The sequence below is a fragment of the Geodermatophilus sp. FMUSA9-8 genome, from assembly GCF_037034165.1.
In the GTDB taxonomy this organism is placed as follows: Bacteria; Actinomycetota; Actinomycetes; order Mycobacteriales; family Geodermatophilaceae; genus Geodermatophilus; species Geodermatophilus nigrescens.
The window spans coordinates 1-228948 of the sequence record NZ_JBAGKE010000007.1; the positions used below are offsets into that span (position 1 = coordinate 1).

General features: G+C 74.5%; 219 protein-coding genes and 1 riboswitch (1 of these 220 only partly in view). Of the genes, 113 read left to right on the forward strand and 106 right to left on the reverse strand.

Features of this window, described 5'->3' with window-relative positions; all coding sequences use genetic code 11:
• The 5 genes from eutC to WA616_RS15085 all read right to left on the reverse strand — a co-directional run.
• A partial coding sequence (eutC, locus tag WA616_RS15065; RefSeq protein WP_336031041.1) for an ethanolamine ammonia-lyase subunit EutC occupies positions 1 to 736 on the reverse strand: 736 nt, incomplete at its 3' end.
• Entirely contained in the window at positions 733 to 2145 is a 1413-nt protein-coding gene (locus tag WA616_RS15070) for an ethanolamine ammonia-lyase subunit EutB (protein WP_336031044.1), read from the reverse strand. The genes eutC and WA616_RS15070, both read right to left, overlap by 4 nt.
• Positions 2142 to 3611: an ethanolamine permease gene (eat, locus tag WA616_RS15075; protein WP_336031046.1), complete on the reverse strand. Its 1470-nt coding sequence runs from the start codon at positions 3609 to 3611 to the stop codon at positions 2142 to 2144. Before eat ends, WA616_RS15070 begins: the two co-directional genes overlap by 4 nt.
• A 112-nt stretch (positions 3612 to 3723) precedes the next feature.
• Entirely contained in the window at positions 3724 to 4605 is an 882-nt protein-coding gene (locus WA616_RS15080) for an SDR family NAD(P)-dependent oxidoreductase (protein ID WP_336031048.1), read from the reverse strand.
• A 36-nt stretch (positions 4606 to 4641) separates the two neighbouring features.
• Complete coding sequence (locus WA616_RS15085; RefSeq protein WP_336031050.1) at positions 4642 to 5043, reverse strand: hypothetical protein; 402 nt, start codon at positions 5041 to 5043, stop codon at positions 4642 to 4644.
• Positions 5044 to 5144: 101 nt separating this feature from the next.
• Between WA616_RS15085 and WA616_RS15090 the strand changes: the two genes are divergently transcribed.
• The 6 genes from WA616_RS15090 to WA616_RS15115 all read left to right on the forward strand — a co-directional run bounded on the left by WA616_RS15090 (position 5145) and on the right by WA616_RS15115 (position 8584).
• Positions 5145 to 5765 carry a hypothetical protein gene (locus WA616_RS15090; protein ID WP_336031051.1) on the forward strand — a complete coding sequence of 207 codons (621 nt, stop codon included), beginning with the start codon at positions 5145 to 5147 and terminating at the stop codon, positions 5763 to 5765.
• Between the two features lie 76 nt (positions 5766 to 5841).
• Positions 5842 to 6111: a DUF2277 domain-containing protein gene (locus WA616_RS15095; RefSeq protein ID WP_073420409.1), complete on the forward strand. Its 270-nt coding sequence runs from the start codon at positions 5842 to 5844 to the stop codon at positions 6109 to 6111.
• 129 nt (positions 6112 to 6240) lie between these two features.
• Complete coding sequence (locus WA616_RS15100; protein ID WP_073420410.1) at positions 6241 to 6771, forward strand: hypothetical protein; 531 nt, start codon at positions 6241 to 6243, stop codon at positions 6769 to 6771.
• 33 nt (positions 6772 to 6804) lie between these two features.
• Positions 6805 to 7122, forward strand: coding sequence for a hypothetical protein (locus WA616_RS15105; protein WP_336031053.1), 318 nt, complete (start codon positions 6805 to 6807; stop codon positions 7120 to 7122).
• A 36-nt stretch (positions 7123 to 7158) separates the two neighbouring features.
• Positions 7159 to 7305: a hypothetical protein gene (locus WA616_RS15110; RefSeq protein WP_336031055.1), complete on the forward strand. Its 147-nt coding sequence runs from the start codon at positions 7159 to 7161 to the stop codon at positions 7303 to 7305.
• Between the two features lie 79 nt (positions 7306 to 7384).
• On the forward strand, positions 7385 to 8584 hold the full coding sequence (locus tag WA616_RS15115) for an FUSC family protein (RefSeq protein WP_336031056.1): 1200 nt from the start codon (positions 7385 to 7387) through the stop codon (positions 8582 to 8584).
• Between the two features lie 17 nt (positions 8585 to 8601).
• Here WA616_RS15115 and map read toward each other — a convergent pair whose 3' ends face one another.
• Together map and WA616_RS15125 are read right to left on the reverse strand one after the other, a co-directional pair.
• The gene (gene map, locus WA616_RS15120; protein WP_336031058.1) at positions 8602 to 9384 is read right to left on the reverse strand and encodes a type I methionyl aminopeptidase; all 783 of its coding nucleotides are present in this window, start codon (positions 9382 to 9384) and stop codon (positions 8602 to 8604) included.
• 28 nt (positions 9385 to 9412) lie between these two features.
• Entirely contained in the window at positions 9413 to 9646 is a 234-nt protein-coding gene (locus tag WA616_RS15125; RefSeq protein ID WP_336031059.1) for a hypothetical protein, read from the reverse strand.
• 127 nt (positions 9647 to 9773) lie between these two features.
• Here WA616_RS15125 and WA616_RS15130 point away from each other — a divergent pair, with 127 nt between their 5' ends.
• Together WA616_RS15130 and WA616_RS15135 are read left to right on the forward strand one after the other, a co-directional pair.
• Entirely contained in the window at positions 9774 to 10334 is a 561-nt protein-coding gene (locus WA616_RS15130; protein ID WP_336031061.1) for a DUF6328 family protein, read from the forward strand.
• Between the two features lie 152 nt (positions 10335 to 10486).
• Positions 10487 to 11914 (forward strand): glycosyltransferase family 39 protein, encoded by a 1428-nt coding sequence (locus tag WA616_RS15135; RefSeq protein WP_336031063.1) that lies wholly within the window; start codon positions 10487 to 10489, stop codon positions 11912 to 11914.
• A 1-nt stretch (position 11915) separates the two neighbouring features.
• Here WA616_RS15135 and WA616_RS15140 read toward each other — a convergent pair whose 3' ends face one another.
• From WA616_RS15140 to WA616_RS15165, 6 genes are all read right to left on the reverse strand, one after another.
• Positions 11916 to 12596 (reverse strand): glycosyltransferase, encoded by a 681-nt coding sequence (locus WA616_RS15140; protein ID WP_336031064.1) that lies wholly within the window; start codon positions 12594 to 12596, stop codon positions 11916 to 11918.
• A complete protein-coding gene (locus WA616_RS15145; protein WP_336031066.1) occupies positions 12593 to 13456 on the reverse strand; it encodes an NAD-dependent epimerase/dehydratase family protein in 864 nt (287 codons plus the stop codon). Before WA616_RS15145 ends, WA616_RS15140 begins: the two co-directional genes overlap by 4 nt.
• Positions 13453 to 14253 (reverse strand): aldolase/citrate lyase family protein, encoded by an 801-nt coding sequence (locus WA616_RS15150; protein ID WP_336031067.1) that lies wholly within the window; start codon positions 14251 to 14253, stop codon positions 13453 to 13455. The genes WA616_RS15145 and WA616_RS15150 overlap by 4 nt, the downstream gene beginning before the upstream one ends.
• Positions 14254 to 14273: 20 nt before the next feature.
• Positions 14274 to 15377 (reverse strand): ABC transporter ATP-binding protein, encoded by a 1104-nt coding sequence (locus tag WA616_RS15155; RefSeq protein ID WP_336031069.1) that lies wholly within the window; start codon positions 15375 to 15377, stop codon positions 14274 to 14276.
• Complete coding sequence (locus WA616_RS15160) at positions 15374 to 16891, reverse strand: ABC transporter permease (RefSeq protein WP_336031073.1); 1518 nt, start codon at positions 16889 to 16891, stop codon at positions 15374 to 15376. The genes WA616_RS15155 and WA616_RS15160 overlap by 4 nt, the downstream gene beginning before the upstream one ends.
• 65 nt (positions 16892 to 16956) lie before the next feature.
• Positions 16957 to 17979, reverse strand: coding sequence for an iron ABC transporter substrate-binding protein (locus WA616_RS15165; RefSeq protein WP_336031075.1), 1023 nt, complete (start codon positions 17977 to 17979; stop codon positions 16957 to 16959).
• Positions 17980 to 18135: 156 nt separating this feature from the next.
• Between WA616_RS15165 and WA616_RS15170 the strand changes: the two genes are divergently transcribed.
• Together WA616_RS15170 and WA616_RS15175 are read left to right on the forward strand one after the other, a co-directional pair.
• On the forward strand, positions 18136 to 19176 hold the full coding sequence (locus WA616_RS15170; RefSeq protein WP_336031077.1) for an ATP-binding cassette domain-containing protein: 1041 nt from the start codon (positions 18136 to 18138) through the stop codon (positions 19174 to 19176).
• A 9-nt stretch (positions 19177 to 19185) separates the two neighbouring features.
• Positions 19186 to 19623 carry a GNAT family N-acetyltransferase gene (locus WA616_RS15175; protein WP_336031078.1) on the forward strand — a complete coding sequence of 146 codons (438 nt, stop codon included), beginning with the start codon at positions 19186 to 19188 and terminating at the stop codon, positions 19621 to 19623.
• Positions 19624 to 19627: 4 nt separating this feature from the next.
• Here WA616_RS15175 and WA616_RS15180 read toward each other — a convergent pair whose 3' ends face one another.
• Positions 19628 to 20164: a DM13 domain-containing protein gene (locus WA616_RS15180; RefSeq protein ID WP_336031081.1), complete on the reverse strand. Its 537-nt coding sequence runs from the start codon at positions 20162 to 20164 to the stop codon at positions 19628 to 19630.
• A 71-nt stretch (positions 20165 to 20235) separates the two neighbouring features.
• Here WA616_RS15180 and WA616_RS15185 point away from each other — a divergent pair, with 71 nt between their 5' ends.
• Complete coding sequence (locus WA616_RS15185; RefSeq protein WP_336031082.1) at positions 20236 to 20619, forward strand: PaaI family thioesterase; 384 nt, start codon at positions 20236 to 20238, stop codon at positions 20617 to 20619.
• Between the two features lie 66 nt (positions 20620 to 20685).
• Here the strand turns inward: WA616_RS15185 and WA616_RS15190 are convergent, their stop codons facing one another.
• The gene (locus WA616_RS15190; RefSeq protein WP_336031084.1) at positions 20686 to 21231 is read right to left on the reverse strand and encodes an LppU/SCO3897 family protein; all 546 of its coding nucleotides are present in this window, start codon (positions 21229 to 21231) and stop codon (positions 20686 to 20688) included.
• Positions 21232 to 21343: 112 nt separating this feature from the next.
• Positions 21344 to 21583: a hypothetical protein gene (locus WA616_RS15195; RefSeq protein WP_336031086.1), complete on the reverse strand. Its 240-nt coding sequence runs from the start codon at positions 21581 to 21583 to the stop codon at positions 21344 to 21346.
• Positions 21584 to 21733: 150 nt separating this feature from the next.
• Between WA616_RS15195 and WA616_RS15200 the strand changes: the two genes are divergently transcribed.
• Positions 21734 to 22015 (forward strand): DUF427 domain-containing protein, encoded by a 282-nt coding sequence (locus WA616_RS15200; protein ID WP_073420816.1) that lies wholly within the window; start codon positions 21734 to 21736, stop codon positions 22013 to 22015.
• Positions 22016 to 22079: 64 nt separating this feature from the next.
• Here WA616_RS15200 and WA616_RS15205 read toward each other — a convergent pair whose 3' ends face one another.
• The 3 genes from WA616_RS15205 to WA616_RS15215 all read right to left on the reverse strand — a co-directional run bounded on the left by WA616_RS15205 (position 22080) and on the right by WA616_RS15215 (position 24421).
• Positions 22080 to 22502: a hypothetical protein gene (locus WA616_RS15205; protein WP_336031089.1), complete on the reverse strand. Its 423-nt coding sequence runs from the start codon at positions 22500 to 22502 to the stop codon at positions 22080 to 22082.
• 115 nt (positions 22503 to 22617) lie between these two features.
• Positions 22618 to 23589 carry a ferritin-like domain-containing protein gene (locus WA616_RS15210; protein WP_336031091.1) on the reverse strand — a complete coding sequence of 324 codons (972 nt, stop codon included), beginning with the start codon at positions 23587 to 23589 and terminating at the stop codon, positions 22618 to 22620.
• Between the two features lie 100 nt (positions 23590 to 23689).
• Positions 23690 to 24421: a TetR/AcrR family transcriptional regulator gene (locus WA616_RS15215; protein ID WP_336031094.1), complete on the reverse strand. Its 732-nt coding sequence runs from the start codon at positions 24419 to 24421 to the stop codon at positions 23690 to 23692.
• 102 nt (positions 24422 to 24523) lie between these two features.
• Here WA616_RS15215 and WA616_RS15220 point away from each other — a divergent pair, with 102 nt between their 5' ends.
• A complete protein-coding gene (locus WA616_RS15220; protein ID WP_336031095.1) occupies positions 24524 to 26710 on the forward strand; it encodes an MMPL family transporter in 2187 nt (728 codons plus the stop codon).
• Between the two features lie 61 nt (positions 26711 to 26771).
• Here the strand turns inward: WA616_RS15220 and WA616_RS15225 are convergent, their stop codons facing one another.
• The 8 genes from WA616_RS15225 to WA616_RS15260 all read right to left on the reverse strand — a co-directional run bounded on the left by WA616_RS15225 (position 26772) and on the right by WA616_RS15260 (position 34827).
• A complete protein-coding gene (locus WA616_RS15225; protein ID WP_175562856.1) occupies positions 26772 to 26915 on the reverse strand; it encodes a hypothetical protein in 144 nt (47 codons plus the stop codon).
• A 552-nt stretch (positions 26916 to 27467) separates the two neighbouring features.
• A complete protein-coding gene (locus WA616_RS15230; protein WP_336031098.1) occupies positions 27468 to 27998 on the reverse strand; it encodes a DUF4234 domain-containing protein in 531 nt (176 codons plus the stop codon).
• A gap of 214 nt (positions 27999 to 28212) precedes the next feature.
• A complete protein-coding gene (locus WA616_RS15235; protein WP_073420420.1) occupies positions 28213 to 28668 on the reverse strand; it encodes an NUDIX domain-containing protein in 456 nt (151 codons plus the stop codon).
• Positions 28669 to 28916: 248 nt separating this feature from the next.
• Entirely contained in the window at positions 28917 to 29453 is a 537-nt protein-coding gene (locus WA616_RS15240) for a hypothetical protein (protein WP_336031099.1), read from the reverse strand.
• A 107-nt stretch (positions 29454 to 29560) separates the two neighbouring features.
• Complete coding sequence (locus WA616_RS15245; protein ID WP_336031100.1) at positions 29561 to 30202, reverse strand: isochorismatase family protein; 642 nt, start codon at positions 30200 to 30202, stop codon at positions 29561 to 29563.
• The gene (locus tag WA616_RS15250) at positions 30199 to 32076 is read right to left on the reverse strand and encodes a hydantoinase B/oxoprolinase family protein (protein WP_336031103.1); all 1878 of its coding nucleotides are present in this window, start codon (positions 32074 to 32076) and stop codon (positions 30199 to 30201) included. The genes WA616_RS15245 and WA616_RS15250 overlap by 4 nt, the downstream gene beginning before the upstream one ends.
• A 1-nt stretch (position 32077) precedes the next feature.
• On the reverse strand, positions 32078 to 34138 hold the full coding sequence (locus WA616_RS15255; protein ID WP_336031106.1) for a hydantoinase/oxoprolinase family protein: 2061 nt from the start codon (positions 34136 to 34138) through the stop codon (positions 32078 to 32080).
• Positions 34135 to 34827, reverse strand: a complete 693-nt coding sequence (locus WA616_RS15260) for a GntR family transcriptional regulator (protein WP_073420424.1) — start codon at positions 34825 to 34827, stop codon at positions 34135 to 34137. Before WA616_RS15260 ends, WA616_RS15255 begins: the two co-directional genes overlap by 4 nt.
• A 190-nt stretch (positions 34828 to 35017) precedes the next feature.
• On the opposite strand from WA616_RS15260, the gene WA616_RS15265 reads away from it, so the two are divergent.
• From WA616_RS15265 to ilvA, 3 genes are all read left to right on the forward strand, one after another.
• On the forward strand, positions 35018 to 35905 hold the full coding sequence (locus tag WA616_RS15265; RefSeq protein WP_336031109.1) for an isocitrate lyase/PEP mutase family protein: 888 nt from the start codon (positions 35018 to 35020) through the stop codon (positions 35903 to 35905).
• Between the two features lie 210 nt (positions 35906 to 36115).
• Positions 36116 to 42172 (forward strand): DUF4011 domain-containing protein, encoded by a 6057-nt coding sequence (locus tag WA616_RS15270; protein ID WP_336031110.1) that lies wholly within the window; start codon positions 36116 to 36118, stop codon positions 42170 to 42172.
• Positions 42173 to 42336: 164 nt separating this feature from the next.
• Positions 42337 to 43620, forward strand: a complete 1284-nt coding sequence (gene ilvA, locus WA616_RS15275) for a threonine ammonia-lyase IlvA (protein ID WP_336031113.1) — start codon at positions 42337 to 42339, stop codon at positions 43618 to 43620.
• A gap of 3 nt (positions 43621 to 43623) precedes the next feature.
• On the opposite strand, the gene WA616_RS15280 is transcribed toward ilvA, so the two are convergent.
• Complete coding sequence (locus tag WA616_RS15280; RefSeq protein ID WP_336031115.1) at positions 43624 to 45855, reverse strand: SpoIIE family protein phosphatase; 2232 nt, start codon at positions 45853 to 45855, stop codon at positions 43624 to 43626.
• A gap of 11 nt (positions 45856 to 45866) precedes the next feature.
• Complete coding sequence (locus WA616_RS15285; RefSeq protein WP_336031116.1) at positions 45867 to 46217, reverse strand: STAS domain-containing protein; 351 nt, start codon at positions 46215 to 46217, stop codon at positions 45867 to 45869.
• A gap of 69 nt (positions 46218 to 46286) precedes the next feature.
• Here WA616_RS15285 and WA616_RS15290 point away from each other — a divergent pair, with 69 nt between their 5' ends.
• Positions 46287 to 46727: an ATP-binding protein gene (locus WA616_RS15290; protein ID WP_073420429.1), complete on the forward strand. Its 441-nt coding sequence runs from the start codon at positions 46287 to 46289 to the stop codon at positions 46725 to 46727.
• Between the two features lie 3 nt (positions 46728 to 46730).
• Here the strand turns inward: WA616_RS15290 and WA616_RS15295 are convergent, their stop codons facing one another.
• Positions 46731 to 47093, reverse strand: coding sequence for a winged helix-turn-helix transcriptional regulator (locus WA616_RS15295; protein WP_336031118.1), 363 nt, complete (start codon positions 47091 to 47093; stop codon positions 46731 to 46733).
• A 79-nt stretch (positions 47094 to 47172) separates the two neighbouring features.
• On the opposite strand from WA616_RS15295, the gene WA616_RS15300 reads away from it, so the two are divergent.
• On the forward strand, positions 47173 to 48174 hold the full coding sequence (locus tag WA616_RS15300) for a zinc-binding alcohol dehydrogenase family protein (protein ID WP_336031120.1): 1002 nt from the start codon (positions 47173 to 47175) through the stop codon (positions 48172 to 48174).
• Between the two features lie 75 nt (positions 48175 to 48249).
• Here the strand turns inward: WA616_RS15300 and WA616_RS15305 are convergent, their stop codons facing one another.
• Together WA616_RS15305 and WA616_RS15310 are read right to left on the reverse strand one after the other, a co-directional pair.
• A complete protein-coding gene (locus tag WA616_RS15305; RefSeq protein WP_336031122.1) occupies positions 48250 to 48846 on the reverse strand; it encodes an HD domain-containing protein in 597 nt (198 codons plus the stop codon).
• A 91-nt stretch (positions 48847 to 48937) separates the two neighbouring features.
• Entirely contained in the window at positions 48938 to 49903 is a 966-nt protein-coding gene (locus WA616_RS15310; RefSeq protein ID WP_336031123.1) for a TIGR03557 family F420-dependent LLM class oxidoreductase, read from the reverse strand.
• Between the two features lie 161 nt (positions 49904 to 50064).
• On the opposite strand from WA616_RS15310, the gene WA616_RS15315 reads away from it, so the two are divergent.
• The 5 genes from WA616_RS15315 to WA616_RS15335 all read left to right on the forward strand — a co-directional run bounded on the left by WA616_RS15315 (position 50065) and on the right by WA616_RS15335 (position 55209).
• The gene (locus WA616_RS15315) at positions 50065 to 50868 is read left to right on the forward strand and encodes an LAGLIDADG family homing endonuclease (protein ID WP_336031127.1); all 804 of its coding nucleotides are present in this window, start codon (positions 50065 to 50067) and stop codon (positions 50866 to 50868) included.
• Positions 50869 to 50934: 66 nt separating this feature from the next.
• Complete coding sequence (locus WA616_RS15320; protein WP_336031129.1) at positions 50935 to 51795, forward strand: LysR family transcriptional regulator; 861 nt, start codon at positions 50935 to 50937, stop codon at positions 51793 to 51795.
• An 83-nt stretch (positions 51796 to 51878) separates the two neighbouring features.
• Positions 51879 to 53315, forward strand: a complete 1437-nt coding sequence (locus WA616_RS15325) for an amidohydrolase family protein (protein WP_336031131.1) — start codon at positions 51879 to 51881, stop codon at positions 53313 to 53315.
• Between the two features lie 60 nt (positions 53316 to 53375).
• Entirely contained in the window at positions 53376 to 54299 is a 924-nt protein-coding gene (locus WA616_RS15330; protein ID WP_336031132.1) for a fumarylacetoacetate hydrolase family protein, read from the forward strand.
• A 10-nt stretch (positions 54300 to 54309) separates the two neighbouring features.
• On the forward strand, positions 54310 to 55209 hold the full coding sequence (locus WA616_RS15335; RefSeq protein WP_336031133.1) for an SMP-30/gluconolactonase/LRE family protein: 900 nt from the start codon (positions 54310 to 54312) through the stop codon (positions 55207 to 55209).
• Between the two features lie 45 nt (positions 55210 to 55254).
• On the opposite strand, the gene WA616_RS15340 is transcribed toward WA616_RS15335, so the two are convergent.
• Both WA616_RS15340 and WA616_RS15345 read right to left on the reverse strand, forming a co-directional pair.
• Positions 55255 to 55731: a hypothetical protein gene (locus tag WA616_RS15340; RefSeq protein ID WP_336031134.1), complete on the reverse strand. Its 477-nt coding sequence runs from the start codon at positions 55729 to 55731 to the stop codon at positions 55255 to 55257.
• A 224-nt stretch (positions 55732 to 55955) separates the two neighbouring features.
• Positions 55956 to 56108, reverse strand: coding sequence for a hypothetical protein (locus WA616_RS15345; RefSeq protein ID WP_175562858.1), 153 nt, complete (start codon positions 56106 to 56108; stop codon positions 55956 to 55958).
• A 358-nt stretch (positions 56109 to 56466) separates the two neighbouring features.
• Positions 56467 to 56618: riboswitch (cyclic di-AMP (ydaO/yuaA leader) on the forward strand.
• A gap of 12 nt (positions 56619 to 56630) precedes the next feature.
• Between WA616_RS15345 and WA616_RS15350 the strand changes: the two genes are divergently transcribed.
• The gene (locus tag WA616_RS15350; protein WP_073420439.1) at positions 56631 to 57146 is read left to right on the forward strand and encodes a C40 family peptidase; all 516 of its coding nucleotides are present in this window, start codon (positions 56631 to 56633) and stop codon (positions 57144 to 57146) included.
• Positions 57147 to 57295: 149 nt separating this feature from the next.
• Here the strand turns inward: WA616_RS15350 and WA616_RS15355 are convergent, their stop codons facing one another.
• On the reverse strand, positions 57296 to 57637 hold the full coding sequence (locus tag WA616_RS15355) for a hypothetical protein (protein WP_336031137.1): 342 nt from the start codon (positions 57635 to 57637) through the stop codon (positions 57296 to 57298).
• A 162-nt stretch (positions 57638 to 57799) separates the two neighbouring features.
• Here WA616_RS15355 and WA616_RS15360 point away from each other — a divergent pair, with 162 nt between their 5' ends.
• Positions 57800 to 58291: a hypothetical protein gene (locus WA616_RS15360; protein WP_336031138.1), complete on the forward strand. Its 492-nt coding sequence runs from the start codon at positions 57800 to 57802 to the stop codon at positions 58289 to 58291.
• Between the two features lie 91 nt (positions 58292 to 58382).
• Here the strand turns inward: WA616_RS15360 and WA616_RS15365 are convergent, their stop codons facing one another.
• The 4 genes from WA616_RS15365 to WA616_RS15380 form a co-directional block, all read right to left on the reverse strand.
• Positions 58383 to 59069 (reverse strand): hypothetical protein, encoded by a 687-nt coding sequence (locus tag WA616_RS15365; protein WP_336031139.1) that lies wholly within the window; start codon positions 59067 to 59069, stop codon positions 58383 to 58385.
• 16 nt (positions 59070 to 59085) lie between these two features.
• On the reverse strand, positions 59086 to 59508 hold the full coding sequence (locus WA616_RS15370; RefSeq protein WP_336031140.1) for a hypothetical protein: 423 nt from the start codon (positions 59506 to 59508) through the stop codon (positions 59086 to 59088).
• Positions 59501 to 62776 (reverse strand): TM0106 family RecB-like putative nuclease, encoded by a 3276-nt coding sequence (locus WA616_RS15375; protein WP_336031142.1) that lies wholly within the window; start codon positions 62774 to 62776, stop codon positions 59501 to 59503. The genes WA616_RS15370 and WA616_RS15375 overlap by 8 nt, the downstream gene beginning before the upstream one ends.
• A 100-nt stretch (positions 62777 to 62876) precedes the next feature.
• On the reverse strand, positions 62877 to 63458 hold the full coding sequence (locus tag WA616_RS15380) for an NrtR DNA-binding winged helix domain-containing protein (protein WP_336031144.1): 582 nt from the start codon (positions 63456 to 63458) through the stop codon (positions 62877 to 62879).
• A gap of 134 nt (positions 63459 to 63592) precedes the next feature.
• Here WA616_RS15380 and WA616_RS15385 point away from each other — a divergent pair, with 134 nt between their 5' ends.
• From WA616_RS15385 to WA616_RS15395, 3 genes are read left to right on the forward strand one after another with little or no spacing between them, the layout of a single operon-like run.
• Positions 63593 to 64447, forward strand: a complete 855-nt coding sequence (locus WA616_RS15385) for an ARPP-1 family domain-containing protein (RefSeq protein ID WP_336031147.1) — start codon at positions 63593 to 63595, stop codon at positions 64445 to 64447.
• Entirely contained in the window at positions 64448 to 65854 is a 1407-nt protein-coding gene (locus tag WA616_RS15390) for an ADP-ribosylglycohydrolase family protein (RefSeq protein WP_336031148.1), read from the forward strand.
• A complete protein-coding gene (locus WA616_RS15395; RefSeq protein ID WP_336031150.1) occupies positions 65851 to 67143 on the forward strand; it encodes a hypothetical protein in 1293 nt (430 codons plus the stop codon). The genes WA616_RS15390 and WA616_RS15395 overlap by 4 nt, the downstream gene beginning before the upstream one ends.
• Positions 67144 to 67152: 9 nt before the next feature.
• Here WA616_RS15395 and WA616_RS15400 read toward each other — a convergent pair whose 3' ends face one another.
• The gene (locus WA616_RS15400) at positions 67153 to 68805 is read right to left on the reverse strand and encodes an SIR2 family protein (RefSeq protein ID WP_336031153.1); all 1653 of its coding nucleotides are present in this window, start codon (positions 68803 to 68805) and stop codon (positions 67153 to 67155) included.
• Positions 68806 to 68908: 103 nt separating this feature from the next.
• On the opposite strand from WA616_RS15400, the gene WA616_RS15405 reads away from it, so the two are divergent.
• The 4 genes from WA616_RS15405 to WA616_RS15420 all read left to right on the forward strand — a co-directional run bounded on the left by WA616_RS15405 (position 68909) and on the right by WA616_RS15420 (position 71651).
• Complete coding sequence (locus WA616_RS15405; RefSeq protein ID WP_336031155.1) at positions 68909 to 69823, forward strand: HNH endonuclease; 915 nt, start codon at positions 68909 to 68911, stop codon at positions 69821 to 69823.
• A gap of 217 nt (positions 69824 to 70040) precedes the next feature.
• Positions 70041 to 70721: a helix-turn-helix domain-containing protein gene (locus WA616_RS15410; protein WP_336031158.1), complete on the forward strand. Its 681-nt coding sequence runs from the start codon at positions 70041 to 70043 to the stop codon at positions 70719 to 70721.
• A complete protein-coding gene (locus WA616_RS15415; protein WP_336031160.1) occupies positions 70718 to 71458 on the forward strand; it encodes a nucleotidyl transferase AbiEii/AbiGii toxin family protein in 741 nt (246 codons plus the stop codon). Before WA616_RS15410 ends, WA616_RS15415 begins: the two co-directional genes overlap by 4 nt.
• A 7-nt stretch (positions 71459 to 71465) precedes the next feature.
• Positions 71466 to 71651 carry a DUF1330 domain-containing protein gene (locus tag WA616_RS15420; RefSeq protein ID WP_336031162.1) on the forward strand — a complete coding sequence of 62 codons (186 nt, stop codon included), beginning with the start codon at positions 71466 to 71468 and terminating at the stop codon, positions 71649 to 71651.
• A 149-nt stretch (positions 71652 to 71800) separates the two neighbouring features.
• Here the strand turns inward: WA616_RS15420 and WA616_RS15425 are convergent, their stop codons facing one another.
• Together WA616_RS15425 and WA616_RS15430 are read right to left on the reverse strand one after the other, a co-directional pair.
• The gene (locus tag WA616_RS15425) at positions 71801 to 73192 is read right to left on the reverse strand and encodes a DUF4407 domain-containing protein (RefSeq protein WP_336031163.1); all 1392 of its coding nucleotides are present in this window, start codon (positions 73190 to 73192) and stop codon (positions 71801 to 71803) included.
• Between the two features lie 91 nt (positions 73193 to 73283).
• On the reverse strand, positions 73284 to 74096 hold the full coding sequence (locus tag WA616_RS15430) for a hypothetical protein (RefSeq protein WP_336031164.1): 813 nt from the start codon (positions 74094 to 74096) through the stop codon (positions 73284 to 73286).
• Between the two features lie 130 nt (positions 74097 to 74226).
• Here WA616_RS15430 and WA616_RS15435 point away from each other — a divergent pair, with 130 nt between their 5' ends.
• Positions 74227 to 75069 carry a trypsin-like serine protease gene (locus WA616_RS15435; protein WP_336031166.1) on the forward strand — a complete coding sequence of 281 codons (843 nt, stop codon included), beginning with the start codon at positions 74227 to 74229 and terminating at the stop codon, positions 75067 to 75069.
• A gap of 67 nt (positions 75070 to 75136) precedes the next feature.
• On the opposite strand, the gene WA616_RS15440 is transcribed toward WA616_RS15435, so the two are convergent.
• The gene (locus WA616_RS15440) at positions 75137 to 75364 is read right to left on the reverse strand and encodes a hypothetical protein (protein ID WP_336031167.1); all 228 of its coding nucleotides are present in this window, start codon (positions 75362 to 75364) and stop codon (positions 75137 to 75139) included.
• Between the two features lie 125 nt (positions 75365 to 75489).
• Between WA616_RS15440 and WA616_RS15445 the strand changes: the two genes are divergently transcribed.
• Positions 75490 to 76662 (forward strand): hypothetical protein, encoded by a 1173-nt coding sequence (locus WA616_RS15445; RefSeq protein ID WP_336031168.1) that lies wholly within the window; start codon positions 75490 to 75492, stop codon positions 76660 to 76662.
• Between the two features lie 6 nt (positions 76663 to 76668).
• Here WA616_RS15445 and WA616_RS15450 read toward each other — a convergent pair whose 3' ends face one another.
• A complete protein-coding gene (locus tag WA616_RS15450) occupies positions 76669 to 77394 on the reverse strand; it encodes an endonuclease/exonuclease/phosphatase family protein (RefSeq protein WP_336031169.1) in 726 nt (241 codons plus the stop codon).
• Between the two features lie 162 nt (positions 77395 to 77556).
• Here WA616_RS15450 and WA616_RS15455 point away from each other — a divergent pair, with 162 nt between their 5' ends.
• The 4 genes from WA616_RS15455 to bla are packed head-to-tail and all read left to right on the forward strand — an operon-like array spanning position 77557 to position 81420.
• Positions 77557 to 78768, forward strand: a complete 1212-nt coding sequence (locus WA616_RS15455) for a hypothetical protein (RefSeq protein ID WP_336031170.1) — start codon at positions 77557 to 77559, stop codon at positions 78766 to 78768.
• 14 nt (positions 78769 to 78782) lie between these two features.
• Entirely contained in the window at positions 78783 to 79955 is a 1173-nt protein-coding gene (locus WA616_RS15460) for a hypothetical protein (RefSeq protein ID WP_336031171.1), read from the forward strand.
• A 27-nt stretch (positions 79956 to 79982) separates the two neighbouring features.
• Entirely contained in the window at positions 79983 to 80498 is a 516-nt protein-coding gene (locus tag WA616_RS15465) for an HAD domain-containing protein (RefSeq protein ID WP_336031172.1), read from the forward strand.
• Positions 80499 to 80508: 10 nt separating this feature from the next.
• Entirely contained in the window at positions 80509 to 81420 is a 912-nt protein-coding gene (gene bla / locus WA616_RS15470; RefSeq protein WP_336031174.1) for a class A beta-lactamase, read from the forward strand.
• On the opposite strand, the gene WA616_RS15475 is transcribed toward bla, so the two are convergent.
• The 3 genes from WA616_RS15475 to WA616_RS15485 all read right to left on the reverse strand — a co-directional run bounded on the left by WA616_RS15475 (position 81417) and on the right by WA616_RS15485 (position 84196).
• Entirely contained in the window at positions 81417 to 82748 is a 1332-nt protein-coding gene (locus tag WA616_RS15475) for a DUF4407 domain-containing protein (RefSeq protein ID WP_336031176.1), read from the reverse strand. The genes bla and WA616_RS15475 overlap by 4 nt on opposite strands.
• The gene (locus WA616_RS15480; RefSeq protein WP_336031177.1) at positions 82745 to 83620 is read right to left on the reverse strand and encodes a hypothetical protein; all 876 of its coding nucleotides are present in this window, start codon (positions 83618 to 83620) and stop codon (positions 82745 to 82747) included. Before WA616_RS15480 ends, WA616_RS15475 begins: the two co-directional genes overlap by 4 nt.
• A 150-nt stretch (positions 83621 to 83770) precedes the next feature.
• On the reverse strand, positions 83771 to 84196 hold the full coding sequence (locus tag WA616_RS15485; protein ID WP_336031179.1) for an HNH endonuclease: 426 nt from the start codon (positions 84194 to 84196) through the stop codon (positions 83771 to 83773).
• A 179-nt stretch (positions 84197 to 84375) separates the two neighbouring features.
• Here WA616_RS15485 and WA616_RS15490 point away from each other — a divergent pair, with 179 nt between their 5' ends.
• On the forward strand, positions 84376 to 85281 hold the full coding sequence (locus WA616_RS15490) for a phosphorothioated DNA-binding restriction endonuclease (protein WP_336031181.1): 906 nt from the start codon (positions 84376 to 84378) through the stop codon (positions 85279 to 85281).
• An 81-nt stretch (positions 85282 to 85362) separates the two neighbouring features.
• Here WA616_RS15490 and WA616_RS15495 read toward each other — a convergent pair whose 3' ends face one another.
• Positions 85363 to 86670, reverse strand: coding sequence for a hypothetical protein (locus WA616_RS15495; RefSeq protein ID WP_336031182.1), 1308 nt, complete (start codon positions 86668 to 86670; stop codon positions 85363 to 85365).
• Positions 86671 to 87048: 378 nt separating this feature from the next.
• On the opposite strand from WA616_RS15495, the gene WA616_RS15500 reads away from it, so the two are divergent.
• Positions 87049 to 87672 (forward strand): VUT family protein, encoded by a 624-nt coding sequence (locus WA616_RS15500; protein WP_336031184.1) that lies wholly within the window; start codon positions 87049 to 87051, stop codon positions 87670 to 87672.
• Here WA616_RS15500 and queD read toward each other — a convergent pair.
• From queD to queC, 3 genes are read right to left on the reverse strand one after another with little or no spacing between them, the layout of a single operon-like run.
• On the reverse strand, positions 87648 to 88016 hold the full coding sequence (gene queD / locus WA616_RS15505) for a 6-carboxytetrahydropterin synthase QueD (RefSeq protein WP_336031185.1): 369 nt from the start codon (positions 88014 to 88016) through the stop codon (positions 87648 to 87650). The two genes, WA616_RS15500 and queD, sit on opposite strands and share 25 nt — an antisense overlap.
• Positions 88013 to 88645, reverse strand: a complete 633-nt coding sequence (queE, locus tag WA616_RS15510; protein ID WP_336031187.1) for a 7-carboxy-7-deazaguanine synthase — start codon at positions 88643 to 88645, stop codon at positions 88013 to 88015. Before queE ends, queD begins: the two co-directional genes overlap by 4 nt.
• Positions 88642 to 89334, reverse strand: coding sequence for a 7-cyano-7-deazaguanine synthase QueC (gene queC, locus WA616_RS15515; RefSeq protein ID WP_336031189.1), 693 nt, complete (start codon positions 89332 to 89334; stop codon positions 88642 to 88644). Before queC ends, queE begins: the two co-directional genes overlap by 4 nt.
• A 114-nt stretch (positions 89335 to 89448) precedes the next feature.
• On the opposite strand from queC, the gene WA616_RS15520 reads away from it, so the two are divergent.
• The 13 genes from WA616_RS15520 to WA616_RS15580 all read left to right on the forward strand — a co-directional run bounded on the left by WA616_RS15520 (position 89449) and on the right by WA616_RS15580 (position 113357).
• The gene (locus WA616_RS15520; RefSeq protein ID WP_336031190.1) at positions 89449 to 90366 is read left to right on the forward strand and encodes a hypothetical protein; all 918 of its coding nucleotides are present in this window, start codon (positions 89449 to 89451) and stop codon (positions 90364 to 90366) included.
• Positions 90363 to 91502, forward strand: coding sequence for a DGQHR domain-containing protein DpdB (gene dbpB / locus WA616_RS15525; RefSeq protein ID WP_336031193.1), 1140 nt, complete (start codon positions 90363 to 90365; stop codon positions 91500 to 91502). Before WA616_RS15520 ends, dbpB (WA616_RS15525) begins: the two co-directional genes overlap by 4 nt.
• Positions 91499 to 92731 carry a tRNA-guanine transglycosylase DpdA gene (gene dpdA / locus WA616_RS15530; RefSeq protein ID WP_336031195.1) on the forward strand — a complete coding sequence of 411 codons (1233 nt, stop codon included), beginning with the start codon at positions 91499 to 91501 and terminating at the stop codon, positions 92729 to 92731. Before dbpB (WA616_RS15525) ends, dpdA begins: the two co-directional genes overlap by 4 nt.
• Positions 92731 to 93816 (forward strand): DGQHR domain-containing protein DpdB, encoded by a 1086-nt coding sequence (dbpB, locus tag WA616_RS15535; RefSeq protein ID WP_336031197.1) that lies wholly within the window; start codon positions 92731 to 92733, stop codon positions 93814 to 93816. The genes dpdA and dbpB (WA616_RS15535) overlap by 1 nt, the downstream gene beginning before the upstream one ends.
• Positions 93817 to 93970: 154 nt before the next feature.
• The gene (gene dpdE / locus WA616_RS15540) at positions 93971 to 97216 is read left to right on the forward strand and encodes a protein DpdE (RefSeq protein ID WP_336031199.1); all 3246 of its coding nucleotides are present in this window, start codon (positions 93971 to 93973) and stop codon (positions 97214 to 97216) included.
• Positions 97213 to 99807, forward strand: coding sequence for a protein DpdF (gene dpdF / locus WA616_RS15545; RefSeq protein WP_336031200.1), 2595 nt, complete (start codon positions 97213 to 97215; stop codon positions 99805 to 99807). Before dpdE ends, dpdF begins: the two co-directional genes overlap by 4 nt.
• A complete protein-coding gene (gene dpdG / locus WA616_RS15550; RefSeq protein WP_336031203.1) occupies positions 99807 to 100721 on the forward strand; it encodes a protein DpdG in 915 nt (304 codons plus the stop codon). Before dpdF ends, dpdG begins: the two co-directional genes overlap by 1 nt.
• Positions 100714 to 103740, forward strand: coding sequence for a protein DpdH (dpdH, locus tag WA616_RS15555; protein WP_336031205.1), 3027 nt, complete (start codon positions 100714 to 100716; stop codon positions 103738 to 103740). The genes dpdG and dpdH overlap by 8 nt, the downstream gene beginning before the upstream one ends.
• Positions 103737 to 104405 (forward strand): hypothetical protein, encoded by a 669-nt coding sequence (locus tag WA616_RS15560; protein WP_336031207.1) that lies wholly within the window; start codon positions 103737 to 103739, stop codon positions 104403 to 104405. Before dpdH ends, WA616_RS15560 begins: the two co-directional genes overlap by 4 nt.
• Complete coding sequence (gene dpdJ / locus WA616_RS15565; RefSeq protein WP_336031209.1) at positions 104402 to 108868, forward strand: protein DpdJ; 4467 nt, start codon at positions 104402 to 104404, stop codon at positions 108866 to 108868. The genes WA616_RS15560 and dpdJ overlap by 4 nt, the downstream gene beginning before the upstream one ends.
• Positions 108869 to 108882: 14 nt before the next feature.
• Entirely contained in the window at positions 108883 to 109380 is a 498-nt protein-coding gene (gene dpdK, locus WA616_RS15570; RefSeq protein WP_336031480.1) for a phospholipase D-like domain-containing protein DpdK, read from the forward strand.
• The gene (locus WA616_RS15575; RefSeq protein ID WP_336031211.1) at positions 109377 to 111329 is read left to right on the forward strand and encodes a hypothetical protein; all 1953 of its coding nucleotides are present in this window, start codon (positions 109377 to 109379) and stop codon (positions 111327 to 111329) included. The genes dpdK and WA616_RS15575 overlap by 4 nt, the downstream gene beginning before the upstream one ends.
• Positions 111330 to 111380: 51 nt before the next feature.
• A complete protein-coding gene (locus WA616_RS15580; RefSeq protein WP_336031212.1) occupies positions 111381 to 113357 on the forward strand; it encodes an ATP-binding protein in 1977 nt (658 codons plus the stop codon).
• A 356-nt stretch (positions 113358 to 113713) separates the two neighbouring features.
• Here the strand turns inward: WA616_RS15580 and WA616_RS15585 are convergent, their stop codons facing one another.
• Positions 113714 to 114970, reverse strand: coding sequence for a GGDEF domain-containing protein (locus tag WA616_RS15585; RefSeq protein ID WP_336031215.1), 1257 nt, complete (start codon positions 114968 to 114970; stop codon positions 113714 to 113716).
• A gap of 129 nt (positions 114971 to 115099) precedes the next feature.
• Between WA616_RS15585 and WA616_RS15590 the strand changes: the two genes are divergently transcribed.
• From WA616_RS15590 to WA616_RS15610, 5 genes are all read left to right on the forward strand, one after another.
• Positions 115100 to 116644 carry a long-chain-fatty-acid--CoA ligase gene (locus WA616_RS15590; protein ID WP_336031216.1) on the forward strand — a complete coding sequence of 515 codons (1545 nt, stop codon included), beginning with the start codon at positions 115100 to 115102 and terminating at the stop codon, positions 116642 to 116644.
• An 86-nt stretch (positions 116645 to 116730) separates the two neighbouring features.
• Positions 116731 to 117192 carry an ester cyclase gene (locus WA616_RS15595; RefSeq protein ID WP_336031217.1) on the forward strand — a complete coding sequence of 154 codons (462 nt, stop codon included), beginning with the start codon at positions 116731 to 116733 and terminating at the stop codon, positions 117190 to 117192.
• Positions 117193 to 117279: 87 nt separating this feature from the next.
• The gene (locus tag WA616_RS15600; RefSeq protein WP_336031219.1) at positions 117280 to 118374 is read left to right on the forward strand and encodes a hypothetical protein; all 1095 of its coding nucleotides are present in this window, start codon (positions 117280 to 117282) and stop codon (positions 118372 to 118374) included.
• 72 nt (positions 118375 to 118446) lie between these two features.
• Positions 118447 to 118902 carry a hypothetical protein gene (locus WA616_RS15605; RefSeq protein WP_336031220.1) on the forward strand — a complete coding sequence of 152 codons (456 nt, stop codon included), beginning with the start codon at positions 118447 to 118449 and terminating at the stop codon, positions 118900 to 118902.
• On the forward strand, positions 118899 to 119435 hold the full coding sequence (locus tag WA616_RS15610) for an Rv0361 family membrane protein (protein WP_336031222.1): 537 nt from the start codon (positions 118899 to 118901) through the stop codon (positions 119433 to 119435). Before WA616_RS15605 ends, WA616_RS15610 begins: the two co-directional genes overlap by 4 nt.
• On the opposite strand, the gene WA616_RS15615 is transcribed toward WA616_RS15610, so the two are convergent.
• Positions 119436 to 120182 (reverse strand): enoyl-CoA hydratase/isomerase family protein, encoded by a 747-nt coding sequence (locus WA616_RS15615; RefSeq protein WP_336031224.1) that lies wholly within the window; start codon positions 120180 to 120182, stop codon positions 119436 to 119438.
• Positions 120183 to 120306: 124 nt separating this feature from the next.
• Between WA616_RS15615 and WA616_RS15620 the strand changes: the two genes are divergently transcribed.
• The 5 genes from WA616_RS15620 to WA616_RS15640 all read left to right on the forward strand — a co-directional run bounded on the left by WA616_RS15620 (position 120307) and on the right by WA616_RS15640 (position 125234).
• Positions 120307 to 121347, forward strand: a complete 1041-nt coding sequence (locus tag WA616_RS15620) for a hypothetical protein (RefSeq protein ID WP_336031226.1) — start codon at positions 120307 to 120309, stop codon at positions 121345 to 121347.
• A 63-nt stretch (positions 121348 to 121410) separates the two neighbouring features.
• The gene (locus WA616_RS15625) at positions 121411 to 122589 is read left to right on the forward strand and encodes an LLM class flavin-dependent oxidoreductase (protein ID WP_336031228.1); all 1179 of its coding nucleotides are present in this window, start codon (positions 121411 to 121413) and stop codon (positions 122587 to 122589) included.
• 126 nt (positions 122590 to 122715) lie between these two features.
• Entirely contained in the window at positions 122716 to 123267 is a 552-nt protein-coding gene (locus tag WA616_RS15630) for a hypothetical protein (protein WP_336031229.1), read from the forward strand.
• A gap of 362 nt (positions 123268 to 123629) precedes the next feature.
• Complete coding sequence (locus WA616_RS15635; RefSeq protein WP_336031230.1) at positions 123630 to 124166, forward strand: hypothetical protein; 537 nt, start codon at positions 123630 to 123632, stop codon at positions 124164 to 124166.
• A gap of 51 nt (positions 124167 to 124217) precedes the next feature.
• Positions 124218 to 125234, forward strand: coding sequence for a hypothetical protein (locus WA616_RS15640; protein ID WP_336031231.1), 1017 nt, complete (start codon positions 124218 to 124220; stop codon positions 125232 to 125234).
• Here WA616_RS15640 and WA616_RS15645 read toward each other — a convergent pair.
• Entirely contained in the window at positions 125231 to 125800 is a 570-nt protein-coding gene (locus WA616_RS15645) for a TIGR03086 family metal-binding protein (protein ID WP_336031232.1), read from the reverse strand. The genes WA616_RS15640 and WA616_RS15645 overlap by 4 nt on opposite strands.
• Before the next feature lie 66 nt (positions 125801 to 125866).
• Here WA616_RS15645 and WA616_RS15650 point away from each other — a divergent pair, with 66 nt between their 5' ends.
• The 6 genes from WA616_RS15650 to WA616_RS15675 all read left to right on the forward strand — a co-directional run bounded on the left by WA616_RS15650 (position 125867) and on the right by WA616_RS15675 (position 130867).
• Entirely contained in the window at positions 125867 to 126646 is a 780-nt protein-coding gene (locus WA616_RS15650; RefSeq protein WP_336031233.1) for a DUF6308 family protein, read from the forward strand.
• A 30-nt stretch (positions 126647 to 126676) separates the two neighbouring features.
• Complete coding sequence (locus tag WA616_RS15655) at positions 126677 to 127303, forward strand: DUF6308 family protein (RefSeq protein WP_336031235.1); 627 nt, start codon at positions 126677 to 126679, stop codon at positions 127301 to 127303.
• Between the two features lie 59 nt (positions 127304 to 127362).
• Entirely contained in the window at positions 127363 to 127545 is a 183-nt protein-coding gene (locus tag WA616_RS15660) for a hypothetical protein (RefSeq protein WP_336031237.1), read from the forward strand.
• 124 nt (positions 127546 to 127669) lie between these two features.
• Positions 127670 to 128074, forward strand: a complete 405-nt coding sequence (locus tag WA616_RS15665) for a hypothetical protein (RefSeq protein WP_336031239.1) — start codon at positions 127670 to 127672, stop codon at positions 128072 to 128074.
• Between the two features lie 79 nt (positions 128075 to 128153).
• Positions 128154 to 128786: a class F sortase gene (locus WA616_RS15670; RefSeq protein WP_336031241.1), complete on the forward strand. Its 633-nt coding sequence runs from the start codon at positions 128154 to 128156 to the stop codon at positions 128784 to 128786.
• A gap of 137 nt (positions 128787 to 128923) precedes the next feature.
• Positions 128924 to 130867 carry a glycoside hydrolase family 15 protein gene (locus tag WA616_RS15675; protein WP_336031243.1) on the forward strand — a complete coding sequence of 648 codons (1944 nt, stop codon included), beginning with the start codon at positions 128924 to 128926 and terminating at the stop codon, positions 130865 to 130867.
• Between the two features lie 7 nt (positions 130868 to 130874).
• Here the strand turns inward: WA616_RS15675 and WA616_RS15680 are convergent, their stop codons facing one another.
• Positions 130875 to 131324: a hypothetical protein gene (locus WA616_RS15680; protein WP_336031245.1), complete on the reverse strand. Its 450-nt coding sequence runs from the start codon at positions 131322 to 131324 to the stop codon at positions 130875 to 130877.
• A 104-nt stretch (positions 131325 to 131428) separates the two neighbouring features.
• On the opposite strand from WA616_RS15680, the gene WA616_RS15685 reads away from it, so the two are divergent.
• Together WA616_RS15685 and WA616_RS15690 are read left to right on the forward strand one after the other, a co-directional pair.
• Positions 131429 to 131851 (forward strand): DUF1810 domain-containing protein, encoded by a 423-nt coding sequence (locus tag WA616_RS15685; RefSeq protein ID WP_336031246.1) that lies wholly within the window; start codon positions 131429 to 131431, stop codon positions 131849 to 131851.
• A gap of 157 nt (positions 131852 to 132008) precedes the next feature.
• A complete protein-coding gene (locus tag WA616_RS15690) occupies positions 132009 to 133067 on the forward strand; it encodes a glutathione S-transferase family protein (RefSeq protein ID WP_336031249.1) in 1059 nt (352 codons plus the stop codon).
• A gap of 19 nt (positions 133068 to 133086) precedes the next feature.
• Here the strand turns inward: WA616_RS15690 and WA616_RS15695 are convergent, their stop codons facing one another.
• The 6 genes from WA616_RS15695 to WA616_RS15720 all read right to left on the reverse strand — a co-directional run bounded on the left by WA616_RS15695 (position 133087) and on the right by WA616_RS15720 (position 137719).
• Complete coding sequence (locus tag WA616_RS15695; RefSeq protein ID WP_139252947.1) at positions 133087 to 133338, reverse strand: hypothetical protein; 252 nt, start codon at positions 133336 to 133338, stop codon at positions 133087 to 133089.
• A 57-nt stretch (positions 133339 to 133395) separates the two neighbouring features.
• Positions 133396 to 133647, reverse strand: a complete 252-nt coding sequence (locus WA616_RS15700) for a hypothetical protein (protein WP_336031251.1) — start codon at positions 133645 to 133647, stop codon at positions 133396 to 133398.
• Positions 133648 to 133698: 51 nt separating this feature from the next.
• Entirely contained in the window at positions 133699 to 133866 is a 168-nt protein-coding gene (locus WA616_RS15705) for a hypothetical protein (protein ID WP_336031254.1), read from the reverse strand.
• Positions 133867 to 134178: 312 nt separating this feature from the next.
• The gene (locus WA616_RS15710) at positions 134179 to 136128 is read right to left on the reverse strand and encodes a hypothetical protein (protein WP_336031255.1); all 1950 of its coding nucleotides are present in this window, start codon (positions 136126 to 136128) and stop codon (positions 134179 to 134181) included.
• A 114-nt stretch (positions 136129 to 136242) separates the two neighbouring features.
• A complete protein-coding gene (locus WA616_RS15715) occupies positions 136243 to 136977 on the reverse strand; it encodes an alanyl-tRNA editing protein (RefSeq protein WP_336031256.1) in 735 nt (244 codons plus the stop codon).
• Between the two features lie 22 nt (positions 136978 to 136999).
• Positions 137000 to 137719 carry a type 1 glutamine amidotransferase gene (locus tag WA616_RS15720; RefSeq protein ID WP_336031257.1) on the reverse strand — a complete coding sequence of 240 codons (720 nt, stop codon included), beginning with the start codon at positions 137717 to 137719 and terminating at the stop codon, positions 137000 to 137002.
• A gap of 2 nt (positions 137720 to 137721) precedes the next feature.
• On the opposite strand from WA616_RS15720, the gene WA616_RS15725 reads away from it, so the two are divergent.
• A complete protein-coding gene (locus tag WA616_RS15725; RefSeq protein WP_336031258.1) occupies positions 137722 to 138726 on the forward strand; it encodes a DNA-3-methyladenine glycosylase family protein in 1005 nt (334 codons plus the stop codon).
• 71 nt (positions 138727 to 138797) lie between these two features.
• Positions 138798 to 139418, forward strand: a complete 621-nt coding sequence (locus WA616_RS15730) for an antibiotic biosynthesis monooxygenase (protein ID WP_336031260.1) — start codon at positions 138798 to 138800, stop codon at positions 139416 to 139418.
• Positions 139419 to 139446: 28 nt separating this feature from the next.
• Here WA616_RS15730 and WA616_RS15735 read toward each other — a convergent pair whose 3' ends face one another.
• The 6 genes from WA616_RS15735 to WA616_RS15760 form a co-directional block, all read right to left on the reverse strand.
• Positions 139447 to 140520 (reverse strand): acyl-CoA dehydrogenase family protein, encoded by a 1074-nt coding sequence (locus WA616_RS15735; RefSeq protein ID WP_336031261.1) that lies wholly within the window; start codon positions 140518 to 140520, stop codon positions 139447 to 139449.
• Positions 140517 to 141686: an acyl-CoA dehydrogenase family protein gene (locus tag WA616_RS15740; protein WP_336031262.1), complete on the reverse strand. Its 1170-nt coding sequence runs from the start codon at positions 141684 to 141686 to the stop codon at positions 140517 to 140519. The genes WA616_RS15735 and WA616_RS15740 overlap by 4 nt, the downstream gene beginning before the upstream one ends.
• A 146-nt stretch (positions 141687 to 141832) precedes the next feature.
• Complete coding sequence (locus tag WA616_RS15745) at positions 141833 to 142126, reverse strand: hypothetical protein (protein WP_336031263.1); 294 nt, start codon at positions 142124 to 142126, stop codon at positions 141833 to 141835.
• A gap of 93 nt (positions 142127 to 142219) precedes the next feature.
• Positions 142220 to 144511 (reverse strand): SpoIIE family protein phosphatase, encoded by a 2292-nt coding sequence (locus tag WA616_RS15750; protein ID WP_336031265.1) that lies wholly within the window; start codon positions 144509 to 144511, stop codon positions 142220 to 142222.
• Positions 144512 to 144521: 10 nt separating this feature from the next.
• A complete protein-coding gene (locus tag WA616_RS15755; protein ID WP_336031267.1) occupies positions 144522 to 145262 on the reverse strand; it encodes an alpha/beta fold hydrolase in 741 nt (246 codons plus the stop codon).
• A 211-nt stretch (positions 145263 to 145473) separates the two neighbouring features.
• Positions 145474 to 145605: a hypothetical protein gene (locus tag WA616_RS15760; RefSeq protein WP_281248085.1), complete on the reverse strand. Its 132-nt coding sequence runs from the start codon at positions 145603 to 145605 to the stop codon at positions 145474 to 145476.
• A gap of 248 nt (positions 145606 to 145853) precedes the next feature.
• Between WA616_RS15760 and WA616_RS15765 the strand changes: the two genes are divergently transcribed.
• From WA616_RS15765 to WA616_RS15775, 3 genes are all read left to right on the forward strand, one after another.
• Positions 145854 to 146519, forward strand: coding sequence for a hypothetical protein (locus tag WA616_RS15765; RefSeq protein ID WP_336031268.1), 666 nt, complete (start codon positions 145854 to 145856; stop codon positions 146517 to 146519).
• A gap of 41 nt (positions 146520 to 146560) precedes the next feature.
• Entirely contained in the window at positions 146561 to 147283 is a 723-nt protein-coding gene (locus tag WA616_RS15770; protein ID WP_336031269.1) for an alpha/beta fold hydrolase, read from the forward strand.
• Between the two features lie 98 nt (positions 147284 to 147381).
• Positions 147382 to 149709: a HelD family protein gene (locus WA616_RS15775; protein WP_336031270.1), complete on the forward strand. Its 2328-nt coding sequence runs from the start codon at positions 147382 to 147384 to the stop codon at positions 149707 to 149709.
• Positions 149710 to 149901: 192 nt separating this feature from the next.
• On the opposite strand, the gene WA616_RS15780 is transcribed toward WA616_RS15775, so the two are convergent.
• The 3 genes from WA616_RS15780 to WA616_RS15790 form a co-directional block, all read right to left on the reverse strand.
• Complete coding sequence (locus WA616_RS15780) at positions 149902 to 151134, reverse strand: cytochrome P450 (RefSeq protein WP_336031273.1); 1233 nt, start codon at positions 151132 to 151134, stop codon at positions 149902 to 149904.
• A gap of 64 nt (positions 151135 to 151198) precedes the next feature.
• Positions 151199 to 152824 (reverse strand): SIR2 family NAD-dependent protein deacylase, encoded by a 1626-nt coding sequence (locus WA616_RS15785; RefSeq protein ID WP_336031275.1) that lies wholly within the window; start codon positions 152822 to 152824, stop codon positions 151199 to 151201.
• Between the two features lie 55 nt (positions 152825 to 152879).
• Positions 152880 to 153548, reverse strand: coding sequence for a hypothetical protein (locus WA616_RS15790; protein WP_336031276.1), 669 nt, complete (start codon positions 153546 to 153548; stop codon positions 152880 to 152882).
• A 118-nt stretch (positions 153549 to 153666) separates the two neighbouring features.
• On the opposite strand from WA616_RS15790, the gene WA616_RS15795 reads away from it, so the two are divergent.
• From WA616_RS15795 to WA616_RS15805, 3 genes are all read left to right on the forward strand, one after another.
• Positions 153667 to 154509, forward strand: coding sequence for a DUF1206 domain-containing protein (locus tag WA616_RS15795; RefSeq protein ID WP_336031277.1), 843 nt, complete (start codon positions 153667 to 153669; stop codon positions 154507 to 154509).
• A gap of 82 nt (positions 154510 to 154591) precedes the next feature.
• Positions 154592 to 155431, forward strand: coding sequence for a DUF1206 domain-containing protein (locus tag WA616_RS15800; protein ID WP_336031278.1), 840 nt, complete (start codon positions 154592 to 154594; stop codon positions 155429 to 155431).
• Complete coding sequence (locus WA616_RS15805; protein WP_336031280.1) at positions 155428 to 156288, forward strand: DUF1206 domain-containing protein; 861 nt, start codon at positions 155428 to 155430, stop codon at positions 156286 to 156288. Before WA616_RS15800 ends, WA616_RS15805 begins: the two co-directional genes overlap by 4 nt.
• Here WA616_RS15805 and WA616_RS15810 read toward each other — a convergent pair.
• The 3 genes from WA616_RS15810 to WA616_RS15820 form a co-directional block, all read right to left on the reverse strand.
• Positions 156285 to 157046 carry an SDR family oxidoreductase gene (locus tag WA616_RS15810; RefSeq protein WP_336031283.1) on the reverse strand — a complete coding sequence of 254 codons (762 nt, stop codon included), beginning with the start codon at positions 157044 to 157046 and terminating at the stop codon, positions 156285 to 156287. The genes WA616_RS15805 and WA616_RS15810 overlap by 4 nt on opposite strands.
• 93 nt (positions 157047 to 157139) lie before the next feature.
• On the reverse strand, positions 157140 to 158351 hold the full coding sequence (locus tag WA616_RS15815) for an acetyl-CoA C-acetyltransferase (RefSeq protein ID WP_336031285.1): 1212 nt from the start codon (positions 158349 to 158351) through the stop codon (positions 157140 to 157142).
• Positions 158352 to 158433: 82 nt separating this feature from the next.
• A complete protein-coding gene (locus WA616_RS15820; RefSeq protein ID WP_336031286.1) occupies positions 158434 to 158802 on the reverse strand; it encodes an STAS domain-containing protein in 369 nt (122 codons plus the stop codon).
• Positions 158803 to 159039: 237 nt separating this feature from the next.
• Here WA616_RS15820 and WA616_RS15825 point away from each other — a divergent pair, with 237 nt between their 5' ends.
• Entirely contained in the window at positions 159040 to 159348 is a 309-nt protein-coding gene (locus WA616_RS15825; protein WP_336031287.1) for a hypothetical protein, read from the forward strand.
• Between the two features lie 249 nt (positions 159349 to 159597).
• Positions 159598 to 159966, forward strand: coding sequence for a hypothetical protein (locus WA616_RS15830; protein WP_336031289.1), 369 nt, complete (start codon positions 159598 to 159600; stop codon positions 159964 to 159966).
• A gap of 84 nt (positions 159967 to 160050) precedes the next feature.
• Here the strand turns inward: WA616_RS15830 and WA616_RS15835 are convergent, their stop codons facing one another.
• Entirely contained in the window at positions 160051 to 163104 is a 3054-nt protein-coding gene (locus WA616_RS15835; protein WP_336031291.1) for a sacsin N-terminal ATP-binding-like domain-containing protein, read from the reverse strand.
• Positions 163105 to 163167: 63 nt separating this feature from the next.
• Here WA616_RS15835 and WA616_RS15840 point away from each other — a divergent pair, with 63 nt between their 5' ends.
• Together WA616_RS15840 and WA616_RS15845 are read left to right on the forward strand one after the other, a co-directional pair.
• Positions 163168 to 164706, forward strand: a complete 1539-nt coding sequence (locus WA616_RS15840; RefSeq protein ID WP_336031293.1) for an aldehyde dehydrogenase family protein — start codon at positions 163168 to 163170, stop codon at positions 164704 to 164706.
• Positions 164703 to 166322 (forward strand): GMC family oxidoreductase, encoded by a 1620-nt coding sequence (locus WA616_RS15845; RefSeq protein ID WP_336031295.1) that lies wholly within the window; start codon positions 164703 to 164705, stop codon positions 166320 to 166322. Before WA616_RS15840 ends, WA616_RS15845 begins: the two co-directional genes overlap by 4 nt.
• A gap of 92 nt (positions 166323 to 166414) precedes the next feature.
• On the opposite strand, the gene WA616_RS15850 is transcribed toward WA616_RS15845, so the two are convergent.
• Entirely contained in the window at positions 166415 to 167731 is a 1317-nt protein-coding gene (locus tag WA616_RS15850) for an MFS transporter (protein ID WP_336031297.1), read from the reverse strand.
• A 73-nt stretch (positions 167732 to 167804) separates the two neighbouring features.
• On the opposite strand from WA616_RS15850, the gene WA616_RS15855 reads away from it, so the two are divergent.
• The 3 genes from WA616_RS15855 to WA616_RS15865 all read left to right on the forward strand — a co-directional run bounded on the left by WA616_RS15855 (position 167805) and on the right by WA616_RS15865 (position 171258).
• The gene (locus WA616_RS15855) at positions 167805 to 168815 is read left to right on the forward strand and encodes a GlxA family transcriptional regulator (protein WP_336031299.1); all 1011 of its coding nucleotides are present in this window, start codon (positions 167805 to 167807) and stop codon (positions 168813 to 168815) included.
• 264 nt (positions 168816 to 169079) lie between these two features.
• Entirely contained in the window at positions 169080 to 170660 is a 1581-nt protein-coding gene (locus WA616_RS15860) for a DEAD/DEAH box helicase (RefSeq protein ID WP_336031301.1), read from the forward strand.
• A gap of 73 nt (positions 170661 to 170733) precedes the next feature.
• Complete coding sequence (locus tag WA616_RS15865; protein WP_073420525.1) at positions 170734 to 171258, forward strand: hypothetical protein; 525 nt, start codon at positions 170734 to 170736, stop codon at positions 171256 to 171258.
• On the opposite strand, the gene WA616_RS15870 is transcribed toward WA616_RS15865, so the two are convergent.
• The gene (locus WA616_RS15870) at positions 171259 to 171792 is read right to left on the reverse strand and encodes a helix-turn-helix domain-containing protein (RefSeq protein WP_336031304.1); all 534 of its coding nucleotides are present in this window, start codon (positions 171790 to 171792) and stop codon (positions 171259 to 171261) included.
• Between the two features lie 53 nt (positions 171793 to 171845).
• Between WA616_RS15870 and WA616_RS15875 the strand changes: the two genes are divergently transcribed.
• Both WA616_RS15875 and WA616_RS15880 read left to right on the forward strand, forming a co-directional pair.
• The gene (locus tag WA616_RS15875; RefSeq protein WP_336031305.1) at positions 171846 to 172193 is read left to right on the forward strand and encodes a hypothetical protein; all 348 of its coding nucleotides are present in this window, start codon (positions 171846 to 171848) and stop codon (positions 172191 to 172193) included.
• Positions 172190 to 173125: an alpha/beta hydrolase family protein gene (locus tag WA616_RS15880; protein ID WP_336031306.1), complete on the forward strand. Its 936-nt coding sequence runs from the start codon at positions 172190 to 172192 to the stop codon at positions 173123 to 173125. The genes WA616_RS15875 and WA616_RS15880 overlap by 4 nt, the downstream gene beginning before the upstream one ends.
• Positions 173126 to 173212: 87 nt before the next feature.
• Here the strand turns inward: WA616_RS15880 and WA616_RS15885 are convergent, their stop codons facing one another.
• The 7 genes from WA616_RS15885 to WA616_RS15915 form a co-directional block, all read right to left on the reverse strand.
• Positions 173213 to 174220 (reverse strand): sugar phosphate isomerase/epimerase family protein, encoded by a 1008-nt coding sequence (locus tag WA616_RS15885; protein ID WP_336031308.1) that lies wholly within the window; start codon positions 174218 to 174220, stop codon positions 173213 to 173215.
• A gap of 19 nt (positions 174221 to 174239) precedes the next feature.
• The gene (locus tag WA616_RS15890; RefSeq protein ID WP_336031310.1) at positions 174240 to 175421 is read right to left on the reverse strand and encodes a Gfo/Idh/MocA family protein; all 1182 of its coding nucleotides are present in this window, start codon (positions 175419 to 175421) and stop codon (positions 174240 to 174242) included.
• Positions 175422 to 175482: 61 nt separating this feature from the next.
• Positions 175483 to 176544 (reverse strand): substrate-binding domain-containing protein, encoded by a 1062-nt coding sequence (locus WA616_RS15895; protein ID WP_073420531.1) that lies wholly within the window; start codon positions 176542 to 176544, stop codon positions 175483 to 175485.
• A 104-nt stretch (positions 176545 to 176648) separates the two neighbouring features.
• Entirely contained in the window at positions 176649 to 177827 is a 1179-nt protein-coding gene (locus WA616_RS15900; protein WP_336031312.1) for an ABC transporter permease, read from the reverse strand.
• Positions 177824 to 179431, reverse strand: coding sequence for a sugar ABC transporter ATP-binding protein (locus WA616_RS15905; RefSeq protein ID WP_336031314.1), 1608 nt, complete (start codon positions 179429 to 179431; stop codon positions 177824 to 177826). Before WA616_RS15905 ends, WA616_RS15900 begins: the two co-directional genes overlap by 4 nt.
• Before the next feature lie 217 nt (positions 179432 to 179648).
• On the reverse strand, positions 179649 to 180827 hold the full coding sequence (locus tag WA616_RS15910) for an ROK family protein (RefSeq protein WP_336031315.1): 1179 nt from the start codon (positions 180825 to 180827) through the stop codon (positions 179649 to 179651).
• 4 nt (positions 180828 to 180831) lie between these two features.
• Positions 180832 to 181542: an alpha/beta fold hydrolase gene (locus tag WA616_RS15915; RefSeq protein ID WP_336031316.1), complete on the reverse strand. Its 711-nt coding sequence runs from the start codon at positions 181540 to 181542 to the stop codon at positions 180832 to 180834.
• A 148-nt stretch (positions 181543 to 181690) separates the two neighbouring features.
• Between WA616_RS15915 and WA616_RS15920 the strand changes: the two genes are divergently transcribed.
• Positions 181691 to 183142, forward strand: a complete 1452-nt coding sequence (locus tag WA616_RS15920; protein WP_336031317.1) for an NAD(P)/FAD-dependent oxidoreductase — start codon at positions 181691 to 181693, stop codon at positions 183140 to 183142.
• 93 nt (positions 183143 to 183235) lie between these two features.
• On the opposite strand, the gene WA616_RS15925 is transcribed toward WA616_RS15920, so the two are convergent.
• On the reverse strand, positions 183236 to 183418 hold the full coding sequence (locus tag WA616_RS15925) for a hypothetical protein (RefSeq protein ID WP_336031319.1): 183 nt from the start codon (positions 183416 to 183418) through the stop codon (positions 183236 to 183238).
• Between the two features lie 477 nt (positions 183419 to 183895).
• Positions 183896 to 185029, reverse strand: coding sequence for a carboxylate-amine ligase (locus WA616_RS15930; RefSeq protein ID WP_073420540.1), 1134 nt, complete (start codon positions 185027 to 185029; stop codon positions 183896 to 183898).
• A gap of 164 nt (positions 185030 to 185193) precedes the next feature.
• On the opposite strand from WA616_RS15930, the gene WA616_RS15935 reads away from it, so the two are divergent.
• The 3 genes from WA616_RS15935 to WA616_RS15945 all read left to right on the forward strand — a co-directional run bounded on the left by WA616_RS15935 (position 185194) and on the right by WA616_RS15945 (position 188680).
• Positions 185194 to 186135, forward strand: coding sequence for a S1C family serine protease (locus WA616_RS15935; RefSeq protein WP_336031321.1), 942 nt, complete (start codon positions 185194 to 185196; stop codon positions 186133 to 186135).
• 75 nt (positions 186136 to 186210) lie between these two features.
• Positions 186211 to 187152 carry a GGDEF domain-containing protein gene (locus WA616_RS15940; RefSeq protein WP_336031323.1) on the forward strand — a complete coding sequence of 314 codons (942 nt, stop codon included), beginning with the start codon at positions 186211 to 186213 and terminating at the stop codon, positions 187150 to 187152.
• A gap of 121 nt (positions 187153 to 187273) precedes the next feature.
• Positions 187274 to 188680, forward strand: a complete 1407-nt coding sequence (locus WA616_RS15945) for an NAD(P)/FAD-dependent oxidoreductase (protein ID WP_336031324.1) — start codon at positions 187274 to 187276, stop codon at positions 188678 to 188680.
• Position 188681: 1 nt separating this feature from the next.
• Here WA616_RS15945 and WA616_RS15950 read toward each other — a convergent pair whose 3' ends face one another.
• The gene (locus tag WA616_RS15950) at positions 188682 to 189503 is read right to left on the reverse strand and encodes an SDR family oxidoreductase (protein ID WP_336031325.1); all 822 of its coding nucleotides are present in this window, start codon (positions 189501 to 189503) and stop codon (positions 188682 to 188684) included.
• A 231-nt stretch (positions 189504 to 189734) separates the two neighbouring features.
• On the opposite strand from WA616_RS15950, the gene WA616_RS15955 reads away from it, so the two are divergent.
• Positions 189735 to 192032, forward strand: coding sequence for a DUF6777 domain-containing protein (locus WA616_RS15955; protein WP_336031326.1), 2298 nt, complete (start codon positions 189735 to 189737; stop codon positions 192030 to 192032).
• Between the two features lie 8 nt (positions 192033 to 192040).
• Here the strand turns inward: WA616_RS15955 and WA616_RS15960 are convergent, their stop codons facing one another.
• Entirely contained in the window at positions 192041 to 193000 is a 960-nt protein-coding gene (locus WA616_RS15960; protein ID WP_336031327.1) for a helix-turn-helix transcriptional regulator, read from the reverse strand.
• Between the two features lie 88 nt (positions 193001 to 193088).
• Here WA616_RS15960 and WA616_RS15965 point away from each other — a divergent pair, with 88 nt between their 5' ends.
• Positions 193089 to 193613, forward strand: coding sequence for a DinB family protein (locus WA616_RS15965; RefSeq protein WP_336031329.1), 525 nt, complete (start codon positions 193089 to 193091; stop codon positions 193611 to 193613).
• Here WA616_RS15965 and WA616_RS15970 read toward each other — a convergent pair.
• Complete coding sequence (locus WA616_RS15970; protein WP_336031330.1) at positions 193610 to 194554, reverse strand: hypothetical protein; 945 nt, start codon at positions 194552 to 194554, stop codon at positions 193610 to 193612. The genes WA616_RS15965 and WA616_RS15970 overlap by 4 nt on opposite strands.
• Positions 194555 to 194687: 133 nt before the next feature.
• On the opposite strand from WA616_RS15970, the gene WA616_RS15975 reads away from it, so the two are divergent.
• The 3 genes from WA616_RS15975 (at position 194688) to WA616_RS15985 (ending at position 197064) form a co-directional block, all read left to right on the forward strand.
• Entirely contained in the window at positions 194688 to 194945 is a 258-nt protein-coding gene (locus WA616_RS15975; RefSeq protein WP_073420548.1) for a UBP-type zinc finger domain-containing protein, read from the forward strand.
• A complete protein-coding gene (locus WA616_RS15980; RefSeq protein ID WP_336031334.1) occupies positions 194945 to 196516 on the forward strand; it encodes a Na+/H+ antiporter in 1572 nt (523 codons plus the stop codon). Before WA616_RS15975 ends, WA616_RS15980 begins: the two co-directional genes overlap by 1 nt.
• Before the next feature lie 113 nt (positions 196517 to 196629).
• A complete protein-coding gene (locus WA616_RS15985) occupies positions 196630 to 197064 on the forward strand; it encodes an arsenate-mycothiol transferase ArsC (protein WP_073420831.1) in 435 nt (144 codons plus the stop codon).
• Positions 197065 to 197098: 34 nt separating this feature from the next.
• On the opposite strand, the gene WA616_RS15990 is transcribed toward WA616_RS15985, so the two are convergent.
• Positions 197099 to 197488 (reverse strand): hypothetical protein, encoded by a 390-nt coding sequence (locus tag WA616_RS15990; protein ID WP_336031337.1) that lies wholly within the window; start codon positions 197486 to 197488, stop codon positions 197099 to 197101.
• Positions 197489 to 197548: 60 nt separating this feature from the next.
• Between WA616_RS15990 and WA616_RS15995 the strand changes: the two genes are divergently transcribed.
• The gene (locus WA616_RS15995) at positions 197549 to 197704 is read left to right on the forward strand and encodes a hypothetical protein (protein WP_336031339.1); all 156 of its coding nucleotides are present in this window, start codon (positions 197549 to 197551) and stop codon (positions 197702 to 197704) included.
• A gap of 24 nt (positions 197705 to 197728) precedes the next feature.
• Here the strand turns inward: WA616_RS15995 and WA616_RS16000 are convergent, their stop codons facing one another.
• Both WA616_RS16000 and WA616_RS16005 read right to left on the reverse strand, forming a co-directional pair.
• Complete coding sequence (locus tag WA616_RS16000; protein WP_336031341.1) at positions 197729 to 198976, reverse strand: MFS transporter; 1248 nt, start codon at positions 198974 to 198976, stop codon at positions 197729 to 197731.
• Between the two features lie 85 nt (positions 198977 to 199061).
• Positions 199062 to 200021 carry a LysR family transcriptional regulator gene (locus WA616_RS16005; RefSeq protein WP_336031343.1) on the reverse strand — a complete coding sequence of 320 codons (960 nt, stop codon included), beginning with the start codon at positions 200019 to 200021 and terminating at the stop codon, positions 199062 to 199064.
• Positions 200022 to 200106: 85 nt separating this feature from the next.
• Here WA616_RS16005 and WA616_RS16010 point away from each other — a divergent pair, with 85 nt between their 5' ends.
• The 7 genes from WA616_RS16010 (at position 200107) to WA616_RS16040 (ending at position 206643) form a co-directional block, all read left to right on the forward strand.
• A complete protein-coding gene (locus WA616_RS16010) occupies positions 200107 to 201135 on the forward strand; it encodes a cyclase family protein (protein ID WP_336031345.1) in 1029 nt (342 codons plus the stop codon).
• A 10-nt stretch (positions 201136 to 201145) separates the two neighbouring features.
• A complete protein-coding gene (locus tag WA616_RS16015; protein WP_336031346.1) occupies positions 201146 to 202276 on the forward strand; it encodes an FAD-dependent oxidoreductase in 1131 nt (376 codons plus the stop codon).
• A gap of 86 nt (positions 202277 to 202362) precedes the next feature.
• Positions 202363 to 203301, forward strand: a complete 939-nt coding sequence (locus WA616_RS16020; RefSeq protein WP_336031348.1) for a VOC family protein — start codon at positions 202363 to 202365, stop codon at positions 203299 to 203301.
• Positions 203301 to 204275 carry a fumarylacetoacetate hydrolase family protein gene (locus tag WA616_RS16025; protein WP_336031351.1) on the forward strand — a complete coding sequence of 325 codons (975 nt, stop codon included), beginning with the start codon at positions 203301 to 203303 and terminating at the stop codon, positions 204273 to 204275. Before WA616_RS16020 ends, WA616_RS16025 begins: the two co-directional genes overlap by 1 nt.
• 7 nt (positions 204276 to 204282) lie before the next feature.
• The gene (locus WA616_RS16030; protein ID WP_336031352.1) at positions 204283 to 205047 is read left to right on the forward strand and encodes an SDR family NAD(P)-dependent oxidoreductase; all 765 of its coding nucleotides are present in this window, start codon (positions 204283 to 204285) and stop codon (positions 205045 to 205047) included.
• A 13-nt stretch (positions 205048 to 205060) separates the two neighbouring features.
• Positions 205061 to 206245 carry an alpha/beta hydrolase family protein gene (locus tag WA616_RS16035; RefSeq protein ID WP_336031353.1) on the forward strand — a complete coding sequence of 395 codons (1185 nt, stop codon included), beginning with the start codon at positions 205061 to 205063 and terminating at the stop codon, positions 206243 to 206245.
• A 2-nt stretch (positions 206246 to 206247) separates the two neighbouring features.
• Positions 206248 to 206643 carry a VOC family protein gene (locus tag WA616_RS16040; protein ID WP_336031481.1) on the forward strand — a complete coding sequence of 132 codons (396 nt, stop codon included), beginning with the start codon at positions 206248 to 206250 and terminating at the stop codon, positions 206641 to 206643.
• A gap of 27 nt (positions 206644 to 206670) precedes the next feature.
• Here the strand turns inward: WA616_RS16040 and WA616_RS16045 are convergent, their stop codons facing one another.
• Positions 206671 to 207555, reverse strand: a complete 885-nt coding sequence (locus tag WA616_RS16045; protein WP_336031354.1) for a dioxygenase family protein — start codon at positions 207553 to 207555, stop codon at positions 206671 to 206673.
• A gap of 3 nt (positions 207556 to 207558) precedes the next feature.
• On the reverse strand, positions 207559 to 208251 hold the full coding sequence (locus tag WA616_RS16050) for a GTP cyclohydrolase II (protein ID WP_336031357.1): 693 nt from the start codon (positions 208249 to 208251) through the stop codon (positions 207559 to 207561).
• A gap of 88 nt (positions 208252 to 208339) precedes the next feature.
• Between WA616_RS16050 and WA616_RS16055 the strand changes: the two genes are divergently transcribed.
• The 3 genes from WA616_RS16055 (at position 208340) to WA616_RS16065 (ending at position 209938) form a co-directional block, all read left to right on the forward strand.
• Positions 208340 to 208849: a MarR family winged helix-turn-helix transcriptional regulator gene (locus tag WA616_RS16055; protein WP_336031359.1), complete on the forward strand. Its 510-nt coding sequence runs from the start codon at positions 208340 to 208342 to the stop codon at positions 208847 to 208849.
• 4 nt (positions 208850 to 208853) lie between these two features.
• Positions 208854 to 209540, forward strand: coding sequence for an alpha/beta hydrolase (locus WA616_RS16060; RefSeq protein ID WP_336031361.1), 687 nt, complete (start codon positions 208854 to 208856; stop codon positions 209538 to 209540).
• A gap of 62 nt (positions 209541 to 209602) precedes the next feature.
• Positions 209603 to 209938 carry a VOC family protein gene (locus tag WA616_RS16065; protein WP_336031362.1) on the forward strand — a complete coding sequence of 112 codons (336 nt, stop codon included), beginning with the start codon at positions 209603 to 209605 and terminating at the stop codon, positions 209936 to 209938.
• A 26-nt stretch (positions 209939 to 209964) separates the two neighbouring features.
• On the opposite strand, the gene WA616_RS16070 is transcribed toward WA616_RS16065, so the two are convergent.
• From WA616_RS16070 to WA616_RS16080, 3 genes are read right to left on the reverse strand one after another with little or no spacing between them, the layout of a single operon-like run.
• Positions 209965 to 210525: a putative glycolipid-binding domain-containing protein gene (locus WA616_RS16070; protein WP_336031363.1), complete on the reverse strand. Its 561-nt coding sequence runs from the start codon at positions 210523 to 210525 to the stop codon at positions 209965 to 209967.
• The gene (locus tag WA616_RS16075) at positions 210522 to 211211 is read right to left on the reverse strand and encodes a response regulator transcription factor (RefSeq protein ID WP_336031365.1); all 690 of its coding nucleotides are present in this window, start codon (positions 211209 to 211211) and stop codon (positions 210522 to 210524) included. The genes WA616_RS16070 and WA616_RS16075 overlap by 4 nt, the downstream gene beginning before the upstream one ends.
• Entirely contained in the window at positions 211208 to 212434 is a 1227-nt protein-coding gene (locus WA616_RS16080) for a sensor histidine kinase (protein ID WP_336031367.1), read from the reverse strand. The genes WA616_RS16075 and WA616_RS16080 overlap by 4 nt, the downstream gene beginning before the upstream one ends.
• A 118-nt stretch (positions 212435 to 212552) precedes the next feature.
• On the opposite strand from WA616_RS16080, the gene WA616_RS16085 reads away from it, so the two are divergent.
• The 3 genes from WA616_RS16085 to WA616_RS16095 all read left to right on the forward strand — a co-directional run bounded on the left by WA616_RS16085 (position 212553) and on the right by WA616_RS16095 (position 214076).
• Positions 212553 to 213284, forward strand: coding sequence for a GAP family protein (locus WA616_RS16085; RefSeq protein WP_336031368.1), 732 nt, complete (start codon positions 212553 to 212555; stop codon positions 213282 to 213284).
• Positions 213285 to 213390: 106 nt separating this feature from the next.
• Positions 213391 to 213648, forward strand: coding sequence for a hypothetical protein (locus WA616_RS16090; RefSeq protein WP_073420565.1), 258 nt, complete (start codon positions 213391 to 213393; stop codon positions 213646 to 213648).
• Entirely contained in the window at positions 213645 to 214076 is a 432-nt protein-coding gene (locus WA616_RS16095) for a hypothetical protein (RefSeq protein ID WP_336031371.1), read from the forward strand. Before WA616_RS16090 ends, WA616_RS16095 begins: the two co-directional genes overlap by 4 nt.
• A gap of 51 nt (positions 214077 to 214127) precedes the next feature.
• Here the strand turns inward: WA616_RS16095 and mgrA are convergent, their stop codons facing one another.
• Positions 214128 to 215159, reverse strand: coding sequence for an L-glyceraldehyde 3-phosphate reductase (gene mgrA, locus WA616_RS16100; protein WP_336031374.1), 1032 nt, complete (start codon positions 215157 to 215159; stop codon positions 214128 to 214130).
• Entirely contained in the window at positions 215156 to 217345 is a 2190-nt protein-coding gene (locus WA616_RS16105) for a DUF222 domain-containing protein (protein ID WP_336031375.1), read from the reverse strand. Before WA616_RS16105 ends, mgrA begins: the two co-directional genes overlap by 4 nt.
• Positions 217346 to 217510: 165 nt before the next feature.
• On the opposite strand from WA616_RS16105, the gene WA616_RS16110 reads away from it, so the two are divergent.
• Together WA616_RS16110 and WA616_RS16115 are read left to right on the forward strand one after the other, a co-directional pair.
• Positions 217511 to 218257: an SDR family oxidoreductase gene (locus WA616_RS16110; protein ID WP_336031376.1), complete on the forward strand. Its 747-nt coding sequence runs from the start codon at positions 217511 to 217513 to the stop codon at positions 218255 to 218257.
• Positions 218254 to 220362: a phosphotransferase gene (locus WA616_RS16115; RefSeq protein ID WP_336031378.1), complete on the forward strand. Its 2109-nt coding sequence runs from the start codon at positions 218254 to 218256 to the stop codon at positions 220360 to 220362. Before WA616_RS16110 ends, WA616_RS16115 begins: the two co-directional genes overlap by 4 nt.
• Here WA616_RS16115 and WA616_RS16120 read toward each other — a convergent pair.
• From WA616_RS16120 to WA616_RS16155, 8 genes are all read right to left on the reverse strand, one after another.
• A complete protein-coding gene (locus WA616_RS16120; RefSeq protein ID WP_336031381.1) occupies positions 220359 to 221219 on the reverse strand; it encodes an alpha/beta hydrolase fold domain-containing protein in 861 nt (286 codons plus the stop codon). The genes WA616_RS16115 and WA616_RS16120 overlap by 4 nt on opposite strands.
• A gap of 4 nt (positions 221220 to 221223) precedes the next feature.
• A complete protein-coding gene (locus WA616_RS16125) occupies positions 221224 to 222204 on the reverse strand; it encodes an NAD-dependent epimerase/dehydratase family protein (RefSeq protein ID WP_336031382.1) in 981 nt (326 codons plus the stop codon).
• A 34-nt stretch (positions 222205 to 222238) separates the two neighbouring features.
• On the reverse strand, positions 222239 to 222919 hold the full coding sequence (locus WA616_RS16130; protein ID WP_336031383.1) for a SemiSWEET transporter: 681 nt from the start codon (positions 222917 to 222919) through the stop codon (positions 222239 to 222241).
• 243 nt (positions 222920 to 223162) lie between these two features.
• Entirely contained in the window at positions 223163 to 223765 is a 603-nt protein-coding gene (locus WA616_RS16135; RefSeq protein ID WP_336031385.1) for a ClpP family protease, read from the reverse strand.
• Positions 223766 to 223941: 176 nt separating this feature from the next.
• Positions 223942 to 226824, reverse strand: coding sequence for a vitamin B12-dependent ribonucleotide reductase (locus WA616_RS16140; protein WP_336031386.1), 2883 nt, complete (start codon positions 226822 to 226824; stop codon positions 223942 to 223944).
• 133 nt (positions 226825 to 226957) lie between these two features.
• On the reverse strand, positions 226958 to 227497 hold the full coding sequence (gene nrdR / locus WA616_RS16145; protein ID WP_336031389.1) for a transcriptional regulator NrdR: 540 nt from the start codon (positions 227495 to 227497) through the stop codon (positions 226958 to 226960).
• A 416-nt stretch (positions 227498 to 227913) separates the two neighbouring features.
• Complete coding sequence (locus WA616_RS16150; protein ID WP_336031391.1) at positions 227914 to 228588, reverse strand: hypothetical protein; 675 nt, start codon at positions 228586 to 228588, stop codon at positions 227914 to 227916.
• A gap of 186 nt (positions 228589 to 228774) precedes the next feature.
• Positions 228775 to 228948, reverse strand: the final stretch of a protein-coding gene (locus WA616_RS16155) for a LysM peptidoglycan-binding domain-containing protein (RefSeq protein ID WP_336031393.1). Its footprint extends 468 nt past the window's final position; the window shows 174 of its 642 coding nt (coding positions 469–642); its start codon lies off the right edge, out of view; the stop codon is at positions 228775 to 228777.

The window sequence follows — 228948 nt, forward strand, 5'->3', positions numbered from 1 at the left end:
CCGCGCCGGACGGGAGCGCCGGGCCCTCGTCCTTGAGCGCGACGCCCGACGCTCCCAGCTCGCGGGCGGCCGACAGCAGCGCGGCCACCGTGTCGGCGGCCTGCGCGTAGGACAGCCCGTGCGGCGGCCGCACGTTGGACACGCAGTTGCGCTCGGAGTCCGCGCGTCCCGGCCGCGGGTCCCAGGTCAGGTAGACGCCGAGGGAGTCCGCCGACGACAGCCCCGGCCGCTCGCCGACCAGCACGAGCACCGCGCGGACGCCGAGCGCCTCCCCCACCGCGTCGCCGAGCGCCACCCGCGCCTGGGTGGCCACCACCGGCGGCGCCAGCGACCAGCCGCCGAGCCGCTCGCGCAGCGCCGCCACCAGGCCGGGGCCGTGCTCCTGCACCGCGCGCGGGCTGAGCCCGTCCGCGAGCACGAGCGCGAGGTCGGCGCCGGTGCGCGGCAGCGCCGTCCCCTCCGCGGGCACGCGGCCGAGGTCGGGGCGCTGCAGGTAGGTGGCCCGGTCGGGCGCGGCCGACGCCACGGTCAGCACCTCGCCGCCGAGCGCGGCTCGCAGCGCGCCGACATCGAGCGGTGAGTGCACGGCGTCGCGGGCGGCGGCGTGGGCGGCGCGGAACTCCAGCTCCCGGGAGGTGGGCAGCGCGTCGCCGGCCCGCCCGAGCGCGACCCGCGCCCGGGTGGCCGACCGCAGCACCGCCCACGGGTCGTCCCCGACCCGCTCGGGCGCGGTCACGACGACGCCGCCGCGAGCAGCGCCCGGGCCGCCGGCGCGTCGGGGGCCAGCTCGCGCACCCGGCCGCCATCGTCGAGCAGGTCCATGCGCGCCAGCCACGCCTCGAACTCCGGCGCCGGCCGCAGCCCCAGCACCGAGCGGGCGGTGAGCACGTCGGAGAAGGCCAGCGACTGGTAGTGCAGCATCACGTCGTCGGCGCCGGGCACGGCGATGAGGAACGAGCAGCCGGCCGCGCCGAGCAGCAGCATCAGCGAGTCGGTGTCGTCCTCGTCGACCTCGGCGTGGTTCGTGTAGCAGACGTCGACGCCCATGGGCAGGCCGAGCAGCTTGCCGCAGAAGTGGTCCTCCAGTCCCGCGCGCAGCACCTGCTTGCCGTCGTAGAGGTACTCGGGGCCGATGAACCCGACGACGGTGTTGACCAGCAGCGGCTCGAAGTGCCGGGCGACGGCATAGGCGCGCGCCTCCAGCGTCTGCTGGTCGACCGGCCGCCCGCCGATGCCGAGGTGCGCCCCGGCCGACAGCGCCGACCCCTGCCCGGTCTCGAAGTAGGTGACGTTGTCGCCGACCGTCCCCCGCCCGAGCTCCAGCGCCCCGGCGCGCGCCTCGGCGAGCAGGTCGAGGGTGACGCCGAACCCGCGGTTGGCGCCCTGCGTACCGGCCACCGACTGGAACACGAGGTCCACCGGCGCCCCCTGCTCGAGCGCCCGCAGCGTGGTGGTCACGTGCGCCAGCACGCACGACTGCGTCGGGATCTCGTAGCGGGTGATCACCGCGTCGACCAGCTCGAGCAGCGCCACCGTGCGGGCCGGCGAGTCGGTGGCCGGGTTGATCCCGATGACGGCGTCGCCCGACCCGTGCAGCAGCCCGTCGAGGATCGAGGCCGTGACGCCGACCGGGTCGTCGGTGGGGTGGTTGGGCTGCAGCCGCGACGCCAGCCGCCCGGGCAGGCCGATGGTGCTGCGCAGCGCCGTCACCACCCGGGTCCGGCGGCCGACGGCGACCAGGTCGGCGTTGCGCATCAGCTTCGACGTCGCGGCCACCATCTCCGGCGTCAGCCCGGGCGCCAGCGCGGAGATCGCCGCCTCGTCGCCGGCCGCCGTCCAGGCCAGCAGCCGGTCGCGGAACTCGCCCACCGTCAGCGAGGCCACCGGCGCGAAGGCGGCGGCGTCGTAGGTGTCCAGGATGAGCCGGGTGACGTCGTCCTCGTCGTAGCCGACCACCTGCTCGTCGAGGAAAGTGGCCAGCGGCAGGTCGGCGAGCAGCGTCTGGGCGGCCACCCGCTCGGCGGCCGACCCCGCCGCGCAGCCGGCGAGCACGTCACCGGAGCGCGGCGGGGTGGCCTTGGCCATCAGCTCGACCAGGGTCGGGAACTCGTAGGTGTGCCCGCCCAGCGTCGCGGTGCGTCTCACCGGACGTCGTCCTCGGCCTCGGCGAGCAGCTCGAACTCCTCCTCCGGCGCGGAGGCCACCAGGTGGTGGCGGCTGTAGAGGGCGAACCAGGCGAGGAAGACGACGTAGGCGGCGAGCGTCCACAGCGCCGCCTCCCGGTCGACGAGGAAGGTGGCGACGACGGCCGCGGCCGCGAGCACCAGTGCGACGCCGGTGGTGAGCGTGCCGCCCGGGGTGCGGTAGGGCCGCGGCAGGGACGGCTCGCGGCGGCGCAGCACGATGTGGCTGACCATCATGAGCACGTAGGAGACCGTGGCCCCGAAGACGGCCATGTTGAGCAGCATCGCGCCCTGGCCGGTCAGCGAGAGGGCGAAGCCGATCGCGCCGGGCACGAGCAGCGCGAGCACCGGGGCCTTGCGGGCGTTGGTCACCGACAGCGCCCGCGGCAGGTAGCCGGCGCGCGACAGCGCGAAGGTCTGCCGCGAGTAGGCGTAGATGATCGAGAAGAAGCTCGCGACCAGGCCGAACAGGCCGGCGTAGTTGACCACCCGCGTGAGGCCGTCGGAGACGCCGGCGCCGGCGAGCGCGTCGACCGGCGGGTTCCCCGACCCCGCGATCGCCGCCGAGCCGGCCGCGCCGGGGGTGAAGACGAGCATGAGGACGGCGAGGAGGACGAGCACGCCCATCGCCGCGACGATGCCGCGCGGCATCGAGCGGGCGGGGTCGCGGGCCTCCTCGGCGGCCAGCGGCACGCTCTCCACGGCGAGGAAGAACCAGATGGCGAAGGGGAAAGCCGCCCAGATGCCGAGCAGGCCGTAGGGCAGGAACGACGACGCCCCGGCCGCATCGGTGGGCGTGATGTCGAGGAGGTTCCCGACGTCGAACTGCGGCACGGCGCCGACGAGGAACACCACCAGGCCCGCGAGCGCGACGACGGTGACGGCGAACATCGCCTTGAGCGCCTCGCCGACGCCCATGAGGTGGATGCCGATGAACAGCGCGTACACGGCGAGGTAGACCCACCAGCCGTCGGTGATGCCGAACAGGCCGAGCGACTCGACGTAGGCGCCGATGAAGGTGGCGATGGCCGCGGGCGCGATGGCGTACTCGATGAGCACGGCGACGCCGGTGGCGTAGCCGCCCCACGGGCCCAGGGCGCGGCGCGCGAAGGTGTAGCCGCCGCCGGCGGTCGGCAGCGCGGAGCCGAGCTCGGCCAGGCCGAACACCATCGCGGTGTACATGACCGCCATGAGGACGGTGGCGATGAGCAGGCCGCCGAACCCGCCCTCGGCCAGGCCGAAGTTCCAGCCGGCGTAGTCACCGGAGATGACGGCCGAGACGCCGAGGCCGGCGAGCAGCAGCCAGCCCGCCGTGCCGGTGCGCAGCCTCCGCTTGTCGAGGTAGCCGGCGTCGACGCGCTCGGCCTCCACCCCGGCGTGGTGCCCGGCCCGCGAGGGCGTGGGACGGGCGGTGGGTTCGGCGGTCATGGGCGCTCCCGCGGTCGGCCCCGCCGGGCGGCGGAGGGCGCCAGCCTCGACCCGCGGGAACGCCCGGGTCAACGGCCTGCGCCGGCGGCAACAGACCGTTCACGCCGCCGACTCAGGGGATGCCGTGCCAGCGCCCCTTCTCGGCGTTCCCGGCGGGCTTCGACTCGAGGACGTTGCCCGGCGTGGGCTGGGTCCGCTGGTCGTCGGCGAGGGCGAAGACCCGCAGCAGCGGGCCGACGAGGGCGTCGTAGACGGCCGGGAACAGCCGGAACCCGAGGATGACGACGGGGTTGGCGAAGCCGGACTGGATCAGCCGGCGCGGCCGGTCGAGCCGGGCGACGATCGAGCGGGCCACCCGCTCCGGCGAGTAGATCGGGATCGGCGGGCGGCCCTTGAGGCCGATGTAGCTGCCGGCCTGCGAGTAGATGGGGGTGTTGACACCGCCGGGCGCCACCGCGGAGACGTGGATGCCCGGGACGTCGCGGGTCTCCTGCTGCAGCACCCGGATCATCCCGAGCTGACCCCACTTGGCGGTGATGTAGCTGCCCATGAGCGGGGTGGCCACCGACGCGAGCAGCGAGCTCACGATGACCAGGTGGCCCTCGCCCTGGCGGCGGAACTGCGGCAGCACCACCCGGGCCAGGTTCGCCGTGCCGTGCAGCGCGGTGTCCACGACCCGCTCGAAGACCTCCTTGGGCACCTCCTCGACCTTCCCGTAGGCGACCACCTGCGCGGAGTGGACGACGACGTCGAGGCTGCCGAACCGGCGCACGGCTCCGTCGACGGCGGTGCGCAGCGCGTCCTCGTCGAGCACGTCGGCCGGGCAGACGACGACGTCGGCGGCGCCGGCCGCGCGCACCTCGGCGGCGGTCTCCTCCAGCGCCTCGCGGCCGCGGGCCAGCAGCACCAGCGACGCGCCCCGCTGGGCGAACAGGCGGGCGGTGGCGCGGCCGATGCCGCTGGAGGCACCGGTGATGAGCACGGACTGGGACATGCGGGGGCGCTCCTCGGCTCGGGGGTCCCGGGCGGCCTACCCGGCTCCGTTGCCCGCCATGCGATCGAGCACCGCGAGCAGCCGGCCCGGGCCGGTGACCTCCGTCCCCTCCGGCACCCGGGCGCGCAGCCCCCGGTCGGCGGTCACCGCGAGCACCCGGCGGCCGGCGACGGCCAGCGCGGCGGCCTCCGCGGCGAGGGCGTCGTCGCCGCTGCCGGGCGCCCGCACCAGCCGGACGCCGTCGGGTGCCGGCACCCCGCGCGCGGCCCCCTCGACGACGACCACCACCTCCTCGACCCCGACCTCCCCGATCTCGAACGGGAGCCCGGCGCGGGCCAGCCGGGTCAGGAGCCGTTCCGTCGCGCCGGCCCGGTCCCGCCACCAGCCGTCGGGACGGGCGCCGACGACGTTGGCCGCGTCGACGAGCAGGACGGTCACGTGCCCCCGATCGGGTGAGCCGGTTCGCGGTGGTCGTCCGCGGGGTATCCGCAGGTCAGGAGCACGACGAGTCGAGTATGGGCACGGGACGGGGAGGTCCGATGGCGAGCACCGACGGTACCGGGCACGGGGCGGGCACGACGGCGACCGGCGAGGGGTCGCACGTCACCCGCGGAGCGGCGCGCGACGCCGTCGCCGCCCAGCGCGACCGCTTCGGCGGGATCAAGTGGGGGGCGGCGTTCTTCGGCTGGCTGTCGGCCAACGGCCTGGCGGTGCTGCTGGTCGCGCTGGTGTCGGCGGCCGGCGTGGGCCTCGGCCTCGCACAGGGTCTCGACAGCGTCGACGAGGCCACCGAGCAGGCCGCGGGCATCGGCCTCGGCGGCGCGGTCGCCGTCGTCGTGGTGCTGTTCCTCGCCTACCTCGCCGGGGGCTACGTGGCCGGGCGGATGGCCCGCTTCGACGGGCCCCGCCAGGGCCTGGCGGTGTGGCTGGTCGGGCTGCTCGTCGTGCTGCTGCTCGCCGTCGCGGGCGCCGTGCTCGGGGCGCAGTACAACGTGCTGCAGCAGCTCGACCTGCCGCGCATCCCCGTCGACGAGGGCACGGCGACCACCGCCGGCCTGGTCACGCTGGCCGCGATCCTGGTGGCCACGCTGGTGGGCGCGCTGCTCGGCGGCGCGCTCGGTACCCGCTACCACCGCCGGGTGGACCGCGCCGGCTTCTGAGGGGCCGGGTCCCGTCCCGTCTCCCGCGCGCGGGAGACGGGACGGAGCATCGTCCGGCGGCCATACGCTGCCGGGCATGTGCCGCAACATCCGCCCGCTGTCGAACTTCGAGCCTCCGGCCACCGAGGACGAGGTGCACGCCGCGGCCCTGCAGTACGTGCGCAAGATCAGCGGTTCGGCGAAGCCGTCGCGGGCCAACGCCGACGCCTTCGACCGTGCCGTCGCCGAGGTGGCCGCCGCCTCGGCGCGGCTGCTCGACGCCCTCGTGACCTCCGCGCCGCCGAAGGACCGCGAGGTCGAGGCGGCCCGGGCGCGGGCCCGCGCCGCGCTCCGGTACGGGGGCTGACCTGCGCGTTCCGGTCGCGCGCCACCGGAACGCACACGTCGGACACTCCCGGGGGCATGGCAGGGGTCGGAACGGGTAGGTCCGGGACTCGCGTCACGAACCCCACCCCCGAGCCCCTGGAGTCCTGCCATGGCCCGCAACACCCTGTCCCGCGCGCTGCACGACCTCGGCCTGTCGGCCTGGTTCGGCGGCACGCTCGCCAACGCCGTCGCGCTCAACGCCGCCGCGGGCGAGGCCGGCAAGGACACCGGCCGGGTCGCCAACGAGGGCTGGAACCGGTGGACGCCGGTCAACGCCGTCGCCATCGGGGCGCACCTGGTCGGCAGTGTCGGCCAGCTGATCGGCAACCGCGGCCGCGTCGCCCAGCAGCAGGGCGTGGCGAGCATGTCCGCCGCGAAGACGCTGCTGACCGCCGCCGCGCTCGGCGCCACCGCCTACAGCCGCTCGCTCGGCATGGTCGTCAACAGCCAGGACAACCCGTCGTCGAAGTCGGGCACCAAGCCGACCAAGCGCACCAAGGCCGAGGTCGCCGCCGCGCAGGAGCAGCTCGACACGCTGCAGTGGGTCATCCCCGCCCTGACCGGCGCCCTGGTCTGGGTGAGCTCCTACGCCGGTGAGCAGCAGCGCGCCAGCGAGGTCATCTCCGGCGTCCGCCGCTGACCTCCCGCTCCTCCGCACCACCCGGAAGGCACCGTGACCCAGGCCCGCAGCGTCACCTTCTCCGGCAACCGCGCCGTCGACCCACACGGCGAGCACGGCCCCGAGGGGCCCGGCGCCACCCGGTGCCCCGACTGCACCGACGGGCTCGGCGCCCCGGCGCCGGTCCCGCCGGACTCGTGGCGCGGGCGGATCCGGGCCAACCCGGGGCTGCACCTCGCGTGGCGGGTCGGCGTCTTCGTCGTCGGGCTGCTGTTCGTGCTGCTCGGCCTGGCGCTCACCGTGCTGCCCGGGCCGCTGACCATCCCGCCGGTGCTCGTCGGCCTGTGGGTGTGGTCGACGGAGTTCGACTGAGCGCGGCGGTTCTTCGCCGCGTTCCGCCGCAAGGCGGTGGCCGCCTGGCGGCACGCGAGGCAGCACCCGGTCAGCTCCGCGGCGATCACCGTCGGCGGGCTCGCGGCCGCGGGGGCGGTGTTCTGGGCGGTCGGGCACTTCGACCTGGTCGACCGGGCGACGAGCGCCCTCGGCCTCGGCTGACCCCGGCGCCCTCCACCGGCCGCCGTCCGCACCCGCGGACGGCGGCCGGTGTGCGTCCGTCCCCTCCCGGACCCCGCCCGTGAGCACTCCTCCGCCCCGACCGGCACCGCAGCGGCCGACCCGGCTGGTGCGGCGCGGCCGCACGCCCGGGCTGCGCACCGCGAAGACCGTGCTGGCCGCGGTCGTCGCCTTCCAGGTGGCCACCTGGCTGGACACCACCAGCTCCCCGATCCTCGCGCCGCTGACCGCGCTGCTGGTCGTCCAGCTCACCCTCTACGAGACGCTGGCCACCGGCTGGGAGCGGGTCGCCAGCGTGACCTCCGGGGTGCTCATCGCGGTGCTGTTCGCCTCCGTGGTCGGCCTGACCTGGTGGAGCCTCGGCCTCGTCGTCGGGCTGTCGCTCGTCGTCGGCCGGCTGCTGCGCCTCGGGCCGCACCTCGCCGAGGTGCCGATCAGCGCGATGCTCGTGCTGGCCGTGGGCGGCGCCGAGACCGCGGCGCTCGGCCGCATCACCGAGACGCTCATCGGCGCGGGCGTCGGGGTGCTGGTCAACCTGCTCGTCGCTCCCCCGCTGTACGTGCAGCCCGCCGGGGAGGCGATCGCCGAGCTCGCCGGGCGCATGGCCGCCCTGTCCGAGGACCTCGCGGCCGCACTCGCCGGGCCGTGGTCGCGCCGCCTCGCCGACGACCTGCTCGACCGCGCCCGCGGGGTGGGGACCGAGGTCGCCCGGGCCGACCGGCACCTCGCCCGCACCGAGGAGAGCGCCCGCCTCAACCCGCGCGGCCGGTCCGCCCGCGAGGCACGCCCGCGGCTGCGCAACACGCTCACCGCCCTCGAGCGCGTGCACGTCACGCTGCGCACGCTCACCCGGGTGCTGCTGGACCGCACCTACTTCGTGCCCGAGGACGAGGCCGACCGCGCCTGGACGCCGGCGGCCCGGGCGGCGCTGGCCGACGTCCTGCGCACCGTCGCGCGGACGCTGCGCGAGGCCGGCGCGGTGGCCGACGGCAGCGCGGTGCCCACCGGCGTCGACGCCGGGCGGCTGTCGGCGATGCTCGACCTGCGCGCCCGGCTCGCCGACGCCCTGCTGGTCGACCCCGCGCACGACGCGGCCGCGTGGGCGCAGCACGGCACGCTGCTCGACGCCGTGGACCTGCTGCGGGTGGAACTGGCCGCCGCGCTGCAGCCACCGTCGGCGACCTGGGCGCCCCCGCCGCTGGCGCAGGCGCAGGTGCGGGCGGTGCGGCGGGCGCTCACCCGCCGGCGTCGCCGGGACTGAACGCGGGGACCGGCCGCTCAGGCGACGGTCAGGACCACCGGTCCGTCGTCGGTGACCGCCACCGTGTGCTCGACGTGCGCCGCCCGGGCGCCGTCGGCGGTGACCACCGCCCAGCCGTCCTTCTTGTGCCGGTAGCGCTCGCCGCCGGCCAGCAGCATCGGCTCGATCGCCAGCGTGCTGCCGGCGTGCAGCCGCACCCGGTCCAGCCCGGTCGCCGGCCGGTTGGGCACGAACGGCGGCTCGTGCATCGCCCGGCCGATGCCGTGCCCGCCGTGGTCGGGCAGGTGCGCGAAGCCGTAGCGCCGGGCGACGGCGTCGATCGCGGTCGCGACGTCGAGCAGGGTGGCGCCGGGGACGGCGGCGGCGATCCCCGCGGCGAGCGCCTCCTCGGTGGCGGTGACCAGGCGGGCGTCGTCGGGGCGCTCGGCGTCCCCCACCTGCACGGTGATCGCCGCGTCGCCGTTCCAGCCGTCGACGATCGCGCCGCAGTCGATGCTGAGCAGGTCGCCGTCCTTGAGCCGCTGCCCGCTGGGCCGGCCGTGCACGACGACCTCGTTGGGCGACAGGCAGGTGACGCCGTTGTAGGCCGTGGGCGCCCAGGCCGGCTTGTAGCCGAGGAACGACGACGTCGCGCCGGCCTCGTACATCGTCGTCTTGGCGAGGTCGTCGAGCTCGCGCAGCTTCATGCCCGGCCGCGCCGCCGCCCGGACGGCCGCGAGCGACAGCGCCACCGCGCGTCCGGCGGCGCGCATCGCGTCGAGTTCGGCGGTCGTCCGGGGAGGCAGCACGTGCAGGTCCACGCCCCCGACGGTACGAGACCGCCCGGCCTCAGCCGGCGGGGTCGCGGCGGACGTCGGCCGGGTCCGGCGTCCGGAAGGCGGTGTCCGGCCCGTCGGCCACCGGGGAGGCCTCCGCCGCCTCCTCGGGGTGGTCGGGCTCCTCGCCACCCACCCCGAAGCCCTCCGCGGGCGGCGGCGCACCGGCTCCCGGGTCGGCGGCGGGGATCCCGCCGTCCTGGCCGTCGCCCAGCTCCGGCGTCATCGGTTCCCACATCGAGGTCATGCCGCTCCCCTACCCCGCCGGCACCCCGGTAGGTGGACGGCAGGTGACACACGGGTTGCGGGTGGGCATACGGACCGGATCGGGGCGGGTCACCGGACCCGCTCACGGACGGCAGGAGGAGCCGACGATGGCCACCACGGGATCGGGACAGCGGGCACGGCGCGGCACGCGGCCGGTCCCCGCGCAGCGCGACGGTCGCGACGACCGTCGGGGGGACGACGGGCGGGACGAGAGCCGGGCCGAGCGGATCGACCGGGAGCTGATGGAGTTGCTCAACGAGCTGCGGGTGGCGCTGCCGGGCGTGCAGTTCCTCTTCGCGTTCCTGCTCGTCGTGCCGTTCCAGCAGGCGACCGAGCGGGCCACGGACTTCCAGCGCGACGTCTACTTCGTGACGCTGGTGGCCGTCGTCGTGGCCACCGCGCTGCTCATCGCGCCGGCCGCGCAGCACCGGGCACTGTTCCGCCAGCACGACAAGGAGGACCTGCTGCGCCGCAGCAACCGGTTCGCCTTCCTCGGCCTGTGCGTGCTCGCGATCGCGATCGTCGCGGCGGTGGTGCTGGTGGTCGACTTCCTCTTCGCCCTCCCCCAGGCGCTGGTCACCGGCGGCCTGGTGGCCGTGCTGCTGGGATGGCTGTGGATCGGCAGCCCGATCGTGCAGCGGGCCCGCGGGGGCGCCGACGACGAGTGAGGCCCACGCCTCACCGCTGGACCCCGGTGGCCCGCTCCCGACCCCGGGACGGGCCACCGGGGTCCACCCGTCCCGCGATGCCGGTCGGCCGAGCGCCGCGCGGACGGCGTCCGCGACGTCGGGGTCCTCGTGCTCGCCTACGCTGCAGCCCCGTGGCGGCGACGGCGGAACGGGAGGCCCCGGCCACGAGGCCCGGGCCGCCGCGCTGGTCGCCGGTCGAGCTGCTCCCGCCGGCCGTGCTGGCCCTGCTGTGCGCGGTCCTGCTGGCGCCGGGCCACGGGCTCTGGTTCGATGAGGCGTTCACCTCCGAGGTCGCCCGCCGCCCGCTCGCGGAGATCCTGCGCGCCGTCGCGACCGGCGAGGGCGTCACCAGCTACCTCGCCGACGTCCCGCCCTCCTACAACGCGCCGTACTACCTGGTCGTGCACGCCTGGATGGCCCTGCCCGGGGTCGGCGGCGACACCTCCCTGCGGGTCCTGTCGGTGCTGGCCACCGCGGGCGGTCTCGCGCTGGTGACCCGGGCGGTCACCCGGCTGGCCGGCCGGGCCGCCGGCGTGCTCGCGGGCGTGGTCCCCGCCACCGCCCCGCTCCTGCTCGAGCAGGCCGTGGAGGCGCGCAGCTACGGCCTGGTGGTGCTCGCGACCGGTGCGGCGCTCCTGGGCCTCGTCCGCTGGCTACAGGACGGCCGCGGCCTCCTGCTGTTCGGCCTCGCCGGCGCGGGCACGGGCCTGGCGCACTGGTACGCCGTCACCGTGCTGGCCGCGTTCGTCGTCGCGGCGCTGCTGCTGCGCGGCCGCGGCGCCGTCCGGGTCGCGGTCGTCGGCGGCCTCGCGGCCCTCCCGGCCGCCGGCCTGGTCGGCGTCAACCTGCTCAACGGCACCGGCGCCCGCAACGCCGAGCACCTGCGCGACACCGGCGGCACGCTGGCCGACCTCGCCGTCGAGGCCTGGGCTGGGGGCCGCACGCCGCTGCTGTACCTGACGGTCGGTCTCGCCGTCGTCGGCGCCGTGCGTGGCGCCGGGGCGCGGGTGGTCGGCGCCTGCTGGGTGCTGGTGCCCCTGCTGCTCCTGCTCGCGGCCGAGCTGGTCCGCCCCGTCTACCACCCCCGGTACCTGCTGGCCGGGCTCGTCGGGCTCGGTGTGCTCGCCGCGGTGGGGGTGACCGCACTGCCCCGGGGCGCGCGGTCGGCGACGGCCGCCGCCCTGGTGGGCCTCTCGCTCGTGGCGAGCGCCCCGCTGGCGGTGCGGGAGCCGCGGGAGCGCTCCGACGACGTCGTCGCCCTGCTGCTGCGGGAGCAGCGTCCCGGCGAGCCGGTCGTCGCCGCCGACCAGCGGTCGGCCATGGGGCTCGACCACTTCGTCCGCACGCTGGGCCCGCGCCTGCGCGCCGACGTCGTCCTGCCGCCCGACGACGCTCCCGCGGACGCCGACCGCGTCTGGCTGGTCCGCCGCCTGGTCGACGGCGAGCCGGTCCCCACCGACGACGACGCGGTGCTCACCGAGGCCGGCCTCTCGCTCACCGCCGAGTACGCCTTCCCGGCGTCGAAGACCGACCTGGTCCTCCAGCTCTGGACGCGGTGAGTCAGCGCGCGCGGACCGCCCACGCCAGCGACCGCGCCGACTGCCGCAGCCGCGCCCGGGCCGTCCACGCCGAGGAGCCCGCCGGCCGGCGGTCCCGCGTCACCGGCACGCTCGCCGACCGGACGCCGGCGCGGCCGACGGCGAGCACGACGCTGGGGGCGCCGCCGTCCAGCACGAGACCGACGACGGCCGACCGCACTGCCGGGCCCATCGCTAGGAAGGCCCCCGCGTCGGGCGGCAGGCCGGTGAGGCGGGCGGCCACCCGCCGGTGCAGCTCCCCGGTCAGCCGGCGCACCGGCGACTCGTAGCGGCCCCGCCGGCCGGCGAAGACCGCGCCGACGTCGCCCTGGGCGAGCCGGTCCAGCAGCAGCGGCACCGCCTCGGGTGGGTCCTGCAGGTCGGCGTCGAGGCACACCCACGCGTCGGCGTCCTCGGCCGCCAGCCCCGTCGCGAGCGCGCGGTGCTGGCCGACATTGACCTCCAGCGCGGTGACGGCCACCCGCGGTTCGCCCGCCGCGACCTCCCGCGCGACCGCCAGGCTGGCGTCGGGCGAGGCGTCGACCACCAGCCGCAGGCGCCAGTCGCGCCCGTCGAGCGCCGCGGCGAGCCGGGCGGCGAGCGGGCGCAGCGTGGCCTCGTTGCCGTACACGGGGGCGACGACGGCGACCCGGCGTCCGCTCACCGCGGCTCGGCCGCCCAGGTGCGGGCCAGCCCCTCCGCCAGGTCCACCGTCGGCGACCAGCCGAGGCGCTCGCGCGCGGCGCGGGGGTCGCACACCCAGTCGGCGGTGTCCCAGTCCCGGCCGGGGTGGGCGCCGGGGGCGGTCGCGATCGGCCGGCCGGTGACCCGGGACGCGGCCGCGACCAGCTCCTCCACGCCGGTCTGCACGCCCGTGCCGACGTTGAGCACCGTCCCCGGCGGGAGGTCGTCGGCGAGCGCCGCCCGCACGCACGCGTCGACCACGTCGCCCACCCACACCCAGTCCCGCCGGCTGACGGAGGCGGGCAGCGGCACCGTCGCCCCGGTGCGGGCGGCGGCGAGGACGACCGGCACCAGCCGGGTGGGGTGGTCCCCCGGCCCGTAGACCTGGAAGGCGCGCAGGACCGCCGCGCGCACGCCGCGCTCGCCCGCCGCGGCCTGCAGCAGCAGCGAGCCCGCCGCCTTGGTGGCGCCGAAGAACCCGCGGGGCCGCAGCGGGGCGTCCTCGTCCAGCGGCCGCGGCCCGGCCGCGTACTCCGTCGACGAGCCGAGCCGGACGACCGCACGGCAGCGCTCCGGCAGGGCGTCGACCAGCCAGGGGCTGGTGTTGACCGCCACCGTCGCCGCGCGCTCGGCCGGGGTCGCCTTGGCGCGGCCGGCGGCCAGGGAGAAGACGACGTCGGGGTCGGCCGCGCGCACCGCCGCGGTCCCGGCCACCGGGTCGGCGAGGTCGACGTCGGCGCGGGTCAGCCCGGTGACGTGCCAGCCGTCCGCCCGCAGCCGTGCCACCAGGTGACGGCCGACGAAGCCGCCGGCGCCGGTGACCAGCGCCCGGCCGCTCACGCCGGCACGCCGACGTGCACCACCTCGGGCGCGGCGGCCTCGACGGCGGCGACGAACCGCGCCCGCCGCTCGGCCGTGGTCCCGGGGTCGGCCGCGGACAGCTCCGCCAGCGCCGCGAGCAGCCGCGGGACCTCGACGAAGGGATCCCGCCCGGCCATGTCCGCGGTGAACGAGCGCCGCAGGAAGGTGAAGTCCGTGCGCAGCCGGACGAGCTCGGCGGCCAGCAGCGTCCCGGGCACGGGGAAGCCGCCGCCGGGCAGGGTCAGCCCGCCGACGCCGAACGGCACCGTCACGGCGGCGCGGACCTCCTCGACGGTGCCGTCGACCAGCGGCCGGAACAGCTCGCGCGACCGGCGGTCGATGCGGAGGTCGTTGAGGCCGACGTAGACCCGGGACAGCGGGCGGGAGGCCAGCTCGCCGGCCCGGGCGACGGCGTCCTGCGTCTCGACCAGGATGCCGAGCCCGCACCGGCCGGCGACCAGGTCCAGGACGCGGTCGACCTCCTCGGGGGTCCGCACCATCGGCAGCAGCACCTCGTCGGCGCCCGCCGCGACCGCGTCGGCCACCTCGCGCGCGGTCCACGGGCCGGCGGCGTTCACGCGGCACAGCAGCCGGCCGTCGGTGGCCGCGCGCATCCGGGCCAGGTCCTCGACCGTGTCGGCGTTGATCTGGGTGCCCTCGCCGGCCTGCCGCCGGTGCTTCCCGCGGCGCTCCCAGTCGACGACGATGCCGGCGGCGCCCGCCGAGACGACGTCCCGGCCCCAGGCGCCGTCCACGGTGAAGAGGAACAGGTCCACGACGGTGAGCTTAGGCACACCTAACCCGCGGTCGGCGTCCAGGTGCCTCCCAGGTCCGCCGGGGCGGACGGCACGGACGCCACGGCCGCTCCCGGAGAGCCGGCGGGGAAGGGCACGGCCAGCCCCTCCACGCTCACGGTGACCTCCGTACCGGTCCGCGGGAGATCCCCGCCGCCGGTCCGGGCTCCCACCCGCAGTCCCGAGGGCAGCTCCAGCTCCACCCGCGCGTCGTGGCCGTAGAAGTCCACGCCGCGGACCCGGGCGCGGGCGCCCGGGCCTCCCGACAGCCGCAGCTGCTCGGGACGCAGCAGGACCCGGACCGGGCCGTCGCCGCACGGCCGCGCCAGCGGGAGCTCCCCCAGCTCGGTCGCGACCCGCCCGGCGGCGGCCTCGCCGTCGAGGACCACGGCCTCCCCGACGAAGGCGGCCACGTCGAGGTCGGTGGGCTCGCGGTACAGCGTCCGCGGATCCGCCAGCTGGGCGAGCCTCCCGCCGCGCACCACGGCCACCCGGTCGGCGGTCGACAGCGCCTCCCCCTGGTCGTGGGTGACCAGGACGGCGGTGGCCCCCGTCGCCCGCAGCGCGTCCGCGACGGCCCGGCGGGTGTCCTCGCGCAGCGCGGCGTCCAGGGAGGAGAACGGTTCGTCGAGCAGCACCAGGGAGGGCTCGGGCGCCAGCGCGCGGGCCAGCGCGACCCGCTGCTGCTGGCCGCCGGAGAGCTGGTGCGGCGCCCGGTCGGCCAGCGCGGCGTCGAGGCCGACGAGCGCCAGCAGCCCGGCGATCCGCGTGCGGTCGCGCCGCAGCCGGCGGGGCAGTCCGAAAGCGACGTTGCCGGCCACGCTCAGGTGGGGGAACAGCCCGCCCTCCTGCGGCACGAAGCCGATGCCGCGCGAGCGCGCGGGGACCCCGCGGCCGCGACCGGCGACCAGCCGTCCGCCCAGCTCGACGGTGCCGGCGTCGGGGTCGTCGAACCCGGCGACGATGCGCAGCAGCGTCGTCTTGCCGCAGCCCGAGGGGCCGAGCAGGGCGGTCGTCGTCCCGGACGGGACGTGCAGGTCGATCCCGGTGAGCACCGGGGTGCCGCCGTGGGACTTCACCAGACCGCGGACGGTCAGCGCGCTCATGTGGTCAGACCTCTTTGGACGTCTCGGGACAGCAGGAGCGTGGCCGGTGCCGACAGCAGGACCATGACCACGGCGTAGGGCGCGGCGGCGCCGAACTCCAGGGCGCTGCTCGCCGACCAGAACGCGGTGGCGAGGGTCTCGGTGCCCGTGGGCGCCAGCAGCAGCGTGGCGGTGAGCTCGGTGACCACCGCGAGGAACACCAGCGCCGCTCCTGCGCCGATCCCGGGAGCCATCAGCGGGAGGGTCACCCGCCACAGCCGGGCGGGGGCGGACACGCCGAGGGAGGCGGCGACGTCGTCGTGCACCGGCGGGGACTGCTCGACCGCGGCGCGCACCGTCACGATCGCGCGGGGCAGGAACAGGATCGCGTACGCCGCCAGCAGGACCGGCACGGTCTGGTAGAGCGAGGGCAGCAGGCGGATGCCGAGCGCGACCAGCGCCAGGGCGACGACGATCGCCGGCACCGCGCTGCCGAGGTAGGTGGTGCGCTCCAGCAGCGTGGCCAGCGGCCCGCGGCGGCGCACCGCCAGCCACCCGGTGGGCAGGGCCAGCACGGTGGTCACCGCCGCGGCCGCGGCCGCCAGCGCGAGCGTCGTCCCGGTGGTGCCGGCCAGAGCCGCCCAGTCGGCCCGGGCCGAGGTGCCTCTGACGAACCACGACACCAGGGCACCGAGAGGCACCAGCAGGGACAGCGCCACGACCGCGCCCAGGAGCAGCAGGGCAGGGCCGGTGAGCGGGCCGAGGCGGGCCGGGCGCACCCGCCGGGCGGTGCCCGACCCGGTGCGGGCGTAGGCCCGGGTGCCACGCAGCCGGACCTCGGCCAGCAGCAGGACCAGGCACAGCAGCACGAGGACGCCGGCGAGCATCGAGGCGGCGGGGCCGTTGAACGTGGCCCGGTACTGGTCGTAGACCGCCGTGGTGAAGGTCGGGTAGCGCAGCATCGCCAGGGCGCCGAACTCGGCCAGCACGTGCAGGGCGACCAGCAGGGTCCCGCCCAGGACGGCCACCCGCAGCTGGGGCAGCTGCACCCGGCGGAACACCGCCAACGTCGACAGGCCCAGGCCGCGGGCGGTCTCCTCCAGCGCCGGGTCCAGCCCGCGGAAGGCGGCGACCACGGGCAGGTACACGAACGGCGCGTACGACAGCGACACGACCAGCAGCGCACCGCCGTAGGTGTCCAGCCCCGGCAGCAGCGAGATCCACGCCGAGCTGGTGACGAAGGCCGGCAGGGCCAGGGGCGCGACCAGCAGCACGTGCCACACCCGGCGGCCGGGCAGGGCGGCGCGCTCGACCAGCCAGGCCGTGCCGACGCCGAGGACCGCGGTGACCGCGACGGTGCCGCCGACCAGCCGCAGGGTGTTGCCGAGCAGCTCGGCCACCCGCGGCCGGAACACCAGCTCCGCCACGCCGCTCCAGCCGACCTCGACGGCGGCCGTGGCGATGTGCACCAGCGGCAGCAGCGCGAGCCCGGCGACGGCCGTGGCGAGCAGCACCGTCACCGGCGACCGGCGCATAGAGGCCCTCCGCCGGGCCCGGAGCGCCGGCGCGGGCGGGGTGGCGGGGCGGCTCGGGGCGGGGCTCAGAGCAGCCCCACCTCCTGCATGAGCTCGGTGACCCGTTCCTGGTCGAGGGAGCCGGGGTCGACGGCCGGGGCCCCCAGGGTCTCCAGCGGGGGCAGGACCTCGGCGGAGGCGACGCCGGTACCGACGGCGTACTCCAGCGCGGTGCTCTCGGCCAGCCGCTGCTGCGCCTCGGGCCCGGTCAGGTAGGCCACCAGGCGCTGGGCGGCGTCCTGCTGGTCGGAGGAGGCGAGCACGCCCGCGCCGGAGACGCTGAGGAAGGCGCCCGGGTCGCCGTTGCCGAACAGGTGCAACCGGGCGTCGTCGCCCTTGAGGCCGCCCTCGGCCTGGTCGCGGTACCAGTAGTAGTGGTACATGACGCCGGCGTCGATCTCGCCCTCGTCGGCGGCGACCATGACCGCGGTGTTGCTCTGGTAGACGCCGGCGTTGCGCTCCAGGCCCTCCAGCCACGCGCGGGTCGCCTCCTCGCCCTGCGTGGCGAGGACGGCCGCGACGATGGCCTGGAAGTCCGCGCCGCCGGCGGCGATGCCGATGCGGCCCTCCCACGCCGGGTCGGCCAGCTCCATGATCGAGCCGGGCAGCTGCTCCTCCGTCAGCGCGGAGGGGTCGTAGACGAGGACGGTCGACCGGGCCGCGAAGCCGGTCCACGTGCCCGACGACGGCCGGAACTGCTCGCCGACCTGGTCGAGGGTGGCCCGGTCGAGCTCCTGCAGCAGTCCCTCGCGGTCGAGGACGGCGATCGACGGGCTGTTCTCGGTGAGGAAGACGTCGGCCGGGGAGGCCTCGCCCTCCTGCACGATCTGGTTGGCCAGCTCCGCGTCGTTGCCGTCGCGGAACTCCACCTCGATGCCGGTCTCCTCGGTGAAGCCCTCGAGCATCGTGCGCACCAGGCTCTCGTGCTGGGCGCTGTAGACCGTGAGCGTGTCGGCGTCCGACGCCCCGGCGCTGCCGCAGGCGGACAGCGCCCCGGCGAGGCAGACGGCGGACAGAGCGGCGGGAACAGCCCGCAGGGGCCTGGTCACGGGTCCTCCAGCGGACGTCGACGGGTGCCGGCAGACAGGGTAGGCACACCTAAGCGCGGATGGGGGCGGGGCTCCGCCGATGAGTCCGCGCCCCGGGCGCCGTCTGCCCCGTCAGACCCGCGCGCACCGTGCGGGCACCCGGCACGGGAGCAGGGGGTGGGGCAGGTGACGGCGCACCTCGGCGACACCGTGCCGGCCGGAGAGCGGGCGGACGGGAACGGCGACGTCCCGGCGGTCGAGGCCGTGGGCCTGGTCAAGCGGTCCGGGTCGACGACGGCGGTCGCGGGGGTGGACCTGCTCGTCCCGCAGGGCGGCGTCCACGGCCTCCTCGGGATCGACGGCGCGGGCAAGACCACCACCCTCCGCATGCTGGCCGCGGTGGTCCCGCCCGACGGCGGGCGGGCACGGGTGCTCGGGCACGACGTCGTGCGCGAGCCCGGCGCGGTGCGCGCCCGGGTCGGCCTCACCGGCCGGTTCGCCTCGCTGGACGAGGAGCTCACCGGCGCGGAGAACCTGCTGCTGCTCGCCCGCCTGCTCGGCTACTCGCGGGCCGCGGCCCGCCAGCGCACCGACCAGCTGCTGAGCGCCTTCGGTCTCACCGGGGCCGCCGGCACGCAGGTCGGGCGGTACTCCGGCGGCATGCGGCGGCGGGCCGACATCGCCGCGAGCATCGTCGTCCGGCCCGACGTCGTCCTCCTCGACGAGCCCACCACCGGGCTCGACCCGTGCAGCCGCGACCAGGTGTGGGACGTCGTCCGGGCGCTGGTCCGGGGCGGGACGACGGTGCTGCTGGCCACCCGCCACCTCGACGAGGCCGACCAGCTCGCCGACCGCGTCTCCGTCCTCGACGCCGGCCGGGTCGTCGCCGAGGGCAGCCCGACGCAGCTCCGGGCGTCGGTGGGCACGAGGACGCTGCACGTGCGGGTGTCCGAGCCGGGGCGCCGCGCCGAGGCCCGCGCGCTGCTCGAGCGCGTGCTCGGCGTGCCGGTCGGCGCCGACGCCGACCTGACGGCGCTCACCGCCCGGGTGCCCGGGGCCGCGCCGGCCACGCGGGCGCTGGCCGCGCTGGAGGACGCCGGCATCGAGCTCGCCCGGTTCGCGCTCGGCAGCCCCGGCCTCGGCGAGGTCCTGCTCGCGCTGACCGGCCGGCCGGGCGAGGACGAGCCGCCTCCGGGACCGCGGCGGGCGGTGCGCTAGAACGGTCGGATGCCGCCCGTCCTGCGCACCGCGCGCTTCGCCGAGCTCACCCCACTCGAGGTCTACGCGCTGTGCCGGCTGCGGGTCGACGTGTTCGTCGTCGAGCAGGAGTGCCCCTATCCCGAGCTCGACGGCCGCGACCTCGAGCCGGGGACGCTGCACCTGTGGTTCGAGGAGGACGGCGAGGTCCTCGCCACCATCCGGCTGCTCGACGACGGCGGCGCACGGGCGATCGGCCGGGTGGCCACCGCCGCCGCGGCCCGGGGCCGGGGCCTGGCCGCGCGGCTGGTCGAGGAGGGCATCGCGCGCAGCGGGGGGCTGCCGGTGACGCTCGGCGCGCAGGCGCACCTGCAGGGCTGGTACGAGCGGTTCGGGTTCCGGCTGTCGGGCCCGGGCTACGTCGAGGACGGCATCCCGCACGTGCCGATGCGCCGCGAGCCGGCCTGAGCGCTCAGGCCGCCGTGGCCGGTGCCAGGTCGGCGGCGCCAAACGCGGCGTCGAAGCGGTCGCACCAGATCACCACGCTGGTGTAGCCGGTGGCGTCGACGCCGGCGGGCACGGCGTAGTTCTGGTCGCCGACGTTGCCCTTGAGCGCGCCGAGGTCGACGGCCTCGTCGTCGAAGGCCGCCTCCTCGCCGCCCGCGGGGTTCCGCGAGAGGTAGACGAACAGGGCGGGGCCGTTGGAGGTCTCGAAGCCCTCGAGCCGCACGACCACCTGCCCGTCGGGGAGCTGCACCAGCCGGGCGGTGCCGACCGTCTCGTGCTCGCGGGAGACGAACGTGCCGGTGGCCAGGTCGACCGGGCCGGCCGGCGCGGCCGGGGCCCCGGCCGACGGGGACGGCGCCCCCGCCGCGACGGTGGGCAGCGCCTCGTCCACGCGGCTGTCGTAGAGCAGCTTCTGCGGCTGGAACCACACCAGGGTGACCACCGCGAGCACGACGGCGACCACCGCCCCGAGCAGGACCCACGTCCGCAGCCGCACCGTCACGGCGGCGGACCCTAGACCGGACCGCGCGGTCCGTGGGGTGTCCCGGACGCGGCCCCGGGTACCGGCCGGGCATGGCGGACGACGGGGACGTGGGCGGTTTCGCGGGCGGGCTCGGCGCCCGGGTGCGGGAGGGCGACGACGGTGCGGCCGTCCTCGACTTCGAGGTCCGCGACGAGCACCTCAACCCGGCGGGGACGCTGCACGGCGGGGTGCTCGCGACGCTGGTGGACACCGCGATGGGCCAGGCCGTGCGCACCACCACCGGCGAGGGCGAGGTGCCGGCCACCAGCCAGCTCACCGTCACCTACCTGCGCCCGGGGAAGCCGGGGCCGCTCGAGGTGCGCGGCCGCGTGCGCACCCGCGGCGAGCACCTGACGATCTGCGAGGCCGACGTCGAGCAGGAGGGCCGGGCGCTGGCCCACGCGGTCGCGACCTTCGCGGTCCTGCAGCGCTGAGCGGCCCCCGGACGCACGAGCGCCCCGCCGGACGTACCGGCGGGGCGCTCGCGGGGTCGTGACGGGTCAGACGTCCTCGGCGCAGTAGACGGTGCCCTCGCCACCGGTCTCGCCGCTCCACAGCGCCTGGGTGGCCGACGGCCACTCGCCGCACGGCTGGTAGCTGGTCTCGTAGAACTCGCTCTCGGTGACCTTCTCCTCGACGACGCCGACGACGCGCGCCTGCGCGGACTCGTCGTCGCAGTCCACCGTCTCGAAGCTGCTGGCGCCTTCCTGCGCGATGCAGTCCCCGACCTCCGGGTCGCCCACGCCGAAGAACCGGAACGCGGCGATGCCGCCGGCGACGGCGACCGCCGCCACGACGCCGCCGACCTTCCGGGCCTTGCCCGACTTGGGCGCCGGCTGACCCGGGCCGCCGCCGAACGGGGTGGCGCCGAACTGGCCCGGCGCGCCCTGCGGCGGGAAGGGCTGGCCCTGCGGCGGGAACGGCTGACCCTGCGGGGGGTACGGCTGGCCCGGCTGCGGCTGACCCTGCGGCGGGAAGGGCTGACCCGGCTGCTGCGGGCCGCCCTGCGGCGGGAAGGGCTGGCCGGGCTGTCCCGGGTTGGTCATCACGTGCTCCTCGGTGTGCCTGACGGTCACCGGGCGGCGCCGTCCGCGGGGCACCATCACACGCGACGTCGTCGCAGGTCAGGAGGACGCGCCCGGACCTCCCCCCGTGGGGTCAGGCGGGCACGAGTGCCGGGAGTGCCTCGTCGACGACGAGCGCGAGGCCCTGGTTGTCGTCGTCGTAGACCTCGTCGTCGTCGCCGGTGCCGCACTGGCTGACCAGCAGGATGATCGCGAAGACCATCACGATCAGGCCGAGGAACGTGCCGAGGAACAGCGCCCGGCCGCGCTTCGGGCGGGGGTTCATCCCGCGGCGCGGGTCCTCGGGGTCGGGTGCGGCGGCGGGGTGGGACATGACTGCTCCTCGCGGTCGGGGACGGCGGTCGGGGCACGGGGCCCGCTCTCCCCAGACATGCCCAGCCGCCCTGCCGGTACGCCTGTCGCGGGCACCCGGATCGCGCACGACGGGGTGACGCCGCAGGCCGTGGCGGAGGACGATCACCCCATGACCACTGCGACCTGGAACGGCACCGTCATCGCCGAGTCCGACGACATCGTCACCGTGGAGGGCAACGCCTACTTCCCGCGCGAGTCCGTGCGCGAGGACGTGCTGCGCCCCTCCTCGACCCACACCACCTGCCCGTGGAAGGGCGAGGCCTCCTACCTCTCCCTCGAGGTCGACGGGCAGACCAACCCCGACGCCGCCTGGTACTACCCCGAGCCGAAGGACGCGGCGAAGGAGATCACCGGCCGGGTGGCCTTCTGGCGCGGCGTCGAGGTGCGCTGACCGCCCCGGACACCGCGCGGGCCCGGCTGCGCGTGCGGCCGGGCCCGCGCGGAGGGGTCCTCCGTCAGGCGGGGCGGGCGCCGGCCAGCTCGCGCGCGGCCGCGGCGGCCGAGGCGTCGAGGACGGCGGAACGCTCCTGGCGCTCGATGGCGCGGTGGTAGGCGGCCCAGGCCTCGGCGGGGGTCACGTCAAGGGCGGCGGCGATCTGCTCCCAGCTCGCCCCGCCGCGCAGGGCCGCGCGGAAGCCGGTCAGCTGGCTGTCGTGGGCCTTGCGGGCGATGACCTCGCCGAGGGCGAGCAGCTCGAGGGACTCGGGCACGTCGAGCTGCGTCTCGTCGGAGAGCAGCGAGCTCCAGTCGTCGTCATCGCGGTCGGCGACGGTGTTCAGGGACGTGGTCCCGGAGTCCCGCCGGCTCAGGAAGTCCAGGCGGGTGGCGGCGGTCTGGAGCGAGAACTCGTCCTCCAGGGCCTCGGGAGTGATCTGCATGCCTCCCACCTTCCCCGAGGTACCGGACGGCGGCGAGCCGCTGCGAGCGGGATCTCACGGACGCGCGGAGGGCCCGCACCCGGGGTGGGTGCGGGCCCTCCGGAGAGTGGCGGCGTCAGCTGTCGACGCCGACGGCCTCCTTGGCGACCTCGGCGAGGGCGACCTGCGCGGCGCTGACCACGCTGGACCGGTTCTTGTGGGTCTCCTCGTAGCGGATCAGCACGCGGATGGCGTGCGGGTCGCGCAGGGCCTTGGCGGCCTTGGCGGCGTCCGAGGTCGACAGCGAGTCGAAGCCCTTCACCGGCAGCTCGTCGGCGGTGACGTCGCCGAGCTCCTCGCGGGCGGCCTTGGCGGCGTCGGCGGCCTCGCGGTTGCCCTCGCGGCGGGCGATCCGCTCGGCGCGGCGCAGGGTGGCGGCCCGGCCGACGCTCAGGGTCTCGCGGACGGCGTCGGTGAGGGTCGAGGCCTTGCCGGCCACCTCGCCGAGCCGGTCGCCCGCGGCCTCGCGGCGCTGCTGGGCGGTGTCGAGGGCCTCGTTCACCCGGTTGGCGACGAAGCGGTACGGCGCGTTGGCGGCGCGGGCCGCGACGCCGGCAACCTGCTGGAACGGGGTGGCCTGCAGCGCGGCGGGGCCGCCCAGCGCCTCCTCGGCGAGCACGACGGTCAGCCACTCGATGGTGGCCTCGTGGGCCGCAATCAGGCCCTCGGCGAGGCGCTCGACCTTCGCCAGCCCGGCCGCCTGGCCGAGCACCTTGAGGTAGGTGGCGCGGTCGTGCAGCTGGTGCTCGAGCGAGAGGTCCTGCAGCAGGGCCTCCTCGAGCGGCTCGGCCTGCTCGAAGGTGGCCTTGAGGACGGCGGAGAGCCGGCCGACGACGGGGGTGACGACGTCCGGGACGCCACCGAGCTCGCGCAGCTCGGCGGTGATGAGCCGGGTCCGCTCGGCGGCGTTGTCGGCGTTCTGGGTGAGCTCGCGGCGCACGGCGTCGGTGCGGGCTTGCGAGACGCGGGTGCGGGCGACCTGCTCCTCGGTCTGGGTGAGCAGGACCAGCGCGCGGAGCTGGTTGACGATCTTGGCGTGGTCGGTCACGACGGAGGACTCCAACGGTCGGGTACGGCCTGACCTCCCAGCTATGCCCCGCCCCGGCCCCTGCTAACTAGAGCAAGCGGATTGCTAGCGGTGAGGTCGGTCACTCCTCCGGGTGAACGAGGTCCGCCTCGATGCCCAGCCGCACGGCGACGTCGTGCATCTCGGCCTCGAAGAGCGAGGCGGCGTCGTCGAGGGCGAACCGCAGGTGGCCGAAGACTTCCATGCAGACCAGCCCGTACAGGCGCACCCAGGAGGACAGGAACACCGCCATGACGCCGAGCGGGAGCTCGACCGGGAGCGTGGCACACCAGGCGCGCAGCTGATCCCGGTAGCGCTCGTCGAGGTCGCCGTCGGCGAGGACGGGGAAGGGCTGCTGCAGGTAGACGGCGGCCATGAGCGCGGCGAAGACGCCGCCGAAACGCCGGCCGGCGGCGGCCGCGGGGCCGTCGTCGGCCTTCTCGGGGACGACGCCGTCGGCCGCGTTGCCGAAGAGCAGGCCGAACTCGGCCGGGTGGTCGATCGCCCAGCAGCGGAAGGTGCGCGCGGCGGTCATCAGCTGCACCCCGGGCCGCGGCGGGGCGACGGCGTCGCGGGCCTCCTCCAGCCGGTCGCACAGCTCGTCGTAGAGGTCGGCGACCACCTGCTCGACGAGCTCCTCGCGGCTGGCGAAGTAGCGGTAGAGCGCGGGCGGGGTCAGGCCGACCTCCCGGGCGATCGCCCGCAGCGCCAGGCCCTCGACGCCGTGCTCGACCAGGACGCGACGGGCCGCGCCGCGGATGTCGCGCAGCGTGTCGGCGCGCGCCCGCTCCCGCCTGTTCACCGGTCCGGTCATCGCCGTCCACCTCCTGCCGTTGACATCAGTGAACGGTGTATGCAGAGTTACCACCGTTCGCTAACAGTGTTCACCAATCTATCAGGACGAGGAGGGGTCGCCGTGTTCGAGGCCCTCGGACGAGTGGTGTACCGACGACGCCGGCTGGTGCTCGCGCTCAGCGCGCTGGCCGTCGTCGTCGCGGCCGTGTGGGGCACCGGCGTGTTCGGCCGGCTCACCGGCGGCGGCTTCGACGACCCGGGCAGCGAGAGCTCCCGTGCCGCCGCGCTCGCCGACAGCGAGCTGGGCCGCGACGCCGCCGACGTCGTCGTCCTGTACCGCAGCGACGACCTGACCGTCGACGACCCGGCCTACGCCGAGGCGGTCACCGGCTCGCTGGCCGCCCTGCCCGCGGGCCTGGTCGAGCGGACGACGACGTGGTTCGACGGCGGCGCCCCTCCCCTGGTCAGCGACGACCGCCGGTCCACCTACGCCGTGCTGACGCTGGCCGGCGACGCCGACGCGCGCACCGAGGCGATGGAGGCGATCGAGGACGACCTCGCGGCGCCGGGGCTCGAGGTGTCGGTCGGCGGGACCGCCACGGTCGAGCGCGACATCAACGACCGGGTCAGCGCGGACATCGCCCGCGCCGAGATGATCTCGCTGCCGGTGCTCGCGGTGCTGCTCGTCGTCGTGTTCGGCAGCCTGGCCGCGGCGAGCCTGCCGCTGGCGATCGGCGTCACCGCGATCCTCGGGGCGTTCACCGCGCTGCGGGTGGTCAGCCTGTTCACCGAGGTCTCGGTGTTCGCCGTCAACATCGTGACGATCCTCGGGCTGGGGCTGGCCATCGACTACGGCCTGTTCGTGGTCAGCCGGTTCCGCGAGGAGGTGCGCCGGCAGGCGAGCGTGGAGGAGGCCCTCGCCCGCACGATGGCCACGGCCGGGCGGACGGTGGCGGTCTCCGGCGTCACGGTCGCGCTGTCGCTGGCCGGCCTCGTCGTCTTCCCGCAGGTGTTCCTCCGCTCGATGGGCTTCGGCGGGGTGGCCGCGGTGCTCGTCGCGATGCTCGCCGCGCTCACCCTGCTGCCGGCGCTGCTGGCGGTGCTCGGCCCGCGGGTCGACGCGCTGGCGCTGCCGTGGCACCGGCGCGCGGTGGCCACCGTCCCGGGCCGCGGCTGGTGGGAGCGGGTCGCCCGCGGGGTGATGAGGCGCCCGGTGCTCGTGACCGTCGCCGTCGTCGGGCTGCTCGTGGTGCTGGCGCTGCCGTTCCTGCGGGTGCAGTTCGGCGCGATCGACGTCCGCGTGCTGCCGGCCGGCACCGAGAGCCGGGTGGTGGCCGAGACGATCGACGAGGACTTCCCGACCTCGCCGTCGGGCCCGGTGACCGCCGTCGTCAGCCTGGCCGACCCGGTCGACTCCCCCGCCGGCGCCGCCGCGCTCGAGTCCTACGTGGCCGACGTCGCCGCGCTGCCGCAGGTGGAGGGCGCCACGGTGACCGGCGCCGAGGGGACGACGGCGCGGGTGTCGGTGGCCTACGCCGGCGACCCGGTCGACGCCGACGCCCGCGCGCTGGTGGGCGACGTCCGCGGCGTGCCGGCGCCGCCGGGCGGCGAGGTGCTCGTCGGCGGGGAGAGCGCGGTCATGACCGACCTGCTCGACAGCCTCGGCTCGCTGCTGCCGTGGATGGCGCTGCTCGTCGTCGGCACGACGTTCGTGCTGCTGTTCCTCGCGTTCGGCTCGGTGGTGCTGCCGGTCAAGGCGGTGCTGATGAACGTGCTGTCGCTGGGCGCCTCGTTCGGCGCGCTGGTGTGGATCTTCCAGGACGGCCACCTGTCGGGGCCCCTGGGCTTCACGCCGACCGGGTTCATCGAGGCGACGCAGCCGATCCTGGTGCTGGCGATCGTGTTCGGGCTGTCGATGGACTACGAGGTGTTCCTCATGTCCCGCATCCGCGAGCAGTACGACCTCACCGGCGACAACACCGCCGCGGTGGCCACCGGGCTGCAGCGCACCGGCGGGATCATCACCAGCGCCGCGCTGCTGCTGCTCGTGGTGATCGGCGCCTTCTCCACGTCGGGTATCACCTTCATCAAGATGATCGGCGTGGCGATGGCGATCGCCATCGTGGTGGACGCGACCGTCGTCCGGACGCTCCTGGTGCCGGCGACGATGCGGCTGCTCGGCCGGGCCAACTGGTGGGCCCCGGGGCCGCTGGGCCGCCTCTACGCGCGGTACGGCATCACGGAGTCCGACGGCGAGGAGCCCCCGGCGCCCGCGGCGCGGCCGCTGGAGCCGGCCGGCATGGCCTGACCTGCCGGGCTCTCCTCGATCGCACCGGCTCCGCGGGACTCCCCGCGGAGCCGGTGCCGCGTCAGCGGGCGGGGACGGCCGGGGGCACCGGCGGGCGGCGGCGGGTCTCCAGCCGGAGCACCGGCTGGGTCAGCTGCGCCAGCGTGGCGCAGCGCTGGCACACCGGGCCGGGGTGCGTCTCGGCGGCGCAGGTCTCACAGAGCACGCGGGGTCTCCTCGCTCGGGGTCCGTCGGACCGGGGAGCCAGGACCCTGCCACCCAGCGCCGACGTACCCGCGCCGCGTGTGACGGGTGGGACGACTCGTCAGCGATCCGTCACCTGGGCGACGTCGCCCGTCGGCCCGGCGCCCCAGCGCGGGCGCCGGCGGACGACGGCGGTGGCGACCGGACGGGACGCGGGGGCGCAGGCGCAGGCCTGGCCGGAACAGCGGTGCGCGGTGCTCACGGGACCTCCCGGTGACGGTGGCCGCCGAGGGTGACAGCTCCCGCGCCCCGGCGACAGCGCCGCCGCCGCGGTGGGACGAAGCGTCACCCGACCGACCCACGCCGTTCCCCCGGCCGGTACCGGGAACACCGTGCGGCCACCCCCGCGCCGCCCCGCGACCTGCGGCTGCCTCGGCGCCCGGGAGATGACCGCAGGTCGACATCCGGCGCGCCCGGCGAGGAGATCCGCCGGGCCCATCGCAGGAGCCCCACGACGCACACCGGCCGCGCCGTCGCGGGGTGCGACGGCGCGGCCGGTGGGTCGGCGGGTGGCTCAGCGGGCGCCGAGGGACCGCCAGTAGGCGTTGAGCGCGCCGTTGGTCTTGACGAACCAGACGATCGGGCCGACGAGGATCACGAAGCCGGGGAACGCCCAGAGCCCCGTGGCACCGCTGACCGGCTTGGCGCGGCCCATGCGCTCGTAGAGGTTGCCGACCTCGCTGCTCGTGATGAACGGCGAGGCGACGCCGAAGAGGATGGAGATGAGCAGCGCGACACCGCCACCGAGGCCGTTGCCGGTGTGCCGCTTCATCTCGTCGTGCACCGAGTAGGTCCACACGAGGCTGTAGATCCCGAACGTGACGATCATCAGCAGGATCGCGACGCCGGTGCCGCGCACCTTGCCGATCGGGCCGGACGGCGGGAAGTACGCGCCGGCCGGGGCGGGCGGCATCGGCTGGCCGGCGTAGCCCGGGAAGGGCGCCGGCGCGTAGGGGGCCGGGGCGTACGGGGCCTGCGCGTAGGCGGGCGTGGAGCCGTAGGCGGGCTGCTGCGCGGCCGCACCCGGGTACTGAGAGGTGGTCATGGAGGTCCCCCGCTGTCCGGTCGCCGCCGGCGTCTCCGGCGGCGTCGTCGGAAGCTAGGCACCGCCGTACCGGAACCGGCGGAACGGAACGGCCGACACGGCCCCAGGAGCCCGCCCCGTCCCACGGACCCCCTGCGCCTCCTGTCGACCTGCTGCGGTCTCAGCGGCCGGGAGGCAGCAACAGGTCGTCGACCGGCGTCGTCGACCGGCGTGGTCAGGCGAGCAGCGCCGCCAGGCGGTCGAGGTAGGGCACCTGCCCCTTCACCAGCTTGACCCGCGCCTCGTCGAGACCGAACCAGGCGGCCCGGTCGACCTCCGGGAAGTGCTGGACGCGCCCCGACCGCGGCGGCCACTCGAGCTCGAACGTGCCGCTGACGATCGCGCCGGCGTCGAGGTCACCCTCCCCCGCCCACACGGTGAGCAGCTTCGACCCGGCCCGCAGCTCACCGAGCGGGATCAGCGCCGCCGCGGGCACCGGGCTGCCGAGCTCCTCCTCGAACTCGCGCCGGGCCGCGGCGAGCGGCTCCTCGTCGTCGCCGTGCTCGCCCTTCGGGATCGACCAGGCGCCGTCGTCCTTCCGCGCCCAGAACGGCCCGCCCATGTGGCCGAGCAGCACCTGCGGCGCCGGGGCGAGCCGGTACAGCAGGATCCCCGCGCTCCGCCTCGGCACCGGCCCACCCTCGCACGGGAGGCGCCCCGGCTCAGTCGAGCGGGCGGCGACCGCCCGTCGGCACCGGCGCCGCCCGGCGCCCGCAGCCGTGGCAGAACCGTCCCGGCAGCCGCCTCGTCCCGCAGTGCTCGCACGCCATCATCGGCCTCCTCCGTCAGCGGGTGGAGACCGCAGGCTGCCCGGCCTCGGGCCTGCCCGGGGCGCCGGCACCGGTGGTGGGACGAGTCGTCACACGACCGTCATCCCGGTCAGCGGCAGCCGTCGGGCCCGGGGCGGTGGCCGTCACCGGGGCCGTTCCCGCGGCCGTGGCCGTTGCCCGGGCCGTCGCCGCGCCCCGGGCCGTCGTCGCACGGGGCGGGGACGACGGGCGCGATGGGCGGCGGCGGGGTCGCGGGCACCTCGAGCTCCGGCGTCGGGGTGGGCGCGGGCTCCTCCGCGACCGGGGCGGGCGCCGGGTCCGGCGTCGGGGTGGGCTCCGGGGACGGCGACGGAGAGGCCGTCGCCGTCCGCCCGGCCGGCGGCGCGCTCGCCGGCGCGGGCCCCGACAGCGGCGGCGCCCCGGGCGCGCCGCCGCCGCGCACCGCCGGGGCGACCAGCACGGCCAGCCCGGCGACGAGCAGCACCAGGACAGCCGCGCCGACGCCGAGCCACCGCCGGCGCACCCCCGCCGGCGCCGCGCGGTGCCGCGACCGGGTGGGCAGCACGTCGGTGTCGTGCTCCCCCGCGGGATCGACGGCGGGGTCGGCAGCCGGGTCGGGCGCGAGGTCGAGGCGGGCGGTGTCCATCCGGGCGAACCTACGGAGCGGGCGGGCCGGATCCGTTCCGCGACCCGCGGGCGGGCCGCCGGCCCGTCACACCCGCCCCAGGAGGGGCGGCTCCTCCCGGGAGGGGGTCACCCGGGAGGAGCCGCGGTCTCCGCGCGCCGCAGGTGGTCGAGCGCCTCGGCGAGGCCGGTCACGTCGGCGTACTTGGCGTCGAGGTCGGCCAGGTTGTTCTCGTGCAGCGCCGCGCTCCGGTCGGCGCACGCCTCGCGGACCACCTGCGGTCGGAAGCCGGAGTTGAGCGCGTCCATCGCCGTGGCCCGCACGCAACCCGACGTCGAGACGCCGGCGACGACCACCGTGTCCACCCCGGCAGCGTGCAGGGTGGAGGCGAGCGAGGTGCCGGAGAACGCCGACGCGTACTGCTTGACCACCACCGGCTCCCCCGGCGACGGCGTCAGCGCGAGCCGGCCCCAGTCGCCGGGCGCGTCCTCCGCGAAGGCGGCCAGCGCCGGCACCTTGCGCACGAACAGCCCGCCGTCGGCGAGCCCCGCCGAGTACCGGACCGCCGTCCACACGACGGGATGCCCGCCGGCGCGGGCGGCCTCCACCAGCGCCCGCGCAGCCTCCACCGCGGGCGCGGGGTCGGGCAGCGCGAACGGCCCGCCGGGCTCGGTGTAGGCGCGGCAGAGGTCGATGACCAGCACGGCCGGGCGGGTCCCCCAGCCCACCCGGCCGGAGAACGCCGAGCCGTGCGGCCCGGCACCGGTCACGTCGCCGACCAGACCGGACGGCGTGGCGCGGGCAGCCCGGTCTCCTCCTCGCAGCGCGCCAGCAGCTCCTCCACCGGCGGGCCCATGTCGAACACCGGCAGGTCGGCGGGCCGGTCGGCACGCAGCTGGTCGCGCAGCGTCTCGGTCGCCTCGGCGTCGACCTCCCCGCCGTCGCAGACGACGACGCCGTAGCGCCGGGCGCCCTCCTGCGTGACCAGCCCGCGGCGCACCTCCCTGGCCACCAGCTCGGGGTCGCGCTCGAGCGGGTCGCCCCACCCGCCGCCGCCCCAGGTGACGAAGTGCAGGACGTCGCCGGGGTGCACGGGCACCCCGTGGCACTTGCTGGGCAGCACCTCGCGGGTGCCGTCGGCCCGGTCGATCCACTTGCGGCCGCGGGCGCCGGGCTCGCCGCCGTTGACGCCCCACGGGTAGGTGAGCCAGCGATCGTCGTGGATGGCGATCTCGCCGGGCTCCTCGAACACGTAGGCGACGTCGACGCCGTTGCCGCCGCGGTGCAGCCCGGCCCCGCCGGTGTCGGCGACGGTCTCCCACCGCTCGATCCGCAGCGGGTAGTAGGACTCGAGGTACTCGCAGGGGATGTTGACGAAGCTCGGCCACAGCGAGTGCCCGTCGGGGCCGTCGCCGAGCGGCCGGCCGGGGATGCCGCCGAAGCCGATCGAGTAGAGCTGGAACCACTCCCCCTTCCGCTCCCCGCCGGAGTAGTGGCCGGAGTACATGAAGTGCGGCGAGGAGGAGAAGCCGGCGGCGTTGAGCAGCGCCGGGTTGGTCTGCCCGAGCAGCCCGCCGAAGAGGTCGAACACCCGCCCGATGCCGTGGTTGCGGCCGTTGAGCGCGGCCGGGTGCGCGGGCTTCCAGTACGAGCCGTCCGGGATCGTGACGTCGACCAGCGGGTAGAAGCCGTCGTTCCACAGGATCTGCGGGTCGGCGACGGTGATCATGTAGATCCCGAAGAACATCCGGGTCAGGTTCTCGTTGATGTAGTAGTTGATCGGCCCGGCCGCCTGCGGCGAGGAGCCGGTGAAGTCCAGGTGCACCTTCTCGCCGGTACGGGTGAGCGAGAGCTTCAGCTCGTAGGGGCCGTTGCCGACGCCGTCGTCGCAGATGTAGTCGGTGAACGAGAGCGTCCGGCCCTCCTCGAACACCATCTGCAGCAGCACCTTCATGGCGTCGTGGTTGCGCTGCAGCAGCGCGTCGAGCGCCGACAGGTAGGTGCCCGTGCCGAACCGGGTGCACATCTCGACCACCCGCCGGCCCGCGGTGCGGCAGGCGGCGACCAGGCCGTTGAGGTCGGCGCGGTTCCAGTCGGGCATGCGGACCTGGTTGAGCACGATCCGCAGCGCGTCCTCGTTGAGCACGCCCTTCCGGTAGAGCTTGAAGGGCGGGATGACGACGCCCTCCTCGTAGATGGTGCGGGCGTCGGTGGGCATCGACGACGGCGTCTTGCCGCCGACGTCGGACATGTGCCCGAACATCGACGCCCAGCCGACCACCCGGCCCTCGTGGAACACCGGCACGACGACGAGCCAGTCGTTGGCGTGGCTGATCGCCGCGCCGCAGGCGTACGGGTCGCTGGTGAGGAGGACGTCGCCCTCCTCGACGGTGTCGTCGAAGCCCTCGAGGAAGTCGGGGATGGACAGGCCGAACTGGCCCACGACCATCTTCCCGGTGGGGTCGGCGATGAGCGGGAACTCGTCGTGCTGCTCGCGGATGCCCGGCGACAGCGCGGTGCGGAACAGCACCTCGTCCATCTCGTACCGGGCGTTGCGCAGCCCGTTCTCGATGAGGTCGAGGGTGACCGGGTCGACGTCGACCCGCTCGACGGTGCCGGTGGCCGTCTCGACGATCCGTGCCATGTCAGCCCTCCACGGGGGTGATCAGCAGCGAGCCGGACGCGTGGACGGTAGCCACGTGCCCGGGCAGGACGAGGGTGGTGCTGTCCATCTCGGTGACGATCGCGGGACCGGCAACGACGTCGCCGCCGCGCAGCCGCGCCCGGTCGTAGACCGACGCCGACACCCGCTCGCCGCCGACGTGCACCGGGGACTCGCTCACCAGCGCCCCCTTCGGGTCGCCGTCGCCGGGCCCGAGCCGCACGGGCGCGACGTCGGGCCGCGGGCCGGTGACGGTGGCGCGGGCGTTGACCAGCTCGTGGTCGACGGTGAGCAGGAAGGAGAACAGCCGGTCGTGCTCGGCGTCGAAGGCCCGCCCGAGCTCGGCCAGGGGGCTGCCGCCGTCGAGCCACGCGGGGTCGACCTCGACGGGGATCTCGAAGCCCTGCCCGTGGTACCGGACGTCGACCTGGTAGCCGACCGTCTGCTGCTCCCGGGGCGTGCCGTGGGCGGCCAGCCGCTGCCCGGCGTCGTCGGCGAGCTCGCGCAGCACCTGCACCAGCTCGCCGTCGCCGAGCTGCCCGAAGCGCCGCAGCACGGTGCGGGCGGACTCGTCGCGGCGGCTGGTGGTGGCGTCGCCGAGGGCGCACAGCACCCCGGGCGACGGCGGCACGATGACCGGCCACGCGCCGGTGAGCACGCCGAGCGCGTTGGCGTGCAGCGGCCCGGCGCCGCCGAAGGCGACCAGCGCGAAGTCGCGGGGGTCGAAGCCCTGCTGCACCGAGACCAGCCGCAGCCCGCCGAGCATGTTCTCGTTGACGATGTCGACGATCCCGGCCGCCGCGGCCTCCGGGGAGTCCAGGCCCATCGCCTCGGCCACCTTGCTCACGGCGTCGCGCGCGGCCTGCACGTCGAGGGTGATCTCCCCGCCGGCGAGGTCCGAGGGCAGGTAGCCCAGGACGACGTTGGCGTCGGTGACCGTCGGCTCGACGCCGCCCTTGCCGTAGGCCGCGGGTCCGGGGTCGGCGCCGGCGGACTGCGGGCCGACGCGCAGCGCGCGGGTCAGCTCGGGCACGTGCGCGATCGAGCCGCCGCCCGCGCCGACGGTGCGCACGTCGACGCTGGAGGCCCGCACGGTGAGGTCGCCGACCTTCGTCTCGCGGCCGATCCGCGGGGCGAGGTCGCGCACCAGCGCCACGTCGGTGGAGGTGCCGCCCATGTCGAAGGTGATCAGGTCGCGGTGGCCGCACTGCTCGGCCACCCACACCGCGCCGGTCACCCCGCCGGCGGGGCCCGACAGCAGCATGCTCACCGGCGCCTCCACCGCGGCGTCGGCCGACTGCAGACCGCCGTCGCTGCGCAGGATCGACAGCTCCCCGGCCACCCCGCCCTCGCGCAGCCCCTCGGACAGGTGCCGCACGTACTTCTCCACCTGCGGCTGCACGTAGCCGTTGGCGACGGTGGTCAGCGTGCGCTCGTACTCGCGCAGCTCAGGCAGCACGTCCGAGCTCAGCGACACCGGGACGCCGGGCAGCACCTCGGCGGCGATCTTCCGGATGCGCCGCTCGTGGGAGGCGTCGGCGAAGGAGTTGACCAGGCTGACGGCGAGGGCCTGCACGCCGCGGCCGGCGAGGCGCTCCAGCTGCGCCCGGACGCCGGCCTCGTCGAGCGGGCGGACCTCGGACCCGTCGCTGGCGACCCGGCCCTCGACCTCGACGGTGTCCTCGAGGTCGGCCAGCGGCTCGGGCTTGGGCCAGATGATCCAGCCGGCCAGCCCGCCGGGCACGAACGAGCGGGCGATCTGGAGGACCTGCCGGAAGCCCCGCGTGGTGACCAGCCCGACGCGGGCGCCCTTGCCCTCGAGGATCGCGTTGGTGGCCACCGTGGTGCCGTGCAGCACCTGCGCCACCTCGCGCATCGAGATGCCGGCGTCGGCGCACACCTTGCCGATGCCGGTGAGCACGCCGACCGCCTGGTCGGCCGGGGTGGAGGCGGTCTTGGCGCGCCAGGTCGCGCCGCTGTCCTCGTCGACGAGCAGGACGTCGGTGAAGGTGCCCCCGACGTCGACTCCGAGCCGGTAGCTCATGCGGTCTCCTCAGTGCGGGTCGCGGGATCGGTGGCCTGCAGCCGGGCCGCCCGGACCATCACGGCCCGGGCGTTGGCGATGTGCGAGGTCATGACGGCGCGGGCCCACTCCGGGTCGCCGGCGCGCAGGGCGGCGACGATCTCGGCGTGGTGCGCCAGGCTGCGGCGCAGCGACTCCTCGTCGTAGGTGAGGAAGTTGCGCCGCACGATCGGCGGGTGGATGGCGGCGGCCAGTGCGGCCGCCAGCGTGGGGTGCGCGGCGAGGGCGACCAGCCGGTCGTGGAACGCGCGGTTGAGCGGGACGAGCGCGTCGAGGTCCTGGTCCGGGCCGGGGGTGCCGACGGCGAGCATCCGGCGGGCGAGGTCGTCGAGGGCGTCGACGTCGGCCGGGCGGGCGTTCGGGACGGCGTGCGCCGTGAGCTGCGGCTCCAGGACCGAGCGCAGGTCGAACACGCCCTCGAGCTCGGCGACCGTCCACGTGGCCACCCGGGCACCGCGGTTGGGCACGAGTTCGACCAGCCCCTCGGACGCCAGCCGCGACAGCGCCTCGCGCACCGGCGTGCGGCTCACCCCGAGCCGCTCGGCCAGCTCCACCTCGCCGAGGCGCGCGCCGGGGGCCAGGTCGCCGCCCATGATCAGGTCGCGGAGGGTCGCCAGTGCGCGCTCGGCCGACGTCAGAGGGCGTGTCAACGGTCACACCTCCTCGGGGATTGCATGCAAGGTAGGGGTGGCGGCGGGTGCGCACAAGAGCCCCGGCGGAACTCTCCGGACCGTTGCCATGCACGTCGGGGACGGTGCAGACTCGCGACGACGCACGGCCACCGCGACGGTCGCTGTATGCAACCGCGCGGGAACCGGGACGACACACGAGGAGGCCACCGTGGCGGATCTGCTGAGCGGTGCGCGGGCCCCGCGGGCGCGGCTGCGCGAGCTGCTCGCCGGCCCCGGCCCGCTGATGGCGCCGGGCGCCTACGACGCGCTGACCGCCCGGCTGATCGAGCAGGCCGGCTTCGACGCGGTGTACATGACCGGCTTCGGCACGACGGCGGGGCTGCTCGGCCGGCCCGACGTCGGGCTGCTGTCGGGCGCGGAGATGGTCGACAACGCGCGCCGCATCGCCGCCGCCGTCGACGTGCCGGTCATCGCCGACGCCGACACCGGCTACGGCAACGCGATCAACGTCGTCCGCACGGTGCAGCTCTACGAGCAGGCCGGGGTCGCGGGCATCCAGCTCGAGGACCAGGTGATGCCCAAGAAGTGCGGGCACATGAGCGGCAAGGCGCTCATCGGCACCGGGGAGATGGTGGGCAAGATCCGCGCCGCCGCGGCCGCCCGGCGCGACCCCGACCTCGTGCTCATCGCCCGCACCGACGCCGTCGCCGTCACCGGGGTCGACGACGCGCTCGCCCGCGCCCGTGCCTACGCCGAGGCCGGCGCCGACCTGCTGTTCGTCGAGGCGCCGACCACCGAGGCCGACGTCGAGCGCGTCGCCGGGGAGCTCGCCGGGGTGGCGCCGCTGGTCTTCAACTGGGCCGAGGGCGGACGCACGCCGCCGCTGTCGCTGGAGCGCATGGCCGAGCTCGGGTTCGCGCTGGTCATCTACCCGATCGGCACCCTGCTGGCGGCCACCGCCGGCGTCCGGTCGCTGCTCGCCTCGCTGCGGGAGCAGGGCGTCCCGCCCCTGGACGGGCTGCCCACCTTCGGCGAGTTCACCGACCTCGTCGGCCTGCCCGAGGTGCAGGACCTCGAGCAGCGCTTCGCCGAGTAAGGACCCCGCTGCCCCCCACCGCTCGCGAGCTCGCGGCGGGCCCCTGCAGCGGCGCCGTTTCTGATCGGAGCCGTACCGGCCGCCCTCGACGCGTGGGTATCGGCACCCGGGGGCGACCGGAGGGCAACGTCTCTCCCCGTCCGTCACACCCGTCCCAGACGCTCGCGGGGATGTCCGGACCGGTCCGTCCGGACCGGTAGACAGGACACCGTGAGCACCACGGACACCCGGCCGCATCCGCACGACGGTGCTCCCCGGGCGGCCGTGGCGATCGCGGCCACCAGCACCCCGGTGCTGTCCTACGCGCTCGCCGTCAACCGCGTCCCGGTCGTGTCCCGGCTCGCGGTCACCACCCGCGGCGCCGCGGTCGAGGGCGCCGTCGTGCGCCTGGGCGTGCGCGACGCGGAGGGCCCGATCGGCAGCGTCGTCGAGGTCCCCGTCGACCTCGACGGCGACGCCACCACGGTGCTCAGCGACGTCGGCCTGGTCATGGACGCGGCCGCGATGCTGCACATCGAGGAGCAGCGGCCCGGCGTCATCGAGATCGACGTCGTCGCCGGGGGCGCCGACGTCGGCGGCACCGCCGTCCCCGTGCACGTGCTCGCCGCGAGCCAGTGGCTGGCCTCCCCCGTGCCGCTGGCGCTGGAGATGCTCGCCGCGCACGTGCAGCCCAACCACCCCGCGGTGCCGGCGCTGCTCGACGAGGCCGCGGCGCTGCTGCACGAGCGCACCGACGACCCGTCCGTGCAGGGCTACGCGGCCGGGCCCGACCGGGTCGACGAGATCGTCGCCGCGGTCGCCGCCGCGATGCGCGCCCGCGGCATCCGGCACAGCGAGGCCCCCGCCGACTGGGCGCACATCGCCCAGCGGGTGCGCACCCCCGCCGACGTGCTCGACGGCCGCGTCGGCACCCCGCTGGACACCACCGTCACCCTCGCCGCCGCGCTGGAGGCGGCCGGCGTCCGCACGCTGCTGTGGATCGCCGACGGGCACGCGTTCCTCGGCTACTGGCGCGAGGAGCGCAGCGCCGAGAGCGCCGCCACCACCGACGTCGCCCCGCTCGCCGACCTGGTCGCCCTCGGGCTGGTCCGGCTGGTGGAGACGACGCTGCTCACCAGCCGCGGCACCGAGGACCCCGACGCCGACCGGCTGCACCGCGCCGCCGCCGACGCGTGGCTGACCGGCGCGGCCGACCGGCTGCTGGGCGTCACCGACGTCCACCGCGCCCGCCGCGATGGGATCCTGCCGCTGCCCGCCCGGCTGCGGGGCCCCGACGGCGCGCTGCAGGTGGTCGAGTACCGCGCCGACGAGCACGACCCGACCGTCCGCCCCGCCGGCCGGCACGCCGCCCCGGTGCCCGGCAGCCGCCCCGGCGTGCCGCCGCGGGTGCAGCAGTGGAAGAACAGCCTGCTCGACCTGAGCCTGCGCAACCGGCTGGTCAACTACACCGAGGGCGCCGGGCTGCCGCTGGTCGTCCCCGGCCTCTACCTCGCCACGCTGGCCGAGCTGCTCGCCGGCGACGGCGCGGTCACCCTCGTGCCCAGCGACCGGCTGCGCCCCGCCGACAACGTGCGCGGCCTGCGCTCGGCGCGCGAGCTGCCGGTCGGCGTGCTCGGCGAGGTGCTGCACGAGCGCCGCGAGGTCTACGCCGACCTCAGCGACGGCGCCTACCTCCCGCGGCTGCGCGGGCTGGCGCACCGGGCCCGGACGGTGCGCGAGGAGACCGGCGCCAACAACCTCTACGTCGCGATCGGCAGCCTGTCCTGGGAGCTCGACGGCCGCCCGCTGCGCTCGCCGCTGGTGCTGCTGCCGGTGGTCCTCTCCCCCGCCGGGCGCACCGGCGCCTACCGGCTCACCGCCGACGACGCCGCCGGCGCCAGCCCGAACTGGTGCCTGCTGGAGAAGCTGCGCCGCGAGCACGGCCTGGAGATCCCCGGGCTGGCCGGGGCCGACGGCGACCTCGACGTCGACAGCGCGCTGGCCACCGTGCGCCAGGCGCTGCTCGACGCCGGCCTGCCCTTCCGCGTCGAGGCGACCGCCGACCTCGCCGTCCTGCAGTTCGCCCGCTACCGGCTCTGGCGCGATCTGGACGAGTCGTGGGCCGAGCTCGCGGCGAGCCCGCTGGTCGGCCACCTGGTGCACGCGCCGGCCGAGCCCTTCGCCGACCCGGTGCCGGCCAGGGCCGCCGACGTCGACCTCGACGAGCTCGCCGCCCGCTGCCCGGTGCCGGCCGACGCCTCGCAGGTGAAGGCGGTCGCCGAGGGCGTCGCCGGGCGCACGTTCGTGCTCGAGGGCCCGCCCGGCACCGGCAAGTCGCAGACGATCACCAACCTGCTCGCCCGCGCCGTCGCCGACGGCCGCCGGGTGCTGTTCGTCGCCGAGAAGCGGGCGGCGCTCGACGTCGTCGCCCGCCGCCTCGACGCCGTGGGTCTCGGCCCGCTGGTGCTGGACCTGCACGACGAGCGGGCCCGCGCCACCGCCGTGCGCGCCCGGCTCCGCGACGCGCTGGAGGCCGTCGTCGTCGCCGACGAGCAGGCCCTGGCCGCCGACGGCGAGGACCTGCGCGCCGCCCGCCGCACGCTGGCCCGCTACGCCGACCGGCTGCACGCGGTCAACGCGGCCGGCATGTCCTACTACTCGGCGCGCACCGCGCGGCTCGCCGTCGGCGGGGACGTGCCGGCGCTGCCGGTGCCGCAGTCGTTCGCCGCGGCCGCCCCGGAGGACACGCTCACCGCGGTCCGCCGGGCGCTGGCGCTGTTGCCCGACGTCGCCGACCTGGTGCGGCCCTCGCCGCGGCACCCGTGGGCGTTCGTCGACACCGCGCGGGTCGACCTCCCGGCCGCGCACCGCGCCGCGATCGCCGTCGACGACGCGATGCGCGCGCTGCCCGCGGAGGAGCACCTGGCGCGGGCGCTGCGCGAGGTGCGCAGCCCCGGCGACCTCGACGACCTCGCCCACCTGCTGTCCGGGCCCGCCGTCGGCCTCGACGTGCTCGACGAGGTGCCCACCGAGCGCTGGACCGCCGCGACCACCGCGGTGCTGGCCGAGGTGGCCGCCTTCGCCGGCACGGTGCACCCGGGCCTGGAGCTGGCCACGCCCGAGGCGCTCGCGCTGCCGCTGGGCGAGCTGTTCGTCGCCGCGCAGACCGCGCAGGCGGGGCGGATGTGGGCGCGCCAGGAGGGGCTGCGCGAGGTGCGCGCCCAGCTCGCGCCGGTGCTGCGCCCGGGTGTCGCCGTGCGGCTGCGCGACGTGCCCGAGCTGACCGCGGCGCTGTGGCGGGTGCAGAGCGCCGCCGCGGGGATCGCCGCGCGCGCCGCCGTCATCCCCGGCCTGTCGGTGCCGGCCGGCTGGAACCCGCTGCTGGAGCCCGACCTGCTCGAGGGCCAGGTGGCCTGGCTGCGCCGCGCCGGCGCGGTCGCCGACAGCGCGCGGGAGTTCGCCGTCGCGCTGCGCCGCTACGTCGTCTCCGGCCCCGGCCCGTCGGCCGCGGCGGCCGCCGCCGTCGCCCGGCTGCGCGACGGGCTGGAGGAGCTGCTGCGCGTCTGCCGCAGCACCCCCCGCCGGCTCGCCGACTGGTGCGGCGACGACGGCGTGCTGCTGCGCTGGGCGATGACCCGCCCCGAGCGCGGCGTCGAGCACTCCGGGCTGATGTCGCTGCGCCGGTGGGCGGAGTTCCTCGACACCCTGGAGCCGCTGCGCGCCGCCGGCCTGCTCGACGCCCGTGCCGCGCTGGTCAGCGGCCGGCTGCCCGCCGAGGACGCGCCGCGCGCCTTCGAGCACGGCCTGGCCGCCGCCTCCACCGCCGAGCGCCGCGCCGCCACCGGCCTCGACGCCTTCGACGAGGCCGCGCACGGCCGCGCGATCGACCGCTTCACCGCGGCCTCGCGGGCCGTGCGCCGGCACCTCACCGCCGCGCTGCCCGCCGCCGTGCTGGCCATGCGCCGGCTGGACGCCCCCGCGACCGGCAGCGGGTCCGAGGGCACCGACCGGCTCGGCGAGCTGCAGCGCGAGCTCACCCGCCGCCGCGGACTCGGCGTACGCGCGCTGCTCACGCAGTACGGCGACCTCGTCACCGCGCTGCTGCCGTGCGTGCTGGTCAGCCCCGACTCGGTGGCCCGCTTCTTCCCCGCCCGCGCCGGCCAGTTCGACCTGGTCGTGTTCGACGAGGCCTCGCAGATCCGGGTGGCCGACGCCGTCGGCGCGCTCGGCCGCGCCCGGTCCGCGGTGGTCGTCGGCGACAGCCGGCAGATGCCGCCGACGTCCTTCGGCGAGCCCGCGGCCGGCGGCGGCGACGACCTGCCCGACCTGCTCGGCGTCGCCGTGGAGGACGAGGAGTCGATCCTGTCGGAGTGCGTGCAGGCCGGCGTGCCGCGGCACTGGCTGTCCTGGCACTACCGCAGCCGCGACGAGTCGCTGATCGCCTTCAGCAACGCCCACTACTACGACAACCGGCTGTCCTCCTTCCCCGCGCCGGCGCACGGCCCGGCGACCCCCGACGTCGACGGCCACGGCATCTCGCTGGTCCGGGTGCAGGGCACCTTCCACCGCTCGGGCGCCGGGCGGCTGCTGCGCACCAACCCGATGGAGGCCAAGGCCGTCGTCGCGGAGATCCGCCGCCGCTTCGACGCCTCGCCCGGCGCGGTGCCCTCGATCGGCGTGGTCACCTTCAACGCCCAGCAGCGGTCCTACATCGAGTCGCTGCTGCGCGACGCCGGCGACGAGCGGCTGACCGAGGCGCTCGACCGCACCGACGGCGAGGGCCTGTTCGTCAAGAACCTGGAGAACGTGCAGGGCGACGAGCGCGACGTCGTGCTGTTCTCCACCGGCTTCAGCCCCGACGACCGCGGCGTGCTGCCGCTGAACTTCGGTCCGCTCAACCGCGTGGGCGGCGAGCGCCGGCTCAACGTGGCGGTCACCCGCGCGCGCCGGCAGGTGGTCGTCTTCTCCTCCTTCGACCCGTCGGCGCTGCGGGCCGAGCAGACGTCGTCGCTCGGCATCAAGCACCTGCGCGCCTACCTCGACCTCGCGGCGCTCGGCACCGAGGCGCTGCCCCGCGAGGCCCGCCGGCCCGGAACGCCCGACCGGCACCGCGAGGAGATCGCCGGTGCGCTGCGGGCGCGCGGGCTCGTCGTGCGCACCGACGTCGGGCTGTCGGACTTCCGCGTCGACCTGTCGCTGGCCCGCGCCGCGGCGCCGGACGCCCCGGTCGTGGCCGTGCTGCTCGACGGCCCGGCGTGGGCGCGGCGGCGCACCGTCGGCGACCGCGACGGCCTGCCCGTCGACGTGCTGTCCGGCCTGCTCGGCTGGCCCGCCGTCGAGCGGGTCTGGCTGCCGTCGTGGCTGCGCGACCGCGACGCGGTGCTCGACCGCCTGGTCGCAGCGGTGGACGCCGCGCCCGCGCCGGCGCTCGCGCCGGCCACCGCCTCCCCCGCGCCGGTGCTGACCGTGGTCGAGGCCGTGCCCGAGGTCGAGTCGCCCGCCGCGCCGGAGCCCGTCGCGCCCGAGCCCGTCACCACCGAGCCCGCCCCCGAGCCGGGCCCCCGCGGGCTGCCGTCGCTGCGCTCGGTGGTGTCGGCCGCCGTCGCCGCGCTGCCGCTCTCCCGCGCCGACGCCGACCCGGTGGCCGACGAGCCCGAGGCCGTCCCGCCGGTCGCGCTGAGCGTCGTCCCGCCCGTCGCCGAGGAGCAGCCCGAGGAGGCTGACGAGGCCGCGGGGGCCGGGCCCACCGAGCAGCGCTTCCGCGCCTGGGCCCCGAAGCCGGCCGGCGACCGCAAGGTCCTCGACGCCCTCGCCGACCCGCGCAACGCCCGGCTGGTCACCCGGGTGCTCGCCGCCGGGCTCAGGGCCGAGGGGCCGGTGCACCGCGACCGCCTCGCGCGGATCGCCGCCGGCGCGTTCGGCCTGTCCCGGGTCACCGACGCCCGCCGCGACGCGCTGCTCGCCCTGCTGCCGCCGCACACGCTGGACGGCGACGTCGTCTGGCCGGCGTCGCTGGACCCGGCCGGCTGGACCGTCTACCGCCGGCAGACCACCAGCACTCCCCGCCCGCTGGAGCAGGTGCCGGCGCAGGAGGTGCTCAACGCGATGGTGGCGCTGTGCCGCGCCGCCGGCGGGCTGCCCCGCGAGGACCTGTTCCTGCGCACTGCGGAGGTGTTCGGCTACCGCCGCCGCACGCCGTCGCTGACCCCGCTGCTGGCCGCGGTACTCGACCGCGGCACCGCTGATGGCCGCCTCGCGGTCACCGGCGACGGCCGGGTCACCGCCTAGTACTCCTCCTGAGCGCGGTCGTGCTCTGCCCACACCCGTGTGCAGAGCACGAAAGCGCTCAGGAGACATGTGTCCCGGAGCTGAGTCGTGCTCTGCACGCACTCGTGTGCAGAGCACGACTCCGCCCGGGAGGACACCCACCCCGCCAGGGAGGATGGACCCCCGTGAGCACCGCCGTCGTCCCCGAGCTCGACCGCTTCCCCGCCGACGTGCGCGACGCCGTCAGCCGGCTCGCCGGGGTCGCCGAGCGCACCCCGCTGCAGCGCAACGAGCGCCTGTCCGCGCTCACCGGCGCCGACGTCTGGCTCAAGCGCGAGGACCTGCAGGTCGGCCGCTCGTACAAGGTGCGCGGCGCCTACAACACGATCAGCCGCCTGGACGACGCCGCCCGCACCGCCGGGGTGGTGTGCGCCAGCGCCGGCAACCACGGCCAGGGCGTGGCGCACGCCTGTCGGGCGCTCGGCGTCCGCGGGGCGGTGTTCGTGCCCGGCACCACCCCGCGGCAGAAGCGCGCCCGCATCCGCGCGCTCGGCGGCGACATGGTCGAGCTGGTCGTCGCCGGCGACACCTACGACGACGCCGCCGCGGCCGCGAAGGCCCGTGCCGCCGCCACCGGCGCCACGCTCGTCCCGGCCTTCGACGCGTGGCCGGTCGTCGTGGGCCAGGCGACGGTCGCCGTCGAGGTGCTCGATCAGCTCGGGCGCGCGCCCGACGTCGTCGTCCTCCCCCTCGGCGGCGGCGGGCTGCTCGCCGGCTGCGGCACCTGGCTGCGGCAGGCGAGCCCCGCGACCCGGCTGGTCGGGGTGGAGCCCGCCGGCGCCGCCGGGATGGCCGCGGCGCTGGCGGCCGGGCACCCGGTCGAGCTGCCGGCCATCGACACGTTCGTCGACGGCGCCGCCGTGCGCCGGGCCGGCGACGTCACCTTCCCGCTGGTCCGCGACTCCGGCGCCGAGCTCGTGGCCGTGCCCGAGGGCCAGGTCTGCACCGAGATGCTCGAGCTCTACCAGGTCGAGGGGATCATCGCCGAGCCCGCGGGCGCCCTGGCCACGGCGGCGCTGACCGGCGGCACCGTGCGGGTCGAGCCCGGGCAGACCGTCGTCTGCCTGCTGTCGGGCGGCAACAACGACGTCAGCCGGTACGCCGAGGTGGTCGAGCGGTCCCTGGTGCACCAGGGCCTCAAGCACTACTTCCTCGTCGAGTTCCCGCAGGAGCCGGGCGCGCTGCGCCGTTTCCTCGACGACGTCCTCGGCCCCGACGACGACATCGTGCTGTTCGAGTACGTCAAGCGGGACAACCGCGAGACCGGCGCGGCGCTCACCGGCATCGAGCTCGGCAGCGCCGACAGCCTGCCCGGCCTGCTCGCGCGCACCGCGGCGAGCCCGCTGCGGATCCAGCACCTGGACCCGGACTCGCCGGCCTACCGCTACCTCGTCCGCGGCGGCGCCTGACCCTCAGACGCGGGCCAGCCCGACCACGGTGACGTCGTCGGTGCCGGGCGGGTCGAGCGTGGCCACCACGGCGTCGACCACGTCCTGCGGCGTCCCGGCGCCGGCGGCCACCGCCTCCCGCACCGCCTCGATGCCCTCGGGCAGCGGCCGGCCGCGCCGCTCGACCAGGCCGTCGCTGTAGAGCAGCAACCGGTCGCCGGCGTCCAGGCGCAGCGCGGTCTGGCCGTAGTCGGCGTCGTCGAGCAGGCCGAGGGCGGGACCGCGGCCGTCGGTGACCAGCCGCGCCCCGCCGTCGCCGGCGTGCACGGCCGGCAGGTGCCCGGCGTTGGCCAGCGCCAGCTCGCCGGTGGCGGGGTCGAGCTGGGCGATGACGGCGGTGGCCATCTCGCCCGGCAGCAGCGCGCCGACCAGCCGGTTGAGCTCGGTGAGCGCCGCGGCCGGTCCCTCGTCGCGCAGCAGCGACGCCCGCAGGGCGTGCCGCAGCTGCGCGGTCACCGCCGCCGCGGACAGCCCGTGCCCGGCGACGTCGCCGAGGACGATCGCGAGCCGGCCGCTGGGCAGCGGCACGAGGTCGTACCAGTCGCCGCCGACGACGTCGGCCTCGCTGGGCCGGTACCGCGCGCCGAGCGCGACGCCGGGCACCTTCGGCAGCTCCTCGAGCAGCAGGGTGCGCTGCAGCGCCGCGGAGAGCCGGTCGTCCTCCCCGGCGCGGGCGAGCACCGCCTCGCCGAGGTGGGTGGCCAGCGCGCGGGCGGCGGCGACCTCGTGCTGGTGCCACGGACGGGAGGTGCCGCGGACGGTCTCGGTCCAGCGGGCGAACGAGCGGCGCGGGGACAGCCGGCCCGCGGTCACCTTGGAGGTGCGCGGGTCGCCGCCCCAGCTGACCTCGCGCGGTGTCTCCGGCCGGAACCAGGCGAGGAAGTCGCCGCGCGCACCACCGACCTCGACGGCGAGCACGCCGCTGGCGTCGGCGGCGAGGTCGGCGGCGCCGGGCACGTCGCGGCCGAGGGCGTCGGTGACCCCGCCGGCGCCCAGCACCGCGGGCACGACCGCGGCGACCCGCTCGGCCGGCGGCGTCCGCCCGAGCAGGTGCAGCCGCCCGTCCAGGCGCACCGCGGCGCCGGCGGCGGGCAGCAGGTCGAGCACGGTGACCTCGCCGTCGACGAGCGCGGCGACCGGGGTGCGCGGGCTGCGGCCGATCGCGCCGACCAGGTCGGCCTCGCGCCGGGTGACGCCCACCGCGGCGTCGCGGTCGCCGGCCGCCACGGTGGTGTGCAGCAGCAGCGAGGCGGTGCGGCCGAGGAACTCCGCGGCGGTGCGGTCGGCGTAGGAGGGCCGGTGGGGGCCGCTGTAGGAGTGGCAGGCGATGAGCCCCCAGAGCCTCCCGCGGTCGATGAGGGACACCGACATCGAGGCGGTGACGCCCATGTTGGCCAGGTACTCCAGGTGCACCGGGGAGACGCTGCGCAGCATCGCGCCGGAGAGGTCCAGCGGCCGGCCGGTGCCCGGGACCAGCGGCGGCTCGAGCGGGACGGGGGTGTACGTGGCGTCGGGGATCAGCCGCATCCAGTTGGTCGCGTACAGGGCGCGGGCCTGGGCGGGGATGTCGCTGGCCGGGTAGTGCAGGCCGAGGAAGGGCTCGAGGTCGGAGCGCCGGTCCTCGGCGACCACCTCGCCGTTCCACTCGGCGTCGAAGCGGTAGACCATCACCCGGTCGAAGCCGGTGAGCGCGCGCACCTCGCGGGCGAGGACGCCGGTGAGGCCCTCGAGCGACGTCGGTGCCGACAGCCGCTGCAGCACGGTGGGCAGCCGGCGGTGCCAGGCCGCGCCGGCCTGCCCGGCCCCGGCGACCGGCTCCCACTCGGTGACCAGCAGGTCGCCGCTGCGGGACAGCACCAGGTCGAGCTCGGCGCCGCCGGGGGCCACCCGCAGCGGGTCGGCCTCCGACAGGTCCGCGGCCAGCGCCGCGCGCAGCCGGTCGAGTTCGGCGGGAGCCAGCAGGTCGGCGAGCGTGCGCCCGGCGGGGTCGGTGCCGAGCACCTGCGCGGCGTTGGCCGAGGCGACGACGACCTCCAAGCCCGGCTCGGTGACCGCGAGCAGCGCGCCGTGCGGCTGGACCGCCCCCGGGACCGCGATCGGCTCCTCGGCGCAGCGGGCCAGCGCCTCGTCGTCGACCCGCCGCCGGACGGGGTCGGGAGCCGGCGACGGCGGGATGTCGGCGGGGGTGCTGGTCATCGCGACCGACCCTACGACCCGACCTCCCCGTCGGTGAGGCCCGCGACCTCGACCACCGGGACGAGGCGGTGCAGCTCCAGCAGGTCGATGACCAGGCGCACCGGCTTGTTCTCCCGCGGGCAGACCACCTGCAGCGCGACGCCGGCCGCGGCGGACTGCTTCGCGGCGCGTGCCAGTTCGCGCGCGCCCGCGGAGTCCATGAACACGGTGTCGGTGAGGTCGATGACCAGCGACCGCGGCCGCGCGGCCAGCTCGGCGGCGACGCCCTCGGCCAGCCGGGGCACCGTCGCGATGTCGAGTTCTCCGCGTACCCTCAGCCCGGGCCGGCCGTTGACCGATGCTCGGTCGACGGCGAACTGCACGATCGGGCTCCTCCTCCACGGGTGACGGACCGGAGGAGCGTAACCCGCTGTTGCAGAGAGGGGCCCGGCGTGGACATCTCGTTCACCGTGACGTTGCCCGTCGACGTCGACAGCGTGCCGTTCATCCGCGGCCTGTGCCGCCAGGCGCTGGAACACCTGAAGGTCGAGCGGCCGGTCGTCGAGGAGACGACGCTGGCGCTCACCGAGGCGTGCGCGAACGTCGTCCGGCACGCCGGTGACCACGCCGGGTACGAGGTGTCGGTCGCGATCGACGACACCGTCTGCCGGATCACCGTGATCGACGACGGCTCCGGCTTCGACCGGGACGAGGCCGCCGCCCGGTCCTCGCTGACCGCGGCCGGCCTCGACGGCGACGGCGGCGCGGGCCTGCGGTTGATGCAGGCGCTGGTCGACTCGCTGGACTTCCGCCGCGACCCCGACGGCCGGCACCGGGTGAGCCTGGAGAAGCGGCTGTCCCGCCCGGCGCTGCGGCTGCTCGACAGGGGCTGAGCCTCAGTCGCGCGCCGGGAACCGGTCGATGTTCTGCTCGACCCAGGTGCGCAGCGCGGCCAGAGGCACGGTGGCGTCGCGGCCGAGGTCGGTGAGCGCGTACTCCACGTGCAGGGGGACGGCCGGGTAGACCGTCCGGTCGACCAGCCCGGCCTCCTCCAGCCGGCGCAGCACCGCGGTGAGCACCTTCGGGCTGATGCCCTGCAGCCGCTGGCGCACGGCGCCGAACCGGCGCGGTCCCTCCTCGAGGGCGCCGAGCGCCAGCGCGCTCCACTTGTCGGCCAGCAGGTCGAGCACCGACCGGCAGGGGCAGTTGGCCGCGTACACGTCCCGGGGCCCGCAGGCGGGCAGGTGCGCCGTCGTCACGTCACCATCCTGCCGTGGTTCCCCGGAGTAACCAAGCTCCCTTGCGGGAAACCAGTACCTCGCGCATAGCGTCGCCGGCATGTCCCTCCCGTCCCGCATGCCCGCCGTCGCCTACTCCTCCCCCGGCTCCCCCGACGTGCTCACCGACGTCGAGCTCGACGTCCCCTCACCCGGTGCGCACGACCTGCTCGTGGAGGTGCGGGCGGTCTCGGTGAACCCGGTCGACGTGAAGCTGCGCGGCGGCGCCGACCCGGGGGGGCAGCCGCGGGTGCTGGGCTTCGACGCGGCCGGCACGGTGGTCGCGGTCGGCGAGGCGGTGACCGCGTTCGCCGTCGGGGACGCCGTCTACCACGCGGGTTCGATCGCCCGGCCCGGCTCCAACGGCGCGTACCACCTGGTCGACGAGCGGATCGCCGGGCACGCGCCCGCGTCGCTGGACTGGGCGGAGGCGGCCGCGCTGCCGCTGACGACGATCACCGCCTGGGAGACGCTGTTCGAGCGCTGGGCGCTCACCCGCGAGAGCACCGGCACGCTGCTGGTCATGGGCGCGGCCGGCGGCGTCGGGTCGATGCTCGTGCAGCTCGCCCGGCAGCTCACCGGGCTGACCGTGGTCGCGGCGGTGTCGCGGCCGGAGGCGGCCGAGTGGGTGCGCGGGCTCGGCGCGCACGAGGTGGTCGACCGCCGCGACCTGGTGGCCGAGGTGGCGCGGGTCGCGCCGGGCGGGGTGCGGTACGTGTTCAGCCCGTACTCGGCCGGGATGGTCGAGACGTTCGCGCGGGTGATGACGGTCGGCGGCTCGGTGGTGGCCATCGACGAGCCCGAGGGCCTCGACACCCTGCCGCTCAAGGAGCGCAGCCAGGGCTGGCACTGGGAGTTCATGTTCAGCCGGCCGCTGCACGACCCGGAGAGCACCGCCCAGCGCGAGCTGCTCGACGAGGTGGCCCGGCTGGTCGACGCCGGGGTGCTGCGCACCACGCTCACCGCGCGGCTGTCGCCGGTCGACGCGGCGACGCTCGCGGAGGCGCACCGGCGGGTCGAGTCGTCGTCGACGATCGGGAAGGTCGTCGTCGCCCGCCCCTGACTCCCCGGGGAGGTCGTGCTCTGCCCCGTCCCCGTGAGCAGAGCACGACCCGGCCCGGACCACCGCGGCTGCGGACTACCGGTCCAGCGGGTTGGCGCGGGCGCGGTCGGCGAAGCCGGCGGCGGTGAACCGGCCGGCGAGGGAGTCGGGCTTGCGGCGGGCCTGGTCGGTGAAGCAGGCGACGAACTCGTGGATCAGCCCGAGCCGCGGGTACTCGGCGAGGACGGCGGCCCGCAGGTCGGCGGGCCACGCCTCCGGGTCGCGCCCGGAGATGTCGAGGCCGGTGGCGAGCTCCAGCAGGTGCCCCTCGGGGTCGGCCGCGACGTCGACCTCCGGCGCCATGTGCGCGACGACGATCTCGGCCACCCGACGGCGGCGCGGCACCGGCCAGCCCGCGCCCGCCGCGAACACCCAGCCGACGGCGCCGCCCGCGTCCTCGAACGGCAGCGTCGCGCTGTCGAAGACCGGGGACAGGCCGAGGTCGTGGACCATCGCCGCGACGAACAGCAGCTCGTCGTCGAACGCGATGCCGTGGCGGCCGGCGTGGTCGGCGGCCCACAGGTAGCTGCGCAGGCAGTGGTTCACCAGGGCGGGCGAGGAGAACTCGGCGACCACCTCCCGCGCGAGGCGGCAGGCGGGGGTGTCGGGCAGCGCGGGCAGGGAGGAGGTCACGGCCGGCGAGTCTGCCCCCGGGCCGTGTCCTCCTCCCCCACTGCCGCGCGCGGTGGCAGGACCGCTGCGGAGATCGGCAGGGACGACGGCGTCAGGAGGCCGTCAGGCCCCGCACCCGCTCGATGAGCCCGCCGGCGCAGGCGTCGATGAACCCGTCGGGATCGGGGCCGACGTTCTGCAGGACGAGGTGGTCGAAGCCGGCGTCGACGTAGGGCTGCGCCTGCTGCACGTGCAGGTCGAGGTCGGGGCCGACGGAGAACTGCCCGCGGATGTCGTCCTCCTTCACCGTCTGGCTGGCGGCGTCGAAGTTGACCGGGTTGGGCAGCTCGCTCATGACCTTCCAGCCGGTGAGCGCCCAGCGGCTCTTCTCCAGGGCCTCCTGGATCGCCGCGTCCTCGGTCTCGGCCCAGGCCATCGGCACCTCGGCGTAGTGCGGGCCGGAGCCCCCGGCCTCGCGGAAGGCGCCGACGAGGTCCTCGCGCGGCTCGGTGGCGAACAGCCCGTCGCCGAACTCGGCGGCCAGCCGCGAGGCGTGCGGCCCGCCGCTGGCGACGGCGATGACCGGCAGCTGCTCGGGGAGGTCGAAGACGCGGGCGTCCTCGAGCTGGAGGTACTTGCCCTCGAACGTCCGGTAGCCGCCCTGCCAGAGCAGCTTGATGATCTGCAGCGCCTCGCGGAGCATCTCGTGACGCACGTGCACGGCCGGCCAGCCGGCGCCGACGACGTGCTCGTTGAGCCGCTCCCCGGCGCCGATGCCGAGGGTGAACCGGCCGCCGGAGAGGATCTGCACGGTCGCCGCGGCCTGCGCGATGACGGCGGGGTGGTACCGGATGATCGGGCAGGTGACGCCGGTGACCAGGCCGATCCGCTCGGTCTTCGCGGCCATCGCGCCGAGCATCGACCAGGTGAACCCGCTGTGCCCCTGGGTGTCGAGCCAGGGGTGGAAGTGGTCGCTCATCTCGACGAAGTCGAAGCCCGCCTCCTCAGCGCGGACCGTCTGGCGGACGATCTCCTCCGGCGGGAAGGCCTCGGTGGCGAGCTTCAGTCCGACCTGCATGACGGGGGTCCTCACTGCTGGATGTCCGGCGGGCGCAGTCGGGCTGCCCGGGGCATGCGGAACGGAAACGGCACGCCGGGGTCCGCATCGCCGGGTGTGGTGCGCGAGCCGCCGGTGCACGGGCGATCGGTTCCGTCGGCGGCTCCCGGTATGCCTGCCTGGTGCCGCACCTCGACCTCACGGACCCTGCGCACGCCTACTTCTTCGGCTTCGCCCAGACCGACGGCAGCCTCTACGCCGGTACCGGACAGAAGGGGCGCCTCATGATCGAGCTCGCGGTGCAGGACGAAGCCGTGCTCCACGAGTTCGCCGGCCTGTTCCCGGTGCACTCGCGGGTGTCCCGTCGCGTGCGGACCACGAACTTCGGCCCGCACCGGTCGGCCGTGTGGACGCTGTGCGACCTGTCCGTCCGTCGTGAGCTCGTCGGCCTCGGCCTGCCGGCGGGACCCAAGTCGGCACTGGTCGCACCGCCCACCGTCCCGTTCAGCACCCGGGACTACCTGCGCGGACTCGTCGACGGTGACGGGAGCGTGGGCTTCACGCGGACGGGGCGACCGTTCCTCAGCTTCGTCACCGCGAGTCAGCCGCTCGCCGACTTCTTCTGCGCCCAGGTCCGCGCGGTGACGGGCCTCGAGCGGACCGTCCGGCGGAACACCCGGGACGGCGTCTACAACCCGATGGTGGCCAGCGACGGAGCCGCCGCCCTGGCCTCCTGGCTCTATCCCCCGGGGTGCCTCGCCCTGGAACGGAAACGCGCGGCGGCCGCGCTCGTAGCCGCATGGACGAGACCGCCCGGCATGCGGGCTCGCCCGGTGGCCGGCGCGCGACGTTGGACCCCGGACGAGGACGTCGAGGTCATGGTCGGGACCGTCCGGGAAGCCGCCGGTCGTCTCGGCCGCACGGAGAAGGCCGTGGCCCTGCGCCGGTTCCGGCTGCGCCGGGCAGTGAGCGCCGCGGGCGACTGAGGTCCCGCGTGCAGGACAGTGGGCCGGGCGGACGGCGACGGAGCCGGCCGGCGCCGGAGGTGGGCCGTGGACGTCGAGTCGCTGCGCTACCTGCTCACGCTCGCCGAGGAGCTGCACTTCGGCCGGTCGGCGCGGCGGCACTACCTCGACCCGGGCCACTTCTCGCGCCGCATCCAGCGCCTGGAGCGCGACGTCGGTGCGCGGCTGGTCGAGCGCACCAGCCGGCGGGTGGCGCTCACCCCGGCCGGCGAGCGGGTCGTCGCGCACGCCCGGACGGTGCTCGCCGCGCTCGACCGGCTGCCCGAGGCCGCCGCGCCGAGGGAGCCCGACGACGGCGCGCTGCGGGTGGGCGTCCTCGGCTTCGGCGCCGCCGACCGCTGGCCGGCGCTGCGCGACGTGGTCACCGCGGCCGCGCCGGGCGTGCACCTGCTGTTCGAGGACCTCGACATGGACGACCAGTACGACGCCGTCCGCCGCGGCGACCTCGACGTCGGCCTGGTGCAGCACCTCGGCGCCGTCGACGGGCTGGAGTTCCGCACCGTGCTGCGGACGCCGTCGGTCGTCGTCGTGCCGGCCTCCTCGCCTCTGGCCGACGCCCCGCTGCTCACCCGCGACGACGTCGCCGACGAGCCGTGGCTGCGGATGTCCTCGGCGCACCCGCGCTTCCGGGACTGGGTGGGCCCGGCCGGCATGGACGGGCGGGGCAGCGCGGTGCGGCACCCGGCGTCGATCCCCGCGGCCGTGGCGACCACCGGGCGGATCGGGATGCACGGCGCGGCCGCCGCGGCGTTCTTCCCGCGCCCCGACGTCCGGTTCGTGCCGTTCGACGCGCCGCCGGTCGAGGTCGCCGTCGTCACCCGGGTGGCCGACCGGCGGCCGGCGGTGGAGTCGTTCCGGCGGGCTGCCGACGCCGTGGCGGCCGGCTGACCGTTGCCGATCCGGCACATGATCGGGCGCCCCGCCGGGTGTGGAGTGATCGGGCCCACTCCCCGACGCCGCGGAGGCACCCCATGGCCCAGTCCCGCACCCTCGTCACCGGTGGCCACGTCGTCTCGATGGACCCCGCCATCGGCGACCTGCCCACCGGGGACGTGCTCATCGAGGACGGCGCGATCGTCGCCGTCGCCCCCTCCCTGCAGGTCGACGACGCCGAGGTGGTCGACGCCACCGGCGGCGTCGTGCTGCCCGGGCTGATCGACACCCACCGGCACACCTGGCAGTCGGTGGTGCGCGGGATCTGCGCCGACTGGACGCTCGGCGACTACTACTTCGGCATCCGGCTGGCCATCTCGCCGGCGATTACGCCCGAGGACGTGCGGGTCGGCCAGCTGCTCGGCGGCGCCGACGCGCTCAACGCCGGGGTGACGACGCTGCTCGACTTCTCGCACACCAACAACACCCCCGCGCACTCCGACGCGGCGATCGCCGGGATCGTCGAGTCCGGCGTGCGGGCGGCGCACTGCCACGGGTTCTTCGAGAGCCGGCCGGCCGACCCGCAGTTCGGCACCCACGACGACCGCGTGCGCGACCTGCGCCGGCTCGCCGGGCAGCACTTCCCCGACCCGCGCGGGCTGGTCACCATCGGCGTCTCGCTGAGCGAGGTGTTCGGCCAGCCGTGGCAGCACACGCTCGACGAGCTCGCCGTCGCCCGGGAGCTCGGCGCGCTGGTCGTCAGCCACACCGGCTGCGTGTGGGGCAGCTGCGTGACCGGCGGCATCCGCGAGCTCGACGAGGCCGGCCAGCTCGGGCCCGACATCGTGCACGTGCACTGCAACACCCTCGACGACGACGAGTGGGCGGCGCTGGCCCGCACCGGCGGCAAGGTGTCGATCTCGGTGGAGACCGAGCTGAACATGGGCATGGGCCGGCCGGTGTTCGAGCGGTGCCGGCGGCACGGGATCGCCCCGACCCTGTCGGCCGACGTCATCAGCCTGAACTCCGGCGACCTGTGGCACGAGATGCGCTTCGGCCTCGGCTTCGACCGCTGGGACGCCACGCAGGCGGTCAACCTGGCCGGCCGGATGCCGGAGACCGTGACGACGACGGCCCGCGAGGCGCTCACCTGGACGACGGTCAACGCCGCGGACGCGATGGGCATGGGCGACCGGATCGGTTCGCTGACGCCGGGCAAGCGCGGCGACGTCGTCGTGGTGGGCGGCGACTCGTTCGAGATGCACCCGCGGCCGGACGTCGTCGGGTCGCTGGTCTTCCAGACCACGGTCGCCGACGTGCGCACCGTCCTGGTGGACGGGCGGGTGGTGAAGCGCGACGGCGCACTGGTGGACCACGACCTCGCCGCGCTGGGCCGGCAGGCGGACGCGGTCTGCGACGGCCTGCTGCAGCGGCTGTCCGACGCCGGCGTCGTGCTGCCCGGCACGCCGGAGAACGGGTGGGACGTCATGGAGCCGCTGTTCCAGGCCAACCGCCCGCAGCCGGCGGTCCGGTGAGCACCACGATGGGAGCCGCCGGGCGCCGGCAGGCGGCGCGCGCGTGAGGGAGGAGAGCTGATGCGCTGGGTCACCTACGTCTCGCCGGCCGACGGCGCCGAACGGGCCGGGCTGCTGCGCGACGGGCGGGTGCACGGGTTCGACGCCGCCCTGGTCGACCTGCTGCCCGACCTCGCCGCGGCCGCCGGCCGCGAGCCGGCCGAGGTGCTGCCGGAGGACGGGCTGGTGCTGCGCGCGCCGGTGCCGCGGCCGCCGTCGGTGCGCGACTTCCTGTCCTTCGAGCAGCACGCGCGCAACGCCGCGGCCGCGTTCGGGCGGGAGGTGTCCCCGGTCTGGTTCGAGCAGCCGGTCTTCTACTTCACCAACCCGGCGGCGGTCCGCGGTCCGGGCGAGCCGGTGCCGGTCTCCCCCGGCTCGGCGGCGTTCGACTACGAGGTCGAGGTGGCCGCGGTCGTGGGCCGGCGCGGGTCGGACCTGACGCCGGAGGAGGCCGAGGCGGCGATCGCCGGCTACACCGTGTTCGTCGACTGGAGCGCCCGCGACGTGCAGGGCGTCGAGTCGAAGATCGGCCTCGGCCCGGCGAAGGGCAAGGACGGCGCGACGACGATCGGCCCCGTCCTCGTCACGCCCGACGAGCTGGAGCCGCACCGGTCCGGGCACGGCTACGCGCTGCGGATGAGCGCCTCGGTCGACGGCGTCGAGCAGGGCGGTGGCAGCTGGGCCGACGTCCGCTGGTCGTTCGGGCAGATGCTCGCCTACGCCTCACGGGGCACGGAGCTGCGGCCGGGCGACGTCGTCGGCAGCGGGACCGTGGGCACCGGCTGCCTGCTGGAGCTGCGGTCGCTGCACGGCGAGGAGCGGCACCCGTGGCTGCGGCCGGGCGTGGAGGTGGCGGTGACGATCGAGCGGATCGGCACGGTGACGGCGCCGATCGTCGCCGGCCCGGATCCCGTTCCGCTGGGGCCGCCGGCGTCGGGCTCCTAGGGTCCGCGTCATGGCAGAGCGCGAGGTGCGGACGGTGCTGACCGGCGGCGGGTTCTTCGAGGGGCCGCGCTGGCACGAGGGCACGTGGTGGGTGTCGGACTTCTACCGGCACACGGTGAGCACGGTGACCGCCGACGGGCAGGAGACCGTGCGGTTCGAGGTGCCCGGGCAGCCGTCGGGGCAGGGCTGGCTGCCCGACGGGTCGCTGGTGGTCGTGTCGATGAAGACGCACGAGGTGCTGCGCTGGGACGGGTCGGCGCTGTCGACCTACGCCGACCTGACCGAGCACTGCGGCGGGCACCTCAACGACCTAGTCGTCGGCCCGGGCGGGCACGTGTTCGTCGGCGACTTCGGCTTCGACCTGATGGGCGGCGGCGAGGCGGCGACGGCGTCGCTCAAGCGGATCGACCCCGACGGCACGGTGTCCGTGGCGGCCGAGGGGCTGCAGTTCCCGAACGGCTCGGTCATCACCCCGGACGGCGGCACGCTCGTCGTCGGCGAGACGCTGGGCAACCGGTACACGGCGTTCGACCTCGGCGCCGACGGGTCGCTGACCAACCGGCGGGTGTGGGCGTCGCTGGGGCCGGAGGTCACCGGGCGCACCGTGGACGAGGTGCTGGGGCAGCTCGCCGTCGCCCCGGACGGCTGTTCCCTGGACGCCGAGGGGTGCATCTGGGCGGCCGACGCCGTCGGCGGGCGGGTCGTGCGGGTGGCCGAGGGCGGCGAGATCGTCGACGCCGTCGCGGCGCCCGAGGGACTGGGCGTCTACGCCTGCATGCTCGGCGGCGAGGACGGCCGGACGCTGCTCATGTGCGCGGCGCCGGACTTCTACGAGCACAACCGCGCGCCGGTGCGCGAGGCGGTGCTGCTCGCGACCGAGGTCGACGTCCCGCACGCCGGCCGGCCCTGACCGCACCGCGGCCCCGTCCCACCGGGACGGGGCCGCGGCCGGACGTCAGGGGCAGAGCTCGTCGAGCTTGACCGCGCCGAGGTCGATGGCGCCCTCGACGTCCCCGGTGACCCGCTGGCCGGGTGCGATGTTCTGGGTGCAGACCCGCCAGTTGGCGTCGAGGACCTGGTTGCGGCTGCCCAGCAGGTCGTGGGACAGGCTGAGGAAGACGCCGTTGGTCTGGATCAGGTCCTGGGCGTCCTGCAGCGTCATGCCGACCACGGCGGGCATGAGGAAGTCCACGACCACGGGAGCCGGCGTCACCTCCGGCGTGGGGGCAGGGGCCACCGCGGGCTCGGGGGCGGGCGTCGTCGGGGCAGGCGTGGTCGGGGCCGCCGCGGACGACGTCGCCGGAGCCGACGGGGTGGAGGTGGGCGCGGGGAGGCCGGTCTCGCCGTCGTCCCCGCAGCCGGCGAGGAGGAGGCCCGTGGCGAGCAGGACGGGAAGCGCGCCGAGTCGGCGGCGGGCGGAGGACTGGTTCATGGGACACCCCGTGGTGGTCGTGCGGACGCGCGCCGGCAGCGCCTCCCGGGGAGGTCGGCGCCGGCGTCGCGGAGAGACGCCGGCGAGCGTCACACGGGGTCGGGTCGCCGTCCGGGACGCCGGGGACCGAGCCGTCTCGGAACCGCAACGGACCGTCGCACCGGCCCCGGACGCACCGCGGCCCCCGTCCCGGGGTGGGACGGGGGCCGCGGGCGGATCAGCGGTCAGTAGGCGCGGCCGCCGGTGCCGCCCTTCTTCTGCTTGGCCTGGAAGTCGCGGACGAACTGCTTGATCTTCGCCTGGTTCTGCGGCTTCTTGAGCTCCTGCACGACCTTCGCGGCCACGCCGGAGGCGATGAGGTTCCTCATCATTCCCATGGGGTGCTCCTCTCTCTCGATCCCCCGTTCCGTGCCCCGTCAACGCGTCCGGCAACCGCCACGTCCCCACGCTCGGAGACCGCCCGTCCGTGGGCGGCTCCTGACACCGCGTGCGGACGCACCGCGCCGTCCTTTCTCGTGGGGCACGGCGTGTCCCCGCGCGTCCGCGGTCGCGCGCCGCGGGCTCCGGAGAGGCATCTGTCGTGGTGACGGTGGCGTGTCGGATGGGCGGCCGCCGTCAAGTCCGCGGTTCCGGACCGGGCGTGGCGCGTCCCTCGGGCGGTTGTGACGGTCCGCGGCCCTCCCTACCGTTCCCGCTGGTCCTGGCCGGGTCCCCGTCACGAACCCGTGTGACACCCGCCGGACCACGCCGAACCGGACGCCGGCAGCCAGCCGCCCTCCGGACCGGGGACCCATCGAGTCCCAGGGGTGAAGCGCGACCTCTCGCGCCGGGCGACTCCCCCGCCCGAACCCGTCAGCTAACCCGGTAGGCGACCGTGGAGAACAGGAGAACCGTCGTCCATGACGACTGCACGCACGCCCCTCGCCCGTCGCTCGTTCCGCGGCATCGCCGTCGCGGCCATCGCCGGAGCCGGCATCGCGCTCTCGCCCCTCCCGGCCTCGGCTGCCGCAGGCGGCGGCGGTGGTGGCGGGGTCGTGGCGGCGGCCCCGGTGGCCGCTCCGAACGGCGTCGCCCAGGCGGCCGTCGACACCGCGCTCGCGCAGCGCGGCGACATGTACCAGTACGGCGCGACCGGTCCCGACCGGTTCGACTGCTCCGGCCTGACCAGCTTCGCCTACCGCGCGGCCGGCGTGGAGATCCCCCGCACCTCGCGGGCCCAGTCGACGTTCGGCACCCCGGTGGCGAAGTCCGACCTCAAGCCCGGTGACCTGGTGTTCTTCTACAGCCCGGTCTCGCACGTGGGCATGTACATCGGCAACGGCCAGATGGTGCACGCCTCCACCGCCGGCAAGCCGGTCGCGGTCGTCAACCTCGACTCGATGACCGGTTACCAGGGCGCCCGCCGGGTCGCCTGACGGACGGACGGCGCCTCGGTCACCGCCGACCGGGGCGCCGTCGTCGGTCCCCGCGCCTGTCGTGTCGCCGTGCCGCCCGCTCAGCCCTTCGCCGGCTCGTTCTGGTTCAGCCACCTGCACGAGCTGTCGACGGCAATGCTCGTCCGCGCTCAGTAGGAGGACGGGCTTCCGGTCCTGCGCACAGGCGAGGTGTCCGGCGCCGTCGAGATGCCGCTCGAGCTGCTGCCTGAGGACGCCGAGGTCCGGCTCGACCAGCAGAACGGCGCCGCGTAGGTGGTGGTCGCGGCCTGGCTGGGCCTGCTCGCAAGCGTCGAGGTCGCGCACAGCATGACGAAGGTGTCGGTGGTCGATACGGACGCTGCGGCCACCGATAAGCTGCGGGACAGGCTGGTCGCCGCCGCCCAGGCCGTCACCGAGCCGCCCCCGGGGTCGGTGCGCGTGCGCTTCTGCTCCTTCCGGGACGGGATCGGTGAGCCGTCGTCGCGGCGCATCGCCGCGCCCACTTGGGCGGAGACCTCACCCCACTACGCGGCCGCCACCGCCGGCGGGCTCGCCGACCTCATGGGGATGTCCGGCCTGACCGGGCGCCTCGTGCTGTGGCACGGGGCTCCGGGGACGGGCAAGACGACGGCGGTTCGGACGCTGAGCCGCGAGTGGGCGCCGTGGTGCCGCACGCACTATGTGATGGCCCCGAGCGGCTGTTCGCCGAGCGGCAGTACCTACTCGATGTCGCCGGCGCGGACGAACACCCCGATGACCACACCGACGAGGGCAAGTGGCGGCTGGTCGTGGCCGAGGACTGCGACGACTACCTCCGCGCCGAGGCCCGGGAGCGCGCCGGCGCCTCAGTCGGGCGGCTGCTGAACCTGTGCGATGGCATCCTCGGGCACGGGCTGCCGGTGGTCGTGCCGCTGACGACCAACGAGGACGTCGGCCGAGTGCGCCCCGCGATCACCCGGCCGGGGCGCTGCCTGAGCCAGGTCGAGTTCCTGCCGCTCGCGCCGGCCGAGGCCCGCCGGTGGCTGGGCGACGACGCGGCCGCCGCTCCGGAGCGGCCGATCACGCTGGCCGAGCTGTACGTGATGCGGGAGCAGCGCAGCGCGGGTCCGGGCGCCTCGGCGTCCTCACCGGGCGGCTACCTCTGACTATGCGCATCAGGCAGTGCCACGACGAAGGTCCCTCGCGCGACACGATTGCTTGAGTCCGAGGAGCAACAGGGGCGTGGACACGAAGCGCTCAAGCGATGCCCTTCTCACGCAGACGTTCCTGTACGTGCGGAGGCAGCGAGGTGTAGACGACCACTTCGTCCACCGAGTAGAAGCCACCCCGCAGAGATCGCGCGGCAACGATCGCATCCGCCGTAGCTGCATCGACCTCTAGTCCGGCCGCGATGACGTCGGAAGGAGCGGTGTTCACGTCGATGAGTCCGCCGTCGTCGTATCCCCGGTGGAGGTCCGGACGCCCGATCCCCAACTCGCGTGCCAGAGCGGGGTCGCGCGCGAGCAGCGAGCGTGCCTCTTCCCTCCGACGTCGCCTCTCGAGCGCCTGCGCCATGACCGCGTCAGCACCGCGCATTGCTAGCTCGTGTCCATAGACGCGTCTGCGCAACTGTTGAAGACGGACGCACGCGACCACGAGCAGGACCACGACGACGATGGCGAGCATGTTGTTCAGCCACTCGGGACCGTCCCCTGGACTCTTGCCAGGCTGATCGTCGGACAGCAGGTTCGTGGCCACGACGAAGGCCACAGCCCAGCCGCTGAACGCCAGCGCCCAGAGGCGCGCGGACCGGTCACCGAGGCGATTGGCCGCGTGCCAGAAGGGGATGGCGGCGAAGATCCCGACTGACAGGAACGTGACGGCGAGATACCAGCTGCCGGGGCCAAACCAGCGTCGGGCGCCTTCATGTCGCTGTGATGTCATCGGTCCCCGGTCATTCTCAAGAGTGGACGCCGAGGTGGCGCTCGGCGCAGGACGTGCACAGGCCGGTGTTGTCGTGCACGTGCTCGCGGGCTTTGACCTCGCGGCACACAGGGCACCAGCGGAAGGTCCGCCGACGACGGCGGGCGACCTCCTCGGCCGCCTCCGCCAGCACCGCTCGCTCGTAGACGACCTCGTCGGAGCCGAACCCGCGCTCGGCCGCGAACTCCCACACGAGCTCGTTGCCCGACCACCGCGGCTCCGGGCGGGCCAGCGTGAAGCCGAACCCGTCCCAGCCGACGGCCACCTGCACCGGGCGCCCGCTCACGAACCAGCGCTCGTGCGGCGGCCCGGCGACCTCCGTCCAGCCGTCGCCCAGCGCCCGCACCAGCACGTCCGCGCCGACGCCCAGGAGGCCCGCGAGCTGCGCGGTGTCAGACACCGGCCAGCTCGGCCAGCCGGCACATCGCGTTGACCTGCCGCAGCTGCTCCGGCGTCCGCACCTGCGCGTCGAGCAGCAGCGGGCTCATCACCACGACCGCCAGCGCCTTCGCCCGCGACACCGCCACGTTGAGCCGGTTGAGGTCGTACAGGAACGACACCCCGCGCGGCGCCTCGTCGGCCGAGGTCGACGTCGTCGAGTAGACGACGACCGGCGCCTCCTGCCCCTGGAACCGGTCGACCGTGCCCACGCGTGCGCCGTCGGGCAGCAGCGAGCGGATCAACGCCACCTGGTTGTTGTACGGCGCGACGACGAGCACGTCGTCCGGCCCGATCGGCCGCTCGGCGCCCTCGGCGTCGACCCAGCCGACGCCCTGCAGCGACCGCCAGACGGCGGCCACCTCGGCGGCCTCCTCCGCGGACGACGCGGCCGCCGGCACCGTGTGCGCCACCGACCGCACCGCCAGCCCGCTGCCCGACACCAGCCCGCCCGGCCGCACGGTGATCCGCTCGCGCAGCGCCGCCGACTCCAGCCGGCCCTCGTACGCCAGGTCCGACACGAACCGCGTCAGCGCCGGGTGCATCCGGTAGGTCGTGTCGAGGAAGATCCCGCGGCCCTCGGGCACGGTCGGGTGCCCCTCGAGCAGGTGCTCCAGCGCCGACAGCCCCGAGTCGCCGGGGTGCACGCCCTGCGAGGGCTGGGCGAGCTGCTGCGGGTCGCCCAGCAGCACCAGCGACTTGCCGGCTCGCGCCACCGCGACCGCGTTCGCCAACGAGAACTGCCCCGCCTCGTCGACGACGAGCACGTCGACGGCCTCGGTGAGGTCGGGCTGCGTCCAGAACCACGCCGTCCCGCCGACCAGCCGCACGTCGCCGTCGACGAGCCGCCGGGCGACGTCCTTGCCGTCCTTCGACCACTCGACGCCGGGCGCGCCGCACGCCTGGTGCTCGTCGCACTTCTGCAGCGCGGGCCGGTCGACGGCCGACAGCACGTTGCCGATGACGGCGTGCGAGGTGGCCGTGACGCCGACCTTCTTGCCGGCGTCGAGCAGCGCGCGGATGAGCATCGACGCCGCCCGCGTCTTGCCACTACCGGGCGGGCCCTGGACGGCGAGCACCTCGCCGTCGAGCCGGAGGCCGATCCGGACGACGGCGTCGCCGGCCTGCTCGTCGGGACGACGGCGGCAGTCGGCCGGCACCCGCCGCTCGAGCAGCGCCTGCCCCAGGCACGGCGTGCCGGCGAGGACGTCGTCGGCGGTGGCGGTGATGGCGGCGCGCATGCCCTTGTCGTCGAGCGGGCCGCTCGGCCCGAGTGCGCGCGGCGTGGCCGGGGCCTTCGCCGTCTTGACGACGACGCGGCCCTCGGCGGAGTCGAGCGCGACGACGGTGCCGATGCCCGCCCGCTGGTCGACGTCGACCGCCGTGGACCCGACCGACAGCTTCGTGTCCTGCGGCGGGAAGCGGTACTCGTAGAGCTTCGACCGCTTCTCCTGGCCGACCTCCACCGGAGCCCCCAGCCGGCCGAGCGCGGTGCCGTCCTCGACGAGCGCGTCGTCGTCCATCTCCTTGCGGGCGAAGAACTCCCACCAGCCGGGGCGGGCCTCGCGGCGGTGCCACTGCACGAGGTCGCCGAGCAGGTCGTGCCCGGCGTCCTTGAGCCGGTCGACCAGCGCCAGCTCGGCCAGCTCGGCGTCGGTGCGCTCGACCGGGCCGGTGGCCTCCGACAGCAGCGGGCGGTCCTGGCCGCCGAACTCCCGCTCGAGCTCCTCGCGCTGGGTCTCCAGCCAGTCGTGCAGCTCGCGGGTGGAGTCGACGTCGTCCTTGTTGTAGAGCTCGATGTCGACGAGGCGCTGCGGGTCACGGTCGGCGAGCCACTTCTCGTAGGCGATGACGCTGCCCATGGCGTCGGCGACGTCGCCGGTGTGCTCGCGGCCGTAGAACGCCTCGACCTTCTTGATCGAGTACGAGCCCTTGCTGATCCGCATCGACTGCTTGACGACGGGATAGAGGTCGACGAAGCGCTCGTTGCGCAGCAGCTCGTCGAGCTCGGCCTCGCGGACGCCGTAGCGGCCGGTCAGCCGCTTGAGCGCGCTGACCTCGTAGGCGGCGTAGTGGTAGACGTGCATGCCGCGGTCGGCGCGCCAGGCGTCGAGGATGAGGTCGATCAGGTCGGCGACCATCTGCTTCTCGGCGGCCGGGTCGTGCGCCCAGAGCGCGGTGAAGCTGCCGTCGCGCCGCCCGATGCCGGCGAGGTACTCGAGGCCGGCGCCGTCGGCGGAGTGCGGGTCGCCCTCGAAGTCGAGGTAGAGGTCGCCGTCGCTGGGCTCGGGCAGCCGGAGCAGGCCGAGGCCCTTCGTGGGTGGCAGCAGGGTGCGGGTGGGGACGCCGGTCCGCCGCTCGCGCAGCTGCTCGCGGGCCTGCTCCTGCACGCGGGCGCGGGTGGCGGCGCCGATGCGGGCGGCCTTGAGCGTCTCGGGGTCGGCGCCGGCGAGCTGCTCGAGGGTGGTGATGCCGGCGGCGCGGAGGGCGGCGCGGGTGTCGGCGCGCATGCCGGCGACGAGGCTGAGGTCGTCGGCGTCGGCGAGCTCGGCGGTGCAGCGCGGCTTCCACGAGCACTGGCTGCAGTACGGCACGGGGACGGGCGCGGTGGGCGGCGGGTCGGCGAGGAAGCCGGCGAGCTTGGCGCGGGCGCGGCGGGCGTAGGCGGCGACGTCGACCAGGCGCCACGGGTTGGCGGCGCCGTCGCCGGTGACCACCCAGACGTGCTCGGGCGCCTTGCCCTGCAGGACGGCGAGGCGCTCGGCGTAGGTGGCCATCTGCAGCAGCGCCGGGACCTTGACGCGGCGGGCGAGCTTGGCGTCGGCGACCTCGTAGGACCAGGCGCCCAGGTTCGACGGGGTCTCCACCCGGAGGAGGAAGTCGGCGGCGCCGCCCCAGACGCCGTCGAAGAACGCGGCCTGGGCGATGACGTCGACGCCCTGCCGCATCGCCTGCACGGTGAGCGCCTCGGCCTCGCGGCGGCCGGCGGCGTCGAACCGGGTGGGGATGCGGACGACGCTGCGCCCCTCGGCCTCCAGCGCCGCGAGGTACTTCTCCTCGTGCTCGGTGCCGAGGTCGGCGATGAGCAGCGCGTGGTCGTCGGGGCCGCCGGCGAGGGGCTTCAACCGGCCGTCGGCGACGGCGAGGTCGAGCGTCGTCACGTGCGCGCAGGCCTGGTGGCGGGTGAGGTCGGTGGGGCTCAGGACCAGGGAGCCGTCGGTGCGGTACATCGAGACGGGACGTTCTCACGCGGTTCCCATGATCGGCTGGTCCCCCGCCGACAGACGGGCCTTTGTACCGCCGCTAGCCCCCAGGAACGGCCCACTCGAGTCATGCGTGCCGGAAGAGCTCCGCCGGCTTGCCGACCTCCCCCGACGTCTTCTGCTGGGTGCTCAGGAGGTGGTCCCTGACCCGGCGCCGGAAGACGTCGCGTTGGAGAGGCCCGCCGACAACTGCCTCGTGCAGGACCCGCAACTGTCTGAGTGTGAAGGGCTCTGTCAGCAGTCGTTCGGGGTCCGGGCGCTCGGCGTACTCCTGACGCACGGTCGCCACCGCCCTCCGCACGATGTCGTCGTGGTCGAACGGCAGACCGACGGCCTCCGCCACCGGGCGGAGGCGGACATCGGCCGGATGACTCTCCACGACGGGGAGGACGACGTGAGCCGCCAAGAGGACGACGTGCGCGACGGACAGGACCCACCCGCGGTCGTCCCGGCCGGACGCGTCGAAGACGTGCAACTGCCGGGGCGACTGGCCGGTCAGGTGTGCCTTCTGGTCAAGTGACCGCAAGACGGCGTCGGCGAGCGTCTCCCCCTCGTGCAGGAAGGTCCCGGGCAGGGACCACTTCCCCACGTCATCGGTGCGACGGACGAGCAGGACATGGAGACCGTCGGGGACGACGGGCGTCAGCACCGCCGTATCCACCGCCACCGAGGGCCGCGGATACGAGGTGAGCGGCCGGGGCGAGGGGCCCGTTGACACTTTGAGCAACTCCCGTCTAAATTCCTATTTGCGCGACACAGCGCAATCTACGGGAGGTGGGCGCCATGGCCAAACTGGGGCTTCGACTGCACGTGGGGCAAGGCACCGCCCATGGGCCGCTGACGGTGTTCCCGGTCTGGACCGATGCACCCACCGCCGCGCCGCGCTACCTCACCAGCACCGGTGCCCCCGTCGACGTCGCGGAGCGTTCGGGCTCGCCGGCCGTTGACCAACTGGTGGTCACCAACCGCGCCGACCGACCCGTCCTCCTGCTCGCCGGCGAACTACTCGAGGGTGGGTGGCAGACGCGGGCCCTCACCACGACGACGCTCCTCGCCCCCGATCGGCCGACGGTCGCTCGCGTCGTCTGTGTCGAGCAGGGGCGGTGGCACGGGGGCCAGACGCACGCACGCCGCGGTCGACGGGCGCCGGCCACTGTCCTGCGCGTCCTGGGTCGCGAGGACGCCCAGCAGGGGGTCTGGGAACAGGTCCGCGGCTACGAGCAGGTGGCCGGGCCGTCGGCGACGGACTCACTGGCCGAGCGGCTCAACAGCATCCAGCTCGCGACACAGCGCCTGACGCAGGGACTCCGGCCGCTGGCGGGGCAGCGCGGGGTGCTGGTGGGCGTCGCGGGACGCCCCACCTGGCTCGAGATCTTCGACACCAGGCGCTCGTTGGTCGCCCACTGGCCTGGGCTGATGCAGGCGGCCACGATGGACGCCCTCGGCCGTCCCGCGGTCCGGACCCCCGGTGCGCTTGCCCGTTCGTTCGCCGAACGAGTCGAGCGCACCCCGATGGTCCTGTCCGGGTCGAGTGGCCTCGGTGTCCGACTGCGCGGCAGCGATCCGCGCGTCCGGTCCGATGCTCTGCACTGGGACGACCGCACCATCCACCTCACCGCCATCGCCTCGGAGGTCTGAGTGACAGCCGGACTGCACCGGTCCCACCGCGTCGCGGGCGCGCTCGTCGGCTCCGCCGTCGGCGACGCGCTGGGCGCGCCGTTCGAGTTCGGCCCGGCGGGCGCGTTCTCGGTCCGCTTCCCCTCCCCCGCGCGCGGTGCGACGACGGAGATGTGCGGCGGCGGGTCGCTGGGGTGGGCGCCGGGCGAGTTCACCGACGACACGCAGATGGCGCTGCTGGTGGCGCGGTCGCTGGTCGAGCGGGGCGGGCTGGACGTGGCCGACCTGTTCGGCCGGTTCGCCGCCTGGGCCGCGGCCGGACCGCCGGACATCGGCGTGCAGACGCGGGCGGTGTTCGAGTCGGGCCTGCCGTGGGACCGCGCGGCGGCCGAGCACTTCGCGCGGACCGGCCGGGCCGCGGGCAACGGCTCCCTGATGCGGACGACGCCGGCGGCGATCCGGTTCTCGCGCGACGGGACCGAGGCGACCGTCGACGCCGCCCGCCGAATCTCCGCGCTGACCCACGGCGACCCGGCGGCCGGCGAGGGCTGCGCCGTCTTCCACGAGTTGATGCGGGTGGCGCTCGATGGCGGCGACCCGCTCGCTGCCGTCCCCGATGCCCTGCCGCTCGTCGCCGAGGAGCACCGCGACCGGTGGGCGACGGTGCTGGCTCCCGACTGGGAGCCGTCGATGGCGACCGAGTCGAACGGGGCGGTGTGGCCGACGCTCGGGCAGGCGCTGTGGGCGCTGCGCACCGGCCGCGACTTCGCCGAGGTGCTGCGGCTGGTCATCGACCTGGGTGGCGACACCGACACCGTCGCGTGCGTGGCCGGCGGGCTGGCCGGGGCGGTGTACGGGATGGGCGGCATCCCGATGCGGTGGTCCTCGCCGGTGCACGGGACGGTGCCCGGGCACGGCGACCGGGTGTGGCGGCTGGCCGACCTGCAGCAGCTGGCCTCCGCGCTCGACGGAAAGCCGGTGCCGTCGTACGACCCCGGCGTCATCCCCCGGATCGGCCCGGTGGAGGTGCTGCCGGGGATCTGGGCGGGCAACCTCGACGGCGCGCGGTACTCCGACGAGGACTTCGCCGTCATCTCGCTGTGCCGGCTGGGCGAGCCGTTCCCGCACACGAACCACCGGATGTCCTACATCGCCGACAACGACCACAACGTCGACCTCGACGTGATGCTCGCCGACGTCCTCGACGACCTGACCGCGCTGCACGCCGAGGGGCACCGGGTGCTCGTGCACTGCCACGGCGGGGCGTCGCGGACCGGACTGGTGCTGCGCGCCTGGCTGGTCCGCGAGCAGGGGATGTCGGTGGAGGAGGCGACGACGCACGTCGCCGAGCGCTGGCCGCACCTCGGCCTGTGGAATGCGTCCTTCACGACCGCGTTGGAGCGGCTCGCCGCGGGGGCGTGCCGGTGAGCGCGCTGCTGGACGATCTGGCGGACCTGGGTCCCGTCCCGGCGATCCACGATCTGGCGACCGCCCTTACCTCCCGCGTCGAGGTGATCAGCAAGTGGACCGGGCCCTACGTCAGCCTCCGCCCAGCGAACGGCGGAGCCGTCGCCTGCTACCTCCACAAGACCTGGGTATCCATTGCCCTCCCCGCGGAGGATGCGAAGGCGGTCCTGGTCGCGGTGCCCGGAGCCACGCTCGACGAGAAGAGCCCCAGGACCGCCTATCTCCACGCGAGTGCCACGGTCCTGGCCGAGCACGCGGAGCTCGTCCGGCTCATCGCCGAGCAATCACTCGCCTGGCGAGCTGGCGGGCACCTGACCCACGTCTGGTCAACTCACCTTGATCAGCTGCCCGTCCGGCCCGTAGAGCCGGACGCGGCACGGGCCGCCCCGAGGCGCGTCACTTCCGAACCAGTGCCCAGCGAAGCCGCAGCCGTCGCGTTGAGGGTCGCTCGATGCATCCAGCTGCCACTCGCGCAGCGGGATCCGGCGCACCCCTGCTCGAAGGTCGTCGGGGTGCAGGCGGCCGCGGGCCCTGCTCGTCACCTGCCCGAGCCGTGGGCTGGGGACATCGAGCGGGCGCGGATCCTCTTCCTCTCCAGCAATCCAAGCCTCAGTGAGTCGGGGGACCACCAGTCAGGCACTCACGTCGAGCGCTATCCGCTGGCTGAGTGGAAGGACGACGACATCGTCGACTTCTTCCTGCACCGTTTCGGGACGGCACCGAACTCGCCCGCCACGCCCGACGGACACTTCCGCAATGTCCTCGGTGAGCTGAGTCCCAAGAAGGTCGCCTTCTGGGTCAACGTCCGTAAGCGAGCGCAGGAACTGCTCGGCCCAGGGGCAACGCCGGAGCGGGACTACTGCATGACCGAGGTGGTGCACTGCAAGAGCAAGAAGGAGATCGGCGTCGACAGGGCCGTCAACTTCTGCGCTCGCATGCATCTCGATCGAGTGGTCGGGCTGAGTCAGGCGCCGCTCGTGGTCGTCCTCGGCGCCAAGGCACGAAAGCGGGTGATGAGCCTGTGGGGCCTCCCCGCCGCCTTCGGCACCGCCGCGTCCCTCGCCGACGACCCGCGCCAGTCCCTTGCCGTCCGGACCCTGGGAGGCAGTCCCCGCCTGGTGGCGTTCCTCCCTCATCCGGTCGGCATGGCGAAGAACAAGACGTTCGCCAAGGCGTATCTCGCTCACGGCCTCGACCTCGGCGCTGTCGCCAGAGGTGGCGTCGCTCCTGAGGAACTTCTGGATACCTGATCCGGACTGCTATCGCTCTTCCTCTCGCGCGCCGGCGCCCCGAGCACCCCAGCGCTCCAATTGGTCGAGCACTGCTCGCCACTCGGCATGTCGGGTCGACCTCGGCAGAAAAGCCCGGATGCTGTCGGCGGCGGAGGCCAAGCTCTCCGCGGTCCTGCGCTCGGCCTCCGTGTCCTCCTCCGGCACGAACAAGTCGCGGTAGCGCGAGTCCAGCAGGTGCTGCACCGCATCACGTGCCGCGAGGGTCGCCACCCGGTCGAGGAGGATCTCCAACTGGCGGCCTGCTTGCGCCAGTCTCTCTGCCGCTTGCTCCTTCGTCTCGCCGGTCGGAGCGGCTTTCCCGAGGGAGAGAATGCGGAACTCTGGCTCCCAGAGGGTCTTTGCGAGGGGCCGTTCCTCAAGGGTGACCAGCGTGCCCATCTCATGCGGCCGGCCGTGGTCCTCGTTGAGCGACGCAACCTCGTGAACCAAGCGGATGACGTTGTCGTCGGTCATCGAAGCCCCGACCACGAGCAGGTGCCGGGTCAGGAGGGTGGCCTGCAGGACGCTAGCGAGGGGCCGCCGCGTCGCGTCGTACCGGACGAAAGAGCGACGGTCGAGCACGATGCTCTTGGACCGGCCGGCATCACCGTGGAGCTTGAGCAACCAGCCGCGCCCCTCCCGTATGTCCTCCGCCGGGTACCGGTCCGGCAAGACGACGGGGACGTCACGGCCCGAGACAGCGATGACCGCCTTCTCGTAGAGATCTTCGAAGTTCGTGGTGATGACCTGATCGACGTCCAGGGAGGCCAGGAGGACATGCGATAGGCCATATCTCTGAGGTCTGCCGAGGACCGCTGCTACGTGGTCGCCAAGGGTCTTCTCGCCCGCCCCGTCCACGGCTCCGCTGCTGGCCTCGGCTTTGGCCTGCTTGCGGAGCACCTCCGCCGCGTCGAGCGGTCCGAAGCGCGAGAGCGCGGCCGCGCCGCCCGGGACATTGAGTGCCTCCGCCAGGCGGTCGAGGAGCTCACCCCATGACGGCAGCCCGGCCGCCACACCAGTCCCCGCCCCCATGAACACCGCCAATTGGCCCTGCCGTGCCCGTTCGGCCAACACCCCGGCGGCGTGTTCGAGGGCATCCTCCAGGCGGCCCGACGCCTGTGCCGCGCGATGGGCCTGCAGGGCTGAGTAGTCCGACCGGTTGCTCGCCACGAGGACGATGTCGAGCTCGTCTGGCGCGGCCTGCAGTTCCTCGAGCAGGGCCGCGATGACTGCACCCCGCCGCTGTCCGAACCCACCCCGACCGACACCGACTACCGGGATGGCCACCCGCCGCTGTATCGCTGATGGTCTGCGCCCCGAGCCGGCGATGGCGATCAACACCTGCCGGATCCCGTCGCGCAGCCAGGCGACGTCGCTCCCACTCGAGGCGCCGACATGGAGCAGCCACCGGGCCGGCCCATCGCCCGGAGGACCGGCGGGGTCCAACTGCAGGTACCGGTGACGGTCGTCGAGCCGCCGGTCGCGTGCCCAATCCGGAACGTCGTCCCGGTTACGCCACCCCAGCGGCGCGCGGAAATGGGCCTTCACGCCGCCGACACCACGGTGGTCCGTCGGGACCACCACGTCGTCGCAGTGCAGTGCATTCAGCGTGCCGGGGACGACGAAGACGTGGGCTGCCACATCGGCATCCTGGCGTCCCCGAGTGGAACGGCAAGGCGAGATCACGGAGTCCGCAGCGGACCGCCACTCTGCGCCGGCAACCGGAACGAGGCAGTCTGCTCGCGTGACTGGCGCCATCCCCGAGGAGCACGTCCGGGCGGCGGCCCTCCAGTGGCTGAGCGAGGTCACCTTCGACGGCACGGTCCCGGTGACCCGGGACCAGCTCTCCAACGACTTCTCCGTCGCCGGTCAGCGGTTCCCGCTCGTCGACGCCGGCCGTGGCATCCGGCGGCCCGCGGGATGGTCGACGGCCCTTAGCATCTTGACCGCAGTGCCCAAGGGCTCACGCGGCCCCGTCTACGACGACGCTGAGGGGCCGGACGGCTACCACCGCTACAAACTGCGCCGGGACGCCCGCGGAGCGGCTGAGAACCAGGGCCTCCGGGTAGCGATGTCCCGGCAGACCCCGCTCGTCTGGTTCAAGGGGCTGGCGCCGAGCGTCTACCAGGCGATCTTCCCGGTGTACCTGATGGCCGAGGAGGACGAACTGTCGCAGTTCGTCGTGGCGCTCACCGAAGAGCAGCGGCGACTGTGGCCCACCGAGAGCCGCTTCGAGGAGAACCTCCGCCGCTATCTGCTGACGACCACCCGCCGGCGCCTGCACCAGCCGGTCTTCGCCTTCCAGGTCATGCAGGCCTACGACACCCGGTGCGCGGTCTGCTCACTCGGCCATCGCGAACTGCTCGACGCCGCACACATCATCCCGGACGCCGACGAAGGCGGTGCCGCCGTCGTCACCAATGGCCTGGCCCTTTGCAAGATCCACCACGCCGCCTATGACCGGAACATCCTCGGCATCCGGCCGGACTACACCGTCGAGATCCACCACCGTCTGCTGGAGGAGATCGACGGGCCGATGCTCCGGTACGGCCTGCAGGAGCACCACGACCGCGCCCTCATGACGATCCCGAGGGCCCGCGCCGAACGCCCGGACCCCGATCGCCTGCGTCAGAGGTACGCGACCTTCCGCGGAGCCTGAGACCCGAGACGCTCATTGGCCTCCGGATGTCCATGAACGGTGTTATCGGGGCACACGTGGCCGAGCGCTGGCCCCACCTCGGCCTGTGGAACCCGTCGCTCACCGCGGCGCTGGAGCGCCTGGCCGCCCACTGACCTGCGTGTCCCGGTTCCATCTCGCTCTGGGTGCTGCAGAATTAATGCGTTAGCGCACCAATTCTGCAACCGAGGAGTCGCCCGTGCTGACCGTCGACGAGGCAGCGGCCCGGTTGGGCGTCAGCGCCCAGGAGGTGCGCCGACTGGTCCGCACCGGGACCCTGCCGGCGGAGCGGATCGGCCGGACGCTGGTCCTCCCGGACGACGCGGTGGACGAGCGCGCCCGGATGCCCGTCGGCCCGGGCCGCCTTCTCGCAGCACCGACCGCCTGGGCGACCCTCTGGGAGCTGTCCGGCGAACGCGCGGAGTGGCTGAACCGGTCGGCCCGGTCGCGGGTCGCGGCGCGGCTCCGGTCCTCGGACGCCGAGCAGGTCGTCGCATCCGTGCGTGAGCGCGCCGACCGTCCGGAACTGCGGGCACTGCCCGCGTACCGAGACCGGGTGTCCGCGGCGGAGGGTTTCGTCGCCTCGGGGCTCTCCGCGGCCGACGCGGTGGGAGCGGACATCGTCGCCGCCGGCGCTGCGGTCGAGGGCTACTGCACCGAGGACACCCTCGAGCAACTCCGCCGGGACCTCGGCCTGTCGGACCGGGGGGAGCCGAACGTCGTCGTCCGCGTCCCGAGGTTCGCCGACCTGCCCCTGGCCGGCCGGCAGCACATGCCGGTGGCGGTGGTCGCCGTCGACCTGGCCGAGTCCTCCGACGTCCGCACTAGGCGGGCGGGGCTGGACCTGCTCACCGCGGCGCTGGTCGCCTTCCGGGGATGACCGCTCCCGCGACGGTCGTCCTCCCGCCGCTGAGCGGCGCCCTCGACCGGCTGTGGGACCTCGTGCTCGACATCGCCGCGCAGCTCGATCCGGCGGGCTGGGTGCTCGTGGGCGGGCAGATGGTCATGCTGCACGGGATCGCCGCCGGCCGGACGCCCACCCGGGCCAGTCAGGACGTCGACGTCCTCGCCGACCTCCTCAGCGACCGGGCCGGCCTGAGCCGCTGCGTGCAGGCGGTACGGCAGCTCGACCTGCGTCCGGAGCCGGACAGCACGGGCAAGGTGTACCGCTTCCGCCGCCCGGCGGACGGCGCCGTCGTCGACGTCCTGGCTCCCGACCACTCCCCGCCGCGCTGGTCGCTGCGGACCGCGGTCGGCGGGGACACCATCCAGATCGACGGCGGCCACCAGGCGCTCCGGCGGGCGACACCGCTCGCCGTCGTCAAGGGGAGCCGGTCGGCCACCGTGCCGGTGCCGGACCTCCTCGGCGCGCTGGTGCTCAAGGCGGCCGCCTGGCAGAGCACCACCCGGGACCGCGCCCGGCACAGCGGCGACGCCGCCTTCCTCGCCAGCCTGATCACCGATCCGCTCGCTGAGCGGGCCCGCTTCGCCGGCAGCGACCGGAAGCGGCTGCAGCGACTCGACCGCGTGCTGGGCGATCCGGACGCCGCCGAGTGGCGGGCGCTGGGCGACACGGCCGACGACGGCTACGCCGTGTGGCGGCTGCTCCTGGGCTGAGCCCCGGATGCCCGCTGCTTCGGTCGCCGAGCAGGGACAGGACCGGGACGCCGTGCTGCTGGTCCGCTATCCCTCGCGCGAGGCCTTCAGCCGCATGGTCGCCGACCCCGAGTACCAGCAGTTCACGCACTTCCGCACCGCGGCGCTGACCGAGGCGGTGCTGCAGCCGACCACGGAGTGGCAGCGCGACTGATCGTCACCGGGCGCGGCTACCGCGGCGCCGACGGGACGCGATGTCCCCTTAGAGACAGTCGTGCTCTGCCCCGTCACCGTGGGCAGAGCACGAGCGTCCGGGAGAACACCACCCGAGAGGAGCGTCCAGGTGCGCGACCGACGAGCCGGTCAGACGCCGGAGGTCACCCGGGCGCCCGGGCGACGGGTCGGGCGGATCGTGCGGGCGGCCGAGCGGGCCAGCCGGATCGGGCCGGTGTCCCAGATGCGGCCGGCGTCGTCCACGGGAGGCGCCGGCTGCGGCACCGGACGCGCGGCCTCCTCGGCGTCGATCTGCTCCTGGGCGAGCGCGGCGAGCCGGCGCACGCGGATCGCGGCCTTCTGCCGGTCCAGCCGCTCCTGCTCGGCCATGACCAGCAGCTCCTCCTTGGCCTCGGCCACCGAGCGCCGCGACTGCTGCTGCAGCTCCTCGATGTCGATGTCGCCGCTATCGCGCAGCGCCGCGAGCCGGTCGTAGGCCGTCGGCGGGCCGAAGTTGAGCAGCACCTTCATGAGCACCGGCAGGATCTCCACGCACATGAACAGCAGCGAGAGCATGAACTTGGCCGCGGCCAGGGTGGCGTTGCGCTCGCTCAGCCGGTCGAGCGCCTCCAGGCGCAGGAGGATGCCGCCCGAGCCCTCGTTCGTGCTGTCGAAGGCGGCCTGCAGCCGGTCGAGCTCGGCGGTCAGCCGGGCCAGCTCGGCGGAGTCGGTGGCCAGTGCGGCAGCGGCGAGGTCGGCGCTGCGCGACTCGGCACCGGCGGCACCGCGAGTCGCGTCGTCGAGCTCGGCACGGGCGGAGGCGACGACGCCGGCCTGCGCGTCGGCAGCAGCCCGGGCCTGCAGGTAGGCCTCGCCGGTACCGGCGTCGCCGGTGCCGCAGGTGCCGTCGAGCTCGCACTGGGCGCGGGCCTCGAGGTCGCGCTGGGTGGCCAGGGCGGCGTCGTAGGCGGCCTGCGTGGCGGTGAGGTCGGCCTGGACGGCGACCAGCGCGGGGTCGGCCGACCCGCCGGTGGCGACGACGTCCTGCTCCAGCGCCACCTTCTCCCGCAGCTCGTCCAGGCCGGCGAAGCGCGCGTCGGCCTCGAGCGACTCTCGGTAGGCGTCGGCGGCCTCAGCCTGCATGACGGTGATCTCGGCGTCGATCTCCTTGTGGAACACCTGCAGCGTCAGCGGGGTGGCGACGACGACGCCGAGGATCAGCGCCAGCCCGACGCGCGGGACGGCGAGGGCGAGGTTGCGCTTGAGCGAGGCGTCGTGCGCCATGCCGACGAGCAGCATCCGGTCGAGGTTGACCACGACGGCGCCCCAGCCGAGGCCGAGCAGCAGCGCGAACGGCCACCAGACGCCGAGGGCCATGTGCAGGGCGAACGACGCCGACGCGACGGCGAGGCCACCGGTGCTGAGCAGGACGCCGCCGAGCGCGGCGAACCGCGGCCGCGCACCCGGCGCCGACTCGAGCAGGTCGGGCCGCGCGCCGCCGAGGACCGCCAGGCGGTCCTGGAGCCGTCGTCGTCCAGCCATGTGGTCAGCACTCCCCGAGCGCCGGGGGTCGTGGTTCGTCCGCCGCTCCCCCGAGTGATCGGCAGTCCCGATCGTGGTCGGGACCCGGTCGTCACACGCGTCCCACGCCGTCCCCGAGCGCGTGGAGCAGCCCGGTGGTGACGCCGGCGCCGCGGGCGACCACGACGCCGTCGCGCACGAGTTCGCCGACGGGCTCGCCGGGGGCGGGGTCGCCGGCGAAGCGGAGGCGCAGGTGGTGCTCGACGACGTCGGCCGCCGTCGTCATGAGGGTCGGCGGGCCGGGGACGGAGTAGTCGTTGCCCTCCCAGACGTGCCAGACGCCGCCGACCCGGGTGAGGCAGGCGCCCATCCGGTGCTCGTCCAGGTGCACCTGGCAGCGGTCCTCGTCGACGGCGAGGTCCCTGACGTCGCGCAGCCGGTCGAGGAGGGCGCGCGTCCCGTCGTCGACGGGAGGCACCCACATCGCCCGGCCGGCCTGCGGCGGCGTGGCCCACAGCTCCGCCGGCGTCAGGGCGGCGAAGCCGGAGAAGGCGCGGGCGCCGTGCAGGTTGCTGAAGGTGGCCCGCAGGCGGCCGTCCTGGCGCACCTCGACGCGGCCGTTGGCGCGCTGCACGCAGTCGAAGCGCCAGGCGTCGGGATGCCGGTGCACCGAGGAGCTGAAGCGGTCGGCGATCAGGAGCTCGACCTCGGCGAGGTCCCGCGCCTCCATCTCGAACCACTGGTGCCCACGGTCGAAGCGGTCGACCTGGTGGATCCCGTCGTCGCGGCGGAAGACAACGGTGCGGGCCTCGATGTCGCCGAGGTGGATCTCGCGTCCCTGCTCGACCACGACCGTCGCTCCGTGCTCGACGAGGTGGCGGTACCGGTCGACGAGGGCGGTGAGCTGCGGGTCCGGCGTCTGCACTCGTCTCACGCTACGGAACGATCCGTATCCGCTCTGGCGTGTCGTTAGCAAGTCTGCCTAACCTCCGGCGGCCGGCACGAGGCCGGCACGTGACCGAGGGGGAAACCGGATGCGGAAAACCGTCACCACGGTGGCACTGGCATCGGCGCTGGTGCTGGCCGGAGGGACCGCCGCGCAGGCGATCACGGGCAACTTCACCGACGACACCGAGCACGACTACGTCGGTCTCGCCGTCTTCTTCGACGCCGACGGCAACGCCACCCACCGCTGCTCCGGCAGCCTGCTCACCGACACCGTCTTCCTGACGGCCGGGCACTGCGTGACCCTGGACGACCAGGGCACCGTGGCCACGAGCGCGCGCGTGTACTTCGAGCAGGACGTCCAGGCGCTGGGCACCGCCTACCCGTACGACGACGAGTACGGCGTGACGTCGTCGGAGATCTACTCGTACGGCTACACCGGGCTCGGCAACATCCCCGAGACCAAGGACGCCGGGCTGATGATCCTCGACGAGCCGGTGACCACCCTGTACCCGGAGATCACCGAGTACGCCTCGCTGGCCACCGCCGGCTCGCTCGACAGCTACAAGCGCTCGCACCCGGGGAACTCGGCGACCACGACGATCTCCGGCTACGGCGTGCAGGAGAGCAACGGCAGCCAGACGAAGCAGGTCGCCTACCGGGAGCGGCTCACCGCGGAGAGCTTCATCATCGGACTCAACGGCACGAACGCCGGCGGCTACAACGTGAAGCTGTCGACCAACCCGGGCGGCGGCCGCGGCGGCACGTGCTTCGGCGACTCCGGCGGCCCGGTCCTCGTGGGCGACACCGTGACCGCGGTCAACTCGTTCGTGATGAACGGCGCCTGTGCGGGCACCGGTTTCGCCTACCGGACCGACACCCAGGACGTCATCGACTTCATCCTGGAGAAGGCCGGCGACGAGGCCGACGAGATCGAGTTCGTCACCCTCTGACGCAGTCCTGACGGGGCCGTCCCGCCGCAGCGTCGCGGTGGGACGGCCTCCGTCGTTCGCGGATCGGTCAGCAGTAGGTCTCGAAGAAGTCCGCCACGAACGGCGCAATGGGGGCGTTGCCGCTGACGAACTGGCCGAAGGCTGCGCCGCCTCCAGCCGCGGTGGCGACCGCCTGACCGTTCGCGGCGCACCCTCCACCGGTACCGGCCGGTGTGTCCGGCGCGGCGCTCGCCGTGGCGGGGGCTGCCAGGACCAGTCCGAGGGCCAGCAGCCCCGCCGTCGTCCACCTGCGCATGTCGTCCCCCAGACGCGTCGACCCCCGGTGCCAGGGACGCTAGGGCCGACGGCGCCGCGCGGACAGGGACGCAGGTCCTCGTCGGCTGCAAGTGGGGGTCAAGGGGCGGCGCGCAGGGTCGCGGCATGCGCTCGCTCCTGCCCGGCGCCGTCGCCGTCCTCCTCATCGCCGGCTGCACGAGCAGCGTCACCGGCACCCCGACCCCGGTCCCGCAGCCGGTCACGGCGTCCTCGCCGGAGGCACCCGGGTCCGTGCCGATCGACCCGAGCGCCGACGGCGAGCTGCGCGTGTCCGACGTCGCCGCCACACCCGACGGCGGTCTCACCGCGCTGCTCATCGCCGACTCGGGCAGCGACGCCCGCAGCGCGTTCGTGCGCCTCGTCCCCGGCGACGGCGGCCTGACCGTCGTCGCGGTCGCCGAGGCGACCACCTTCGCGCACCCGAGCGAGCTCGTCGTCGCGCCCGACGGCACGGTCGTCGCCCTCGCGTCGGTACCGCCCGAGGCCGGCGACGTCGCCCTCGACGGCTTCGACGGGCCCGACCTCGCGCTCGCCGTCCTCGCGCCGGGCAGCACCCAGGCGGAGCTGCGGCAGGTGGCGGCGGTCGAGGGGCTGGGCAGCCCGGACTCCGGCAACGGCGTCCTCTCCCCTGACGGCGCGACGCTGGTCGCGAGCCTGCGCTGGACCGTCGACGGCGAGACGGTCACCCGGCTCGCCACCGTCGACGTCGCCACGGGTGAGGTGACGTCGACCGCGCCGCTGGGCGTGGAGTCGGCGACCGCCTTCGACCTGGCGCTGCGCCCGGGCGGCGGGGTCGCGGCGCTGGTGACCGTCCTCGACGGCGTCGACCGCACGCTGCTCGCCGAGTTCGACGCGGCGCTGCAGCCGGTGCGGCCGCCGGTGGAGCTGGCCGCGGGGGGCTCCGGCTACGCGCTGGCCGTGCGGCCCGACGGCACCGTCGTGGTGTCGGTGTCGCCGCCCGCGGGCGAGGCGGAGACGGCGCGGCTGGTCGTGGTGCGCGGCGATCTCGTGCAGACGGCGGCGGAGCTGCCCGCGGTGGCGATCGACCTGGCCGTCACGGCGGACGGCGCCGTGCACGTCAGCTGGACCGGCGCCGACGGCGCCCCCACGCTGGCGACGGTCGACCTGGTGAGCGGTGAGGTCGTCGGCGAGGTGGCGCTGTGCGCGAGCGGGGTCGCCGGCCCGGTCGGTCTCTCGGCCGACGGGCAGGCGGTCCTCGTGACCGCGGCCTGTTACGAGGACGGCGTCCCGTCCGACCTCGCGCTGCTGGTCAGCTGACGGCGGTCAGGTCAGGACGACGTCGGCCGTGTAGGCGGCGTGGTCGCTGAGGTCCTTGCCGTTGGTCCGGAGCGGGAGGTGGGTCTTGGCGGGGTCACCGGTGAAATGCCGGCTGACGGCGATGTGGTCGATCGACCGCATCAGGCCCTTGAGGTGGTCGGCGTCCGCTGTCAACGCGGTCAGGCCGAGGGAGTCGAGGGCCGCCAGCAGGGCCTCCATCCCCGTCACCGTGCCGCCGTGGATGGGGCGCCGCAGCGGCTGGTTGAAGTCCCCACCCCACACGAGCGGCTCGTCGTCCCGGCGCTCGGCGCGGATGCGCTCGACGTGGTGGTCCAGCACGAAGGCGAACTGCTGGATCTGCCCCTCCGGCAGCCCGTGCCAGTACTCGCCGGCGCCCTTCCACGGGAGGACAGAGCAGGCGATGAGCACCTGCCGGCCGTCGACCTCCACCCTGGCGAGCGCGAGCCCCTCCTCCCCCGGGTGGTCACCGGCCGCGGGCACCGGCGTGAGCGGCAGGCGGGTCTCGATGCCGGCCCAGCGCTTGGGCGCCTCCGGGTCGAAGCTCCGCGGCGGCGAGACGGCGATGCTGCCGCCGCGCGGGTGCCAGTCGCGGTGCACCTCGGTGAGCAGCCAGAGGTCGGCCTTCTGGTCGTCGAGCCAGGCCGAGATGGCCCGCCCCGTCTCGGAGGTCGAGGTCGGGCAGAGCCGCAGGTTCCACGTTCCGATGCGCACGGTGCTCCTCAGGTCGGCGGTGTCCCGACACCCTGACGTGCCCGGGTACCGGAACGGGTCCGGCGCGCGGTGCGCATCCCCCGTGTTGGCGAGACGCAAGGTCTCCGCAAGATCGCCGACCGAGAGTGCGGGCAGTCCTCCCCGATCCCCAGGAGTCCCCGCATGCGCTCGTCCCGGCTCGGCGCCGTCGCCCTGCTGTTCGTGACCGGCTGCTCGTCCACCGTCGCCGGCGCCGCCACCCCGGGCTCCGCGACGCCTGCCACCGGCCCGCTCACCGAGGTCCTCGGGACCACCGAGCTCGACGACGCCGTCGACGGTGACCTCCGCCTCTCCGACGTCGCCGCCACCCCGGACGGCGGCTTCGTGGTCCTCATGACTGGCGACCTCGGCGGTGACCACCGCAGCGCCGTCGTGGCACTGGTCCCCGGCGACGGCGGCCTCACCGTCGGCACCGTGACCGAGGGCGCCCCGTTCGCCGACCTCGGCGAGGTGCACGTGGCACCCGACGGCACCGTCGTCGCGCTGGCACCCGTGCTGCCCGAGCCCGGTGACCCCGGCAGCGGCGACGGCGGCCGCGAGCAGGACCTGGCGCTGGCCGTCCTCGCGCCGGACGAGGACGAGCCGGAGCTCGTGCGTATCGCCGCAGACGCCGAGCTCGGCACCCCCGACCTCGGCACCGGCGTCCTCTCCCCCGACGGCGCGACCCTCGTCGCCAGCCTCCGCTGGACCGTCGACGGCGGCACGGTCAACCGGCTCGCGGCCGTCGACGTCGCCACCGGCGAGATCACCGCGAGCGCACCGCTGGGGGTGGAGACGCCGGGCCAGGCGGTCGCCACCGAGCTGGCGCTCCGTCCTGACGGCGGCCTGGCCGCGCTCGTGCGCACCGACCGCGACGCCGAGGGCGACGCCGACGGCGCCGTCCTCGCGCAGTACGACGCCGACCTGCGGCCGCTCGGCACGCCCGTCGAGTTGGTGGACGAGGAGGAGAGCACCGGCTACGCGCTCGCGGCGCTGGCCGACGGCAGCGTGCTGGCCTCCGTCCTCGCCGGCGACCTCGACACCGGGGAGGGCCGGCTGGTCACCGTCCGGGACGGCGCGGTGTCCGCGACGGCCGGCTTGCCCGGCATCGGCACCGACCTCGCCGTCGCACCCGGCGGCACCCACGCCCACCTGGTGCACGGACGGTCCGGGGAGGGCGTCGGTCTGGCCGCCGTGCAGCTCGACACGGGTGAGGTCGTCGCGGACGTCGAGCTCTGCCCGGCCGGGATCCCCGCCCCGCTCGCCCTCGCCGCGGACGGGCGCACGGTCGCCGCCACGGTCGCCTGCGAGCAGGACGAGAGCCTCTACCGCGATCTCGCCGTCCTCCTCGGCTGACCGGAGGAGCTCCCGTGCACACGTCCCGGTTCATCACCGCCGCGCTGCTGCTCCTCGCCGGCTGCTCGTCTCCCGTCACCGGTACCGCGGCCCCGGCGGGCGGCGAGCCGTTCACCGAGGTCCTCGGCCGGATCGACCTCGCCGACGTCGACGACCAACTCGACCTCTACGACGTCGCCGCCACCCCCGACGGCGGCTTCGTCGCCCTGCTCACCGGCAACCTCGGGACGGCGAACCGGCAGGGCAGCGCCCTGGTCGAGCTGGTCCCGGGCGACGACGGGCTCACGGTCGGCCGGGTGACCGAGGGCGCGCCCTACGCCGGGGACGGCGCCGGTGGCGAGCTGCACGTGGCCGGCGACGGCACCGTCGTCGCGCTCGGGCCGGTGCTGTCCGGCGACGGCAGCGACGACGAGGCCTGGGACCTCGCGCTCACCGTCCTCGCGCCGGGCGCCGAGACGGTCGACGTCGTCCGGATCGCCGCCGACCCCGACCTGGGCACCCCCGACCGCGGCACGGGCGTCCTGTCCGCCGACGGCGAGACGCTCTACGCCGGCCTCGAGTGGGAGGGCGACGGCGAGAGCACGCACCGGCTCGCCGCGGTCGACGTCGCCACCGGCGAGGTCCTCGCGAGTGCGGACCTCCAGCTGGACAGGTCGGTACCGCCGGACGCCGACGAGCTGGCGCTGCGGCCCGGCGGAGGAGTGGCCGCGCTCGTGCACGGCGCCGCCGACGGCGTCGTGCTGGCCGAGTACGACGCCGACCTGCGGCTGGTCCGCGAGCCGGTCGAGGTGGTGCCCGGCGAGACCGCCACGGGGTACGGGCTGCAGGTCCTCGCCGACGGCACCGCGGTGGTGTCGGTCGGGGTCACCGGCGACCGGGCCGACGCGCTCCTGGTGACGCTTCAGGACGGCGAGGTGCGGGCCGCCCACACGGTCCCCGGCGTGGCGACCGAGCTCGTCGTCGACCGCGCCGAGCGGGTCGCCTACCTGGGCCACTCGCGAGCGGAGGGCGGAGCCGCCGTCGCCACCGTCGATCTTGGCACCGGTGAGGTGCTCGCCGACGTCGTCCTGTGCGAGGGGCTCGGCGCCGCGGCTGACGTCGCCCTCGCTGCCGACGGGAGCACATTGGCCGCCACCGCCGAGTGCCCAGGCGAGGGCTCGTCGCGGCTCACCTGGCTGCTGGGCTGAGGACGCCCCCGGCGGGTAGGCATGGGCATGGCCGATGACCGTCCGATCCTGCTGCTCGACGTCGACGGCGTGCTCAACGCGCCCCGCCGCGAGCTGCCCGCGGGATGGCAGCAGGGGTCGTTCAACGGGTACCGGCTGGCGTGGGACCCGACCATCACCGCGCGGCTGCGGGAGCTGCACGAGTCGGGCCGGGTGGAGATCCAGTGGCTGACCACCTGGGCCGGCGACGCCGACCGGCTGCTCGCCGAGCCCATGGGCCTACCGCGGGGGCTCCGGGTGCACGCCCGCGCCGGCGCCGCGCCGACCGGGTTCCTCGGCGTCTTCGGCGGCGGCTCGGGCTGGTGGAAGCTCACCGCCGCGCAGGAGGTGGCCGCGGCCGAGCCCGACCGGCGGATCGTGTGGATCGACGACGACCTCGCCGAGCAGGCCGACGACACCGGCGACTGGCTGGCCGCGAACCCGCACGTGCTCGTGGTCGCGCCGGACCTGTCCGTCGGGCTCACCCACGAGCAGCTCGACCGGGTCGAGGAGTGGCTCGGGTAGAACGGCGGGCGTGCGCCGCGCCCCGCTGACCGGTCTCGTGTGCGTGGTCGTCGCCCTGGCGGCGTGCGGCTCCCCGTCGACGGCGGCTCCTCCCCCGGCAACCACCACCTCCACCGCCACGAGCGCACCGGCCCCGGACATGTCCGCGGAGTTCGCCGCCCTCGAGGCACGCTTCGACGCCCGGCTCGGCGTCTTCGCCGTCGACACCGGCTCCGGCGCCACGCTCGAGCACCGGGCCGACGAGCGGTTCGCCTACGCCAGCACGATCAAGGCGCTGGCGGCCGGGGCGCTGCTGGCGCGGACGTCGCCGTCGGACCTGCAGCGGCCGGTGCCCGTCACCCCCGCGGACCTGACGACGGCGTACTCGCCGGTGACCGAGACCCGGGTCGGCGGGAGCATGACGCTCGCGGAGCTGTGCGACGCCGCCGTGCGCTACAGCGACAACACCGCGCTCAACCTGCTGCTGCGCGAGCTCGGCGGCCCGGCCGGTCTCGACGCGGCGCTGGAGGCCATCGGCGACGACGTCACCGAGGTGGCGCACACCGAGCCGGAGCTCAACAGCGCCGTCCCCGGCGATCCCCGCGACACGACGACGCCCCGCGCGCTGGCCGGGTCGCTGCGCGCCTACGCGGTGGACGGGCCGGGCGTCGCCGAGGAGGACCGCGCGCAGCTCCTCGACTGGCTGCGGCGCAACACCACCGGCGACGCGCTCATCCGCGCCGGCATGCCCGCCGGCTGGGACGTCGGCGACAAGACCGGCACCGGCGCGTACGGCACCCGCAACGACGTCGCCGTGCTCACCCCGCTCGGGCGGGCGCCGATCGTGGTGGCCGTCATGTCGAGCCGGGACGAGCCGGACGCCGACCACGACGACGTGCTGATAGCGGAGGCGGCCCGCGTCGTCGTCGCGGCGCTCGGCTAGTGCTTGGTGAGGACGGTGCCGTTGACGTGCGGTGAGCGGGCCAGCTGCTCGTCGCGCCAGCGGTCGACGCCGTCGCGGGTGACGTCGAGCTGGGCCTCGAGCACCATCCCGGTCGCCCGTGACTCGGCCTCCAGCGTGCGCGCCGCCCGCGCCTCGGCGGCCGCGAGCGCCGAGCGCGCCAGCACCTCGGCCTCCTCGTACTCGGTCTGCATGCGCAGCCGCACGCGCTCCTCGACCTTCTCGTCGCCGAGGGCGAGCAGGCGCTCGTAGAGGGAGGGCGGGGCGAGCGCGAGCATCGTCTTGAACAGGATCGGCAGGCACTCGATCGCCGTCATGAACCAGAACAGCAGTCGGTGCGCCGTCGCCAGGGTCGGGTTGCCCTCCTCCAGGCGGGACATCGCGGTGAGCCGGGCGAGGATGCCGTCGCTGTCGTCGACCGCGGCCTCGTGCGCGGCGGCCTCGGCGGCGAGCCGCCGCTGCAGCGAGGTGACGTCGGCGCGCAGGCCGGCGAGCTCGTTCTGCTGGTCGACGGTCTTCTGCGCCTCCTCGCTCTGCAGCTGCTCGAAGGTCTGCGCCTTGAGCGCGTCGAGCTCCGCAGCGAGGGCGTCGCGTTCGGCGCGGAGCCGGTCGCGGTCGGCGCGGCGGGCGTCGGTGGCCGGGCCGAAGCCCTGGTCGCCGGTGCCGCCGGTGCCGTCGATCTCGGCGTTGTAGGCAGCCTCCGCCGCCTCGTAGCGCGCGGTCACCTCGTCGAGCCGGCGCTGCATGTCGACGACGGCGGGCGCCTCGTTCACGTCGTCCTGCGTGACGCCGTCGGCGAGGTCGGCCTCCAGCTCGGCGATCCGCGCCTGCTTGTCCCGCAGGTCCACGGTCCGGCTGTCGGCCTGCATGCGCTGGTTGAACTCGTCCTCCGCCTCCGCCGCCATGACCTCCACCTCGGTGGCGATCTCGGCGCTGAAGACGGCGAGCGTCAGCGGGGTGGAGACGACGGCGCCGATGAGGACGGCGAGCACCACGCGCGGCAGCGCCATGGCCAGCGTGCTCCACCAGCGCTTCAGGCGCGGCGAGGAGACGACCAGCCACCGGTCGAGGTTGAGGATGACCAGCCCCCACACCAGGCCGCCGGCGACCGCGACCGGCACCCACAGGTCCAGCGCGATGTGCAGGGCGTAGCTCGCCGAGACGACGGCGAGGCCGGCGGTGGAGAGCAGGACCGCGCCCATCGCGACCTGCTTGCCGCGCTCCTTGGGCGCCTCGCGCAGGACCTCGCGGTTGGCGCCGGCGACGGTGAGGAGGTGCTCGCTCAGGGCGGCTCGGCTGAGGGACTTCACCGGGGGTCCTTCCGGGTGGCGCGGCGCAGGCTGTCGACCAGCGAGCCGGGGACGCCGACGAGCCGCGGCGTCACCTCGATCCGCGGGTGCAGCGCGTCCTGGGTGGCCCAGAAGGCGTCGAGCCGCTGGGTGACGGGCGAGGTGGCGCCGACGGTGGCGGCGACGTCGGCGTGCAGGGACACCGGCGGGGGTGCGGCGACGGTGGGCAGGTCGAGCTGCGGAACGGCCACCGCGACGACGACGGGCGTGGCCGCGGGCGTCGTCGAGAAGCGGTTGCGGCCGGTGACCTCGATGCGGCGGCTGGCGTGCACGTGGACGAGCGCCTCGCCGCAGGGCGGGTGGCCGCCGCGGCCGTCGACGACGACGTCGCGGGCGTGCTCGAAGCACCAGGTGACGAGAACGGCCGAGCCCGGCCGGACGATCGTGTGGCTCACCGAGAGGGCGCGCAGGACGGGCACCTGGGTGTCGGAGGCGCCGGCGTCGGCGGCGATGCCGTGCCGGCAGGCGAGCAGCTGCGGTTCCTGCTCGGTCGCCGTCCGGCCGGAGGTGGCCTCCTCGCGCCAGTCGCGGATCCAGCGGTCGGTCCACGGCAGCGACGAGTCGCGCCGCTGCGGCGGGCGCGGGCCGCGGGCGGGTCCGCGGCCGCCGCCGGTGTCCCGCCACGCCTTGGCGCGCAGCCAGGCGAGGAGCAGGAGGAGGAAGAAGGACCAGAGGAAGGCCTCGGCGAGGTCCTTGAGGAAGCCGGCGACGCGGTCGGCCTCGAGCGAGCCGCTCCACTCGGTGTTGTTGCTCAGCGCGACGAAGCCGGCCAGGAGCAGGACCGCCGCCCACCCGACGACGAGCGGATCGCGGCGCAGCGGCTCCCGGAACACGTCTCCCCCACCTGCGGGACGTCCCCGCTGTCAGCACACCCTCGGACCACCGGAACTCGATCGGATCGGAGTCCTCGGAAGTCGTACCGGGCGGGGCCGACGGAAGGCAGGGTGCGCTCACCCGTCCGGGTCAGGCGGCGTCCCCAGCGCTCACGCAGGCGTGGGCGAGGTCACCTCGGCCGGGCGCTGCGGCCGGCGCACGACCGCCGTCGGGGCGCCGGGCGGGAAGTAGGCCGCCCGCCGGTGGGCCAGCCGGCGCAGCTGCCAGTCCCACGGCACGCGCGCCGACTTCCGCTTGTTGTGACGCCGGCAGAGCGCCTGTGCGTTCTCGACGGCGGTGGCGCCGCCGCGGCTGTGCGGGTGCACGTGGTCGGCCTGCAGGTCCTCGGTCGCCCGGCAGCGGCCGCCAACGACGGGGTGATGCTCGCACCGGTGGCCGGACCGGTTGACGACCACACGCCGGTGGTCCGGGAGAACCGCTGGACGGGGTCGCGCGGGTGCCGGCCGTGGACGACGGCGCGCGCCACCCCGACCACCTTCACCAGCGCGAGGACGGCGAGGAGCGTGACGAGCCACGGCCGGCCGAGGACCTCATGCAGGACGCCGCTGACCACACCGCCGAAGACGTCGGACGATTCGAGGGCGGGGGCGGTCGCGGTCACGCGAGGAGGGTCGGCCGTCTCGTGCATCGGTTGGAGGCGGGCTCCCGGCGTCTCGCTCCGGAGGGTGGCGCCGCCGTCGGAGACACTGGGGTCGTGACGGTTCCGGATCCTCAGGCGGCCGCGGTCCTCGAGCAGTTGGCGTCGTTGCGCCAGCACCAGCAGGACGGGCGCCGCTCACCGCACAAGCCGCTGCTGGTGCTCCTCGCGCTGAGCCGGCTGGCGGCCAGCGGATCGAGCGAGCTGCCCTGGGACGTCGCCGAGCAGGAGCTCGCGGACCTGCTCGAGGAGTTCGGCCCACCGTCGCGGACGGGGCGCGCGCAGAGCGCCGCCTACCCGTTCACTCGGCTGCGGTCCGACGGCGTCTGGACGCTCGACCAGGACGTGCCCATGGACAAGGTGAGTCCCCTGCGGTCGGGCGTGACCGGGCGGTTCGCGGAGTCACTCGAGGCTGCGCTGCGGTCCCGTCCGGCGCTGGTGGGCGACGTCGCCCGCGGGCTGGTGGAGGCACACTTCCCGGCCACCGTGGCGCCCGACGTGCTCGTCGCCGTCGGACTGGACCCGGAGCTCCTGCACGGCGGCGCGGGCGATCCCGTCGCCAAGCGGAAGCGCAGCAGCACCTGGCCGGCGCAGGTGCTCGAGGCGTGGGACCGGCAGTGCGCGTTCTGCGGCTTCGACGGTCAGGTCGGCGGCGTCCCCGTGGCACTCGAGGCGGCGCACATCCGCTGGTTCACCGTCGACGGGCCCGACGAGCTCGACAACGGTCTGGCGCTCTGCTCGCTGCACCACAAGCTGTTCGACCGGGGCGTCCTCGGCCTCGACGACGAGCTGACCGTCGTGGTGTCGCAGCGCTTCTCCGCCCGCACGCCCCCCGGCCAGGCGGTCTACGACCTGCACGGACGCCGGCTGCGCCCGCGGCCGGGCACGCCGACGCCGGCCGAGCGTCACGTCATCTGGCACCGCGAACAGGTCTTCCATGCAGCGCCATTGGCGTCCTGCTGACTTCTGGACGTCAGCCGATCCGCAGTCGGGGTCTGCAGTCGACCTCCGTCTGTCGCCGCCCTACATCGCGCCGACGGTTCGTCATGCCGCCACAGCGGGGAACACGACGAGTGATCCGTCCCTCTTGCGCTCGATCTCGATCGCCACGTCCGCACGGTGCGCCCCGCGGTCGAGGTCGTCACCCAAGGCGCGCAGACGGTAGGCAACCTTCAGCAGGTCGTCCACGGCTCCTTGCGTCCACACAAGGCTTTGGAACCCGCTGGACGGTTTCAGTTCGAGAGTCGAGAGCCGTAGGAGGACCGAGGAGATATCAGACTCGAGCTCGTCGACACGTCGCTCGTCGTCCTGCAAGCTCCGCATGAAGGTCGTGAACGGGTGGTTGGCACCGTCCCGTTGGGCATGCTCGACCGCCTGGAGGACGAGCACTCGACGCTTCAGCGCGATCGCCAGCCTTGCGATCTCCAGGTGCACGCGGAACGCACCGCCGTCCTCGTTGATGCCAGGAAACGCCTGGGTGAGGGCTCCGATCTCGACCGGTCCCTCCGGCAAGGCAGCGAGCGCGGCCTGCCACTTCACGAGACGACTGCGGGTCCGTTCGATGGACGTGCTGATTGCGTACACCGCTGAATCGAGGCCCAGGGACGCACCGACGCGACCTTGGTCGAGAAGAACTGAGGTGGCCTTGTCGATGGCGTCGCGACAACCGCTGAGCTCATCGCGCTCGTTGTTCAGTTTGTCCTCGTGCAGTCGCTCCAACAGATCGGTGATCCGCTCGATCGCCGCCTGACGTTGATGGTCGGCATAGGCGCTGACGCTGACTGCGACGGCCATGAGCACGAGCGGCGCAGCCACGGTCAGCGCCCCCGCTCCTGCAACTGCGACGCCGGCGGTCGCAGCCGATCCGGTCGCCGCTCCCGCTGCGGCGGTGCTCGCAACGGGCACGAAGGTGGCGTTGGCGGCGATCCCGGTGGAGTTCATGAGCGCACTGTGCACTCCCCCGGCGACCTCCTTGGAGGGCATGGACCGGATGAGCCCCTTGCCCACCTCAGCGGCCACCTTGGCCGGTACCACCATCCTGTAGAGGATCTCGCCGCCAGTCGCGAGATGCTCCGATGGCGCGGCCTTGGCGGTGTTCGACACGAGTTGCGACAAGTGCTGCGCGAGGGGACTGGCTGACTGAAGCGGAATACCACCACTCCGGGCGCGAATAACTGAGAGGGGGTGAGCCTCCAAGGTGGCGATCGGGGTGTTCGCCAGGGTCGCCAAGACCGTTCTCAGCTCGCCAAGTCGCGCGGGAGTCATGCCCTCGTGCCCAAACAAGTCCGGAACACTGACGTCTTCCGTGGCCAGGGTCCAGACCGGCACGGCAGAACGGCTGTCGTCAGACACGTCTGATTCCTCCCCGAAGTGACGCCCTGGCACCAGGCGACGTCATGGACACCGGGAAGCAGGCTAGGTGTGCGGTAGGACGGCGAACGGCATTCCTACCGAGGTGATGAGCGCGGCGGCCTCGTCTGTCACCGCCGCCACACAACTCCCTGCCGTCTCGGGACGTGCACGGACGGCATCAGGCGCGAAGGTGTCCCGCCCTGGGTCAGGGGAGAGACTCCGACATCTGTAGCTCACGCGTACACGGGCCTGAAACCCGCGACGAGGCACCGCCGACCCTCAGGCCGGAGGGCAGCCCCGTGTCACCTGGGCTCCATGTCGCACGGATAACGCGACGCCTTGCACTCGTCTGTCGGAGTCGGATGAGAGCCTCGAGGCATGAGCGCCGCCTCACCGTGGAACCGCCGACTCCTCAGTGGGGTCCTGGCACTGGCATTGTTGAGCACCGTCGTCGGCGCCAACTGGCTCGTGTCCACCTTCGGCGTCATCCCCGCAGGGTTCGGCCTGATGGTGCCCGCCGGCACCTATGCAGCCGGCCTGGCTCTGGGGCTCCGCGACGGGCTGGACCGCCTCGGCGGGTTCAGGTGGGTCCTGCCCACCATCGCCTTGGGCGTCGTCCTGTCTGCGTTGCTCGCCGGCCCTGGTATCGCAGTTGCGTCTGCCGCAGCCTTCGCGCTCGGGGAGTTGACCGACCTGTTGGTCTGGCGTCGTCTGCGACGGTCTGGCTGGCGTCGGGCGCTCGTCGCCTCGAACGCGGTCGGAGCAGTCGTCGACACGTGTGTCTTCCTGCCCCTGGCCGGCATCCCGCTGACCTCGACCAACGTCGGGGGCCAAGTCCTGGTCAAGGCCGTCTATGTGACGGCCAGCATCCTGGTCCTCGTGGAGATCGCCCGGCGCGTCGCCCTCGAGGTTGCCGGACGTCCCCAGGCGACGGGCGGTGGACGACGGAGCGAGCAGCTCGCTCCCAGCGGCTCGGTTCACACCGAGGGCGCTCCCCGGTAGACCACGCCGGAGTTCGCCGTCTCGCTCACACCGACGCTGTAGAGGTCGGGCAGGACATCGATCAGACGCGCCCAGAGCCACTGAGCAAGCAGCTCACTCGTCGGGTTGTCCAACCCGGGGACGTCGTTGAGCACCTTGTGGTCGAGCTCCGCCTCGAGGGGACGGAAGGCTTCCTTGATGTCGCCGAAGTCGCAGACCCACCCCGCGACGGGATCCACCTCGCCACGCAACCGGATCTCGACGGTGTAGGTGTGCCCGTGCATGTTGCCGCATTTGTGACCGGCCGGGACCTTGGGCAGATAGTGCGCGGCATCGAAGGAGAAGGTGCGCCACAACTCGGTCATCGGATCCTCAGGTACTTGTGGGTCTGGAGGCTCAGGGACCACTGCGGATTGCTCATGCAGTACGCGACGGCTCGGGCCGTGTTGTCCTCGACGCGCTGGTCGTCGAGCGGTTGCAGTCGGAACGAGCGGAAGTCGAGTGACTCGAAGCTCTCGGGAAGCGCCCCGGGCTGGGGGAAGACCAACTTCAACTCGTCGCCGCTCGTGATGACCAGGTCAGCGCCTGCCTTGGGGCTGACACAGAGCCAGTCGAGCCCCCGAGGAGGACGCTGCGTGCCGTTGGTCTCCACTGCGATCTCGAAACCGCGGTCGTGGAGCGCATCGACGGCAGGTTCGTCGAGTTGGAGGAGCGGTTCGCCTCCGGTGCACACGACGAAGGGCCGCCCACCGCCGGGCCACCGTCGGGCGACTGCCTCCGCCAGTGCGTCCGCGCCGACGTACTTGCCCCCACCTTCGCCATCGACACCGACGAAGTCCGTATCACAGAACTGACACACGGCCCGGTGCCTGTCCCGCTCCAGACCGGTCCACAAGTTGCAGCGGGAGAAGCGGCAGAAGACGGCGGGACGCCCTGCATGCGCGCCTTCTCCCTGGAGCGTGTAGAAGATCTCCTTGATGAAGTACGTCTTCATCGGGGCCAGTAGGGCGTGGGGTCCACCAGGCCCGCTTCCTCGAAACCACGCAGGCGCAGGGTGCAGGAGTCGCACTCACCGCAGGACCCGCGCTCGTCAGCCCGGTAGCAACTGACCGTCATGGAGTAGTCGACTCCGAGGCGGGTGCCTTCCGTGACGATGTCCGCCTTGGTCATCGCCATGAGCGGCGCATGCACGGAGATGCGCTGACGCCCCTCGACTGCAGCCGCGGTGGCCAGGTTGGCCAGGCGCTCGAAGGCCTCGATGAACTCGGGCCGGCAGTCCGGGTAGCCGCTGTAGTCGAGGGCGTTGACACCGATGAAGATGTCCTCGGCGCCCAGCACCTCGGCGTACCCCAGGGCGCAGGCCAGGAAGACCGTGTTGCGGGCGGGGACGTAGGTCGAGGGGATGCCCTCACCGATGTCCTCGTGCGTCCGGCCGACGGGGACCTCGAGCGCGTCATCGGTCAAGGAGCTCCCACCGATGTCGCCAAGTCCCACGTGGAGGACCTGGTGCTGCCTCACTCCCATCGCTGCCCCGACGGTACGTGCGGATCGCAGCTCCACCTCGTGCTTCTGCCCGTAGTCGAAGCTCAACGCGAAGGGCTCAAAGCCCCTGTCCCGGGCGATCGCCAGAACCGTCGTCGAGTCGAGTCCCCCGCTGAGCAGGACCACTGCCGGCTTACTCATGCCCACCTCCTTGTTGACGAGGACCGTAGGGGCAAGCATGCAGGACGGTGCAGTTGACACGCCAGGCGCTCCCCGGATGCGGTCGGCAACTGCAGGTGCGCGTAGATTGTCCGCGTGCAGCAATTGAGCGAAGCGCGGGTCAAGGGGCGTCTCGCACTGATCGTGTCCTGCACCGCTACGAAGCGAGTCCCTGCGACTCGCTGCGCCATGGTCCGGCACCTGGACCACGGCCCCGACAGAGTCCGCCAGTGGGTCGACCGACTCGACAGCCTGCCGGAGAGCCAGCGCCTCCCCCTCCGTCGCCTGTACGGCGGCCCCATGTGGCAGTCAGCCCTCGACCTGGAAACGCGGGCTCGGGATCTCGGTTACGCGGTCGATCTATGGGTCGCGTCCGCAGGCCTGGGGCTCGCCCCTGCGGACAGCAGCGCCCCGGCTTACGGAGCCAGCTTCTCAGGGGGGCCGGATCAGGTTGCGCCGGATCGCCACGGCCGCCGCTCCTGGTGGCTCGCGTTGCGAAAGGGGATGTTTCTGGGTCGCACCGCAACCGACCTGGCCTGCGTGCGCGAGACGGCCGACCAGGTCCTGCTCGCCCTGTCGCCGGCTTACCTCGAGCCACTCGGCGACGAACTGCAGCGGTTCGCCGACGACCCGGGGGTGGCGGTCATGTCGAGTCATCGGCCGACGAGGCAGTCCCCTGTCTCCAGTTTCGGGCTGCGGCAGCGCCTCGGCGGAACGCAGGTGACTCTCAACGCCCGCGCCGCTGCTCAGTACCTGGAACTCGTAGGTGGAAGTCCCGTCGGGAGTTCGACCGCACACCAGCGCTGGGAGGAATGGGCGGCCGACAACCGACTGCCGGAGGCGGCACCTCGTCCCCCGTTGACCGACGACGAGGTGCGCACCTTCATCCGCGAGTGCCTGAAGGTCCGCCCGATGGCTCGGACCCCCTTGTTGGTCGAACTACGCCGGTCGGGGTCGGCGTGCGAGCAGGCTCGCTTCGCACGGCTGTATCGAGAAGTGCAGGAGGCACAGTGACGGCCCCCGAGAACGTCCTCCAGCGACGAGCGCTCTCCGTGCTCCAACCGTCGGGGACGCCCGTCTTCCTCTTCACCGTTACGGCCGCGGAACTCCTCGAGGTCGCAGACATCAGTCGCATCTCACGCGACGAAGAAGGCCAACTCATCGGCTACCAGCGCCCCGAGGTCCGCCGACACGTCAACCAGATCGTCGAGTACCTCGACGGGGACTCCGTGCTCTTCCCCCATGCAGTCATCGTCGCGCTGCCGTCGACGGTCAAGTTCCGCCAGAGCCGGGGCCCCGGGACACATGACGGCCTGGCCGCGGCGGGGACACTCGAGATACCGCTGCCCAAGCCCGGCGAGCCCCGGCCCGGCTGGCTCGTGGACGGCCAGCAGCGCGCGCTTGCGCTGGCACGGACCAAGCGACAGGACCTCCCCGTTCCGGTCACCGCTTTCATCGCCGACGACATCGAGGTCCAGCGGGACCAATTCCTCCGCGTGAACAATGTGCAACCGCTCCCCCGCGGACTCGTGACTGAACTGCTGCCCGAGGTCTGGACCTCCCTCTCGCCCAAGATGAGCGCGAAGCGCATACCCAGCGCCCTGGTCGATCTGCTGAACAGGCAGCCGGCCTCTCCGTTCCACGGGCTGATCAAGCGGGCCTCAACGCCGGAAACCGAGAAGACCCAGGCCGTCGTCACCGACACCGTCCTGGTCAGCGCGATCGAGGAGAGTCTGAACTCCTCCGCTGGAGCCCTGTACCCGTACCGCAACATGGCAACGGCCGAGACCGACATCGACGGGATCTACCGCCTGCTCCTGTGCTATTGGCGTGCGGTCCGCGCGACCTTCCCTGACGCCTGGGGCCTTCCTCCGACACAGTCCCGGCTCATGCACGGCACCGGGCTGCGGGCCATGGCCCGACTGATGGACCGGGTCATGCTGACCATCGACCCCACCCACAAGGACGCCGAGGAGGCCGTCCGCCGGGAGCTCGACAAGATTGCTCAGCACTGTCGGTGGACGACGGGAGAGTGGGACGACCTCAGCGTCGCCTGGGACGCCCTCCAGAACATCCAGAGAGACATCCGCATGCTGAGCAACTACCTCGTCCGCCTGTACATCCAGGAGTCGCAGAAGGCGCGATCGTGAGGTTCTTCTTCCCGGACAGCCAGGACCAGGTCAGTCCGTCTTTCGATTTCCGCACCGAGGAGTACTCGCCGTTCCGGGTCCGGCAACGGGACGACCGCTACGCGCACGAGGTGCTCGATCCTCCGCCGTACGACGGCATCCTCGTCAGCAAGGCGATCGTCGATGGGAGCACACGGGGCGCCGGCAAGTACTCCGAAGCCCAACGATCACGGCTCTACCGCTACGGCGTCCGCGACTTCTTCCGCCTGCCTGTGGACGCCCACACGCTCGGGGACTGCGGCGCCTTCAACTACGTGAACGAGCCAGAACCCCCGTACTCGGTCACCGAGGTCGCAGACTTCTATGAGTCGATCGGCTTCGCAGCAGGCGTCTCGGTGGATCATGTGGTCCTGGCATACGACAGGCGACTCGACCTCGAGCACGGACACGAAGAGTGGCAAGAGAGACGCCGGATCTCGTTGCGCTACGCGCAGACCTTCCTCGATGAGTGTATTCGCCGCGGAGAACCCTTCGTCCCTGTCGGAGCGGCCCAGGGATGGGATCCGACGAGTTACACCGACAGTGTCCGCCAACTGCAGGACATGGGCTACAAGCGCATCGCGTTGGGCGGCATGGTCCCTTTAAAGACGGCCGACATCCTGGCCTCGCTGGCGGCCATCGACGAGGTGAGGAATGTCGACGTCGAACTCCATCTGCTGGGGATCACCCGACTAGAGTCGATGTCCGACTTCGCCCAGTACGGGGTCACAAGCTTCGACAGCACGGCGCCCTTTCGGCAGGCCTTCATGGACGACAAGAACAACTATCACGTGAGCAACGGTGAGCACTACGTCGCCATTCGTGTGCCGCAGGTCGACGCCAATCCGACAGTCAAGCGACGCGTCCTCGCCGGCGAGTTGGACCAGCGCACCCTCGTGAGCGCGGAGCGCCAGTGCCTCAGAGCGCTACGCGCTGTCGGCGAGGACGTCAAGCACACCGACGAGACCCTCGCAGCACTGACCGAGTACGAGAACCTGCTGGGCGTGAAGCGCAGCTATCTCGAGCAGTACGAGCGCACGCTCCGCAACCGCCCGTGGGAAAAGTGCTCCTGCAGCCTCTGCCGCAAGCACGGCATCCAGATCGCCATCTTCCGCGGAACCGAGCGCAACAAGAGTCGTGGTTTCCACAACCTGTCCGTCCTGTGCTCGCAGGTCCGTCAATTGCCACAGAAGACGAAGGAGGCCGCGTGATGGCCGATCGTTACGACCTCCGACTCCCTTGCATCAGACTGATGCAGGGAGAACGCGCCCTGTACTCGTTCGCCGTCGACGGCAAGCGACTCGGGGATTTCGCCGCGGTCGCGCGCGTCGGACGCGATGACGCGGGCCTGCAGGGTTACCAGCGTCCCGAGGTCCTCAAGCACATCCGGGGTATCCAGAGGTACCTGGAGAAGCCCGGCGCCCTGCTGCCGAACGCGATCGTCGTCGCGTTTGACGACAGCGTGCGATTCGAGGCGATCGACGCAGACTCCTCCGATGTCACCTACGCGGCGATGGGGATCCTCGTCATCCCAGTGGACGAATCGCAGGACGACGGGCACAAGCCCGGCTGGATCGTCGATGGCCAGCAGCGGACCGCTGCGATCCGTGAATCTGAATTGGACGAGTTCCCCGTGTGCGTCGTCTCCTTCGTCGCCAATGAGGAAGAACAGCGCGCGCAGTTCATCCTGGTCAACAACACCCGCCCACTGCCCAAGGGGCTCATCCACGAACTCCTGCCGGCCACACAGGACGAGTTGCCTCTGCCCTTGATGCGCCGCCGGCTCGCCGCCGAGGTCGTTTACCGACTCAACGTGGACCCGGACTCCCCGTTCCACGAGATGATCGCCACGCCAACGCAACCCAAGGGGATCATCAAGGACAACGCCGTCCTCCGAATGGTGGAGAACAGTGTGTACAACGGCGCTCTCTACGCCTATCGCTACGCGGACACCGGCGAGGGCGATGTCGGATCGATGGTCAGTCACCTCAAGACCTTCTGGAGCACCGTAGAGGCCACGTTTCCCGACGCATGGAAACTGCCGCCGCGATACTCGAGGCTCACTCATGGGGCCGGCATCGCTGCGCTCGGCTACGTCATGGACCGCCTCACCGAGGGAGTCCCTCTCGCTGACGTGGGTCAAGCCAGTAGCAAGGTCAGCAAGTTGGTCGGAGCGGCTTGGACGAGCGGTGAGTGGACATTCCCGACTGGGCCGCGCCGTTGGAATCAAATCCAGAACACGCCCAACGACATCCGTCTCCTGACTGATTTCCTGGTGAGTCGGCTTTCCGCGTGATGTCCCATGACACGGCCGACCATGGGGACAGGGTCGACCATGTTCACGACCGGGACAGATGGGGCGCACGTGACTCTGAGGAGCGAAGTCCTCACAGGATGCCGCTCGATGGCGGTGGGACAGGTTAGGTTCCTGGACGTAGCACTCTCGGAACGTGGAGGCGACGATGCCTGCGGGACCACGCGTCGATGTCGGCATGCTCGTCGTCCATCCAGCCATCCCCGGAGTCGCCCGCGTGTCGGCGACTCGGGACCCTGAGGTCCAACTGGAGTTGTTCGACTCCGCGGCTCGCCCAGTGGCCGCTCAGCAGTGGGTCGATCGGGCAGACGTCCGCCGCTGTCAGGTCGGCGTCCAGACGCGGGTCTTCTGGCGGGACCCGACCTCCGGGCGATGGGTTGCCGGCCGCATCGTCGGCGGCGGCCCGGATGAGTACTTCGTCCGGCGCCCGAACGCAGAGCTGGACCTCCGGATCCCGGAGAGCGAAATCCGCGTCAGGTGGATTCGCCCGCTCGAGGACCCACTCGCGGTTCTCCTCTCTGGGGGCCAGGAGTCGCCCTACTTCCGGGACAGCCGACTGCCGGCCCTCCAGGAGTTGACCGCGCAGCGTGCCGCGTGCGCGTCCGTCCCGGCCCTGCCGTCGTCACGGGTCCAGATCCACGGCCACCAGATCGGCGTAGCCCTGAAGGTGCTGTCCGACCCGGTGCAGCGATACCTCCTGGCAGACGAGGTCGGACTCGGCAAGACGATCGAGGCCGGCTTCGTCATCCGTCAACGGTTCCTCGAAGACCCGAGGGCGAAGGTGGTCGTCGTTGCGCCGGAGCCACTGCGCCGTCAATGGCTGGAGGAACTGCTCGAGCGGTTCTTCGTAGACGACTTCCCCGAAGCCGAGTTAGTGGTCAGCTCACATGACTCGCCCGAGAAGTGGTCGCAGTACCACCACTTCGACCTGGCGGTGGTCGACGAAGCGCACCTGTTGGCCGGCACGGGAGAGCCAACGGCCAGTCCGTATGTCGAGTTGCGCCGACTGTGTCACGCGGTACCCCGACTGCTCCTGCTGTCCGCGACGCCGGTCCTGCAGAAAGAGACGACCCACCTCGGACTCCTCCACCTGCTCGATCCGCAGGTCTACTCCTGGGAGCAGTTCGACTCGTTCCGCCAACGCCTGTCCGTCCGCCGCGAACTCGCGACGGCGGTCTACTCGCTCGATCCCCTCTTCAGCTATCTGCTGCCCGACGCGATCGACCAGGTGCGGCAACTGCTGCCCGAGGATCCGCGGTTCGACACTCTCGCCGAGGACGTGGTCGCGCGACTCGACGAGAACGGGGACCTCCGGCCGGACTCGACCTCCGAGGACCTGGCGGCTGCTGTTGGAGCCCTCCGCGGCCACGTGTCAGAGACGTATCGGCTGCACCGGAGGGTGCTTCGCAACCGTCGAGTGTCGGTCCTGAACGCCCGACTGGACGATGCAGGAGTCATGGCCCCGTTCGAGGTGACGGGGCGTCGCAGTCCTCAACCCGTCCTCCTCCGCTCCCGTGAGGATCAACGTGGCCGGGAGGTCCTGGAGGACTGGCGGGTCAGAGCGCGGGACCACCTGCTCGACACGGCAGGCGACCTCGCGCCGTACGCAGAGGCCCTCAGTGTGCTCGCGTCGAGGGTGGGAGGCCCTCTCGACGACCTCCGGGACGTGATCGCGTTCCGGGTGCGCCACGACCAGGCCGCCGGCACACGCGCGGATCTCAGTGCTCAGGAGAAGCGGTGTCTGCAGGAGGCACCGCCGCTGCCCTTCGAAGCCGACATCCTGCAGGACCTGGACACCAGGCGGCCCTCGGACGGCTTGCCGGAGTTGGTCGAGCGGCTGCGACCCGCTCTGACCACACGTCGGGCGGTCGTCTTCGCCGGCCGGGGGCAACTCGCGTCCGCCCTGCGGTCGATCCTGGTGGAGCAGGGGCTGCCCCGGGTGAGGGAGCACACCCGACAGGCTGGCGCCGTTGCTGCGGAACAGGCGGTCAGGGAGTGGCGTGAGCAGGGTGGCTTGCTGATCTGCGACGCGAGCGCTGAGGACGGCCGCAACCTGCAACTCGCGGACCTCGTCCTCCACCTCCGGCTACCGGCCAACCCGAACGAGCTCGAACAACGGATAGGTCGGGTGGACCGTTACGGATCCACCCGCCCCGCTCAGCAGGTCGTCTTCGGCGATGCGCCCGACACCGGCCTGACCGCTGCCTGGCGCGAGGTGCTCCTCAACGGCCACCAGGTCTTCACCCGGTCCATCTCGGCGCTCCAGGACGCTGTGGACCGTGAGCTTCAGGGTCTGTGGCTGGCCGCCCTGGAAGACGGAGCCACCGGACTCGCAGCCATGACTCCTGCCGTCGCGAGATCGCTCGAGGACGAGACGAAGGTCCTCGCACAGTTGGACGTCCTGGAGACGAGCTACGAATCCGCCGGTCCCGCCCGCGACATCGCACACACGCTGGCGGAGTGGGAACTCAATCGAGCAGACGATTCCCCGCTCCTGCGCCTTCTCGAAGGAGACGAGGGCTTCCGCTTCCAGCTACGTCGCCGCCAGCGTGGGGACGTCACCATCTCGAGCGGGTCCCGTTCACCGCTCCTCGGTCCCCAACTACTGGCCGAACTGCAGACCGTGCCGGAGAAGAGTCGAACCGGCTGGACGGACCGCTGGGACGCCCTGCGGAACGGGGGGCGCCTGTTCAGGATCGGCAACCCCCTGGTCGATGCTGTGGGCCGGATCCTGCAACTGGACGACCGGGGTCGTGCCTCCGCGCACTGGCGCGTGGATCCGTCGTGGAGGCTGGAGCCGCTCCCCTATTTCGCGTTCGACTACCTGGTGGAGGGCGATCTGGCGCCGGCGATCGAAGTGGCTCGACGCGAGCGCGCCGGAGACCTGCTCGCGCTCCGGCGGCGAGCCGACCGCTTCTTCGAGCCTCTCCACCGGCGTGTCTGGATCCCCAGCAACGCGGCCGTCGCCGTGGACGATCAAAGGCTGCTCGCCTGGCTCGACGCCCCGTACCGAAACAACGCCAGCGACGTGAACCTGAACGCACAACGCATCGCCAGCCTCCATCGGCTCTTCGGCGGGGTCGACGGGTTCGAGGAGGCTGCTCATGACGCCGAGTCGAATGCCCGCATAGAACTCGAGCGCGTGACCGATCTCCCCGCTCGCAGGGGCTTCGCCCAAGCTGCGGTGAGGGAGGAACTGGCAGTCCTGTCCGCCCAGGCAGAGGCCCGCCGAGCCGCGGCGGCCATCCTGGCGGACGACCACAGTGCAGCGCTCGATCGAGCCCTCACCCGAGCGCTGCTGCAGGGCATCGACGCCCCCAAGGTGAGCTTGACGGCCGTGACCTGCCTGGTGCGGAGCGGACAGCGGTGGCCGGGAGCATGACGCGCAGCGACGTCCAACTGCTTCAGCAGGCCATCGACCGGTTTCCTGAGGTGACCGACCGGGCCCTCGTGAGCTCCGATGCGGCCAGGCGTGTCCTCGATGCCATGTCGGACATCGATGGGCCCCACGCCGGACGGGCGGACCTCGCCGCGCTGCTGCGGCAGGTCCTCCTCGAGGACGAGGCGCGTTTCGGGGGCCGGCCGTCCCTCACCGTCCCGGGATGCGCCCCGTGGCCGGACGAGGACACGTGGACGAGCGTCGGATGCTCCGTGAGCGTCGCGCAGACCCGCTTCACCGTCCGCGCAGAAGCCTGGCTCCCCGAGTTGGGCCCCCACGACCGACCGGACCTCGCCGCGGAACAGGTGCGCGAGGTCTATCGAGGCCAGCAGTCGCCGTACGCGCGGAAGTTGGACGCGGTCGACGCGGATCCCTTCTGGCGGCACGCACTCGGTTACGAGCACTACTTCAGCGTGGCTCAGCGCCAAGCTTCCCGGGCGGTCGCACTGAGTCCCGCCGGCTCGACGGTCGTGGTCACCCTTCCCACTGGGCGCGGCAAGACGGCTGTTGTGTGGGCCCCCGCCCTCCTGCGGGACAGCGGAGTGACGGTGGTCGTCGTTCCAACGGTCGTGCTGGCCCTCGACATGGAGCGCCGGACGCGGGAGATCGCAGTCAGCACACAGCGGGTCCTCAGTCCGGTGGACCGTTACGCGTACATCGGGAGCTCCTCCGACGACATCAAGCAGGCCCTGCGCCAGGCGGTCCGCTCCGGCCAGCAGCGCATCCTGTACACCTCGCCCGAGGCCCTCGTCACCGGGCTCAGTGAGTCCTTGCTCGAATGCGCCCGCTCCGGCCTGCTCCGACAGTTCGTTGTCGACGAGGCTCACCTGATCGACCAGTGGGGACAGGACTTCCGGCCCGAGTTCCTGACGATGGCCGGACTGCGAGACCAGGCCGTCGAGGTCTCACCTCCGGACAGGCGGCCGGTCACGGTCCTCATGAGCGCGACCATCACCAATCGACACCTCGAACTCTTCCGCCAGACCTTCCACTCCCCCACGGGCACCTACCTGGTCTGGGGGTCGTCGCTGAGGTCGGAGCCGGCCTACTTCTCCCACCGGTACACGTCGGTGGAGGAACGCACAGCGGCCGCCGTCGAGGCCGCCCTGCGTCTCCCTCGCCCGTTGGTCGTGTATGCGGCCAAGGTGAAAGACGCCAAGGACTTCGCGCAGACGTTGCGGGACGCCGGCCTGCGGCGGGTGGCCGCGATTACGGGGGATTCCTCGGAAGAGGACCGCCGGACCGTCGTCCAACGATGGAGAGGAAGCAGCACGGAGGGGTCGACCGTCCCGACCGAGATCGACGTCGTGGTGGGGACGTCCGCATTCGGGCTGGGTGTGGATGTCAGCAACGTGCGCAGCGTCTTGCACGTGTGTGTTCCCGAGACGATCGACCGCTTCTATCAGGAAGTCGGTCGCGCCGGCCGCGACGGACTGCCGACCGTCTCGGTCCTTCTCACCGCACCCTCGGATGACGACGTGGCACGCAGTCTGAACAGCGTCGTCCACATCGGGGTCGACAAGGGTTGGAGTCGCTGGAACGCCCTGCGCGCCCGTGCGCAGCGGCAACCAGACGGCCTCTACCGCGTCGACATCACGGCTCTGCCGCACCACCTGACGGAGGGCTACGGCCGCAGCGCCCAGTGGAACGTCCGCACGCTTACCCTGATGGCGCAGGCGGGGTTGATCAAGCTTCTGACCCCCCGAGAACCCGCCCGTCTGCCGGACGAGGACCTCGAGCCGTGGCAGGCCAGACGACGAGCCTTCCATGACGAGGTGAGGAACTTCGTCGACATCGAGCTCATCGACGGCTCCGCACTGGACGAAGAGGGCTGGGCGCGCCGTGTCACCCAGGTCCGTGACGTCGTCGCGAACGCCCAACGTTCAGCACTGGAAGCCATGTACCAGGTCGTCCTGACCAGAGATTGCGTCGGAAAGGTCCTGGCGCAGCACTATCGCGCGCACGACGGCGGTGCGACTCTGCGCACGCTCGCCTTCTGCCGAGGCTGCCCTGCCTGCCGCGTGGCGGACTCCGCCGACCCAGGTGATCGCCGGGTTCCGCGGCCACTGGAACCGATGCCACCCGTGCCGGACTACATCGACACCAGGCACGATCCGAGCGATCCCCTGTCGGTTCTGCGACCGGGTCAACCTCTCCTGTTTCTCTGGGTCGAGGACGACCGCGAGTACGCGGACCTGGCCCCCGAACTGCTGGCGAGGCTCGCGTCACGCGGGATGCCCGTCGCCTTCGGGGCACCCACCCACGCCCTGACCGAAGCACAGCGCCGTTCACCGCACTCCGTCCTCATCGCCGACGACGGAGATCTGCTCGAGGCGTACCGGCATCCGGTGGTGGCCTTCGTCCCGTCGGCAGTCGCTCAGGTACCCGATGCGGTACTCGCACGCCTCAAGGCCCGCATGCCCACCTACGTGGTGGGATCCGCCTCGCTGACCACACCCGGGCGGGACCAGTGGATGTGGCGGGACGGAGCCGACGCGTCCATGAGCATCCGCACGGCATTGGAGACCTTGTAGTGGCACTGCTGAACCCCAGCCCCGCCCTTCCCCTGCCCGTGACCATGTGGACATTGGCCCGCATGTTCGTTGCAGGGAAGAACCTTCCGACGGAAGAATTGCTCGCCAAGGCGTGCCCGCCGGCATTACGGAAGCCCAGCACCGGTCGGCAACTCCCCGATGCGTCTTCTCCCGCCTCGAATCAGAGTGTTGCTGCGCTGCGCGCATTGCAGGATCTCGGGATGGCCCGAGCGGAAGACGACCGTCTCATCTGGAGCGGCCCGATCCCGTCCCAGTATTCCGACTTCTGCCAGCAACTGCGGAACGCGGTCTTCTCGGCCGAGAACCTGAAGAGCGTCGAGGTGCGAACGGACACCGGAGGGTCCAAGGACCTGCTCAGAGCGCTGGCCTGGTTCCTCACCAAGGACCCGACCGGCCACTCCTGGTCCTGGCAGGAGGTCTTCCAGGACCCCAGCGCAGGAACCGACGACGACACGCGCGTGTTCGTCAACTCCACCAGGTGGAACGGCTTCATCTACTGGGTCGAGGCCCTGGGACTAGGAGAAGTCGAGGCGGTATTCGGAGAGAACTCCGCTGCCCTGACGCCCAATCCCACGCGAGCGATCCGAGAGACGATCTTCGATATGTACGGGAAGGAGCACGAGATCCCAGTGGCCCGCCTACTGGATGACCTGCGCGAACGGTTACCAGTGCTGGCAGGTGGCGTCGTCTCAAATGCGCTCGACTGGCCCGCCCCGGTCGAGTTCTTGGACCCCGCCACCTCCTATGCACTGGAAGCCGGGCAATTCAGAGGATGGCTACGCCTGCACTCCCGTGCCGATGCCAAGGACACCGTGCTGTTGGCAGACCTGGAGCGGACCGGCAAGCACCGAGCAGTGAGCCACGTGGTGGTGGAGGCCCTCGAGGATGTCTGATTTCAACGGCTATGTCTGCTGGGACAAGAGCACCGTCACAGCGACCATCGCCACTGAGGCGGTCAGCCCCAGCAAGAGCGTCTTCCTGGCCACCCACGCGCCCTTGGACATCCACCGGACTTCAGTGGCGGGTGGACGTCCGGGCGTCACCAAGGTCGTCAGCGAACGGGATGTCCTGAACGACTTCCTGACCCGGCCGACGAACAACGGTGTGCTCATCATGCCGGTGCTCGGTGAATCCGGAGCCGGGAAGTCCCACCTGGTCCGGTGGATCGCTGTACAACTCGAGTCCACCTCGAAGCGAGAGGTCATCTACCTCCCGAAGGACAACACCAGCCTCTCCGGCGTGATCGAACTGCTCCTTGCGGACAATCACGGTTCGCCGTTCGACGAGATCCGAGCCGACATGGCTCGCATCGGCCGCGAGGTCTCCCAAGAGGCACTGGAACGCGGATTGCTCGATCAGCTCGCCGAGGCACTGCTCGAGGCCAACCCGGAAACGCCTCAGGAGCGCGCTTTGCTCGGCAAGCAGGGGTTGTATGCGCTCCTGCACGATCCCTTCTTCCGGGAGAAGTTGCTCCGGCCGGGGTCTCTGATCCCGAGACGGGCGGCTCATGCGATCAACGGCCGTGAGACCCAGGACGGGGACGTCCCACTGCAGTTCACGGTCGACGACCTGCCTCTCGACCTGGCAGACATCGACGAGGCAGCTCTGGTCACCCGCCGGTTGTACGGGCGCCTCGCTTCCGACGGCCAACTGCAGGTCGTGGCCGCGAGTCTGCTGCAGCGACACCTCGACGTCGCTGTCATGCAGGCCACGAGCCTGGGTGTCGGGCGTGTCTACGAAGCCTTTCTCGCGATCCGCCGGGCACTGGCCGGCAATAAGGAGATCATCCTCCTGGTCGAGGACTTCGCCCTCGTCCAGGGGGTGCAGCGCGACCTGCTCGACGCCATCACCGAGACCGGAGAACGAGAGGGGGTGCAGGTCCTCGCTCCTGTCCGCACTCTGATGGCAGTGACGACCGGGTACTTCGGCGACCTGCCGGCCACGGTTCGGACCCGCGTGGACTCCTGCAGTCCCTACCGCTACGAGTTGCGCGTGATCCTGGGCGACGGTGGCACCAGGGACACGGGTACCGAGGATCGCGTCGTCGACATGATCGGCCGGTACCTCAACGCCGCCCGCATCGGACGGACACGGCTCGAGACCCTCGGTGTCGAGGACGAGGCAAACACCCCGAACGCGTGCATGGCCTGCCCGGTGCAGGAAACGTGCCACGCGGGTTTTGGTTCCTCCTCAGCCGGCCACGGCCTCTACCCGTACAACAAGCCGGCACTGCTGCGCGCGGTGCGAGCCACCGCGCTGCCGGAACAGCCGAACCTCTTCAACCCTCGTGGGGCGCTCGCCCGCGTGGTCCGCGCCGTTCTCCAGGACCACGAGGACGACGTAAGGGCTGGCCGCTTCCCGAACGCGCAGTTCGAGACCAAGTTCCCCCCCTCCCGCGCGGAGACCGTTCTACCGGCTTCTGTGCGGGCACAGATCACCACGCTGGATCCGGGGTCCGGCGCCCGCCGTCAAGTGCTTCTCCAGTACTGGGGAGATGCCCCGTCTCACGTCACCAACGTGGCCCCCGAGATTCATGTGGCCTTTCAGATCCCAGAACTGTCCGACGACGTCATCGAGGCACCACCGACTGCTCGTCCGCCGACGGTCGCTCCCATTCGGGGCACACACGAGTCGCCAAGAAACCAACTCAGCCCTTCCGTCCAGCGCAAGTTGGCTCAGATCGAGCACTGGCTGTCTCGAGATGAGAACTTCCCGACAGATCTCGCGAACGACATCCGACAGACGGTCCGGCAAGCCGTTCTCTCACGAGCGTCTTGGACCGATCCTGTCATGAAGGAGCCGTCCACAGCGATCCTCGACAAGGCGTGGCCGCGCAGCGCTCGAACGGTGTCCATCGAGGGAGCTGCCGAGGCGATCGCCAGGAACGTGCAGCCGCCGATCCGGTTCGGCAGGACGCCGGAAAATGCCGTCTTCTTCGCCGATCTGGTCAAGCTCAGGGCCGGGGTCGTCGAGGGCACACTGCAAACGCGGCTGCGACTGGACCGCCTGGCGGAACTGCACGCACCGACCGCCCGCCGAGCCGTGGTATCGGTGCTGCAGAGCGGCGACGCAGATCTCGTCTCGGCGCTTCGGGTCTCGATAGGGGGGGCATCGCTCGCCGGCGTCGTCGTGCCTGGAGCCAGCGACCAGTCCTTGCTCGATGCAGCACTGGTGGACCTGACCGGCTTCGTGCGCACTGACGACGCGACGCGATCCCCCCTGTGGAAGCGGGCCTTGGAGCGTCATCTGTCGGCGCGCAATGCTCTGGTGCGTGCCCTGCGGGAGGCCACCGGCGTGTCGCAGGGTGTCTCGGGGGACGTGCACGCGGTGGACGCCCGTCGACTCCTTCCTCTGGTTCGGAAGGCGTCGACGGAGTGGCGGGTATCCACCGACGACGAGATGCCAGAGTGGGTGAGGCCGGCATACACGCCTCTGTTGACGGTCGCGGACGCCGTCGCGGAGGAGCTGGGGAGACTGGCCGAGCTCGTGGCGGCGATCCGACTCCGACTGCCCGTTGGCACCAGCCTCTCCCAGACCTCCAAGGCGGTGCTTGCAGCCATCGACGCCGGGGAAGGCCACGGGTTCGTGCGGCACTCGAACCTGCCCCTTCTCCGCGCTCGAAACCAGGCTGCGGAGGGTCTGACCACTCGGGCGCTCGAAGTTCTCGAGTCCGACCTCGCATCACTGGCCTCCTCGTCGTTCGAGACGCGCCTGAGAGTGGCTGCTGTGGATCGCGGTGATTCCTTGCCGCGACTCCTGGCCTATCTGCAAGAGAATGAGGTCTGGCTGGACGCCGGCTTGGCGATGCCGACCGGCGACGAGTCGTCGGAGGCATCCGAACTCCTGCGTCGATTGGGCGCCGTCGTGACCGATTGGAGCGGCCTCGTGTCAGGACGGGAGAGTGATTCATGAGCGTTCTCGAGAAGGCTCAGACCCTCGCCGCTGTTGCCCGGACATACGCGGAGGGCGCGGACGAACAGGCTCAGCGGCAACAGATCGGCGTCATGCTGACTCAGTTGGAGGGGGAGGTTGCCCGACTGCGCACTGCAGTGGATCTCCACCGCACGGCCCGTACGCACGGAGTACCCGTCGAGGACGTGGGTCCTGTCATCGCGGACGGCTTGGACGCACTCACGACGAGGGTCTCGCAGGGCTTGCCCACCCAGCAGGCCCTGAGGAGTGCGAGGGACAAGGCTCGCCGCGGTCGAGAAGCCGTCGAGTCAGCAGTTGTCACGGCCTGGGAGCCGTGGACTCAGGAGCAACTCGCCGCCCTACAGGTGGACAGGGTCAAGCGTCTTGGGCCGCAGCATCGACTGCGCGCCGAGGAATTGGTGCGGCGCCTGCGGGCGGCCGCCAATCCTCCACAGATCAGCGCTTCCCTTCTCGGACAGTTCCACCGAGACCTCGAGGAGTTGAGGAAGGCCCTCGCGAGCATCGAAGCCGATGACCCGTTCGTCGCCGTCTTCAACCGCATCCGCTCGGGACGTTTGACCTTGGCCGACCTGACGGACGACGAGGTGGAACTCCTCCGGTCGGATCCCGATGCGTCATCGCAGGTCAGTCTGAGGTTGGCGTGACGCAGGATCGCTGGCATCGACTGCCTGCCATCCTCACCGCACTGGAGGACCTGGAACTCCCGACGCTCGCGTGGGGGGTGACAGGCGTCGCTCTCAGCGAGAGCGAGGTCTCGTCAGTACTGCAGGCCGCGGTGGACGAGGAGTTCGCGTCCGGCAGTTACGACGGTCCGAGTGAATCCGAGTACTTGGCTGAACTACGCCGTCATGGACTGCTCCACCGGGTCCCTGCCAGTAGCCCGCCGCAGTACCGGACACGACTGGGAGAAGGCGTCCGTCTCCTCCGTGCCAACCGGCAACTCTTCCCGCCCCGTCAGAATGCAGCGTCGAACTGGTGGCAAACCGGTGTCCCGCTCGTGGCGGATTATCGACTGCACGTGGAGCCACGTCGCTACCCCCGGCGTGACGTCGAATGGTCGGAGACACTGGCCGCCCTCTCTCACATGGGCGACTGGTCCTCCCTCCAGGAAGCACTGGCTCAGGCGATGCTGGGTGGACGGCGACTGGCCCGCTTCCAACTCGATGCAACCCAAAGCGTGCTGACCGGTCTCACACATGACCGGAGCCGCGGCGTCGTCATCGGGGCCGGTACCGGTAGCGGCAAGACGCTGGCGTTCTACCTACCCGCCTTCCTGGCCCTCGCTCCCGCCCTGGCCCGCCAGGGGGTCGGACCGAGCGTCCTGGCGCTCTACCCACGCAAGGAACTGCTCCGCGATCAGGCGCAGGAGGCCCTAGGCACGGCTCGACGCCTGGAGGGCGTCCTGACGCGCACAGGAGCACGCCCTGTCCGCATCGGTGTGCTGTACGGAGACACTCCCTACGACGCCAGCGACCGTCGCCTTGGTGCGAAGGACTCCCCCTGGGGACGCGTCGGCTCGGGAGTTCGCTGCCCCTACTTCGGATGTCCCGAACCTGGCTGCAACGGGGACCTGATCTGGGACGATACGGACCGGAAGAAGGGGACGGAGCGGCTGTCGTGCTCGTCGTGCGGCACATCCCTTCGACCTGACTCGGTTGCGCTCACCCGGGCATCGCTCACCTCATCGCCCGCCGATGTCGTCTTCACGACGACCGAGATGTTGAGCCGCAATGCGACGGACCAGCGACTCGGCGGGGTCCTGGGGTGGTCTGGACGGTCGGCGCCCCGACTCGTCCTCCTGGACGAGGTGCACACCTACACGGGCGTGCACGGAGCCCAGGTCGGGCTCACCCTTCGGCGTTGGCGACACAGTCTGCGCCGGCGCGGTGCTCGACCTCCGGTGTTCGTCGGTCTCTCCGCCACGCTGCGCGATGCGGTCACCTTTTTCGCCAGCCTGACCGGTCTCAGGGACGAGGCGATCGAGTACGTCACGCCGCGTTCCGAGGACCTCGTCCCGAGCGGGCGTCAATACTCGCTGATCCTCCGAGGGGATCCGGTGTCTGGCGCCAGCCTGCTATCAACCAGCCTGCAGACAGCGATGCTCATGGGACGACTCCTAGACATTGCCGGGCAGGAGACGCTCTTCGGCTCGTCGGGCTTCATCTTCACCGACGATCTCGATGTCACCAACCGCTTCTACAACGACCTGCGCGACGCAGAGGGAGGGCAGCGGCGGGCCTCCCCCGGGACGGCCCGCAAGCCGGTCCTCGCCCAACTCCGGAGTCCGGAGTACATGCCCGACCGCGCCCGAGGGACCTCGTATGACGACCGTTACCGGGACGGTCAAGCTTGGCCGGTGGTCCGAGAGATCGGCCGCCCGCTCTCCGGGGACCTGAGGACCGGAGCCCTGCGGATCGGACGGACGTCGTCCCAGGACGCCGGCGTCGACAGCAGCGCCGACCTCATCGTCGCCACAGCCTCACTCGAGGTCGGGTTCAACGACCCTCGGGTCGGGCTCGTCATCCAGCACAAGGCCCCGCGCGACACGGCAGCCTTCCTCCAACGGAGGGGACGCGCTGGGCGTACGACACAGATAAGGCCGTGGACCGTCGTCGTCCTGTCGGACTACGGCCGCGACCGAGCCGTCTACCAGGGTTACGAGCAACTGCTCGACCCGGAGATCTCGGCACGTCGCCTACCGGTCCGCAACCGCTACGTGCTGAAGATCCAGGCAGCCCAGGCGATGCTGGACTGGGTCTCCCGGCGGGGCTCCGACGGTCGATGGGTAGACGCCCGAGCAGTGCTCAAGACCCCTGCTCAGCCAGGGCAGGCGCACGCCTCGACTGAGGCCGTCGTGCGGGTCCTCCGTGCTCTGCTCACCGATGAGCAACTGCAGGACGACCTGGCTCGACACCTCGAGTTGGCACTCGACATCCCTGCTGGGGATGCGCAGGCAGTGCTGTGGGAGGAACCGCGGTCACTGCTGTTGTCCACCGTGCCCACGGCTCTCCGTCGCCTGCAGGCGCAGTGGCGGTCGGTCGACATCGATCCGGGCTTCCGTCCGGGGCAGATCCTGCCCGAGCACGTCACCAAGAGCCTGTTCGAGCCCTTGAACCTGCCGGACGTCGCCCTGCGGCTTCCCTACGCGTCAGATGACGAACCGGAGTCCATGCCGGTCCTGTCCGCACTCCGCGAGGCCGTACCGGGACGGGTGAGTCGACGCTTCGGAGTAGTCCGGGACGAGCACCGGACCTGGCTGTCCGTGCCGACGGGTGGGCTCCTCGAACTGTCGGACGTCATCAGTCGGGGCCACCGCATGGGAACGTGGGGCCGGGGCGACGGACCTGTTGAGGTCGTCCGGCCGTTGGAGCTCGTACTCGCGCAACCCGATCAGGAAGTCCTCGACTCAAGCAATGCCCGCCCGATCTGGCAGAGCGACTTCGTCTTGTCGCCGTCAGCGACCCCACCTCTGCCGCTGCCGCACAACGCCCCCTGGAGTGACCTGGTCATCGGCCTCCGATTCGCCCTCCACCTGACGGGGGATCCGCTTGAGGTCCGTCGCTTCACGACGGGAGCCGAGGGCGAAGTCGCGTACAAGGACGGGACCCGGTCGCCGTTCGAGGTGTCCTACACCGTCGACGGAGCGCCGGCTGCCATGGGCTACTCGCTGACGGTGGACGCACTCGTCGTCGACGTCGCGCCGCCGGATCACACTGTGATCCGCCACCACCTCGCGTCCCCGGGGTGGCGCGCGCGGGCCTTCACCACCCGGGTGGCCGAGGACCCGGCTCTGGACGGACTGGCCAACGACTTCCAGCGGGGCTGGCTCGCGCTTCTCTATCTCACGGCCTACGCGGTCGAGGCCGCCTCTGAGAGCAGCGGAGCGGACGTCCGTCAGGCGTTGCAGGGCGGAAGGTGGGTGGCCGATCTGCAACGGACGCTAGGCGTCCTGTATCGCGCACAGAACCCGGATGATCCCGCACAGGTCGCGCCGGACCGTCTGGTCCAGCGACTGCAGGACCTGACGGCGAACCCGACGGTCGTCGACGTCGTCGAACGCCATGCCGGATTGCTGGGCGCGGTGGACGTCTCCGAGTCGACCTGGGATCTCGCCGAGCGGGCTCATGCCGACACGTGGGCGGCGGCTCTGCGCCAGGCGGTCCTGTCGACGGTCCCCGACGCCGACGACACCGACCTGATCGTCGACGTCGTCCCCGGCAAGGCCGGAGCGACCCGAATAATCGTGAGTGAGACCTCCATCGGCGGACTGGGGTTGGTGGAGGACCTGCGGCTGGGTTATGCGAGTGATCCCTCAGCGTTCTGGTCCGCCGTGGCGGCCGGCGTCCGCGCGTCCGACTATGAATGGGTCGATGCCTCCGTCCGTCGACTGCTGCGCGAGCTCGTGGAATGGCCCGACGGGGACTGCGGGCAGGCAGTCCAGGCGTTCAGGGAGGCCCAGGACGCGTCTTCTGCCGATCGAGCCCTGCAGGACCTCATCGCCGCATGGACGGCTCTCGATGGGCCGCCTCGTCACCTCGCCGTCTCGGCCTTCGCCTCGCGCTTCCTCCGCCCTGGCGCCGGTCCGGACACCGACGTCGCGGCACAGTTGCTGCTGGAGGCCTGGGATGACCTGGAGGACACCATCGGCGCCGAGGTCGATGCGCGCGTGATCGCGTACGCCGCCGCGCGCGGCGTCCTCGAGGGTGTCGAACTGCCGCAACGCATGACGGCCGATCAGATCTTCAGCCTCCTGTGGCCGCGTGGTGACGGGGCCCGGAATCACCACCTCCAGCACTGGCAGCCGTTCGTGAACGGCAGGCTGATCGACCGACTCGTGCTCGCCGCGGTCGTCGAGCGGCCTGTACCGGAGATTGACGTGTCGGTGGACGACTGGCCGGACCGGTTGCAGTCGACCCTCGAGGACACCGACGAGGTCGATCTCATCGTCCCCCGTGGTCGACGAGACGCTCTGGCTGCTGCGGTAAGGCGAGTCCCTGCCATCCCGGTCGATAGAGAAGCACTGCGCGTGTTCGCCCGCCTGGGCCGAGTCCAAGCAGGCGGACCTCGACTGGCGGCAAGGGTCAGCATCGCCGAGGCGTACCAGTGACCGCGTGGCGCCGGATGATCCGGAGCAACCCGCGGGCCGGAGTAAGGATCAACGACGTGCTGAGCGCGGCACTGGTGTCCGAACTGCTCGACCCGAGCCCGCACCTCTGGCTCGTGTCTCCCTGGGTCAGCGACATCGTCGTGTTGGACAACCGGGACGAGCGCCTGCTTGGCGTCCTCGACGAGACGCACGCACGGGAGATACGCCTGTCCGAGGTCCTGGCCAGGCTCGTCACGGCCGGCTCCGCGCTCCATGTAGCTGTCCGCCCCGACGACCACAACGACCAGTTCGTCAATGGCCTCCATCGCCTGGTGGGTGGTGGCTCGTTCGACCTGTACGAGGGCCCTGACCTCCACGAGAAGACCCTCTGCGGTCACGACTGGCTGATCACCGGATCGATGAACTTCACCTGGCGGGGTCTCGAGATGAACGACGAGGCGGTCACCTACACCGTGGATCCGGCGGCCGCGGCTCAGGCGCGACTCGACCTGGAGCACCGGTGGTCCGCATGACCATCGCCGTCGACGACTTCCTCGAGCACTTCTTCGGCCGCGGGAACACCGTCCTGCCGGGCGCTGACTTCTCCCACGCGCGAGGGGACTATGTCGCCCAGTTCGTCGCCCCTCTACGGGAAGGGGTGCGCCGGCCAGTCTTCCTGCCTCGTCAGGAGGACAACGGCCGGACGGACGCCTACGTGATCACCTGGCACGTCGCGCAGGCCGCGTCCGTCCGGGCCATGCTCGAGGCCTTCGTCGCACACTCAGTCGTCCCCTTCGACGGACGAGTCGCGCGACTCCGGCCGGACGACCCCGTCGACGCGGCGGTCCTCGATCTGGTCGGGGCGAACACGACCTTCGTGCTCCAACCGACGTCGAGAGATGCCCAGCAAGAGCTGTGGCGGAAGTTGGCTGTATTGCGCGACCTGCTCGCTGCCCGGCCGGAGCGCGACCGACCGGTCCCACGCCCCCCGGGACGAGTGCTGGCGGACTTCAACGCCGCACTGGCCGCCGGGGCCGCCTCGACATCGGATGAACTGCTCGACGAGTTGGCGATCCTGGGCGGCTTCTCACCGCTGAACCTCGCTTACCTCCGTGTGCACCGCCTGGCCCGTCTCGGGAGGGATGGCGAACTCCTCCGCCTCCCCGAACTGGACGACGTCATCGCATCTCGGCCGCCACGTGTCGTCGGGGAGGAGATCCTCGCCGCCTGGGCGCGCTACGACCTGGCCGACGTCGACTGGACGGTGCCGGCCCCCATGTCTTCCCTGGACCTCCGCGAACTGCCGAACGCCGGCCGCGTACGACCCCTGATCGATGACCTTGACCCACTCGAGGCCAGCGACGACGCTCTGCGGGCTGCCGCTGTCTTGAGTTCCCTCAGCCGGGACATCCGTACCGGCGCTGCCCTGCTCGCCACAGATCGCCTTCCTCGGACGTTGCAGCAAGCGCTGCATGACCTCGTCCCGACAGCGACGCCGCCGGCGGCAGTCGTCGACACGAGCGACGACGCAGCCAATCCTGCTGAGGCGGCCCCTGGTCACCCGCCCCAAACCTGGGCTGAGTGGGGACGGCGGATCGCTGAGAACGACGTTTCGTGGACGCTGACCGACGAGGTGTGGGCCGCGTGGCCGGCGCCGCACACCGAAGATGAGGACCTCGCGAAGTCCCTCGAAACGGTGGGCGACGCCGGAGCAGAGCGCGCCTGGTCGATGGTGGGTCCGTTCATCGATGCGGATGACATGGGCCGGCCGGCGTGGCAGTCCGCGCGTTCCTTGCTGCTGTTGGCCGCCGCCTACGACCGGTGGTCGCCTGCCGACCTCGCTGGCGTCCAGGCTCTCCTCGAGGTCTTCACTCGGGGCGCGCCGCCAGCGAAGGACTACCGCGACACCCTCGACGTGATCGGCGGCTCAGCAGCACGGTGGGCCTCTGTCGCGAATGCACTCCCGACGCTCGATATGGTCGATGTGCTGGCGCGATCCGCTGCCAGCGACACCGATGCGCGCCTGCGGTTTTGCCTCCAGGCCCTAGAACCGATGAATCGCCATCGGCTGCGACTTTCACCTGAACTTCTCTGGCTAGCCGCTCGCGTCAGCGAGGAACTATACCTCGATTTCGACTGGACACTCCCCTCTCTTGCTAGGGCACCGGAGACAGATCTTGGACCTTCAACTGTGCTGCTCTACTCCTTGGACGAGGGCGTCCTCAAGCGCGCCGAAACGGGCCTGCAGGCTCTTCTACCGCGGGCCCGCGTTCATACGTCGTCAAGTAAGGCCGGTTCCGCTCACCTACGCTCACAGGTAAGGAGTGCCAACCTGATCGTCCTAGCGACCCGATGCGCAAAGCATGCAGCGACCGGCTTCATACGTCAGCACGCACGACCCGACGCAACCGTCCGCGAGGCGGATGGCGCAGGATCCGCCTCCCTCCTTCGTGCGATCACGGCGGCTGCCTCGACCGACTAGCACGCCGTCGCGCGCTACGCCCCCAGTAGGAGACAGGAGCACAAAGCAATCATGGACTACCCAGACATTTTCAACCCGCTATTCGGCGCCCCGAGCGACGAAGACCTGCGAGTCGCTTATGAGCAAAGTAAGGTTAGAAGTGTCATTGACAGCTACCACGGTCGGCTTGATGCATTCGCGGAGGCGATCCAGAACGCGGTAGATGCTATGGAAAAGCGTTGGGCCTCCAGTCCCGTGGAGTCCTTCCATCATGATACTCAAGACGGCAGTCCTCGCCTTCGTATAATAATAAACGCCGACGAAAACGCTATCGAGGTGATCGATAATGGCACCGGGGTCCCGGCCGATAAACTGCCAGAACTCCTAGCGCCTTATGTTAGCGACAAGCGCCTATCCCCGCAGGCCACTAGAGGTCACAAGGGCGTCGGAACAACGTTTCTAGCCTACGGTCACCCAACCTTCGAGATCCATACGAAGACTTCGTCCATGCCAGACCCAGTTGCCTACAGGATTGAGGGCGGCCGCACTTGGGCCACGGAGGATTCGGCGTCACTACCTCCGGATTTCACACGCCTGGACAAGAGCCACCCGAGCCTAGGACAGTATCAATCGGGAACCTATGTCAAGGTGTCCCTGGATGAATCGACCAACTTGCACAGTGTCAACACCGTCTTGCACAACAGTCCGTCCATGTGGGCCGAAGTTTTGAGGTCCAACACGGCAGTTGGAAACACGTCGTTTCATACGGCAGGCGGCAAAGCTCCGGCATGGCTTGAGCGCTCGATCGTCACTATCGAACATCGAGACGGGACCGAACGAGTCAACTTCACGTTTCCGTTGCCCCACCTCACACTGGGAACTAATGCTCGCGAGTTGCAGTGGTTGCAAAACAATCCGAGTCAACGTCGAGAGTATGAACTCATCTACATTGAGCGAAATCACGCCGACCTTAGCAAACTGCTCGCCTCGGAGATCACGGAACTGGAGAACCGGGAGGACGAGGAAGCGCAAATCCTGCTTGGCCTCTATAGGCGATATGAAGTGTCAGCGTACGCTTCGCTCAGTTACAAGAACACCTTCTACGAGGAGCGATTCCGCAAAGACATAAATCGGCCAAATGCACAACGGTTGAGTTTGACTCCGGGAGTCGGTGGCGGAATCCTGGTCGCCTCGGTGGGTATGCCTATGGGTGGTTTGCAAGCGCATCTCTCCGAGACTATGCAGCCACAGGAGCGCCGTCGATACTTCTTACTGCTGCACTTTAACCGGCGCTATTCTCCCGACATCGGTCGAAAGACACTCCCACAGGAGCTTGAACCTCTCGTGAAGTGGCTTGAGTCAACACTGCTTCGACTTCTTCGAACCCAGAACGGGAGACTGCTCAAAGATCGAGAGAGCGGTACTCGTCCACGAGGGTCGAGCCTCCTCAAGGCAGAGGAGGAAGTGAAGGCAGTGACGAAGGAGGTAGCACTATTGGAGGACATGGAGCAAGAACTCAACTTCGACAGCCTCATCCTTCAGCGAGCGCCGGAATGGGAGGCTGAAGTCGTAGCGATTTTCTGCGACCTCCTGTCCAGGTCCATCATTCGTGGGTATAAACTGCGCGCCCTTCCAGGCTCATCCAGTAGATACGACGCTCTCTTCGACTATCGCCTCTCCAACAGCGACCAAAGCACTTCGCCCGAGGCCCTCCGCATAAGTGATTATCAACTAGGCAGCGAAGGACTGTCTCTAACTGATAGGTGGATCGAGTTCAAGAAAGACATAAACGCTTTCGTTGAGGACCTTGAGGCTGAGGATGCATCGCCCGCGAAAAAGTACTTCGCACACGTGCATGTTTTAGTGTGCTGGTCTGTCTCCGCGTTGTCGAGTGACATCTACTCCGTGACTCAAGTGAACGACGAGAACCGGAAGGAGCGGTCGTTCTTTGGCAGCACACACCTGTTGACGGCGGAGAATAACGACCATGTGGTCGAGGTATTGGAACTGCGGACAGTACTGACTCACGCCTTCCCACTCGAGGTTTAGGTGTCAGCCTCGCCTAGTCAGCCCCGTGCTAGGGGAGGCGCCCGAGTCCAGCCACCCATCCTGGCGTGTCAGTCAGGATGGGTGGCTGCCGAGTTAGCGACATAGAGCTAAAGCACCGACGCGTGAAGGGCGGACTGTGGATGTCGCCACTCGGCGCGCTGGAGATGCGAATAGGGCCTGAGCAAGCTTGACGTTACGACCTGGACTGCGAGCCCTTAATCAAAGGTGAGCCTAGCCCTAATTATCTTGCCCTTGCGCGTCTGCGGAAGAGTCCGCATTGGCGGATCGCCGAATGATAACTAAGTTGGACGGAAGTCCGCGTTCAATTCGCCGCGAATATCGCAGTTTGCTAGTCCTTAGGCGGACGGTCCTGGACAAGGACTGCCAGGCTCCACCATATGCAGGACGCCGCGGCCGCGCTCCTTGGCGCCGTACATCGCCCGGTCCGCCAGCGCCAGGACCTCATCGAGCGTCGTCCCCGAGGCAGCCATCGCCAGCCCGATGGAGGCCGACACCCGCACGGTCCGCCGTCCCACCTCCACCTCGTCCACCAGCACGGCAGCCAGCCCATGCCCGATGGCCTCGGCCGCGGCGGCGGACACCCCCGGCAGCACCGCCACGAACTCGTCTCCGCCCAGCCGGCCGACCACCGCCCCCGGCAACTCCCGCTCCACGTGCCGGCGCAGCCGGTCGGCGAGCCGGACGAGCAGCTGGTCCCCCACCGCGTGCCCGCCGCGGTCGTTGACCTCCTTGAACCGGTCGACGTCCACGAACAGCACCGCTCCCCCGACCGCCAGCGCCGCGCGGCCGGTGTCGAGCAGGTGGCTGCGGTTGGCCAGCCCGGTCAGCGGGTCCTGCCGCGCCGAGCGCAGCAGCGCCTGCTTCCACCCGTCGGCCTTGGTCGCCACCGCGGTGAGCCGGTCGACCGTCTCGTGCAGCCGCCGCTCCTGGTCGGCATCCGCCTCGGGAGCCAACCCAGCCGTCGACGACGCCAGCGTGTCCAGCACCGCCTCCAGCGGCAGCCCCGCCGCCACCGCCTCCAGCGTCCGCCCCTGCGCCGCCAGCAGCCCCTTGTCCCAGCAGTGCGCGGCCACCTGCCGCCGCAGCGACAGCACGCTGCGCACCAGCCGGACCTGGTTCTCCAGCAGCGCCTGCTCCGCCTGCGAGAACGCCCGCGGCTCGTCGTCGAAGACACCGAGCGAGCCGAGGACGAAGCCGTCCTCGTCGACCAGCGGCACCCCGAGGTAGGACCGGATCGCGCCGGCCGCCACCGCTGGGTTGTCGCGGAACACCGGGTGGTCGAGCGCGTCGGCCACCTGCAACGGCTCCCGCAGCGCCACCACGTACGCGCAGAACGACAGCTCGTCGGGCACGTGCGAGTATGGCGCCCCGGCTCCCTTCTCGGCCGGGTAGCACTGCTCGTCCGGGCCGACCAGGTTGATCATCGCGATCGGCGCCTCCACCGTCCGCGCCATGTACGCGACGACGGCGTCGAGGTCGGGGACGCCCGCGTGCCCGCCCAGCCGGTAGCTGCCGATCGCGGCCAGCCGCGCGGGTTCGGCGACGGCGGCGCGCGGGGAGGGCAGGACGGGCGTCTCGACGGCGGCGCTCACGCGCGCGCACCCTAGTGGCGCCGCGTCACCCCGGGAACACGCCGCGCGCCGCCGCAGGGCCGTCCGCCTCTGGCCCCGCCCGCGCCGCCGGCCCCACGATGCGGAGCCTCCACCGGACAGGGAGGTCCCGTGTACGTCACCCAGGGTCTGCACCGCCACGTCCAGCAGCGGCCCGACGAGGTCGCCACCGTCTGCGCCGGCCGCGTCCGCACCCATGCCGAGTCCGTCGACCGGATCGCCCGGCTCGCGGCCGCCCTGCAGGAGCTCGGCGTCGGCGACGGCGACCGCGCGGCGATCCTGTCCCTGAACTCCGACCGCTATTCGGAGTTCCTCGCCGCGACGCTGTGGGCCGGCGGCGTCGTCGTCCCGGTGAACTTCCGCTGGAGCGTGCCGGAGATCGCCGAGTCGCTCGCTGAGGTGGGTGCCCGGGTGCTCGTCGTCGACGACGCCCTCGCCGGGTGCGTCGACGGCATCCGCGCCGCCTGCCCCGGCCTGGAGCACGTCGTCCACGCCGGCGACGGCCCCACCCCCGACGGGATGCTCGCGTTCGAGGAGCTGGTGGCGGCGCACGCGCCGGTCGAGGACGCCCGCCGCGGCGGCGACGCACTCGCCGGCGTCTTCTACACCGGCGGCACCACCGGCCGGTCCAAGGGCGTCATGCTCAGCCACGACAACCTGCTGACGTCGTCCATGGGCTACCTCGCCGGCGTCCCCACCCCGGGCGACCGCGTCTACCTGCACGCCGCGCCGATGTTCCACCTCGCCGACTTCTCCGCCTGGGTCGCCGGCTGCGTCGTCGGCGGCACGCAGGTGATGATCCCGGCGTTCGACCCGGTCGCCGTCCTGGCCGCCGTGCAGGAGCACCGCGTCACCGACGTCCTGCTGGTGCCCACGATGATCCAGCTGACCGTCGACTCCCCGCAGGTCGACGAGTTCGACCTGACCAGCCTGCGGCGCGTCCTCTACGGCGCCTCCCCCATGTCCGACGCGCTGCTCGGCCGCGCCATGAAGGGCTTCCCCAACGCCAGCTTCGTGCAGGCCTACGGGATGACCGAGCTCGCGCCGATCGCCACCCTGCTCACCCCCGAGGACCACGAGGACGCCGTCCACCGGCGCACCGTCGGGCGCGCGGCTCCGTGCTCCGAGGTGCGCGTCGTCGGGCCGGACGACGCCGAGCTGCCGCGAGGCGAGGTCGGCGAGATCGTCGTCCGCGGCGGCAATGTCATGCTCGGCTACTGGGACCAGCCCGAGGCCACCGCCGAGGCACTGCGCGGCGGCTGGATGCACACCGGCGACGCCGGGTGGATGGACGAGCAGGGCTACGTCTCCCTCACCGACCGCCTCAAGGACATGATCATCTCCGGCGGGGAGAACGTGTACTCGGTCGAGGTGGAGAGCGTCCTCGCCCAGCACCCGGCGGTGGCCACCTGCGCGGTCATCGGCGTCCCCGACGAGACCTGGGGCGAGCGCGTGCACGCCGTCGTCGTCCCGGCGTCCGGCGCCACGGTGACGCTCGAGGAGCTGCGGGACTTCTGCGCCGACCGGCTCGCGGGCTACAAGACGCCGCGGTCGATGGAGGTCGTCGAGGCGCTGCCGCTGTCCGCGGCCGGGAAGGTGCTCAAGCGCGAGTTGCGCGCGCCGTACTGGGCCGGGCAGGAGCGGGCCGTCCACTGACGCCCGGGGGACGGAGGTCCCTGGTCCGGGACGTCGGCCCGAGGAGCATCGGGACGTCGGGATCGCACGCGGAAGGAGTCGCTGCCATGACCCAGACCACGGGTTCGACGGTCTCGAAGGACCGGGCGCGGGAGGCGATGATCCGCTTCATGGCGGCCTGGGAGCAGGGGGACCTGTCCGCCGTCGACGAGGTGTTCGCCGAGGACCTCGTCTACCACGGGCCCCCGTTCCCGGACATGGACCGCGACGGGCTGCGGGACTTCGTCGCCGCCTTCCGCTCGGGCTTCTCCGGCATCCACGTGCAGGTGCACGAGCACGTCGTCGACGGGGCCACCTCCGTGCACCGCTGGACGGCCGAGGCCGACCTCTCCGGGACGACGCCGCTGCTCCCCGGCGTGGAGCCGACCGGGAACCACGCGTCCGCGGACGGCGCGCACGTCCTGCACTGGACCGGGGACAGGGTGTCCGAGGCCTGGCACATCGGTGACTGGCTCGGCTGGCTGACGAAGGCCGGCGTGCTCCCGCCCGCGCCGGGCATAGGCGGCTGAGCGGCCCCAGCTACCTCAGGCGGGTTGTCCACAGGTCCCCTCGGATCGGCCGGGTCGTGTCGGCGGACGTTCCTAGCGTCCGCCGGCATGACCACGACCGGACGACGTCCCTCCCTCCCGATCGACCCGCATGTCGCCGCCGCATGGCAGGCCATGATGGCGAGCGCCCTGCGCGCCGGCACGGACTCCCACACGCCCGGCCCGCTGCTCGCCACGGCGGCGATGCTGGTGGACATCGCCGCGGGGGCGACGGATCCCGCCGCGACCGCCACCCTGATCCGGCGGATCGCCGCCTGGGACCGGCCCGAATCCTCCGCCGGGGCCGTGGCGATGGCCGCACTCGCCGGCGACGAGAGCCTGCGACGGGAGATGCGCCGCGCTGCCGCCGACCGCGGGCACGCGCTCCCCCGGTGGCTGGCGGAGCTGCACCGTGCCCAACCCGTGAGCCGCGCCGTCCAGCTGACCGGGCCGTTCCGCGACGTCGACGAGCTCGTCGTCGGTCTCACCGTCCCCGGTGGTCACGCGCTCACCGCCGTCGTCCGGGTGGACAACGAGCTCGGCTTCCGGGCCGTCGGAGGGGTCGCCCACGAGGACCGTCTCGACGACGTCGTGGCGCGGATCGCCGCAGGCACCCCGGACCTGTCCGTGCGGGACGTCGCGCCCGCCGACGCGCGCGCCCGGCTCACCGAGGCACTACGCGGACCGGACCTCGACGTCCTGCTCGGCCGGGACACTCCCTGGCCCCGGCTACGGCCGCTGGTCGGCTGGCTGGTCGCGCTCCTGCCCCCCGGTGGCGACACGACCGTGCCGGGAGTGGTCGAGGACGTCGACCTCGACGACGTCCTCGCGGCCTTCCTCGCCAGTCCCTGGGGACGCCCGTGGACCAGCTGGCTCCTGGCACCGCTCCTCGAGGCGGTCCTGGGCGACGGCCTGGCCAACGGCCTCGGCGACCCGCTGCTGTGGGCGCCGCACCACGTCGCCCGGCTGCTGGATCCCGATGGCTCCGCGCTCCTCGACGTCGATGCCGCTCGTGCGCCGGAGCTGCTGCGAGACCTGGTGCGGTACGGCCACGCCGAGCGCGGGCTGCGACCGGGGCTCACCGAAAAGACCCTGGCCGCGATCGACCGGTGCTCCGGCCCGTTCCTCTCGGCCGTCCGCTCCTGGGAGGACGACGCCGGATGAGATGGGAGCCCGCAGCGCCGGGCCTGTGGACAACTCCGTGGGAGGGCCTCCCAGGCTGCCACGGTGACCGGCATGACGACCCCGATGCCCACCGACCCCGTGCGGTCCGCCCTCGAGCTCACCAACCGCTGGGCCGACCTCCTGGCCCCGCCCCTCTTCGCCTCCCGCAGCATCTGGCTCAGCTGGCTGACCCCGGACGGCCGGCAGACGCCGTTCCTCGTCCCTGTCGAGGACGTGCCCGCCCGGCCCCGCCACCGGCTGGTCGCCGAGTTGCTCGCCCTCCACGAGGACGTCGCCGCCCCGGCCGGCGGCAGCGAGGTCCTCCTGGCGATGGCGCTGTGCCGCCCCGGGCGTCCGGGTGTGACCGCCGACGACCGCGCGTGGGCCGACGCGTTCCGCGACGTCCTCGACGACGCCCTCGGCACCTGCTGGAGCCTCCACCTGGCCGCCGGCGGGCGGGTCGAGCCGCTCACTGACGTCCGCTACTTCCTCGACCGGTTCGCGTCCGCCGAGGACGGTGCGCGGTGACGGCGCAGCACGACGAGGCACCCGCCCGGGACGACGTCCCGAGATGGACGCCGGGCCCCCGCGACTGGGTGGTCGACGCCATCCCGTCACCGGCACCACCTGGTCGCCGCCGTCGCCGCCGTCGCCGCGGATTCCTCGCCGGTGCGGTCCTCCTCGCGGTCGTGGCGATCGTCGGCGGCGTGCTGACCTCCTCCGTGCTCGGCTCCCGGCCGGACTCCCCGTCCGAGGTGGTCGAGCAGTACCTCACCGCGGACCAGCGCCACGACTGGACCGCGTCGTGGGCGCTGCTCTGTTCCCTCGAGCAGGAGGCGGCCGGCTCGTTCGAGGCCTACGTCCGGGTCAAGGACGCGACGATGGCCACCACCGGTGTGGACGTCGCCGACATCACCGTGGTCGTCGGCGGCGCCCGCCCCTGGCCGGACACCCCGGCGTCCTACCTGGTCACCGTCTGGATGGAGCACGACGGCCAGATGCGCCGGGATGAGATGGCCGTCGTCGAGCAGGACGGCGCGTACCGGGTCTGCGGCGGCTAGTCAGCCCTGCGACGACCGGCGCATCGACCACATCTGCGCGGGGCGCTCGAACTGGGTGGCGACCTCCCAGCTCACCGCGCCGTTGACGACCTCCTTGCGGAAGTTGCCCACGGCCACGCGGGCGAGCTCCGGGTCGGCGGCCACACGGCGGGCCAGCTCGAGGGCGCGGTCCTCGACGGCGGCGTCGTCCACCGACTCCCACGCCAGCCCGAGCTCCACGGCCTTGGTGCCGTTGATCTCCTCGCCGAACAGCGCCATCGCCGCGGCGGCCTCCCTGCCGATCAGCCGCGACAGGATGACGAAGTGCCCGCCGCCGGGGTGCAGGCCGCGCTTGAGGAAGCCGGCCAGCAGCCGGGCGTCGTTGGCGACGATCCGCAGGTCGGCCGCGAGCAGCATGTTCATCCCGGCGCCGACGGCGGACCCGCGCACCGCCGCGATCGTGGGGACCTTCACCTGGCCGAGCCGGTAGAAGGAGTCGTAGATGCGGCCCATGCCCTCGTAGGCGTCGGGGGCGGCCGGGTCCTTGCCGGCGTTGGTCAGCGTGGCGACGTCGCCGCCCGCGCAGAACGACCTGCCCACCGCGCGGAGCACCAGCGCGCCGACCTCGGGCCGGGCGTCCACCTGGTCGAAGACGTCGATGAGCTCGGACGCCATCGCCGGCGTCAGGGCGTTGCGGCGGTCGGGCGCGTTGAGCGTCACCACCGCCACGCCGCCGTCGACCTCGAGCAGGACCTCGGCGTCAGCCACCAGTGCACCTCCGGATACGGGGCCTCGGCGCCGGTGCCGGGCCTGCCGGGGCATCAGACCACGGCGTCCGGTTGCCGCCCCGAGCGGCCCGGTTCCACACTCGGGCCCCGACCCCGGAGCCCGCATGCCGTCCCGATCCGCCGCCCTCGTCGCGCTGTTGGTCCTCACCGGGTGCACGGGCGTCGACGGCAACGCCACCCCGCCGCCGCGGAGCTTCTCCGACGTGGTGACCATCGATCTCGACGCCGTCTCCCCCGCCGGCGTCGATGTCCTCGACATGGCGGCCGGTCCGGACGGCGCGCTCGCCCTGCTCGCCGACACCGCCGACCCGGCCGTCACCTACCTCGCGCCGGTGGACGCCGACGGCGTCGGCGACGCGCGGCGGGTCGACGGCGGGCAGCACCTGCTCGTCGCGCCCGACGGCACCGCGCTCGTCGTCGGCCCGGGCACGCTCACGCGCGTCCCGCCCGGCGGCGAACCGTCCGTCGTGCCGCTCGACACCGAGGCCACCGCCGCCGCCCTCTCCCCCGACGGCCGCCGTCTCTACCTGGCCGACGCAGAGCGGATCGCCGCCGTCGACCCGGACAACGGGGAGACCGCCGGAACGGTCGACCTCGACGACGGCCTCACCCTGCGGCGCCTCGCCGCCTCCGACGACGGCGTCACCGCGCTGCTCAGCGACGCCCGCGCGCCCGACCTGGCCGACGTCGCAGCGCTGGCCACCTGGGACGACCGGCTCCGGGAGACCGCCCGCGTCGAGCTCGCGCCCGACCAGCCGGCCAGCGTCCCGTTCGGCCTGCGCCTCGCCGGGGACGGCACCGCCGTCGCCACGCTCAGCGCCGCAGGCGACGATCCGTTCCGCGTGGTGGTGGTCGAGGACGGCGAGGTCACCGCGTCGCACGCCATCCCCGGCACCGACCGCACCCCGCCCGACCTCGCCGTCTCTCCCGATGGCGGGGTGGCCTACCTGGCCGTGGCCGGCTTCGAGGTGACCTCCGGCGTCATCACGCTCGACCTGGGCAGCGGCGAGCAGCTCGGCGACGTCCGGCTGTGCGACGGACAGGGCACCTTCGGCCGGGTCGCGCTGGGCAAGGAGGCACTGGTCGTCGTCGGCTCGTGCATCAGCAGCGACGCGCCGTCGTCGACCGCGTTCGTCCTCCGCTGACCCTGGTCAGCTGACTGTGACCTGCACCACGATGGGCGGCACCCCGAACCGAGGAGGACCCCCATGGACCGGCTGCGCTTCGGCACCTTCCTGGCCCCGTTCCACCCCGCCGGCGAGAACCCCACGCTCGCCCTGCAGCGCGACCTCGAGCTCGTCGAGCACCTCGACCGGCTCGGCTACGACGAGGCCTGGATCGGCGAGCACCACTCGGCCGGCACGGAGATCATCGCCTCGCCGGAGATCTTCATCGCCGCCGCGGCCGAGCGCACGCGGCACATCAAGCTGGGCACCGGCGTCACCTCGATCGCGTACCACAACCCGCTGTGGGTGGCCGAGCGCATGGTGCTGCTCGACCACCTCACCCGCGGCCGCACGATGCTCGGCTGCGGCCCGGGCTCGCTGCCCACCGACTCGATGATGCTGGGGCTCACCCCCACCGACACCCGCGAGCTGCTCGAGGTCGACCTCGACATCATCATGCGGCTGCTGCGCGGCGAGACGGTCACCGAGCAGACCAAGACGCACAACCTGGTCAACGCCCGCCTGCACCTGCGCCCGTACACGCAGCCGTGCTTCGAGGTCGCCGTCGCCGCGGTCGCCTCCCCCACCGGGCCGCGGATGGCCGGGCGGCACGGCATCGGACTGCTGTCGATCGGCGCCACCCTCAGCAAGGACGGGTTCGACGCCCTCGCCCACCACTGGAACGTCGTCGAGGAGCGAGCGGCGCACTTCGGGCAGACGGTGTCGCGGCGCGACTGGCGGCTGGTCGGGCTCATGCACATCGCCGAGACGCGCGAGCAGGCCTACGCCGACGTGCAGTTCGGCATCGAGACGTGGTTCCGGTACTTCCAGAAGACGGCGGCGTTCCCGCAGATGGCGGTCGAGGGCGGCGACGCCAAGGAGATGATCGACTTCATCAACGAGGCGGGCATCGGCGCGATCGGCACCGTCGAGGACGCCCGCGCGCAGGTGCAGCGGCTGTGGGACCAGTCCGGCGGCTTCGGCGCGATGCTCCTGCTCGGCCACGAGTGGGCCAACCCGCAGGCGACGAAGCGCTCCTGGGAGCTCATCGCCCAGCACGTCATGCCGCACTTCCAGGGCGGGGAGGTCACCCACGCGCAGGCGACGCTCAACGCCAAGGAGTACGCCGGCGGCAAGCGCGAGGACTACGCCGCCGCACAGATGGCGGCCGTCGCGACGATGACCGAGCGGTACGAGAAGGAGAAGGCCGGACAGGCCTGACGACGACGCGAGGCCCTGGGGCAGCCGTTCGGGTGGGTTGTCCCCAGGGCTACCGCGCGGAGGGCGTCCGGCTGGTTATCGTCCGCGATCGTGCGGAATCCCGGACGACGGACGCGCCTCGCCGCGGTGGCGCTGACCCTCGCGACGGCGCTGCTCTCGGCCTGCTCCACTGAGGCCGAGGCGCCGAGCGAGAGCCTGCCGACGACGTCGGCGCCCGCGACCACCACCGAGGCGCTGCCGGTGGTCGGCCCGCCCGACTTCCCCGTTCCGCCCGAGGCCCGCACCCAGGACGCCGCGGGAGCCGAAGCGTTCCTCCGCTACTGGATCGACCTGCTCAACCGGCAGCGCGCCATCCCGGCCGGGCAGCCGCTCCGCGACCTTGGGCCGGACTGCGACGAGTGCCGCCGCATCGCGGACAACAACGATGCGACGGCGGCCGCACGGGAGACGTACGTCGGCGGCAACGTCACGCTGAACGACGTTCCGCCGGCCGTGCTCACCGGCGACCGCGCGGAGGTCATCTTCGGCGCACGGATCGACGCCGTTTCCATCGTCGATGCGAACGGCGTGGTGGTGGATCCCGGGATCCCCGAACAACCGAATATCGGCTCCGGGATCAGGCTGATTTGGTCCGAGTCACTGCGCAGTTGGCTCGTGACGGAGTTCAACCTCGGATGACCGTCCGAGTTGGTCGAGCGCTCGCTTGCGCCCTGCTGCTCTTGACCTTCGTCGGGGCGGGCGCGTCCGTCGCCACCGCTGAGTGCCGCTTCGAGGGTTGTCTGGACACAGGCCTCGAAGACGGTGCTGCGACGGTGGACTACTCGGGGTCTCGTGTGGCGGAACTAGTCGCGGGCGGATCGGCTGGCGTCGTCGACTACGTGTGGAGACTCGTGGCGCCGTGCGTCGTCTCCGACGAGCAGGACGGCTCCTGCAATGCCCAGGACTTCCAGGCATGCCCGGCCGAGCCCGGACAGGCGGTGCGCTACCTCTCCGTCCAACAGCGTCCCGTCGTCCGTCCGGACGGGACTGCCGTGGTCCCGGTGCCTGCCGGTCTGGCGCCCGGGACGCTGCTCGGCTCGTGGGTCACGCTGCGGACCGAGTGCATCGACATCACCGCGCTGAACCCGCCGCCGTCGCCGGAGGAGGTGTTCCAGTACTTCCAGCGCCTGCCGCTCCCCCAGCTCGCCACCTCGCAGGCCCCGCCGGGCCGAGGCCTGTCCGGCCTCCCCGTCGTCTTCTGGACCGACGCCCCGTCCACGCAGACCTTCACCGTCGACATCCGCGGGTTCGCCGTCGTCATCGTCGCCGAGGCCGAGCGCTACGACTGGCACACCGGCGACCCCGCCCGCCCGACGCTCACCACCACCGTCCCCGGCCGCGCCTACCCCGGCCAGGCCACCGAGCACCTCTACCGCTCCGGCACCTACACCGCGTCGCTCACCGTCACCTGGGGCGCCACGTTCACCGTCGACGGCAGCGCGCCGGCCGACGTCCCCGGCTCCACCACGACCGACGGCCCGCCGGTCACCTTCTCCGTGGTCGAGGCCGCCGCCGTCCTCACCAACCCCTACGACTGACCGCGCCGCGACTCCTTGTCGCACCGGAACGGCCCGGCCAGACTCCGGCGGGTGCGCCGCTTCCCCGCGCTCCTGGTGGCCGCCGTCCTGCTCACCGGCTGCGGCGGCCCGGTCGCCGCGGACGCCGCCGGCAGCCAGGGCCCGGACCCGATCCCGCTGGGGGACGTCGCCGGAGCCGACGCCGGCGTCCTCGGCGTCGCCGCGCTCCCCGGCGGCCGGTCGGTCGTCCTGCTCGCCCCGCCCGGCGGCCCGCTCACCCTCGCCGACGTCGCCGCCGACGGCACGGCCACCGCCGTCCCCGTGCCCGGCCTCGACGCCGAGCGCCCCGGTCTCACCCGGATCGCGGCCACAGGCGACGGCGTTGTGGTTGTCGGCACCGCCGCGGGGCGCGTCGCGCTGGTCGCCGTCGGCCCGCAGGGCGCCGGCGAGGTCCAGCCGGTCGGCACGATCGGCGCCGCCGACGTCGCGGCCGTCCACGTCGCCGGCGGCCCGGACTCGCTGCACCTCGCGCTCGGCGGCATCACCGGCACCGCGCGGGTGGTGTCGGTCGACCCCGCGACCGGCGCCGTCCGCGGTACCGCCACGCTGCCCGGCACCCCGCGCGACCTGGAGCCGACCGGCGACGGCGGCGCGGTCGTCGCCACCGACGACGGGCCGGCGGCCGCCGTCACCACGGTCGACGCCGCGGCGGCCGTCGTGGCCACGGCGCCGCTCGGCACCGGGTCCGCGGGACCGCTGACCGTCGCAGGCGGCGAGGTCTACGCGACCGCCGGCAGCCGCGGCGAGCTGCGCATCACCCGCGGCGCCGAGGTGCTCACCACCGTCGACGGCGACCTGCCCGCCGCGATCGCCGTCGACGGCAGCACGGCCACCCTCGTCGACACCGTGTCCGACGCCGAGGTGCCGCGGGTGCTCGAGCGCACCGTCGACCTGGCCTCCGGCGAGGTGACCGGCGAGGTCGAGCTGTGCGACAGCGGGGCGGTCGCCGAGGCGGACCTCGACGGCGAGGGCGGCGGCGCGGTCGTCGCCGACTGCCGCGGCGAACCGACCCTCTGGCGCCTCGGCTAGACCGGCGGCTTCCAGCCCGGGTCGCGTCCGGTGGCGCCGAGCAGCCGGTCGAGCGCGGGGGCGCCGGCGGGCACCGGCACGACCGGCCCGTACAGGCTCGGCGGTCGGTCGTCGCCGAACGACTCGGCGAACTCGCGGCACGCGTCGGCGAGCGCAGGGTCGACGGCGTAGGGCTGCCCGGTGGCGACGGCGAGGTCCCAGCCGTGCACGACCACCTCGTCCAGCGCGACGACGGCGGTCACGTCACCCGGCATCTCCACCCCGCCGGCCGCCGTCGTCCCCTCCCACGCGGCCGGGTCCCGCCAGGCGGCGGCCAGCGCGTCGAGCTCGGCGGGGATACGGGTGCGCCAGTCGGCGGGCAGGTGCGCCGGGTCGGCCGACGCGGCGCCCTCCACCGGCGTCTTCGCCGCGGCCATCCGGAACGCGTACGCCAGCCCAGCGAGGTGGGCGAGCAGGCCCGCGACGGAGGTGCCGGCGCAGGGCGTGGGGGCGTCGAGCTGCTCGTCGCGGATGCCGGCGACGACCCCCGCCGTCGTCGCCGCGGCCGGTCCCAGGTCGAAGGTCATGGACGGCAGACCGGACGGCGCGCCGGGACTCATCGCCGTCGCGGGAACGGAGTAAGAAGGACAGCCGTGACCGCGGGACGAGGGAGCGACGCCGTCCTGGTGCTGCCCAGCGCCGGGCCCGACCCGATCCCGCTGCCGACCGCGCTGGCCGCCGTCCTCGGGTACGCGCGCGGCCGCCGGCCGCTGTTCTTCCGCTCCCCCAGCCAGCCGCAGGGTCGCTGGGTGGAGGTGCTCGCCTACGCGCTCGACCGTTTCGACGGCCAGGCGCCCGAGACCGCCGACCAGCCCACCGACCGCGACGTCCTCGTCGCCGAGGGCCTGCACGGCCGCCTCGACCCGGCCGCCTGGCGGGAGGTGCGCGGCACCCTCGACGACGTCTGGCCGCTGGTGCGCACGATGCTCGACCGCGCCGCCGGCCGCCCGATGTGGGAGCTGCCCGACGACGAGTTCTCCGTGCTCGGCGAGCCCGGCACCGTCGGCGCGGCGCTGCGCACGCTCACCGGCTCGCCGGGCGCCCGGCACGTCGTCGCCGCGCTGCACTCGCGGTACCCGGAGCTCGTGCCGCTGGTCGACGGCGTCACGCGGCGCCAGCTCTACGGCCACGTGAGCGAGGGCGACAGCGGACCGGAGGCCGTCGTGCACCGCGAGCTCACCGCCAACGCCGCCGCGTTCGCCTCCCTTGAGACGGCGACGGCGGCGCTCATCGGCCGCCCGCTCACCCGGCTGCGCCTGCACGACGTGCTGCTGTGGCTTTCCGGGTCGCTGCGGATGACGCACGCGGTCGCCGTCGGCCGGGCGCTGGCCGACGACTCCGAGCAGGGCCTGGACGCGCTGCTGCCCGCCTGAACCGTCGGACCCCCGCGGCACCGTGCCGCCATGCCCGTCGATCTGCTCCCCCTCGTCGACGACCCGCGCGCGGTCGAGGACCTCCGCCGGCACGACTCGCCCTTCTACCCCGGCCGGCGCTTCGAGTGGCTCGGCGCCCGCGACCCGGGGCGCGTCACCGCCGACGACCTGGTCGCCGTCGGGCTGGTCGGGGTGACGCTGCCGGCCGACGTTGCGCTCGACCTGCTGGAGGGCGACCTCGGCCTCGACGTCGCCGACTGCCTCGCCCTGGTCCCGGACGACGTCGTGCCGAGCGACCCGCTCGCGGCCGTGCTGCTCGAGCCGGGCTCGCCGCTGAGCCTCGCGGGGGACCTGCTGGAGGAGCGCGCGGGCCTGAGGGCTGCCGGCACGCTGCTCGCGCGCAAGCGGCCGCTGCTCGTGCCGGTGCCCGACCCGGTGGTGTCGTGCGCGCTCGACGTCCCCGGCGACGGGTGGGACTGGGTGCTGGGCGCGTTCGGGGAGGACGGTGCGCTCGCGGCACGGGTGGCGGCGGTCCGGCGGGCGGCCGGGCTGGTGACGACGGGCGACCTGCGGGCGCTGCAGACGATCGTGTGGATGCGCCATCACCGCGAGCACCTGTTCACGCGCTGCGCCGGGCTGCGGCTGCCCGCGGCGTGAGGGTGCCGGTCGGCGTCCGGGCTGCCGATGGACAGGAGGACCCCTCCGGAAGGACGCCCGTGCACCCCCCGCTCGACCGCATGTCCCGCTCGATCTCCACCGGCCACCTGCTGGCCGACTGCGAGCGGTGGTGCCGCGACGTCCTCCCGCCGCGCGAGGCCTGGGTCAAGCGGACGGCGCCCACGCGGAGCAACGTCACCTCGCTGCGGGACGCCGCGCAGCGCCTCAGTAGCGCGGCCTGAGTCCGGGGCGGTGCCCTGACAACCGCGCGGCGGCGTTTCGTCAGGACGTGCCTGCTGCGGTTCCAAGACGAGACAGGCGCGTCTACATAACCTCCTTGTGACCCGCACCTCACGAGGAGTGAACATGCGCATCCGCAGCACCGTCGCTGCCGCCGTCTTGGCGGCTGGCTTCTCCGTCGTCCTGTCCGGCACCGCGTCGGCGGCCGACCTGGACTGTGGCGACTTCCCCAACCAGGCTGCCGCCCAGGCCGACCTTGTGGCCAACCCGAGCGACCCGAACAACCTGGACGCGAACGACAACGGCGTGGCCTGCGAGGAGTACGACTACGCCGCGGCTCCCGCCGCCGTCACCCCGGCGCCGGCCGGAAGCGGTCAGGTCACCACCCGTCCCGTCGGCGCTGTCGCCGCCGGAGACGGCAGCTCCTCCGACGAGAGCAGCGCCCTCCCGTTCGTCCTCGGTGGGGCGGCGTTCGTGGCCGCCGGTGGTGCGGCCGTCGCCGCGCGTCGCACCGCCCGCACCCGCGCCTGATCCGGGAGTGCCCTCCCGCGCGACGGCCGCTCCCGCCGAGGCCTCGGAGGCCTGGGCGGGAGCGGCCGCTGCGCTCCTGGTGGTCGGCCTCCTGACCACGGGCCTGTCCACGCAGCAGTCGGACGGCGGGACGCACCGCGTCTCGGCCGCTCCGGTCACCGTGACGGAGGCCGCCTCCGCGTCCCCGGACGGACGCCGGCTCGACCTCGACCTCCCCGCCCGCCCCGACGACGCGTCAGGGCGGACACTGCTGCTCCCGCCCTCGGACCCCGTCCGCGTCGAGATCCCCGCGCTCGACATGACGTCGTCGCTCATGGACCTCGGACTCGAGCGGGACGGCTCGATGGAGGTCCCGCCCGGCGCCTATCCCGCCGGATGGTTCGAGCAGTCGCCGACGCCGGGCGAGCTCGGGCCTGCGGTGCTCGCCGCGCACGTCGACTGGGGCGGAGAACCCGGTGCCTTCTCCGGCATCGACGAGCTGCTGCCCGGAGACGCGGTCGTCGTCGACCGCGCCGACGGGACCACCGCCGTCTTCACGGTGGACCGGGTCGAGGAGCACGCCAAGGACGAGTTCCCGACCGAAGACGTCTACGGCGACCTCGACCACGCGGGACTGCGTCTCATCACCTGCGGCGGTGCCTTCGACGAGGCCTCGGGCGACTACCTCGACAACGTCGTCGTCTTCGCTCATCTGACCGACTGGTACAGCTGACTGCTCCTTGAGCATCGGATGCTTGCCGCCGACACGCGCGGACACGCCGGAGCGAGCGGCACACATCCGATGATCGACACGTAGGCCACGGCGAGCACCCGGGGTTCACCCCGGCGCACGACGGGCAGCCACAGCCCGTGACCGGCACCGCGCGCTCCGCCTCCCGCCCGATGCCCGGCGTCACCGGCGTCGACGAGTCCGCCGGCGTGGACCCCGACCGCACCGAGGTGCCCCGCCCCGGCGCCGTCCGCGTGGACAGCCTGCGCTGGGGCGACGGCCGCGAGGCGCCCGTGACCGAGCGCGACGACCTCGGCTACGCCGACCTGCGCACCTACGCCTCCATCGGCGACGGCCGCACCCTCGCACTGGTCGCCCGCGACGGCCGCATCGACTGGCTGCCGCTGCCCGAGCTCGACGGCGCCCCGGTGTTCGGCGCGCTGCTCGACACCGACAACGGCGGCTGCCTGGAGCTGTGCCCCGACGGCGACTTCACGGTCACCCGCGCCTACGTCGGCGACTCGAACGTCCTGGCGACCACGTTCACCACCCCCACCGGCCGGGTCCGGGTCACCGACGCGCTCAACACCGGCATCGCCGGCCGGCTGCCGTGGGTGGAGCTCGCCCGCCGGGTCGAGGGGCTCGAGGGGTCGGTGACGATGCGCGGCACCGTCCGCCCGGGCACCTGCCTGAACACCGTCAGCCCGTGGGTGCACGACACCACGCACGGTCCGGTGCTGCGGGTGGCCGGCCTGACCCTCGCCGTCCGCACGTTGGCCGCCGACGACGTCACCGCCGCCGACCGCCGCATCGACGTCACCTTCACCACGCACGAGGGCTCGCGGCACCTGCTCGCCGTCGTCGGCACGGAGGACGAGCCGCTGTTCCTCCCGCCGCCGGAGGCCATCGACGCCGGCATCGACCGCACCGTCGACCGCTGGGAGCGGTGGGTGGACGCCTTCGAGTGGAAGGGCCCGTGGGCCGACGCCGTCCGGCGCAGCACGCTCACCCTCAAGCAGCTCATCCACGCCTCGACCGGCGCGATCGTCGCCGCGCCGACGACGTCGCTGCCCGAGGGCCCGGCCGGCGGGCGCACCTGGGACTACCGCTACGCCTGGGTGCGCGACTCCGCCTACGCCCTCGTCGCACTCATCCGGTTCGGCCTGCGCGAGGAGACCCACGGCGCGATGAGCTGGCTGCTGTCGGTGATGCGCCGGCACGGGCCGGAGCCGCGGGTCTGCTACACCGTCGACGGCGGCCGCAGCGACGGCGTCACCGTGGCCGACGTCCCCGGCTGGCGCGGCATCGGCCCGGTGCGGGTGGGCAACGCCGCGGCCGACCAGCTGCAGCTCGGCGTCTTCGGCGACGTCTTCGGCATCGTGTCGCTGTACGTGGAGAACGGGCACGTGCTCGACGCCGAGACCGGCCGGATGCTCGCCGGCATCGCCGATCTCGCCTGCGACCGCTGGCAGGTGCGCGACTCGGGCATGTGGGAGCTGCCGGAGCTGCGCCACTACACGACGTCGAAGCTCGGCTGCTGGCAGGCACTGACCAAGGCCGTGGAGCTCGCCGAGCGCGGGCAGATCCCCGGCGACCCGGCGCGGTGGGCGCACGAGGCCGAGCGGATCGCTGCGTGGGTGGACGAGAACGCCTGGGACGAGGAGCGCGGCGCCTACGTCTGGTACCCGGGCTCGGACGCCCTCGACGCCTCGATCGTGCTGCACGCCATCAGCGGCTTCGACCGCGGCGAACGGATGAGCTCGACGCTCGACGTGCTCCGCCGCGAGCTGGGCGCCGGCCCGCACCTGTACCGCTTCACCGGCGCGGCCGACGTCGAGGGCGTCTTCCTGCCCTGCTCGTTCTGGACCGTCTCGGCGCTCGCGCTGTGCGGCCGGCGCGAGGAGGCGTGCGCGCTCATGGACGAGCTGATGACGACGGCGAACGACGTGGGCCTGCTGCCCGAGGTGCTCGACCCGGCCACCGGCGACTGGCTGGGCAACCTCCCGCAGGCGCTCACCCACCTGGCGCTGGTCAACGCCGCGATCACGGTCGGCACCGACGACGACCCGGCGGAGACCCGCTAGGACCGGCTCAGACCCCGGCCAGCACCGCCCGGACCTCGGCGTCCCAGATGCGCACCCGCTCGGCGAGGTCGGCGGCCGCGGCGTCGAGCGGAACGGGCAGGCCGCGCACCGCGACCTCGGGCAGCCGCAGCGAGGGCAGCTCGGCCAGCCCGACGGGACCGGCCGGCCGCTCGGTGGCCAGCGCGGCGCGGATGCGCGCCATGTCGACCGCCCGCGACCAGGCGGGCACCGGGTCGCGCAGCGGGTCCACGTCGAAGACGGCGGCACGCTGCAGGTGAGCCCGGCGGCGGGCGCGCAGCTGCCACGGCCGCGCCGGCGCCATCGCGGAGGCGGGCACCGCGGCCGCGACCGCGTCCACCCACGCCCGGCGCCAGGTCTCGTCGGCGCGGTCCAGGGCCGCGGCGGCGAGGGCGGCGGCCTCCGACCACGCCGTCCACACCGGGTCGTCGTGCTGCATCCGGTGGCCCTCCCGTCCGTCGCGTGTGCCGGGACCATGGTGAGCGCGGCCGTCCGCCCGCGCCCGTCGGGCCCCCGCCCGCGGGGTGGGCGATGCTGCCGGTCGTGACCGACGACCCGTACCGGCTGTCCCGCTTCGTCGACGCCCAGACCGACACCTACGCCCAGGCGCTCACCGAGCTGCGCGCCGGGCGCAAGACCAGCCACTGGATGTGGTTCGTGTTCCCGCAGGTCGAGGGGCTGGGCCGCAGCGCGACCGCACAGCACTACGCGATCAGCGGGCTCGGCGAGGCGCGCGCCTACCTGGCGCACCCCGTGCTCGGCGAGCGCCTGCTCGAGGCGGCGCAGGCGCTCACCGACCTGCCCGGCCGCGACGCCGCCGCCGTCCTCGGTCCCGTCGACGCGCAGAAGCTGCGCTCGTCGATGACGCTGTTCGCCCGCGCCGACCCGGCGCAGCCGGTGTTCCGCGCCGTGCTGGACCAGTACTTCGGCGGCGAGGAGGATGCGGCGACGACGTCGCGGCTGTAGTCCCGGCCCAGTCGTGCTGTGCCCCGCCCCCGTGGGCAGAGCACGACTCCGCTCCGGACACCTGTGCTTCCGCTGGCGCAACCGGACGTTGCGGGTGAGTTGCGGATCGCGACCGTCCGGCGGGCGGTCGCGCCCCGGGTCGGCGACCCTTGATCACGTGAGCGACAACAGCGGATCCGGGTACGTCACCAGCGGCCAGGAGTACAGCCGCGACACGAACTACATCACCGACCGGATCACCGCCGACGGGTCGAGCCCCTGGCCCGTGGAGGCCGACCGGTACCGGCTGGTCATCGCGCGGGCGTGCCCCTGGGCCAACCGCGCGGCGATCGTGCGCCGGCTGCTCGGGCTGGAGCAGGCCTTCTCGATGGGCATCTGCGGACCCACGCACGACGAGCGCAGCTGGACCTTCGACCTCGACCCCGGCGGCCGCGACCCGGTGCTGGGCTACGAGCGGCTGCAGGAGGCCTTCTTCGCCCGCGACCCGGAGTACCCGCGCGGCATCACGGTGCCGGCGATGGTGGACCTGCCGACGAAGGCCGTCGTCACCAACGACTTCATGCAGATGACGCTCGACTTCTCCACCGAGTGGACGGCGCACCACCGCGACGGCGCCCCCGACCTCTACCCCGAACACCTCCGGGACGAGATGGACGCCGTCATGAAGCGCGTGTACACGGAGGTCAACAACGGCGTGTACCGGTGCGGGTTCGCCGGCTCGCAGGACGCCTACGACGCGGCCTACGAGAGGCTGTGGACGGCGCTGGACTGGCTCGAGGAGCGGCTGACGACGCAGCGCTACCTCATGGGCGACACGATCACCGAGGCCGACGTCCGGCTGTTCACCACGCTGGCCCGCTTCGACGCCGTCTACCACGGCCACTTCAAGGCCAACCGGCAGAAGCTCTCCGAGATGCCGGCGCTGTGGGGCTACGCGCGCGACCTGTTCCAGACGCCGGGGTTCGGGGACACCACCGACTTCCCGCAGATCAAGGAGCACTACTACGTGGTGCACGCCGACATCAACCCGACGCAGGTCATCCCGATGGGGCCCGACACCCGCAACTGGCTGACCCCGCACGGGCGCGAGGAGCTCGGCGGCTCACCGTTCGGGGACGGGACGCCGCCCGGTCCGGTGGCGCCCGGCGAGGAGGTGCCGGAGTCGCACGGCCCGGGCGGGATCGGCCACCGCCCCGACGAGGAGCGGCAGTCCTGAGCCCGGTCGGCGGGGGCGGTCAGCAGCCGCCTCCGCCGTCCCCTCCCCCGCCACCACCGCCGGCGTCGAAGCCACCGCCGCCGCCGTCGGCGGCGGTGTAACCGGCGGCGCCGCCCGCCAGGTAGCGGCCGGAGTGGCCGCGGCCGACGCCGTAGCCGCCGGCGGCGTCCCAGGAGCCGCCCCGCCGTTCCGCGCGGACGCGGTTGCGCTGCTGCGCCAGTGCCAGGAGGAGGACCACCGCCACCGCGGCGATCACCACGACTGCCGTCATGGCGGAACGGTCCCGCATCCGGCTCGTGCCCGCCAGGGACCTCCGGCTCGGCGGCGCTCAGTCGCCGCCGCCACCGCCTCCGCCGCCGTCCCCGCCGCCACCGCCGTCGCCGCCGCCCCAGCCGCTGTCGGAATGCGAGTGCGAGCCGCCGTCGTAGCCGTCACCGCCGTACCAGGAGCCGCCGTCGCCACCACCGCTGCTGCAGCGGTGGCGTGGCCGGTGGTGGGGCGTGCGCAGGCGGTTCATCAGCGCATTCGCACCGAGGCAGAAGAGCACCGTCACGCCGATCACGACCAGGACGACCGTCATGGGCGGCACTGTGCCCGATGGATCCGCGGCCCGGGGGGATCTCCCGCGCGATCAGGCGGCGGCCGGGGCCTCCGGCCCGGGCTGCTCGTCGCGGGGCCGGTCGAGCGCGGCGTGCGCGAGGGTCCCGAGGTCGAGCCACTCGAGCAGGAACCGGGAGCCGTGGACCTTGACGACCGTCGCGTCCTCCCGTCGCGGGTCCAGCGTCGGACGAGTCGTCATGACGTCATGACAGCACATCTCCGTGTCGAACGGGTGGCCTGTCGACGTCGCCGACGTGTCCGCCGAGAGGTCGACGGAGGCGGCGGTGCACCCACCGCCTCCGTCGGCCTGAGGATCGGGCGGGGAGGTCAGGGGTGCCCCGACGGCGCGGCCGTGCGTGGAACCCCCAGCCCCGATACCTCCCCGCCCGGTGGCCCCGGCCCAGCCGGAGGCCAGGACGGGGTCACACCCGGGAGGCAGCGCCCAGCGCGGCGATGTGGTGCGGGCAGGACCCGGACCCGGCCGGCGGCTGGTGCGCGCCTGGCGAGGAGGTCAGTCGGGCGAGAAGGAGGGGTCGCGCAGGTAGGCCGACGCGACCGCCGGGGCCGGCGCGGGCACGAGGAGCTCGAAGGCGCCCGGTGCCGGGAGCCCCGCCGAGAGGACGGCGGCCACGGCCGCGGGCCCACCGGACGAGGACTGCGAGGAGCCCGACGGCGCGCTGGGCGCGACGGGCGGCATGGTGCCGGTGTCACCGGCGGGCGAGGTCGGCAGCGGGAGCGGCGCCGGTGCCGGGGTGCGGTGGTGCCCCGCCGGGTGCGGTGCCGCCGGCGCGGTGAGGTCCGCGGTGAGCGGGGCGACAGCCTCGGCGATCGAGCGGACGGCCATCGTCCGGACGTCGGCCGGGACGGAGGTCGGGACGGGCGGAGCGGCTGCCGGAGCGGCCACCGTCGACGTCGAGAGGACGACGGTGGCGGCCGGGGTCGGTGCGGCGGCCGCGGTGGCCGTGGGGGCCGTGGTGACGACGGGCTGGCCCGCGGACGTCCCGGCCGTGGTGACCGGCGCGGCGACCGGAGCGGCTACCGGCTGCAACACCGGAGCAGCGATCGGGGCCTCGACCTCGACGACCGGCTGCACGACAGGGGCGGCGACGGGAGCCACGACGTCGATCACCGGCGCGACGGCGGGGGCGAGCGCGGGCGGCACGACCGTCTCGACGACGGGGGTGAGCGCGGGCTGCGCGACCGTCCCGACGACCGGGGCCAGCACCTCGACGACCGGCGGGACGACGGCGTCGACCACTGGCGGCACGACGGCGTCCACCACCGGGGGCACGACGGCGTCCACCGGGGGCAGGACCTCGACGATGGGCACGAGGACCTCGGTCACCGGCGGCACCACGGCGTCCACCACCCGCACGACGACCTCGACCACGGGCGGCACCACGGCGTCGACCACCGGGGTCACGACCTCGAGCACGGGCGGCACAACGGCGTCCACCACCGGCGTGACGACCTCGACCACCGGCGGCACGACGGTGTCGACGACGGGGTCCACGACGCGGGCCACGGGCGGCACGACACCGCGGAGCACCGGCTTCACCACGGCGTCGACCACGGGCGTGACGCCCCGGGCAACCGGCGCCCCGACCGGCTTCAGGACTGGCGGAACGACTCCGGTCACCGGCTGCACCACCGGCGGCACCACGGTCTCCACCACCGGGGCCACGACCTCGACCACCGGCACGACGACCTCGTCCACGACCGGCGGGACCACGACCTCGACCACCGGCACGACGACCTCGTCCACGACCGGCGGGACCACCTCGGCGACCGGCGCGATCACCGGCGGCACGACCACCTCGACCACCGGCTCCACGACGGCCTCGACGACCGGAGCCACCACGTCGGTCACGGACGCAGGCGTTCCCGCGGGAACGCCCCGGACCGGCTCGACGACGGCCCCGACCACCTCGGTCACCGGCTCGACGGCGGGCGGCACGACCTCCTCGACGACCGGGGCCACCACCTCGGTCGCCGGCTCGGTCACCGCGTCCACCACCGGCGCGACCGCCTCCGCCATCGGCTGCGACGTTCCCGCGGGAACGCCGGCGACGGTCTCGGTGACCTCGTCGACGACCGGCTGCAGCGTCTCCGCGGGAACGTCGGCGACGGCCTCGACGACCGGAGCGACGGCCTCCGTCACCGGCTCGGTCACGGCGTCGACGACCGGGGCCACCACCTCGGCCACCGGCTCGGGCGTTCCCGCGGGAACGCCGGCGACCGGTGCGACGACGGCCTCGACCGGCTCGACCACCGGCTCGGCGGCCGGCTGCGCGACCTCCTCGACCACCGGAGCGACGACCTCCGCGGCCGGCTCGGTCGCGACCTCGGCCACTCCCCCGAGCACACCGCCGACCGGCGCGAGCGGGTCCTCGGCCCGCGCCCGGGAGTCGGAGACGGCGAGCAGGACCGCGTACAGGCACGCGACGAGACCGACGAGCACCAGAGCTCGCCTGAGCCACGCATGGGCGGTCTGCGCCGCCGGTGCCGAGCCGGTCCTCGCCACGACCGGAGACTAGAACCGCTCCGGACAGGGCGCTCGTCGATCAAGCAGACCTCAGACGATCCGGATCCGGAGCCGACGGAACCCGCGTCCCTTGTTCTCCAGCTTCACCACCTCGACCCGGCCGACCATCGCCGTCGAGGCCACGTGCGTGCCGCCGTCGGCCTGCAGGTCCAGGCCGACGATGTCGACGATCCGCACCTGCTCGATGTCGGGCGGCAGCAGGTCGGTCGCGGTGCGGATGAGGTCCGGGATGGCGTAGGCCTCCGCGCGGGGCAGCGTGCGCACCTCGATGCGCCGGTCGGCGGCGATCTCGGCGTTCACCGCCTCGGCGATGCGGTCGCGGAAGTCGGCCGGCACCTCGGGGAGGTCGAAGTCCATCCGTGCGGTCAGCGGCTCCATGTTGCCGCCGGTGACCTTCGCGCCGAAGTCGCGCAGCACGACGCCGGTGAGCACGTGCAGCCCCGAGTGGGTGCGCATCAGCGCGGTGCGCCGCTCGTCGTCGAGCGCACCCCGCACCGCCGTCCCGGGCGGCGGCAGCGGGTCGCCCTCGACCGGGACCAGGTACAGCTCGTCGCCCTTGCGCGTGCCGGCGATCCGGGTGCGCACCCCGCCCCACAGCAGCACGCCCTCGTCCGGCGGCTGCCCGCCGCCGCCGGGGTAGAACGCCGACCGGTCCAGCACGATCCCCTGCTCGGGGTCCGCGGCGACGACGGTGGCGTCCCACTCGCGGACGGTGGCGTCGTCGAGGTCGAGGCGGTGGGTGTGCCCGTGCAGGTCAGCGCTCACGGGACGGCATCCTGCCGAACGCTCAGGCGGCCGGGCGGAGCTCCTCCGCGCGGGCGAGGAACGCCTCCACCAGCCGGGCGCAGGCCGCGGCCGACTCCGGTGCCCGCTCGGCGATCTCCCGACGCAGCGCAGGCACCAGCGCGGCGGCCTCCGGCGGCGGCGGGCCTGTCAGCTCCCAGGTCTCCTCCCACGCGGAGAAGGCGCCCGGGTCGATCTCCGGGTGGAACTGCACGCCCAGGTGCGGGCCGCGGACGAACGCCTGCACCGCGCGGCCTGTGCGGGCCACCTCCACCGCGCCGGGCGGCACGGTGAACCGGTCGCCGTGGTACTCGAACCACGGCCCGGCCGGGACCAGCGCGGGGTCGGCGGTCGCGACGTCGAGGAAGCCGTGCTCGCCGGCCGGCGCCTGCGCCACCTCCCCGCCGAGCACCCGCGACAGCGCCTGCCCGCCGAAGCAGACACCGAGCACCGGCGTCCCGACGGCGACCGCCCAGCGCAGGTAGGCGAGCTCGCCGGCCAGCCACGGGACGGTGTCGTCGTAGGCGGCCGCGCCGGACCCCATGACCACCACCGTGCGCAGCGCCGCCGGGTCGGGCAGCTCGGTCATCAGGGGCGAGGGTCCGACGGTCGTGCCGACGACGACCTCCAGCCCCTGGGCCTCCAGCGCCGGGCGGAGGGTGCCCACGAGACGGTGCCCGCGGGAGGGGTCGGCGTCGTGGACGAGGACGAGAGCGGTCGTCACGGGTGCAGTATCGGCAGGTGCCCGAGGACCCCGGACCGGCGATGGTGCGGACCGTCCCCATCGGCGACGTCGACCTCGCTGCCACCCTCGGCGCGGTCGCCTGGCTGCCCGGCGACCCGACGGTGCGGGTGGGGTCGAGCCGGTTCGAGCGCGCCACCTGGACGCCCGAGGGCCCCGGCGCCGTCGTCGTCACCTGGGACGGCGGCAGCGCGCGGGTCGAGGCGCACGGCGACGGCGCCGGCTGGCTGCTCGAGCGCGCGCCCCGCCTGCTCGGCTGCGAGGACGACGTGACCGGCTTCGACCCCGCCACGCCGCCGCTGCGCGACCTCTGGCGCCGGCACCGCCGCCGGCGCATCGCCCGCACCGGGACGCTCTGGCACGACCTGGCCTGCCTGGTCGTGCAGCAGCGGGTCAGCCGCGCCGACGCCGCCGACCAGTGGCGCCGCCTGGTCACCGCGCACGGCTCCCCGGCGCCCGGCGTCCCCGGCCTGTGGGTGCCGCCCGCGCCGGAGGTCGTCGGCCGGCTGTCGACGCCGCAGCTGCACCTCGCGGGCCTCGAGCGCCGGCGCGCGCAGACGCTCGTCACCGCCGCCGTCGCGCTGGTCCGGCACCAGGACCTCGCCGACGGCGACGTCGCCGCGGGGACGGCCGCGCTGCGCGCCGTCCCGGGCGTCGGCCCGTGGACCACCGGCTGCCTGGCCGCGCTGACCTGGGGCGACCGCGACGCCGTCATCCCCGGCGACAGCGGCATCCCCTCCCTCGTCGCCTGGGTGCTCGCGGGCCGCAGGCGGGCCGACGACGCCGCGATGCTCGAGCTGCTCGCGCCGCACCGCCCGCACCGCTACGGGTGCTCGGGCTGGTCATGGCCAGCGGGCGGAGGCCCCCGCGCCACGGGCCGCGCGGACGCAGCGAGGACATCACCCGGCTGTGAGCCACTGCACACCGCACCAGCCGGTGCACGGTGGGTCACGGACGTCCCGGGCGCGTCCCGCAGGCGCTCCCGGTGATCGGCGAGAGCGAGCACGCTGACCGGGCGGCGGTGCCGCGCGGGCGCCGCCGTCTGCGACAGGAGGACGGCATGTACGCACGCTCGACCACGCTCACCGGTGCGCCCGCCACCATCGACGACGGCATCGCCCACGTCTGCGACGAGGTCATGCCCGCGATCACCGCGATGCCCGGCTGCATGGGGATGTCGATGCTGGCCGACCGGGCGACCGGCCGGTGCATCGTCACCTCCTCCTGGCGCGACCTCGCCGCCATGCGGAACAGCGCCGACGCCGTCCGCGGGCTGCGCGAGCGCGCCGCGTCGGTGTTCGGCGGCCCGCCCGAGGTGCACGACTGGGAGGTCGCGGTCATGCACCGCCGCTCCGAGTCGCCGTCGGGCGCCGGCTGCCGGGTGACCTGGTTCCGCATGGAGCCCGCCGCCGTCGACCGGGTGCTCGACGCCTACCGCTCGGTGATGGTGCCGCGCATGGAGGACTACCCCGGGTTCTGCAGCGTGAGCCTGTTCCTCGACCGCGAGGAGGGCCTGGCCGCCTCCGCGGTGGTGTTCGAGGACCGCGACTGCATGGAGGCCAGCCGCACCCACGCGCGCGCCAGCCGCGACGACTTCGCCCGCCTCATGAAGGTCGCGATCATCGACGCCGACGAGTTCGACCTCGTCCTCGCCCACCTGCGCGTGCCCGAGACGGTGTGACCCGTCCCGGGCACGCGGGAGGACGGACCTAGACGACGGCGGTGAAGGCCGGCCAGACGTCGTCGGGGCCGGCCGCCACCAGCGCGGCGCCGAGCGTGCGGGACCAGGTCAGCTCGGAGCCGGCCTCGTCGCGCCACGACCAGCAGCGCCGGGTGAGGTGGTGCAGCCGGTGCTCCTGGGTGAACCCGATCGCGCCGTGCACCTGGTGGGCGAGCTTGGCCACCCGCTCCACCGCCTCGCCGGCGCGCACCTTGGCGGCCGCGGCGGCCAGCGGCAGGGTCTCCTCGCCGCGGCCGAGGGCCTGGACGGCGGCGTCGACGAGCGCGGCGGTCGCGGTGACCTCGCCGGCCATCTGCGCGAGCTCCATCTGGATCGCCTGGAACGTGCCCAGCGGCCGGCCGAACTGCACCCGCTCGCCGGCGTACTGCACGGTCCAGGCGAGCACCTGCTGCAGCGCCGCGGAGATCTGCACCGCGCGGGCCAGCGCGTAGCGGGCGCGCAGCTGCGCGGCCCGCGCCGGGTTGAGCAGCGCGCCGGGCACGCCGACGCCGTCGAGCACGAGCGAGCCACGCGGCTCCCCGGCGAGGTTGACCGCGCGCGACGCCGTCAGCCCCGAGGCGTCGACGACGGCGAGCACCGCGCCTTCGATGCCGGCCGGCGGGGTGGCGAGCACCGCGACGTGCCGCGCCACGCCGGCCCACGGGACGTCGGTGGCGGTGCCGGTGAGGACGAAGCGGCCGGGGCCGTCGCCGTCGTCGGAGGGCTCGGCGGACACCGTGCCCTCGAACGCGACGGTCAGCGGCTCGTCGGGCGAGGGCAGGTCAAGGTCGGCGGCCATGAGCGCGGGCCCGGCGACGAGCAGCTGCTCGGCCACCGGCACGGCGCCGGCTCCGGCGGCCAGGGTGCGCACGACCGCGACGGCGTCGGCGAGCTCCCCACCGGACCCGCCGGCCTCCTCGGGCAGCCCGACGCCGGTCAGCCCCGCCTCGGCCAGGGCGGCCCACAGGCCCTCGTCCCACGACCGCTCGGCGGTGAGCACGAACGGCTCGTGCCCGGCGAGGATCTCCCGGACGGTCTCGACCACCAGGTCCTGGTCGCTCATCGGAGTCCCAGCCCTCGCGCCACGATCCCCTTGAGGATCTCGTTGGTGCCGCCGCGCAGCGTGTAGCCCGGCGCGTGCAGCTGTGCCTCGGCCAGCGCCCGCCCGAGCGGGTCGGGGCTGTCCAGCGACGCCGGCACGTCGGCCACCCGGCGCACCTCGTCGACGACGTCCTGCTCGAACGTCGTCCCCACGTCCTTGACCAGCGCGGCCGGGATGTCGGGCAGCTCCCCGCGGTCCAGCGCCGCGGCGATCCGCAGCGACAGCTGGCGCAGCGCCAGCGCCCGCGACGACAGCCGGCCCAGCGTGGCCAGCTGCGCCGGGTCCTGCGTGGCGGCGGCGCGGCGGCCGAACTCCGCCAGCAGCGGCCAGGTGGACAGGAACCGCTCGGGGCCCGAGCGCTCGAACGCGAGCTCCGCGGTCACCTGGTGCCAGCCGGCGCCCTCGGTGCCCAGCAGCATGTCGCCGGGGACGACGACGTCGCTGAACACGACCTCGTTGAAGTGGTGGCCGCCGTCGAGGATGCGGATCGGGTTGACGGCGATCCCCGGCAGCGACAGGTCGACCAGCAGCTGCGTGAGCCCCTGGTGCTTGCCGCGCGGACCTTCCCCGGGCGGGCCGGTGCGCACCAGCACGATCGCGTAGTGCGAGTGGTGGGCGTTGCTCGTCCAGACCTTCGCGCCGTTGACGACGAAGTCGCCGTCGGCGTTGCGGGTGGCGCGGGTGCGGATGGAGGCGAGGTCGGAGCCGCTGTCGGGCTCGCTCATCCCGATGACGAAGTAGCACTCCCCCGCGGCGATGCGCGGCAGGATCTCCTTGCGCTGCGCCTCGGTGCCGTAGCGCAGCAGGTTCGGCCCGGACTGCCGGTCGGCGATCCAGTGCGCGGCCACCGGGGCGCCGGCGGCGAGCAGCTCCTCGGTGACGGCGTAGCGCTCCTGCGCGGTGCGCTCGTGGCCGCCGTACTCCTTCGGCCAGGTCATGCCGAGCCAGCCGCGGGCGCCGAGCTTGCGGGAGAACTCCGGGTCGACGCCGGACAGCCAGGTGTCGACGTGCGTGCTGAAGCTGCCGGCGGCGAGCTCCTCGGCGAGGAACTGGCGCACCTCGAGCCGCACGCGCTCGGCGGCCTCGGACGGTGGCGCGGGCGCCAGGGTGAGCTGGTCGGTGGTCATGCGGTCTCCCACGTCGGCGTGGCAGTGGTCACCGTCGGTTGTACAGGTCACCGACGTGTCGCACCCGCGGGCGGGGGTGTCGGATGTCCCACTCCCGGGACCGCATCCGGCCGTGCATCCGGCCGCGCACCCGACGTGCCCGCGGGTCAGGAGCGGTCGTCGCCCGGGAAGGCGTCGGCGGCGAGCCGCCGCAGCTCCGCGACCGCGTCGCCCGCGACGACCGCCAGCCGCCCGGCCGCCTCGGACACCAGCCGGCGGACGGTCGCCGGGTCGAAGCCGAGGAACTCCCCGATCCCGGCGGCGACGTCGGCCCCCGGGAAGACCGGTGGCGGCTCGGCCCCGGCCCGCTCCGGTGACCAGCGCATCGCGTCCCCGGAGACGGTCAGGTCGGCGCCCGCGCCGTCGAGCGCGTCGGACAGGTCCCCCGGCTCAGGTCCCACGGCCGCCTCCTCGCGGGTGGGCGCCGGCGCGACCGGCGCTACGGGGATGGTCCGCCCGCGGGGACCGGGCGTCCACCGGTCAGGGCAGCCGGGTCAGCGCAGCCGGGTCAGGGCCAGCAGCGCGACGTCGTCGGCCCGGCGCGGCCCGGTGAGCGCGGCGAGCAGCCGGTCGGCCAGCACGCCGGGGTCGGCGTCCCCGCCGTCGCGGGCCGCGTCGGCGGCGACCGTGCGCAGCCGGGCCAGGCCGTCGTCGAGGTCGGCCGTGCGGCTCTCCACCAGCCCGTCGGTGTAGAACACCAGAGTGGCGCCGGGCGCCAGCACGCCGGTCCACTCCGGCGCCGGGCCCGGCGGCGCGCCGAGCAGCCGGCCGGGGACGACGTCGAGCAGCTCGGCCCGCCCGCCGGCGACCACCAGCGGCGGGAGGTGCCCGGCCGAGGCGATACGCAGCGCGCCGGTGGCCGGGTCGAGCCGGGCGAACAGCGCGGTGGCCATCCGCGGCAGGCCGAGCAGCGGCCAGCTGCCGTGCAGCCGGTCGACCAGCTCGGCCGGGCCCGGCCGCTCGGCCAGCAGCGCGCGGTGCACGCTGCGCAGCTGGCCCATCGTGGCGGCGGCGGTGACGTCGTGGCCGACGACGTCGCCGACGGCCAGCGCCACGTCGCCCTCGGGCAGCGGCACGACGTCGTGGAAGTCGCCGCCGACGTCGGCGCCGCGGCTGCCCGGCAGGTAGCGCGCCGCCACCGCGAGGCCGGGCAGGTGCGGGGGTGCCGGCGGCAGCAGGCTCGCCTGCAGCGTGTGCGACGTCCGCGACTCCAGCTCGAAGCGCGCGGCGACCTCCATGCCCTGCGCCATCTGCAGCGCCAGCTGCTCGGCGGTGTCGACGTCGGCCTCGGTGAACGAGCCGCGCCGGACGTCGTTGCCCAGGGTGATGACCCCGAGCGGCTGGTTGTCGACCACCAGCGGCACGCAGATCAGGTCGGTGACCTCCAGCGCCCGCGAGATCGCCAGGTGGCCGGGGCCGGAGGTGAACCGCGCCCGCTGGGCCTCGTCGATGCCGCGCAGCCACACCGTCCGGCGGCCGACCATCGCCTGCACGCTCGGGTGGGAGCCGTCGCGGCGCGGCAGGTGCACGTCGCGCAGCTCCTCGATGAGCGACCGGCGCGTCGGGTCGGCGTGCGCGACCACCGGCTCGGTCAGGCCCTGCTCGGTGACCAGGTCGATGACGCACATGTCGGCCAGCCGCTCCACCGCCAGCCGGGCGAGGCCCTCGCTGGTCTCGGCGACCCCGTGGCCGGCGGCCATCAGCCGCGCGGCGTCGAGCAGGAACGCCGAGCGGGCGGCCTGCCGGGCGGTCTCCTCGTGCAGCCGGACCCGCTCCAGCGCCTGCCCGGCCTGGCGGCCGAGGGTGGCGAGCAGGTCGGCGTCGGCGGGCGCGAGCGACCCCCGCGTGCCGGGCTCGGCGAGGCTGATGAGGTCGCTGTCGTCGGTGACGCCGAGGACGAGCACCAGCGCCCCGAGGTGCCGGTCGTCGGTGGCCGACACCGGCACGACGACGACCGCCTCCTGCCCGGCCTCCGCCAGCAGCTCCGCCAGCAGCGGCCAGCGCCCCCGCAGCCCGGGGCCCAGCGGCACCGTGCGCACCCCGCCGGTGCGCACCAGCTCCGCGCCCGCGCCGGCGGCCTCGGCCATGGCCTCGAGCAGGTCCGGCCCCAGGCCGTCGGCCGAGGCGAGCTCGACCGGCACCGGCCGGCCCTCGACCGGGCGGCCATCGACCGGGCGGCCATCGACCGGGCGGCCCGGCCCGCCCGCGGCCAGCCACAGTCCGGCGCCGCCGGCCTGCACCGCCTGCCGCGCCCGGCGGACGACGACGTCGGCGACGTCCGCGGGCGAGGCGGCGGCCGCGAGCTCGGACACCACCCGGTGCAGCGTCCGGGCGCGCGCCTCGGACTCCTCGGCCGACCGCTGCGCGGCGAGCAGCGCCCGCTCGTAGCGCCGCCGCGAGGTGGCCTCGAAGACGGTGGCGCGGACCAGCAGCGGCCGCCCCTCGTCGTCGCGGACCTCGACGGCGTTGACCAGGCACGGCAGCACCGACCCGTCGGCGCGCACGATGTCGAGCGCCACCTCGCGCACCGCGCCCTGCAGCCGCAGCAGCGGCGCCAGGTGCGTCTCGTAGTAGACCCGCCCACCCGCGCTCAGCAGGTCCGGCAGCCGGCTGCCGCGGATCTCGTCGGGGGCGCGGCCGGTCCAGGAGCAGAAGGTGCCGTTGACCTTGACGACCCGCCCGTCCGGGACCATCGACAGGTACCCGCAGGGCGCGTTCTCGTAGAGGTCGGCGGGGTCCTCCTCCAGCAGCCGCGCCAGCCCGCCCGTTCCGTGCTCCCCCTCCACCGGTGCTCCCTCAGGTCCGCGAGAGGAACGCCCGGATTGCCGCCACCGTCTCCTCCGGCGCGGACAGGTGCGGGCAGTGGCCGGTGGCCGCCAGCTGGTGGAAGACGCTGCCGGGCACGTGCGCGTGCACGTACCGGCCGACCGGCTCGGGCGCGATCGTGTCGTCGGTGCACTGCAGCACGAGCGTGGGCACGGTGACGGCGGGCAGGTCGGCGCGGCTGTCGGAGAGGAACGTGACCCGCGCGAACTGGCGGGCCACCCCGGGGTCGGTGCGGCAGAAGCTCTGCTGCAGCTCCGCGGCGACCTCGGGGTTGCCGGGCCCGGCGACGACCGGGGCCAGCGCCGCCGACCAGAGGTCGGGGTCGCTGTCGAGGGAGTCCAGCAGGCCCGCGATGTCGGAGCGGCTGAACCCGCCGGTGTAGCCGTCGTCGTCGACGTAGCGCGGGCTCGGCCCCACCATCACCAGCGCCCCGAACAGCTCGGGCGCCCGACGGACGGCGAGCACACCGATCATCGCGCTCACCGAGTGGCCGACCAGCACGACGTCGGAGAGGCCGAGCTCGCGGCAGATCGCGACGACGTCGTCGGCGTACCCGTCCAGCGAGGCGTAGCGCCGCGGGTCGTAGGCGCCGACGTCGGACGAGCCGCAGCCGACGTGGTCGAAGGTGACGACCCGGTGGTCGACGGAGAAGGACGGCACGACGGCCCGCCACATCGCCTGGTCGCAGCCGAAGCCGTGTGCCAGCAGCATGGGCCGACCGGTCGGCGGGCCGCTCACGCGCACACAGTTCCGCGTGATCACGCTCACCGGACCGACCGTAACGGACGCCGCCGTCTGTGTCCCCGTCCCGCTCCACACCGGCGCGGGCCCGCAGGTCAGCGAGGTGCCCGGCCGGCGGGGGCGCCGGGGCGCAGACGCCGGCAGCCGGGTGCCGGGCGCGACGACGGGCCCGGCACCGGGTTCACCAGCGGGAGGTGCCGCAGTCGCGGCAGCGCTTCTTGGCCGTGGTGGTCTCGCCCTGGCAGTTCGGGCAGGACCAGGTGGCCCGGTCGGTGGTTCGCTCGGTCGGTCGCTCGGTGACGGTCGTGGTCATCTCTTCTCCCCTGTCGTCCGGGAGCCCCCGACGGTAGGCAGCCGGGATGACGGGGAGATGTCCTGCGGGTTGCGGAAGGTTCCGGATCTCCCCTGACTCCGCCTCCATCCCGCCACGGGGCGCTGGCGGCGCACTGGGAACGGGCTGCAAGCCGGCTCCCCAGTCGCGGCCCAGTCCCCTGCAGGCGGCGGGCGGGAGCGTCCTCCCCAGCGAGCCGGACCACGGCTCCCCCCCGAGGAGGCACTGCCATGACCCGCACCCGCCTGACCCGCACGCTGCTCCGCACCGCCGTCCCCGTGGCCGCGGTGGCCACGGTCCTGGGCACCGCCGGCACCGCGTCGGCCGACTCCTACGCCTACAACGCCTACGACACGGACTACAACGGCTACTACGACCAGTACGCCTTCGACGACAGCGGCGACGGGTACGAGGACACCTGGGCGATCGACTGGGACGAGAACGGCTACGTCGAGCAGGTCGCCGTCGACACCGACGGGGACGGCTGGGCCGACACGTTCGCCTTCGACAGCGACGAGGACGGCTACAGCGAGGAGGTCGGCGTCGACACGACCTACAACGGCCTCCCCGACGTGTGGGGCGCCGACAGCGACTACGACGGCTTCATCGACGCCGTGGCCTACGACTACGACGACGACGGCTACGCCGACTGGTCGGAGGCCGCCGTGCCCTCCTCCTACGCCTACGCGACGGTGACGTACGTCTTCGCCGAGGCCGACGGCTGGGCCTACTGGGAGGTCGGCGTGGAGTACGGCTACGGCCTGACCGGCGACCACGACAACGGCAGCACCGGCATCGCCGCACCGGAGTCGGGCACGGTCGAGTTCTCCGGCAACTCGGCCGACGACGACGCCGTCTCCGACGCCTTCGCGGAGGCCCTGCGCACCCTGTTCTGACCGGGCCGATGAGTCCGGGGGCCGGCGCCGGTCGGGAGGACGTGAGCACCCTCCTCCTCGTCCCCGGCGCCGGCGGCCGCGCCTGGTACTGGCACCGCCTGGTCCCCGAGCTGGCGAGCCGCGGGCACCGGGCGGTGGCCGTCGACCTGCCGGCCGGCGACGACGCCGCCGGCCTGGAGCGCTACGCCGCGGTGGCGACGGCCGCCCTGGACGCGGCGGCCGGGAGCCCCCGGGACGACGACGGCGACGGGGACGTCGTCGTGGTCGGGCAGTCGATGGGCGGGCTGACCGCGCCGCTGGTGGCCGCGCGCCGGCCGGTGCGGCTGCTGGTCCTGCTCAACGCGATGGTCCCGCGGCCCGGCGAGACCGGCGGGGAGTGGTGGGAGGCGGTCGGCCAGGCCGCCGCCCGCGCGGAGCTCGCCCGCGCGCAGGGCCGCCCCGAGGACGACGTCGACTCCGACTTCTCCCACGACGTCCCGCCGGAGGTCTGGGCGGCCGGCGCGGACGAGCCGTTCGCGCAGTCGGGCACGCCGTTCGCCGAGCCGTGGCCGCTGCGCGCCTGGCCCGACGTGTCCACCCGCGTCCTGGCCGGGCGGGACGACCGGTTCTTCCCGCCGGCCCTGCAGCGGCGGGTGGCCCGCGAGCGGCTGGGCCTCGACGTCGACGAGGTGCCGGGCGGGCACCTGTGCGCGCTGAGCCGGCCGGCCGAGCTGGCGGAACGCCTGGACGGGCTCGTGCGGGAGACGACACGCCCGCACGCGTGACGCGCGGCCCGCGACGGCGCAGGATGGACGGCCGCCCGTGGTGCCGGTCATCCGGTACCGCGTGGTCCGATCGCCACCCCGAGCACGAGGGAAGTGCATTGCCGGCCACCCCGTCCGACGTCGTCCCCGACCCAGAACTGGCCCGCGAGCAGGAGTACGTCAGCGACCTCTACGCCCGGCTCGACGCCGCCCGGGCCCTGGCCGAGCAGCGGTGGAGGCAGGCGATCACCTGGCCCGCCGTCGACCCGCAGGCGCTGCAGGAGCGCGACGCGACCGTCCGCTTCCACGGGGAGCGGATGGTCGCCCTCGACGCGGCCGAGGCGGGCCTGTGCGTGGGCCGCATCGACCGCGAGGACGACGGCGGCTCGCTCTACGTCGGCCGCATCGGCCTGCCCGCCGACGACGCGGGCGGCGACCCGGCGCTGGTCGACTGGCGCGCGCCGGCCGCGCGGCCGTTCTACGTGGCCACGCCCGTGCACCCGCTGGGCATCGTCCGGCGCCGGCACATCCGCACCCGCGGGCGCACCGTCGTCCGCCTCGACGACGAGCTGCTGACCACCGGCATCGCCGGGTCGGGGCTGACCGGCGAGGCGGCGCTGCTGTCGGCGCTGGACGCCTCGCGCACCGGCCGGATGACCGACATCGTGCGCACCATCCAGGCCGAGCAGGACCGGATCATCCGCAGCGACGCCGCCGGCGTGCTCGTCGTCCAGGGCGGGCCGGGCACCGGCAAGACGGCGGTGGCGCTGCACCGGGCCGCCTACCTGCTCTACACGCACCGCGAGCGGCTGGCCCGCCGCGGCCTGCTCGTCGTCGGCCCGACGCCGACCTTCCTGCGCTACATCGCCGACGTGCTGCCCTCCCTCGGCGAGACCGGCGTGCTGCTGGCCGGGCTGGGGCAGCTGCGGCCGGGCCTGGACGCGCGCGGCGAGGAGTCGCCGGAGACCGCGGCGGTCAAGGGACGGCTGGAGATGGTCGACGTGCTGCGCGCCGCCGTCCGCGACCGGCAGGTGGTGCCCGACGCGCCGGTCGAGGTCGTCGTCGACGGCTTCCCGCTCAAGCTGCGGCCGATCGACGTCAGCCGGGCGCAGGCCGCCGCCCGCAAGGCCGACCCGCTGCACAACCTGGCCCGGCCGGTGTTCGTGCGCCGGGTCGTCGACCTGCTGACCCGCCGCTACGTCGACCGCATCGGCGCCGGAGTGCAGGCCGGGCCCGACCTGCTCGACCGGGAGGACGTCGCCGCGCTGCGGAGCGAGGTCGCCCAGGACCCCGGCGTGCGCTCACTGCTCGCGCGGCTGTGGCCGGTGCTCACGCCCGAGCGGCTGCTCACCGACCTCTACGCCGACCCCGCGCGGATCGCCACGGCCACCCCGGGTTGGTCCGACGCCGACCGGGCGCTGCTGCACCGCCCGCGCCCGTCGTCCGCCCACCCAGCGGCGTGGACCCCGGCCGACGTGCCGCTGCTCGAGGAGGCCGAGGAGCTCCTCGGGTTCGACGACAGCGCGCAGCGGGCCCGCGCCGACCGCGACCGGCAGCGCGATCTCCGGCGGGCGCAGGAGACCCTCGACGTGCTGCACGGCTCGCGGTCGGTGGACCTCGAGGACGAGCACCTGGAGGCCGAGGTGCTCAGCGCCGGCGACCTGCTGTCGGCCGAGGACCTCGCCGACCGGCAGCGCGAGGTCGACCTGCGCACCACCGCCGAGCGGGCGGCCGCCGACCGCACCTGGACCTTCGGGCACGTGGTGGTCGACGAGGCGCAGGAGCTCTCGCCGATGGCGTGGCGGCTGCTGGTGCGCCGCTGCCCCACCCGGTCGATGACCGTCGTCGGCGACGTCGCGCAGACCGGCAGCCTGGCCGGCACCGACCGGTGGGAGGCGGTGCTCACGCCGCACGTCGGCAACGCCTGGCGGCTGGAGGAGCTGACCGTCAACTACCGGACGCCGGCCGAGGTGATGGCCGTGGCCGCCGACGTGCTCGCCGCGACCGGCACCGGCCTCACGCCCCCGCGGTCGGTGCGCACCGGCGGGCCGCCGCCGGTCGCGGAGGTGACCGGCGAGTCGGGCCTGGCGTCGCGGGCGGCGTCGGTCGGGGCGGACCTGGCCGCCGGCGAGGGGACGACGGCGCTGGTCGTGCCGCCGGGCCGTCGCGACGAGGTGGTCGCGGCACTGGCGGAGCTGCGACCGGACGTGCAGTCGGGCCCGGACGCGGACTCCTCGCTCGGGCCGGTCGTGCTGCTGCCGGGCGAGGCCAAGGGGCTGGAGTTCGACTCGGTGGTCGTCGTGGACCCGCAGGGCGTGCTCGACGAGGGCGTGCGCGGACTCAACGACCTCTACGTGGCGCTGACCCGGGCCACCCAGCGGCTGACGGTGCTCGCCCCCGGTCCGCTGCCGGCCGTGCTCGGGACGCTGGAGCCGGCGGCGGCCTAGTCCTCTCGAGCGGAGTCGTGCTCTGCCCACGGGGACGGGGCAGAGCACGACCGCGCCGCGGAGGCAGGTGTCCCCGGCCGGGTCGTGCTCTGCACACCGGTGCGTGCAGAGCACGACCCGGCCGGAGAGGACCAGGCGGTCCAGGAGGCAGGGCCGCTCAGGAGGCAGGGCCGCTCAGGAGGGCTGGGCTGCTCAGGAGGTCGCGGCCGCCGGCCGGAGGACGACGCCGCTGGCCGGGCGGGCCGGGATGCGGTGCAGCGCGATGGTGAGGTCCTGGTCGTCCGGGATGTCGAACGGCGCCGCCGCCAGCCGCGGGGCGAGGGTCGCCAGCAGCGCGACGGTGATCCGCTCGCCCGGGCAGCGGTGGTTGGTGCGCGGGTCGCCGCCGCCCTGCGGCACCAGCTCGAACTCGCCGATCTCCCGGCCGAGGAACCGCTCGGGCCGGAAGGCGTAGGGATCCTCCCACAGCGCCGGGTCGTGGTTCTGCCCGTACAGGTCGAGCAGCACCATCGAGTTCTCCCGGATCGTCTCCCCACCGAACTCCAGCCGCTGCGGCGCCCGCCCGCCGATGAACGGCGCGAAGGGGTAGAACCGGCGCACCTCGTGCGCCCACGCCTCGGCGAACCCGGGATCGGCCGAGGCGAGCTTCCCGCGGTACCCGGGCCAGCGGGCCAGCGCGTGCCCGCTGAAGGCCATGAACCAGGCGACCGCCGTCGTCGGGCGGATGACGTTGAGCAGTTCGACGGCGGCCACCCGCGGGTCGAGCAGCGAGTCGTCGGCGTCGCGGTGCGCCGACACCACGGCCAGCACCGACCCCTCCGGTGCGGCGAGCTCTCCCGCCCGCACGCGCTGCACGACGTCGGCCAGCCAGCGCTCGCGCCGGCCGCGCGCCCGCCGCGCCCGCCAGTGCCGGGGCCCGCCGGTGGCGAAGCCGTCGACCATCGCGAGCAGGTCCCGGGTCAGGGCCGGCACCTCGGTGTCGGTCACGGGGATGCCGGCCCAGCGGGTGACCGACCCGGCGATCACCTCCGCGGAGGCGTCGAAGAGCACCACCTCCGGCCGGGTGGCCCAGTGGCGCACGGCGTCGTCCCAGGCGGCCGCCGTCCGCTCCGCGAGGGCGTCGATGCCGGCGCCGTCCATGAGCATCGCCACGAACATCGCCTTGCGGACGCGGTGCGCCTCGCCGTCGAGGGTGTGCACCGCGCCCTTGCCGAACAGCGTGCCCTGCACCGGTTCGGGGATGGCGTGCGAGCGGCGCACGTGGTCCTCGTCGTAGAGGAACCGGGCGGCGTCGGGGCCCTCGATGCCCACCGCCGGCAGCCCGCCCAGCCGCGTGCCGACCGCCTGCACGCCGCGGGCACGGCGCAGGTCCGGCAGCCAGGCGTACCCCTTGGTCAGCAGGGCGATCGAGTTCTCCAGGCGCATGGCCCGGCGGGTTCCCCGACCGGCCGGAGGCCAACCGCCCGGCCGGGACCGACCGCCCGGCCGCTCAGCCGGGGCGCTGGGACTGCAGGCGGTCGTCGCGCGGCTCGCTGGCGGCGTCGGCGGGGCCGTCGGAGGCGTCCGCGCCGTCGCGGCGCCCCGCCGACCGCCCGTGACCGAGCCGGCGCAGCAGCGCGCCCACCTCGGCGGCCGCCGACGTCGTCGCCGCGCCCTCCGGCAGCCGCGCGGCCACCTGCTGCAGCGCCTCGGCGAGGTCGCGCTCGTCGGCGTCGAGCATGCCGCGGTAGGCGGGGTCGAGCAGGTAGCCGGTGGGCGGGGTGGACAGGCAGCCGATGAGGTCGAGCAGCACCTCGAGCCGGCGCGCGGCCTCGGCGGGCGGGGTGCCGCCGCGCGACATCGCGACCGTCTCCACGTCCTGCTCCCACAGGCGGCTGCGGGCGGCGTCCTCCCGGAGCGCGAGCACGGTGCCGGTGCGGTACCGGGGCTCGCGGCCGGGCCCGGAGACGGCGCTGCGCACCTGGTGGGCGATGCGGATGAGGTCGTCGTCGAGCATCGAGGTGCCCACGAACAGCACGTGCCGGGTGAGCAGCAGCGAGTGCAGGACGCCGGCCAGCGCGGCCCGGGAGTCGCCGAGTTGCAGGTACTCCTCGCGCGTGAGGACGACGCTCTCCGGGTGCGCGGCGTCGCCGTGCAGCTTGAGCAGCCACGGCTTGCCGGGCCGGGCCTCGTCGTAGGGCAGCACCGACAGCTCCCGGCCGATGTCGGCGGCGGCGAGCTCCACCAGCGGGTCGTAGTTCGTCGTCACGAACTCCTGCACCGGGAGGTCGGCGATCAGCGCGTGCGCCAGCGCGTAGGGCCCGGGGCCGAAGCGGTCCTGCACGAACTCCTGCAGCCGGTCGCGGCCGAGCTCGCGGGCCAGCAGCGCCGCGGAGTCCTGCGGCGGCAGCTGCGCGAGCCCGGCGCGGAGGTCCGCGTCGAGGCCGGAGCGGCCGGCGAGCTCGCCGAGCAGCTGCTCCCAGGTGGGCAGGCCGGCCGCGGCGCTCACCCCCGCGCCGATGAACAGCGCCAGCTGGCCGCGCCGCGCACGCTCGCCCAGCTGCTCGGCGAGCGTGTGCAGCGTGTCCGGCAGGTCCCAGCCGGTGTCCTCGCCGCGGCGGATGCGCTGGGCGGCGGCGAGGTCGCTGGGCCCGCGCAGCACCAGCGCGACGTCGAAGCCGTGCTCGTCGGCGGCCTCGCGCAGCACCGGCAGCAGCTGCTGCAGCAGGTCCCCGCGCCGCCCGGCCGCCCCGCCCCAGCCGGTGCCCAGCGCCGGCAGCCCGACCAGCCGGCGCGCCCGGCCGTGCACCGGCTCGGTCACCTCCCGGCGGGCGACGGCGGCCAGCGCCTCCCGGGCGCCGTCGAGCAGCCAGTCCAGGCCGCGGCCGCAGTCGTCCACGGTGTCGAGCAGCCACGCCTGGCGCGGGCCCTCCCCCGGCACGGCCAGCACCCGCTCGTCGCCGGACCACGCGAGGTCCACGCAGACGCCCTCGTCGTCCTCCTCGGCGACCAGGTCGGCCGGCAGCAGGTCCCGCCAGCTCGCGGCCACCCGCAGCGTGCGGCCGGTGGGCACCAGGACGTCATCGCAGGTCAGGCGGGTGAGGTCGGCGCCGACGACGAAGACGTGTCCACTCACGCCCCTCCCCTACCCACCCCACCCCCGCGGCGGAACGGGACCGGGGCGTTCCGCCTCAGGCGCTGCCGCAGCCCCCGGCCGAGCAGGCGCAACCGCCGCAGCCGAGCGGGCGCGCGGGCGCCGGCTGCCGCGCCACCGTGCGCAGCCCGGCCGCGGCGACCAGCAGCGGCACCCCGGCCACCCCGGTGGCCAGCGCCGCGACGACGGTGGCGACGTCGGCTGCGCGGCCGGTGCCCTGCACCAGCGCGGTGGCGGCCAGCAGGCCGCCGGCCAGCAGCGCCCACACCAGCAGCGCCAGCCCGCCCCGCCGGGCCGCGCCCCCGCGGGCCAGCGCGACGGCGGCCGCGCCGACGAGCGCCAGCGGCACCCCGAGCAGCAGCACCCAGCCGGTGAGCGGGGCGGAGACGGCGGCGACGGCGACCGCGGCCAGCCCGCCGGCGACGGCGAGCCCGCCGGGCACCGCCGACCCGGCCCGGAGCAGCTGCGCGCCGCGGGCGGCGGCGAGCACGCCGAGCGCACCCAGCAGCAGGCGGGCGCCGAGGTCGCCGGTCAGCACCGCGACGACGGCCACGACGGCCACGACGAGCAGCGCGACGCCGAGGGCGGCCCGCAGCGGCCAGGCGCGGCGGGCGGCCTCCTGCTCGGTCGGCGCGGCCGCCGCCGTCCGTCCCGGGGTCCGTGCTGCCGTACCTGCTGCCGTGCGTGCTGCCGTCGGGGTCGCCACGGAGGCCAGTGTCCCGCATCCGCCGGCCGCGGTGTCGGCGCACCCGGCGGGCGGGGCGGGGGCGTGCGACGCTGCACCGGCCGCGCAGCCCGCCGCGGTCCGGGACGACGGGAGGCGCGTGGCCGAGGAGGTGGCCCCCGCCGTCCGGCGTGCCGCGCACAGCCCTGCACTGCGGCACACCGCCCGCGCCGGCCTGCTCGGGTACGCGCTCATCCACCTGCTCGTCGCCTGGCTCGCGCTGCAGCTGGCGTGGGGCCTGGGCCGGGCGCGCACCGCCGGGCGCTCCGCCGACTCCGCCGGGGCCCTCGACGTGCTGGCCGAGTCCCCGCTCGGCGACGGCCTGCTGTGGGTGCTCGCCGCGTCGCTGGCCGGGCTGTGCCTGTGGCAGGCGGTGGAGGTGCTGCGCCACCACCGCGGGGTGCCGCCGCCGGGACCGCGCCGCCGCGAGGCGCTCGGGCAGCTCGGCAAGACCGTCGGGACGGCACTGCTCTACGGGTTCCTCGCCGTCTCCGCCGTCCGCGCCGCGCTGGGCGTGCGGTCGGGGCGCCGTGCGGAGGAGGAGACGGTGCGCGGCGTGCTCGGCTGGCCCGGCGGCCAGGTGCTCGTGGTCGCCGTCGCGCTGGTCGTCGTCGGCATCGGCGCCTACCACGTGCGCAAGGGCTGGCGGTCGGACTTCCTGGGCGAGATCGAGCTGTCCACCGTCTCCCCCGCCCTGCGCGCGCTCACCCACCGCACCGCCCAGGCCGGGTTCGTGCTCAAGGGCGTCGCGCTGGTGCTCGTCGGTGCGGTGGTCGGCTGGGCGGCGGTCACCGTCGACGCCGACAGCGCCACCGGCCTCGACGGCGCCCTGCGCACCGTGGCCACCTCACCGGTCGGGCCGGCCGCGCTGACCGTCGTCGCCACCGGGCTGGCCGCCTTCGCCGGATACCTCCTGGCGCGCGCTCGGCACCCCGTCGGCTGAGCCCGGGCGCTCGACCCGCGCGGTGATCGTCTCCGTGCCACGCTGAGCGGCGCACGGGGGTGCGACGACGGGAGGTCGGACGATGAGCGGTACGGGGTCGGTGACGGGCGCGGCCGGCCGCGCGGGCAACAGCGACGCGCTGGAGAACCTGGCCCGGGTCGGGCTGATCGCCTACGGCGTCGTCCACCTGCTCATCGCCTGGCTGTCCCTGCAGCTGGCGTGGGGCGGCGGCGGCCAGTCCGCCGACCAGTCAGGCGCGCTGGCCACCCTCGCGGACTCGCCGGTGGGCAAGCCGCTGCTGTGGGTGCTCGCGATCGGCCTGGTCGCGCTGGCGCTGTGGCAGGCCGCGGAGGTGTTCCGCTGGCGGTCGGGCTGGTCGGCGTCGGGCGACCAGCGGAAGAAGGCGCTCGGCCGCTCGGGCAAGGCGGTGGCCAAGGCGATCGTCTACCTCGTCCTCGCGGTCGCCGCGTTCCGCGCCGCGACCGGCGGCGGGCAGTCGAGCTCGGGTCAGCAGCAGCAGACCGCGGCCGGCGTCTTCGGCTGGCCCGCCGGGCGCTGGCTGGTCGGGCTGGTCGGCCTGGTCGTCGTCGGCGTCGGGATCTACCACGTGGTCAAGGGCGTGACGAAGAAGTTCCTCGAGCAGGTCGACCTCTCCTCGGCGCCGCAGTCGGCGCGCCGGACGGTCACCCGCCTCGGGCAGGTCGGCTACCCGGCCAAGGGCGTCGCGCTCGGCGTGGTCGGTGCGCTGTTCGTCTGGGCCGCGGTCACCTTCGACCCCGCCAAGGCCTCGGGCCTCGACGGCGCCATGCGCACCATCCTCGACGCGCCGTTCGGCCGGGTCCTGCTCACGCTGGTCGCGTTCGGCATCGCCGCGTTCGGCGCCTTCTGCTTCGTCCGGGCCCGCTACCCCGAGCGGACGTGACGGGCGGGCTCCTCGCCCGGGTGCACCGCGCGGTCACGGCCGCCCGCGATGTCACCGACCACCCGGTCCTGCGCGCGCTCGCCCGGGTCGGGCTGGTCGCCTACGGCATGGTGCACCTGCTCATCGCCTGGCTGACCTGGCGGGTGTCCCGCGGGGCGGAGGAGGCCGACGCCGACCAGACCGGCGCGCTGCACGCGGTCGCCGGCACGCCCGGCGGCGGGGCGCTGCTCTGGGCGATCGGGCTGGGCCTGCTGGCGCTGGCGCTGTGGCAGGCCGGCGAGGTGCTGCTCTGGTGGCGCGGCCTCCTCGACCCGGCGCACCGCGTCCGCACCGCCGTCGTCTGCGCCAAGTGCCTGGCGAAGGCCGCCGTCTACGCCGTCCTGGGCGTCACCGCGCTGCTGTTCGCCGTCGGGGTGGAGTACGAGGCCGGCGCGCGGCTGCGGGAGCTCACCGGCGAGACGCTCGAGGTGCCCGGCGGCGCGGTGGCCGTGGGTGCGGCGGCGGTCGGCATCGTCGCCCTCGGCCTCTACTCGCTGTGGCGCGGGGCCACCGGCGGCTTCATGAAGGACGTCGACCTGCCCGCCGCCCCCGACCGGTTCGAGCCGGTGATCGAGGTGATCGGCCGGGTCGGGTACGCGGCCAAGGGCGTGGCGTTCGGCGTCGTCGGTGTGCTGCTGTTCCGCGCCGCGACGACGGCCGACGTCTCCACCGCCACCGGCCTCGACGGCGCGATGACGGCGATCGGCCGCACGGGCGCGGGCCCGGCGCTGCTGGCCGTCGTCGCGGCCGGCTTCGCCGCGTTCGGCGTGTACGCCCTGGCCCGCGCCCGCTATCCCGACCGCGACCCGTCGTCCTAGGTGCGGGGGCCGCCGGCGACGTAGACGACCTGCCCGGACACGAAGCCCGCGCCCTCGCTGACGAAGAACGAGACGGTGTGCGCGATGTCCTCGGGCACCCCGGCGCGGGCCACCGGGATGGCGGCGGCCCGCTCGGCCACGTACTCGTCCCAGTCGCGGCCGATCCGCTCGGCGGTCGCCTTGGTCATCTCGGTCTGGATGAAGCCCGGCGCGATCGCGTTGGCGGTGACGCCGAACTTGCCCAGCTCGATCGCGAGGGTCTTGGTGAAGCCCTGCAGGCCGGCCTTGGCGGTGGCGTAGTTGGCCTGGCCGCGGTTGCCGAGCGCCGAGGTGCTCGACAGGTTGACCACGCGGCCCCACTTCGCATCCACCATGTACTTCTGGCAGGCGCGTGCCATGAGGAACGAGCCGCGCAGGTGCACGTGCATGACCAGGTCCCAGTCGGCGTCGCTCATCTTGAACAGCATGTTGTCGCGGGTGACGCCCGCGTTGTTGACCAGGACGACGGGCGGGCCGAGCTCGGCGGCGATCCGGTCGACGGCGGCCTGCACCTGCTCGGCGTCGCCGACGTCGGCCCCCGCCCCCAGCGCCCGCCCGCCGGCGGCCTCGACGGCCTGCACGGTGTCGGCGGTGGAGGCCTCGTCGAGGTCGAGCACGGCGACGGCGAACCCGTCAGCGGCCAGGCGCAGCGCGGTGGCCGCGCCGATGCCGCGGGCGGCGCCGGTGACGATCGCGACGCGGGCGGGGGACTCGCTCATGGGGAGGCTCTCCTCGGGGTCGGGGGCTGCCGGCCGATCATGCCGGTCAGCCCCCGGACACGCCGGGCGAGGGTGTCACACGCCGATGCGGTGTTACACGCGCTCCAGCACGGCGGCCAGGCCCTGCCCGCCGCCGATGCACATCGTCTCCAGGCCGTAGCGGGCACCGCGGCGGTCCATCTCGCGGGTCAGCGTGGCGAGGATGCGCCCGCCGGTGGCGCCGACCGGGTGGCCGAGGGAGATGCCCGAGCCGTTGACGTTCATCCGCTCGGAGTCGGACTCGGTGAAGCCCCACTCGCGGGTCACCGCGAGCACCTGGCTGGCGAAGGCCTCGTTGAGCTCGATGAGGTCGATGTCGGAGAGCTTCAGGCCGGCCAGCTCGAGCGCCTTCGCCGTCGCGGGCACCGGGCCGATGCCCATGGTCCGCGGCGGGACGCCGGCCACCGCCCAGGACACGACCCGCGCCAGCGGCCGCAGCCCGTACTCGGCCGCCTTCTCCGGCGAGGTGACCACGCAGACGGCGGCGCCGTCGTTCTGCCCGCTGGCGTTGCCGGCGGTGACGGTGGCCTCCGGGTCGTCCTTGCCCATGATCGGGCGGAGCTTCGCGAGGGTCTCGACGTTCGAGTCGGGACGGATGTGCTCGTCGCGCTCGACGACGGTGTCGCCCTTGCGGCCCGTGATGGTCACCGGGACGACCTCGTCGGCGAAGCGGCCCTCGGCCGTGGCGGCGGCGGCGCGCTGGTGGCTGCGGACGGAGTACTCGTCCTGCTCCTCGCGGCTGATCGAGTACTCGCGGCGCAGGTTCTCGGCGGTCTCGAGCATGCCGCCGGGCACCGGGTGGTTGACGCCGCCGGCGGTGACGCGACCGCGGGCCAGGCCGTCCTGCAGCAGCACGCCGGGGCCGGCCTTGACGCCCCAGCGCATGGCGGTCGAGTAGAACGGCGCGTTGCTCATCGACTCCGCCCCGCCCGCGAGGACGACGTCGGCGGCGCCGGTCTGCACCGACATGGCGGCGTAGAGGACAGCCTGCAGGCCCGAGCCGCAGCGGCGGTCGATCTGCAGCCCCGAGGCGGTCACCGGCAGCCCGGCGTTCAGCGCGGCGACGCGGCCGATCGCCGGCGCCTCCATGGTCGGGTAGCAGTGGCCGAGCAGGACGTCGTCGACCGACTCCGGCGGCAGACCGGTGCGCTGCATGAGCGCCTCGATGACGGTGGTGGCGAGGTCCTGCACGGGCACGTCCCGCAGGGACCCCCCGAAGCCCCCGACCGGGGTCCGCAGCGGCTCACAGATGACCGCGTCACGCACGGCGTCCTCCTCGGCTCCGGCGGGCACGGTCCCGCACCGACGCCGAGTGTGCTCCCCGCCGCAGGGAGCCGCGCAGCCAGGTTCAGGCGGCGCCGGCGGTGCCCGGGTGGACGGTCTCGCAGCCCAGCAGCTCCCACAGGCCGGTGACCTGCAGCGCCCGGGTGACCGCGCGGGTGGCGACCAGGACGCGCATCGGGACGCCGGCCTGGTCGGCGGTGCGGTGGGCGACGGCGAGGGCGGACAGGCCGGCGGAGTCGAGGAAGGTGACCGCCTCGAGGTCCACGGTCACGCCGCGCGGGCGGTCGGCGAAGGCGCCGTCGAGCGCCCGGCGCAGGGCCGGGGCGGTGGAGCAGTCCACCTCGCCGGCGCAGACGATGCGCACGGCGCCGTCCACCGGGATGGCGTCGACGGTGAGGAGTTCGCTGGTGGGCCCAGGGGAGACAGTGGTCACGGTGCGCCTCTCGGTCGAGGGCGAACCCGTGCGGAGGACAGCGGCTGGTCAGCCGTACCAAAGCGCGGAGTCCGGGAAGGACGAGCACGGCTGATGTTGAACCGCACCTCGGACGGTAGGCGCGGGTCAGGTGGGGCGCAAGGGTCCCGCCGGTGTGTCCCCCGCGCGACACCGGCCGCTCACCTGCGGCGGGACGACGGCGACCGCCTCCTCCGCGGGGCGGGGATACTGGTCGCCGTGAACGGTCGGTTGGCCCTGGCGGGCGTGGTCTGGGCGGCGGTCTCGGTCGCCGCGTTCGTCGCCATCGGCAACGTGATCGTGGCCGCCGGCCTGGTCGTGTTCGGGCTCGTGCTCCTCGTCGTGCTGGGAATGGCCAGCGACTGGGACAGCCACCCGGACTTCGAGGAGCGCGAGCGGTACCGCTCGCGCCGGCGCAAGGACAAGTGGGACCGCAACGCCGGCGTCCGCGCCCGCGACCGGCAGCGCTGGGAGGCCCACCAGGCCCGCCAGGCGGAGAAGGCCGCGCGCCGGCCCCAGCAGGACTGAACGCGACCGGGCACGGGACGCCCGGAGGACGGCGGGTGTCCGGAAAACCCGTGGACGGCGTCCGCGGGGTGGTCCTACGGTCGTCGTCATGCGCCTCTGAGTCCTCCCGCGACCGAGTCCTGCCGCGTCCTCGCTGACGCCCGCGGGTCGAGCCCCGGCTCCCCGCTCCCCTCCCGCCCGTCCCCCGGGCGCGCCCCTGCCTGGCTGCCGGCTGCCCGCGGCCGGTCCGACCTCCACCCGGAGGCCCCCGTGTCACGTCCCCTGCGTCCCCTCTCCCCCGCGGCCGCCGCCGCCCGCGCCGCGCTGCCCGCCGACGACGGGGCGGCGTTCGACCGGCTCGCGTCGGCCGTACTCGCCTCGCCGCCGGCCGCGCTGGGTGCCGCCCTGCGTTCGGTGCTCCCCGGCACGGCCGGCATCCGCTGGCTGCGCACGGCGGGCCTGCCGCCGACCACCCGGGCGTCCGCGCTCACGGCCGGTCAGTGGCAGTCCCTGTACGAGTGCTGGCGGGCCACCGCGCCGGCCCCCTCCGCCGGCGGCCCCGCCGGCCGGCGGGTCGGCGGGCGGACCTCCGCGCACGGGCACGCGCCCGGCGCGATGGCCGCCCCGCGCTGGCACTAGGAGGACCTCCCTGCCCCCACCGCTCGTCCGGCCCCCTGCAGGGGCCCGCCGCGAGCTCGCGAGCGGTGGGGGGCAGGGGGTCCTTCAGCAGCCGACCCCGTCCTCCACGGCGAGGTCGGCCGACCGGCCGGGCTCGGCGAACGCCTCGGCCAGCGCCTGCCGCAGCGGCCACGCGCCGTGCCGCCAGGCCAGCGCCCGGCCGAGCGCGGCGGGCGTGCCGTCCACGGCGTCGGGGCCCCCGTCGGTCCCGGGCCACCAGGGCACCGGCCGCCCGCCCGCGAGCAGCGGCGCGTGCACCTCCACCTCACCCGCCAGCCCCGGCACCCCGAGCCGCGCCGCGGCGAGGTCCGCGCCGGGCAGGTCCGCCCACGCGTGCCGGCTCCCCGGCGCGCTCTCCACCGCCGCCCGCACCCGCTCGCTCAGCAGCGGCAGGTCCAGGAGGTCGGCCACCGCGCCCGGCGCGCCGCCGGCGGGCACGAGCGGCCCGTCGGCCAGCGGCTGCAACCACGGCGCGTCGAGGACGGCGACCCGCTCCCGCCCGGGGTCGGCGACCCGGTCCGGCGCCACCCGGACGCGCTCCGGGGGCTCGACGTCGAGGCCGTCCAGCGCCGCCGCGAGCCGCGCGTGCACGTCGCGCAGCACCGCCGACGGGACCGTGCGCGCCGGGTCGCCGAGCCGCTCGAGCAGGTCGAGGGCGGCGTCAGGGTCGGCGAGCACGTCGTCGACGGTGGCCGGCGGACGCAGCCGCGCGAGCACCTCCGGCGCGCCCCGCGCCGGTTCGTACAGCCCCTGCAGCTGCTTGCCCGCGGGGGAACGGAGCCGGCCCGGCCGCTGGCCGTCGAGCACCGGGTGCGTCGCCAGCCACCAGCGGAGGTGGCAGGGCAGGGGAACGCCGTCGAGCACCACGTCGGCCCACGCCTCGTCGGGCAGCGCGGCGAGCAGCGGCAGCGCGCCGGCCCAGTCGGCCACCAGGTCGAGGTCGCGGACGGTGGTCAGCGGCGGCCACGACGGCGGCGTCCCGGGCGGCAGCCGGTCGAGGACGGCGTCGGCCCACTCCCCCGCCCCGTCGACGTCGAGGTCGTCGGGGTCCTCGGCGCGCACCAGCGCGAAGGTCGACAGCACGCCCGCGGCCCGCAACGCGGCGGGGTCGTGCGCGGCGGCGAAGTCGGGGTCGAGCGTGCCGAGCGCCCGGGCGCCGAGCACCGCGGCCAGCGGTGCCCCGGGCAGCAGCAGCTCGCCGGCCGGGGCCCAGGCGCCGTCGTCGTCGGGCAGGGCGAGCTCGGCCAGCCACGGCAGCTCGCCCGGTGCCGTGCCGGCCGCGGCGACCAGCGCCAGCACCGCGTCGGCGAGGTCGGCGGGGTCGCCGTCGTCGAAGCCCTCGTCGACGGCGTCGACCGACTCCTCGACGGCGGCGCGCACGGCCGGGTCGGCGAGCACCGCGGCGGCGGTGGCGGGGCGGGCGCCGAGCCGCTCGAGCAGCCGGCGCGCGGCGGGCGGGGCAATGGCGTCGGGGTGCGCGATGCGCAGCGACAGCGGCCCGAGCCGGCCGACCGGGAGGTCGTCGCCGGCGAGCAGCACGCCGGCCGGGCCGGGCGCGGTGCGGCCGTCGGCCAGCGGCACGGGCAGCGCGCCGAGCTCCTCGCGGTCGGCGGTCTCGAACGCGGCGTAGAGCCGCGCCCACCACGACGGCGGCCGCGCGATGCCGGCGACCGCCTCGACGACGGCGGCCGGTCCCACCCGGCGGACGCCGAGCGCGGCCAGGGCCGGGGCGGCGTCGCGGCGGGCCCAGCCGGGCGGGAGCAGCCCGGGCACCACGCCGGTGAGGGCGCCGACGCGGTCGCCGGCGTCGTCGTCGAGGACGGCGGCGCGGCCGGGTGGCCGGCGGGTGCCGGCGTCGGTGTGGCCGTCGGCGTCGGCGACGGGGAGCAAGGCGGTCGCGCGCAGCCGGTCGAGGACGGCCGAGCCGAGGTCCGCGTCGAGCTCGGCGGCGGCCAGCCCGACGCGCGGCACGAGCGCCAGCACGGCCGGGTCGGGCGGGAGGGCGGTCACCAGGTCGGCGTAGGCCGCGGCGGCGGCGTCGACGAGGGCGGCGGTGACCGGGCCGGGCGTCACGTGCCGCCGGTCGGGGCCGAGCGGGAACGGGGCGAGGAGCCGGGCCGGCAGCGACAGCGGCTCGTCGCTCGGGGTCGGCGCGTGCACGACCGGGCGTCCGGGCGGCGGCACCGGGCGGCCGTCGTCGTCGAGCGGTACGGCCCAGGTGACGGTGAAGCCGCGCCGGGTGCGCTCCTCCACGGGCCGGTCGGCGAGCAGCGCCGCGGGCAGCTCGCCGCTGCGCTCGGCCAGCCGCCAGACGGTGGTGCGGTCGCCGTCGCGGACGTGCGCCAGCGGTGGGGTGCGGGTGCAGGCGAGCGTGCGCACGGCGCCGTCGACGACGACCTCGACCTCCCGCAGGCCCGGCAGGGCGAGCAGCAGCTCGGCCTCCAGGTCCTGCAGCGCGGCGCGGACCGCCGCCCGGGCGCCGGCCCGCAGCGGGAGCACGACCTCGGTGGCGAAGCCCTCCGGCGGCGCGCCCTCGGCCGGCCAGGCCAGCCGCAGCACCGGCACGGCGCCCTCGCGGCGCGCCAGCTCGCCGGCGAGCGCGGGGACGGCGGCCACCTCGGCCCGGGTGCGTCCGGCGCTGAACCGCACGCCGCCGGTCAGGGAGTGCACGGCCGGTTCGTCACTGACGGCGAGCACCGCGGCGAAGCCGACCCCGAACCGGCCGACCGTCTCGATCGGTGGCCCGCCGGAGCCCTCGGAGCGACCGACCGCGCCGTCCTGGTCCCGCTTCGCCGACGCGCGCAGGCTGGCGAGCCCGGCCACGCCGTCGGCGTCCAGCGGGGCCCCGGTGTTGGCGGCGCGCAGCACCTCTCCCCCGCCGCCGACGGCCGCGAGCTCCAGCCGCAGCCGGCCCGGGACGCCGGCGCGGACGGCGGCGTCGGCGGCGTTCTGCGCGAGTTCGACCAGCAGCCGGTCGCGGTAGCCGCCGCGGACGAGGTCCTCCTCGGCGTTGGCGTCCTCGCGGAAGCGCGCCGGGGAGTCGGCCCACGCGGCGAGCACGCGGCGGCGCAGCGCGGCGGTGTCGAAGGGGTCGGACACGGGACGAGCATGGGTCCCGGACCGGAGCTACGCGCCGGTAACTTGCGGGGTAACCTGCGCCACATGTCGCTCGCCGAGCAGTTGGACACGGTCACCGACGCCGCCGCCGGCACGGTCGACCGGCACGCCACCACCGAGACCTTCGAGTCGACGAACCCGGCCTCCGGCGCGGTCGTCGGCGTCTTCCCGGTCCACGACGCCGACGCCGTCCGGGAGACCGTGGAGCGCGCCCGCCCGGCCGCGCAGCGGTGGGCGGAGCTCGGCTTCGACGGCCGGCGCGAGCGGCTGGCCGCCTACCGCGGCTACCTCGCCCGGCGCATGCACGAGCTCGCCGACCTGGTGCACCGGGAGAACGGCAAGCCGCACGCCGACGCCATCCTCGAGATCACCCTGGCGATCGACCACCTGGCCTGGGCCGGGGCGCACGCGCGGAAGACCCTCGGCCCGCGCCGGGTGCGCGCCGGCATGCTCGCGGCGAACCACGCCGCGTACCTGGAGTACCAGCCGCTCGGCGTCGTCGGCGTGATCGGCCCCTGGAACTACCCGGTGTTCACGCCGATGGGCTCGATCGCCTACGCGCTGGCCGCCGGCAACGCCGTCGTCTTCAAGCCGTCGGAGTACACCCCCGCCGTCGGCGCGTGGCTGGCCGCCGCGTGGCGGGCCGCCGTCCCCGACGCCGCCGACGCCCTCCAGGTGGTCACCGGGTACGGCGAGACGGGCGCGGCGCTGTGCCGGGCCGGCGTCGGCAAGCTGGCCTTCACCGGCTCGGCGCCCACCGGCCGCACGGTCATGGCCGCCTGCGCCGAGACGCTCACCCCGGTGCTCATGGAGCTCGGTGGCAAGGACGCGATGATCGTCGACGACGACGCCGACGTGGCCGCCGCCGCCGACGCCGCCGTCTGGGGCGCGATGAGCAACGCCGGCCAGACCTGCATCGGCATCGAGCGGGTCTACGTGGCCTCCCCCGTCTACGACCGGTTCGTCGCCGAGGTGACCGAGCGCGTGCAGGGGCTGCGCCCGGGGTCCGACGACGAGGCCGCGTACGGGCCGATGACGATGGCGTCGCAGGCCGACGTCGTCCGCCGGCACCTCGACGACGCGACGTCCTCCGGCGGGCGGGCGGTGCACGGCGGGACGCTGGACGGCGGGTTCGTGGCGCCGACCGTGCTGCTCGACGTGCCGGAGTCGTCGGCGGCGGTGCGCGAGGAGACCTTCGGCCCGACGCTGACGATCACCCGGGTGCGCGACGCCGAGGAGGCGCTGGAGCGCACCAACGCGACGTCGTACGGCCTGGCCGGGGCGGTGTTCTCCCGGTCGCGGGCGCGCGCGATGGACCTCGCCCGCCGGATGCGCAGCGGCATGACCAGCGTGAACTCGGTGCTCACCTTCGCCTCGGTGCCGGCGCTGCCCTTCGGCGGCGTGGGCGAGAGCGGCTTCGGCCGCATCCACGGCGAGGACGGGCTCAAGGAGTTCACCCGCGCCAAGGCGATCACCCGCCAGCGCTACGCCCTGCCGGTGAACCTGATGTCGTTCACCCGCCCGCCGGCCGCGGCCGACGCGCTCGCGCGGGTCATGGGCATGGTGCACGGGCGGCACCGGTGACCGCTGCCGCGCGCGACGGGTTCGACGTCGTCGTCGTCGGGGCGGGCTCGGCCGGCTGCGCGCTGGCCGCCCGGCTGACCGAGGACCCCTCGGTGCGGGTGCTGCTGCTGGAGGCCGGCGGGTCCGACGACGTCCTCGAGGTGCAGATCCCGGCCGCGATGTACAAGGTCTGGCGCACCCGGCGCGACTGGAACTACACGACCGGGCCGCAGCCGGGCCTCGGCGGGCGCGAGCTGTTCTGGCCGCGCGGCAAGCTGCTGGGCGGGTCGTCGTCGATCAACGCGATGATCTACATCAGGGGTGCGGCCGCCGACTACGACGAGTGGGCGCAGCTGACCGGCGACCCGTCGTGGTCCCACGACGCGGTGCTGCCGCTGTTCCGCCGCATGGAGGACAACGCGCTCGGCGCCGACCGTTTCCACGGCGCCGGCGGGCCGCTGCGGGTGGAGGACCTGCGCTCGCCGCACCCGTGGACGCGGGCGGTGGTCGAGTCGGCGGTCGCCGCCGGCCACCCGCGCAACGACGACTTCAACGGCGCCGCCCAGGAGGGCGTCGGGCAGTACCAGGTGACGCAGAAGCGGGGACGGCGGTGGTCGGCCGCCGACGCGTACCTGCGCCCGGCGCTCGGCCGGCCGAACCTGACCGTGCTCACCGGTGCGCTCACCACCCGGGTGCTCGTCTCCGGCGGGCGGGCCACCGGCGTCGAGTACCGGCGCGGCGGGCAGGTGCACACCGCGCACGCGTCGGCCGAGGTGGTGCTCTGCGGCGGCGCGGTGAACTCGCCGCAGCTGCTCATGCTCTCGGGCATCGGGCCGGCCGCCCACCTGCGCAAGGTCGGCGTCGACGTCGTCCACGACCTGCCCGGCGTCGGCGGCGGGCTGCAGGACCACCCGCTGGTCCCGGTGATCTGGGACGTGCGGTCCGGGAAGTCGCTGCTGCGGGCGGAGTCGCCGTCGGGCTACGCGCGGTGGTTCGGCGCCCGGCGCGGGCCGCTGTCGTCGAACCTGGCCGAGGCGGGGCTGTTCACCCGCTCGCGGCCGGACCTCGACCAGCCCGACCTGCAGTACCACTTCCTGCCGGTCAAGTTCTGGCGGCAGGCGGAGGTCGACCCCGACGTCGACGCGTTCACCGCGGCCGCCGTCCTGGTGCACGTGCACTCGCGCGGCTCGGTGCGGCTGCGCTCGGCCGACCCGACGTGGGCACCGGCCATCGACGCCGGCTACCTCACCGACGAGCGCGACCTCGACGCGCTGGTGACGGGCGTCGAGAAGGCGCGCGAGATCGCCTCGGTCGGGCCGCTGGCGGAGGTGCTGGCCGGGGAGTGGTCGCCGGGCAGGGCCGCGACGGGGCGCGAGGCGCTGCGGGCGAAGGTGCGGGAGACGCTCGAGTCGCTGTACCACCCGGTGTCCTCGTGCCGGATGGGCACGGACGACGACGCGGTCGTGGATCCGCAGCTGCGCGTGCACGGCCTGTCCGGTCTGCGGGTGGTCGACGCCTCGGTCATGCCGACGCTGGTGCGCGGCAACACGAACGCGCCGACGATCATGATCGCCGAGCGCGCCGCCGACCTCCTGGCCGGCCGCGCCGTCGACCCGGCACTCGCCGCCACCGCCTGACCCCGCCTCGGCACCGGGTCGCCGGTGTTCCTCGCGCATCACCGGTCCTGCAGGACCGGCGACGCGCGAGAAACGCCGTCAGTGCGCCCGGCTCAGCCGTGGGTGGTCGCTGTGGAGGCAGTGGTCGGCTCGGTGGGCGTCGCGGGCGGGGCGTCCGGGGCCGGGCGACGGCGGATCGAGATCGACAGCGCCGCGGCCACCAGGCACAGCGCGCCCGCGCCGAACCAGGCCAGGTCGTAGGAGCCGGTGACGTCGCGGATCACGCCGCCGCCGAACGCGGCCGCCGCCGACCCGACCTGGTGGGAGGCGAACACCCAGCCGAACACCACCGGCGCCCGCGCGCCGAAGTGCTCGCGGCACAGCGCCAGCGTCGGCGGCACGGTGGCCACCCAGTCCAGGCCGTAGAAGACGATGAACGCGATCATGCTGACGTGCAGGTCCGGCCCGAACAGGGGCGGCAGCAGGAACAGCGAGAAGCCGCGCAGCGCGTAGTAGGCCAGCAGCAGCACCCGCGGGTCCACGCGGTCGGTCAGCCAGCCGGAGAACACGGTGCCGGCGATGTCGAAGATCCCGACGACCGCCAGCAGCGACGCCGCCGTCGTCACCGGCATGCCGTGGTCGTGCGCGGCCGGGATGAAGTGCGGCTGCACCAGCCCAATGGTCGACGCGCCGCAGATGAAGAAGCCGGCCGCCAGCAGCCAGAACGGCCGCGACCGCGCCGCGAGCGCCAGGCCGGCCAGCGCCGCGCGGGCCGCGCCGGTGCGCACCGGGTCGACGTCGTCGGCCGCGGTGCCTCCGTAGGGGACGGCGCCGACGTCGCGCGGCCGGTCGCGCAGCAGCCACAGCACCAGCGGGACGACGGCGAGCGCGGCCGCCGTGGTCCCGAGCGACGCCGCCCGCCAGCCGCCGTCGGTCTCCGCCACCGCCGCGACGACGGGCAGGAAGACCAGCTGCCCGGTGGCGCCGCCGGCGGTGAGGATCCCGCTGACCAGCCCGCGCCGGGCCACGAACCAGCGCCCGGTCACCGTGGCCACCAGCGACAGCGCCATGGAGCCGGTGCCCAGCCCGACGGCGAACCCCCACAGCAGCACCAGCTGCCAGCTCGCCGTCATGAACACCGTCAGGCCGCTGCCGACGGCGGTGAGCAGCAGCGCGCCGACGACGACCCGCCGGATGCCGAACCGCTCCATCAGCGCCGCGGCGAACGGCGCGGTCAGCCCGTAGAGGGCCATGTTGACCGCGACGGCGGCCGAGATCGTCGAGACCGACCAGCCGAACTCCTCGCGCAGCGGGTCGATGAGCACGCCGGGCACCGCGCGGAACGCCGCGGCGCCGACCAGCGCCAGGAAGGTCACCGCGGCCACCCACCAGGCGGGGTGGATCCGGCGGCGGGGCACGGTCGTCGTCACGAGCGGAGAGCATGACCGACCGCTGACTGCGGCGACCAGTGGCCCGACGGCCAACACGTGCAAGGATCCGGCCATGACAGCAGGCGCGGGTCCGGCCAGGACCGCCGGCCCCAGTCGACACGAGGTGGCCGTCCTCGCGCTCCCCGGCACGATCGCCTTCGAACTCGGCCTCCCCCACCGCCTGCTGGGCAGCGCCGTCGACGCCGACGAGCGCCCGCTCTACCGCGTGCGGGTGGCCACCCTCGACGGCGGTCCGGTGCGCACGTCGGCGGGCTACTCGATCCAGCCGGAGCACGACGCCACGCTGCTGGAGTCCGCGCGCACCGTGGTCGTCCCCGGCGTCCAGGGCGGCCCGGCGATGAGCGACGGGGAGGTCCCGGCCGACCTGGCCGCCGCGCTCCGGGCCGCGTCGGCGCACGCCCGCCTGCTCTCGATCTGCACCGGCGCGTTCGTGCTCGCCGCGGCCGGGCTGCTCGACGGCCGGCCGGCCACCACGCACTGGATGCACACGCAGGCCTTCGCCCGGCACTTCCCCCGGGTGCGGCTGGACCCCGACGTCCTGTTCGTCGACGACGGCGACGTGCTCACCAGCGCGGGCAACGCGGCTGGCATCGACCTGCTGCTGCACCTCGTCCGGCGCGACCACGGCAGCGCGGTGGCCAACCGGGTGGCGCGGCGGAACGTCGTCGCGCCGTGGCGGGAGGGCGGGCAGTCGCAGTTCGTCGAACGGCCGCTGCCCGAGACCGGCGACGCCGGCACCGCGGCCACCCGCGCCTGGGCGCTCGAGCGCCTCGGCGAGCCGCTGACCCTCGCCGGGCTCGCCGCGCACGCGCGGATGAGCGTGCGCACCTTCACCCGGCGCTTCCGCGAGGAGACCGGCCAGTCGCCGCAGCGCTGGCTGGCCGCGCAGCGGATCGCGCTGGCCCGCCGGCTGCTGGAGTCGACCGACGCCTCGGTCGACCGGGTGGCCGCCGAGGCCGGCTTCGGGACGACGGCGTCGCTGCGGGCGCACCTGCGCGCCTCGATCGGCGTCCCGCCGGGCGCCTACCGCCGCACCTACCGGGGTGCCGGCGTGGGCCGTTAGCGCGACGGAGGCCACCCGGACGGGGCGGGTGTGACGCGCGCCTCCCCCGCCCAGGGCAGGTCCGGCGGCCGCGTCTGGTTGAGTGGGACGTACCGGCGCCGCCCTCGCTCATCCGGAGCTGCAGGACTCGACGTCGGGCTGGAGCAGCGCCACCGAGGCGCGCCCGGCTGTCCGACGTCGCCGACGGCGCGACCCGCCCCCGACCGGGGCCGGCGTGCGCCCGCGGTGGCCGAGGACGGCGACCCGAGCACCACCGAGGAACCCATGACCTCCCCGCAGTCCTCTCCTGCCGCCGGCACGTCCCGGCCCCGCCGCCGTCGCGGCGGCCGCGGCCGCGGCTCCGGCGCCGCCCAGAACACCCCGGTGCAGGCCCCCACCCAGACCCCGGCGGCGGCGCCCGTGGTCCCGGCCGGCGACGTCGCCACCGTGCTGCCCACCGACGCCACCTTCGCCGAGCTCGGCGTGCCCGCGCCGCTGGTCGAGGTGCTCACCGCCAGCGGCATCACCGCGCCGTTCCCCATCCAGGTCGCGACGCTGCCCGACTCGCTGGCCGGCCGCGACGTGCTCGGCCGCGGCCGCACCGGCTCGGGCAAGACCATCGCCTTCGCCCTCCCGCTGGTGGCCCGCCTGTCGGCCTCCACCACGCGGCGCCAGGCGCGCAAGCCGCGGGCGCTGGTGCTCGTGCCGACCCGCGAGCTCGCCAACCAGGTGCTGGCCACCGTCGAGCCGCTGGCCACGGCGCTCGGCCTGCGCTCCACCGTCGTCTTCGGCGGCGTCGGCCAAAACCCGCAGGTGCAGGCCCTGGCCGCAGGCGTCGACGTGCTCGTGGCCTGCCCCGGCCGGCTCGAGGACCTCATCGGGCAGGGGCACGCCGACCTGTCCGCCGTCGAGGTCACCGTGCTCGACGAGGCCGACCACATGGCCGACCTGGGCTTCCTGCCCGGCGTGAAGCGGCTGCTCGACCGCACCCCGCAGGGCGGCCAGCGGCTGCTGTTCTCCGCCACGCTGGACAACGGCGTCGACGTGCTGGTCAAGCGCTACCTGTCGCAGCCGGTGACCCACTCGGTCGACCCGGCCGTCGCGCCGGTGGCCACGATGACCCACCACGTGTTCCAGGTCAGCGCCGCCGACAAGGCCGAGGTCGTGCGCCAGCTGGCCTCCGGGCTCGGCCGCAGCGTGCTGTTCACCCGCACCAAGCACCAGGCCAAGAAGCTCGCCAAGCAGCTGACCGCGGCCGGCATCCCGGCCGTCGACCTGCACGGCAACCTCAGCCAGAACGCCCGCGAGCGCAACCTCGAGGCGTTCAGCACCGGCGGCACCCGCGTGCTGTGCGCGACCGACATCGCCGCCCGCGGCATCCACGTCGACGACGTCTCGCTGGTCGTGCACGTCGACCCGCCGACCGAGCACAAGGCCTACCTGCACCGCTCCGGCCGCACGGCCCGCGCCGGTGCCGGCGGCACGGTGGTCACGGTGTCGACGCCGGACCAGAACGGCGAGGTCCGCACGCTGACCCGCCAGGCCGGCATCACGCCGATCGTCAGCCAGGTGCGCCCCGGCGCGGAGCAGATCACCGGGCTCACCGGCCCGGCCGCGCCGTACGTCGAGCCGGCCCCGGCACCCGCCCCTCAGCCCCAGGGCCAGGGCGGCGGCCGGCGCCGCCGCGGCGGATCCGGTGGCGGCAGCGGCACCGCGACGGCGACGTCGTCCACGAAGGCGACCGGGAGCCGCGGTCAGTCCCGCAGCCCGCAGGGCCCGGCGCGCACCCGCGCCGAGCTCGCCGCGCGGGCCGGCTCGCACTCCGCGGCGTCGTTCAGCGGCCGTTCGCGGCGCGGCGGCCGCTGAGCCCCGGGCGGTTTCCGGCGGGGACGGTCGGGCAGTGCAGTCCCGACCGTCCCCGACCCCGCGGAGGTGCCCCGTGGCCCTGCCCATCACCCTGTCCGAGATCGGCCCCCGCATCTCGGCCGGCGCGTTCATCCTCAACAGCGGCCTGGGCAAGCGCGCCGCCGACGAGCAGACCGCGGCCGGCCTGCACGGCTTCGCCTCCGGCACGTACCCGTTCCTCAAGGACGTCGAGCCGCGGCAGTTCGTGCAGGCCCTGTCGACGGCGGAGATCGCTGTCGGCGCCGCCCTGCTGACGCCGTTCGTGCCCACCGCGCTGGCCGGCGCCGTCCTCACCGGCTTCGCCGGCGGGCTGCTCGGGCTCTACCTGCGCACGCCCGGCATGCGCAAGGAGGGCAGCCTCGCCCCCACCGAGCAGGGCCTGTCCATCGCCAAGGACGTGTGGCTGCTGGGCATCGGCGTCGGCCTGCTCACCCGCGGCACCGTCGACCGCAGCTCGCGGAAGATCTCGCGCGCCGGCCGGACGCTGGCCAAGGCGAACAAGCGGGTCGCCCGGGCCGAGCGCAAGGCGGAGCGGAAGGCCGAGCGCGCCGCCGCGTAGTCAGCCGCCGGGCAGGAACACCGTCCCGACCAGCCGGCGCCGCCGGCCCGCGCGGGGCGTGTTCTCCAGCCGGGCCCGCAGCACCGCCCGGACGTCGTCGAGCAGGCCGCTGAACTCCTCGTCGTCCAGCCACAGGCCGGTCATCCGGTAGCCGACGCCGTCCCGGGCGGGGTCCAGCCCGTCCGGGCCGGCGGCGTCGGCCCAGCGGTCGAAGTCGGCGAGCAGCGCGGCGACGAACGTCCCGAAGGCGCGGCGGTGCTGGTCGGGGGTCATGCCCGCCGCCTCGTCCGGGCCGACGGAGGCGGCGGCGGTCACCAGCCGGTAGGTGCGCTCGGTGCTGCCGCGCACGCGGCGCTCCCCCACCACCTCCAGCACGCCCGCGTCCGCGAGCACGCCGACGTGCCGGTACAGCGTCGCCACCGGGACGTCGGGCATCTCGGCGTGCAGCTCACCGGTGGTCAGGGTGCGGTCCCCCAGCAGCGCCTGCACCACGCGCAGGCGGACGGGGTGCAGCAGCAGGTCGGCTGTCGCCACGCTCGACCTCTCTCATGATTGACAACGGTCTCACGGTCGAGAACGATGGTGCCATGGCGACGATCGAGACGACAGCGCGGACCCTGCGGATCACCCTCACCCCGGCCGAGAGGGTGCTCGGCCTGCTGCGCGACCTCGAGGTCCCGCTGACGGCGGTGCGCTCGGCCGAGGTCGTCCCCGACGGGCCGGCCGCCGCCCGCGGGCTGCGCGCCCCGGGGCTCGGCCTGCCGGGCCTGCGGAAGATCGGCACCTGGCGCCGGCGCGGGACGCGGACGTTCGTCAGCGTGCGGCGCGGCCCCGCCGTGCGGCTCGAACTGGCCGGTCAGCGCTTCGACGCCGCGCTCGTCAGCGTGGCCGACCCCGCAGCGGTCGTCGCCGCGGTCCCGGGCGCGCGGACGTGACCGGGCGCGAGCTGCCGGTGACCGTGCCGGGGAAGCCGCCGCTCGCGGGCACCCTCACCCTCCCGGGCACCGCCGGTCCGGCCCCGGCGGTGCTGCTCGCGCCGGGCTCCGGCCCGCTCGACCGCGACTCCGACCACCGGCGCATGCGGTTCGGCGTCACCCGCGACCTGGCGCACGCCCTCGCCGCCGCGGGCCTCGCCTCGCTGCGGTACGACAAGCGCGGTGTCGGCGGCTCACCGGGCGACTGGCGGCGGGCCGGGTTCACGGACAACGCCGACGACCTGCTCCGCGCCCTGGACACGCTGGCCGCGCGGCCGGAGGTGGACGGCAGCCGGATCGTCCTCGCCGGCCACAGCGAGGGCGCCCTGCTGGCCACCATGGCGGCCGGCACGGCAGGCGCTCGTGTCGCCGGCGTCGTCCTGCTCGCCGGGTCGGCCACCCCGGGCGACGCGCTGCTGCGCTGGCAGGCGCGGCAGATCGCGCCGACGCTGCCGGCGCCCGTGCGCGGGCTCCTGCGGCTGCTGCGGACCGACCTCGAGCGGAAGGTGGCGGCCAACCACGAGCGCATCCGGGCCACAACCGGCGACGTCGCCCGGATCGGCGGCGTCCGCCTCAACGCGCGGTGGCACCGCGAGTTCCTGGCGTACGACCCCCGCGGCGACCTCGCCCGCATCCCCGTGCCGGTGCTCGCGGTGACCGGCGGGAAGGACCTCCAGGTGCCGGCCGCGGACCTCGACACCATCGCCGCGACGGTCGCGGGCCCGGTCACCACCCTGCGCCCGCCCGACCTCACCCACACGCTGCGGCGCCAGCCCGGCCCGGCCTCGCTGCGCGCCTACCGCCGCGAGCTGCGGCAGCCGGTGGACCGTGCGGTGCTCGACGTCGTCACCTCGTGGTGCCGCGCCGTCACCGGCCTCGTCCCGGCGGCCTGAGCACGACCGCCCGGACAGCACGGAGGGCCGGGCGCGCGTCCGCGCCCGGCCCTCCGCCGCACTCCCCCGGCCGACGCCGGGAGTTCCTCAGTTGCCGCTGGCGAAGGCGGCGTCGAACGCGGCCGCCGGCGGGTCGAAGGCCAGGCGGCGGACGAACGCCAGCGCCTCCGGGGCGCCGACGAGGCGGTCCATGCCGGCGTCCTCCCACTCCACCGAGATCGGGCCGTCGTAGCCGATCGTGTTCAGCATCCGGAAGCAGGCCTCCCACGGGACGTCGCCGTGCCCGGTGGAGACGAAGTCCCAGCCGCGCCGCGGGTCGGCCCAGGGCAGGTGCGAGCCCATCCGGCCGTTGCGGCCGTTGCCGACCTGCTTCTTCGCGTCCTTGCAGTCGACGTGGTAGATCCGGTCCTTGAAGTCCCAGATGAACGACACCGGGTCGAGGTCCTGCCACACGAAGTGGGACGGGTCCCAGTTGAGGCCGAACGCCTCGCGGTGGCCGATGGCCTCCATCGTGCGGACCGTCGTCCAGTAGTCGTAGGCGATCTCCGACGGGTGCACCTCGTGGGCGAACCGGACGCCGACCTCGTCGAAGACGTCGAGGATCGGGTTCCACCGGTCGGCGAAGTCGCGGTAGCCGTCCTCGATCATCGACTCGGGCACCGGCGGGAACATCGCCACGGTCTTCCAGATCTTCGACCCGGTGAACCCGACGACGGTCTTCACACCGAGCTTGGCGGCCGCGCGGGCGGTCAGCTTCATCTCCTCGGCCGCCCGCTGCCGGACGCCCTCGGGCTCGCCGTCGCCCCACACGCGGGCGTTGACCATGCCGCGGTGCCGCTCGTCGATCGGGTCGTCGCAGACGGCCTGGCCGTTGAGGTGGTTGGAGATGGCGAAGACCTGCAGGCCGTGCTTCTCCAGCAGCGCAAGGCGCTCCTGCACGTACGAGTCGTCGTTGGCGGCGCGCTCGACGTCGAGGTGGTCGCCCCAGCAGGCGATCTCCAGGCCGTCGTAGCCCCACTCGGAGGCCAGCCGGCACATCTCCTCGAACGGCAGGTCGGCCCACTGGCCGGTGAACAGGGTGATCGGGCGTGGCATGAGGGAGAACCTCTCTTCGTCAGGCGGGGACGGGGGTCCAGGTCGCGTCCGCGGCGGCACTGCGCTCCACGGCGTCGAGGACGCGCTGGATCTGCAGGCCGTCGGCGAACGACGGCGTGGGGTCCTCGTCCTTGGCGATCGCGGTGAGCAGGTCGACGACCTGGTGGGTGAAGCCGTGCTCGTACCCCAGCCCGTGCCCGGCCGGCCACCACGCGGCGACGTAGGGGTGCTCGGGCTCGGTGACGATGATCCGGCGGAAGCCGGCCCGCTCGGCGGGCTCGCTGCCGTCGAAGAACTCCAGGACGTTCATGTCCTCGAAGTCGAACGCCAGGCTGCCCTCGGACCCGTTGATCTCGATCCGGATGCCGTTCTTGCGGCCCAGGGCGAAGCGGGTGGCCTCGAAGGTGGCCAGCGCGCCGCCGGAGAAGCGGGCGAGGAAGACGGCGGCGTCGTCGACGGTCACCTGCCCCATGCCCTCGCCGGCCGTGCCGGACAGCGAGCCGGCGGAGGCGGCCAGCGGCCGCTCCTTGACGAACGTCTCCAGCAGCGCGCTCACGCCGGTGACGGTCTCGCCGGTGATGTACTGCGTCAGGTCGACGACGTGCGCGCCGATGTCGCCGAGCGCGCCGGAGCCGGCCTTGTCCTTCTCCAGCCGCCAGGACATCGGTGCCGACGGGTCGGCGATCCAGTCCTGCAGGTACGCGGCGCGGACGTGCCGGATGCGGCCCAGGCGGCCCTCGGCGACCAGCCGGCGGGCCAGGCCGATCGCCGGCACGCGGCGGTAGGTGAAGCCGACCATCGAGCGGACGCCGCGGGCGGCGGCGCGCTGCGCGGCCTCGGCCATGGCCTCCGCCTCGGCGACGGTGTTGGCCAGCGGCTTTTCGCACAGGACGTGCTTGCCGGCCTCGAGCGCGGCGATCGCGATCTCGGCGTGCGTGTCGCCGGGGGTGCAGACGTCGACCAGGCCGACGTCCTCGCGCTCGACGACGCGGCGCCAGTCGGTCTCGGTCCGCGACCAGCCGAGCTTGCCGGCGGCCTCGGCCACGCGGCCGGCGTCGCGGCCGGCGAGCACCCGCAGGTCGGGGCGGATCGGCAGGTCGAAGAAGTGGGGGGCGGTGCGCCAGGCCTGCGAGTGCGCCGCGCCCATGAAGGCGTAGCCGATCAAGCCCACCCCGAGGGTCGGCCGGTCGGGCGGGGTCATCGGGTTCTCCTCGGGGAGTGGGGCGGGGCCGCCGCGGTCCGGCGGCCCCGCCCCGGGGGGCTCAGGACTCGAAGGCGGTGTCGATGTACTGGTCGACGTTGTCCGCGGTGACGACCGGCGCGTTCAGCACGATCTGCCGCGGGATCTCGATCTCGACCAGGTCCGAGAGGGCCTTGTCCTGCGCGATGAGGCGGGCCAGGCGGACGCCGTCGGCGGCCTGGGTCGACGGGTAGATGACCGTCGCCTGGAGGACGGAGTTGCCCTCCTGGATCGCCCGCATGGCGTTGGCCGAGCCGGCGCCCCCGACCATGAAGAACTCGTCGCGGCCGGCGCTCTCGATGGCGGCCAGGACGCCGACGCCCTGGTCGTCGTCGTGGTTCCAGATGGCGTCGATCTGCGGGGCGGCCTGGAGCAGGTTGGAGGCCGCCTCCTCGCCGCCCTCGACGGTGAAGTCGGCGGCGACGCGGTTGTCGACGTCGAGGCCGCACTCGGCCAGCGCGTCGGCGAAGCCCTGGCTGCGGTCCTGGGTCAGCGGCAGGGAGTCGATGCCGGCGATCTCCGCGACGACGGCGTCGGGGTTGTCGCCGAGCTGCTCGCAGACGTAGGTGCCGGCCGAGACGCCCATGCCGTAGTTGTCACCGAGGACGGTGGTGCGGGCGGCGAACGGGCTGTCGAACTCGCGGTCGACGTTGATGACCGGGATGCCGGCCTCCATCGCCTGCAGCGCGACCGGGGTCATCGCCGCGCCGTCGAAGGGCAGCAGCACGATGGCGTCGACGCCGTCGTTGATGAAGGTCTCGACCTGGCTGATCTGCGTGCTGACGTCGTTGGTGCCCTCCGCGACCACCAGCTCGACGTCCTCGTAGCTCTCGGCCTCGGCGCGGGCGGCCTCGGTGATGCCGGCCATCCAGCCGTGGTCGGCGGCGGGCGCCGAGAAGCCGATGGTGACGGTGTCGCCGGCCTCGTCGTTGTCGCTGGCGGCCGTGTTGCCGCCACCGCCGCCGCCGCTACCGGAGTCCTCCGGGGTGTTGCTGGTGCAGCCGGCCACGAGGACGCCTGCGCTGAGCAGGGCGACCGTGGCGTAGGGCAGGCGGCGGAACGGACGCTGCCTCGTTGCAGACATGCTGTCTCCTCAGGTGTCGCCCCCTGTCCGGGAGCCGGGGTGGTCCGCCACCGGGCGGGCGCCCGGTGGGTGGTGCGGTCCGGCGCGCGGTCGCGCGCCGGGTGTCAGAGGGTCTTGCCGGGAGGCGCCGGGCGGGTGCCGCCCGGGCCGCCGTCGGTGGTGGTGCCGCCGGAGACGGCCCCCGACGGGGCGCCGGTCAGCACCGGCCCGCCGGCCGTTCCCCCGGACGAGGGCCGGCGGAAGCTGAACCCGCCGGTGGCCAGCCGCTGCTGCAGCAGGACGGCGAGGATGATGATCACGCCGCGGGCCACGGCCTGCGCCGAGCTCGACAGGTTGTTGAGCGTGAAGACGTTGCCCAGCGTGATGATGATCAGCACGCCCAGGACCGTGCCGACGATCGTGCCGCGCCCGCCGATGAGCAGGGTGCCGCCGATGACCACCGCGGCGATCGCCTCGAGCTCGTACAGGGTGCCGTGCGTCGAGCTGCCGGTGGTGGTGCGCGCCATGAGCATCACGGCCGCGATGCCGCAGCAGATGCCTGACAGGACGTAGAGCTTGACCGTGTGCCGCTGCACCCGGATGCCGGCCAGGCGGGCGGCCTCGGCGTTGCCGCCGACGGCGAAGGTGCGCCGGCCGAACGTGGTGCGGTTGAGCAGCACCCACCCGGCGACGGCGACGAGCGCGAAGATGATCACCAGGGTCGGGATGCCGAGCACGTCGCCGGAGAAGAAGGACAGGAAGTCCCGGTCGCGGACGATCTGGGTGCGCCGGTTGGCGATGATCTCGGCGAGGCCGCGGGCCGCGGTGAGCATGGCCAGCGTCGCGATGAAGGCGGCGAGCTTGCCGTAGGCGATGATGAGGCCGTTCACCAGCCCGGCCACCGCGCCCACGACGACCGCCGTGAAGACCATGACGATCCAGTGGGTGTCCTCGGCCATCTGCTGGGTGGCCAGCGTGGTGGCCCAGATGGAGGACAGCGCCACCAGCGCGCCGACCGACAGGTCGATCCCGCCGCCGATGATCACGAACGTCATGCCGATGCTGACGACGCCGATGACCGACGCCAGCCGCAGGATGGTCAGGACGTTGTTCACGTCGGCGAACCGGTCGCCGGCGGTGGCGACGCCGACGATGCAGAGGATGACCAGGGCGACGACCAGGCCCAGGTTGCGCCCCAGCGGCCCGGCCATGAGGCCGCCGCCGGAGCGGTTCCCCCCGCCGTCGGCGTCGGCCTTGCCCGTCCCCGCGGCCAGCGCGGTGCTGCCGCCGATGTCGCTGCTCATGCTCCGGTCCCTTCGTGCTGCGCCGTCCCGACGCCTGTCGTGTGGTGGAGTTCCGGCGCGACGCCGTGCGTGGTGGTCCCCTGCATGACCAGGTCGAGCACGCGGTGCTCGTCGAGGGCGCCGGCCGGCTCCTCGGCCATGACCCGGCCCTCGGCGACCACGAGCACCCGGTCGGCGAGACCCAGGACCTCGGGGATCTCGCTGGAGACGACGACGACGGCGACGCCGCGGTCGGCGAGGTCGCGCACCAGGGCGTAGATCTCCGAGCGGGCGCCGACGTCGACGCCGCGGGTGGGCTCGTCGAGCAGCAGCACCCGGCAGTCGCGGAGCAGCCAGCGGGCCAGCACGACCTTCTGCTGGTTGCCGCCGGAGAGGGTGCGCACCTCGCGGGTCTCGTCGGCGGGACGCACGTCCAGCGACCGGACCTGCTCGCGCGCCGCGGTGCGTTCGGCGGACCGGGCGAGGAAGCCGCCGCGGGCGAAGCGGGCCAGGCTGGAGATGCTGATGTTGTTGGCGACCGACTCACCGAGCAGCAGCGCCTGGCTCTTGCGCTCCTCGGGCGCCAGGCCGATGCCGGCGGCCACCGCGGAGCCCACGTCGCCGCGGCGCAGTGCCCGGCCGCCGACCCGCACGACGCCCGACGTCGCCCGGCGGGCGCCGTAGACGGTCTCGAGGATCTCCGACCGCCCGCACCCGACGAGGCCGGCCAGGCCGACGATCTCGCCCGGGCGGACGGCGAAGGAGACGTCGGAGAACGAACCGCGCAGGCCGAGGTCCTCGACCTCGAGCAGCGGCGTGGTGCCCGCCGCGACGGGGGTCGCCCGCTCGGGGAAGACGTACTCGATATCCCGGCCGGTCATCAGCGTGATGACCTCGCGGGTCGGGGTCTCGCGGGCCGGCAGGCCGGTGGCGACGGTGCGGCCGTCCTTGATGACGGTGATCCGGTCGCCGATCTCGCGGATCTCCTCGAGCCGGTGGGAGATGTAGACGATGGCGACGCCCTCGGCGGTGAGGTCGCGGATGACGGCGAAGAGCCGGTCGACCTCCTCGTTGTCGAGCACCGCGGACGGCTCGTCCATGATGATCAGGCGCGCGTCCTGCGACAGCGCCCGCGCGATGCTCACCATCTGCTGCGAGGCCGCCGAGAGGGAGCCCACCTCCGCCGACGGCCGGATCTCCGGGTGGCCGAGCCGGGTGAGCAGCGCCGCCGCCCGCCGGTTGATCTCGGCCGGCCGGACGAAGCCCATCCGGGCCTGCTCGCGGCCGAGGAAGACGTTGTCGGCCACGGTGAGCCCGGAGACGAGGTCGAGCTCCTGGTAGATCGTGGCGATCCCGAGCCGCAAGGCGGCCTGCGGGTCGCCGAGCGCCACGTGCTCGCCCTGCCAGGCGATCGTGCCCTCGTCGGGCTGGTGGGCACCGGCCAGGACCTTGATCAGCGTCGACTTGCCCGCGCCGTTCTGGCCGAGCAGGCAGTGCACCTCACCGGCCCGCACGTCGAGGTCGACGCCGCCGAGGGCCCGGACGCCCGGGAAGGTCTTGACGATGCCCTGCATCTCCAGCAGCGGCGCACCGCGCAGCACTGCCTCCTGTGCCGGCGCCGTCACCGGGCGACCGCCCGGGTACCGCCGGCGGTCGGTCGTCGCATCCCGAGGACCACGACGTCACCTCCCGACTTCTGCTCATCGTTGACCATTAGTCCGCTGAGGGCAGAACGTATGAGGCGGTTCACAGGTCGGTCAAGGTCCCGATCGGGCGGTTACCGATTCGCGATGAAACCGCCGTCGTGCGAGCGACGGGAGGGACGCCGGTGTCGCGGGTGGGTCAGCGGGCGAGCGCGCGGGTGAGGGCCTCGGACACCGAGTCGTCGTCGAGGTACCCCTCGATGGCCATCAGCGCGGCGCCCACCCGGCCGGAGAGGTCCGGGGCGTCGCTGACGGTGATCTCCAGCGCGCGGGCGGCCAGCGGCATGGAGCGCGCGTAGACGGCCTCGCGGATGCCGGCCAGCAGCGGGACGCCGGCTCGCGCGACCCCGCCGGTCATGACGATCCGGTGCGGGTTGAAGAAGTTGACCAGCGCGGCGAGCACCGTGCCGATCGTGCGGCCGGCGCGGCGGACGAGCTCGAGCGCCTGCCCGTCGCCCAGCGCCGCGCGCTCGACGACCTCGCGCGTCGTGGTGACCGGGAGGCCGGCCGCCTGCGCGTCGCGCAGCAGGGCCATGCCGCCGGCGATCGCCTCGAGGCAGTTGAGCTGACCGCAGCGGCACACCACCTCGGTGCCGTCGGCCGACGGGACGTGGATGTGCCCGATGTCGCCGGCGCTGCCCTGGGCCCCGCGGTAGACGCAGCCCTCGACGACGATCCCGCAGCCGATGCCGGTGCCGACCTTGACGACGAGCACGTCCTGGTCGGACCCCGCGACGCCCATCTCCCCCAGCGCCATCACGTTGACGTCGTTGTCGACGAACACGGGGCACTCGTAGCGGCCGAAGGCGCTCGGGATCGGGAAGTCGTGCCAGCCCGGCATGATCGGCGGGTGGGAGGGCCGGCCGGTCGAGAACTCGACCGGCCCGGGGACGCCGACGCCCACGGCGCACACGTCGGCCGGGGTGAGCCCCGCCTCGGCGAGCACCTCCTGGGCCAGCCGGTCGACCTCGGCGAGCACCGCCCGGGGCCCGTCGGCGATGTCGATCGGGTGACCGACGGTGGCCAGCACCTGCGCGGACAGGTCGGTGACCGCGACGTCGACGCTGGTGACGCCCAGGTCGACGGCGAGCACGCAGCCGGCGGCGCTGTTGAAGCGCAGCAGCGTGGGCGGTCGCCCGCCGGTGCTCCAGCCGCGCCCGCCCTCCTCGAGCAGGCCGGCGGCGATGAGCTGGTCGACCCGGGCGCTGACGGTGTTGCGGGCCGCGCCGGTCAGCCCGACGAGCTCGGCCCGGCTCCGCGCGCGGCCGGTGCGCACGTGGTGCAGCAGCGCGCCGGCCGAGGCGGAGGAGGTGGCCATGCGGTCATGGTGGCACGCCCCTCCCCCGGTCCCGGGCCTCCGGCGGCGCCGGTTCGCCCGGCCGGGTCGCGCGCGCCACGGCGTCGCGCAGCACGTCGGCCACCTCGCCGGGGTGGGTCTGCGGCGTCATGTGCGCCGCGCCGGGCACCTCGACGACCCGCCCGCGCGGTGCCGCGGCAGCCACCCGCGCGGCCCACGCGGCGTCGCACAGCCGGTCCCGGGTGCCGCGGACGACGGTCACCGGCGCGGTCACCGCGCGCAGCCGGCCGTCGATGCGGTCGGGGCTGCTCTCCCGCCACAGCGCGCGCATCGCCCGCGGCCCGGTGGTCAGCCACTGGGCCACGATCAGCGGCACCTGCCACCAGGGCTCGCGCAGCGCCGTGCGCAGCCACGCGCCCGCCAGCACCGGCGCCCGCCGCAGCCGCGGGTCGGTCGAGGGGCCGAGCAGCACAACGGCGGCCACCCGCGGGTCGACGACGGCGGCCGCGGCGACCACCTGGCAGCCCTGGCTGTGGCCCACGAGGACGACCGGACCCTCGCCGAGGTGCGCCCGCAGCGCGGCGGCGAGGTCGTCGAGCGGCGGCACAGGTGCAGACCGCCCCATCCCGGGTAGGAGCACGACGTCGGCGGGCGACCGCCGGCGCAACCGCGACCACGACCGCCGGTCCAGCCCCAGCCCCGGGACCAGCACGATCCGGGGGATGACGGCGGGCACCGGCCCGGTTGTACCGGGTGGGACCGGTGGCCGCGAGCGGACCGACCGGCGAACAGACCAGCAGGCCGGCGCGGCCGTGACGGGGATCACCGCCCCGACCGGCCCGCCACAGGACAGCGGAGCCCCCGACGGGAGAGGATCAGTCATCATGACGACATCACCTGCGCCCACCGCCCCCGGCAGCCCCTCGACCGGACGGCCGCGGGTGGTGATCGTCGGATCCGGCTTCGGTGGCCTGTTCGCCGCCAAGGCGCTGCGCAACGCCGACGTCGACGTCACGGTCATCGGCAAGACCAGCCACCACCTGTTCCAGCCGCTGCTGTACCAGGTGGCCACCGGGATCCTGTCCGAGGGCGAGATCGCCCCGGCCACCCGCGAGGTGCTGCGCCACCAGGAGAACGCGCGCGTCGTCCTCGGCGAGGTCGTGGACATCGACGTCGACGCCCGCACGGTCACCTCGACCATCCTCGGCCGCACCACGGTCCACCCCTACGACGAGCTGATCGTCGCCGCCGGCGCCGGGCAGTCCTACTTCGGCAACGACCGTTTCGCCGAGTTCGCCCCCGGCATGAAGAGCGTCGACGACGCCCTCGAGCTGCGCGGCCGCATCTTCGGCGCCTTCGAGCTCGCCGAGCTCGCCACCGACCCGGCCGAGGTCGACCGGCTGATGACCTTCGTCGTCGTCGGCGCCGGCCCGACCGGTGTGGAGATGGCCGGCCAGATCGCCGAGCTCGCGCACCGCACGCTGCGCCGCGACTTCCGCAACATCGACCCGCAGCGGGCCCGCATCATCCTGCTCGACGGCGCGCCGCAGGTGCTGCCGCCGTTCGGGCCGAAGCTCGGCGAGAAGGCCCGCCGGCACCTCAACGAGATCGGCGTCGAGGTGCAGCTCGGCGCCCTGGTCACCGACCTCGACGCCGACGGCCTGACCGTCAAGGACTCCGACGGCCAGCTGCGCCGCATCAGCGCCGCCACCAAGGTGTGGGCCGCCGGCGTGCAGGCCTCCCCGCTGGGCCGGCTGCTCGGCGACGCCACCGGCGCCGAGGTCGACCGCGCCGGCCGCATCTCGGTGCAGCCGGACCTCACGCTGCCGGGCCACCCGGAGATCCACGTCGTCGGCGACATGGCCAACCACCCCGACAAGCTGCCCGGCGTCGCCCAGGTGGCCATCCAGGGCGGGCGCTACGCCGCCGACGCGATCAAGCGGCGGATCACCGGCCGCGAGCCGAAGCCGCCGTTCCGGTACCGCGACAAGGGCAACATGGCGACGATCTCGCGGTTCTCCGCGGTCGCCGACATCAAGAACATGAAGTTCGAGGGCTTCATCGCCTGGGTGATCTGGCTGGTGGTGCACCTCTTCTACATCATCGGCTTCAAGAGCCGGGTCACCACGGTGCTGCACTGGATGGTCAGCTTCCTGGGCCGCGGCCGCTCGCAGCGGGTGACCACCCAGCAGCAGGTCTACGGACGCCTCGCGCTGGAGAAGCTCGGCGAGGGGTTCGCGACGTCGAAGACCGGCGGGCCCAAGGACCACCCGCAGACCCCCGACGACGTCAACCCCGAGCAGCAGCACGACCTGGTCGGGCGCCGCACCGCCTGACGAAGGGTCCCGCTTCCCCCCACGCCTCGCCAGCTCGGCGCGGGGCCCTGCAGCGGGGCCGTTCCAGCACCTCACCACTCGGCCCGTCCGGCCTCAGCCGGGCGGGCCGAGCCACGTCCGCAGGGCGGCGACCACCAGGTCCGGTGTCACCACGTGGCCGCCGGCGAACTCGTCGTAGGTGACGTCGTAGCCGGCGGCCGACAGCGCGTGCGACACCCGCCGGCCGCACCGCTCGACCGGCAGCACGCGGTCGGCGTTGCCGTGGGCGATCCACACCCGCGGCCGCCCCGTGCGGCCCGGCGGCGCCGCGAAGCCGGGCGAGAAGGCGAGCAGCGCCTCGAACAGGTCGCCGTTGGCCAGGCCCAGCGACAGCGCGTACGAGGCGCCGTCGGAGAACCCCGCCCAGCGCCAGCCGGGACACCGGCAGCCGCCCGCCGACCGCGTCGAGCGCGGCGTCGAGGACGGCGAGGTCGCGGCCGAGCCCGCCGGCGATCAGGTCCCAGGTGGCCGCTCCCGACGAGGTCGCCAGCACCGCCACCCCTCGGGCCGCGGCGACGTCGCCGACCGCGGCCAGCGACTGCGCGGCGTCCCCGCCGGCGCCGTGGCAGAACACCAGCAGCGGACGCGGCCCGGTGCCCTCGGGCACCCGGACCATCGCCTCGGCGTCCCCGTCGAGGTCGAGGCGGGTGACGCCGGCCGGCAGCGGCGGGCCGCCCGGGTCGGGACCGGGCCGGGTGTCGAGGCGGCCGTCCATCACGCCCTCCCGGCCGCTCCCTCGCGGACGACCCACTCCGCGACCGCGCGGCGGTCGCCCGTGCGCAGCCAGGTGCTCCGCTGCCTCGCCGCCGACGTACCCCGGCCGAGCAGGTCCTGCACGAGGGCGGTGACCTCGTCCCACTCCCCGGCGTCGGCGAGGTCGGCCTCCAGCTCACCCAGCAGCCCCCCGACGGCGGCCCGGGCGTCGACCAGCTCGAGGCGCAGCGGGTCGAACAGCCGGCCGCCGAGGCCCTCCCGCGCCGCCCGCCACCGGGCCGCGCGCAGGTGCTCGGGCCGCACCTCGGGCACCGGCTCGCCCCGTTCGGCGCGGCCGGCGAGCACCCGCACCAGGGAGCGGACCAGCGCCGCGTGCAGCACGGCGTCGTCGACGGTGGTGCACACGTCGGCCAGCCGGAACTCGATCGTGGGCAGCCGGGCCGACGGGCGGACGTCCCAGTACAGGTGCGAGCCGTCGGCGACCACGCCGGAGGCGACCAGGCCGGCGAGCACGCGGCGGTAGCCGTCGGCGTCGCCGAGCGGCTCGGGGGCACCGGCGTGCGGGAAGCGGGTCCACCACAGCGTCCGCCACGACTCGTAGCCGGTGTCGACGCCGTCGTGGAACGGCGAGCTGCCGGTCATCGCCAGCAGCAGCGGGACGTAGGGCCGGGCGCGGTCGAGGACGGCGACGGCGGTGTCGAGGTCGGGGACGCCGACGTGCACGTGGCAGCCGCAGATGTCCTGCTGGCGCGCGAGACCCGCCCAGCGGTCGACCATCGCCTCGTACCGCTCCCCCGGCGTCACCGGCATGGTGTGCCAGGAGTCCCAGGGGTGGGTGGAGGCCGGCAGCAGCACGAGCCCGTCACGGGCGGCGGCCGCGGCGGCCTGCGCGCGCCCGGCCACGAGGTCGGCGCGCACCTCGGCGAGCGTGGTGCACACGCCGCTCGCCGTCTCCAGCTGCGTGGTGGCGATCTCGGGGTGCACCAGCGGGCCGGCCTCCCCGGCCAGCGCCGCGGCCGCGGCACCCGGACCCGGAGTCAGGTCGAAGGTGCCGGGGGCGACGAGGTGGAACTCCTCCTCGACGCCGAGGGTGCGCCCGACGGCGCGGTCGGGCGGGGACTGCTCGGGGGACACGCCGCTCCTGGGTGCCGTGGGGTCGCCGGGGAGGCCGACGCTACGTCCGCGCACCCGCCGCCGCGCGGTGATCGCTCTCGGCGTAGCCGGGAGGGTGGCCCGCCGGCCCTCCGCAGGCGTCCACTGGTCGCTGTAACGGTGTAATCGACCCCAGGAGGTGCGCCGTGACCCGACCGGACACCGACGCGGCGCTGGACGCCTACTCGCAGGTGGTCACCGCGGTGGCCGCCGACCTCACCCCGCACGTCGCCGCGCTGCAGGTCACCGGGCCCGACGGGCGCTCGGGCGCGGGCTCGGCCGTCGTCGTCCCCGGCGACGGGCTGCTGCTCACCAACGCGCACGTCGTCGGTCGCGCCCGCGCCGGGCGGGCCGTGTTCGGCGACGGCACCGAGACGCCGGTGGAGGTGGTGGGCACCGACCCGCTGTCGGACCTCGCCGTCGTCCGGGCCACCGCCGGGGCACCCCAGCCCGTGGTGCTCGGCGACGCCGCCCGGCTGCGGGTCGGGCAGCTCGTCGTCGCCGTCGGCAACCCGCTGGGCCTGGCCGGGTCGGTGACCGCCGGCGTCGTCAGCGGCCTGGGCCGGTCGCTGCCCACCCGGGACGGACGGACCGCGCGGGTGGTCGAGGACGTCATCCAGACCGACGCCGCCCTCAACCCCGGCAACTCCGGCGGCGCGCTCGCCGACTCCGCGAGCCGGGTGGTCGGCATCAACACCGCCGTCGCCGGGTGGGGGCTGGGCCTGGCCGTGCCGGTCAACGACACCACCCGCCGGATCATCGACACCCTCGTCCGCGACGGCCGGGTGCGGCGGGCCTACCTCGGCCTGGTCAGCAGCCCGGCGCCGCTGCCCGCGGAGCTGGCCGCGCGCACCGGCCGGCGGCGGGGGCTGCGCGTGGTCGACGTCGTCGCCGGGTCGCCGGCCGACCGGGCCGGGCTGCGGCCGGGCGACCTCGTGCTCGAGGCCGGGCGCGCGCCGGTGGCCGAGGCGCAGAGCCTGCAGCGGCTGCTCTTCGCCGAGGCCGTCGGGCAGCCACTGCCCGTGACGGTGTACCGACGCGGCGCGATGGTCGACGTCATCGCCGTGCCCACGGAGCTCACCGGCTGACCACCCGCGCGGGTGGGGTCTCCTCAGGAGCGCCCGATCAGGTGACGATGCTCCCCCCGTGACGGAGGGAGACCGGTGACCGGCGACCGCAGGAGCGGGCTGCGCCTGCTCGCGCTGCTGTACGGCTGCGCCGCCGCGCTGTGCGCCCTGGGCGCGCTGTGGCCGATGGCCGCGCGCACCCCCGTCGCGCTGCTCGCCGTCCTCGCCGTCGCCGGCGGCCTGCTCGCCGGCGCGTTCGAGCTCGGCCGCGACCGGCTGCCCATGGCCGCCGTGCACGCCGGCCTGGCGATGCTGGCCGTGCTCACCGCCCTGCTGGCCTGGCAGTCGGTCACCGCGGTCGGCGTCGTGGGGCTCGGACCCGCGCTCGTCGCGCTCGGCGTCCTCGCCGGCCACGTGCTCCCGGCCCCGCAGGCGCGGCTGCACGTCCTCGGCGCGGTCGCCGTGGTGTCGGCCGGTGCGCTGGCCGCGGTCCCGTCGGGCTTCCTCGCCCCGTGGCTGACCGCCGTCGTCACCACCGTCGTGCTCACCGAGGCGCAGGTGCGCCAGACCGGCGCGCTGCGGCGCACCGCGGGCACCGACCCGCTCACCGGCGTGGCCAACCGCCGGGCCTGGGAGGACGGCGCCGAGCGGCTGCTCGCGACCGCCGAGCGCGCCGGGGAGCCCGTCACCGTCGTGCTGCTCGACCTCGACGGCTTCAAGGCCGTCAACGACACCGCCGGGCACGCGGCCGGCGACGCGCTGCTGTGCTCGCTGGCCACGGCCTGGCGGCGGGAGCTGCGCCGCTCGGACCTGCTCGGTCGCCTCGGCGGCGACGAGTTCGCCCTCGTGCTGCCCGGCAGCGACGCCGCGGCCACCGCCGAGCTGCTGCTGCGCCTGCGGGCGGTCTCGACCGGCGCCTGGTCGGCCGGCACGGCGACCGCCCGCCCCGGCGACGGGCTGACCGCGCTGCTCGCCCGCGCCGACACCGCGCTCTACCGCGAGAAGGCCGCCCGCTCGCACCGCTCGCGCGTCGACTGACCCTCCGTACCGGCCCGCCGCGGCGACGCCCGGGACGCGTCCGGTCCCGTTCCCCGCCAGCCCGCCGCGGGAGGAGCCTGCCGGCCACCACGGGGACCGACCGGCGGGCGAGGAGGCGGACATGGCCTCGGTGGTGGTGTGCGGCGGGAGCGTCGTCGGGCTGAGCGCGGCGATGATGCTGGCCCGCGACGGGCACGAGGTGACCGTGCTGGAGGCCGACCCCGACGGCGCCCCTGCCACGCCGGCGGAGGCCTGGGCGGGCTGGCGGCGCCGGGGCGTGGCGCAGTTCCGGCAACCGCACACGCTGCACGCCCGCTTCCGCGCCGTCGCCGACGAGCAGCTGCCGGGGCTCACCGGGCGGCTGCTGGACGCCGGCTGCGTCTGGGTGGACCGGCTGTCCGCGCTGCCTCCCTCGATCGCCGACCGGGCACCGCGGGACGGCGACGACCGGCTGCGGGGCGTCACCGGACGGCGGCCGGTCGTCGAGTCGGTGGTGGCGGCGGCCGCCGAGGAGACGGCGGGGGTGGAGATCCGCCGCGGGACCGGCGTCGCGGGCCTGCTGCCCGGCGCCCCGGCGCTGGCCGGCGTCCCGCACGCCGCCGGGGTCCGGACGACGGCCGGCGACGAGCTGCGGGCCGACCTCGTCGTCGACGCCACCGGCCGGCGGAGCCGCTCGGCCGGGTGGCTGGCCGAGCTGGGCGCCGTCCCGCCGCGCGTGCGGGCGCAGGACTCGGGCTTCGTCTACTACACCCGCTACCTGGCGGGCCCGGAGCCGCCGGCAGCGGTCGGCCCGCCGGTGTGCCCGCTGGGCAGCCTCTCGCTGCTCACCCTCGTCGGCGACGCCGGCACCTGGTCGGTGACCGTCTACGGGGAGAGCGGCGACCGGCCGCTCCGGGCGCTGCGCGACCCCGCGACCTTCGACCGGGTCATCGCCGCGTGCCCCCTGCAGGCGCACTGGCTCGACGGGACCGCCCTGGACGGCGTGCTGGCGATGGGTGGCGGGCTGGACCGGCACCGACGCTTCGTCGACGACGGCCGCCCCGTGGTCACCGGCTTCGCCGCCGTCGGGGACGCCTGGGCCTGCACGAACCCCTCGGCCGGGCGCGGTCTGTCGGTCGGGATCCTGCACGCCGCGCTGCTGCGCGCCGCGGTCGCCGGCCACCTCGACCGGCCCGCCGACCTGGCGACGGCCTTCGCCGAGGCGAGCGAGCGGGACGCCGCGCCGTTCGTCGAGGAGCAGCTGGCCGAGGACCGGATCCGCCTCGCGCAGATGGCCGCCGCGCGCGAGGGCCGGCCCGCGCCTCCCCCACCGCCGGAGACGGCGGCCTTCCTCGGCGCGGCGATGCAGGACGCCGACCTGTTCCGGGCGATGGTCGAGTTCCGGCTGTGCATGGCGCCGCTGGCCGAGGTGCTCGCCCGCCCGGAGGTGCGGCAGCGCGTGGACGCGCTGGCCGCGGCCGGGCCGCGACCGCCCGCCGCCTTCCCGGGGCCCGACCGCGCCCGGCTGCTGGAGCTGCTGGACGCCTGAGTCAGGACGCCCGGGTCAGGGGCGCCGCCAGTCGTCGGAGGTCATGTGCGAGCCGGCCATCGGGCCCATCTGTAGCATGCCGCCGTCGACGACGTAGGACGCCCCGGTGACGTAGGAGGCCTGTGGCGAGGCGAGGAAGGCGACGACGGCGGCGACCTCGTGCGCGTACCCCGGGCCGGCCCACCGGGACGCCGGGGCGCTCGTGGCCGGGCGCGGCCGGGTCCTCGTCCTCCTGGCCGGTCATCGGGGTGGCGATCTCGCCCGGCGCGACGGCGTTGACCGTGATGCCGTGCTCGGCCAGCTCGATCGCCGCCACGCGGGTGAGCAGGCCGAGGCCGCCCTTGGCCGCGCAGTAGGCGGCCGCGCCCACCCGCGGCTGGTGCTCGTGGACGCTGGTGACGTTCACGATCCGCCCGCCGCGGCCGGCGTCGACCATCCGCCGCGCGGCGCGCTGCAGGCAGAGGAACGCCGCGTCGAGGTCGGTGACCAGCACCTCGCGCCAGGTCTCGTAGTCGGTGTCCAGGATCGACGTCGAGTGGCCGGTGCCCGCGTCGTTGACGAGGACGTCGACGCCGCCGAGCGCCTCGGCCAGCTCGTCGACGACATCGGCGGCCTGCGGCAGCCGCGTGAGGTCGACGTGGCGGACCTCCGCGCGGCGGCCCGTGGAGCGCACCTCCTCGGCGGTGGCCTGCGCGTGCGCCTCGTCGCGGTACCAGGTGATCCCGACGTCGCACCCCTGCTCGGCCAGCGCGACCGCCACGGCCCGCCCGATGCCCGACTCCGACCCGGTGACGACCGCGACGCGGCCGGCTGACTCCGTCATCACCCCATGCTGGGTGCGAGCGCGGTCGGGCGCCGTCCGAGGGTTGAGACGGATCGGTTCCCCTCACCATCTGCAGTGCGGCGACGACACGGCGCAGGACCACGCCGCGCAAGGGTCGAAGCGGCTCGGCCCTGATCGACGAGGCGGATGGACAAAGCGGACGCACCGTCTCGAGACTCCGGCGTCCAACGGGCCCCGCGTCCGCGTCTAGGACGACCGGAGGGCTTGGCCTTGGAGACCTTCGGCCCTTACCAACTGCTCGACCTGCTCGGTCGCGGAGCGATGGGCGAGGTCCATCGCGCCCTGGACACCAGGCGTGGTCGCACCGTCGCCTTGAAACGTCTGCTGCCCGCACTCGCCCACGACCAGCACTACCGGGCTCGCTTCTTCCGCGAGTGTCGGGACGCGGCGGTCCTCAACGAGGCGCACGTCGTCCCGATCCACGACTTCGGCGAGGTCGACGGCAGGCTGTTCCTCGACATGCGACTGGTCGAAGGGCGCGACCTCGGCGAGGTGCTGGCGCAGGACGGCCCGCTGTCGCCCCAGATTGCGGTGGCCGTGGTCGAACAGGTCGCCGCCGCGCTCGACGCCGCGCATCAAGCCGGGATCGTCCACCGCGACGTCAAGCCCTCGAACGTCCTGGTGAGCGGCCGCGGGCCGGTTCCGCACTGTTACCTGCTCGACTTCGGTATCGCCGGCATGACGGGCGCCGCTACCGGCGCTCCCTTGACCGGCACGGGCGACATCGTCGGATCGCTCGACTACCTGGCGCCCGAACGGCTCACCGACAATGCGAGCGATCACCGGGTCGATGTGTACTCGTTGGCCTGCCTCCTCTATGAGGCACTCACTGGACGACCTCCCTTCGTCGCCTCGGACGTGGCAGCACTGTGCGAGGCTCACCTGTCTGCTCCGCCGCCGCGCCCGTCGGAGACGATGGACTCGCTGCCGGCGTCGCTCGACGAGGTGGTCGCCCGAGGGATGTCCAAGGACCCGTTTCAGCGCTTCGTGAGTGCGGGCGCGCTAGCAGAGTCGGCGCGCGCGGCTCTCACCGAGGGTCCTCGCGGCCTCCGTCACCCGCTGGCATCGATGGAGTCCGGCGACCTCGCGTCGGCTGTCAGACGGGCCGAGCGGGACGATCCTCGGTCGCCGGCGACACGTCGTCGTCTCCCGCTCCTGGCCAGCGCAGCTGTCGCGCTGCTCGCCCTGGGTGGTGCCGCCGCCATGAACCTGGCGTCGGGTACCGCAGCAGCCACGCCGGTGACCAAAGAAGCTGCTGACTCCATGGGCGAGCAGCCGTTCGTCCCCCGGCCCGCCAACCAGGCCGGCGGCGCCGAGGCCGGGTCTGGCGGCGGCATGGGTGACCAGCCTCCCGCCGGCGGAGTGCCGACAGATCCTGTGTCCGGCGACCAGCCCGGCCTGTACGGAGGAGACGCGGCCGGCACCTGCGACGTCGACGCCATGGTCACGTTCTTCTCCGGCCATCCCGCCCAGGCAGCTGCCTGGGCCGCGGTCGAGGGGGTCGACCCGACCGGGATCGAGGGCCTCCTACGGAGCCTCACGCCGGTGGTGCTGCGCTTCGACACGGCGGTCACCAATCACGGCTTCTCCGGTGGACGCGCCACGCCGTTCCAGTCGGTCCTCCAAGCGGGGACCTCGGTCCTCGTCGACGAGCGTGGGCTGCCGCGAGTTCGCTGCCAGTGCGGCAATCCGCTCAACCCACCACGCACCCGCGTCTCACCCGAGTACGACGGAGACCAGTGGTCCGCGTTCACTCCCGAGGGGGTCGTGGTGGTCGAAGGGGCTCCGGAGGGGGTGGACTCCTTCGTCGTCGTTGCCGGCAGTGGCGAGTTCCGCGACCGGCCGGTAGGCACCTCTGGCGATGCCGATGTCCTCCCCTCCCCGATTGATGAGCAGGCGGCTCGGGCCTTCGTCGCGGACCCCACGGTTGCTGCGGCCACTTCGGCCGCACCGGTCCCGGGAGGGCAGACGCGCGCGGACACAGGAGAAAGCGGCTTCACCCCACCGCTGAAGTCGCCGACCACACCGGACCCGAACTCGTCCTCTGCAGGAGGGACGGCGCCGACGGGTCCCGATGGCGGACCTCCGGCGACCACCTCCGGGCTGCCACGGCCACCCACGTCACAACCTCCTACGACGACGAATGCACCTCCGACCACGACCTCGCCACCCCCTGCGACGACCACAGCGAATCCCTCCACGACCACGCCGTCCCCCGGTTCGACCACGGCTGCAGAACCACCACCCGACGGTTCGCAGGATCCAGACCTCCCCACCAGCGATGCACCCGGGAGCGAGCCGCCCCCCGCCGAGGAGGCACCCGAACCTGGGACACCGGCAGGTCCGTCCGACGCCGGCTCGGCTGATCTCGAGACCCCGACGGACGAAGCTCCGCTCAACGAGCCGGAACCCGCTGGTCAGGACCTCCCCGACCAGGAACCGGCCACGGAGTCCTCTGAGACGTCAAACCCCTCGTCCGGTGACGCCGGGACGGTGCCGCCCAGCTGAGGCGGGAGTCACGCGGCGGCGCAGCGCGCGGCCACGTCGCGCACGTGCGCGGCGAACCCCGGCGGCGACAGCACGGTGAACGGCGCCCCCGCCACGACCAGCGCGGCCGTCGCCCAGTCCAGGTCGTCGCCCTCGATCCGCACGCGGCAGGCGTCGCCGAGGTCCTCGGTGACGGTCGCCCACCGGCCGATGCGCCCGCGCACCTGATCCGCCGGGGCGGCCACCTCCGCCTCCACCACGTGCCGCGCCCACGCCTTGTCCAGCCGCTCCCGCACCCAGGCCGCCGCGTCCTCGGCCGGGAAGCGGCGGGGCGCGGCGCGGGAGCCGGTGCCACGCGGGGCGTCGAGCCGGTCGAGCCGAAAGGTGCGCCAGTCGCCGCGGTCGAGGTCCCAGGCGACGAGGTACCAGCGGCGCCCCAGCGAGACCAGCCGGTGCGGCTCGACCAGCCGCTCCTCGCGCTCCCGGTCCGGCGGGGCGTAGCCGAACCCGAGCCGCTCGGTGTCGCGGCAGGCCAGCGCGACGGCGGTGAGCACGTCGGGGTCGACGGCGTCGGGGCTGCCCGGGGCCGGGGCGACGCCGGCCGGCACGGTCACCGCGCGCAGCGCCTCGACCCGGCCCCGCAGGCGCCCGGGCATCACCTGCACGAGCTTGGCCAGCACCCGCAGCGACGTCTCGGCCATGCCGGCGACCGGCCCCGCCGCGGCGGCCTGCAGCCCGACGGCGAGCGCCACGGCCTCGTCGTCGTCGAGCACCAGCGGCGGCAGCGCCGCGCCGCGGGCCAGCGCGTACCCGCCGTCGGTGCCGCGGGAGGCGTCGACGGGGTAGCCGAGCTCGCGGAGCCGCTCCACGTCGCGGCGCAGCGTGCGCACGGAGACGCCGAGCCGGGCGGCGAGGTCGGGGCCGGACCAGAAGCGGCGGGTCTGCAGCAGCGAGAGCAGGCGGAGCGTGCGGACGGCCGGGTCGCCCATACGCCCATCCTGGCGCGCACAGCGGACAGGATCCGTCCGCTTCGCCGCGACGATGGGGACACCGGCAGACGACGTCCAGGAGGACCCCGTGACCGCTCCGACCGCTCCCCCGACCGGCTCCCCCGCCCTCTCCGCCGAGCGGGCCGACCTGCTCGAGACGCTGGCCGCGCACCGCGGCTTCCTGCGCTTCACGGTGCGCGGTCTGACCGACGAGCAGGCCGCCCGCCGCACCACGGCCAGCGAGCTGACCCTCGCCACGCTCGTCAAGCACGTCGCCGTCACCGAGCGGTCCTGGGCGGACTTCGCGGTGCGCGGGACGGCCGCGCTGGAGCAGTCACCGGAGGAGTGGGGCGCCGACTGGGTGCTGCAGCCGGGCGAGACGCTCGCCTCGGTCCTCGCGCTCTACGACGAGGTGGCCGCGCGCACCGACGAGCTGGTGCGCACCCTCGACCTCGACACCGCCCACCCGCTGCCCGAGGCGCCGTGGTTCCCGCCGGGCGCCGTCCGCTCGGTCCGCCGGGTCTTCCTGCACGTCGTGGCCGAGACCGCCCAGCACGCCGGGCACGCGGACATCCTGCGGGAGTCCCTCGACGGCCAGCGGACGATGGGCTAGCGCCCGGCCCGCTCGAGATCGGTCACCCTGGCGGCCGCCGCGTCGCGCTCCGCGGCCGCCCGCTCCGCCGCCCGCCCGGCCGCGTCGGCCCGGCGCCGGGCGGTGCCCGCCTCGCCGTCGGCCGCGGCGGCCTCCTCGCGCACCCGCGCGAGCTCGGCGGCCAGCTCCTCGACCCGTGCCGCGAGTTCCGCCGCCCGGCGCTCCGCCCGCCCGGCCCGCTCCCGGGCGGTGCGGGCGCCCCGCGCCGCCTCCTCGGCCAGGTCCGCGGCCGCCTCCGCGTCCTCCCGCGCCTCGGCCAGCTCCCGCTGCCGCCGCTCCTCGGCCGCCCGCCGCCGCTCCTCCTCGGCCCGACGGCGCTCCTCGGCCCGGCGGCGCTCCTCGGTCGCCGGGTCCGGAGCCGGTCGGGCAGGTCGCTCGGGGACGGGCCGGGCCGGCCGCGCGGGCGGCACCACCCGCAGGTCGGGCCGCACGCCGAGCCCGCCGGACACCGACAGCGGGCCGGTGAGCCGCCCCGCCAGCAGCGCCTCGCCGGCGTCGGGGTCGGCCAGGGCCGCGCGCAGCGTCTGCTCCACCTGGTCGGCGACGGCGTCGCTGAGCGGGAGGCCGAGCCGCGCGGCCACGACCCGCGCCTGGCGGGCGAGCGCGGCGAGCAGCCGGGAGCGCTGGGTGCCGAGCGCCCGCAGCTGGTCGCCGGCCAGGCTCTCCTGCGCCTCCCGCAGCAGGTCGCCGAGCTCCACGAGGCCGGCGATCTCGTCGGGCTGCTCGCGCACCAGCGCGTTGCACGCCCACGCCGCCGTCGACGGCTTGCCGAGGGCGGCGACCTCCGTCGCCAGCGCCCTGTCCCCCGCCGCGCGGGCCCGGCGGGCGGCCTCGGTGCGGGCGGCCACGAAGTCGCCGGGCAGCAGCCCGTAGAGCTCCTCGGCGACCTCCTCGAGGTCCACGTCGCCCCCTCCCGGCCCGTGCGGTCGCCGCCGACCCTGCCACGGGAAGACGGGACCGGCCGCGGGACGTTGCCGCCCGCGTCGCGCCGGTGGTCGACTCCCGGGCGGCGGGGAACGAGGAGGAGGGGGCGGGATGACGACCTGCGGGCACCTGGACCAGATCCGGGACGTGACGCCGGACTCGACGGAGGGGTGCGGCGACTGCCTGGCCATCGGCAGCCGGTGGGTGCACCTGCGGATGTGCCTGTCGTGCGGGCACGTGGCCTGCTGCGACTCCTCGCCGAACCGGCACGCCACCGCGCACGCCGGGACCTCCGGCCACCCGATCATCCGCTCGGTGGAGCCGGGTGAGTCCTGGCGCTGGTGCTATCCCGACGCGGCGCTCGTCTGATGGAGCTCTCGCTCGTCGCGCTGCTGGCCGGCTCCTTCGCGGTCACCGCGCTCGCCCGGCGGACCGGCGTCTCGGCGCCGCTGCTGCTGGTCGTCGTCGGCCTGGCGCTGTCGTTCGTGCCCGGGGTCCCCGACTACGCGCTGGACCCCGAGCTGATCCTCACGCTGGTGCTGCCGCCGCTGCTGTACTCGGCGGCGCTGGACAGCTCCTACCTGCGGCTGCGCGCCAACCTGCGCCCGATCGGCCTGCTCGCGCTGGGCGCCGTCCTGCTCACCACGGTCGCGGTCGGGCTCGCGGCGTGGTGGCTGGTGCCCGGGCTGCCGCTGGCCTCGGCGCTGGTGCTCGGCGCCGTCGTCGCCCCGCCCGACGCCGTCGCGGCCACCGCCGTCGGCCGGCGCCTGGGCCTGCCGCGGCGGGTGATGACCATCCTCGGCGGCGAGAGCCTGGTGAACGACGCCACCGCGCTGACCGCCTACCGGGTGGCGGTCGCGGTGGCCGCCGGCGCCGGGTACGGCATCGCGCAGGGCCTCGGCGTCTTCGTGCTGGCCGCCGCGGGCGGCGCCGCGATCGGCTGGGCGCTGGGCTGGCTGGTCGACCGGATCCGGCGGCTGCTGCACGACGGCGTGCTGGAGTCCGCGATGGGCCTGCTCGTGCCCTTCGTCGGCTTCGTCGTCGCCGAGGAGGTGCACGCCTCCGGGGTGCTGGCCGTCGTGCTGGCCGGCCTCTACCTGGGGCACCGCTCCCCCGCGGCCGACCCGGTCGCCCGGCTGCAGGACCGCGCCGTCTGGCAGGCCGCCGACACCGTCCTCGAGGCCACGGTGTTCGCGCTCATCGGCCTGCAGCTGCGGGCGGTGGTGGAGGGCGTCGGGCCGTCGGTGTGGGGCATGACCGCCGTCGGGCTGGTGCTGGTGCTCGTCGCCCTGGTCGCCCGGGTGGCGTTCGTCTTCCCGACGACCTACCTGCGGCCGCTGGCCCGCCGCCGGGCCGACTGGGAGTCGCCGTCGTGGCGGCACCTGGCGGTGGTGTCGTGGGCCGGGATGCGCGGCGTGGTCTCGCTGGCCGCCGCGGCCGGCATCCCGCTGACCACGCTCGACGGCGACCCCTTCCCCGGCCGCGCGGAGGTCGTCTACCTGGCGTTCGTCGTCACCGTCGGCACGCTGCTGCTGCACGGGCTGACGCTGCCCGCCCTCATCCGCCGGCTCGGCGTGCGCGGCACGGAGGGCTCCGCCGACGCGCTGGCCGAGGCCCAGGCGCAGACCGACGCCGGGACGGCCGCCGTCGCCCGGCTCGAGGCGCTCGACGACGGCGACCCGCTGCACGCGCAGACCGTCACCGAGCTGCGCTCGCGCATCGAGGCGCGCACCAACGCCGCGTGGGAGCGGCTCGGCGGGCCGGTCGCCGGCGGCGGGGAGACCCCGAGCGCGGTGTACCGGCGGCTGCGCCGGGCGATGCTCGAGGCCGAGCGGGAGGTGTTCGTGCGCTACCGCGACCAGCGCCGCATCGACGACGAGGTGTTCCGCCGGGTGCAGCACGAGATGGACCTGGAGGAGGTCACGCTGCTGCGCGAGTGATGCGCCCCCGGGCCGGGGGTGGCACGGTGGGCCCGGAGGACGGCGCCGTCCCCGCCCGGACGACGTCCCGACGCGACCGGCCCCGCCGGCGCACGACCCGCACCGGAGTGCCCGTGGTCCCCTCCCCCGCTCCCCAGCGCAGCGCCCCCGACCCGGCCGTCGGCCCGCCGACGGTGCTGTTCGTCGCCGCTTCCGACGCGGCGGTCTCCCCGATGGCCGCCGCGCTGCTCGCCAGGCGCGCGTCCGGCCGGGTGCGGGCGCTGTCGGCCGGCTCGGCCCCGGCGGCGCGGGTGGACCCGGCCGCGGTGGCGGCGATGGCGGAGGTCGGCGTCGACCTCGCCGCCCGGCTGCCCCGGCCGCTGACCGCCGACGCGGTGCACGTCTCCGCCGTCGTCGTGCGGCTCGGCGCCGTCCGCGGCTGCCCGGTGCTGCCGGGCACCCGCTACCTCGACTGGCCGGTGGAGGAGCCGGCCGGCGGGGACGCCCGCCCGGTGCGCGACGAGCTCGACCGCCGCGTGCGCGGGCTGCTGGACGAGCTGGTGGCCTGAGGCGCGAGCGCCCCGACCGCCGGCGCCGGCGCCGCTAGCGCCCGAGCGCGGCCACCCGCTCCGCGCGGGCGGCGCGCAGCAGGGCCGGCAGCCGCGGGTCGGCCAGCACGCCGGCGTCCCGGACGGCGACCTTGCGGAAGCTCTTCCCGGTGCCCTCGAGCAGCCCGCCGTCGGAGCCCGCCCCCGCCAGCGCCGCGCCGTGGTTGAACCCGAGGTTCAGGTGCCGGTCGTACACGTCGAGGTAGGCGTAGTGCTCGGTGTTCTTCCGCGGCCCGACGCCGTAGCCGACCGTGCGCTGGTGCGGCCAGACCACCCGCACGACGGCGGGGTCGGCCTCGCGCACCAGCGCGTCGGCGGCGCGGACGAGGTCGGCGGTCGCCGGGGCGAGGCCGGCGAGCAGCAGGTCCCACGGGTCGTCGTCCATCCGGGCCATCCTGCCGCGCGCCGGGCCTAGGCTGGCCGCACCGACCCCGGAGGTGACCCTGTGTGGCTCAAGCTGCTCGGCCTGCTGCTCGTCGTCTGGCTCGTCGTCACCGTGGTCGGCTGGATCGTCGAGGGGCTGTTCTGGCTGGCCGTCGTCGGCCTGCTGCTGGTCCTCGTGACCGGGGCGTTCGGCGTGCGGGAGCGCACCCGCCGCTAGACGGGTGCGCTCCCGCGCCGGGCGTCAGTGCGCGGCGGCTCCCGCGGCCGGCCGGCTGACCCGGACCCCGACGGCGGCCACGAGGCTCACCGCGCCGAGGACGGCCAGCGCGGTGCCGAGCCCGCCGAGCGCGCCGGTGAGGGCGAGCACCACCAGCGGGCAGAAGAACTGCCCGATGAAGAAGGCCGACGTCCAGACGCCGGTACCGCGGCCGCGCTGCTCGAAGCTCAGCGAGCCGAGCGCCCAGGTGAGCAGCGACGGCAGGATCAGGCCGTTGCCGAGCCCGGTGACGACGGCGAACGCGATCACCGCGGGCACCGCCGAGGACAGGCCGAGGCCGACGATGCCGACGCCGGAGAGGGCGAAGGCGAGCGGCACGAGGACCGCCGGGCCGCGCTTGGCCAGCCGGCCGAAGAGGATGCCGCCGGCCGCGGTGCCGAGCGACGCGACCGCGCTGGCCGCGCCGATGACCGCCGTGGACTCCACGCCGATGTCGTCGAGCTTGAAGGACAGCTGGACGATCAGGACGTAGAAGACCAGGCCGCCGACCAGGGACACGCCGATCGGCGCGGCGAGCCGGCGCCAGGGCAGGGCCGGCAGCTTCTCGGTGCGTGCCGCGGCCTGCGCCTGCGGGGCGGGCTGCCAGATCAGCTTCGCGGCGGCGAGCGCGAGGGGCAGGCTGAGCGCGTACAGCCAGAAGGGCGTCCGCCAGTCGCCGGCGCCCAGCGCGCCGCCGACCGCGAAGAAGATGGTCGCCGCGACCGTGGTGAACACGACCTGGAGGCCGAAGTACCGCTCGCGCTGGGAGCCGTGGAAGTAGTCGGCCAGCAGGGTCGTGCAGCAGGTCATGATCGCGGCCTCGGTGAGGCCGAGGAGCACGCGGCTCGCGACGATCAGCTGCAGGGACGGCAGCCACAGCGGCGCGGTGCCGACGACGGCGTAGGCCACGAGCGCGCCGACGAGCAGCCGCTTGCGGCCCACCCGGTCGACGATCCGGCCGGCCACCATCGCGGTGAGGCCGATGACCAGCGCCGGCGCGGTGAGCACGACCGGCGCCAGCGCCTCGACGCCGGGAGTGCCGGCGAAGGCGTCCTGGATGCGCGGCAGGACGGGCGCCAGCAGCACCGCGCCGAGCACCGCGAGGCAGCTGGACAGCAGCAGCACCAGCGCCTGCGGGCGCCCGGCGGGGCGACCCGTGGTGGGGTCGACGGCGACCTCGCCGGCCAGCGGCTCCTCCGCCGACCGCTCAGGGACCAGGACGTTCTCCGACACGGGCGTCTCCATCGACGGGCGCGCCGGTCCCGGTGACCGGCATCACTGGCGATGGAGTGTCAGGACGGCGGACGCCGAGCGGAAATCACTTGTCGTTACGGTCCCCATCGACCGGATGGATACCCGCCGACTGCTCCCCGACCGCCAGCCGGGCCGCGCGGGAGACCAGGTCGCGGAGGTAGGCGTGCTCCGGGTCGTCGTCGAACACCGGGTGCCACCACATCGCCTCGATGAGCGGGCCGGCGTCGAAGGGGCACGGCAGCGCCCGGATGCCGGTGTTGAGCGGCAGCAGGTCGACGAGCCGGCGCTGCAGCAGCGCGATCCGGTCGCTGCCCGACACCAGCGCGGGGACGGTCAGGAAGCTCTCGGTGACCACCTGCACCTGCGGCTCGATCCCGAGCATGCGCATCTGCCGCGCGGCCGGGGTCGACGCCGTCGGCCCGTGGTAGGTGGCCACCCACGGGAGGGTCTCCAGGTCGCCGACGGCCAGGCCCGCGTCCACCACCGGGTTGTCGGCGGCCACCACGCACACCCACTCGTCGCGGTACAGGTCCCGGCGGGACAGGTCGGTGAAGAAACCCGGCGGCAGGAAGAGGAGGTCGGCGGTCAGCAGCGCCTGCTCCGCCCGGTCCACGATCGCCGGTGAGTGCGCGCTGAGCCGCAGCCGGGTGTGCGGCGCCTCCTCGGCCAGCAGCCCCGCGACGGTGTCCCCGAGCACCGCGACGACGTAGTCGCTGACGAGCAGGGTGAACTCGCGCGTCGAGGACGCCGGGTCGAAGCCGGGCTGGGCGGTGAACACCCGCTCCACCCCCGACAGGGCGATCCGGGCGAGCTCCCGGAGCTGGACGGCGAGCGGCGTCAGGCGGTACTCGTTGCCGACCCGGGACAGCAGCTCGTCGCCGAAGTGCCGGCGGAGGCGGGCCAGCGACGCCGACAGCGCCGGCTGGCTCAGCCCCATCTGCGCCGCCGCCCGCGTGACGCTGCGCTGCTGGAGCAGGGCGTCGAGGGACACGAGCAGGTTGAGGTCCAGGCTCGCGAGGTTCACGGAGCGCACCGTATCGACGCCGCTGATGCCCGTCATCAGGCATTCGGTCTTCCCTCACTCCTGTGGGCTGGCCCACTGTCGGGGCATGCACCACGGCCCTGACCACCACGGCCCTGACCACCACGGCCCCGACCACCTCGACCGCACGGACCCCGAGGGCGCCATCGCCGCCGCCGCGAAGCGCTGCTCCAACTGGGGCCGGTGGGGCGCCGACGACGTGCTCGGCACGCTGAACTTCCTCGACGAGGCGAAGCGGCGCGAGGGTGCGGCGCTGGTCCGCCGGGGGGCGAGCTTCTCGCTGTCGCAGTCCTTCGACACCGACGGCCCGCAGAAGGGCTGGCGCCGGCGGACCAACCCCGTGCACACGATGACCGACACGGGCACCGACGCCGAGCGGGGCGTGCAGGGCTTCCCGCACGGCATCGGCGGCGCCGACGACGTCATCGCGATGCCCCTGCAGTGCTCGACGCAGTGGGACGGCCTCGGGCACATCTTCGACCACGGCATGGCCTGGAACGGCCGCCGCGCGGGCGACGTGGTGACCAGCCTCGGCGACTCGGTGACCGGCATCGAGACCGTCGCCGACCTGATCGCCGGCCGCGGGGTGCTGCTCGACGTCGGCCGGGCGGTCGGCACCGACGGGGAGCTGCCCGACGGCTTCGCGATCACGACCGAGCACCTCGAGGCGACGATCGCCGCCCAGGGCGCATCCGCCGCCGTCGGCCGGGGCGATCTGCTGCTCGTGCGCACCGGGCGGCTCACCCGCGCCCGGCGGGACATCGCCGAGGGCCGCGGCTGGGGCGACTACGCCGGCGGCGCCGCCCCCGGCCTGTCGTTCACCACCGCCGACTGGCTGCACGCCACCGAGGTCGCCGGCGTCGCCACCGACACGTGGGGCTTCGAGGTCCGGCCCAACGAGTTCGACGTCGCCTTCCAGCCGCTGCACCAGGTCGCCATCCCCAACATGGGCCTGTTCATCGGCGAGATGTGGGACCTCGACGCCCTCGCGGCCGACTGCGCGCGGGACGGGCAGTGGGACTTCTGGCTCACCGCGGCCCCGCTCCGCGTGACCGGCGCCGTCGGCGCCCCCGTCAACCCGATCGCCGTCAAGTAGGAGGACCGACATGCCCGCTGTGAACACCGTCCTCGTCGTGGGCGGCGGCCTGGCCGGCGCCGGCGCCGCCGTCCACCTCGCGCAGGCCGGCGTCGCCGTCGACCTGGTCGAGATCAAGCCCGACACCGCCGCGCTCGGGTCCGGCATCACGCTGCAGGGCAACGCCCTGCGCGAGCTGCGGTCCCTCGGCGTGTGGGAGCAGGTGCAGGCCGCCGGCTACGCCTTCGACGTGACCGGCATCCGCGCGCCCGACCCGCACGGCACCGTGGTCGCCGAGGTCCCCGACGCCAAGACCGGCGGCCCGGACCTGCCCGCCGCGATGGGCATGCCCCGCCCGGAGCTCGCCCGGATCCTCCTCGACCGGGCCACCGAGGTCGGCGTCAAGGTGCGGTTCGGCACCACCCACACCGCACTGGTCCAGGACGCCGACGGCGTCGACGTGACCTTCGCCGACGGGTCCACCGGCCGCTACGACCTCGTGGTCGGCGCCGACGGGGTCCGGTCGTGGACCCGCCGCGCGCTCGGCGTGAACCTGGAGACCCGCTCGGTCGGCATGGGCATCTGGCGGGCGTTCGGCCCGCGGCCGGCGAGCGTCACCCGCACCGACCTCTACTACGGCGGCCCGTCCTACATCGCCGGCTACTGCCCGACCGGCGAGGACTCCCTCTACGCCTACATCGTCGAGGACGCCCAGGACCGCAGCGCCCTGACCCCCGACGAGCAGCTCGCCACGATGAAGGAGCTCTCCCGCGCCTACCACGGCCCCTGGGACGAGATCCGCGAGACGCTCACCGACCCCTCGCGGGTCAACTACACCTGGTTCGAGACCCACGTCCTCGACGAGCCCTGGAACCGTGGCCGGGTCGTGCTGATCGGCGACGCCGCGCACACCTGCCCGCCCACCATCGCGCAGGGCGGGGCCATGGCCCTGGAGGACGCCGTCGTCCTCGCCGAGCTGCTGGTCGAGCGGCCCGCGCTCGACCAGGACCTGTGGGACGCCTTCCACGCCCGCCGCCTCGAGCGCGCGCGGACCGTCGTCGACGCCTCCAACCAGCTCGCCCAGTGGCAGCTCCACCACGTGCGGGGCGACATCCCGGCCCTCATGCGCTCGATCGCCCAGCTGACCAGCCAGCCCGCCTGATGAAGGACCTCCCCGCCCCCCGCCGCTCGCAGGCTCGCGGCGGGGCCCTGCGGGGAGGCCGTTCCAGCACGTCACCAGGAGATCCCATGACCCAGCGCCTGATCACCCACCTGCGGCACGTCGACCTCGCCGTGCCGGACCTGCGCACGCAGGAGGACTTCTTCACCAACACCTGGGGGCTGAAGGGCGAGCACAGCGACTCGGGCCTGACGTTCCTGGCCGCCGAGGGCAGCCCCGAGCAGTACGTCGTCCGGCTGCGCGAGGCCACCGACAAGCGGATCGACCTGATCTCCTTCGGCGCGGCCACCGCCGCCGACGTCGACACCCTCGCCGGGCAGCTCGCCCGCGACGGCGTGCAGCTCGTCGGCGAGCCCGACACCCTGCAGACCCCCGGCGGCGGCTACGGGTTCCGGTTCTTCGACAACGAGGGCCGCACGGTGGAGATCAGCTCCGACGTCGCCGTCCGGCAGCACCGCCGGATCGAGGAGGGCGAGTCGATCCCGGTCCGCCTCTCGCACGTCGTCATCAACTCCGCCGACCCCGAGGGCACCCGGGCGTTCTACGAGAAGCACCTGGCCTTCGCCCTGTCGGACACGCTCGTGCACCCGCGGATGGGCAACATGATGTGGTTCATGCGGGTCAACGCCTGGCACCACAGCATGGCCATCGCCCGCGGCCCGCACCCCTCGCTCCACCACGCCTCCTTCGAGATGCGCGGCATCGACGAGTACATGCGCGGCACCGGCCGGCTGCTGCGCGCGGGCGTGGAGAAGATCTGGGGCCCGGGCCGGCACCTGGCCGGCAACAACACCTTCAGCTACTTCCTCGACCCGCACGGCAACACCGTCGAGTACACGACCGAGCTCGATCTGCTCGACGAGGACACCTGGCACCCGCACGTCTACGACATCAGCAACCCCGAGGTCAGCGACCAGTGGGGCACGGCGAACGCGATGAACGAGTTCGTCGCGCAGAAATCGTTCAACGACCCGGACAAGGGCCTGTTCGTGGCCCCGCCCGTCTGATGCGGTTCGCCACCTGGTCCGCCGGGGGCACGGTGCGTGCCGGCGTCGTGGGCGACTCCGGCCTGCACGCGCTCCCCGAGGGGACGACGGTCCTCGACCTCGTGCGCGCGGGGCTGCCCGCCGCGCGCGCGGCCGGGGAGGAGGCGCTGCGCGGTCCGGCCGTGCCCCTGGACTCCGTCCGCCTGCTGCCGCCGCTGGAGGCGCCGACGGTCCGCGACTTCGTCACCTTCGAGGAGCACGTCGAGGGCATGGTCGCGCCCAGCGGCGAGCCGGTCGCGCCGGAGTGGTACCAGGCGCCGACGTTCTACTTCACCAACCCGTACGCGCTCGTCGGCGCGCACGACGACGTCCCGGTGCCGCCGGGCTCGCAGCGCTTCGACTTCGAGCTCGAGGTCGCCGTGGTGGTCGGCGCTGTCGAGGGCTCCGACGGCGCCTCGCTCACGCCCGAGCAGGCCCGCGACCACGTGTTCGGCTACACGGTCCTCAACGACTGGTCGGCCCGCGACCTGCAGTTCCGGGAGATGGCCGTCAAGCTCGGCCCGGCCAAGGGCAAGGACTCCGCGACGACGCTCGGCCCGTGGCTGGTGACCGCCGACGAGCTCGAGCCCTACCGCGACGCCGAGGGGTTCCTCGCCCTCGACATGCGGGTGTCGGTCAACGGCGAGCAGATCGGGCAGGACCTGCTGTCCAACATGGGCTGGCCGTTCGAGGAGCTGATCGCCTACGCCTCCCGCGGCACGGAGGTCCGCGCCGGCGACGTGCTCGGCTCGGGCACCTGCGGCAACGGCGGCTGCCTGGGCGAGCTCTGGGGCCGCCGCGGCGAGCTGTCCCCGCCGCCGCTGCGGCCGGGCGACGTCGTGGAGATGACCGTCGAGGGCATCGGCACCATCCGCAACCGCGTCGTCGAGGGCGTCGAGCTGCCGCCGGTCCGGGCCGCCCGGCCCCGCCCGCGCACCCGCACGCGCGCGGCGTGAGCCCCTCGTGAGTCTCGCCGGCCGGGTCGTCGTCGTCACCGGCGCGGCCCAGGGGCAGGGGGCGGCCGAGGCCCGGCTGCTCGCTGCCGAGGGCGCGGTCGTCGTCGCCACCGACGTGCAGGACGCCCCCGCCGAGGACCTCGGCGGGGCCGCCTACCGCCGGCTCGACGTCACCGACGCCGCCGGCTGGGCGGCGCTGGCCGCCGACATCCGTGCGGAGCACGGCCGCGTGCACGGGCTGGTCGCCAACGCCGGGGTCACCTGGCGGGCGCGGCTGGCCGACCTCGACCCGGCCGACCTCGCCCGGGTGTCCGGGGTGAACGTCACCGGGACGCTGCTCGGCATCCAGGCGCTGACCCCGCTGATGACCGGCGGCGGCTCGGTCGTCGTCGTCGGCTCGGTGGCCGCGCTGACCGGGCACTTCCCGGTCGCCTACACCGCGTCGAAGTGGGCGCTGCGCGGGCTGGCCAAGGCCGCCTGCCTGGAGCTCGGCCCGCGCGGCATCCGGGTCAACACGGTCCACCCCGGCTACGTCGAGACGCCGATGACCGCCTCGGCGGCACCGGCGTTCCGCGCCGCCAACGTCGCCGAGACCCCGCTCGGCCGCACTGGCACCGTCGACGAGGTGGCGCCCCTGGTGGCCTTCCTCCTCGGCGACGGCGCCTCCTTCATCACCGGCGCCGAGATCCCCGTCGACGGCGGGATGACCGCCCACGGCGGCGTGAAGTCGATCAGCGACGCCGTGTCCGCCGCGGCGCCGGCCGCACCCTGAGAGGAACTCCCCCGTGTTCGAGTACTTCCCCACCGGCCCCTACACCTGGAACCTGTCCGTGGTCGCCACGCTGAACTCCGGCGGGCTGATCGACGAGGTCGATCGCGCCTGCCGGCCGATCAAGGACGCCGCGAACGCCGGTGAGGACGCCGGGACGCCGGACTTCCTGCGCGCCTGGACCGCGCTGACCGACCAGCTCGTCGGCCAGGCCGAGGAGGCCGAGAAGGCCGGGCACGTGCGCACCGCCGGGCAGCTGTGGTTCCGCGCGTCGAACTACCTGGCGCAGGCCGAGCGGATGCTCGCCCACTCCGACCCGAACCGGGTGCCCACCTACCGGCGGATGCTGGAGATCGCGCAGAAGGCGTTCGACACGCACAGCCCGCGCGTCTCCCGGGTCGAGGTCCCCTACGAGGGCACGACGCTGCCCGCCTACTTCTCGCAGGCGCCGGCCGCCGACGACGGCCCCGTCCCGGTCGTCGTGCTGGTCAACGGGCTGGACTCCACCAAGGAGCACATGTACGCGTCCAACCACTGGGAGGAGCTGGCCGCGCGCGGCATCTCCTGCCTGATGCTCGACCAGCCCGGCACCGGTGAGTCGCTGCGGCTGCAGGGGCTGACGGCGCGGGTGGACACCGAGGCGTGGGGCGCGGCGGCGGTGGACTACCTGGAGACGCGCGAGGACGTCGACGCCTCGCGGATCGGGATCGTCGGCTGGTCGCTGGGCGGCTACTACGCCCCGCGCGCCGCGGCGTTCGAGAAGCGGTTCGCCCTGTGCGTCGCCTGGGGCGCCAACCACGACTGGGGCGCGGTGCAGCGCCGCCGCCGGGAGCGCGAGGGCGAGCGCCCGGTGCCGCACTACTGGGAGCACGTGCTCTGGGTGTGGGGCCAGCCCGGCGACGAGAACGACCTCGACGCCTTCCTCGACTTCGCCGACCAGGTGAACCTCGAGGGCGTCGTCGAGCAGATCACCGTGCCGTTCCTGGTCGCCCACGGCGCCAACGACCGGCAGATCCCGCTCGAGATGGCGCACCGCTCCCACTCGCAGGCCGTGAACTCGCCCAGGGCGGAGCTGCGGGTGTTCACGCCCGAGGAGGGCGCGACCGAGCACATCGGCCTGGACCACCTGCCGTACGTGAGCACCTTCGTCGCCGACTGGGTGGCCGACACCTTCGCCGAGCTGGGCCGGACGACGTCGTGAGCATGCTGTTCGTCAAGCTGCCGGTGCGCGACCTGCCCGCCGCGCGGGCGTTCTACCAGGCGCTCGGCTTCCGCGTGGAGGAGAACTCCTCCGACGACGGCGAGGCCGCGGTGGTCCTGGGCGACGAGCAGGTGCTGTCGCTGCAGACCCGTGAGCGCTTCGCCGCGCTGCTCACGGGCGAGCCCGGCGACCCCTCGTCGGCCCCGACGGCGGTGCACGCCCTCACCGCCGGCGGGCGCACCGAGGTCGACGACCTGGTGTCCCGCGCGATCGCGGCCGGCGGCCGTCCCGGCGCTCCCGCGCGCGAGGAGGAGGCCAGCTACAGCCGCAGCTTCGCCGACCCGGACGGCAACGTCTGGGAGGTCGTCTGGATCGACCACGTGCACGTCGTCAACTGACGCCGGGTCGCCTGGGGGCGGACGCCCTCAGGCGACCTGGAACGAGCGCCTGGCCAGGCCGATGAAGAAGCCGTCGATGGCGGTGGTGACGCCGGCCGCGGGGTCCGTGGCCGCGCCGAGCGTGACGAACAGCGGCGTGAAGTGCTCGACCGTGGGGTGGGCGTAGCGCAGGCCGGGCGCCCGCAGCCGGAACCGCGCCAGCTCCTCGACGTCGCCGCGCGCCAGCGCGTCGGCGGCCCACGCGTCGAAGTCCGCTGACCAGCCGGGCACCGCGCCGCCGAGCATCTCGCGGGTCAGGTACGGCAGGCCGTGGGTCATGAACCCCGACCCGACCACCAGCACGCCCTGCTCCCGCAGCGGCCGCAGCCGCTCGCCGAGCGCCAGCAGCGTCGCGGTGTCGTGGGTGGGCAGGCTCAGCTGCAGCACCGGGACGTCGGCCTCCGGGTACATGACCTTGAGCGGCACCCAGGCGCCGTGGTCGAGGCCCCGCCCGCGGTGCTCGTGCACGTGCGCGGTCTCCGGCAGGACGGCGAGCAGCTGCCGCGCCAGGTCGGAGGACTCCGGGGTGTCGTAGCGCATCCGCTCGTACATCGGGTCGAACCCGCCGAAGTCGTAGACGAGCTCGGTGGGCACCGTGCTGGTGATGCCGAGGGAGTCCGACTCCCAGTGCGCGCTGACGATGAGCACCGCCCGCGGCCGGGGCAGCGCCCGCGCCCAGGCGGCCAGGTCGCGCATCCAGGCGGCGTCCTCGAACAGCGGCGGCGCGCCGTGGGAGAGGTACAGCGCCGGCAGCGGGCCGTCGTCCGGCGTCCAGGGGCGGTGCTCCCCCAGCCCGGCCACGTGCCCGAGGTGGGCGGCGAACGGGTGGCGGGGGTCGATGCGCGCGTCGGCGAGGGCGGTCGTCGAGGTCACCGGTCAGCCCGCCAGCGGGAGGTCGAGGGCGGGCAGGTCGAGCGTGTGCGCCGTGTGGTCGCGCTTGACGGCGAGGTAGTGGGCGTTGGCCGCCGACAGGTGGACGCCGGTCGGCACCCGCTCGGTCACCGCGACGCCGGCGAGCTCGAGCTGCGCGGCCTTGTCGGGGTTGTTCGACAGGAGACGCACGCGGTCGGCGCCGACGGCGGTGAGCATCTGCGCGGCGGCGGTGTAGTCGCGCTCGTCGTCGCCACGGCCCAGCGCGCGGTTGGCCGCGTAGGTGTCGAGGCCGGCGTCCTGCAGGGCGTAGGCGTCGAGCTTGGCGTACAGCCCGATGCCGCGGCCCTCCTGGCGGAGGTAGAGCAGGAACCCGCCCGCGGTGGTGATCCGCTCGGCCGCCTCGCGCAGCTGCGGGCCGCAGTCGCACCGCTCCGAGCCGAAGACGTCGCCGGTGAGGCACTCGCTGTGCGGGCGCACCAGGGGTGCCTCGCCGCCGGAGGCCGACCGCTCGAGCGCGCCGCGCCAGTCGCCGAGGCCGAGCAGCAGGTGCTCGCGGCCGTCGGCCAGCCCGTCGAAGGTGACGACGTCGGCCGTCGTCGCGTAGCCGTCGGGGAAGCGCATCGGCACCGTCACCCGGGTGCGCACGGTCGCCGCCGGGGCCGGGGACACGACGCCCGCGTCGAGGGAGAGGGTCATCGCGACCTCCGCATCAGTTGTACCTACAACCGATGACCCTAGCCCTCTTTGGTTGAAGCGACAAGTACCGCGGTGTCACCATGGGGTCGTGGCGGACTGGCTGAGCGAGGACGAGATGGCGGCGTGGGTGCGCCTGGTCGCCGTCGTGGAGCTGCTGCCCGGCGTCCTCGACGGCCAGCTGCGCCGCGACGCGCAGGTGACCCACTTCGACTACCACGTGCTGGCGATGCTGTCGGAGGCCCCGGACCGGACGCTGCGCATGACCGAGCTGGCCACCCGCACCAACGCCACGCTGCCGCGGCTGTCGCACGTCGTGCGCCGGCTCGAGGAGCGCGGGCTGGTCGAGCGGGCGCCCTGCCCCTGGGACGGCCGGGCCACCAACGCCCGGCTCACCGACGCCGGCTGGGCGAAGGTGCGCGCGACCGCGCCGGGGCACGTGGCCACCGTCCGCGAGCACGTCATCGACGCGCTCACCCCCGAGCAGGTGACCCAGCTGGCCGGCATCGCCGACGCGGTCCTGCGCCGCCTCGACCCCGACGGGAAGATGGCCGGGCTGCCGGGGGACGCCCCCGGAGGGGACCGCCGTCGGGCAGGGTGAGCCCATGACCGCTCCCCTCGCCGTGCTGGTCCACGGCCTGTGGCACGGCGCCTGGTGCTTCGACGGCGTCCGCGCCGCCCTCGTCGAGCGCGGCGTCGACAGCCTCGCCGTCGACCTGCCGCTCACCGACCTGCCCGCCGACACCGCGGCGCTCCGGTCGGCGCTGGACGCCGCGGGCCGCCCGGCGGTGCTGGTCGGGCACTCCTACGGCGGCGCGGTGGTCACCGGCGCCGGCACGCACCCGCTGGTCCGCGAGCTGGTGTTCCTCGCGGCCTTCGCACTCGACGACGGCGAGTCGGTGAGCCGCACCCGGCTCGGCGACCTGCCCGACACCCGGCTGGCCGAGGCGATGGTGGTGTCCGGCGACGAGATCGGCCTGGACCCCGTGCTGGGCGCCCGGCTGCTCTACGGCGACGCGCCGTTCGAGGTCGCCGCGGCGGCGCTGGCCCGGCTGCGCCCGGTGGGCCGGCAGGTGTTCCGCGGCGTGCCGGGGTCGATCGCCTGGCGCGGCGTGCCCTCGACCTATGCCGTGTGCACCGCCGACGAGGCCGTGCACCCCGAGCGGCAGCGCGCGATGGCGGCCCGGGCGGGCGCCCGTACGGTCGAGTGGAACTGCGGCCACAGCCCGGCCGCCACCTGCCCGGAGGCGGTCGCCGACCTCGTCGCGGAGCGGGTCCGGGCGCTCGGCTGACCGATGAGCCGGGGGTCCCGGGCCGGTCTGCCCTGGGGAACGCACCGACGAGGAGGAGCCCCATGACCGTCACGAGCGTGCTCGCGCAGGCCACCGTTCGCGACCTCGACCGCGCCGAGCGGTGGTACGCCACCCTGTTCGGCCGTGCCCCCGACAGCCGGCCCATGGACGGGCTGATCGAGTGGCACCTCACCGCCGACGCCGGCGTGCAGCTGTGGCGCGACCCGGAGCGCGCCGGCCGGTCGACGACGGTCCTCGGCGTCAGCGACGTCGACGCCGCCGCCCGCGACCTGGCCGCGGCCGGCGTCGCGCACGCCGGGCCGGAGCCCGGCGGCGGGAGCCGCGTCGTCCGGCTGGACGACCCCGACGGCAACCGCGTCGTCCTCATCGGCGACTGACGGCGCCCCGGCCCTCCGGCGGGAGGTCAGCCGGCCACGCGGGTGGACATCCCGGTGTAGTCGACGACGAGGCCGTCGTCATCGACGGTGAGCTCGAAGGCGCCGTGGGCGTCGTCGGAGTACCGCCAGCTCCGCTCCCCCAGACGCCGGTAGGTCTGGTCGACGCGCGTGACCCCGAGCGCCGGGACGTCGACCCACGCCACCGGGGTGACCACCTCCTCCCCCGCGGCCAGGCCCGCGAGCCGCCGGATCGGGAGGGTGTTGGTGAGCGGGGTGGCCGCGACGTCGACGTCGACGCAGCCGTCGAGCGCCGGGTCGGGCTCGCCGTCGCGGGTCCACCGGCGGTCGTCGCCGGCCGCGAGCACCAGCCGCCGCTCGCCCGCCGCGGACACCGCCGTCACCTCCACCGACCGCGTCGCCCAGGCGTCGTCGACCTCGACGCGGAACGAGCAGGCGAGCAGGGTCTCCGGCCCGGCGAGCACCTCGGTGCCGTGGAAGAGCCAGCCGCCCGGCCGCCGCTCCACGCGCGCCAGGCTGTGCCCGGCGTCCTCGTCGGCCCGCCGCCACGCCACCACCCGGGTCGTCATGCGCGGAGGCTAGGACCCCCTGCCGACGGTCCCGGGGCGCTCACCCCGGCCGAGCGGGCGAGCAGGGCGGCCTGCATGCGGCTCGTGAGCCCGAGCTTGGCCAGCACGCGGGAGACGTGCGTCTTCGCCGTCGCCTCGGTGATGGTCAGCGCGGCCGCGACGTCGGCGTTGGACATCCCCTCCCCGAGGCAGCCGAGGACGTCCCGCTCGCGCGGGGTGAGCCCGGCGAGCTCCGGCGGGGGTGGCTGCTGCGCGTCCCCCGCGGCCGGGACGACGAACCGGTCGAGCAGCCGCCGCGTCACCTCGGGGGCGAGCACGCCCTGCCCGCCGGCGACGCGGCGGACGGCGTCGACGAGGGTGGCCGCGCCGGCGGACTTGAGCAGGAAGCCCGCGGCGCCGGCCTGCAGGGCACCGACGACGTACTCGTCGAGGTCGAAGGTGGTGAGCACGAGCACCTCCGCGAGCCGCTCGGAGACGACGGCGCGGGTGGCCGCGATGCCGTCGGTGCCGGGCATCCGCAGGTCCATGAGGACGACGTCGGGGCGCAGTGCCCGGGCGTTGCCGACCGCGGCGGCGCCGTCGGCGGCCTCGCCCACGACCTCGATCCCCTCGCCGGTCTCCAGCAGCGCGCGCAGGCCGCTGCGCACGGCGGGGTGGTCGTCGGCGAGCAGTACCCGCACGGTCACGCGCCGACCCCCGCGGGGACGGCGAGCGGCAGCTCCGCGGCGACCGACCAGCGGGTGCGGGCGTCGTCGGCCCAGCCGGCGGCGAAGCGGCCGCCGAGGGACTCGGTGCGCTCGCGCATGGTGAGCAGGCCCAGGCCGGCGCCGGGGAGCCCGGGACCGCCGGAGCCGCCCGGGCCGTCGGCGCTGTCGACCCGCAGGGCGAGCCGGCCCCCCGACGTCCCGACGGCCACCTCCGCCCGGCCGCCGGGCGCGTGCTTGACCGCGTTGGTGAGCGCCTCCTGCAGCACCCGGTAGGCGGCCTGCTCCACCGCCGCGGGCAGCTCCGGCAGCGGCCCGGCGTCGAGGGTGACCGTCAGCCCGGCGGTGCGGGCGCCGGCGACCAGGGCGCCGAGCCGGTCGAGGCGCGGGGCGGCCGCGACGGGTCCGGCGTCGGCGCGCAGCAGCAGGATCATCGCCCGCATCTCCTCCAGCGACGTGAGGGCGGACGCGCGGACGGCCTCCAGCGCCGCGCGCTCCCGCTCGGCGCCGGGCACGGGCGGGCGGGCGAGCGCGGCCTCGGCGTGCAGCGCCACCGCGGAGACGTTCCCGGCGACGGCGTCGTGCAGGTCGCGCGCCATCCGCCCGCGCTCCTCCGCCCGGGCCTCGGCCGCGCGGAGGTCGGCGAGGTCGCGCAGGTCGTCGGCGCGGGCGCGGGCGAGGTCGGCCAGCTCGCGCTCCCGCCGGACGGCCAGGCCCCACCACAGCGGCGTGGTGAGCACGACGAACGTCTGCAGCGCGAGGAACGCCGTGACCCGCAGGTCCCGGGTCGCGGTCCACCCGAGCACCAGCGACAGGGACACCAGCGCCCACGACGCGGCGCGCAGCCGCAGCACCGCCGTCGGCCCCGCGTGCAGCGCGGCGGAGTAGACGAGGTCGAACAGGACGAGCAGCATCCCGATGCTGCCGCCGAGCGCCACGTCGGCGGCGAAGAGGACGGCGCCGGCCGACAGCGCGGCCACCGGACGGCGCCGCCTGCCGAGCATCGCCAGGCAGCCGAGCACGAGCGGGACGGCGTGCCACCAGCCGCTGCCGCCGGCCCGGCCGCTCCACAGGCCGGACAGGCCGGCGGCGACCAGCACCAGGCCGGCGGCGCCGGTGAGCACGGCGTCGCTGACGTCCCGGGCGCGGTCGGTGCCCCGCACCCGCGTGACCCACAGGTGCCGGAGGACGGCGAGGGCTCCCACCCGCTCATCCCAGCACGGGGTGCCACCCGCCGGCGTCCGTCGAAGGGTGTACGCCGCGCCCCGGGGACACCTCCTCCGGCCGACGACGGCGGCGGCCCGGGCGGCGAGGGTCGGCGTCGTGGACCTCGAACTGCTCGCCCTCGTCCCGCTGGCGCTGGTGGACAGCACCAGCGTCGGGACCCTGCTGCTGCCGATCTGGTTCCTGCTCGCGCCGGGCCGGGTGCGCGCGCGGCGGTTGCTGGTCTTCCTGGGCACGATCGCCGGCTTCTACCTGCTGGTGGGTGTGGCCCTGCTGGCCGGCGCGGAGGCCCTGCGGGACCGGGCCGCGGGACTCGGCGACTCCTCCGCGCTGACCGTCGCGCAGCTGCTGCTCGGCGTCACGCTGTTCGCGTCGAGCTTCGCGATGGGCCGCCGGCGCGAGGGGAGCCGCCGGTCCGGCCGGGTGCTGCGCTGGCGGGACCGGGCCGTGGGCGGCGGGGAGGGCGGCACCGGCGTGCTGGTCGGGCTCGCGCTGGGTGCGGGGCTGCTCGAGCTGGCCACGATGCTGCCCTACCTCGCCGCGATCGGGCTGCTCGGCGGGTCGGGCCTGTCCCCCGTGCTGCAGGGCGGGGCGCTGGCCGGCTACTGCCTGGTGATGGTGCTGCCGGCGCTGCTCCTGCTGGCGCTGCGGCTGCTGGCCGCCCGGCAGGTGGAGCCGCTGCTCGCGCGGGTGGGGTCGTGGCTGGAGCGCACGGGCGCCGAGACGACGGCGTGGGTCGTCGGCATCGCCGGCTTCCTGCTCGCACGCGACGCGATCGGCCGCCTGCCGGCGCTGACCGGGTGGCTCGACGGCCTCGGGACCGGCGTCTGATCCCGCCCCGGTCCGGGGAACCGACCCGTCCGCGGCGCGTCGTGTGCGCCCCGCGGGGGCCGGGTAGGTGGCCGCCGACCTGCACGTTCCGAACCAGGGAGCACCGATGACCACGCCCGAGACGACGACCCGTGACGCCGCCACCGGCCAGCGCGACATCAAGTCGCACGAGACGACCAGCTTCGCCGACCTCGGCAAGGAGATGTGGTCCTACCTCACCGGCAAGGGCGCGGCGATCAACTACGAGTTCGTCGACATGACCGTCGAGGTGCCGCGCGAGACCGGGCCGTCCGCGCCCCGGGCCACGTGGAAGCTCAACGGCACGCTGCGCATCACGACCGCCGAGAACGCCAGCCGGGGATGACCCCGGAGGGCGACCGCCGGCTCGAGGTGACCGCCGACCTGCGCCTGGAGGTCGACGGCGTCCCCGTGCGGGTGGAGGCGTCGGGGTCGGAGATCTCGGTGACCTCCGACGACGTCCGGCGCCTGTTCGCCGCCGTCCGGGTGGCCGGCGGGGCCGCCACCCAGGGGTCACCCGGGCGGACCGAGCTGGCGCGCGTGGCCGACACGCTCGCCGGCCACGGGCTCACCGCGCGGCTCGACGGGCCGGCCGGCCGGGTGCTGAGCCTGGGGGCCGACGTCGACTCGCCGGCCGGCTCGGCCCTCCTGGGCACGCGGCGGGCCCGGCTCCACCCCGCCGGGGCGCTGCGCAGCAGCGGCCCGGTCCCCGTGGCGGCCGCGGGGCTGCTGCTGGTGGTGATCGCCGCGCTGGCCCGCCGGCGACGGCGCTGAGCCCGGGCCGGCTCGCGTCGCGCGGGCCGGCCCGGGACGTCCCGCGCGCGCTCAGGCGGTGCGGGCGCCCTCCCACAGGTCGATGCCGGCGTCGACCGCGTGCTGGTCGATGCGGCGGAGCTCGTCCTCGGAGAACTGGAGGTTCCCCAGCGCCGCGACGTTCTGCTCGAGCTGGCCGACGCTGCTCGCGCCGATGAGCACGCTGGTGACCCGCTCGTCGCGCAGCGCCCACGCCAGCGCCATCTGCGCGAGCGACTGACCCCGCTCCTGCGCCATCCCGTTCAGGGCACGGACGTGCGCGAGCGACTCCTCGGTGAGCAGGTCGGTCGACAGCGACTTGCCCTGCGTGGCGCGGGAGCCGGCGGGGATGCCGTCGAGGTACTTGTCGGTGAGCATCCCCTGCGCGAGCGGGGAGAAGGCGATGCAGCCGGCACCGACCTCGGCGAGGGTGTCGAGCAGGCCCTCGGTCTCCACCCAGCGGTTGAGCATCGAGTAGCTGGGCTGGTGGATGAGCAGCGGCGTGCCCAGGTCGGCGAGGATCGCGGCGGCCTTCGCGGTGTCCTGCGGCGAGTAGGACGAGATGCCGGCGTAGAGCGCCTTCCCCGACCGGACGGCGGTGTCGAGCGCGCCCATCGTCTCCTCGAGCGGCGTCGTCGGATCGGGCCGGTGGGAGTAGAAGACGTCGACGTAGTCCAGGCCCATGCGGGCAAGCGACTGGTCGAGGCTCGCCAGCACGTACTTCCGCGACCCGCCGCCCTGGCCGTAGGGGCCGGGCCACATGTCCCAGCCGGCCTTGGTGGAGAGCACGAGCTCGTCGCGGTACGGGCGGAAGTCGTCGCGCAGGTGCCGGCCGAAGTTGGTCTCCGCGCTGCCGTAGGGCGGGCCGTAGTTGTTGGCCAGGTCGAAGTGGGTGATCCCGAGGTCGAAGGCCCGGCGCAGGACGGCGCGCTGGCGGTCGAGCGGGACGTCGTCGCCGAAGTTGTGCCAGAGGCCGAGGCTGACGGCCGGGAGGTCCAGGCCGCTGCGGCCGGTGCGGCGGTAGGTCATGGAGTCGTAGCGGTTCTCGGCGGCGGCATACGTCATGACGTCGATCCTGCCTCCCGGTCCTCCAGGCCGCGCCGGGTCACCAGGGCGGCGGCTGCGTGGTCGCGGTGAGGCCGCTGGGGGTGGTGACGGTGAGGGTGCCGTCGGGCTGCAGCGTGTGGGTCCAGCCGGGGGCCTGGTGCTTGCCGCGGTGGTGGCCGGTGCAGAAGCCGGTGAGGTTGCCGGCGGCGGTCGCACCGAGCGGCCAAGGCGTGCCGTGGTCGAGCTCGCCCTTCCTGGGGACGGGGCGGCGGCAGCCGGGGAAGCGGCAGCGGCGGTCGCGGGCGCGGACGTGCCGGTCGAGGGCGGCACCCGGGCGGTAGCGGTCGGTCCCCCCCGGGTGCGTGCAGGCCGGTGCCGGCGCGATTGGCGCGGCGCAGCTCCGGTAGGTCGGTGAGGGTGAGCAGGGCGCCGGTGAGAGCGTGGGTGACCGCGATGCGGGGCCGGTCGGCGAGGCCGCCGCCCGCGGTGCGGGTGAGCAGGTCGGCGAGCTCCGCTCGGGTGGCGTCGGTGGCTCGCGCCAGGGCTGTGACCGCGTCGGCCGCTGCGGTCGCGCGGCCGGCCGGACTGTCCACCCAGGCGCCCTCGTCAGTCGCGTCGGCGCGCTCGGCGGTGGCGACCAGGCGGCGGGCGCGGCCGATCGCCTGCTCGGCGTCGAGCAGCGCGGAGCCCGCATCGTCGACCGCCCGGTCGGCGCGGGCCCACCAGCCGTCGGGCGCAGGTTGGGGTGCTGGCGGGGTGTCGGGCCGGGGATCGCCCGGGTCGTCGGGAGCGAGGTCGCCGCACGGTGGTGACAATCCGGGTGGTGGCCCGGGGTCGTCATCGAGGGCGGGGTCAAGGTCGGCGTAGAGCTCGCCGGTGGCGACGCGGCGTTCGATCCCGGCCCACCAGGCGGCATCGGCCTCCATCTCGGCGATGTGCTGGGCGATGGCGGCGTCGCTCAGGCCGCGCAGCGGGTCCACGCCCTTGACCAGGCTGACGCCGGAGGTGGTCGGCTCCGGAGGATCGGCGTCGTCCGCGGTGGTGGCGGCGCCCGGTGCGGTGTCCCCTGCGGGCTTCGCGCCTGCGGTCTCGGCGCTGTCAGGTGCGGTGCTCTCAGGCGCGGTGCCGGTGCGCGCGGTCGCTGCGGTCGATCTCGCGGCGGCGGGGTCCTGCTCGGCGGGGTCCTGGTCAGCGAAGTCCCGAGCGGTGTCCTCGGCAGCGGTGCCGGCGGTCGCGGTGCCCTCGGCGAGCGCCGCGTCGCCCTCGGCGGTCAGGTCCTCGGCGGTCGTGCGCGCGCCGGTCAGGGCGGCGAGCAGGGCCCGGACCACCTCGGCGGGGACGACCTGCCCGTCGATCTCGCACGGCTGGTCACCACCGAGCAGGGCCCCGACCGGCGCGACGACGTTGAGCACCACCTGCACCGGTGACAGCCCGTTCTCACCGGGCCGCAGCACCAGGTCGAGCAGCGCGTCGGCCATCTTCTGGCCCCGCGTGCGCCCGTCGTCGGGCAGCGCGTCCGCGTAGGCGCCCAGCGCCGCCATCAGGGCCGCAGCCTCGGGCGTCGTGAGCAGTGCGGAGACGACCGCCATGCCGTCACAGGAGTCGGGCCGGCACGACAGGCCGCGTCGCGTGACGGCGCGGGCGAGGTCCTCGGCGGCCGACCGGGCCTTGCGCTTGAGCACCTCCCGGCGGGCCTTGTCCCGCAGCTGCGCCGGCGTGCACACCGCGCCGCGGCGGGCGGCCCACGCCAGCAGGTCCCGCTCCAGCGCGGCGCGCACCGTGTCGTCGGCGACCGGGGCGACGTGGTCGAGCAGCGCGGCCACGTGCCCGCCGTGGACGGCACCGGCCTCGAGCGCGTTCAGGGTAGCCGGGAGCCGGTGCACCAGAGTCAGGGAGGTGGTCAGCAGGTTCTCCGCCGCCGTCGAGGTCAGCGACAGCGCCACCACCAGCTCCTGGGTGGCCCACTCGCTCACCGACCGCAGCAGCTCCGGCCGCGCCGCCCACCGCTCCGCTGACATCGCCCCGCGCGTGCCCTGCGGACGGTCCACCGACGCAGGACGGGACAGCGCGAACGCCGCCACCGCCCGGTACCGCAGCGCCGACTGCCGCGACACCTCCCGATCACACGCCTGCACCAGCCCCAACGGTCCGGACGCCCACCCCACGGGTGGCGCCTCGGCGGGAGCGGGCAGGACCGTCGTCACACCTTCGATCATAGGTTCGAACGGGGACCCGAACAACCCCTGTGGACAGATGGAACCGCAGGTCAGGAGGCCGCCGCGACGCTGATGGACCCCGCCGTCCGAGGCCTCATGCCCCTCGCCCATGCTGGCCCGGTACGGAACCGGACCGGTCGGACAGGGGTGGACATGGGCAGCGGCACCGTCGTCATCACGGGCGCCAGCGCGGGGCTCGGCGCGGAGATGGCACGGCAGTTCGCCGCCCGCGGCTGGGACCTCGCCCTGTGCGCCCGCCGCACCGACCGGCTCGACGCCCTCGCCGCGGAGATCCGGGAGCGGACCGGCCGGCGCGTCGAGACCGCCGCCCTCGACGTCACCGACGCCGACGCCGTCCCCGCCGTGTTCCGGCGGTTCGACGAGGCGTTCGGCGGCCTCGACCGGGTCGTCGTCAACGCGGGCCTCGGCAAGGGTGCACCGCTGGGCACCGGCCGCGCCGACGCCAACCGCGAGACGGCGATGACCAACTTCGTCGGCGCGCTGGCGCAGTGCGAGGCGGCGCTCGAGGTCTTCCGCCGCCAGCAGCGCGGCCACCTCGTCCTCGTCAGCTCCATGTCGGCGCTGCGCGGGATGCGCCGGAGCATGACCACCTACGCCGCCACCAAGGCCGGCGTCGCCGCGCTCGCCGAGGGCCTGCGCTCCGAGCGCATCCCCGGGGTCGACGTGTCGGTCGTCTACCCCGGCTACATCCGCTCGGAGATGAACGAGCACGTGCAGCAGGCCACCCGCTTCATGGTCGACACCGAGACCGGCGTGCGGGCGATGGTCCGGGCGATCGAGGCGCGGAAGGCCAAGGCGTACGTGCCGGCCTGGCCGTGGGTACCCATCGGCGTCGCGATGCGCGTCCTGCCGCTGTCGGTCGTGCGGAAGCTGTCGTGACCGACGCGCGCCCGGTCCGCGCCGAGGACGCCTTCGACGTCGAGGCCGTCGCCGCGTGGCTGGCGCGGCACGCCGACCCGCAGCGCGCCGGCGTCGACCTCGGCGCCGTCCCCGAGGTGCGCCAGTTCTCCGGCGGCGTCTCCAACCTGACCTACCTGCTGCGCTACCCCGACGGCGACCTGGTGCTGCGCCGGCCGCCGCGCGGGCAGCACACCGGCACCGCGCACGACGTCGCCCGCGAGTACCGCGTCCAGGAGGCGCTCGGCCGCGTGCTGCCGGCGGTGCCGCGGACGGTCGCGCTGTGCGAGGACACCGCCGTCATCGGCACGCCGTTCTCCGTCGTCCGGCGGATCGAGGGGCCGATCCCCCGCCGCAGCCTGCCGCCGGGCGTCGACCTGACCCAGGACCAGGTCGCGGAGCTCTGCCGCAACGTCGTCGACCTGCTCGTCGACCTGCACCGCGTCGACGTCGACGCCGCCGGGCTGGCCGCCCTCGACCGCGGCCCCGGTTACGTGCGCCGCCAGGTCGACAACTGGACGAGCCGGTACGCGCGGGCCCGCACCCGCGACGTGCCCGGCTTCGCCCGGGTGACGGCGTGGCTGGCGGCGCACCAGCCCGCCGACCGGCCGCACACCCTCGTGCACAACGACTTCCGCTTCGACAACGTAGTGCTCGACCCCGCCGACCCGACCCGTCCGGCCGGGCTGCTGGACTGGGAGCTGGCCACCGTCGGCGACCCGCTGATGGACCTCGCGAGCGCGCTCGGCTACTGGATCCAGGCCGACGACGGCCCGCTGATGCGCCGGTTCAGCCGCCAGCCGACGACGCTGCCCGGGATGATGACCCGCGAGCAGGTCGTCGCCCACTACTGCGCGCGCACCGGCGAGCGCGTCACGAACGCCGAGTGGGCCTGGTACGAGGTGTTCGGCCTGTTCCGCGTCGCGGTCATCGCCCAGCAGGTCTACGCCCGCTACCGCGCCGGGCAGACGACGAACCCGGCGTTCCGCTCCTTCGGCGTCGCCGTCCGGCTGCTCGAGTTGCGGTGCCGCCGGGTGATCGCGCGGGCGGAGCGGCTGACCCCCGACCGCGCGGCCGCCCAGGTCGGCAGCCCGCTGCTCACCCGCCGCCGGATCCGCCCGCGCCGGTGGACCCCGCCGCCGTTCGCCGACCCCGGCCCCACCGCCCCGCTGCGGATCTCCCGCCGGCTCGACCCCGGCGGGCACGGCCCCGAGGACGTCGTCCTCGACGACGCCGGGCTGGCCGTCACGGGGCTGCGCGACGGCAGCGTCGTCCGCGTCGACGTGCGCACCGGGGAGCGCACGGTGGTCGGCCGCACCGGCGGGCGGCCGCTCGGCGTGGAACCGCTCCCCGACGGCGCCGTGCTGGTGTGCGACCACGACCGCGGGCTGCTGCGCGTCGGGCCCGACGGCGCGGTCGACGTGCTCGTGGGCGAGGTCGACGGCGAGCCGGTGACCTTCGCCAGCAACGTCGTCGCCGCGCCCGACGGCACGGCCTGGTTCACGACGTCGACCAGCCGCTGGGACGTCGAGCACCACCTCGGCGACGTGTTCGAGCACTCGGCCACCGGCCGGTTGCTGCGGCGCGACCCCGACGGCACGGTGACGACGGTCCTGTCCGGGCTCGGCTTCGCCAACGGCCTGGTCCGCGCGGCCGACGGCTCGCACCTGCTGCTCGCCGAGACCAGCCGCTACCGGGTGCTGCGGCACTGGCTCACCGGCCCGCGGGCGGGGACCACCGAGCCGCTCGTGGAGAACCTGCCCGGCTTCCCGGACAACGCCTCGCTCGGCAGCGACGGCCTGCTCTGGGTGGCGATCGCCGCGCCGCGCAACGCGCTGCTCGACCGGCTACTGCCGCTGCCGGGGGTGCTCCGGCTGGCGCTGTGGAACGTGCCGGAGCGCGTGCGGCCGAGGGCGACGCCGATCGCCTGGGTGATGGCCTTCGACCCGGCCGACGGGCGCCGCGTGCACGACCTGCGCGCTCCCGACGCCGGGTACGGCTTCGTCACCGCGGTCGCCGAGCGCGACGGCACGGTCGTCGTCGCCGGGCTGCACGAGGACGACCTGGCGGTGCTCGACCGCTCCTAGCCGGTGACCGCGGCCACGAACGCGCGGGTGCCGGCGCGGCCCTCCGGCGTCGGCGTCAGCGGGTAGACGTGCACCGCACGCCGGACGGCGGTGACCTCCACCCGCGTGCCCTCGGCCGCCGCCCGGTCCCGCAGCCGCAGGACGTCGGGGTACAGCAGGTCGCGGGTGCCCACCCAGACGCGCACCGGCGGGAGGCCGGCGAGCGGGCCGTGCAGCGGGCTGAGCCGCGGGTAGGCCGGGTCGTCGCCGCCGGCCCACGCGCGCCCGGCCTCGCGCAGGCCCGCGCTGGACAGCCACGGGTCGCGGGCCTCGGCCACCGCGACCGCGGGGTCGGCCAGCGCGAGGTCGAGCCACGGGGCGATCAGCGCGACCTGGCGGGGCTGCGGTCGGTCGGCGCCGAGGAGGGTCTGCGCGAAGCCGAGCGCCAGCCCGCCTCCGGCCGAGTCGCCGGCCAGCACGACGTCGTCGCCGAGGTCCGGGTACAGGGCGTCGAGCAGCCGGTACGCCTCCCGGTACGTGTGCCGGGGCGCGAGCCCGTAGTCCGGGACCACCACCCGCGCGCCGGCGTCGGCCAGCCGCCCGGCCAGCGTCCAGTGCTGCGGCGCCGCACCGGCGACGTACGCGCCGCCGTGCAGGTACAGGACGGTCCGCGTCGCGCCGCCGCGCGGGGTCACGGTGGCCACGGGGAAGCCCTCGACGTCGCGGGTGTCCACCTCGTGGCGACGGCGCAGCGCCGCGGGCGCCGCGGCGGTCGGGCCCGGGTCGGCCATCCGGCGGCGGGCCGCCTCGGCGGTGGCCATCCGCGGCTTGGCCGTCAGCCGCAGGTACGCCGCGACCGCCCGCATCCGCACGCTCATGCGCTCACCCTCGCACGGTGTAGGGGCCGGTCGACGTCGGGTGGTAGCCCTTGGCGCCGACGCTGCGGGCGAGCGCGCTGCGCGGCGGGCGGCCGGCGGCGAGCGCGTCGAGGGCCGCGCGGAAGTCCCACCCCGGGGTCCACCCGAGGTCGGCGCGGGCGGCGTCGTTGACGTACACCCGGTCGATCGAGGGGAACAGCCGCCAGCCGAGCCGCGCGTACAGCTCCGGGGCGTCGGGGAACAGCCGGGCGACGACGGCCGGCGCGTCGGTGCGCAGCCGCGCGAGGTCGCCGCGGCCGAACGGTGTGGTGGCGCTGACGACGTACCGGCCGAAGCCGAGGGCGGGCGCGCGGTCGAGCGCGGCGCGGTGCGCCGAGACGACGTCGGCGAGGTCGACCCGGCGGTACAGCAGCTCGTTGACCTTGACGTTGTCGTCGGCGTACGCGGTGCGGACGTCGTCGCTGTCGTCGCCCTCCGGGAAGAACCGCGAGGTGCGCAGCACGACGACGGGCAGGCCGGTGTCGCGGGCGACGAGCTCGGCGAGGTCCTCGGCGGCGACCTTCGTGGCGCCGTAGACGTTGCGCACCCGCGGCGGGACCGCCTCGTCCACCCAGGCCGCGGGCTCCCCCGGCGCCGGGGTGAGCGCGCGTCCGAAGGCGCTGGTCGTGCTGGTGACCAACGCCCGCCCGACACCGGCGGCCGCGGCCTCCTCCAGCACGGTCAGCGTGCCGGTGACGTTGGTGTCGACGAACTCCTGCCGGCTGTGCGTGCCGACGTGCGGCTTGTGCAGCGTGGCGGTGTGCACGAGTGCGTCGGCGCCGCGGACCGCGGACCGGACCGCCGCGCGGTCGCCCACCGAGGCGAGGACGTCGGTGGTCGGCGCGGGCAGCAGGTCCAGGCCCACGACGTCATCGCCGGCCTGCCGCAGCACGCGCACCAGCGCCTCGCCGAGGTGGCCCGAGCTGCCGGTGACCAGGACGCGCACGTGCTCCACCCTGGCACGCCGCCGGGGCGTGCCGTCAGGCCGCGGCGGCCAGGCGGGGACGCGGCCGGCGGGCGGCCAGCGCGACAACCGGGGCGAGCGGGCGGCGGCCGGACACCACGGTGAGGGTGACCAGCGCGCAGGCGAGCCCGACCGCGGCCGACAGCGCCATCAGCGACTGGTCCGCGACGGCGCCGTACCCGGCCCACGCGGCGCACGAGCCGGCGCCGAGCCACCACCGCACCGGCGACATGCCGGACAGGTCCTGGCTGCGGTCGCGCAGCAGCGCCAGCGGCTGCGGCAGCGCGGCGGCCGCGCCGACGACGGCGGCGGCCGCCGCGAGGACGTCCGCGGCCCCGGACGGCGCGACCCCGAGGAGCAGGACGGCGCCGGTGCAGCCGGCCGTCACCGCGGTCAGGCCCGCGGCGCCCGGGGCGGTGCGCAGCAGCGCGCGGCGGGTGCGCAGGTCCGGCCGGGCGAGGAGGAGGGCGGCCAGCACCGCGGTGTTGCCCGCCCCGACGACGGTGTTGGTGACCACCTGGGCGGGGTCGGCGATCAGGAGCCCGACGACGAGCCAGGACAGGTTGAGCGGGGCGGCGAGCCAGGCGGCCGAGGGCGAGAGGCCGGCGGTACGGCCGTGCCGGCAGGACAGCCAGACCTGGGGCCAGATGACGGAGATGCTGAGGAGGGTCGCGACGAGGCCGAGGGCGGCGGGCATGGCGGAGCGGGATCCGTTCGGGTGGTGCGGGCGAGGCCGGCCACCCGCCGGGAGACGGCGCTCCTCCGGGCCGCGGTCCCTCGTCGCCGAGCGGATCCGCCGGCGCTGCGCGGTGGCCGCACGGGTCATCGGCATACCGGAACCGATTCGTCACCCGATCCGCCGCGTCGGCGCTGTGACCTCGCTCGCGCCCCTCCCCGCTGTGCCTCCCCGCCGAGCCCGCCCGCCCGACCCGTCCCCGCCTCAGGTGCGCGCGGCCGGCAGCGCGGCCGCGGAGGAGACCACGTGGTCGACCAGGCCGTAGGCGCGCGCCTCCTCCGGGGTGAACCAGCGGTCGCGGTCGGAGTCGCGCTCGATGCGCTCGACGTCCTGGCCGGTGTGCAGGGCCTGCAGCTCGTTCACCTGGCGCTTGAGGCGGCGCAGCACGTCGGCCTGGATGGCGATGTCGGACTGGGTGCCACCGACGCCGGCGGAGGGCTGGTGCACCAGGATCCGGGTGTGCGGCAGCCCGTGCCGCTTGCCCGGCGTGCCCGCGGTCAGCAGGAACTGCCCCATCGACGCCGCCATCCCGAACGCGTACGTGGCCACGTCGCAGCCGATGAACCGCATGGTGTCGTAGACGGCCAGCCCGGCATCCACGGAGCCGCCCGGTGAGTTGACGTAGAGGTGCACGTCGCGGTGGGGGTCGTCGGCGGCGGGCAGCAGCATCCGCGCGCACAGCTGGTTGGCGACGTCGTCGTCGACCGCGCTGCCGAGGACGAGGATGCGCTCGCTCAGCAGCTGGTCGGAGACGGCGTCCTGCAGCGACCGGGCGCCGCCGGTCTCTCGCATGGTCGGGTGGGACATGGTGCCTCCTGCGTCGCCGGGACCGGACGACCGCAGTACAGCGGGAATGGTCGGGAAATGCGCCGGGAGATTGGCCTATTGCGCTTCCCGCGCATCTCTTGTGCCGAGCGCGGAACGACCGGTGCCCCGGCCCCGCGAGTGCGGGACCGGGGCACCGGTCGTGGATCAGCCGTCGGTCAGCTGCAGCCGCTGGTGGAGCCGCAGCCCTCGCAGACGTAGCAGCTGCCCGCCGGGCGCATCTTCGTGCCGCAGGTCATGCACAGCGGCGCGTCGGTGGCGGTGCCGGTGACCAGCTCGAGGAGCTCGGCCGAGGAGTGGGCCTCCTTGATCGACTTCGGGCCCTCGGGGGTGACCTTCTCCTTGGCCACGCTCGTGGTGCCGGCCTCGGTCGGCACCGAGCCGCGCAGCGCCTCGACGTCGACCTCCTCCTCGACGACCTCCGCGGTGGAGGCCGAGCCGTAGTTCCCGGCCACCTGCGCGGCGCGCTCCTCGGCGCTGAAGATGCCGAGGGTGGCGCGGGTGTCGACCGGCAGGTGGTCCAGCGCCAGGCGACGGAAGATGTAGTCCATCACCGACTGGGCGATCCGGATGTCCGGGTCGTCGGTCATGCCGGCCGGCTCGAAGCGCATGTTGGTGAACTTCTGGATGTAGGTCTCCAGCGGCACACCGTGCTGCAGCGCGATCGAGATGCCGATCGAGAAGGCGTCCATGACACCGGCCAGGGTCGAGCCCTGCTTGCCCAGCTTGAGGAACACCTCGCCGAGGCTGCCGTCCTCGTACATCCCGGCCGTCATGTAGCCCTCGGCGCCGGCGACGCTGAACGACGTCGTCATGCTCTGGCGCTTCTTGGGCAGCCGGCGGCGCACCGGGTGCGACGTGGTGGCCACCGGGGCCGCCTCGACCTCGGCCACGGTCTCCGTCTTCTTGGCCTTGGCGTCGGACAGCGGCTGGCCGACCTTGCAGTTGTCGCGGTAGATCGCCAGCGCCTTGAGGCCGAGCTTCCAGCCCTGGAAGTAGATGTTCTCGACGTCCTCGACGGTCGCCGTCTCCGGCATGTTGACCGTCTTGCTGATGGCGCCGGAGATGAACGGCTGCACCGCGGCCATCATCCGGACGTGGCCCATCGGGGAGATGGCCCGCTCGCCCATGGCGCAGTCGAAGACCTCGTAGTGCTCCGGGCGCAGGCTCGGCGCGTCGACGACGTGGCCGTGCTCGGAGATGTACTCGACGATCGCCTCGACCTGCTCGTCCTGGTAGCCCAGGCTCTTGAGGGCCCGCGGGACGGTCTGGTTGACGATCTGCATGGAGCCGCCGCCGACCAGCTTCTTGTACTTGACCAGCGAGAAGTCCGGCTCGATGCCGGTCGTGTCGCAGTCCATCATGAAGCCGATCGTGCCGGTGGGGGCCAGCACGGAGGCCTGGGCGTTGCGCCAGCCGTTGTCCGCGCCGATCTCCAGGCACTCCTGCCACTGGGCGGTGGCGACGCGCAGCACGTCGGCGTCGTCGGCACCGACCGGGCGGATCGCGTCGTTGGCCGCGGCGTGCTTGCGCATGACCCGGGCGTGGGCGTCGGCGTTGCGGGCGAAGCCCTCGTAGGCGCCGACGATGCCGGCCAGCTCGGCCGAGCGCCGGTAGGCGGTGCCGGTCATCAGCGAGGTGATCGCCGCCGCCAGCGTCTGGCCGCCCCGCGAGTCGTAGGCGTGGCCGGTGGCCATGAGCAGGGCGCCGAGGTTGGCGTAGCCGATGCCCAGCTGGCGGTAGGCGCGGGTGGTCTCGCCGATCGGCTCGGTCGGGAAGTCGGCGAAGCAGATGGAGATGTCCATCGCCGTGATGACCAGCTCGACGGCCTTGACGAAGGTCCGCGAATCGAAGGTCCCGTCGTCCTTGAGGAACTTCATGAGGTTCAGGGACGCCAGGTTGCACGAGCTGTTGTCGAGGCTCATGTACTCCGAGCAGGGGTTGGACGCGTTGATCCGGCCCGTCTCGGGGTTGGTGTGCCAGTCGTTGATCGTGTCGTCGTACTGGATGCCGGGGTCGGCGCACTCCCACGCGGCCTGGGTGACCTTGCGGAACAGCTCCTTGGCGTCGACGGTCTCGATCACCGAGCCGTCGAGCCGGGCGCGCAGGCCGAACGGGTCGCCCTCCTCGACCGCGCGCATGAACTCGTCGGAGACGCGGACGCTGTTGTTCGCGTTCTGGTACTGGACGCTGGTGATGTCCTTGCCACCGAGGTCCATGTCGTAGCCGGCGTCGCGCAGCGCGCGGATCTTGTCCTCCTCGCGCGCCTTGGTCTCGATGAACTCCTCGATGTCGGGGTGGTCGATGTCGAGGACGACCATCTTCGCGGCGCGACGGGTGGCCCCACCGGACTTGATGGTGCCGGCGGAGGCATCGGCGCCGCGCATGAAGGAGACCGGCCCGGAGGCGGTGCCGCCGGAGGACAGCAGCTCCTTGGAGGAGCGGATGCGGGAGAGGTTCAGGCCGGCACCGGAGCCGCCCTTGAAGATCAGGCCCTCCTCGCGGTACCAGTTCAGGATCGAGTCCATCTCGTCGTCGACGGCGAGGATGAAGCAGGCGCTGACCTGCTGCGGGGCGCTCGTGCCGACGTTGAACCACACGGGGCTGTTGAAGCTGAAGTACTGGTGCATGAGCATCCAGGTCAGCTCGTGCTCGAAGACCTCGGCGTCGCCCTCGGTGGCGAAGTAGCCGTGCTCGCGACCGGCCGCACCGTAGGTGAGCACCACGCGGTCGATCAGCTGGCGCAGGCTCGTCTCCCGCTGCGGGGTGCCGACCGCGCCGCGGAAGTACTTCGTCGTGACGATGTTGGTGGCGTTGATGCTCCACTCGGCGGGGAACTCCACGCCGCGCTGCTCGAAGTTGATCGAGCCGTCGCGCCAGTTGGTCATGACGACGTCGCGGCGCTCCCAGGTCACCTCGTCGTACGGGTGCACACCGGCGGTGGTGAAGACGCGCTTGATCTTCAGGCCCTTCCCCCGGGTCGGCGCCTTGGCGGCGGCGCGACGCGTACGGCCTGCCACGCGGTCCTCGGTCTCGGTCACGAGCTCTCCCTTGGTGATCGGTGCGGGCGGCTGGGGAAGAGAGCCGCCCCTGTTCTAGCGGGTGGTGCTGACGGTTCTGGCTGTCCTGCGGGGGCCGTCGGCGGCGCTGCCGGCGGGTGGTGCTCGGGGATGGTCAGGTGCCCGCCGGCGCGCTGCGCCCGCTGCCCCGGCGGCGGGGCACCGGGGGCTCGAGCTGCAGGCCGGGCAGGGGCGGGGTGCCGCCGCGGTGGTGGCGCTCCCGCAGCTCGGTGATCTCCTTCTCGAAGTCCTCGACCGAGGTGAAGGCGCGGTACACGCTCGCGAAGCGCAGGTAGGCGACCTCGTCGAGCTCGCGCAGCGGCTGCAGGATGGCCAGCCCCACCTCGTTGCTCGGGACCTCGGCCACGCCGCTGGCGCGGATGGTGTCCTCCACCTGCTGGGCCAGCTGCTGGAGCTGGTCCTCGTCGACCGGCCGGCCCTGGCAGGCGCGGCGCACGCCGGCGACGACCTTGGAGCGGTTGAAGGGCTCGCTGACGCCGCTGCGCTTGACCACGGCGAGCACCGCCTCCTCCACGGTGGTGAAGCGGCGACCGCAGGCCGGGCACGAGCGGCGGCGGCGGGTGGTGGCCCCCTCGTCGGCCTCGCGCGAGTCGATCACCCGGCTGTCGGCGTTGTGGCAGAACGGGCAGCGCACTGCGGTTCACCTCCTCCGCGGACGGTCGGGCTGTGGACCCCTCTGGGGACATCCGGTGGAGACGCCGGGGAAGACCTGAGGACGAGCTGTGGAGGACTTCCATCGGTGCAACTACTAGATGTAGGGGGACAGTAGGCCGCCCTCCACTACATCTGCAAGACGACGCCGGGCGTGTCTCTTCCCGCGCGATGGGACCGTGACCCACTGGTGACCAGGCGCGAGCAGTTCTCCCACCCGTCACACGACACGCCGCGGCGCCGCGCGTGTCGGCGCGCGCGACACCGGGAGGTGGCGTACACGCGACGGCCGGGGCACTGCCTCCGGGCGCTGCTCCGGGCACTGCCTCCGGGCACGCGTGAGGGACGCGGAAGCCGGCCGGACCGGCCCCCGCGGGACATCCCGGCGGGAGGAGCGCCTCAGGCGGTGGGGACCGCCGGGCGGCCGCCGCGGGGGTTCGGCGCGAGGTCGCCGAGCCGGATGGGGCGGGTGAGCAGGTCGGGCTCGGGCGCGGGCAGGCGCACCGCGGGGGCGACGACGGTCGCGTCACCGACCGGGGCCGCCGTGGCGGGGGCCGCGACCGGGATCGCGGCCAGAGCCGCGGCGAGGGGCTCGGCAGGGGTGGCGGCGGCGTCCACGACGACCGCCGGCATCTCCGTCGTGAGCGCGCGGTGCCGGCCGGGGACGGCCTCGGCCGGCGCGCGGTGGCGGCCGGCGCCGGCGGCGCCGACGGCGGGCTGCTCGGCGGTGACGTCGCCGCCGTGCCGCCGGGACCGGCGCGACGCACGGGACGCGCGGCGCCCGCCGGCCGGCGCGCCGGACCCCTGGTCGAGGACGGGCTCCGGGGCGGGAGCGGGGGCGAGCGCGAGGTGGCGCTCGGGCAGCCGCACGTCGACCAGGCCGACCCACGTGCCGGCGCCCTCGACGACCCCGGGCACGTCGGCCCGCAGTCGTACCCAGGCCTCGCACGCGCCCGTCGCGTCGTGCCGCCAGCCGAGCATCGCGCCCGGCACCCAGGCGCCCTCGACGAGCACCTCGACGTCCTGCGGGGACCCGAAGGACACCGCGGCCCTGCTGTTCACGGCTGCTGACACGCTCCTGACCGTAGGTGCCGATCCGACCTCGGCGGGTGACCGACCGGGGGCCGATCGTTGACGAACTCGCGCCGCGCTTCTCGTCACTTCTCCGACCTCCGCACCGACACCGACACCGACTCCGACACCGACACCGCAGCGACACCGACACCGCAGCGACAGCGGCCTCAGCACCCGGGACCCGGCTCAGGGCAGCCGGAGCACCTGGCCGACCTCGACGACGGAGCCCTCGAGGTCGTTGAGCGCCTCGATCGCGTCGACGACGGCGCGCACGTCCTGGTCGTCGCGGGCGACCTCCGCGGCGATCGACCACACGGTGTCGCCCTCCCCCACCACGACGCTGCTGCCGGCGGCCAGCTG

Bases quoted from the DNA above. Each gene is read 5' to 3' on its own strand.
- eat (WP_336031046.1), bottom strand. From the start codon at position 3,611: ATGACCGCCGAACCCACCGCCCGTCCCACGCCCTCGCGGGCCGGGCAC.
- WA616_RS15080 (WP_336031048.1), bottom strand. From the start codon at position 4,605: ATGTCCCAGTCCGTGCTCATCACCGGTGCCTCCAGCGGCATCGGCCGC.
- WA616_RS15090 (WP_336031051.1), top strand. From the start codon at position 5,145: ATGGCGAGCACCGACGGTACCGGGCACGGGGCGGGCACGACGGCGACC.
- WA616_RS15095 (WP_073420409.1), top strand. From the start codon at position 5,842: ATGTGCCGCAACATCCGCCCGCTGTCGAACTTCGAGCCTCCGGCCACC.
- WA616_RS15100 (WP_073420410.1), top strand. From the start codon at position 6,241: ATGGCCCGCAACACCCTGTCCCGCGCGCTGCACGACCTCGGCCTGTCG.
- WA616_RS15125 (WP_336031059.1), bottom strand. From the start codon at position 9,646: ATGACCTCGATGTGGGAACCGATGACGCCGGAGCTGGGCGACGGCCAG.
- WA616_RS15130 (WP_336031061.1), top strand. From the start codon at position 9,774: ATGGCCACCACGGGATCGGGACAGCGGGCACGGCGCGGCACGCGGCCG.
- WA616_RS15155 (WP_336031069.1), bottom strand. From the start codon at position 15,377: ATGAGCGCGCTGACCGTCCGCGGTCTGGTGAAGTCCCACGGCGGCACC.
- WA616_RS15160 (WP_336031073.1), bottom strand. From the start codon at position 16,891: ATGCGCCGGTCGCCGGTGACGGTGCTGCTCGCCACGGCCGTCGCCGGG.
- WA616_RS15175 (WP_336031078.1), top strand. From the start codon at position 19,186: ATGCCGCCCGTCCTGCGCACCGCGCGCTTCGCCGAGCTCACCCCACTC.
- WA616_RS15185 (WP_336031082.1), top strand. From the start codon at position 20,236: ATGGCGGACGACGGGGACGTGGGCGGTTTCGCGGGCGGGCTCGGCGCC.
- WA616_RS15190 (WP_336031084.1), bottom strand. From the start codon at position 21,231: ATGACCAACCCGGGACAGCCCGGCCAGCCCTTCCCGCCGCAGGGCGGC.
- WA616_RS15195 (WP_336031086.1), bottom strand. From the start codon at position 21,583: ATGTCCCACCCCGCCGCCGCACCCGACCCCGAGGACCCGCGCCGCGGG.
- WA616_RS15200 (WP_073420816.1), top strand. From the start codon at position 21,734: ATGACCACTGCGACCTGGAACGGCACCGTCATCGCCGAGTCCGACGAC.
- WA616_RS15205 (WP_336031089.1), bottom strand. From the start codon at position 22,502: ATGCAGATCACTCCCGAGGCCCTGGAGGACGAGTTCTCGCTCCAGACC.
- WA616_RS15215 (WP_336031094.1), bottom strand. From the start codon at position 24,421: ATGACCGGACCGGTGAACAGGCGGGAGCGGGCGCGCGCCGACACGCTG.
- WA616_RS15230 (WP_336031098.1), bottom strand. From the start codon at position 27,998: ATGACCACCTCTCAGTACCCGGGTGCGGCCGCGCAGCAGCCCGCCTAC.
- WA616_RS15240 (WP_336031099.1), bottom strand. From the start codon at position 29,453: ATGGACACCGCCCGCCTCGACCTCGCGCCCGACCCGGCTGCCGACCCC.
- WA616_RS15250 (WP_336031103.1), bottom strand. From the start codon at position 32,076: ATGGCACGGATCGTCGAGACGGCCACCGGCACCGTCGAGCGGGTCGAC.
- WA616_RS15255 (WP_336031106.1), bottom strand. From the start codon at position 34,138: ATGAGCTACCGGCTCGGAGTCGACGTCGGGGGCACCTTCACCGACGTC.
- WA616_RS15280 (WP_336031115.1), bottom strand. From the start codon at position 45,855: ATGACCAGCACCCCCGCCGACATCCCGCCGTCGCCGGCTCCCGACCCC.
- WA616_RS15300 (WP_336031120.1), top strand. From the start codon at position 47,173: ATGTCCCTCCCGTCCCGCATGCCCGCCGTCGCCTACTCCTCCCCCGGC.
- WA616_RS15310 (WP_336031123.1), bottom strand. From the start codon at position 49,903: ATGCAGGTCGGACTGAAGCTCGCCACCGAGGCCTTCCCGCCGGAGGAG.
- WA616_RS15325 (WP_336031131.1), top strand. From the start codon at position 51,879: ATGGCCCAGTCCCGCACCCTCGTCACCGGTGGCCACGTCGTCTCGATG.
- WA616_RS15330 (WP_336031132.1), top strand. From the start codon at position 53,376: ATGCGCTGGGTCACCTACGTCTCGCCGGCCGACGGCGCCGAACGGGCC.
- WA616_RS15335 (WP_336031133.1), top strand. From the start codon at position 54,310: ATGGCAGAGCGCGAGGTGCGGACGGTGCTGACCGGCGGCGGGTTCTTC.
- WA616_RS15340 (WP_336031134.1), bottom strand. From the start codon at position 55,731: ATGAACCAGTCCTCCGCCCGCCGCCGACTCGGCGCGCTTCCCGTCCTG.
- WA616_RS15345 (WP_175562858.1), bottom strand. From the start codon at position 56,108: ATGGGAATGATGAGGAACCTCATCGCCTCCGGCGTGGCCGCGAAGGTC.
- WA616_RS15350 (WP_073420439.1), top strand. From the start codon at position 56,631: ATGACGACTGCACGCACGCCCCTCGCCCGTCGCTCGTTCCGCGGCATC.
- WA616_RS15355 (WP_336031137.1), bottom strand. From the start codon at position 57,637: ATGCGCCGCGACGACGGCTCACCGATCCCGTCCCGGAAGGAGCAGAAG.
- WA616_RS15365 (WP_336031139.1), bottom strand. From the start codon at position 59,069: ATGACATCACAGCGACATGAAGGCGCCCGACGCTGGTTTGGCCCCGGC.
- WA616_RS15375 (WP_336031142.1), bottom strand. From the start codon at position 62,776: ATGTACCGCACCGACGGCTCCCTGGTCCTGAGCCCCACCGACCTCACC.
- WA616_RS15385 (WP_336031147.1), top strand. From the start codon at position 63,593: ATGGCCAAACTGGGGCTTCGACTGCACGTGGGGCAAGGCACCGCCCAT.
- WA616_RS15415 (WP_336031160.1), top strand. From the start codon at position 70,718: ATGACCGCTCCCGCGACGGTCGTCCTCCCGCCGCTGAGCGGCGCCCTC.
- WA616_RS15420 (WP_336031162.1), top strand. From the start codon at position 71,466: ATGCCCGCTGCTTCGGTCGCCGAGCAGGGACAGGACCGGGACGCCGTG.
- WA616_RS15425 (WP_336031163.1), bottom strand. From the start codon at position 73,192: ATGGCTGGACGACGACGGCTCCAGGACCGCCTGGCGGTCCTCGGCGGC.
- WA616_RS15440 (WP_336031167.1), bottom strand. From the start codon at position 75,364: ATGCGCAGGTGGACGACGGCGGGGCTGCTGGCCCTCGGACTGGTCCTG.
- WA616_RS15445 (WP_336031168.1), top strand. From the start codon at position 75,490: ATGCGCTCGCTCCTGCCCGGCGCCGTCGCCGTCCTCCTCATCGCCGGC.
- WA616_RS15455 (WP_336031170.1), top strand. From the start codon at position 77,557: ATGCGCTCGTCCCGGCTCGGCGCCGTCGCCCTGCTGTTCGTGACCGGC.
- WA616_RS15465 (WP_336031172.1), top strand. From the start codon at position 79,983: ATGGCCGATGACCGTCCGATCCTGCTGCTCGACGTCGACGGCGTGCTC.
- WA616_RS15500 (WP_336031184.1), top strand. From the start codon at position 87,049: ATGAGCGCCGCCTCACCGTGGAACCGCCGACTCCTCAGTGGGGTCCTG.
- queD (WP_336031185.1), bottom strand. From the start codon at position 88,016: ATGACCGAGTTGTGGCGCACCTTCTCCTTCGATGCCGCGCACTATCTG.
- queE (WP_336031187.1), bottom strand. From the start codon at position 88,645: ATGAAGACGTACTTCATCAAGGAGATCTTCTACACGCTCCAGGGAGAA.
- queC (WP_336031189.1), bottom strand. From the start codon at position 89,334: ATGAGTAAGCCGGCAGTGGTCCTGCTCAGCGGGGGACTCGACTCGACG.
- dbpB (WP_336031197.1), top strand. From the start codon at position 92,731: ATGGCCGATCGTTACGACCTCCGACTCCCTTGCATCAGACTGATGCAG.
- dpdF (WP_336031200.1), top strand. From the start codon at position 97,213: ATGACGCGCAGCGACGTCCAACTGCTTCAGCAGGCCATCGACCGGTTT.
- dpdH (WP_336031205.1), top strand. From the start codon at position 100,714: ATGTCTGATTTCAACGGCTATGTCTGCTGGGACAAGAGCACCGTCACA.
- WA616_RS15560 (WP_336031207.1), top strand. From the start codon at position 103,737: ATGAGCGTTCTCGAGAAGGCTCAGACCCTCGCCGCTGTTGCCCGGACA.
- dpdK (WP_336031480.1), top strand. From the start codon at position 108,883: ATGATCCGGAGCAACCCGCGGGCCGGAGTAAGGATCAACGACGTGCTG.
- WA616_RS15575 (WP_336031211.1), top strand. From the start codon at position 109,377: ATGACCATCGCCGTCGACGACTTCCTCGAGCACTTCTTCGGCCGCGGG.
- WA616_RS15580 (WP_336031212.1), top strand. From the start codon at position 111,381: ATGGACTACCCAGACATTTTCAACCCGCTATTCGGCGCCCCGAGCGAC.
- WA616_RS15595 (WP_336031217.1), top strand. From the start codon at position 116,731: ATGACCCAGACCACGGGTTCGACGGTCTCGAAGGACCGGGCGCGGGAG.
- WA616_RS15600 (WP_336031219.1), top strand. From the start codon at position 117,280: ATGACCACGACCGGACGACGTCCCTCCCTCCCGATCGACCCGCATGTC.
- WA616_RS15605 (WP_336031220.1), top strand. From the start codon at position 118,447: ATGACGACCCCGATGCCCACCGACCCCGTGCGGTCCGCCCTCGAGCTC.
- WA616_RS15620 (WP_336031226.1), top strand. From the start codon at position 120,307: ATGCCGTCCCGATCCGCCGCCCTCGTCGCGCTGTTGGTCCTCACCGGG.
- WA616_RS15625 (WP_336031228.1), top strand. From the start codon at position 121,411: ATGGACCGGCTGCGCTTCGGCACCTTCCTGGCCCCGTTCCACCCCGCC.
- WA616_RS15645 (WP_336031232.1), bottom strand. From the start codon at position 125,800: ATGACCTTCGACCTGGGACCGGCCGCGGCGACGACGGCGGGGGTCGTC.
- WA616_RS15655 (WP_336031235.1), top strand. From the start codon at position 126,677: ATGCCCGTCGATCTGCTCCCCCTCGTCGACGACCCGCGCGCGGTCGAG.
- WA616_RS15665 (WP_336031239.1), top strand. From the start codon at position 127,670: ATGCGCATCCGCAGCACCGTCGCTGCCGCCGTCTTGGCGGCTGGCTTC.
- WA616_RS15680 (WP_336031245.1), bottom strand. From the start codon at position 131,324: ATGCAGCACGACGACCCGGTGTGGACGGCGTGGTCGGAGGCCGCCGCC.
- WA616_RS15695 (WP_139252947.1), bottom strand. From the start codon at position 133,338: ATGACGGCAGTCGTGGTGATCGCCGCGGTGGCGGTGGTCCTCCTCCTG.
- WA616_RS15700 (WP_336031251.1), bottom strand. From the start codon at position 133,647: ATGACGGTCGTCCTGGTCGTGATCGGCGTGACGGTGCTCTTCTGCCTC.
- WA616_RS15705 (WP_336031254.1), bottom strand. From the start codon at position 133,866: ATGACGACTCGTCCGACGCTGGACCCGCGACGGGAGGACGCGACGGTC.
- WA616_RS15730 (WP_336031260.1), top strand. From the start codon at position 138,798: ATGTACGCACGCTCGACCACGCTCACCGGTGCGCCCGCCACCATCGAC.
- WA616_RS15735 (WP_336031261.1), bottom strand. From the start codon at position 140,520: ATGAGCGACCAGGACCTGGTGGTCGAGACCGTCCGGGAGATCCTCGCC.
- WA616_RS15740 (WP_336031262.1), bottom strand. From the start codon at position 141,686: ATGACCACCGACCAGCTCACCCTGGCGCCCGCGCCACCGTCCGAGGCC.
- WA616_RS15755 (WP_336031267.1), bottom strand. From the start codon at position 145,262: ATGCTGCTGGCACACGGCTTCGGCTGCGACCAGGCGATGTGGCGGGCC.
- WA616_RS15760 (WP_281248085.1), bottom strand. From the start codon at position 145,605: ATGACCACGACCGTCACCGAGCGACCGACCGAGCGAACCACCGACCGG.
- WA616_RS15765 (WP_336031268.1), top strand. From the start codon at position 145,854: ATGACCCGCACCCGCCTGACCCGCACGCTGCTCCGCACCGCCGTCCCC.
- WA616_RS15780 (WP_336031273.1), bottom strand. From the start codon at position 151,134: ATGCGCCTGGAGAACTCGATCGCCCTGCTGACCAAGGGGTACGCCTGG.
- WA616_RS15800 (WP_336031278.1), top strand. From the start codon at position 154,592: ATGAGCGGTACGGGGTCGGTGACGGGCGCGGCCGGCCGCGCGGGCAAC.
- WA616_RS15810 (WP_336031283.1), bottom strand. From the start codon at position 157,046: ATGAGCGAGTCCCCCGCCCGCGTCGCGATCGTCACCGGCGCCGCCCGC.
- WA616_RS15840 (WP_336031293.1), top strand. From the start codon at position 163,168: ATGTCGCTCGCCGAGCAGTTGGACACGGTCACCGACGCCGCCGCCGGC.
- WA616_RS15855 (WP_336031299.1), top strand. From the start codon at position 167,805: ATGACAGCAGGCGCGGGTCCGGCCAGGACCGCCGGCCCCAGTCGACAC.
- WA616_RS15860 (WP_336031301.1), top strand. From the start codon at position 169,080: ATGACCTCCCCGCAGTCCTCTCCTGCCGCCGGCACGTCCCGGCCCCGC.
- WA616_RS15875 (WP_336031305.1), top strand. From the start codon at position 171,846: ATGGCGACGATCGAGACGACAGCGCGGACCCTGCGGATCACCCTCACC.
- WA616_RS15885 (WP_336031308.1), bottom strand. From the start codon at position 174,220: ATGCCACGCCCGATCACCCTGTTCACCGGCCAGTGGGCCGACCTGCCG.
- WA616_RS15890 (WP_336031310.1), bottom strand. From the start codon at position 175,421: ATGACCCCGCCCGACCGGCCGACCCTCGGGGTGGGCTTGATCGGCTAC.
- WA616_RS15895 (WP_073420531.1), bottom strand. From the start codon at position 176,544: ATGTCTGCAACGAGGCAGCGTCCGTTCCGCCGCCTGCCCTACGCCACG.
- WA616_RS15900 (WP_336031312.1), bottom strand. From the start codon at position 177,827: ATGAGCAGCGACATCGGCGGCAGCACCGCGCTGGCCGCGGGGACGGGC.
- WA616_RS15910 (WP_336031315.1), bottom strand. From the start codon at position 180,827: ATGGCCACCTCCTCCGCCTCGGCCGGCGCGCTGCTGCACCACGTGCGC.
- WA616_RS15920 (WP_336031317.1), top strand. From the start codon at position 181,691: ATGACGACATCACCTGCGCCCACCGCCCCCGGCAGCCCCTCGACCGGA.
- WA616_RS15945 (WP_336031324.1), top strand. From the start codon at position 187,274: ATGGCCTCGGTGGTGGTGTGCGGCGGGAGCGTCGTCGGGCTGAGCGCG.
- WA616_RS15950 (WP_336031325.1), bottom strand. From the start codon at position 189,503: ATGACGGAGTCAGCCGGCCGCGTCGCGGTCGTCACCGGGTCGGAGTCG.
- WA616_RS15960 (WP_336031327.1), bottom strand. From the start codon at position 193,000: ATGGGCGACCCGGCCGTCCGCACGCTCCGCCTGCTCTCGCTGCTGCAG.
- WA616_RS15975 (WP_073420548.1), top strand. From the start codon at position 194,688: ATGACGACCTGCGGGCACCTGGACCAGATCCGGGACGTGACGCCGGAC.
- WA616_RS15980 (WP_336031334.1), top strand. From the start codon at position 194,945: ATGGAGCTCTCGCTCGTCGCGCTGCTGGCCGGCTCCTTCGCGGTCACC.
- WA616_RS15990 (WP_336031337.1), bottom strand. From the start codon at position 197,488: ATGGACGACGACCCGTGGGACCTGCTGCTCGCCGGCCTCGCCCCGGCG.
- WA616_RS16010 (WP_336031345.1), top strand. From the start codon at position 200,107: ATGCACCACGGCCCTGACCACCACGGCCCTGACCACCACGGCCCCGAC.
- WA616_RS16015 (WP_336031346.1), top strand. From the start codon at position 201,146: ATGCCCGCTGTGAACACCGTCCTCGTCGTGGGCGGCGGCCTGGCCGGC.
- WA616_RS16020 (WP_336031348.1), top strand. From the start codon at position 202,363: ATGACCCAGCGCCTGATCACCCACCTGCGGCACGTCGACCTCGCCGTG.
- WA616_RS16025 (WP_336031351.1), top strand. From the start codon at position 203,301: ATGCGGTTCGCCACCTGGTCCGCCGGGGGCACGGTGCGTGCCGGCGTC.
- WA616_RS16040 (WP_336031481.1), top strand. From the start codon at position 206,248: ATGCTGTTCGTCAAGCTGCCGGTGCGCGACCTGCCCGCCGCGCGGGCG.
- WA616_RS16050 (WP_336031357.1), bottom strand. From the start codon at position 208,251: ATGACCCTCTCCCTCGACGCGGGCGTCGTGTCCCCGGCCCCGGCGGCG.
- WA616_RS16060 (WP_336031361.1), top strand. From the start codon at position 208,854: ATGACCGCTCCCCTCGCCGTGCTGGTCCACGGCCTGTGGCACGGCGCC.
- WA616_RS16065 (WP_336031362.1), top strand. From the start codon at position 209,603: ATGACCGTCACGAGCGTGCTCGCGCAGGCCACCGTTCGCGACCTCGAC.
- WA616_RS16070 (WP_336031363.1), bottom strand. From the start codon at position 210,525: ATGACGACCCGGGTGGTGGCGTGGCGGCGGGCCGACGAGGACGCCGGG.
- WA616_RS16090 (WP_073420565.1), top strand. From the start codon at position 213,391: ATGACCACGCCCGAGACGACGACCCGTGACGCCGCCACCGGCCAGCGC.
- WA616_RS16095 (WP_336031371.1), top strand. From the start codon at position 213,645: ATGACCCCGGAGGGCGACCGCCGGCTCGAGGTGACCGCCGACCTGCGC.
- mgrA (WP_336031374.1), bottom strand. From the start codon at position 215,159: ATGACGTATGCCGCCGCCGAGAACCGCTACGACTCCATGACCTACCGC.
- WA616_RS16110 (WP_336031376.1), top strand. From the start codon at position 217,511: ATGGGCAGCGGCACCGTCGTCATCACGGGCGCCAGCGCGGGGCTCGGC.
- WA616_RS16120 (WP_336031381.1), bottom strand. From the start codon at position 221,219: ATGAGCGTGCGGATGCGGGCGGTCGCGGCGTACCTGCGGCTGACGGCC.
- WA616_RS16130 (WP_336031383.1), bottom strand. From the start codon at position 222,919: ATGCCCGCCGCCCTCGGCCTCGTCGCGACCCTCCTCAGCATCTCCGTC.
- WA616_RS16135 (WP_336031385.1), bottom strand. From the start codon at position 223,765: ATGTCCCACCCGACCATGCGAGAGACCGGCGGCGCCCGGTCGCTGCAG.